201 protein-coding genes, 2 tRNA genes and 15 pseudogenes (1 of these 218 running past the window's edge) are annotated in these 228026 nt (G+C 68.9%); 120 read left to right on the forward strand and 98 right to left on the reverse strand.

Annotation, left to right across the window (positions count from 1 at the left end; all coding sequences use genetic code 11):
- Positions 1–499: 499 nt before the first annotated feature.
- From ACN20J_RS00005 to ACN20J_RS00025, 5 genes are all read right to left on the reverse strand, one after another.
- Positions 500–1348 (reverse strand): AAC(3) family N-acetyltransferase, encoded by an 849-nt coding sequence (locus ACN20J_RS00005; protein WP_419664711.1) that lies wholly within the window; start codon positions 1346–1348, stop codon positions 500–502.
- A gap of 66 nt (positions 1349–1414) precedes the next feature.
- Entirely contained in the window at positions 1415–3727 is a 2313-nt protein-coding gene (locus ACN20J_RS00010) for a tetratricopeptide repeat protein (RefSeq protein ID WP_419664712.1), read from the reverse strand.
- A gap of 644 nt (positions 3728–4371) precedes the next feature.
- Positions 4372–5103 carry a helix-turn-helix domain containing protein gene (locus ACN20J_RS00015; protein ID WP_419664713.1) on the reverse strand — a complete coding sequence of 244 codons (732 nt, stop codon included), beginning with the start codon at positions 5101–5103 and terminating at the stop codon, positions 4372–4374.
- On the reverse strand, positions 5103–7244 hold the full coding sequence (locus ACN20J_RS00020; protein ID WP_419664714.1) for a hypothetical protein: 2142 nt from the start codon (positions 7242–7244) through the stop codon (positions 5103–5105). The genes ACN20J_RS00015 and ACN20J_RS00020 overlap by 1 nt, the downstream gene beginning before the upstream one ends.
- Positions 7245–7269: 25 nt before the next feature.
- On the reverse strand, positions 7270–7866 hold the full coding sequence (locus ACN20J_RS00025) for a helix-turn-helix domain-containing protein (protein WP_419664715.1): 597 nt from the start codon (positions 7864–7866) through the stop codon (positions 7270–7272).
- 228 nt (positions 7867–8094) lie between these two features.
- Here ACN20J_RS00025 and ACN20J_RS00030 point away from each other — a divergent pair, with 228 nt between their 5' ends.
- Positions 8095–8511: a hypothetical protein gene (locus ACN20J_RS00030; protein ID WP_419664716.1), complete on the forward strand. Its 417-nt coding sequence runs from the start codon at positions 8095–8097 to the stop codon at positions 8509–8511.
- A 326-nt stretch (positions 8512–8837) separates the two neighbouring features.
- Positions 8838–9959, forward strand: coding sequence for a three-Cys-motif partner protein TcmP (locus ACN20J_RS00035; protein WP_406485813.1), 1122 nt, complete (start codon positions 8838–8840; stop codon positions 9957–9959).
- Here ACN20J_RS00035 and ACN20J_RS00040 read toward each other — a convergent pair.
- Entirely contained in the window at positions 9931–10686 is a 756-nt protein-coding gene (locus ACN20J_RS00040; RefSeq protein WP_419664717.1) for a DUF5131 family protein, read from the reverse strand. The genes ACN20J_RS00035 and ACN20J_RS00040 overlap by 29 nt on opposite strands.
- Positions 10687–11138: 452 nt before the next feature.
- Positions 11139–11345: a hypothetical protein gene (locus ACN20J_RS00045; protein WP_419664718.1), complete on the reverse strand. Its 207-nt coding sequence runs from the start codon at positions 11343–11345 to the stop codon at positions 11139–11141.
- 567 nt (positions 11346–11912) lie between these two features.
- On the opposite strand from ACN20J_RS00045, the gene ACN20J_RS00050 reads away from it, so the two are divergent.
- On the forward strand, positions 11913–13088 hold the full coding sequence (locus ACN20J_RS00050; protein WP_419664719.1) for a low temperature requirement protein A: 1176 nt from the start codon (positions 11913–11915) through the stop codon (positions 13086–13088).
- A 61-nt stretch (positions 13089–13149) separates the two neighbouring features.
- Here ACN20J_RS00050 and ACN20J_RS00055 read toward each other — a convergent pair whose 3' ends face one another.
- Complete coding sequence (locus ACN20J_RS00055) at positions 13150–14217, reverse strand: ferritin-like domain-containing protein (protein WP_419664720.1); 1068 nt, start codon at positions 14215–14217, stop codon at positions 13150–13152.
- 436 nt (positions 14218–14653) lie between these two features.
- Between ACN20J_RS00055 and ilvC the strand changes: the two genes are divergently transcribed.
- Positions 14654–15652, forward strand: a complete 999-nt coding sequence (ilvC, locus tag ACN20J_RS00060) for a ketol-acid reductoisomerase (RefSeq protein ID WP_419664721.1) — start codon at positions 14654–14656, stop codon at positions 15650–15652.
- A 79-nt stretch (positions 15653–15731) separates the two neighbouring features.
- Here ilvC and ACN20J_RS00065 read toward each other — a convergent pair whose 3' ends face one another.
- From ACN20J_RS00065 to ACN20J_RS00085, 5 genes and pseudogenes are all read right to left on the reverse strand, one after another.
- Positions 15732–17150 carry a sugar porter family MFS transporter gene (locus tag ACN20J_RS00065; RefSeq protein ID WP_406485820.1) on the reverse strand — a complete coding sequence of 473 codons (1419 nt, stop codon included), beginning with the start codon at positions 17148–17150 and terminating at the stop codon, positions 15732–15734.
- Positions 17134–18204 carry a Dyp-type peroxidase gene (locus tag ACN20J_RS00070; protein ID WP_406485822.1) on the reverse strand — a complete coding sequence of 357 codons (1071 nt, stop codon included), beginning with the start codon at positions 18202–18204 and terminating at the stop codon, positions 17134–17136. The genes ACN20J_RS00065 and ACN20J_RS00070 overlap by 17 nt, the downstream gene beginning before the upstream one ends.
- A gap of 56 nt (positions 18205–18260) precedes the next feature.
- A complete protein-coding gene (locus tag ACN20J_RS00075; protein WP_419664722.1) occupies positions 18261–18797 on the reverse strand; it encodes a hypothetical protein in 537 nt (178 codons plus the stop codon).
- 65 nt (positions 18798–18862) lie between these two features.
- Positions 18863–19666 carry an SDR family oxidoreductase gene (locus ACN20J_RS00080; RefSeq protein WP_419664723.1) on the reverse strand — a complete coding sequence of 268 codons (804 nt, stop codon included), beginning with the start codon at positions 19664–19666 and terminating at the stop codon, positions 18863–18865.
- 118 nt (positions 19667–19784) lie between these two features.
- Positions 19785–20998: pseudogene (locus ACN20J_RS00085) on the reverse strand (serine hydrolase domain-containing protein).
- 150 nt (positions 20999–21148) lie between these two features.
- On the opposite strand from ACN20J_RS00085, the gene ACN20J_RS00090 reads away from it, so the two are divergent.
- On the forward strand, positions 21149–21898 hold the full coding sequence (locus ACN20J_RS00090) for a GNAT family N-acetyltransferase (RefSeq protein WP_419664724.1): 750 nt from the start codon (positions 21149–21151) through the stop codon (positions 21896–21898).
- Positions 21899–21925: 27 nt separating this feature from the next.
- Here the strand turns inward: ACN20J_RS00090 and ACN20J_RS00095 are convergent, their stop codons facing one another.
- The 4 genes from ACN20J_RS00095 to ACN20J_RS00110 form a co-directional block, all read right to left on the reverse strand.
- The gene (locus tag ACN20J_RS00095) at positions 21926–22447 is read right to left on the reverse strand and encodes an SDR family NAD(P)-dependent oxidoreductase (RefSeq protein ID WP_419664725.1); all 522 of its coding nucleotides are present in this window, start codon (positions 22445–22447) and stop codon (positions 21926–21928) included.
- A complete protein-coding gene (locus ACN20J_RS00100) occupies positions 22348–22569 on the reverse strand; it encodes an SDR family NAD(P)-dependent oxidoreductase (RefSeq protein WP_419664726.1) in 222 nt (73 codons plus the stop codon). The genes ACN20J_RS00095 and ACN20J_RS00100 overlap by 100 nt, the downstream gene beginning before the upstream one ends.
- Before the next feature lie 234 nt (positions 22570–22803).
- A complete protein-coding gene (locus ACN20J_RS00105; RefSeq protein WP_406485828.1) occupies positions 22804–23523 on the reverse strand; it encodes a sigma factor in 720 nt (239 codons plus the stop codon).
- A 182-nt stretch (positions 23524–23705) separates the two neighbouring features.
- On the reverse strand, positions 23706–26519 hold the full coding sequence (locus ACN20J_RS00110; RefSeq protein ID WP_419664727.1) for a helix-turn-helix transcriptional regulator: 2814 nt from the start codon (positions 26517–26519) through the stop codon (positions 23706–23708).
- Between the two features lie 217 nt (positions 26520–26736).
- Between ACN20J_RS00110 and ACN20J_RS00115 the strand changes: the two genes are divergently transcribed.
- Positions 26737–28437, forward strand: coding sequence for an FAD-binding protein (locus tag ACN20J_RS00115; RefSeq protein ID WP_419664728.1), 1701 nt, complete (start codon positions 26737–26739; stop codon positions 28435–28437).
- A gap of 21 nt (positions 28438–28458) precedes the next feature.
- Here ACN20J_RS00115 and ACN20J_RS00120 read toward each other — a convergent pair whose 3' ends face one another.
- Entirely contained in the window at positions 28459–28860 is a 402-nt protein-coding gene (locus tag ACN20J_RS00120) for a winged helix-turn-helix transcriptional regulator (RefSeq protein WP_419664729.1), read from the reverse strand.
- Between the two features lie 105 nt (positions 28861–28965).
- On the opposite strand from ACN20J_RS00120, the gene ACN20J_RS00125 reads away from it, so the two are divergent.
- The gene (locus tag ACN20J_RS00125) at positions 28966–29574 is read left to right on the forward strand and encodes a malonic semialdehyde reductase (RefSeq protein WP_419664730.1); all 609 of its coding nucleotides are present in this window, start codon (positions 28966–28968) and stop codon (positions 29572–29574) included.
- A gap of 16 nt (positions 29575–29590) precedes the next feature.
- On the opposite strand, the gene ACN20J_RS00130 is transcribed toward ACN20J_RS00125, so the two are convergent.
- The 3 genes from ACN20J_RS00130 to ACN20J_RS00140 all read right to left on the reverse strand — a co-directional run bounded on the left by ACN20J_RS00130 (position 29591) and on the right by ACN20J_RS00140 (position 32385).
- Entirely contained in the window at positions 29591–29944 is a 354-nt protein-coding gene (locus ACN20J_RS00130) for an antibiotic biosynthesis monooxygenase family protein (protein ID WP_419664731.1), read from the reverse strand.
- A 3-nt stretch (positions 29945–29947) separates the two neighbouring features.
- Positions 29948–30808, reverse strand: coding sequence for a helix-turn-helix transcriptional regulator (locus ACN20J_RS00135; protein ID WP_419664732.1), 861 nt, complete (start codon positions 30806–30808; stop codon positions 29948–29950).
- 143 nt (positions 30809–30951) lie between these two features.
- Positions 30952–32385, reverse strand: a complete 1434-nt coding sequence (locus ACN20J_RS00140) for an aldehyde dehydrogenase family protein (RefSeq protein ID WP_419664733.1) — start codon at positions 32383–32385, stop codon at positions 30952–30954.
- A 211-nt stretch (positions 32386–32596) separates the two neighbouring features.
- Between ACN20J_RS00140 and ACN20J_RS00145 the strand changes: the two genes are divergently transcribed.
- Positions 32597–35275, forward strand: a complete 2679-nt coding sequence (locus ACN20J_RS00145; RefSeq protein ID WP_419668805.1) for a LuxR C-terminal-related transcriptional regulator — start codon at positions 32597–32599, stop codon at positions 35273–35275.
- Positions 35276–35412: 137 nt separating this feature from the next.
- Complete coding sequence (locus tag ACN20J_RS00150; protein ID WP_328843198.1) at positions 35413–35838, forward strand: OsmC family protein; 426 nt, start codon at positions 35413–35415, stop codon at positions 35836–35838.
- A gap of 16 nt (positions 35839–35854) precedes the next feature.
- On the opposite strand, the gene ACN20J_RS00155 is transcribed toward ACN20J_RS00150, so the two are convergent.
- The 5 genes from ACN20J_RS00155 to ACN20J_RS00175 form a co-directional block, all read right to left on the reverse strand.
- The gene (locus ACN20J_RS00155) at positions 35855–38626 is read right to left on the reverse strand and encodes a helix-turn-helix transcriptional regulator (RefSeq protein WP_419664734.1); all 2772 of its coding nucleotides are present in this window, start codon (positions 38624–38626) and stop codon (positions 35855–35857) included.
- Between the two features lie 83 nt (positions 38627–38709).
- Positions 38710–39051: a hypothetical protein gene (locus ACN20J_RS00160; protein WP_406485837.1), complete on the reverse strand. Its 342-nt coding sequence runs from the start codon at positions 39049–39051 to the stop codon at positions 38710–38712.
- A gap of 96 nt (positions 39052–39147) precedes the next feature.
- Positions 39148–39867, reverse strand: coding sequence for an alpha/beta fold hydrolase (locus ACN20J_RS00165; RefSeq protein WP_419664735.1), 720 nt, complete (start codon positions 39865–39867; stop codon positions 39148–39150).
- Positions 39868–40015: 148 nt separating this feature from the next.
- Entirely contained in the window at positions 40016–40966 is a 951-nt protein-coding gene (locus tag ACN20J_RS00170) for an alpha/beta hydrolase (RefSeq protein WP_328843202.1), read from the reverse strand.
- A 113-nt stretch (positions 40967–41079) separates the two neighbouring features.
- Entirely contained in the window at positions 41080–41871 is a 792-nt protein-coding gene (locus ACN20J_RS00175; protein ID WP_406485839.1) for a DUF427 domain-containing protein, read from the reverse strand.
- A gap of 197 nt (positions 41872–42068) precedes the next feature.
- Here ACN20J_RS00175 and ACN20J_RS00180 point away from each other — a divergent pair, with 197 nt between their 5' ends.
- From ACN20J_RS00180 to ACN20J_RS00190, 3 genes are all read left to right on the forward strand, one after another.
- Positions 42069–42539: a carboxymuconolactone decarboxylase family protein gene (locus tag ACN20J_RS00180; protein ID WP_033324196.1), complete on the forward strand. Its 471-nt coding sequence runs from the start codon at positions 42069–42071 to the stop codon at positions 42537–42539.
- Between the two features lie 179 nt (positions 42540–42718).
- Positions 42719–44269 (forward strand): MFS transporter, encoded by a 1551-nt coding sequence (locus tag ACN20J_RS00185; RefSeq protein ID WP_419664736.1) that lies wholly within the window; start codon positions 42719–42721, stop codon positions 44267–44269.
- Positions 44270–44361: 92 nt separating this feature from the next.
- Positions 44362–44856, forward strand: a complete 495-nt coding sequence (locus ACN20J_RS00190; RefSeq protein ID WP_406485842.1) for a cupin domain-containing protein — start codon at positions 44362–44364, stop codon at positions 44854–44856.
- Positions 44857–44957: 101 nt separating this feature from the next.
- Here ACN20J_RS00190 and ACN20J_RS00195 read toward each other — a convergent pair whose 3' ends face one another.
- Positions 44958–45425 carry a cupin domain-containing protein gene (locus ACN20J_RS00195; protein WP_406485844.1) on the reverse strand — a complete coding sequence of 156 codons (468 nt, stop codon included), beginning with the start codon at positions 45423–45425 and terminating at the stop codon, positions 44958–44960.
- A gap of 274 nt (positions 45426–45699) precedes the next feature.
- Here ACN20J_RS00195 and ACN20J_RS00200 point away from each other — a divergent pair, with 274 nt between their 5' ends.
- The 3 genes from ACN20J_RS00200 (at position 45700) to ACN20J_RS00210 (ending at position 50498) form a co-directional block, all read left to right on the forward strand.
- Positions 45700–46440, forward strand: coding sequence for an SDR family oxidoreductase (locus ACN20J_RS00200; protein ID WP_419664737.1), 741 nt, complete (start codon positions 45700–45702; stop codon positions 46438–46440).
- Between the two features lie 105 nt (positions 46441–46545).
- A complete protein-coding gene (gene aceE, locus ACN20J_RS00205) occupies positions 46546–49233 on the forward strand; it encodes a pyruvate dehydrogenase (acetyl-transferring), homodimeric type (protein ID WP_406485846.1) in 2688 nt (895 codons plus the stop codon).
- 101 nt (positions 49234–49334) lie between these two features.
- The gene (locus ACN20J_RS00210) at positions 49335–50498 is read left to right on the forward strand and encodes a 2-oxo acid dehydrogenase subunit E2 (protein WP_419664738.1); all 1164 of its coding nucleotides are present in this window, start codon (positions 49335–49337) and stop codon (positions 50496–50498) included.
- A 52-nt stretch (positions 50499–50550) separates the two neighbouring features.
- On the opposite strand, the gene ACN20J_RS00215 is transcribed toward ACN20J_RS00210, so the two are convergent.
- The 4 genes from ACN20J_RS00215 to ACN20J_RS00230 all read right to left on the reverse strand — a co-directional run bounded on the left by ACN20J_RS00215 (position 50551) and on the right by ACN20J_RS00230 (position 55027).
- Complete coding sequence (locus ACN20J_RS00215; protein WP_406485848.1) at positions 50551–51087, reverse strand: GNAT family N-acetyltransferase; 537 nt, start codon at positions 51085–51087, stop codon at positions 50551–50553.
- A 173-nt stretch (positions 51088–51260) separates the two neighbouring features.
- A complete protein-coding gene (locus ACN20J_RS00220) occupies positions 51261–52103 on the reverse strand; it encodes an alpha/beta fold hydrolase (RefSeq protein ID WP_419664739.1) in 843 nt (280 codons plus the stop codon).
- Between the two features lie 159 nt (positions 52104–52262).
- Positions 52263–53882: a cytochrome b gene (locus ACN20J_RS00225; RefSeq protein WP_419664740.1), complete on the reverse strand. Its 1620-nt coding sequence runs from the start codon at positions 53880–53882 to the stop codon at positions 52263–52265.
- Positions 53883–54088: 206 nt separating this feature from the next.
- A complete protein-coding gene (locus tag ACN20J_RS00230; RefSeq protein ID WP_419664741.1) occupies positions 54089–55027 on the reverse strand; it encodes a 2-hydroxyacid dehydrogenase in 939 nt (312 codons plus the stop codon).
- A 241-nt stretch (positions 55028–55268) separates the two neighbouring features.
- On the opposite strand from ACN20J_RS00230, the gene ACN20J_RS00235 reads away from it, so the two are divergent.
- The 4 genes from ACN20J_RS00235 to ACN20J_RS00250 all read left to right on the forward strand — a co-directional run bounded on the left by ACN20J_RS00235 (position 55269) and on the right by ACN20J_RS00250 (position 59926).
- Positions 55269–56033: a class I SAM-dependent methyltransferase gene (locus ACN20J_RS00235; RefSeq protein WP_419664742.1), complete on the forward strand. Its 765-nt coding sequence runs from the start codon at positions 55269–55271 to the stop codon at positions 56031–56033.
- A gap of 124 nt (positions 56034–56157) precedes the next feature.
- Positions 56158–57390: an NAD(P)/FAD-dependent oxidoreductase gene (locus tag ACN20J_RS00240; protein WP_406485852.1), complete on the forward strand. Its 1233-nt coding sequence runs from the start codon at positions 56158–56160 to the stop codon at positions 57388–57390.
- A gap of 50 nt (positions 57391–57440) precedes the next feature.
- A complete protein-coding gene (locus tag ACN20J_RS00245; RefSeq protein ID WP_419664743.1) occupies positions 57441–58541 on the forward strand; it encodes a phenazine antibiotic biosynthesis protein in 1101 nt (366 codons plus the stop codon).
- Positions 58541–59926 (forward strand): aldehyde dehydrogenase family protein, encoded by a 1386-nt coding sequence (locus ACN20J_RS00250; RefSeq protein WP_419664744.1) that lies wholly within the window; start codon positions 58541–58543, stop codon positions 59924–59926. The genes ACN20J_RS00245 and ACN20J_RS00250 overlap by 1 nt, the downstream gene beginning before the upstream one ends.
- A 7-nt stretch (positions 59927–59933) precedes the next feature.
- Here ACN20J_RS00250 and ACN20J_RS00255 read toward each other — a convergent pair whose 3' ends face one another.
- Complete coding sequence (locus ACN20J_RS00255) at positions 59934–60527, reverse strand: DUF5134 domain-containing protein (RefSeq protein ID WP_419664745.1); 594 nt, start codon at positions 60525–60527, stop codon at positions 59934–59936.
- A 227-nt stretch (positions 60528–60754) separates the two neighbouring features.
- On the opposite strand from ACN20J_RS00255, the gene ACN20J_RS00260 reads away from it, so the two are divergent.
- Both ACN20J_RS00260 and ACN20J_RS00265 read left to right on the forward strand, forming a co-directional pair.
- On the forward strand, positions 60755–61651 hold the full coding sequence (locus tag ACN20J_RS00260; protein ID WP_419664746.1) for an RNA polymerase sigma-70 factor: 897 nt from the start codon (positions 60755–60757) through the stop codon (positions 61649–61651).
- Positions 61652–61773: 122 nt separating this feature from the next.
- Entirely contained in the window at positions 61774–62271 is a 498-nt protein-coding gene (locus ACN20J_RS00265; RefSeq protein WP_328843221.1) for an Ohr family peroxiredoxin, read from the forward strand.
- Between the two features lie 82 nt (positions 62272–62353).
- On the opposite strand, the pseudogene fdxA reads toward ACN20J_RS00265, so the two are convergent.
- A pseudogene (gene fdxA, locus ACN20J_RS00270) lies at positions 62354–62662 on the reverse strand (ferredoxin); the annotation flags it as partial.
- Between the two features lie 164 nt (positions 62663–62826).
- Here fdxA and ACN20J_RS00275 point away from each other — a divergent pair.
- Both ACN20J_RS00275 and ACN20J_RS00280 read left to right on the forward strand, forming a co-directional pair.
- Positions 62827–64556, forward strand: a pseudogene (locus ACN20J_RS00275) (FAD-binding protein).
- Between the two features lie 110 nt (positions 64557–64666).
- Positions 64667–65416: an SDR family oxidoreductase gene (locus ACN20J_RS00280; protein WP_328843223.1), complete on the forward strand. Its 750-nt coding sequence runs from the start codon at positions 64667–64669 to the stop codon at positions 65414–65416.
- 148 nt (positions 65417–65564) lie between these two features.
- Here the strand turns inward: ACN20J_RS00280 and ACN20J_RS00285 are convergent, their stop codons facing one another.
- Positions 65565–65837, reverse strand: a complete 273-nt coding sequence (locus tag ACN20J_RS00285) for a WhiB family transcriptional regulator (protein ID WP_406485857.1) — start codon at positions 65835–65837, stop codon at positions 65565–65567.
- Between the two features lie 349 nt (positions 65838–66186).
- On the opposite strand from ACN20J_RS00285, the gene ACN20J_RS00290 reads away from it, so the two are divergent.
- Entirely contained in the window at positions 66187–67113 is a 927-nt protein-coding gene (locus ACN20J_RS00290; protein ID WP_419664747.1) for an RNA polymerase sigma-70 factor, read from the forward strand.
- A gap of 7 nt (positions 67114–67120) precedes the next feature.
- Here ACN20J_RS00290 and ACN20J_RS00295 read toward each other — a convergent pair whose 3' ends face one another.
- A complete protein-coding gene (locus ACN20J_RS00295) occupies positions 67121–67993 on the reverse strand; it encodes an RNA polymerase subunit sigma (protein WP_419664748.1) in 873 nt (290 codons plus the stop codon).
- Between the two features lie 260 nt (positions 67994–68253).
- On the opposite strand from ACN20J_RS00295, the gene ACN20J_RS00300 reads away from it, so the two are divergent.
- From ACN20J_RS00300 to ACN20J_RS00310, 3 genes are all read left to right on the forward strand, one after another.
- Entirely contained in the window at positions 68254–68688 is a 435-nt protein-coding gene (locus tag ACN20J_RS00300; protein ID WP_406485860.1) for a cupin domain-containing protein, read from the forward strand.
- Positions 68689–68892: 204 nt separating this feature from the next.
- On the forward strand, positions 68893–69144 hold the full coding sequence (locus tag ACN20J_RS00305) for a hypothetical protein (protein WP_419664749.1): 252 nt from the start codon (positions 68893–68895) through the stop codon (positions 69142–69144).
- A gap of 213 nt (positions 69145–69357) precedes the next feature.
- Positions 69358–69888, forward strand: coding sequence for a hypothetical protein (locus ACN20J_RS00310; protein WP_406485862.1), 531 nt, complete (start codon positions 69358–69360; stop codon positions 69886–69888).
- On the opposite strand, the gene ACN20J_RS00315 is transcribed toward ACN20J_RS00310, so the two are convergent.
- From ACN20J_RS00315 to ACN20J_RS00325, 3 genes are all read right to left on the reverse strand, one after another.
- Positions 69878–71236, reverse strand: a complete 1359-nt coding sequence (locus ACN20J_RS00315; RefSeq protein ID WP_419664750.1) for an NAD(P)/FAD-dependent oxidoreductase — start codon at positions 71234–71236, stop codon at positions 69878–69880. The genes ACN20J_RS00310 and ACN20J_RS00315 overlap by 11 nt on opposite strands.
- A 119-nt stretch (positions 71237–71355) precedes the next feature.
- On the reverse strand, positions 71356–71748 hold the full coding sequence (locus ACN20J_RS00320) for a hypothetical protein (RefSeq protein ID WP_419664751.1): 393 nt from the start codon (positions 71746–71748) through the stop codon (positions 71356–71358).
- A 375-nt stretch (positions 71749–72123) separates the two neighbouring features.
- The gene (locus tag ACN20J_RS00325) at positions 72124–72858 is read right to left on the reverse strand and encodes an alpha/beta fold hydrolase (protein WP_406485865.1); all 735 of its coding nucleotides are present in this window, start codon (positions 72856–72858) and stop codon (positions 72124–72126) included.
- Between the two features lie 255 nt (positions 72859–73113).
- On the opposite strand from ACN20J_RS00325, the gene ACN20J_RS00330 reads away from it, so the two are divergent.
- Entirely contained in the window at positions 73114–73998 is an 885-nt protein-coding gene (locus ACN20J_RS00330) for an RNA polymerase subunit sigma (RefSeq protein WP_419664752.1), read from the forward strand.
- Between the two features lie 452 nt (positions 73999–74450).
- The gene (locus ACN20J_RS00335) at positions 74451–74783 is read left to right on the forward strand and encodes a hypothetical protein (RefSeq protein WP_419664753.1); all 333 of its coding nucleotides are present in this window, start codon (positions 74451–74453) and stop codon (positions 74781–74783) included.
- A gap of 1003 nt (positions 74784–75786) precedes the next feature.
- Here ACN20J_RS00335 and ACN20J_RS00340 read toward each other — a convergent pair.
- Entirely contained in the window at positions 75787–76137 is a 351-nt protein-coding gene (locus ACN20J_RS00340) for an ArsR/SmtB family transcription factor (RefSeq protein ID WP_406485868.1), read from the reverse strand.
- Positions 76138–76319: 182 nt separating this feature from the next.
- On the opposite strand from ACN20J_RS00340, the pseudogene ACN20J_RS00345 reads away from it, so the two are divergent.
- The 10 genes and pseudogenes from ACN20J_RS00345 (at position 76320) to ACN20J_RS00390 (ending at position 86233) form a co-directional block, all read left to right on the forward strand.
- Positions 76320–76684: pseudogene (locus ACN20J_RS00345) on the forward strand (carboxymuconolactone decarboxylase family protein).
- A 290-nt stretch (positions 76685–76974) separates the two neighbouring features.
- Positions 76975–77739 (forward strand): SDR family NAD(P)-dependent oxidoreductase, encoded by a 765-nt coding sequence (locus ACN20J_RS00350; protein ID WP_419664754.1) that lies wholly within the window; start codon positions 76975–76977, stop codon positions 77737–77739.
- A 67-nt stretch (positions 77740–77806) separates the two neighbouring features.
- Positions 77807–78343 carry a hypothetical protein gene (locus ACN20J_RS00355; RefSeq protein WP_419664755.1) on the forward strand — a complete coding sequence of 179 codons (537 nt, stop codon included), beginning with the start codon at positions 77807–77809 and terminating at the stop codon, positions 78341–78343.
- A gap of 368 nt (positions 78344–78711) precedes the next feature.
- Positions 78712–79650 (forward strand): alpha/beta fold hydrolase, encoded by a 939-nt coding sequence (locus tag ACN20J_RS00360; protein ID WP_419664756.1) that lies wholly within the window; start codon positions 78712–78714, stop codon positions 79648–79650.
- Between the two features lie 22 nt (positions 79651–79672).
- A complete protein-coding gene (locus ACN20J_RS00365) occupies positions 79673–81214 on the forward strand; it encodes an MFS transporter (RefSeq protein ID WP_419664757.1) in 1542 nt (513 codons plus the stop codon).
- The gene (locus ACN20J_RS00370; RefSeq protein ID WP_406485873.1) at positions 81211–81969 is read left to right on the forward strand and encodes a PIG-L deacetylase family protein; all 759 of its coding nucleotides are present in this window, start codon (positions 81211–81213) and stop codon (positions 81967–81969) included. Before ACN20J_RS00365 ends, ACN20J_RS00370 begins: the two co-directional genes overlap by 4 nt.
- Positions 81970–82207: 238 nt before the next feature.
- A complete protein-coding gene (locus ACN20J_RS00375) occupies positions 82208–82954 on the forward strand; it encodes an SDR family oxidoreductase (RefSeq protein ID WP_419664758.1) in 747 nt (248 codons plus the stop codon).
- Positions 82955–83013: 59 nt separating this feature from the next.
- Positions 83014–83193, forward strand: a pseudogene (locus ACN20J_RS00380) (transposase family protein); the annotation flags it as partial.
- A 365-nt stretch (positions 83194–83558) separates the two neighbouring features.
- A pseudogene (locus ACN20J_RS00385) lies at positions 83559–83774 on the forward strand (PadR family transcriptional regulator); the annotation flags it as partial.
- A gap of 53 nt (positions 83775–83827) precedes the next feature.
- Entirely contained in the window at positions 83828–86233 is a 2406-nt protein-coding gene (locus ACN20J_RS00390; RefSeq protein ID WP_419664759.1) for an FtsX-like permease family protein, read from the forward strand.
- A gap of 116 nt (positions 86234–86349) precedes the next feature.
- On the opposite strand, the gene tpg is transcribed toward ACN20J_RS00390, so the two are convergent.
- Positions 86350–86934 (reverse strand): telomere-protecting terminal protein Tpg, encoded by a 585-nt coding sequence (gene tpg, locus ACN20J_RS00395; RefSeq protein ID WP_419664760.1) that lies wholly within the window; start codon positions 86932–86934, stop codon positions 86350–86352.
- A gap of 59 nt (positions 86935–86993) precedes the next feature.
- Here tpg and ACN20J_RS00400 point away from each other — a divergent pair, with 59 nt between their 5' ends.
- The gene (locus ACN20J_RS00400; RefSeq protein ID WP_419664761.1) at positions 86994–88049 is read left to right on the forward strand and encodes a TniQ family protein; all 1056 of its coding nucleotides are present in this window, start codon (positions 86994–86996) and stop codon (positions 88047–88049) included.
- Between the two features lie 48 nt (positions 88050–88097).
- Here ACN20J_RS00400 and tap read toward each other — a convergent pair whose 3' ends face one another.
- Entirely contained in the window at positions 88098–90125 is a 2028-nt protein-coding gene (tap, locus tag ACN20J_RS00405) for a telomere-associated protein Tap (RefSeq protein ID WP_419664762.1), read from the reverse strand.
- 470 nt (positions 90126–90595) lie between these two features.
- Here tap and ACN20J_RS00410 point away from each other — a divergent pair, with 470 nt between their 5' ends.
- The 4 genes from ACN20J_RS00410 (at position 90596) to ACN20J_RS00425 (ending at position 95461) form a co-directional block, all read left to right on the forward strand.
- Positions 90596–91249: a TnsA-like heteromeric transposase endonuclease subunit gene (locus tag ACN20J_RS00410; protein ID WP_406490547.1), complete on the forward strand. Its 654-nt coding sequence runs from the start codon at positions 90596–90598 to the stop codon at positions 91247–91249.
- Positions 91246–93636, forward strand: coding sequence for an integrase (locus ACN20J_RS00415; protein ID WP_419664763.1), 2391 nt, complete (start codon positions 91246–91248; stop codon positions 93634–93636). The genes ACN20J_RS00410 and ACN20J_RS00415 overlap by 4 nt, the downstream gene beginning before the upstream one ends.
- A 1-nt stretch (position 93637) precedes the next feature.
- The gene (locus tag ACN20J_RS00420) at positions 93638–94699 is read left to right on the forward strand and encodes an AAA family ATPase (RefSeq protein ID WP_419664764.1); all 1062 of its coding nucleotides are present in this window, start codon (positions 93638–93640) and stop codon (positions 94697–94699) included.
- An 84-nt stretch (positions 94700–94783) separates the two neighbouring features.
- Positions 94784–95461, forward strand: a complete 678-nt coding sequence (locus tag ACN20J_RS00425) for a hypothetical protein (protein WP_419664765.1) — start codon at positions 94784–94786, stop codon at positions 95459–95461.
- Here ACN20J_RS00425 and ACN20J_RS00430 read toward each other — a convergent pair.
- Both ACN20J_RS00430 and ACN20J_RS00435 read right to left on the reverse strand, forming a co-directional pair.
- On the reverse strand, positions 95433–97796 hold the full coding sequence (locus ACN20J_RS00430; RefSeq protein WP_419664766.1) for an ATP-dependent nuclease: 2364 nt from the start codon (positions 97794–97796) through the stop codon (positions 95433–95435). The genes ACN20J_RS00425 and ACN20J_RS00430 overlap by 29 nt on opposite strands.
- A 145-nt stretch (positions 97797–97941) precedes the next feature.
- Positions 97942–100227 carry a Helicase associated domain protein gene (locus ACN20J_RS00435; RefSeq protein WP_419664767.1) on the reverse strand — a complete coding sequence of 762 codons (2286 nt, stop codon included), beginning with the start codon at positions 100225–100227 and terminating at the stop codon, positions 97942–97944.
- 191 nt (positions 100228–100418) lie between these two features.
- On the opposite strand from ACN20J_RS00435, the gene ACN20J_RS00440 reads away from it, so the two are divergent.
- A complete protein-coding gene (locus tag ACN20J_RS00440; protein ID WP_419664768.1) occupies positions 100419–101477 on the forward strand; it encodes a TniQ family protein in 1059 nt (352 codons plus the stop codon).
- 42 nt (positions 101478–101519) lie between these two features.
- Here ACN20J_RS00440 and ACN20J_RS00445 read toward each other — a convergent pair whose 3' ends face one another.
- The gene (locus tag ACN20J_RS00445) at positions 101520–102263 is read right to left on the reverse strand and encodes a transcriptional regulator (RefSeq protein WP_419664769.1); all 744 of its coding nucleotides are present in this window, start codon (positions 102261–102263) and stop codon (positions 101520–101522) included.
- 576 nt (positions 102264–102839) lie between these two features.
- Here ACN20J_RS00445 and ACN20J_RS00450 point away from each other — a divergent pair.
- From ACN20J_RS00450 to ACN20J_RS00560, 23 genes and pseudogenes are all read left to right on the forward strand, one after another.
- Positions 102840–104471 carry a hypothetical protein gene (locus ACN20J_RS00450; RefSeq protein WP_419664770.1) on the forward strand — a complete coding sequence of 544 codons (1632 nt, stop codon included), beginning with the start codon at positions 102840–102842 and terminating at the stop codon, positions 104469–104471.
- 117 nt (positions 104472–104588) lie between these two features.
- Positions 104589–104729, forward strand: a pseudogene (locus tag ACN20J_RS00455) (SAM-dependent methyltransferase); the annotation flags it as partial.
- A 122-nt stretch (positions 104730–104851) separates the two neighbouring features.
- A complete protein-coding gene (locus ACN20J_RS00460) occupies positions 104852–105784 on the forward strand; it encodes a hypothetical protein (protein WP_419664771.1) in 933 nt (310 codons plus the stop codon).
- Between the two features lie 1627 nt (positions 105785–107411).
- Complete coding sequence (locus ACN20J_RS00465; RefSeq protein ID WP_419664772.1) at positions 107412–108014, forward strand: hypothetical protein; 603 nt, start codon at positions 107412–107414, stop codon at positions 108012–108014.
- A 503-nt stretch (positions 108015–108517) separates the two neighbouring features.
- A complete protein-coding gene (locus ACN20J_RS00470; protein ID WP_419664773.1) occupies positions 108518–109723 on the forward strand; it encodes a DUF932 domain-containing protein in 1206 nt (401 codons plus the stop codon).
- A gap of 246 nt (positions 109724–109969) precedes the next feature.
- On the forward strand, positions 109970–110218 hold the full coding sequence (locus ACN20J_RS00475) for a hypothetical protein (RefSeq protein WP_419664774.1): 249 nt from the start codon (positions 109970–109972) through the stop codon (positions 110216–110218).
- Positions 110219–110280: 62 nt separating this feature from the next.
- The gene (locus ACN20J_RS00480) at positions 110281–110766 is read left to right on the forward strand and encodes a hypothetical protein (protein WP_419664775.1); all 486 of its coding nucleotides are present in this window, start codon (positions 110281–110283) and stop codon (positions 110764–110766) included.
- A 368-nt stretch (positions 110767–111134) separates the two neighbouring features.
- Positions 111135–111965, forward strand: a complete 831-nt coding sequence (locus tag ACN20J_RS00485) for a hypothetical protein (protein ID WP_419664776.1) — start codon at positions 111135–111137, stop codon at positions 111963–111965.
- 268 nt (positions 111966–112233) lie between these two features.
- The gene (locus ACN20J_RS00490) at positions 112234–112356 is read left to right on the forward strand and encodes a hypothetical protein (RefSeq protein WP_419664777.1); all 123 of its coding nucleotides are present in this window, start codon (positions 112234–112236) and stop codon (positions 112354–112356) included.
- Between the two features lie 59 nt (positions 112357–112415).
- Positions 112416–112787, forward strand: coding sequence for a hypothetical protein (locus ACN20J_RS00495; protein WP_419664778.1), 372 nt, complete (start codon positions 112416–112418; stop codon positions 112785–112787).
- A 251-nt stretch (positions 112788–113038) separates the two neighbouring features.
- Positions 113039–113113: transfer RNA gene (locus tag ACN20J_RS00500), tRNA-Ile, on the forward strand.
- Between the two features lie 32 nt (positions 113114–113145).
- Complete coding sequence (locus ACN20J_RS00505) at positions 113146–113577, forward strand: hypothetical protein (protein WP_419664779.1); 432 nt, start codon at positions 113146–113148, stop codon at positions 113575–113577.
- A 35-nt stretch (positions 113578–113612) separates the two neighbouring features.
- Positions 113613–113681: transfer RNA gene (locus ACN20J_RS00510), tRNA-OTHER, on the forward strand.
- A 180-nt stretch (positions 113682–113861) separates the two neighbouring features.
- A complete protein-coding gene (locus tag ACN20J_RS00515) occupies positions 113862–114155 on the forward strand; it encodes a hypothetical protein (RefSeq protein ID WP_419664780.1) in 294 nt (97 codons plus the stop codon).
- Between the two features lie 228 nt (positions 114156–114383).
- On the forward strand, positions 114384–115538 hold the full coding sequence (locus ACN20J_RS00520; RefSeq protein WP_419664781.1) for a hypothetical protein: 1155 nt from the start codon (positions 114384–114386) through the stop codon (positions 115536–115538).
- Between the two features lie 295 nt (positions 115539–115833).
- Positions 115834–117336, forward strand: a complete 1503-nt coding sequence (locus ACN20J_RS00525; RefSeq protein ID WP_419664782.1) for a ParB/RepB/Spo0J family partition protein — start codon at positions 115834–115836, stop codon at positions 117334–117336.
- An 88-nt stretch (positions 117337–117424) separates the two neighbouring features.
- Positions 117425–117814, forward strand: coding sequence for a hypothetical protein (locus ACN20J_RS00530; protein ID WP_419664783.1), 390 nt, complete (start codon positions 117425–117427; stop codon positions 117812–117814).
- Positions 117815–117894: 80 nt separating this feature from the next.
- On the forward strand, positions 117895–118287 hold the full coding sequence (locus ACN20J_RS00535) for a hypothetical protein (RefSeq protein ID WP_419664784.1): 393 nt from the start codon (positions 117895–117897) through the stop codon (positions 118285–118287).
- Position 118288: 1 nt separating this feature from the next.
- A complete protein-coding gene (locus tag ACN20J_RS00540) occupies positions 118289–118729 on the forward strand; it encodes a hypothetical protein (protein WP_419664785.1) in 441 nt (146 codons plus the stop codon).
- A 72-nt stretch (positions 118730–118801) separates the two neighbouring features.
- Positions 118802–119413 carry a cell envelope biogenesis protein OmpA gene (locus tag ACN20J_RS00545; RefSeq protein ID WP_419664786.1) on the forward strand — a complete coding sequence of 204 codons (612 nt, stop codon included), beginning with the start codon at positions 118802–118804 and terminating at the stop codon, positions 119411–119413.
- A gap of 35 nt (positions 119414–119448) precedes the next feature.
- Positions 119449–120261, forward strand: a complete 813-nt coding sequence (locus ACN20J_RS00550) for a hypothetical protein (protein WP_419664787.1) — start codon at positions 119449–119451, stop codon at positions 120259–120261.
- 45 nt (positions 120262–120306) lie between these two features.
- Entirely contained in the window at positions 120307–120831 is a 525-nt protein-coding gene (locus tag ACN20J_RS00555) for a single-stranded DNA-binding protein (protein ID WP_419664788.1), read from the forward strand.
- Positions 120832–120915: 84 nt separating this feature from the next.
- The gene (locus tag ACN20J_RS00560; RefSeq protein ID WP_419664789.1) at positions 120916–121755 is read left to right on the forward strand and encodes a DNA-processing protein DprA; all 840 of its coding nucleotides are present in this window, start codon (positions 120916–120918) and stop codon (positions 121753–121755) included.
- On the opposite strand, the gene ACN20J_RS00565 is transcribed toward ACN20J_RS00560, so the two are convergent.
- The 3 genes from ACN20J_RS00565 to ACN20J_RS00575 are packed head-to-tail and all read right to left on the reverse strand — an operon-like array spanning position 121731 to position 126440.
- Entirely contained in the window at positions 121731–122360 is a 630-nt protein-coding gene (locus ACN20J_RS00565; protein ID WP_419664790.1) for a hypothetical protein, read from the reverse strand. The two genes, ACN20J_RS00560 and ACN20J_RS00565, sit on opposite strands and share 25 nt — an antisense overlap.
- A gap of 4 nt (positions 122361–122364) precedes the next feature.
- Positions 122365–123567: a response regulator gene (locus ACN20J_RS00570; protein ID WP_419664791.1), complete on the reverse strand. Its 1203-nt coding sequence runs from the start codon at positions 123565–123567 to the stop codon at positions 122365–122367.
- A complete protein-coding gene (locus ACN20J_RS00575) occupies positions 123564–126440 on the reverse strand; it encodes an ATP-binding protein (protein ID WP_419664792.1) in 2877 nt (958 codons plus the stop codon). The genes ACN20J_RS00570 and ACN20J_RS00575 overlap by 4 nt, the downstream gene beginning before the upstream one ends.
- Before the next feature lie 582 nt (positions 126441–127022).
- On the opposite strand from ACN20J_RS00575, the gene ACN20J_RS00580 reads away from it, so the two are divergent.
- The 4 genes from ACN20J_RS00580 to ACN20J_RS00595 all read left to right on the forward strand — a co-directional run bounded on the left by ACN20J_RS00580 (position 127023) and on the right by ACN20J_RS00595 (position 130479).
- A complete protein-coding gene (locus tag ACN20J_RS00580; RefSeq protein WP_419664793.1) occupies positions 127023–127367 on the forward strand; it encodes a hypothetical protein in 345 nt (114 codons plus the stop codon).
- Between the two features lie 120 nt (positions 127368–127487).
- Complete coding sequence (locus ACN20J_RS00585; protein WP_419664794.1) at positions 127488–128219, forward strand: hypothetical protein; 732 nt, start codon at positions 127488–127490, stop codon at positions 128217–128219.
- A gap of 302 nt (positions 128220–128521) precedes the next feature.
- The gene (locus ACN20J_RS00590) at positions 128522–129436 is read left to right on the forward strand and encodes a replication-relaxation family protein (protein ID WP_419664795.1); all 915 of its coding nucleotides are present in this window, start codon (positions 128522–128524) and stop codon (positions 129434–129436) included.
- A gap of 137 nt (positions 129437–129573) precedes the next feature.
- Entirely contained in the window at positions 129574–130479 is a 906-nt protein-coding gene (locus ACN20J_RS00595; RefSeq protein ID WP_419664796.1) for a hypothetical protein, read from the forward strand.
- 164 nt (positions 130480–130643) lie between these two features.
- Here ACN20J_RS00595 and ACN20J_RS00600 read toward each other — a convergent pair whose 3' ends face one another.
- Positions 130644–132098: a hypothetical protein gene (locus ACN20J_RS00600; protein ID WP_419664797.1), complete on the reverse strand. Its 1455-nt coding sequence runs from the start codon at positions 132096–132098 to the stop codon at positions 130644–130646.
- Positions 132095–133549 (reverse strand): hypothetical protein, encoded by a 1455-nt coding sequence (locus ACN20J_RS00605; protein ID WP_419664798.1) that lies wholly within the window; start codon positions 133547–133549, stop codon positions 132095–132097. The genes ACN20J_RS00600 and ACN20J_RS00605 overlap by 4 nt, the downstream gene beginning before the upstream one ends.
- 706 nt (positions 133550–134255) lie before the next feature.
- Between ACN20J_RS00605 and ACN20J_RS00610 the strand changes: the two genes are divergently transcribed.
- Genes ACN20J_RS00610 through ACN20J_RS00620 form a run of 3 tightly spaced genes read left to right on the forward strand, consistent with a single transcriptional unit; the run spans position 134256 to position 136083 of the window.
- Positions 134256–135191: a conjugal transfer protein gene (locus tag ACN20J_RS00610; protein ID WP_419664799.1), complete on the forward strand. Its 936-nt coding sequence runs from the start codon at positions 134256–134258 to the stop codon at positions 135189–135191.
- The gene (locus ACN20J_RS00615) at positions 135188–135529 is read left to right on the forward strand and encodes a hypothetical protein (protein WP_419664800.1); all 342 of its coding nucleotides are present in this window, start codon (positions 135188–135190) and stop codon (positions 135527–135529) included. Before ACN20J_RS00610 ends, ACN20J_RS00615 begins: the two co-directional genes overlap by 4 nt.
- Complete coding sequence (locus ACN20J_RS00620; protein WP_419664801.1) at positions 135526–136083, forward strand: hypothetical protein; 558 nt, start codon at positions 135526–135528, stop codon at positions 136081–136083. Before ACN20J_RS00615 ends, ACN20J_RS00620 begins: the two co-directional genes overlap by 4 nt.
- Before the next feature lie 188 nt (positions 136084–136271).
- Here ACN20J_RS00620 and ACN20J_RS00625 read toward each other — a convergent pair whose 3' ends face one another.
- The 5 genes from ACN20J_RS00625 to ACN20J_RS00645 form a co-directional block, all read right to left on the reverse strand.
- Positions 136272–137399: a methyltransferase domain-containing protein gene (locus ACN20J_RS00625; RefSeq protein ID WP_419664802.1), complete on the reverse strand. Its 1128-nt coding sequence runs from the start codon at positions 137397–137399 to the stop codon at positions 136272–136274.
- Positions 137396–138304, reverse strand: a complete 909-nt coding sequence (locus ACN20J_RS00630; protein ID WP_419664803.1) for a radical SAM protein — start codon at positions 138302–138304, stop codon at positions 137396–137398. Before ACN20J_RS00630 ends, ACN20J_RS00625 begins: the two co-directional genes overlap by 4 nt.
- A 157-nt stretch (positions 138305–138461) precedes the next feature.
- Positions 138462–138911, reverse strand: a complete 450-nt coding sequence (locus ACN20J_RS00635) for a hypothetical protein (RefSeq protein ID WP_419664804.1) — start codon at positions 138909–138911, stop codon at positions 138462–138464.
- Between the two features lie 227 nt (positions 138912–139138).
- Positions 139139–139624 (reverse strand): DUF6415 family natural product biosynthesis protein, encoded by a 486-nt coding sequence (locus ACN20J_RS00640; RefSeq protein WP_419664805.1) that lies wholly within the window; start codon positions 139622–139624, stop codon positions 139139–139141.
- Entirely contained in the window at positions 139621–139824 is a 204-nt protein-coding gene (locus tag ACN20J_RS00645) for a hypothetical protein (protein WP_419664806.1), read from the reverse strand. The genes ACN20J_RS00640 and ACN20J_RS00645 overlap by 4 nt, the downstream gene beginning before the upstream one ends.
- A 603-nt stretch (positions 139825–140427) precedes the next feature.
- On the opposite strand from ACN20J_RS00645, the gene ACN20J_RS00650 reads away from it, so the two are divergent.
- The 3 genes from ACN20J_RS00650 (at position 140428) to ACN20J_RS00660 (ending at position 142771) form a co-directional block, all read left to right on the forward strand.
- Positions 140428–141594, forward strand: coding sequence for an XRE family transcriptional regulator (locus tag ACN20J_RS00650; RefSeq protein WP_419664807.1), 1167 nt, complete (start codon positions 140428–140430; stop codon positions 141592–141594).
- Between the two features lie 14 nt (positions 141595–141608).
- Entirely contained in the window at positions 141609–142232 is a 624-nt protein-coding gene (locus ACN20J_RS00655; protein ID WP_419664808.1) for a 2'-5' RNA ligase family protein, read from the forward strand.
- Between the two features lie 77 nt (positions 142233–142309).
- Complete coding sequence (locus tag ACN20J_RS00660) at positions 142310–142771, forward strand: hypothetical protein (RefSeq protein ID WP_419664809.1); 462 nt, start codon at positions 142310–142312, stop codon at positions 142769–142771.
- Here the strand turns inward: ACN20J_RS00660 and ACN20J_RS00665 are convergent.
- Positions 142744–143163 carry a hypothetical protein gene (locus ACN20J_RS00665; RefSeq protein ID WP_419664810.1) on the reverse strand — a complete coding sequence of 140 codons (420 nt, stop codon included), beginning with the start codon at positions 143161–143163 and terminating at the stop codon, positions 142744–142746. The genes ACN20J_RS00660 and ACN20J_RS00665 overlap by 28 nt on opposite strands.
- Before the next feature lie 120 nt (positions 143164–143283).
- On the opposite strand from ACN20J_RS00665, the gene ACN20J_RS00670 reads away from it, so the two are divergent.
- On the forward strand, positions 143284–143478 hold the full coding sequence (locus ACN20J_RS00670; protein WP_419664811.1) for a hypothetical protein: 195 nt from the start codon (positions 143284–143286) through the stop codon (positions 143476–143478).
- Between the two features lie 76 nt (positions 143479–143554).
- On the opposite strand, the pseudogene ACN20J_RS00675 reads toward ACN20J_RS00670, so the two are convergent.
- From ACN20J_RS00675 to ACN20J_RS00690, 4 genes and pseudogenes are all read right to left on the reverse strand, one after another.
- Positions 143555–144652 (reverse strand): annotated as a pseudogene (locus ACN20J_RS00675) (barstar family protein).
- Between the two features lie 46 nt (positions 144653–144698).
- Positions 144699–144956 carry a DUF6221 family protein gene (locus tag ACN20J_RS00680; RefSeq protein WP_419664812.1) on the reverse strand — a complete coding sequence of 86 codons (258 nt, stop codon included), beginning with the start codon at positions 144954–144956 and terminating at the stop codon, positions 144699–144701.
- Between the two features lie 4 nt (positions 144957–144960).
- A protein-coding gene (locus ACN20J_RS00685; protein WP_419664813.1) for an IS5 family transposase occupies positions 144961–145879 on the reverse strand; the annotation gives its coding sequence in 2 pieces (ribosomal slippage) (positions 144961–145539 and positions 145541–145879; 918 coding nt in all).
- Between the two features lie 85 nt (positions 145880–145964).
- The gene (locus ACN20J_RS00690; RefSeq protein WP_419664814.1) at positions 145965–146963 is read right to left on the reverse strand and encodes a helix-turn-helix transcriptional regulator; all 999 of its coding nucleotides are present in this window, start codon (positions 146961–146963) and stop codon (positions 145965–145967) included.
- 177 nt (positions 146964–147140) lie between these two features.
- Here ACN20J_RS00690 and ACN20J_RS00695 point away from each other — a divergent pair, with 177 nt between their 5' ends.
- The 5 genes and pseudogenes from ACN20J_RS00695 to ACN20J_RS00715 all read left to right on the forward strand — a co-directional run bounded on the left by ACN20J_RS00695 (position 147141) and on the right by ACN20J_RS00715 (position 151566).
- Positions 147141–147515, forward strand: coding sequence for a nuclear transport factor 2 family protein (locus ACN20J_RS00695; RefSeq protein ID WP_419664815.1), 375 nt, complete (start codon positions 147141–147143; stop codon positions 147513–147515).
- An 86-nt stretch (positions 147516–147601) separates the two neighbouring features.
- Positions 147602–148366: a DNA/RNA nuclease SfsA gene (locus ACN20J_RS00700; protein ID WP_419664816.1), complete on the forward strand. Its 765-nt coding sequence runs from the start codon at positions 147602–147604 to the stop codon at positions 148364–148366.
- Between the two features lie 76 nt (positions 148367–148442).
- Positions 148443–149393 (forward strand): NAD(P)-dependent alcohol dehydrogenase, encoded by a 951-nt coding sequence (locus ACN20J_RS00705; protein WP_419664817.1) that lies wholly within the window; start codon positions 148443–148445, stop codon positions 149391–149393.
- An 89-nt stretch (positions 149394–149482) separates the two neighbouring features.
- A pseudogene (locus tag ACN20J_RS00710) lies at positions 149483–150466 on the forward strand (IS481 family transposase); the annotation flags it as partial.
- A gap of 209 nt (positions 150467–150675) precedes the next feature.
- Positions 150676–151566, forward strand: coding sequence for a MerR family transcriptional regulator (locus ACN20J_RS00715; RefSeq protein ID WP_419664818.1), 891 nt, complete (start codon positions 150676–150678; stop codon positions 151564–151566).
- Here ACN20J_RS00715 and ACN20J_RS00720 read toward each other — a convergent pair.
- The 6 genes from ACN20J_RS00720 to ACN20J_RS00745 all read right to left on the reverse strand — a co-directional run bounded on the left by ACN20J_RS00720 (position 151473) and on the right by ACN20J_RS00745 (position 153788).
- Positions 151473–152312, reverse strand: a complete 840-nt coding sequence (locus tag ACN20J_RS00720) for a tetratricopeptide repeat protein (protein ID WP_419664819.1) — start codon at positions 152310–152312, stop codon at positions 151473–151475. The genes ACN20J_RS00715 and ACN20J_RS00720 overlap by 94 nt on opposite strands.
- 29 nt (positions 152313–152341) lie before the next feature.
- Positions 152342–152638 carry a DUF4331 family protein gene (locus ACN20J_RS00725; RefSeq protein WP_189845789.1) on the reverse strand — a complete coding sequence of 99 codons (297 nt, stop codon included), beginning with the start codon at positions 152636–152638 and terminating at the stop codon, positions 152342–152344.
- Positions 152639–153124: 486 nt separating this feature from the next.
- A complete protein-coding gene (locus ACN20J_RS00730) occupies positions 153125–153247 on the reverse strand; it encodes a hypothetical protein (RefSeq protein ID WP_419664820.1) in 123 nt (40 codons plus the stop codon).
- A gap of 58 nt (positions 153248–153305) precedes the next feature.
- Positions 153306–153428 (reverse strand): hypothetical protein, encoded by a 123-nt coding sequence (locus ACN20J_RS00735; protein ID WP_419664821.1) that lies wholly within the window; start codon positions 153426–153428, stop codon positions 153306–153308.
- Positions 153429–153483: 55 nt separating this feature from the next.
- Complete coding sequence (locus tag ACN20J_RS00740) at positions 153484–153606, reverse strand: hypothetical protein (protein ID WP_419664822.1); 123 nt, start codon at positions 153604–153606, stop codon at positions 153484–153486.
- Positions 153607–153665: 59 nt separating this feature from the next.
- Positions 153666–153788, reverse strand: coding sequence for a hypothetical protein (locus ACN20J_RS00745; RefSeq protein ID WP_419664823.1), 123 nt, complete (start codon positions 153786–153788; stop codon positions 153666–153668).
- A gap of 279 nt (positions 153789–154067) precedes the next feature.
- Here ACN20J_RS00745 and ACN20J_RS00750 point away from each other — a divergent pair, with 279 nt between their 5' ends.
- From ACN20J_RS00750 to ACN20J_RS00760, 3 genes are all read left to right on the forward strand, one after another.
- Positions 154068–154997: a LysR family transcriptional regulator gene (locus ACN20J_RS00750; RefSeq protein ID WP_419664824.1), complete on the forward strand. Its 930-nt coding sequence runs from the start codon at positions 154068–154070 to the stop codon at positions 154995–154997.
- 334 nt (positions 154998–155331) lie between these two features.
- Entirely contained in the window at positions 155332–157023 is a 1692-nt protein-coding gene (locus ACN20J_RS00755) for a RecQ family ATP-dependent DNA helicase (RefSeq protein WP_419668806.1), read from the forward strand.
- Between the two features lie 238 nt (positions 157024–157261).
- Positions 157262–157723 (forward strand): hypothetical protein, encoded by a 462-nt coding sequence (locus ACN20J_RS00760; protein WP_419664825.1) that lies wholly within the window; start codon positions 157262–157264, stop codon positions 157721–157723.
- A 258-nt stretch (positions 157724–157981) separates the two neighbouring features.
- On the opposite strand, the gene ACN20J_RS00765 is transcribed toward ACN20J_RS00760, so the two are convergent.
- Positions 157982–158179: a hypothetical protein gene (locus tag ACN20J_RS00765; protein WP_189845792.1), complete on the reverse strand. Its 198-nt coding sequence runs from the start codon at positions 158177–158179 to the stop codon at positions 157982–157984.
- A gap of 1345 nt (positions 158180–159524) precedes the next feature.
- Between ACN20J_RS00765 and ACN20J_RS00770 the strand changes: the two genes are divergently transcribed.
- Entirely contained in the window at positions 159525–160193 is a 669-nt protein-coding gene (locus ACN20J_RS00770; protein ID WP_419664826.1) for a Type 1 glutamine amidotransferase-like domain-containing protein, read from the forward strand.
- Between the two features lie 1023 nt (positions 160194–161216).
- On the opposite strand, the gene ACN20J_RS00775 is transcribed toward ACN20J_RS00770, so the two are convergent.
- From ACN20J_RS00775 to ACN20J_RS00785, 3 genes are all read right to left on the reverse strand, one after another.
- Positions 161217–162137: an NADP-dependent oxidoreductase gene (locus tag ACN20J_RS00775; protein ID WP_419664827.1), complete on the reverse strand. Its 921-nt coding sequence runs from the start codon at positions 162135–162137 to the stop codon at positions 161217–161219.
- Between the two features lie 341 nt (positions 162138–162478).
- Entirely contained in the window at positions 162479–162646 is a 168-nt protein-coding gene (locus ACN20J_RS00780; RefSeq protein WP_419664828.1) for a hypothetical protein, read from the reverse strand.
- 409 nt (positions 162647–163055) lie between these two features.
- Positions 163056–163265: a hypothetical protein gene (locus ACN20J_RS00785; protein ID WP_419664829.1), complete on the reverse strand. Its 210-nt coding sequence runs from the start codon at positions 163263–163265 to the stop codon at positions 163056–163058.
- 264 nt (positions 163266–163529) lie between these two features.
- Here ACN20J_RS00785 and ACN20J_RS00790 point away from each other — a divergent pair, with 264 nt between their 5' ends.
- A complete protein-coding gene (locus ACN20J_RS00790) occupies positions 163530–164135 on the forward strand; it encodes a dihydrofolate reductase family protein (RefSeq protein ID WP_419664830.1) in 606 nt (201 codons plus the stop codon).
- A gap of 187 nt (positions 164136–164322) precedes the next feature.
- On the opposite strand, the gene ACN20J_RS00795 is transcribed toward ACN20J_RS00790, so the two are convergent.
- The 6 genes from ACN20J_RS00795 to ACN20J_RS00820 form a co-directional block, all read right to left on the reverse strand.
- Positions 164323–165774: an NtaA/DmoA family FMN-dependent monooxygenase gene (locus ACN20J_RS00795; RefSeq protein ID WP_419664831.1), complete on the reverse strand. Its 1452-nt coding sequence runs from the start codon at positions 165772–165774 to the stop codon at positions 164323–164325.
- A gap of 166 nt (positions 165775–165940) precedes the next feature.
- Entirely contained in the window at positions 165941–166639 is a 699-nt protein-coding gene (locus ACN20J_RS00800; RefSeq protein WP_405541219.1) for a nitroreductase, read from the reverse strand.
- A gap of 270 nt (positions 166640–166909) precedes the next feature.
- Positions 166910–167647: an NADPH-dependent F420 reductase gene (locus ACN20J_RS00805; protein WP_419664833.1), complete on the reverse strand. Its 738-nt coding sequence runs from the start codon at positions 167645–167647 to the stop codon at positions 166910–166912.
- 105 nt (positions 167648–167752) lie between these two features.
- The gene (locus ACN20J_RS00810) at positions 167753–168346 is read right to left on the reverse strand and encodes a TetR/AcrR family transcriptional regulator (RefSeq protein WP_419664834.1); all 594 of its coding nucleotides are present in this window, start codon (positions 168344–168346) and stop codon (positions 167753–167755) included.
- A gap of 247 nt (positions 168347–168593) precedes the next feature.
- A complete protein-coding gene (locus ACN20J_RS00815) occupies positions 168594–169433 on the reverse strand; it encodes a helix-turn-helix transcriptional regulator (protein WP_364197850.1) in 840 nt (279 codons plus the stop codon).
- A gap of 345 nt (positions 169434–169778) precedes the next feature.
- Positions 169779–170528, reverse strand: a complete 750-nt coding sequence (locus ACN20J_RS00820) for an SDR family oxidoreductase (protein ID WP_189845767.1) — start codon at positions 170526–170528, stop codon at positions 169779–169781.
- 670 nt (positions 170529–171198) lie between these two features.
- On the opposite strand from ACN20J_RS00820, the gene ACN20J_RS00825 reads away from it, so the two are divergent.
- The 6 genes from ACN20J_RS00825 (at position 171199) to ACN20J_RS00850 (ending at position 175332) form a co-directional block, all read left to right on the forward strand.
- Entirely contained in the window at positions 171199–171753 is a 555-nt protein-coding gene (locus tag ACN20J_RS00825) for a hypothetical protein (RefSeq protein ID WP_419664835.1), read from the forward strand.
- A 378-nt stretch (positions 171754–172131) separates the two neighbouring features.
- Entirely contained in the window at positions 172132–172956 is an 825-nt protein-coding gene (locus ACN20J_RS00830; RefSeq protein WP_419664836.1) for a hypothetical protein, read from the forward strand.
- 96 nt (positions 172957–173052) lie between these two features.
- Positions 173053–173334, forward strand: coding sequence for a hypothetical protein (locus ACN20J_RS00835; protein WP_419664837.1), 282 nt, complete (start codon positions 173053–173055; stop codon positions 173332–173334).
- Positions 173335–173646: 312 nt separating this feature from the next.
- A complete protein-coding gene (locus ACN20J_RS00840) occupies positions 173647–174330 on the forward strand; it encodes an MOSC domain-containing protein (RefSeq protein WP_189845793.1) in 684 nt (227 codons plus the stop codon).
- Between the two features lie 331 nt (positions 174331–174661).
- On the forward strand, positions 174662–175030 hold the full coding sequence (locus tag ACN20J_RS00845; protein ID WP_419664838.1) for a hypothetical protein: 369 nt from the start codon (positions 174662–174664) through the stop codon (positions 175028–175030).
- Complete coding sequence (locus ACN20J_RS00850) at positions 175027–175332, forward strand: hypothetical protein (protein ID WP_364197840.1); 306 nt, start codon at positions 175027–175029, stop codon at positions 175330–175332. The genes ACN20J_RS00845 and ACN20J_RS00850 overlap by 4 nt, the downstream gene beginning before the upstream one ends.
- Before the next feature lie 300 nt (positions 175333–175632).
- On the opposite strand, the gene ACN20J_RS00855 is transcribed toward ACN20J_RS00850, so the two are convergent.
- Entirely contained in the window at positions 175633–176253 is a 621-nt protein-coding gene (locus ACN20J_RS00855; protein ID WP_419664839.1) for a hypothetical protein, read from the reverse strand.
- Positions 176254–176820: 567 nt separating this feature from the next.
- On the opposite strand from ACN20J_RS00855, the gene ACN20J_RS00860 reads away from it, so the two are divergent.
- Complete coding sequence (locus ACN20J_RS00860) at positions 176821–177972, forward strand: hypothetical protein (RefSeq protein WP_419664840.1); 1152 nt, start codon at positions 176821–176823, stop codon at positions 177970–177972.
- Positions 177973–178170: 198 nt separating this feature from the next.
- Here the strand turns inward: ACN20J_RS00860 and ACN20J_RS00865 are convergent, their stop codons facing one another.
- The gene (locus ACN20J_RS00865; RefSeq protein WP_419664841.1) at positions 178171–178419 is read right to left on the reverse strand and encodes a nuclear transport factor 2 family protein; all 249 of its coding nucleotides are present in this window, start codon (positions 178417–178419) and stop codon (positions 178171–178173) included.
- Positions 178420–178537: 118 nt separating this feature from the next.
- Positions 178538–179218: a TetR/AcrR family transcriptional regulator gene (locus tag ACN20J_RS00870; protein ID WP_055612315.1), complete on the reverse strand. Its 681-nt coding sequence runs from the start codon at positions 179216–179218 to the stop codon at positions 178538–178540.
- A 108-nt stretch (positions 179219–179326) separates the two neighbouring features.
- On the opposite strand from ACN20J_RS00870, the gene ACN20J_RS00875 reads away from it, so the two are divergent.
- The gene (locus ACN20J_RS00875; protein WP_419664842.1) at positions 179327–180292 is read left to right on the forward strand and encodes an NAD(P)-dependent alcohol dehydrogenase; all 966 of its coding nucleotides are present in this window, start codon (positions 179327–179329) and stop codon (positions 180290–180292) included.
- Positions 180293–180313: 21 nt separating this feature from the next.
- Here the strand turns inward: ACN20J_RS00875 and ACN20J_RS00880 are convergent.
- The 5 genes and pseudogenes from ACN20J_RS00880 to ACN20J_RS00900 all read right to left on the reverse strand — a co-directional run bounded on the left by ACN20J_RS00880 (position 180314) and on the right by ACN20J_RS00900 (position 186134).
- Positions 180314–181080 (reverse strand): annotated as a pseudogene (locus ACN20J_RS00880) (IS5 family transposase).
- 241 nt (positions 181081–181321) lie between these two features.
- Entirely contained in the window at positions 181322–182119 is a 798-nt protein-coding gene (locus ACN20J_RS00885) for an alpha/beta hydrolase (RefSeq protein WP_419664843.1), read from the reverse strand.
- Positions 182116–182943, reverse strand: a complete 828-nt coding sequence (locus ACN20J_RS00890; RefSeq protein WP_419664844.1) for an alpha/beta fold hydrolase — start codon at positions 182941–182943, stop codon at positions 182116–182118. The genes ACN20J_RS00885 and ACN20J_RS00890 overlap by 4 nt, the downstream gene beginning before the upstream one ends.
- A complete protein-coding gene (locus ACN20J_RS00895; RefSeq protein WP_419664845.1) occupies positions 182940–183731 on the reverse strand; it encodes an alpha/beta fold hydrolase in 792 nt (263 codons plus the stop codon). Before ACN20J_RS00895 ends, ACN20J_RS00890 begins: the two co-directional genes overlap by 4 nt.
- Before the next feature lie 153 nt (positions 183732–183884).
- Positions 183885–186134 (reverse strand): ATP-binding protein, encoded by a 2250-nt coding sequence (locus tag ACN20J_RS00900; protein ID WP_419664846.1) that lies wholly within the window; start codon positions 186132–186134, stop codon positions 183885–183887.
- Between the two features lie 711 nt (positions 186135–186845).
- On the opposite strand from ACN20J_RS00900, the gene ACN20J_RS00905 reads away from it, so the two are divergent.
- The 3 genes from ACN20J_RS00905 (at position 186846) to ACN20J_RS00915 (ending at position 189955) form a co-directional block, all read left to right on the forward strand.
- Complete coding sequence (locus tag ACN20J_RS00905) at positions 186846–187211, forward strand: beta/gamma crystallin domain-containing protein (RefSeq protein WP_189845469.1); 366 nt, start codon at positions 186846–186848, stop codon at positions 187209–187211.
- A gap of 728 nt (positions 187212–187939) precedes the next feature.
- Entirely contained in the window at positions 187940–189463 is a 1524-nt protein-coding gene (locus ACN20J_RS00910; protein ID WP_419664847.1) for an ISL3 family transposase, read from the forward strand.
- A 54-nt stretch (positions 189464–189517) separates the two neighbouring features.
- Positions 189518–189955: a DUF4259 domain-containing protein gene (locus ACN20J_RS00915; RefSeq protein WP_419664848.1), complete on the forward strand. Its 438-nt coding sequence runs from the start codon at positions 189518–189520 to the stop codon at positions 189953–189955.
- A gap of 285 nt (positions 189956–190240) precedes the next feature.
- On the opposite strand, the gene ACN20J_RS00920 is transcribed toward ACN20J_RS00915, so the two are convergent.
- Positions 190241–190717, reverse strand: a complete 477-nt coding sequence (locus tag ACN20J_RS00920; RefSeq protein WP_189845467.1) for a MarR family winged helix-turn-helix transcriptional regulator — start codon at positions 190715–190717, stop codon at positions 190241–190243.
- An 87-nt stretch (positions 190718–190804) separates the two neighbouring features.
- Between ACN20J_RS00920 and ACN20J_RS00925 the strand changes: the two genes are divergently transcribed.
- The gene (locus ACN20J_RS00925; protein WP_189845466.1) at positions 190805–191695 is read left to right on the forward strand and encodes an alpha/beta fold hydrolase; all 891 of its coding nucleotides are present in this window, start codon (positions 190805–190807) and stop codon (positions 191693–191695) included.
- Positions 191696–192120: 425 nt separating this feature from the next.
- Here ACN20J_RS00925 and ACN20J_RS00930 read toward each other — a convergent pair whose 3' ends face one another.
- Entirely contained in the window at positions 192121–192441 is a 321-nt protein-coding gene (locus ACN20J_RS00930; RefSeq protein WP_419664849.1) for a DUF6355 family natural product biosynthesis protein, read from the reverse strand.
- Positions 192442–193221: 780 nt separating this feature from the next.
- Positions 193222–193374, reverse strand: coding sequence for a hypothetical protein (locus ACN20J_RS00935; protein WP_189845464.1), 153 nt, complete (start codon positions 193372–193374; stop codon positions 193222–193224).
- Between the two features lie 255 nt (positions 193375–193629).
- Between ACN20J_RS00935 and ACN20J_RS00940 the strand changes: the two genes are divergently transcribed.
- On the forward strand, positions 193630–193944 hold the full coding sequence (locus ACN20J_RS00940; protein ID WP_259334195.1) for a hypothetical protein: 315 nt from the start codon (positions 193630–193632) through the stop codon (positions 193942–193944).
- A gap of 51 nt (positions 193945–193995) precedes the next feature.
- Here ACN20J_RS00940 and ACN20J_RS00945 read toward each other — a convergent pair.
- A pseudogene (locus ACN20J_RS00945) lies at positions 193996–194211 on the reverse strand (DUF664 domain-containing protein); the annotation flags it as partial.
- 255 nt (positions 194212–194466) lie between these two features.
- Between ACN20J_RS00945 and ACN20J_RS00950 the strand changes: the two are divergent.
- Positions 194467–194655, forward strand: coding sequence for a hypothetical protein (locus ACN20J_RS00950; RefSeq protein WP_419668807.1), 189 nt, complete (start codon positions 194467–194469; stop codon positions 194653–194655).
- 182 nt (positions 194656–194837) lie between these two features.
- On the opposite strand, the pseudogene ACN20J_RS00955 reads toward ACN20J_RS00950, so the two are convergent.
- The 4 genes and pseudogenes from ACN20J_RS00955 to ACN20J_RS00970 all read right to left on the reverse strand — a co-directional run.
- Positions 194838–195860, reverse strand: a pseudogene (locus ACN20J_RS00955) (ISAs1 family transposase); the annotation flags it as partial.
- Positions 195861–195975: 115 nt separating this feature from the next.
- Positions 195976–196305 carry a transposase gene (locus ACN20J_RS00960; protein WP_419664850.1) on the reverse strand — a complete coding sequence of 110 codons (330 nt, stop codon included), beginning with the start codon at positions 196303–196305 and terminating at the stop codon, positions 195976–195978.
- 430 nt (positions 196306–196735) lie between these two features.
- Positions 196736–197206 carry a hypothetical protein gene (locus ACN20J_RS00965; RefSeq protein ID WP_189845462.1) on the reverse strand — a complete coding sequence of 157 codons (471 nt, stop codon included), beginning with the start codon at positions 197204–197206 and terminating at the stop codon, positions 196736–196738.
- A 61-nt stretch (positions 197207–197267) separates the two neighbouring features.
- Positions 197268–198161 carry a hypothetical protein gene (locus ACN20J_RS00970; protein ID WP_419664851.1) on the reverse strand — a complete coding sequence of 298 codons (894 nt, stop codon included), beginning with the start codon at positions 198159–198161 and terminating at the stop codon, positions 197268–197270.
- Between the two features lie 1259 nt (positions 198162–199420).
- Here ACN20J_RS00970 and ACN20J_RS00975 point away from each other — a divergent pair.
- The gene (locus ACN20J_RS00975; protein WP_419664852.1) at positions 199421–199708 is read left to right on the forward strand and encodes a hypothetical protein; all 288 of its coding nucleotides are present in this window, start codon (positions 199421–199423) and stop codon (positions 199706–199708) included.
- Positions 199709–200576: 868 nt separating this feature from the next.
- On the opposite strand, the gene ACN20J_RS00980 is transcribed toward ACN20J_RS00975, so the two are convergent.
- Together ACN20J_RS00980 and ACN20J_RS00985 are read right to left on the reverse strand one after the other, a co-directional pair.
- Positions 200577–201332, reverse strand: coding sequence for a class I SAM-dependent methyltransferase (locus ACN20J_RS00980; RefSeq protein WP_419668808.1), 756 nt, complete (start codon positions 201330–201332; stop codon positions 200577–200579).
- 447 nt (positions 201333–201779) lie between these two features.
- Positions 201780–201980: pseudogene (locus tag ACN20J_RS00985) on the reverse strand (hypothetical protein); the annotation flags it as partial.
- Between the two features lie 342 nt (positions 201981–202322).
- On the opposite strand from ACN20J_RS00985, the gene ACN20J_RS00990 reads away from it, so the two are divergent.
- From ACN20J_RS00990 to ACN20J_RS01005, 4 genes are all read left to right on the forward strand, one after another.
- Entirely contained in the window at positions 202323–202898 is a 576-nt protein-coding gene (locus ACN20J_RS00990) for an RNA polymerase sigma factor (protein WP_419664853.1), read from the forward strand.
- Complete coding sequence (locus ACN20J_RS00995) at positions 202837–203454, forward strand: hypothetical protein (protein ID WP_419664854.1); 618 nt, start codon at positions 202837–202839, stop codon at positions 203452–203454. The genes ACN20J_RS00990 and ACN20J_RS00995 overlap by 62 nt, the downstream gene beginning before the upstream one ends.
- A 270-nt stretch (positions 203455–203724) precedes the next feature.
- Positions 203725–203964: a hypothetical protein gene (locus ACN20J_RS01000; RefSeq protein WP_419664855.1), complete on the forward strand. Its 240-nt coding sequence runs from the start codon at positions 203725–203727 to the stop codon at positions 203962–203964.
- Complete coding sequence (locus ACN20J_RS01005) at positions 203964–204344, forward strand: toxin Doc (RefSeq protein WP_419664856.1); 381 nt, start codon at positions 203964–203966, stop codon at positions 204342–204344. The genes ACN20J_RS01000 and ACN20J_RS01005 overlap by 1 nt, the downstream gene beginning before the upstream one ends.
- Positions 204345–204821: 477 nt before the next feature.
- On the opposite strand, the gene ACN20J_RS01010 is transcribed toward ACN20J_RS01005, so the two are convergent.
- On the reverse strand, positions 204822–205154 hold the full coding sequence (locus ACN20J_RS01010) for a hypothetical protein (RefSeq protein WP_419664857.1): 333 nt from the start codon (positions 205152–205154) through the stop codon (positions 204822–204824).
- 385 nt (positions 205155–205539) lie between these two features.
- Here ACN20J_RS01010 and ACN20J_RS01015 point away from each other — a divergent pair, with 385 nt between their 5' ends.
- Positions 205540–205743 (forward strand): hypothetical protein, encoded by a 204-nt coding sequence (locus ACN20J_RS01015; protein ID WP_419664858.1) that lies wholly within the window; start codon positions 205540–205542, stop codon positions 205741–205743.
- Positions 205744–205889: 146 nt separating this feature from the next.
- Here the strand turns inward: ACN20J_RS01015 and ACN20J_RS01020 are convergent, their stop codons facing one another.
- Together ACN20J_RS01020 and ACN20J_RS01025 are read right to left on the reverse strand one after the other, a co-directional pair.
- Complete coding sequence (locus tag ACN20J_RS01020; protein WP_419664859.1) at positions 205890–206525, reverse strand: DUF6461 domain-containing protein; 636 nt, start codon at positions 206523–206525, stop codon at positions 205890–205892.
- A 236-nt stretch (positions 206526–206761) separates the two neighbouring features.
- Positions 206762–207262, reverse strand: coding sequence for a NucA/NucB deoxyribonuclease domain-containing protein (locus tag ACN20J_RS01025; RefSeq protein ID WP_419664860.1), 501 nt, complete (start codon positions 207260–207262; stop codon positions 206762–206764).
- Positions 207263–207412: 150 nt separating this feature from the next.
- Here ACN20J_RS01025 and ACN20J_RS01030 point away from each other — a divergent pair, with 150 nt between their 5' ends.
- From ACN20J_RS01030 to ACN20J_RS01045, 4 genes and pseudogenes are all read left to right on the forward strand, one after another.
- Positions 207413–208093, forward strand: a complete 681-nt coding sequence (locus ACN20J_RS01030) for a DUF6338 family protein (protein ID WP_419664861.1) — start codon at positions 207413–207415, stop codon at positions 208091–208093.
- A gap of 272 nt (positions 208094–208365) precedes the next feature.
- Complete coding sequence (locus ACN20J_RS01035) at positions 208366–211527, forward strand: CHAT domain-containing protein (RefSeq protein ID WP_419664862.1); 3162 nt, start codon at positions 208366–208368, stop codon at positions 211525–211527.
- A gap of 319 nt (positions 211528–211846) precedes the next feature.
- Positions 211847–212101 carry a hypothetical protein gene (locus ACN20J_RS01040; protein WP_419664863.1) on the forward strand — a complete coding sequence of 85 codons (255 nt, stop codon included), beginning with the start codon at positions 211847–211849 and terminating at the stop codon, positions 212099–212101.
- Between the two features lie 184 nt (positions 212102–212285).
- Positions 212286–212504, forward strand: a pseudogene (locus tag ACN20J_RS01045) (hypothetical protein); the annotation flags it as partial.
- A gap of 54 nt (positions 212505–212558) precedes the next feature.
- Here ACN20J_RS01045 and ACN20J_RS01050 read toward each other — a convergent pair.
- Positions 212559–214049, reverse strand: coding sequence for an FG-GAP and VCBS repeat-containing protein (locus tag ACN20J_RS01050; protein ID WP_419664864.1), 1491 nt, complete (start codon positions 214047–214049; stop codon positions 212559–212561).
- Between the two features lie 448 nt (positions 214050–214497).
- Complete coding sequence (locus ACN20J_RS01055; RefSeq protein ID WP_419664865.1) at positions 214498–216126, reverse strand: ISAzo13 family transposase; 1629 nt, start codon at positions 216124–216126, stop codon at positions 214498–214500.
- Between ACN20J_RS01055 and ACN20J_RS01060 the strand changes: the two genes are divergently transcribed.
- From ACN20J_RS01060 to ACN20J_RS01090, 7 genes and pseudogenes are all read left to right on the forward strand, one after another.
- Positions 216064–216366 (forward strand): helicase associated domain-containing protein, encoded by a 303-nt coding sequence (locus tag ACN20J_RS01060; protein WP_419664866.1) that lies wholly within the window; start codon positions 216064–216066, stop codon positions 216364–216366. The genes ACN20J_RS01055 and ACN20J_RS01060 overlap by 63 nt on opposite strands.
- 429 nt (positions 216367–216795) lie before the next feature.
- A complete protein-coding gene (locus ACN20J_RS01065) occupies positions 216796–217836 on the forward strand; it encodes an alpha/beta fold hydrolase (RefSeq protein WP_419664867.1) in 1041 nt (346 codons plus the stop codon).
- Complete coding sequence (locus ACN20J_RS01070; RefSeq protein WP_419664868.1) at positions 217833–219749, forward strand: caspase family protein; 1917 nt, start codon at positions 217833–217835, stop codon at positions 219747–219749. Before ACN20J_RS01065 ends, ACN20J_RS01070 begins: the two co-directional genes overlap by 4 nt.
- Positions 219746–220894: an AAA family ATPase gene (locus tag ACN20J_RS01075; RefSeq protein ID WP_419664869.1), complete on the forward strand. Its 1149-nt coding sequence runs from the start codon at positions 219746–219748 to the stop codon at positions 220892–220894. Before ACN20J_RS01070 ends, ACN20J_RS01075 begins: the two co-directional genes overlap by 4 nt.
- Positions 220891–226113 (forward strand): SAV_2336 N-terminal domain-related protein, encoded by a 5223-nt coding sequence (locus ACN20J_RS01080; RefSeq protein WP_419664870.1) that lies wholly within the window; start codon positions 220891–220893, stop codon positions 226111–226113. The genes ACN20J_RS01075 and ACN20J_RS01080 overlap by 4 nt, the downstream gene beginning before the upstream one ends.
- Positions 226114–226174: 61 nt before the next feature.
- Positions 226175–226420 (forward strand): annotated as a pseudogene (locus tag ACN20J_RS01085) (hypothetical protein); the annotation flags it as partial.
- 633 nt (positions 226421–227053) lie between these two features.
- Positions 227054–228026, forward strand: partial view of an NACHT domain-containing protein gene (locus ACN20J_RS01090; protein ID WP_419664871.1) — the beginning only. It continues 1643 nt past the right edge of the window; 973 of the gene's 2616 nt are visible here — the first part of the coding sequence; the start codon lies at positions 227054–227056; its stop codon lies beyond the right edge, outside the window.

Consider the following 228026-nt stretch of genomic DNA (forward strand, 5'->3'; position numbering starts at 1 on the left):
CGGCCTCGGTCTGGAGTGGGCGGCGCAGGAGGGCAGCGCGTGATGTGGGGTGCCGATGATGTGGCCGGGCTGCGGTCCGGCGGCAGGGCGAGGGGCTGAACGTGGCGCAGGTCGCGGAAGCGGAGCGGCGTGAGCGGGAGACCCGCCAGCACTGGACTCTCCCGGTGACCGTGGCCCCGTACGACGGTGACCCGGAGGACCTCGCCGAGCCGTGGGTGGCGCCGCATCACCGCTCTGCCGGACGGCCAGGACTGGCCGGTCTACAGCACGGAGCAGGACGTCCAGGGCAGCACGTGGGCGCGGGAACGCGACGCACAGCGGGAAGGCGCCCTCGCCCGCCGGGCCGCCTGGCAGATGGAGCGGCAGGACGCCCGCGATGAGCTGATGACTCAGGTGTGGCTTCCCGCCGACGCGAGCCGCCGGCTGCACGCGATCGCCGCCCGCACCGGCCTCGCTCCCGAGCAGGTCCTCGCCCAACTCGCCGACCGAGTTGGTTGCGTCATCCCAGCGAAACCGGTCCGACAGGGCCGCCGGCCACCGAGTCCCGGCAGGCGAGGCAATCGGCGTCGGCGCAATGGGTCACGCTCTGATCGGCGGTCATGACGGCGACCGCGGCGGCAAGGGCCTCCTTCGCCGGGTAGACACTCCATCGGGAACCGCCCACCCGGGCAGTGCGTGCCAGCGGCCGCAGCCACGGTTCCAGGCGTGGGAATCCCTCTGAGCACGAGCCTGTCTCCACCATGATCACTCTTCTGTCGGCGGTGCGTGCCCAGCGGATGGGCAGTTGTCGGCCGGATTGCTGTTCGGCCAGGTGGAGCGCAGTCATCCGGTTCAGTTCGACACCCAGTAGTAGTATGGCGCCGTTCCTGTCTGCCAGGGTGCGCACGGGTCCGTACACGTCAGTTGGTGTCTGCGCCACGACGAGTTCGGCGGCTTGTGGCCCGACCGCCGCGAAGGAATTGAGCGGGTGCCGGCCGCGCCTCATCGCGCCTCGGGCAAGCAGTCGGGCCGGAAGGGCGCCCATGCCTGCGTTGATGACACCGCAGTCGACGGTGTAGGAAGCCGCTGTCTCGGGCCGCGCGGCCGTCTTGTCGGGCAGGGTCGCGTAGTCGATGCCATTGCGGGCCGGGCGCATCGTGGTCGGTGGAATGACGCCGAACTGCGGTTCGGTGAACGAGGGGACCAGGACCGTGCAACCGCGGGACAGCAAGGCGTCCAGTATGGCGTCCGCCCCGCCCTCAACGGGCCTGCCGAAAGATCGAAGGGATGCGTGGACCATGACTGGCCGCCGCACCAGCGCCAGTTCGTCGATGATTGCGACGAGCTGTTCGGCGGTGATTTTCACCATGTCGCGTTCCCTTCTGTCCAGTGCGCCGCGTGCTCTGAGTGGTGTGCTGTGGGTTGTGCAGCGTTCTCAGGCGATGTGGCGTGCGTCGCTGACCTGACTGTTTGCGAGCTGCTGCAGTGCAGAGAGGGTCGCCAGCGTGTCGGGATGGTCCTCCCCAAGCGCCTGCCGTCGCGCCCGCAGAACCTTCTCGTACTCGGTCGTCGCCTGGCTCCAACGGCCTTGCAGGGCCAGGACCCAGGCCAGTTCGTGATGGGCGGACAGCGTGTGGTGGTGTTCGTCACCGAGTACCCCCAGGCGGGTCACCAGCAGTCGTCGGTACATCACCTCCGCCTCGGCGGATCGACCGCGCCTGGCCATAATCCACGCCAATTCGTGGAAAGTCGCCAACGTGTGCGGATGCTCCTCACCAAGCACCTGTCGCCGGGTCCGTAGGATGGGCCACAGCTCCGCCTCGGCATCCTCCAGCCGCCCCTGGTTCGCCAACGCCCAGCCATATTCGTGTCTGGTGAACAGAGTGGCGATGTGCTCCTCGCCCAGCGCTCTCCGAAGAGCGGGCAGCACACGCCGGTAGCCGCCCTCCGCCTCTTCCCAGCGTTTCTGGGCGGCGGCGATCCAGGCCAACTCGTGGCGAGTGACCAGCGTGTCGGGATGGTCCTCCCCGAGAAGCCGTCGACGCGCCACGAACACCTGCCGGTACATGACCTCCGCCTGGTCCAGGCGCCCCATGGAGGCCGTCTCCCACGCGAGTTGGTGGCGAAGTTGGAGGACTACAAGGTGATCCGCACCGAGGCCCGATGCGCGATCCAAAGCAGCAAGGCACAGGCTTTCGCCGACATCGACGGCTCCACTCTGGTCGATGGCACAGCTTGTGGTGCAGACGGCTGAGAGCAGCACCGCGAGGGGCTCCCGACCCAGGTGCGGAGCAACAGTGTCGAGCAGGGTGCGCAGATGCGTGCCGAGCAACCGGAAGCGTTGCCAGTCGGTGGGCGCATACGGGTTCAGGCCGGACAGGGCGGAGGTGATGAGGTCGACGGCGACTCGCCGAACGAGATCCGCGTCCGGCGCGCCCGGGCGCGCGACGGCCGACGACAGGTGGATGCGATTGGTGTCGGCCACCACCGGATGGATGACGATCTCGGTTTGTGGACCGGATGTCCGCGCCTCGATCAAGCCCAGCCTGTTGAGGCCGCGCAGCGCCTCCTCCAATTGCTCCGCGCCGTCGCCGTCCCTCTCAACGATGCGGCCGGAGGCGTGTGGCCGGAGCAGGCACTCGATCAAGTCAGCGTCGAGCAGGTCGAGCGGGATCGGGGTTACAGGGGCCCAGCAGGAGAGCAAGCGGAGTAAGGGACGGGCGTGCGGCACGCCGCATCGTGCCAGGTCGTCCAGGGAGATCTCCCACGTCCGCGTTACTACGGCGCGAGTCTCCGCCTGGGGGTCGTCCAGCAGCCGTGATCCCCCACCGCTGTCGAGGACTTGCTGGTAGGCGGCGAAGGTTCGCCACTGCGCAACAGCGGAATCCAGATACGTTCCGGCCAGATACAGCGCCAGCGGCAAACTGCCCAGCCGCTGGGCCAGCAACCGCGCCTCGGCCTCACCTCCCGCCCGGGGAGCCAGATCAAGCAGAACTTGAGCGCCGGCGTCCTCATCCACGGGACCTATCCGACATACCCTGGCATGCCTCCCCCACGTTTGCGGGTCGGAGTTCCGGCTGGTCACCATGGTCAGTCCGCGCGGCGACGGGCGTATCCAGCCGGTTCCGTCACTCACCGCCGATACGGCTCCCGCGACGGAACGCCTCCTTCTAAGCCGTCGCGCTGACGCATCCCCGGCAAGCACCTCCGGGTCGTCAGCGTTGTCGAAGATCAACAGCCATCCGGGCGGCGCCTGCTCAAGCAGCGACCAGAACCGGTCCGGGGCATCCGGCGCCCCCGACGCCATCGCCTGTAGATCGATGGGGGTGGCATCCAGCTGCCGGGCAACCGTGACCAGCCCGGCGGCGAGACTCAACTGATCCTCAGCGGAAATCCACCACACTCGTCTATTTCGACGGCCCGCCCTTCCTCCACGGGCAGCACGCTCGGCCAGCGCCACCGCCACCGTCGACTTGCCGATACCGCCCAGCCCCACCAGCACGATGGTTACCGAAGGGGGCCTGCGCATCCACCTCCCTAGCTGTCGCAGCACCTGGTCGCGACCGCGCATCTCGACCGGCAGCCGCCCGGTGGGCGGCGCCACCGACGCCCCGAACACGGTCGGCGCCCCCGGCACCGGGGCCTGACGATTGTCCACCGTCTGGACTCGTAACTGCAGCCACGCCATGCCCAGCCCGGCGCACGTCCCCAACGTGCCCACCGCACTCCACACCAGGCTCGCGTCCAACAGTTCCCCCCGAAAAGAGTGCACAGGACTCCACCGCACATGCTTCCAGCCGCTTCCTACGCACAAAACGGCGCAACGGCGCAAAGCGGGGAGCACAGAGATACACAGGCCACCTATCTTGCGGCGATCTACGCGAACATGCGCCAAAGAGTGACCGCATGCGAGGGGTACCTCGACGAGGACTGCAGGGCGGCGACGGTGGCGACGCCGCGAACGGCGGCCTGCGGAACCCGGTCCCAGAAGCACCACAGCATGCTGCCCAGCCAGCCCAGTTCACGCCACCTCGCATACCCACTACCGGATGACCAGCGGAAATATTGCTTCCGCCGAACTGCCGACGTGGTACACCCGGCTCCTCGATACGGGTGCCATCCGATTCGCGACCGCGGCACCAAGTCATGAGACGGCGCAGCTGGTCCGCAAGACCCTCCGCCGCCTGCGGCCGCTCGCGGTGGTGCTTGAGCCCACTGCGGGCCGTTGCTCGTTCGGCCAGCTCGATGCCGAGCCAGGAGGATCCGCGCCACAACATAACGGCGCTGCCGTTTGATTCCGAGTCGGTCGCGCCGCGCGATCGTCCAGCGCGGCGCATGATCGGCAACGATTGGGACGGCACGGGCGGTGGGAGTGTCCGGCTTGACGGGACTTCACCGCCCTGCCGCGGGCCGCCACGTTCGGATCTCTAGATGGAGGATGTGTGCGTCAGGTCGGATACGCCCAGTTTCTACCAGCCACTGGTGGACAGCCGCGGTGACGTCCCCGCCTGCGGAGTCCACACGTCGAGCGAAATCGGCGGCATCGTGCCCGCCTGTGTGTGCTGAGCCGTAGGAGCGTTCTTCGGTGTGGTCGGCGCGTTGGATGACGTCGCGGCGGATGCCGGGTGAGTCGGTGCGGCTGCCGGAGGGGTGCAGGTAGCCGGTCTTGGCCAGGCGAACGGTGAAGGCCAGGCGCAGCCCGCGGCGGGCGGCTTCGGCGATCAGAGGGCGCAGGCGGGCGGAGCCGGAAGCGATCGCCTGGGCTGCGACGCGGCCGGTGCCGGTTCCGGTGGGTGTGATCAGGAGGGCTTTGGTGCGGACCCGGGCGCGGGTGCCGGAGGCGGTGGTGCGGCGGGTGATGTGTCGGCTTGCGAAGGCGGTGAGTTCGGGCAGATCGGTGATGCCGCCGGTGCGGACGGCGTCCAGGACCTGCCGCAGGGCGGGGACGAAGGCGGCGCCTTTGTTCTGGGTGTAGAACTGCGAGACGAGCGAGGGGTCGCGGTCGATGATGCGGGCGATGTCGCGTTTGGTGTAGCCGGCCGTCTGGAGTTGGTCGGCCAGGCGGGCGGCCTCGTTCAACTGGCGTTGCGCTACGGGGCGGTTGCGGCGACGGCGGGGTGGCATCAGGCCTCCCCGGTGCTCTGTGCGAGGGCGGCGCGTCCGGCGTCTCGCAGGGTGAGGAGCTCTTCTTCGGTGGTGGGTGCGGATACGGGGCCTGCGAGGTGGCCTTTGAGTAGGTAGTCGCCGGGCTGGTGGTGGTAGGGCCACGCTTCGGGCTGGGTGAGGTAGAGGGCGTCGGTGCGGAAGGCGATCACGCTGCCGGGTGGGGTGTGCAGGGCGCCTGCGTGGGTGTTGTCGTCGCGGTGGCGCTGGGTGAGCAGGGCGGCGCGGGCGCCGGACCAGATCGCGGCGGCCCATTCGGGGTGGGCGTTGGGGTCCCGGCTGAAGCCGGTGGGCTTTTGCCAGGTGATCTGCTCGTCGTCGAAGCCGATGATTTCCGCGTCCGTCGGGACGTCGCGCTCCTGGGTGCGGGGGGTGGTGCCTGTGACCATGCGGGGGCGTTGGGCGAAGGAGCCGATTCCGTAGAGCAGGATGGCGCGTACGGCGCGGGAGGCGAGGTGGGCGGCGCGGGACTGCTGGCTGGCGCCCTGGAAGTGGGCCTGGGCGGTGAGGTTGGTCCAGGTCTCCTTGAGTTTTTTGGCCCAGTCGTCGAGCGGTTTGCCGTCCTCCCACAGGATGCCGTCGAGGATCTCGACCTTCCACGGGGTGATGGGGTTGGACAGGGCGGTGTGGATTTCGGGGCCGCCGGCCCAGGTGGTGAACGTGGTGCCCGGCGTGCTCGGGTAGTGCCAGGCGCGCTCGCCCGGGGCGGGGGCGGGCAGGAGGCCGACATGCTGCCAGGTGTCGGGGACGGTGACGCGCACCTGCCAGTGCCCGCATCCGTACAGGGCGCGCATCTGTTCCTTCTGCGACCAGGCGGCGAAGGTGGCCGCGGTGACGCGGCGGGGGGTGCCGACCGGGGACTTCCAGGTGTGCTTGGCGTAGGCGAAGGTCCGGTCGTACTCGACGAGTTGGGGCAGTTGGTCGGGCACGCCGGGCGGGAGGATGAGTTCGGTGCGGCCCTGGCCGGCGGTGGCGTGGAGCAGGCCGCGCAGTTCCTCGGACAGGACTGCGTAGCCCTCGGCGTACTGGCCGCGTTGGGGGATGGTGCGCGTCCACAGGTCGCGGCCGGTCTGGGACGGGGAGCCCATGACGACAGCGTCGGGCCAGTGGCGGCGCAGGGCCTGCCACAGCAGCACGAACGCGTCCCGGACGGTGGCCGGGTTATCACTGTCGACGTCGAACCACTCCCCCACCGAACGGATTTCGACGTGCTGGTCGCCGTTGTCGCGCTGGTAGCGGCCGACGGGGTGGCGGGCGTGGACGAAGTGTCCGGCCATCCGGTCGCGGCCGCGGCCTGTGTCGGTGCGCCAGCCGGGGGTGGGGGCGTTCAGCCAGGCTGCGACCGCGTCCCTCAGATAGGGATAGCGGGCGGCATCCCGGTGCCAGGGGTCCCCGGCCGTGATGTAGATCCGCTCCACGCCTTCGGGGACCGTGTCGAAGACGGCGGTGAGGATCTCGGCAGCCGTCCCTGCGCCGAGAGACAGTCGGTGGGTCTGGTTGCGGTGCACCAGCACGCCGGTGTCGGTGTCGAGAAAGACGGTGGAGCGGGCCTGCTGCGTGAAGTTCGGGCGCTGCGAGAGGAGGTTCGCCGTGTGCGTGAACCATCCCTGGCCCGCCGCGCCGTCCGGGATCGACGGCAGCGTGCGCGGGGCGCCCTGCTCCGCGGGCGCGTCGGCCGGCGGCTGGGCCGGGGCGTGCCGGGGCCGGGCGTCGGCGGGCGTCGCCTGGGCGGGGGCAGCCTCCTGCACGGGTCCGATCATGGCCGGGGCCACGGCTCCGGGCGCCTGAGCGGCGGGATGGTTCGAGCCGGCCCCGGGCTGGTCGGGGGTGGCCGGAACCTCTTCCACGGCCGGAGCCGTCTCCGGGACGTCTGCGGCGAGGCCGTCGGGGGCCAGGGCGGGCACCAGGGCGACGATCTCGGCCAGGCTCAGTCCGGCTGCCGGGGCGATCCGCTCGGCCTTCGCCCTGTCGTATATGGCCAGGAGCCCGATCTGCTTGTCCCGCTGCGCCTCCAGCCGCGCCAGAGTCGCCCGGGCCTTCTTGATCTCGTCCCGCAGGCCGCGCAGGTCGGCGAGAGCGGCGGTGTAGCTCTGTGCGTCCATCAGGTTCCTTGTCCGGACGGCGGGTTCAGTCGGCGGTGTTCGTGGAGACGTAGGCGATCGCACCGCCCGAGTGTGAGGCAAGTGTGCTGCCCAGCAGTAGATCGGCGAGCATACGGTCCGCCCTGGCACTGGCGGTCACATGCGTGACGGGGGTGGCCAGGTCGGTGACGTACCCGGCCAGCCGGGCATGAGGGAAGGCGTGGCGGCCCTGGGCATTCCTCTCCCAGGTTTCCAGGCCTGTCAGGACGGCCACCACGTAGCCCGACAGGGTCACCGGCAGGACCCCGGCGGCCGCCACGCTCGCCGCGTCGCAACGCCACCAGCCACGCAGCGCCTTCAGGAGGTCGTCGGGGGCGAGGGAGGCTGCGAAGCCGATCCAGCTCCGGTCCGGTTCCTGTACCGGCTTGGCCGCATCGACCCGCAGGACAGCGCACTCCGAAGCGCCCAGCTGGTCCAGCGGGGCGTGACGGCGCCGGCTGAGGGCCTGGACCACGTCAAGCGGGACCATGACGCGCACACCACGTCGGGACAGGCCCGGCAGCAGTCCGGCACGCACCAGGCGGCGGAAGGTAGTGACGGCACAGCCGAGCTCTTCGGCGGCCTGTCCGGTTGTCAGCAGCACCCCACTCCCCCAAATGCAAGATCTGATATCTGATTCGGCATGTACGCTACTGGATCTACTGAGGGTCCGTCAAAGCACCACTTCAGGCTCAAGGGCCGTCTCCGGCCCGCCGCGGTCCGCGCGCGACGGGACGGACGCTGGTCGTCCCATCGCCCAAGACGCTGTCGGCGCTGCGTCACGGTTGAGCCGCGTCGGGCACGCCACGAGAGCACGGGATAGATTGCCGCTGTGTCCGGCTCAGATCCCGATTCCTACGCGGCGTTGTATCGCCTGCGGTACACCCAGCGACTGCCGGGCGAACTGACGGAGCTGACCGGGCCTGTGCACGGCGTCGTCGACCTGCCCCTGCACGTGGTCTGGTCAGGGCTACGCAGCTTCGACCTGGACCGGCCACGCCAGCGCATGAGCCTTTACCGGACAGTGCTGGCCGAAGGCCAGCACGAGGACCTGTGCCGCTATCTCAACCACCGCCTGCTGCTGCAGCTGTGGCCGGTGCTGCGTTCCCTGATCGGGCGCCCCGTACGGGAAGTATGGGAGGAGGCGTTCCCTCCGCTGCGCGCGGCTGCGGACGAAGGCGACAAGCAGTCCGCACTCCTGTCTCCGGAGTCCAGCGCGGCAGAGGATCCGCCTGAGCAGGCCAAATAGCGATCTGCCGGAGGCTACGAGAGTCTGGGCAGGACGTCGCTATCTCGACATGCGCCTGTCCGGACTGACACATAGCGCGTGCCCAGCCGCATTGCCGCACCAGCGCGCTGCACCGCCGGATCTAATCGGCCGGAATGTGCCTGAACTTCGTGGACACCACGCTGCGGCGTAGCGCTGACACCACTTCAGCCGACTGGACGCCCTGCTCTCCCGCGGCTGATACGCGGTCTTTACGCTGAACGTTGTTGCGCTCACCATCTGTTACCAGGGGATGCGGCTGGCACGTGCCAGCCGCCGCCCGTGGCGATCCTGAACAGGGGGCAGGGATGGGCGTCTTATGGAAGCTGGAGCCGGCGACCGCGGCCAAGCACCGGTTGTACCAGCGGTACCTGGACGCCTGGTGGCCAATCCTGCTGCAGACCTCCCAGAGCACCGGCTACTCCCGACCCCGGGTCACACTCCTGGACGCGTTCGCCGGCCCGGGCCGCTACGAGGACGGCGAGCCGGGCTCACCGGTGTTCATTCTGGACCGCCTACTCAGCCATGACGCGGTCGACCGCATGCACCTCAGCCCCCGGCGGGTGCATTTGATATTCATCGAGAAGGACCGCGCGCGCCACGAGCACCTCGTGGCGGAACTTATCTCCCGCTTCGGGCCGCTCAAGGATCTACCGGTACGGGTGGAGGTCCGGCGCGGTGAAGCGGGCCGCGACAGCCTCGCAGTCCTCAATGAGCTCGGAGCCTGGGGCAACCCGATCCTGGGGATCTTCGACAGCTGGGGCAGCGTCAACGTGCCGTTGCAGGTGATGTCCCGCATCGCCCGCAACCGCTCCAGCGAAGTCATCACCACCTTCGGACCCAACTGGTTCAGCCGCCGCGAGGAGCTCAACGCCGACATCCTCGACACGGTCTTCGGCGGCCGCGGCTTCTGGACCGCGGCCGCCGACGAACTGCGCCCCGACGAGAAGTGGCGCGCGTGGCTGCACACCTACCGTGACGCGCTGCGCCGGGCCGGCTTCGGCTACCAGCTGCAGTTCGAACTCGTCCCCCGCACCGGGCAGCCCCTCTACCTCGTCTTCGGCACCGGCAGCGCCGCAGGCCTGAAGGCGATGAAGGACGCCATGTGGAAGGTCGACGACCTCGATGGCGAGAGCTTCCGCGACCCCCGCACCCGAGGCGCCAAGGCAGACGGCCAGCTCGACCTGTTCCAGGCCGCAGGTCTGATCGACGACGAGCTTGCCGAACTGGTCACCCAGCGCCTCAGTACCGGGGCCACCACCGTGGAGGCAATCGGCGAGTGGCTACTGACGGAGACCGCCCGATGGATGCCGAAGCACGCCTTGAAGGCGGCCCGGCAGATGCGGCAGGACGGCCTGATCGCCGTCCAGTCCCCGGGCAAGCTCACGACGAAGAGCCGGATCAGCCTGCAGGCACAGGTTCGGGCATAGGCATCTGGTCCCAGGTCCGTCCCTGAAGATGCCGGCCGGACGCCTTCGGGGTCCGACCGCCCCACTGCTTGAAGAAGAAGGCGACATCGGCCTGCAGGCAGGCGTCCCGGATCCCCGTGACCCACTCCTGCTCCATCGGGCGGAAGCGGGGGCCGGACTCGCCTCCAGCGATCACCCAGTGAATGCCCGTCAGGTCCAGCCCGTCCAAAGACCCCAGCAACGGCTCGCACGACAGGAACCGCACCGCGGCCGGAACCTGCCGCAGGTCGTCGATGCGCGGCAGTTCCTTCGCGCTCTCCACGGACACCCCCATCCACAGGTTGGCCGGCCACTCCAGCCGGTCGGCGACCTGCCGCAGCCGACGCGCCCGCTTCGTGAGCACCTGATAAGTGTGCTGCGGGGTCTGCGCGATGACGTCGAAGACCTGCTCGACGTAGTCCAGCGGGACGCGGGCGTGGAAGAGATCCGACATCGAGTTCACGAACACCGTGCGCGGCGCCTTCCAGCCCAGCGGCACGCGCAGCGCGTCCGGGTGCACGGTCAGGTCGAAGCCGGGACCGGAGGTGCGGGGGTCGCCGTCGTTCTGGTACTTCGCCGACCCCATGGCCTTGAGCCGCTTCGCCAGCGTCAGCGCGTAGCAGTTGTCGCATCCGTCCGAGACCCGGTCGCAGCCGGTCGTGGGATTCCACGTCGCCTCGGTCCACTCGATCGAACTGCGGTCACTCACCCGTCGGCTCTCCATCCCCTGCAGTCGCGGCCGCCCGCAGGCCTGGCCGCACAGCCCGTCGCGTGTCCAACGAGCCATCGGGCCGCCAGACATCGGCATCCAACCACCCGCCACCGCAGACCGTCACAGCTTCCCTTGAATAGAACGCGTGTACCCTTTTTGCGGTAGTGCGCACGATACGAACCAGCCATTCACCTCGGGCACCGCACTTCTTCGACTATGCCCCGGAGAACGACGAGACCGCACCTACGACGCCGTGGCCGTCGAGTCATTGAACGACTCGAAGAGGGACCTCGCGCCGTGCAGGCGGGCAGGCCGCAGCAGCATCCACCCGCCTGCAGGCACGCCGGTTTGCGGTCTTCAGTACCGCCTGTTTCTCGTGCGGCGGCCATCCGGCGCCAGCTCCTGCCGCCGCCTGGCGCGTCCAGCCGGGACAGCGGCTCCAAGGCCTGTCAGCAGCCCAGCCGCCCGGTGTGGTCCAGACCCTTGTCGAGATCAACCTCTTGGCCATCACCGAGCGGGCCGCCGCACGTGGGCGTGGTCCGAACACGTACCGCCGCAGCGAGCCGCCAGGAGAGCAGATCGCTGCGCAACGCTGTCGCCTCGTAGCGGAGTCGAAAGATGTGAGCGTGGCTGTCGTCCATCCAGTACACCGTCATGGCGGACAGCCTGCTCTGCTTCACCCATCTGGTACGGGCGGACGTGCCTGTCCTGATCGATGACCCACGCCTCGACGTGTTTCGGCAGTCCGAACGTCAGCGTGTAGGCATCCGGTTTTGTCGACCCTATCCGCCTGGTGCGGCAGCGGCCCGCTGCACGTCGGCTGGGCTCGATCCCTGCCCATAGCGGTGGGCCGCCCTACACCATCCCTTCGTGCGCGGCGTCGGTGGTCGGCCCCATGGCGGTTACCGCCGAGCCGTCTATCGGCATGCCGGGCACAGGTTGTCGTCGTTGTACTCGTAATCAAAGAACTGACCTCGGCCTCTCCTCTGCTTCGGACACGCCAGGTCCGTGGTGGAGTGTGTCGTCACTGCCATGAGAGGCGGGGTGATGAGCGGTGACGCCTTCGCCCACCGAAGGTCTGTCACAAATTCTCGCCGGGCCCGGTCGTAGACAACGGGCCCCGGCCGACACAACCCCCTTCGGACGGTTCTCGTCGCCAGCGGCCCTCCCGCCCTCCTCGCACGCCGTTCCCGATGCTGTTCCGCCCGAGAGATCAGGACGCCATGAGTCAGTCCACGCACACGTTCACCGCCTGGTACCGGCCGATGCTCGCCCGCCATGCCGGTGAGGAGCATCGTGCCGCCAGCGCGCTGGAGTTGTTCTTCGACCTTTGCTTCGTTGCCGCTGTCGCCCAGGCGTCGTCGGCGTTCGAGCATGAGATGGTCTCGGGCCATTCGGGGCGTGGTCTGCTGGGTTACGCGCTCGTGTTCTTCGCGATCTGGTGGGCCTGGATGAACTTCACCTGGTTCGCGGCGGCTTATGACACGGATGATGTCCCGTACCGTCTTCTGACGCTGATTCAGATCATCGGTGCCCTGATCGTGGCTGCGGGAGCCGCTGAGGCCCTGGAGCACGGGGACTTCACCGTCATCACCTGGGGCTACGTGGTGATGCGGCTGGCCATGGTCAGTCAGTGGCTGCGCGCCGCCTGCACGGACCGGGAACGCCGGCGCACCGCGCTGCGGTACGCCGTGGGCATCCTGGTCCTGCAGGTCGGCTGGCTGGTGCGGCTGGCTCTGCCGGTCGACGGCGGGACAGCCACGTTCGCCGTCCTCGCCGCCTTGGAACTCGCGGTGCCGGTCTGGGCCGAGCGTGCCGAGGGCACCACCTGGCATCCACAGCACATAGCCGAGCGCTACGGTCTGTTCACTTTGATCGTGCTCGGCGAGTCCGTCATGGCCGCCAGCCTCGCCGTCGGTACCGCTCTGGACACCCACAAGAACCTCGGCTCCATCCTGCCCATCGCGCTGGGCGGGCTGCTGACCGTCTTCGCGCTGTGGTGGATGTACTTCGCCCAGGACGCGCCGCGCCGTCTCAGGACACAGAAGACGGCGATGCTGTGGGGCTACGGGCACTACGTCGTTTTCGCCGCCGCGGCTGCTGTCGGCGCGGCGCTCGCGGTCAACGTCGCCCACGTCACCGGCAGCCGTACGCTCACCAGCGTCCAGGCCGCGGCTGTCTACACGGTGCCCGTCGCCCTCTTCGTCACCTGTGTGTGGCTGCTGCACCGACGGGCCGCTCAGTTGTCCACGGCGGCCAACGTTCTTCCGCCTGTCGCGGCTCTGGCCATCCTCTCCTCGACGGTCACACCCTTCCCCGTACTGGGCACCGGCATCATCGCTTCCCTGCTCATCGCGGGCTCGCTCGTCCTCGTGCGGCACGAAGGTTCCGACGCCTGAGGGCGCCCCGCGTCGGTCGGAGCGCCCTCAGTACCCTGCCTCGGAGCGTCAACAGTGCGCGCTAGACCCGGTCTTCGGGGGCGATGTACTCAAAGGTCGGGCCGGCCGCCAGGCCGTCATCGTCCTGCATCGCCATCAGGCTCTGCGCCTGGCCCTTGGCCGCGTACATCGTGCCCACGGACATGCCCAGCATCGCCGGGTTGCCGTTGAAGGCCTGCTCCAGCATCTGCAGCATCTTGCAGTACGTCTGGTTGAACGTCTCCTGTGCGGTGCGGATCGCGCTGCCCTCGGGGTGGTCCGCCAACCGCTGGTTGGGGCGCAGGGGCCGGACTCCGGCCAGGTCCACGGTCACCGGGTCGCCTGTGGGACCGGATTCCGGTGTGTCGCCCGGCTGATAGCGGCGCCCCACCGCGAGCTCCTGGAACCGGTAGTAGTGGGAGACGGCCTTGGTCTCGGGGTGGAACAGGTCCTTGTCCCCGTCCCAGACGTCGGCGCGTGCCGCGCCCTCCCCCTGTTCGACGATCTCCTCCAGCGCCGCGAGTGCGGTGTTCAGGTCGGTGACGGGGGCGAGGTGGCCCGCCGTGTGAGCGAACGGGCCGCCGGAGACCTGCCGGGCGGGGTCGCCGGTGAAGACCCGCTCCTCGCCCAGTTCGGCGCACAGGTCCCGCAGGCCCTTCTCGACCGCGTCGTAGAACTGCCCGATCGTCTCGTAGTTGTCGCCTTCCGCCGGGTCTCCGGGGTGCGCGGGCTGTTCGAGGCGGAGGAACATGCCGAGGGCTTCCTTGCCGAACGGCAGGAGCGACAGCTCGATGGAGGGGTCGGCGTGCGGCATGGTCCGCGGATGCGGCGGCAGCATCTGCGGTGTGTCCAGGCGCGGTTCGCCGCCGACCGCGTTCAGCAGGTTCGCGACCAGGGCGAGATGGATCATCTCCTCGACGAACACGCCGCTGATCAACTGGGCGGCGTCCGCGTTGCGTTCGGGGTCGAGGGAGTAGAGCGCCGTCAGGTACGGCGGCAGTGTGGAGTGCTCGATCTCGATCGCCCACTGCAGGTGCCTGCGTAGGTCTTCCAGGGTCGCGATGCCGGTCGTCGCAGCGGCGGCGAGCGTGGTGGACTGGTCCTGGGGCATGGCGGAAAGCTCATTTCTGCTGGTCGGCGTAAGGGGTGCTCATGCAGCGGCCGCCGGCTGAACGCCGCCGTCCTCACGGAGCGGAGAACGGGCCGGCCGTCCACGGCGGTGCGGGCACACCCTCTGAGGTCAATCCACTGACCGGCGAGTCGGAGCATCTGTGACATGCGCAGGTGCTGGCCTGATGTCACCACCCATGACACTGTCCGCAACATTCCACACTGATTCGATGCACAGCGAACGTGAAATAGTGTCAGTGTTCACGGGTGGCGGGCCTGCGCGCTGTGGCATCCGGGCGCTGGTGGCGGAGGGACAACTTCCCCTCCAGGCCTTCCTCGCCTGTTCCTTTGTGTTCCCGCTCTTCCGGGAGGCCGTGCTCATTCGCAGCTTGGTTTCGGCTGACGTGCCCGAGGAGTCGTCAAGAAAGGTGTGTTCCATGGCTGAGCTGTTTTACGATGCGGACGCCGATCTGTCCCTCATCCAGAACCGCAGAGTCGCGGTCATCGGCTACGGCAGCCAGGGCCACGCCCATGCGCTGTCCCTGCGGGATTCCGGCGCCGACGTGCGCGTCGGCCTGCACGAGGGCTCCGCGTCCAGGGCCGTGGCCGAGGAGCAGGGTCTGCGGGTGGTGACGGTGGCCCAGGCCGCCGCCGAAGCCGACGTCATCATGATCCTCGTACCGGATCCCCTCCAGGGCGAGATCTACGAGGAGCACATCGCCCCGCATCTCAGGGACGGCGACGCGTTGGTCTTCGGCCACGGGTTCAACATCCGGTACGGCTTCGTCAAGCCGCCGGCCGGCGTGGATGTCTGCATGGTCGCTCCCAAGGGCCCGGGCCATCTGGTGCGCCGTCAGTACGAAGAGGGCCGCGGCGTTCCGTGTCTGGTGGCCGTCGAGCAGGATGCGACCGGTCAGGCGCTGGCGCTGGCGCTGTCCTATGCGAAGGGCATCGGCGGCACCCGTGCCGGTGTCATCAGGACGACCTTCACCGAGGAGACCGAGACGGATCTCTTCGGCGAGCAGGCCGTTCTCGCCGGCGGTGTTTCCGCCCTGGTGAAGGCCGGTTTCGAGACGCTGACCGACGCCGGCTACCAGCCGGAGATCGCGTACTTCGAGTGCCTGCACGAGCTGAAGCTCATCGTGGACCTCATGTACGAGGGCGGCCTGGAGAAGATGCGCTGGTCGATCTCGGAGACGGCCGAGTGGGGCGACTACGTCACCGGCCCGCGGATCATCACCGATGCCACCCGGGCCGAGATGAAGAAGGTCCTCGCCGAGATCCAGGACGGCACCTTCGCCCGTGAGTGGATGGCCGAGTACCACGGCGGTCTGAAGAGATACCACGCCTACCGGAAGCAGGACTCCGAACTGCTGCTGGAGACCACCGGCAAGGAACTGCGCAAGCTCATGAGCTGGGTCGACGAGGAGGCGTAGGTCGCGCGCCGCGGACGGGGCCGGGCTGTGCCTCCCCGTCCGCGGCGGCCCGTTCCGGGCCGCGGTACGCAGGTCGGATTCAGCCCATTTCCTCGAGTGCCTTGCCCTTCGTCTCCTTGACGAACTTCAGGACGAAGGGAATGGATAGCGCGGCGAAGAGCGTGTAGATCACGTACGTGCCGGAGAGGTTCCAGTCGGCCAGCGAAGGGAAGCTCGCCGTGATGGCCCAGTTGGCGATCCACTGCGCGGAGGCGGCGACTCCGAGGGCGGCGGCGCGGATCCGGTTGGGGAACATCTCGCCGAGCATGACCCAGACGATGACGCCCCAGGAAAGGGCGAAGAAGAGGACGAAGGCGTGGGCGGCTATCAGGGCGACCCATCCCTGGCCGGCCGGAAGTTCGCCGTCGACCGAGCGGGCGGAGAACGCCCACGCCTCCAGCGCCAGGGCGGCGGCCATGCCGACCGAGCCGACGATGGCCAGCGGCCTGCGCCCGACCCGGTCGACGAAGATCATCGCGATCATCGTGCCGACGATGTTGATGATCGACGTCGTGAACGAGTAGAAGAACGAGTCGGTCGGGTCGACGCCGACGGACTGCCACAGCGTCGAGGAGTAGTAGAACGCGACGTTGATGCCGACGAACTGCTGGAAGATCGACAGTCCGATGCCGACCCAGACGATCGGCTTGAAGAAGAAGCCGCCGGCGCGCAGGTCCGCGAAGGTCGATCTCTCCTCCCCTCGCATGGCCGTCTCAATCTCGGCGACGCGGGCATCGAGGTCGATCCCGTCGCCCTCGACCTCTTCGAGGATGCGGCGCGCCTTCTCGTGATGGCCGATGGAGATCAGGAAGCGAGGGGACTCCGGTATCGCGAAGGACAGCAGTCCGTAGAGCACGGCCGGAACCACCATCACGCCGAGCATGACCTGCCAGGCCTCGATGCCCAGCAGCTTGCCCCGCTGGTCGCCGCCCGCTGCGTTCAGCAGGCCCCAGTTGACCAGTTGGGAGATCGCGATACCGATGACGATGGCGGCCTGCTGGAAGGAGCCGAGCCGGCCGCGGTAGGCGGGCGGGGAGACTTCGGCGATGTAGGCCGGGCCGATCACGGAGGCCATGCCGATGGCGATCCCGCCGATGACCCGCCACATCGCCAGGTCCCACAGGGCGAAGGGCAGGGCGGAGCCGATGGCGCTGACAGTGAAGAGGACCGCGGCGATCTGCATGCAGCGGATCCGGCCGATGCGGTCGGCGATCCGGCCGGCGGTCGCCGCGCCGATCGCACAGCCGATCAGGGCGATGGCGATGACCTGGGCCAGCACCGCCGAACCGACGTCGTACCGGTCCCGGATGGCCTCGACCGCGCCGTTGATGACGGAACTGTCGTAGCCGAAGAGGAAGCCGCCCATCGCGGCCGCGGCCGCGATGGAGACGACGTGGGCGAGAGGGGCGGGGTGAGCCGCCTGGGCTGGCGACGGGGGTGTCTCAGCGGTGCTGGTCACATGAACTCCTTGTGCCACTGGTCTGGGAGCGCGGTGTCTCGTCCTGAAGACCGGTGGGGCCCGGACGGTGTGACACGGTTGCGTCGGCCGATCGGTTCTGGCTGTCCGGGAGTTCGGGCAGGTCCTCCAGGAAGTCCGCGGACGGCGTGAAGAACAGGGCGCCCGTGACTGCGGTGGAGAAGTCCAGGATCCGGTCGTGCGACACCGTTTCCGTGCCCAGGAACATGCGCTCCAGCATCGTCTCGGTGACTTCGGGGCTGCGGGCGTACCCGATGAAGTACGTACCGAACTCCTCGGTGCCCACCGTGCCGAACGGCATGTTGTCGCGGAGGATCTCCCTCTCGGTGCCGTCCGCGTCCGTCACGGTGGTGAGGGCGACGTGGGAGTCCGGCGGTTTGACGTCCTCCGCCAGTTCCACGTCGGAGAGTTTCCGTCGGCCGATCACCCGCTCCTGGGCTTCGACCGGCAGGGCTTCCCAGGCGTCGAGGTCGTGGAGGTACTTCTGCACCACCACGTAACTGCCGCCTGCGAAGCCGGGATCCTCCTCCCCTACGAGCACGGCGGCCTGTGCCTGGGCACCCGTGGGGTTCTCCGTGCCGTCGACGAACCCGAGGAGGTCTCGTTCCTCGAAGTACTGGAAGCCGTGTACTTCGTCCTGCACCGTGACCGCTCCGCGCAGTCGGCTCATGATCTCGGTGGCGAGGGCGAAGCACAGGTCCTGTCGCGCGGCGCGTATGTGGAACAGTAGGTCGCCAGGGGTGGCGACGGCTCGGTGCCGCGAGCCGTGCAGTTCCTTGAAGGAGCGCAGACGGGCCGGGCGTTCTCCGGCGAACAGGCGGTCCCAGGCGTGGGACCCGACGCCGGTCACACAGCTGAGCAGGCCGTCGGGGTGGGCGCGGAACCCCACGGCACGTTCCAGTGAGCCGATGTCCGGGAGGAGTTCGCGAACGGTCCTCTCGCCGCCTTCGTCAATCGTGACGACCAGGAAGATCGCCGCACTGGTCAGTGGAGACAAGATCGTCTGAGGCACGGGTTCCTCGACCCCTCCGGACATGGTCATCACTTTCGGCTGCGGCAGCGGTGGTGGGCGGACTCAGCGCCAGGGGGCGCTCAATGGCTCAGTCGATCGGTTCGGGACAGTTCGCGCGCTTCCTCGCGCGTCAGGGGACGCGGTGTGGCCGCCGCCGCGATGGCTAGCGAGCGCCCCTCATCCAGCACCCCGCGCGCGTGCAACTCCTCCAGAAGTTCCGCCAGCGCCCGGGAGTTCGCCATGACCCTTTCCGCGGTCCGGGCGAGGAACGGCTGGTCGACCAGGTCGGGCACCTCGGCCTCCTGAACCTCCTGGACCTCCTGGACCTCCTGGACCTCCATCCGGTAGATGCAGATCTCGCGGCGGCGGCCCGTCGAGACTTTGCTCCAGCCGTCCAGGACGCGCCATCGCCCCTCGCTCCCGCGAAGGTGCGGTCCCTCGGCCGTGGCGGCCGCCTGGAGTTCGGCCTCCAGCTCCTGGTGCCGCTCGTCCGGCACATGCAGTTCCAGGGCGAATCGGCGCAGGGGCCGTCCGCTGTGAATGGACGTGTCCGAGGGCAGCTGTGCGGCGGCGAGTTCGCGCATCGCACCGAGCAGCTCAATGTCCAGTGTCGTCATCTGTGGCTCTCTTCTGGCGTAGGGGCGGTTCTGTGGTGTCGCAGGCAGGCGGTCGCCGTGCCGGGTCAGGAACTGACCTCGGGCGCGGGGCGGCCGGCGAGCCATTCCCGGTAGCTGGTCTGCGCGACGAAGGCGCCGGCGCCCGGAAGAAGGTCCACGGGGCGCGGACGGGCGCCGAAGAAGGGGCTGCGGGCGTGTGTGCGGACGGGCCGGCAGTCCGCGTCCGTCGCAAGGGCGATACGTATGAACCGGTCCAGCCCGAACTGTTCGGGACCGGCGATCTCACGCACTCCGCCCAGGGGCCGGGACACCGCGATGTGCGCGAGGTACATCGCCACGTCCGTCAAAGACACCGGCTGCACCCTCAGCGCTGGCACCTGGACGACTCCGTCCTCGGTGGCCGTGTCCGCGATTCCCTCGGCGGCCTCGAACAACTGTGTGCTGCGGAGGATGGAGTAGGAGGTGCCGGAGCACTCGATCATGGCTTCCCGCGCCTGCAGCGCCCGGAAGGCGCCTTCACCTTGCACCCGGTCCACGCCGACCGCGGAAAGGCACACATGGTGTCGCACCCCGCCGGCGATCGCGGCACGGAGGAGTCGGCCGGTGGAGCTGAGCCACGAACCGAGGTGAGCCGCCTCGTCCCCGGCCTGACCGTTCCTCGTCGGGAACGTGCCGGTGGCCGGGCACGGTTGATGAGCGAGATCGATCACCACCGCACAGTCGTGCAGGGCGTCGGCGACCTCCTCCGGCGTGAGGGAGTCGAGCCCCATGGGCGCCGAGACCATGCCCACCTCGTGCCCGTGGTCTCTGACCCACAGAGCTGTCTCGACGCCCATGAGTCCGCCGTCGTCGAACACCACGACCTTCATGCCACAACCTCCTCTTGCGACCGGCCTCGCGGGCGGACCGTGCCGGTGCGGGAACGCCCGGGTCGGCTGAGGGGTTTGACCGGGCTGGTGCCCGATGTGTGACACCTGGGGTCGTGGCTCAGGGGCGCGGGACCTGGGGAGCGATGTCCCCGGTGACCGGCTGGCCGGCAGAGCGGGTGGTCTTGCTCTTGGCGACCGGGTCGACGCGGCAGAACGCGGCTTCCAGCGTGCCCCCGAGCACGGTGTTTACGGTGTCGTTGTTGGACGTGTTCGCCATGGACGTCATGCTGCGTCTGCCGTCGTTCGTGGTGAAGGCGTAGGTGTAGTGGCCCTGGACGGTGCCGGTGGGGCCGTAGACCGTCACGCCGCAGGACAGCTTCCTGCCGCGCAGTCCCAGCCCGTAGGACTGGGTGCCGTCCGCGTTCACCGGGACCATGCTCATCATGGCCTGCAGTTGCGGCCTCGGAACCAGCTTGCCGGTCGCCACGGCGCCGAAGAACCGGTTCAGGTCCGCCGCACTCAAGATCACGGCTCCGGCGGACTGGGCCCAGCAGGCGGTCTGCTCGGTGGCGTCCACCAGCGGCAGCGTGGCGTCGTCGTCACGGACGTAGCCCCGCGCCTAGGCGCCGGTGAGGGTCGTTCGCGGATGCACGTACGAGGTGTTCTTCAGGCCGGGCGGCTGGAAGATCCGCTGATCGTAGTGCGTGGCCATCGGCACACCCGTGACGTGCTCGATCAGCTCGCCCAGGACCACGAAGTTGGTGTTGGAGTAGCTGTAGGCGGCCCCCGGCGCGTTGGTGAGCTGGTGTGCGGTCGAGAGGTCAATGAGTTCCTGGTACGTGAACACCTTGTTCCGGACCGTCTCGAAGCCAGGAACAGTGTGATAGAACATGTCATTCGTATCGTCCCACAGGCCGCTGCGGTGGCTCAGCAGATGCCGCACCGTGATCCGGTCGTCCGGCAGCGGCTCGGCGAGGTAGTCGTTCGCGGGCGCGTCGAGGTCGATGCGCCCCTCGGCGACGAGTTACATCAGCACGACGGTGGTAAAGCTCTCGGTGACGCTGCCGACGCGGAACCTGCGGTCGGCGTCCATCGCAGTGCCGGAGGCGGTATCCGCCTTGCCCGGGGAGATCCGGTAGCGGGACGTACCGGAGTCGATACGGGTGAGCGCGCCGGACGCTCCGTCGGCCATCGCCTGCTTCTGGACGGCCAGTACGCCCGCGGCCGACGGGGCGGGAAGGGTGGTTGTGGGGCGGCGCCCGCGGGCGTCACGGCCACGGCGGCCATCACGACGGCGCCTGCGAGCACGGTGCTCGCGTTCCTGATGCGCATCCAGTTCCTTGTGACGTGATCGGGTGGAGACACTCACGGCACGGCACCCAGGCAGAAGCGGTCCTGGCGGTCGATGACAGGCCGGAGAGCGCCGGATGCAACGATAACGGACACAGTGTGGAGAACCGCAAGGTGAGGGAGATGTTGTCAATGGCGCAACCCGCGCTGATGACTTCGGTGTTCGCCAACTTCCGTCAGTACCTGCTGGGTTGGGGTACGGAGAGGTGGCCGGCAGACGGCGTCGACCGGTTTCGCAGCGGACTGGCCGCTCCTCAGTTCAACGGCGTGGTGCGGCTACTGTCGCCGTCAGCGGTCGGGGCGGTTCGCCGGGAGCTGACGGGAGTGCCCTGGTGGTGGTGGGTCGGGCCCGACAGTCCGGAGAACACGGCCGGTCTCCTGCGACGCCACGGCGGACGGCAGGTCGCAAGCCTTCCGGTCATGGTGCGCTCACTCGCGCCGCCGACCGGACCGCAGGAAGCGCACGCGGGGCTGCGGGTGGAACGGGTCCGGGATGCGGAACGGCTGGCTGAACTGGTCGGCACGTACCGGACCTCGATGGGTGTCGGGCCCGAACTGCAGGCCGGGATGGTGCGCATCGAGTCGCGGCGCGAGGACAACGCGGACATCGTCCGCCTGGCCGCGGTGCTGGAGGAAAGGGTGGTCGGGACCACTGTGCTGATCGCCGCCCACGGCGTGGCCGGGATCTTCCTCGTCCATGTGTCCGAGGCGCACCGCCGGCGGGGTGTCGGTGCGGCGTTGACAGCTGCCGCGCTCCAGGTGGGGCGGGAGCGGGGCATGGGCGCGGCAGCACTCGTGGCTAGTCCCGCCGGTGAGGCGCTGTACCGGCGGTTCGGCTTCACGCCGGTGTGGGCGTATCGCCTGTTCGACTTCCCTGCCTGAGGCGCGGTCCCCCGACCGGCGGGAGCGTCAGATGAGTTCCAGTCCGCCGTCGACGGTGATCACCTGGCCGGTCGCGTGCCGTCCCGCGGGGTCGGCCATCCGCAGGACCCAGTGAGCAACCTCGTCGGCGCTCGCGATGTGGTGGGTGGGGATGCGCTCGCGTTCATAGCCGTACATGTCGTCGGCGGCCTCGGGCGTGAGTCCGGCGTGCAGCATGACGTCAGTGCGCGTGGGGCCGGGAGCGACGGCGTTGACACGAACGCCCTCATCCGCCAGCTCCAACGCCCAACTGCGCGTCATCTGTTCGATGGCGGCCTTGCTGGCCGAGTAGTGCGCGCCTCCCGCCATGGGCCGGTGCCCATAGGTGCTGGAGAGGTTGATGATCGTGCCGGAGGTCTCGCGCAGGTGCGGCAGAGCCGCGTGGGCGAGGAGGCTCGGCGCGACGACGTTCAGGCGAGCAGGTTCGTGATCGTCCGCTCGTCGGTGTCGGCCAGTCTCATCACCGCTGTGGCACCTGCATTGTTGATCAGGTGGTCGATGCGTCCCCACCGCTGTATGGCGGTTCTGATCACCTCGGCGGGTGCTCCCTCACCGCAGACGTCGATCGCCAGGATGTCGATGCCGCGGTGCAGCGCGGCGCTCTCCTTCAGCGGTCCCTCACGCCGCCCCACCCCGAGCACCTGCGCGCCGGCCTCGGCGAAGGCGACGGCCGTGGCCTTCGCCGAGGCCGGAACCGGCTCCGGTCACGACGGCCACGTGGCCCGCGAAGGTCTGGTCGGAAGAGGCTGCGGACATCGCACGTTCCTTACTTTCTTCACTACGTTCTTCACTGGTACGCACACACAATATGGTGTGCTATCGCGCGACCGTCAAACATTGAACAGTGTGACATGGTCAACGGCTTGTCACGCGGCGTGCCGGACGGGCCGGGCGGCGGGGCCGGGCGCCGGCGGCATTCGGCGCACCTGGCCTTCGGGGGCGAGCACCTTCACCAGGCCGTCCAGGTCGCCGGTGTGGGCGGCTGTCCGGAACGCGGCGGCGAGGCGACGGTGCGACTCCACGGGGACCGGGCGCTCCCGGCCGGACTCCAGACGGGCCTGCGCCCGGTGGACCACCACGCGTGCGTTCGGGGCGCTGATCCGCAGCAGCCCTGCCAGTTCGGCGTAGGCGTAGCCGAAACCCTTGCGCAGTACGTAGGCGGCCAGCCGGTCCGGCGTCAGCCGCGCCATGAGCAGGGCCAGGGCCCCCTCGACCGCAACGGTCCGCTCGACGCTCAGCACGGGGTCCGGGGCGGCCCGGTCACCGAGGTCGGCCAACTGCGGCTCGACCGGGACCTCGTGGCGATGCCGAGCGGAGCGGACGACGTTGATGGCCAGCCGGGTCGTGGCCGTCACCAGGAACGCGGCCGGATTGTCGATCTCCGCGCGCTGGGTGAGCTGCCAGCGCAGCCACACCTCCTGGACCACGTCCTCGGCTCCGGTGACGTCGCCGAGAATGCGGTAGGCGATACGGAAGAGCCGTGTCCGCTCGGCCAGGAAGGTGTCGAGGGCGGCGTCCATGTCGTCGTCCCGGGCCGGCCGGGCGATCGCGGGTTCGGTCGTCGTCTGCGTGCCGGTCGCGGGCATGGGGAACTCCTCATCGTGGAAGGGCGCCCGTCAGGGCGTGGTTCCACCCTCGCCGCGGGACACCGGCCCCCGCGCCCTTACTTCCCATGGTGGAGTCCGTGGGACCCCGTGGGCCGCGCGTGGAAACCCGTGGGCACCCCGTAAGAACCCGTGGTCGAGTCCGTGGGGCCCCGCGGCCGGCGTCAGGCGCTCCGCATCGTGTCCTCGTCGTGGAGGTCATCGGCCGGGGCGTCCCCCAGGGCACCGGGCAGCGCGCGACGTGAGTTGATGCCGAGCTTCATGTACACCTTGCGCAGGTGCCACTCCACGGTGTGCGGGCTAATGAACAGCTCCGCGCCGATCTTCGCGTTCGTCATGCCGTCGGCGGCGAGCGCGGCGACCTGGGACTCCTGGGGAGTCAGGGCGCTGGTCGGCCTGTCCTCCCGCACGCGGACGTGCTCGCCGGTGGCGAGCAGTTCGCGGCGGGCCCGCTCGGCGAAGGCGTGCGCACGCATGCCGTCGAACATCTCGTGAGCCGTACGCAGTTGTTCCCGGGCCGACGAGCGGCGCTGGCTGCGGCGCAGCCACTCGCCGTATAGCAGGTGGGTGCGCGCCACTTCCACGGCCACACCCCCGCGCTCGAACTCCTCGATCGCGGTCCGGTACAGCCGGTCGGCCGCGTCGCCGTCGGCGAGGAGTGCCTGGCCGCGGGCGGCGGCGCCGCGGGCCCATCCGGAGTCGGCGGACCGGGTGAGCTCGATCAGCCGGGCCAGCGAGGCGCGGGCCTGGTCGAGTTCACCGCACCGGGTAGCGGCCTCGACGTGTTCCACCAGCGACAGACCGGTGAAGTTGAATCCGTCGTGCTCGATGCCCGCACGCGCGGCCTCCAGCGCCTCCTCGTAGCGCCCCAGGCCGTTGAAGAGCACCCCCTGGATGTAGCCCATGGCGCCCAACAGGGAGACCTCGCCGGTCTGTTCGGCCCGCTGTCTGGCTTCGTCGATGATGCCGGTGGCGACCTCCGCCTCGCCGCGCCACGCGGCCAGGACCAGGGTCGCGTACTTGTGCGGGGCGTGGCCCGTCGCAGCGGTGAGCGCGTCGGCCTCGTCGATCATCCGGTCGGCCTCGGGGAAGTCTCCGTAGTGGATGTGCACTCCGCCGGCGTAGATGAGGGCCGGGGGCAGCGCGCCGAGCGCTCCGACGTCGCGGGCCAGGCGAACCGCCCGGCCCGACAGCGCGTCCCATGCGTGCAGGTCCCAGGCGTAGTGAATGAACGCTTCCAGGGCGACCGGGACCAGCAGCAGCCAGCGCATGACCGCTTCCCGGGTCCCGAGTTCCTCGTGCACGAGCAGGTCCAGCGCGCCCTGCAAGGCCGGGACTCCGGTCTCGTACTCGTCCGCGAGAAGCGCGGCGACGCCGTCGAGGAGACGGTCGGCGGCCACCGAACCGGAGGGGGGCGCCCCCGAGTTGCGGGCAGCGATCGCCGCCGCGCGGGCGCCGGTCGGGCCGTGGACGCGGCCGGCGAAGATGGTCGCACTGATCGCTTCCAGGTAGGTCTCGCGCGCCAGCGGCGACCCGGCGGCAGTGAACTGCGCGGCGGCCGCCAGCAGCAGAGGTGCCGCCTCGTCGCTGCGGCTGCGGGCGAAGAGAATCCGGGCCCGCAGCCGCGCCAGCCGGGCACGGTCCAAAGTGCTCAGGGGACACAGTTCGGCCACCGTCGCGAGTTCGGTGGCCCGGTCGGGCGCCGCGGCCGAGAAGTGAGCCTCGGCAGCCGCGAGGGCCCGGCGGCCGCGCGCCCACGCGTCCGGTGTCACCTCGGCCGCGCGCTCCAGCAGCACCGCCTCGGCAGCGATGCCGCCGCGCTGCCGTGCGCGGTCGGCGGCCTGCTCAAGGCCGGCGGCGACGTCCTCGTCCGGCCCGTCGGTGGCCTGGGCGGCATGCCAGGCGCGCCGGTCGGGGTCAAGCACCGGGTCCGTGACATCGGCCAGCGCCCGGTGCACCGCCCGGCGTTCCTCGGGTGTGGCTCCCTGGTAGACGGCGGAACGGACCAGCGGATGCCGGAACCTGACGGACTCCCCGAACTCGATCAGTCCGGCCGCCTTGGCCGGTGCCGCGTAGGGAACGATCTCGAGCCGGGCGGCCGCGCGCACCAGCAGGCGCGCGTCACCGACCGGTTCGGCCGCGGCGATCAGCAGCAGGGTGCGCGTCGCCGCCGGGAGGGAACCGATCCGGCCGGCGAAGTCGCGTTCGACGCGGTTCGCGACCGGCCCGTAGGCGCCCGGCCGGGCCGACGAGTCGAGTCCGTAGGCCAGCTCGGCGGCGCTGCGGCCGCGGGAGAACTCAAGCAGCGCGAGGGGGTTGCCGTCCATCTCCGTCACGAACCGGTCCCGGACCCGCTTCTCCAGCCGGCCGCCGACGACGGATTCCAGGAGCTGTCCGGCCGCGGCGGTGTCCAGACCTTCCAGCCGAAGGGTCGGCAGCCCGTTGAGGGCGGCCCCGCCCTCGGGGTCGCGCACCGAGAACGCAATGGCGACGGCCTCGGCGAGCAGTCGGCGCGCCACGAACTCCAGCGTCTGCAGGGACACTTGGTCCAGCCACTGGGCGTCGTCGACCAGGACGAGTACCGGCCGGGCCTCGGAGGCCCGGGTGAGCAGGGTCAGCACGGCGAGTCCGACGAGAAAACGGTCGGGGGGATCTCCGGCGGCCATGCCGAACGCCACGCGCAGGGCGTCGCGTTGAGGTTCCGGAAGTTCGTCCAGCTCGCCGAGGAACGGTGTGCACACCTGGTGCAGGCTGGCGTAGGGCAGCTCCATGTCCGCCTCGATGCCGTGCGCCCAGGTCACCTTCACCCGCGACGCCTGCGCGGCCGCGTACTCCAGCAGCACCGACTTCCCCGTGCCGGCCTCGCCGCGGACCACCAGGATGCGAGGCCCGCCTTCGCTCAGCCCGGCCAGCAGGTCCTCGAGCGCCGCGCACTCGCGTTGCCGGCCGACCAGGTCGGGAAGCGGGCTGGCGATCATGCGACGCGGCTCCTCGGGACATCTGGGGACGAAAAGATCCCACAACATGGTCGGAACAAGCCTTGTAACGATATCCGGAGCGCCTCACACCCTGTGTGTCCGTTGCCTGTGACAGTCTCCACGTCCGGAAATCCTCGGGAGTTGTCACAAAAGAGCCCGCTGTCCGGTCGACCAGTGCCGATGATCTCGCCCGTCGCCCGCCGCAGGAGGTCCCCCCGTGTCATCGCTCGGACACCAGCTCGCCACATCCGTGCTCGTTGTGGGAGCCGGTGGATCAGGCCTGCGCGCGGCCATCGAGGTCGCGGAGGCCGGTGTCGCGGTCATCGCCGTGGCCAAGCGCACGGCCGAGAGTACGCCCGCGGCCATGGGAACCTCGGGCTCCGCGTGGCCGTCGGCCGGCTCCAGTCCCGACGGCGTGTGTCAGCGGCATGCTGCTGAAACGCTGCGGGAGGGCCGTCTGCTGGCCGATCCCCGCACCGCCCAGGTCGTCGCCCGCTACGCGGAGCAGGGCTTCCAGGACGTGGGACGCTACGGCCCGCGCCGGTCCGGCCACCTGTACGACAGCGCCGCGTTCACGGGCACACATGCCGGGCCGGGGGTGCACCGGGCACTGCAGACCCGCGCGGCGGAGCTCGGCATCCCCGTCCTCACCGGCGTGTACGTCACCCAGCTGCTGGTCGACGACGGAACGGTCTTCGGTGCCTACGGGTTCGACCTCGTCGACGGCTCGCGCTACCTCGTGCACGCAGACTCCGTGGTCCTCGCGGCCGGAGGGCACACCCGCATCTGGCGGCGCACGTCGTCGCGCCGTGGCGAAAGCGGCGGCGACGCCTTCCGCCTCGCCGTCGAGGCGGGCGCCCGGTTGCGCGACCCCGAGCTGGTGCAGTTCCATCCCCTCGGTCTGGTCGGGCCGGAGCACGTGGCCGGCCTGCTCGTCGACGAGGCGGCACGCGGTGAGGGCGGAGTGCTGCTCAACAACCTCGGTGAACGGTTCATGGCGCGCTACGACACCGAGCGCATGGAGCGCTGCAGCCAGGACAGGGTCGCCGCGGCCGCCTACACCGAGATCAAGGAGGGTCGCGGCACCCAGGCCGGCGGGGTGTGGCTCGATCTGTCCCATCTCCCGCGCGAGACCGTCCTGACACGGCTCCCCCAAGTGCACCAGACCTTGCTGGACGTGCAGACACTCGACATCACCCGTGATCCGGTCGAGGTCACGCCGACTGCCCAGTATTCCCTGGGCGGGGTCTGGGTGAGACCCGAGGACCACAGCACCGATGTCAACGGGCTCTACGTGATCGGGGAGGCGGCCGGCGGACTGCACGGCGCGAACCGGCTGGAGGAGAACTCGTTGATCGAACTCCTCGTCTACGGCCGGATCGCGGGCCGGGCCGCGGCGGAGTACTCGGCCCGGCTCACCGTGCAGCAACGCTCCCCCGCGGCGGTGCGCGCCGCGGAGAGTGACGTGTCCCGCCTGCTGGCTGCCAACGGCGACCAGAACATCCGCGCCCTGCTGCGCTCGGTGCGCCACCTGATGACGGAACACGCCGGCGTCGTGCGCGACGAGGCCGGGCTCGGCGCCGGACTCGCCGGGCTCGCCGAGATCGAGGCTCGCACGGCTCACGCCGGGATCCACATCGACATCGGCGGCTTCCAGGACCTCGCGTACGCCTACGACCTCAGGTCCACCCTGCTCGCCGCGCGTGCGACGCTGGAGTGCGCACGGGAGCGCAGGGAGACATGGGGCAGTCACCACCGGTCCGACCACCCTGATGTCGACCCCGACCTGACGGCCACTCTGGTGTGGTCCCCGGCGACCGGGGTACGGCGCGAGCCCGTCCCGCCCACCCCCACCCATATCGCCGAGTTGGTGCGGGACGTCTCGGCCGACGCCGGGTCACCGGAGCGGAGACGGTGACCCCGGGAGAAGGCGTCCGGCTCAGCTCTTGGCGTGCCGCGGGGTGGTCGGCGTCTCCGGCAGGTGACGCGACGCCCACCCGGCCAGTTCGCTGAGGATGGGCATGAGGGCCGTTCCGTCCGGGGTGAGGCGGTACCGGACCATGACCGGCGGTCCGGGCTCCACCTCGCGCACGGTGAGTCCCGCGCCGGACAGTTCGGAGAGGCGCTCCGAGAGGACGGAGTCGCTGATGCCGTCCACCGCACGCCGCAACTCGGCGTAGCCCAGGGGCCCGTGCTGCAAGGTGGCCAGGATGACGCCGTTCCATCGCTTGCCGAGAAAGCCGAAGGCCCGTGTCAGAGCCCCGTCGCACGCCGCCGGATGGTGCTGCCCGGTAGGGGCGTCGCCCGCTCCGGGCGATCGGGGGTCCGCTGCTTCCTTCATGCACACAGGATAGCCAGGGTGCTACTCTCCTCGATGTCACTCTGTTTTCCGAAGTGCCATCGAATGACGAAGTAACTTCATATTTGCGAGCAAGGAGAGTTCGACGTGACCACCTCGGTCCCCCTTTCCCGTGTCAGCGACGAAGCCAAAGCCGCGCTCTTCGCCGACGCGCGCACCACGTACTCCTTCGCCGACACGGCTGTCGCCGACGCGACGCTGACCGACATCTGGGAACTGGCCCGCTGGGCCCCGACCGCCGCGAACCTGCAGCCGCTGCGTGTCCTGTACGTCCGGACGCCTCAGGGCAAAGGACGCCTGCTGCCGCACCTCGACGAGGGGAACCGGCCCAAGTCGGCCTCCGCGCCCGCCGTCGCGATCCTGGCCGTGGACAACCGCTTCCACGAGCACATCCCGCACATCCTGCCGATCCGGCCCCAGATGAAGGAGTACTTCGCCGACGACCCCGCTCAGCGGGACAGCATCACGTCCTTCAACGGCCCTCTCCAGGCGGGCTACTTCATCCTCTCCGTCCGTGCCTGCGGCCTCGCTGCCGGACCGATGGCCGGCTTCGACGCCGCAGGGATCGACAAGGAGTTCTTCCCGGACAGCGACTGGCACTCCGTCCTCGTCGTGAACATCGGCCACCCGGCCGGTCCCCCGGAGTTCGACCGCATGCCGCGCCTCGCGCACGAGGACGCCGTCGCCTGGGCCTGAGACGACGGGCACCGGATCAGGACGGTTCGAACTGGACGACCACGCGGTAGCCGGCGGGTTCCGAGGTGATGTGGAGACCGGGATCGTCGAACATCCGCTGCAGCGAGGAGAGCCACTCGGGATCGGCGGTGGCGCGGTCGAGGGCGAGGCCCGAACTCCAGTCGGCGATGTGGACGAACCGCACCTCGGGCGCGTCGGCGAGCGGCCGGTGCAGACGGGAGCGGAGAAAACCGGGCTGGTGCGCCATGATCCCGGCGTTCTCCTGGTAGACCTCGATGAAACGCTCAGCTTCCTCCACCGGCACGCTGTAGCTCTTGATGACCGTGACCGGGCCGTCGACGCCGGTCTTCGCATCCAAGGACTGACTCATACGCTAACGACCGGGCACCGCCCGGTTCTGTGACAGGTGAGCGGGGAGCAGGGACAGCAGTCGCACATTGGTGTGGCTCTCGGTTCCCGGTGTGGCGGTGTAGACGACGAGCCGCTGGGACTGGTCGGGGTCGACGAGTGTCTGGCAGTGCAGGTCCAGCGTCCCGAGCTGGGGGTGGAGAAAACGCTTGGGAGCGCAGGCGGGCCCCAGTACGGGACGCTTCCGCCAGATGTCGGCGAACTCGGAGCTCTCCTCGATGAGCGCGTCCACGAGTTCGGCGGCCCGCGAGTGCGCGCCGTCGCGGGTGCAGGCACCGTGGAGATCCGCCACCATCAGACGGCTCTGCTCCGCGTGCTCGCCCTCCGGGCGGATCAGGCGGGAGGCGGGGTCGGTGAACCAGCGGTAGTGGGCGCTGCGGGCCAGTCCGGTGTATGCCGTCACGTCGCCCAGCAGTGCCACGGCCGGACGTGTCTGCTTCAGCGTTTCCCCGAGGTGGTTCATCACCAGGGCGGGAGTGTCCTCGAGCCGGTCCAGGATGCGCATCATTCCCGGATCGACGTGATCCTCCCTCCGCACCCGGCGCGGCACGCCATGCCCTCCGAGCCGGAAGAGGTGGTCCCGCTCCTCCAGGGACAGGCGCAGGCCGCGGGCCAGCGCGGCGAGCATCTGCTCGGAGGGGTGGGGGCCTCGTGGCTGCTCGAGGCGGCTGTAGTAGTCCACCGACATGTCGCACAGTGCCGCGACCTCCTCGCGGCGCAGTCCTCCGGTGCGCCTGCGGCGCCCACGGGGAAGGCCGACGTCCTCCGGCTGGAGCGCCTCGCGGCGGGCCCGGAGAAAGGCTGCCAGAGCTGCTCGGTCCGCCATCGCTGTCCTCCCTGCCGGTACGTGCGTCGTCCTCACCTTTCGGCTAGGTGAACGATGCGATCAGGACGATGCATTCCCGTGACACGGTGTGTTCTGCTGCCGCGGGCCGTGCTGTCCGCTCCGTGCGAAGCCGCCGGGCCGTCTCACCGGGTGATCGCCTTGGTCTCCAGGAATTCTTCGAGCCCGGCACGGCCCATCTCCCGGCCGTTGCCGGACTGTTTGTACCCGCCGAAGGGCGCCTGGAAGTTGTGCTGCCCGCCGTTGACGTCGACCTGGCCGACGCGCAGGCGCCGGGCGATCGCCATGGCGTGCTCCTCCTCACCGGACACCGCGCCGTTGAGCCCGTAGATGGTGCCGTTGGCCATCTCGACGGCGTGGTCGTCGTCGGCGTAGGGGATGACCACGAGGACGGGGCCGAAGATCTCCTCCTGGGCGATGACCGACTCCGGGTCGACGTCCGCGAAGATCGTGGGTCTGACGTAGGCACCGCTCTCCAGGCCCTCCGGCCGGCCGGGGCCGCCGACCACGAGCGTGGCGCCGTCGGCGACGCCGCGGCGGATGTAGTCGTCGACGCGGCGGCGCTGGGTCTCCGAGGCGAGCGGGCCGATCCGCGTGCCCTCGTCGGTGGGATCACCGACGACGTACTCCTCGGCCGCCGCCCGCAACTTCTCCACCACCGTCTCCTGGAGCCCCGCGGGCACGAGCATCCGCACGTAGGCGCCGCAGGCCTGGCCGGCGTTGGCCCAGGCGAAGGCCAGGCCGCGGGTGACGGCAGCGTCGAGGTCGGCCTCGGGAAGGATGATGTGGGCGGCTTTGCCGCCCAGTTCGAGGGCGACCCGCTTGATGGTGCCGGAGGCCGCCACGGACACGGCCCGGCCGGCCCGAGTGGATCCGGTGAAGGAGATCATGTCGACCTTCGGGTGCCGTGCGAGTGCCTCGCCGACGACCGGGCCGGTGCCCTGCACCACGTTGAACACACCGTCGGGCAGGCCGGCTTCGGTGGCTATTTCGGCGAACATCCGCGCGCTGAGCGGGGAGAGCTCCGAGGGCTTGAGGACGACGGTGTTGCCCGCGAGCATCGCGGGGACGACCTTGGTCACGAGTTGCTGGAGCGGGAAATTCCACGGAGTGATCGCGCCTACGACACCAATGGGCTCGCGGACCACGAGCGAGTTCTCCACCACCGACGTCCACTCGAACTGCTCGGCCGCCGCGATCGCGGCCAGGATCGAGGCGACCGGGAAACCCACCTGCGCCTGCCGGGAGAAGCTGATCGGCGCGCCCATCTCCTGGGTGATGGTGGCCGCCAGTTCCTCACGGTGCTTCTCCAGGCCCTCGGCCAGGCGCCGCATGACGGCCGCCCGCAGCTCCACGGACGCCGACGCCCACCCGTCAAACGCGGCGAGCGCGGCACCCACCGTCAGGTCTACGTCCTCGGCCGTGCCCTCGTGGAACGTGGCGACGACCGATTCGTCGGCGGGATTCACCACATCGATCAGCGGCCCCGAACCGCGGACGGCACGGCCGTCGATCCAGTGGGACGGAGCAGGGAAAGGAACCGTGTGTTCTTCGTTCATGCCGCCAGGGAACACCGGTCGCCGCACGGCATCCATGCCCTCTCAGACCCATGATCCGCGTCACTCCCCCGTCGCGGCAGCGCCTCACCGCGGCGGCATCGGCCGCCGGAGCTGTTGTTATGCTCCCCCTCGTGCAGAGGTCAGGGTGAGCAGCCGGGACGATCCGAGGCAGCTGCGGGGCCGCCGCCGTGAGCGCGAGGCGCTCGACGCTATGGCCGCTGAGGTGGAAGCAGGACACAGCGCCGTTCTGGTCCTGCGGGGCGATGCCGGAATCGGGAAGTCTGCTCTGCTGAATCATCTGGAATCCCGTGTCACGAGGCACCGCATCGCCCGTGGGGCGGGGGCCGAGTCGGAGATGGAGCTGCCGTTCGCGGGACTGCACCAGCTGTGCGCCCCGTTCCTCGACCGCCTCGACCGCCTTCCGCCTCCGCAACGAGAAGCCCTGGCCACCGCGTTCGGGATGAGTGACGGCCCGCCTCCCGACCGATTCCTCGTCGGCCTCGCCGTACTCGGACTGCTGACCGACGTTGCCGCCGAGCAGCCCCTGTTCTGCCTCGTGGACGACACGCAGTGGCTCGACCGGGTCTCCGCGCAGATCTTGGCATTCGTGGCACGGCGGATGCTCGCCGAACCCCTGGCCCTGGTGTTCGCCTCCCGTGAGCAGCGCAGACGCGACGAGCTGGCGGGTCTTCCCGAGCTGACGGTCGGTGGACTCGACGACACCGACGCCCGCAGCCTGCTGAGTGCCTCGGTCGGCGAACCGATGGACACCCAGATCCGCGACCGCATCCTTGCCGAAGCCCGTGGCAACCCGCTCGCCCTGCTGGAACTGCCGCACGACCGCCCTGACATGGGAACGACGGACGGACTCCACCGCAGCGGTCCTGGTCCCGTGTCGGGCCGCATCGAGCGCAGCTACCTCGGGCGGGTCCACGCGCTGCCGGCCGCGACACAACGCCTGCTCCTCATCGCCGCCGCCGAGCCGATCGGCGACGTGGCGCTGCTCCGGCGTGCCGCCGGGCACCTGGGCATCAGCCCGAGCGCGATCGACCCGGCGGTGGCGGAAGGGCTGCTGGTCGTCGGCGCACTCGTGCGATTTCGGCATCCGCTGCTGCGCTCCGCCATCTATCGCTCGGCCGGCCTCGCGGAACTGCGGGAAACCCACCGGGCGTTGGCGGAGGTGACCGACCCCGCCCTCGATCCCGACCGCCGCGCGTGGCACCTGGCGCGGGCGACGGTGCGGCCGGACGAAGCGATCGCCGGTGAGCTGGAGGCATCGGCCGGGCGGGCGGCGGCGCGCGGCGCCACTGCGGCGGCGGCCGCCTTCCTCGCCCACGCGGCCGTCCTGACGTCCCACCCCCGGCGCAAGGCGACACGTGCACTCGCCGCAGCCCAGGCGAAGATCCGCGCCGGTGCGCCCGCCGCCGCGCGCGAACTCCTGGCACTGGCCCGCAGCGGAGCCCTCGACGAACTCCACCGCGCCCGCGCGGACCTGGTCCAGGCCCAGATCGCCTTTGTCTCAGGACGCATGGATGAAGCGGTCCCCCTGCTTCTCGGCACCGCACGCCGCCTGCTGCCGCTCGACACCGACCTGGCCCATGAGACCTTCCTGGACACTCTGTCAGCCGCCATGCTCGCCGGCCGCCTCGCCTCTGACGCGGACGCGCGCGAGGTGGCAGCGGCCGCGCGACGGACACCGTCGTCCTCCACCGGGCCGACGCGTACCGCGGACGTACTGCTGGACGCCCTGGCCACGCGGTTCACCGACGACTACCGCGCCGCGGTGCCTTCCGCGCACAGCGTGCTGCGCCTGTTCCGCCGGGAGGCCGACCCGGAGCAGATCCTGCGCTGGTCGTGGCTGGTCTCGGCACTTGCGGCCGAGATGTGGGACGACGAGAGCTGGACGGAGCTGGCGGCACGCCACGTACGGACCGCCCGCGCAGTCGGCGCGCTGGCCGAACTGCCGCTCGCCCTTAACTCACGTGTGGTCGTCCACACATGCGCCGGGGAACTGGCCGAGGCGGCCCTCCTCATCGCGGAGATCACCCGTGTCCAGGAAGCGGTCGGCGGCAGCTTCACACCGTTCGGCACGATGTCACTGGTCGCCTGGCAAGGACGGGCGGGCGAGGCCCTACCGCTGATCAAGGCGGGCCTGGAGAGCGCCGTGCAGCGCGGTGAGGGCATCGGCGTGGCCATAGCGCGAAGGGCGGAGGCCGTGCTCCTCAACGGTCTGGGCCGGTTCGAGGAGGCGTTCGAAGCGGCCCGCTCGGCGAGCGCGCATCCGCAGGACCTGGTCGCGGCCAACTGGGGACTGATCGAGCTGGTGGAGGCCGGCGTGCGCAGCGGCCGCCACGACGCCGCCCGCGCCGCCCTGGACCGCCTCGTGCGGGCCACCGAGGCCGCCGGCACGGACTGGGCCCTGGGCGTCCAGGCACGCTCCCGGGCGCTGCTCGGCCAAGGCGCCGCAGCCGAGGAACGGTACCGCGAGGCGATCGAACGCCTCGGGCGTACCAAGGTGGCGATGGAACTGGCCCGGGCACACCTGCTGTACGGGGAGTGGCTGCGGCGGGAGAGCCGCCGCAGCGACGCCCGGGAGCAACTGCATGAGGCACACGCCCTGTTCACGCGGTTCGGAGCGGAAGCATTTGCCGACCGCGCCGTCCGCGAGTTGCGGGCCACCGGTGAGTCGGTGGCCCGGCGTGACAGTCGCGCCACGGCGACCCTCACCGCCCAGGAGGCCCAGATCGCGCAGCTGGCACGGGACGGGCTCACCAACTCCGAGATCGGCGCCCAGTTGTTCCTGAGCCCGCACACCGTGGAATGGCATCTGCGGAAGATGTACGCCAAGCTCGGCATCGCCTCCCGGCGGTCCCTGCACACGGCGCTGTGACCGGCAGCTGCTGAGCAGGGCGGACGGGGCCGTCCGCACCGGCCAGGGGCCGGATGTCACACGTTTGCCGTCGGCACGGTCTGTGTGGCGGGGACACGTTTGGCCACGGTCCCGTATCCCGGCCGAGAGGAAGACCCATGATCACACGCCTCGTCTCCGTCGCCGAAGGCGAACGGCTCACTCGCTCCATCGCGATCGGCACCCACATGCTGACCGCCGACGAACCGGAGCCCGCGGGCGCCGATGCCGGCCCCACTCCGGGAGAGCTGCTGCTGGCCGCGCTCGGGTCGTGCACGTCCATGGCCGTGCGGGCCCTGGCCGAACGGCGCGGCTGGCGACTCGACCGTGTAGACGTGGCCGTGCGGTTCGGCGGGCAGGGGCGCATCGTCAAGAACGTGGGGCTGACCGGTGAGCTGGATCCGGCCCAGCGGGAGCAGTTGCTGGCGGCAGCCGGGCGCTGTCCCGTGCACCGCCTGCTGACGCGCGAGATGACGATCGTCACCGTGCCCGCATTGCTGGCCGAACCCGAGGGCGTCTCCCCCGCCCAACCGCTGTCGCCGTGAGCGGACCGTGGCCCGGTCAGGACTTGGTCGCCAGGGTGTCCAGCTCCACGGAGCCGATCTCCTTGCGGGAGGAGATCCCCAACTTCGCGAACACCTTGCGCAGATGCCATTCGACCGTGTGCGGGCTGAGGAACAGCCGCGCGGCGATCTCCGGATTCGTGAACCCGTCCCGGGCCAGCCGCGCGATCTCGGCCTCCTTCGCGGTGAACGTGACCGACGTCGCCGCGGCCCGTCGGCGCACCTTCACCCCGGCAGCCTGCAGTTCCCGTCGCGCGCGCTCCGCGAACGCCTCGGCCCCCGCTTCGCTGAGCATCTCGTAGGCCTCGCCCAACCGGGATCGCGCGTCCGCCCCTCGCCCTTCTAGGCGCAGCCACTCGCCGTAGCGGAGCCGTGCCCTGGCGCTGTCCATGCGGGTCTGGGCCAGGTCGAGCTGCTCGATCGCCTCCCGGTGCAGGGTTTCGGCGGCCGCTCCCTCTGCCACCAGAGCACGGACGGCGGCCGACGTGCCCAGCGCCCAGGGCGTCCTGCTGACCTGGGCCATCTCCTCGATCGTGCGCACCGATTCGGCCACGCGCGCGGTCCGGCCCAGCCGGACCGCCGCCTCGACGAGTTCCACCCTGGACTGCAGGGACAGGCCGAGTTCCTGAGGGTTCTCGCAGCCACGCTCGGCGGCGGTGTAGGCCTCCTCGTAGCGGCCGAGGCCGTTGCAGAGGACCGCCTCCGCCCACTGGGTGGCGGTGATGACCTTGCCCTCGCTCTGGAGGAGACGGTCGTGCGTGACGGCCGCGATCGCCTGCCGGGTCGAGGCCTCCCTGCCCTTGAAGGGCTCCACGACGAGGGATCCGTAGTGGGCGAAGAAGCTGCTGCCCGTGGCCTCGCCGATCGCGTCGGCTTCCACCGTGAGGGAGTCGGCGGCCCGAAGATCGCCCGCGAACACCCGGTTCGACAGACGCAGCAGGAGAGCGGAGGGCAGCACGGCGAGCGCTCCGTCCTGCCGGGCGAACTCGACCAGACGGGCGGAGAGTTCGGACCAGGCGGCGAAGTCCCACACACTGTGTGCCATGCGGCACACGAGCGGAAGCCAGCCCAGGGCGTCCTGCGGTGTGCGGCGTTCCGTCCGGAAGGCGTTCACGGCGTCGAGGACGAGCGGAGCACCTGCGGAGTACCCCTCGGTGACCATCCGCGAAATGCCGGTCAGCAGGAGATCCTCGCGGTTGGCCGGGCGGTCGCGGCCCGGCACGCTCAGCACGGCCTCGGCGACGTCGCGGACCCCGCCCGTGGCCAGCCGGCCCGCGGTCAGCGCCGCGTAGATGGCGTCCCGGTAGGTCTGGCGGGCCAGTCCGGCGTCGTACGGCTGGAGCTGCCGGGCCGCTTCGAGCAGCAGGGGCAGTCCCGCACTGGCGCTCTGGGCCGCGGACGTGATCTGTCCCCGCAGCAGGTTCGCCCGGCCGGTCCCCACCTCGCCGTGCGGGTTCACGTCCGCCACGCCGACCAGTTCCCGCGCGGTGTCGTAGGCGCCCGCCTGGAACTTGGCCTGCGCGGCGGCCAGGGTCCTGGCTGCGCGCCGTTCGGCATCGGGGGTCAGCTCGCTGGCCCGGTGCAGGAAGGCCGCCGCGGCCGCGAGTCCCCCGCGGCGGCGGGCGCGGCCGGCGGAACCCTCGAGTTCCGCGGCCACCGCCTCGTCGGGCTCCGTGGCCGCGCTCGCCAGGTGCCACACCCGGCGTTCGGGGTCGAGGCTCGCGTCGATCGACTCGGCCAACGCCTGGTGCACGCGGCGCCGTTCCTCGAAGTCGACGGCCCGGTACGCCGCCGAGCGGACCAGGGGGTGACGGAAGCGGACCCAGGTGCCGAGCGTCAGGAGGCCTGATGCCTCGGCATGGGTGACGGCGATGTCCACCGGGATGTCCAGGCGTTCGGCGGCCTGCCGCAGCAAGGAGACGTCGCCGACCGGCTCGAGGGCGGCGATGAGCAGCAAGCGTTGTGCCTCGGCGGGGAGTGCCTGGATACGGCGGAGATAGCCCGCCTCGATCTGGCCGGCCAGGGGCCGGGCCGTGGGGCCGTCGAAGCCTCCTGCCATCTCCATGGCGGTCAGGCCGCGCGGCAGTTCGAGCAGGGCCAGCGGGTTTCCACGCGTCTCGGCGACGATCCGGTCCCGTACCCGTGGGTCGAGCGGTCCGGTGACGACCGAGTCGAGGAGTTGTCGGGAATCCCGTTCGTTCAGCCCGTGGACGAAGAGTTCGGGCAGGTCGGACAGGATCTCGCGGGAGCCGGACTCGCGGACGGCCAGGACCAGCAGCACCGATTCGGCGAGCAGCCGGCGCGCGACGAACTCCAGTGTCTGGGACGACACACGGTCCAGCCACTGTGCGTCGTCGACCAGGCACAGCATGGGCTCGTCGCCGGCGGCCCCAGCCAGCAGGCTCAGCGTGGCCAGCCCGACCAGGAACCGGTCGGGCGCGTCTCCGGCCTGCATCCCGAACGCCGTGCGCAGGGCGGTGCGTTGTGGCCCGGGGAGATCATCGAGATGGGACAGCAGCGGGGCGCAGAGTTGGTGCAGTCCGGCATAGGACAGTTCCATTTCGGACTGCACGCCGGCCGCCCGCACGACACGGAATCCACCGGCCCGGTCGATGAGGTGGTTGAGCAGTTCAGTCTTCCCGATCCCCGCCTCGCCGCGCACCACCACGATGCCGCTGCGACCGTCCCTGGCCTGCGCGAGCAAGTCGTCGAGGACCCGGCACTCGTCTCGTCTCCCGATGAGCCCGGTCCGAGCCCCACCCCTCACCATGGCCGCCTCCTGCGGCCACGATACCCCCGGCGTTCACAGTGCCTGGGGCTGGCTCGAAATCGATGCTCTTCCCGCGGCTCGGGTCAGGGGCGCGAACTCACGAGGAGCACCGTGCCCACGAAGGTCAGCAGGGTCAGGACGGCCACCGCGATCAGCATCCGGCGCATCCACCGCAGGAAACGCCAATGGCGGGCCGAGTCGGCCTCGGCGACGCTGTCGGCGATGTGCTGCGTCACCACCCCGGCGACGTACTTCTGCTCGTCGAGGTACCACTCTTCGATGTCCCTCTTCTGCTGGTGGGTGAGCCCCACCGACTGCGCGATGAAGGCGGCCACGCGCTGACGGGCGGCACTGAGGTGAGCCTCCCAGTACAGGTAGGCCTCTATGTCGGCCAGCCCGCGAGCGGCCTGCTCTTCCGTGCTCATTGATGCGCTCCCGAAGTCGGCGGCCCGGCGCCCGGAGCGAAGCCGGGCCGCGAGGACGGCGCGATGACTCCGACCGCGCCTCGGTATCACGGTGGCTCAACCGGTGGCCTGTACCGCCTCGTCGACCAGGCGGGCGACGTCACCGGGACGGGAGACGGCGACCGCGTGGGAGGCGTCGACGGTCACGACCGTGGCCTTCGCGCGTTCGGCCATGAAGATCTGTACCTGGGCCGGGATGTTGCGGTCCTCGGTCGCCACGAGGACCCAGGACGGAATGTCCCTCCAGGCGGGGGCGGAGGCTCCCTCGGCCAGCGCGGCGTCGGCCACGGGCCGCTGGGTGGCGGCCATGACCGCCGCGGTCTTCTCGGGGACGTCGGCGGCGAACTGCTGGTGGAACTTGCTCTCCTCGATGTAGAGATCCGCCACCCGGCTGCCGTCGGGGAGGGCGATCGGCACGGCGTGGAGCGTCTCCCCGAGGGTGCTGCCCGGGAACTTCCCGGACAGGGCGACCGCGCTCTCCCCTTCGTCCGGCAGAAAGGCCGCGACGAAGACGAGCGCCTTGACCTGGTCGAGTCCGCGTGCGGCGTTGCTGATCACCGAACCGCCGTAGGAGTGCCCGACGAGGACCACGGGGCCCGCTATGGACTCCACGAGCTGTCGGACGTAGTCGCTGTCCTTGCTCAGCCCGCGCAGCGGATTGCTCGCGGATACCACGGAATGGCCGTGGGACTGGAGCCTTTCGACTACGCCGTTCCAACTCGAGGAGTCCGCGAACGCTCCGTGGACGAGGACGACGGTCGGCTTCTGTGCACTCATGAAAGGGGCCTTTCATTCAGCCGGTGGCATGCGGCCTGCGCCCTGCGCGTGCCATCGGATGGAGGGCTGTACTGGTTCGAGGGACGTGCGGTCTTTCGGCGAGCGCGGAAAACAGGGATCGTTTTCCGCGCCGTTGCCGCGCACGGAATCAATTGGTGCCGAGGGCTTCGCGCAGCACGTGGACGGCCTGCTCGATCGCCGCGGTGGAGGCCTGGGTTCCGCGGACCGGGTTCAGCATCATGAAGTCGTGCAGCGAGGCGTTGTAGCGGACGCTCGTGGTCGGCACACCGGCCTGGATCAGCTTGCGCGCGTAGGCCTCGCCCTCGTCGCGCAGCACGTCGTTCTCGTCGACGGCGACGAACGCCGGCGGCAGTCCCCGGAGCTCCTCCAGGGTCGCGCGCAGCGGGGAGGCGGTGACCTGGTCCCGCTCGGTCGGGTCGGTGGTGTAAGCGTTCCAGAACCACTCCATGGCCTTTGCCGTCAGGTGCGGCCCGTGGGCGAAGGTGCGGTAGCTCTCGGTGTCCTGCCCGGCGTCGGTGACCGGGTAGTACAGCGACTGGTGCAGGAACCTCACGTCGCCTCGCTGTTTGGCCAGGTGGGTGAGGGCGGCGCTCATGTTGCCGCCGACGGAGTCCCCGGCGACGACCAGGCGGGAGCCGTCCAGCCCCTCGTCGCCGCCCCGGGCGGTGATCCAGCGGGCTGTGGCGTACGCCTGCTCGATGGCGACCGGGTACTTCGCCTCCGGGGAGCGGTCGTACTCGACGAAGGCCAGGGCGGCCTTCGCGCCCACGGCGAGTTCGCGCACCAGGCGGTCGTGGGTGCCGGAGTTCCCGAGGATCCAGCCCCCGCCGTGGACGTAAAGGATCACGGGCAGGACGCCCGTGCTGCCGACGGGCTTGATGATGCGCACACGCACATCGCCGACCTCCGCGGGGACGGTGATCCACTTCTCGTCCACGTCCGGCTTCTCGACCGGTCCGGACTGGACGTCGTCCAGCAACTTGCGGGCGCCTTCGACGCCGAGTTCGTACAGCAGCGGCGGCTTGGCAGTGGCGTCGGCGAATTCCTGCGCGGCGGGTTCGAGAACGATGTCACTCATGGCACGGTCCTTACGGGCGGTGAGTTCGGGAGGTCTTTCCCTCCCATGAGACCGGGCCGGGAGCCATTGTGTGACGCGCCGGGGAAAGGGATGCGAAATGCACCCCCGGCGGATCACCGGTCGGCTGAAGTCCGGTCCGCATCCGCGGGCTTCGGCAGCAGAAAGCCGTCGATGTACAGGTCGACGTGCTCGTTGTAGAACGCGGTCAGGCCCGCGATGCGGTGGACGTGGGCGGTCGGGAAGTCGTAGGTCCAGGCGATGTCCTCGTGGGAGGCGGCGTCACCGTCGAAGGACCAGTAGCTGCTCGTCGTCCCCTTGTACGGGCAGCGTGTGACCGTGTCCGAGTGGCGCAACCGGGCCCAGTCGATGGTCGCGGGGTCGAGGTAGTAGCGGGTCGGCAGGCCGGTCTCGAAGAGCTTGACGCAGTTGTCGGCCTCCGCGAGCACGACTCCGTCCAGCTCGACCCGGACCCTGCTGTTCGAACGCAGGGCGTCGACACGGGAGTAGGGGCTGCGGGGGTGCACGAAGACCGGCTCGTCCTCTTCGAGCCAGGTGTCCAGTGCTTCCCATTCGAAACGCACGGTGTCACGCAGAGCGCCCGGAGCGCCCTCGCCCCAGACCCACACCGCCCCTTCGCGGACCTCCGGTCCGACCTGAAGAGTGTGACGGTGCGCCGGGCCGGCACCGAGCTGCTCCATGTGTCCGTCGTCGCGGAGCTCCCCGTCGACCAAGTCCTCGACGGGGATGCTGAATTGAGGGTATGCCTGCCATTCCCACACGTACAGGGCACGGCGGGTGTCGAAGACGACCCGGCCGGCGACCATCCCCCGGATGCGGCGCGGGACGGGTTCGACGTGCCCGATCGGGACGATGAGGCTCGGATGCAGAACACTTTCGGTTGCCATGGTGATCACCTTGTATTCGCTGACGGTGTGCCGTGATGCTATCGGGCTGTGTACGGCCGCCCGGACGTGGTGCCTGGTACCAGCATCTTCATACGGTGTCACACCGCTATCCCGGTGAACCGGGACCCGCGGTGTCACAGATCCGGCAGGTTCCCGGTCAGTGGACCGTAATTGTTCCGCACCTGAGGAGATCCCCCGTGGAAGCTCGCATCAACTACTTCGGCAACGCTCTCGCCGGCAAGGTCATGAAGCACCTGAACTCGGCCGGAGCGGCGGTGCACTCGACCCTGCCGGTCGCCACTCAGGAGCTGGTGAAGATCCGTGCCAGTCAGATCAACGGCTGCGGCTTCTGCACCGACATGCACACCAAGGACGCCACCGCCGCCGGCGAGGAGCAGCAGCGGCTGAACCTGGTGGCCGTGTGGCGCGAGGCGTCGGTCTTCACCGAGGCCGAGCGCGCGGCCCTGGAACTGACCGAGCAGGGCACGCGCATCGCGGACGGCTCGGCCGGGGTGTCGGACGATGCCTGGGCGAACGCCGCGAAGCACTACGACGAGGACCAGCTCGCGGCGCTGATCTCGTTGATCGCGGTCATCAATGCCTACAACCGCATCAACGTCATCAACCGGCAGCCGGCCGGCGGCTACAAGCCCGGCATGTTCGGCTGAGCCGACCGCTCCGGCCCGGCCGGACGCGCGGGTCCGTCACCCGGCCACCCCGGCCATCGGCCGGGCGACGGACCCCGGCCCGCCCGGTGTCCGCTCGCCCCACTGCACCGACTGCCGCCGTCGCCCGGGTGATCCCCGCCCCGCCGGCCCGTGGTCACCGGACGACGCCAGGACACGACATGAAGCACTCTCCCGCCACGGACGGCGCCGCCCCTGTTCCCGTTCCCTTGCTCCGGATCGCCAGTGCCCGCGGCCGGTGGACCCTGCTGGCCACGGTGCTGGGATCGAGTGTGGTCCTGCTCGGCTCCACCGTCACCAACGTCGCGCTGCCGCGCATCGGCCGGGACTTCGGCGCCGATCTCGCCGTGCTCCAGTGGACGGTGAACGCTTACATGCTGGCCCTGGCGGGCCTGATCCTGCTGGGCGGTTCCCTGGGCGACCGACTCGGGCGGCGGCGGGTCTTTGTCGTGGGCGTCGTGTGGTTCGCGGTCGCCTCGCTGCTGTGCGCTCTCGCGCCGAACGCCGGCACGTTGATCGCCGCCCGGGCGCTGCAGGGCGTCGGCGGCGCGCTGCTCACCCCCGGCTCGCTCGCGATCATCGAGGCCTCCTTCCACCCGGACGACCGGCCGCGCGCGATCGGCCTGTGGTCCGGTTTCGGCGGGATCGCGGCGGCCCTCGGACCGTTCCTCGGCGGGTGGCTGGTCGACGGCCCCGGCTGGCGGTGGACGTTTGTGCTGAGCATCGTCCCGGCGCTGCTGTGCGTGCCCGTCGCGCTGAACCACGTCCCGGAATCCGTGGGCGGGCTCCGCGAGGACACGGTGGTGGCCACCGGCGCTGCCGGCCGGGGGCGTTGGGCTTTCGACGTACCCGGCGCCGTCCTGGGCGCCCTGGCCCTCGCCCTGACCACCTACGCGCTGACCGCGGCACGCCACGGTGGGCCGGTGGCCGTCGCCGCGGCAGTCGGCGGCGTCGTCGGCGGCGCCGCCTTCCTCCACGTGGAGCGGCGCAGCGCCGACCCCATGATGCCGCCGGCGATCTTCTCCTCCCGGCAGTTCACCGCCATAAACCTGATCACCCTGTGCGTCTACGCGAGCACCGGCGGGTTCTACTTCCTGGCCGCGCTACAGCTGCAGATCGTCGTCGGGTACTCGGCCCTGGCGGCCGGCGCGGCCATGCTGCCCACCACCGTGCTGATGCTGCTGTTCTCCTCCGGCTCGGGGGTGCTCGCCCAGCGGCTGGGGCCCCGGCTCCCGCTCACTCTCGGACCGCTGGTGTGCGGCGCGGGCATGCTGATGATGCTGCGGGTCGGGCCGGGCGCGTCCTACCCGGCCGACGTCCTGCCCGCGCTGGTGGTGATGGGAACCGGCATGGTCGTCCTGGTCGCTCCGCTGACCGTGACTCTGCTGTCCTCGGTGGACGCATCGAACGCCGGGCTGGCCAGCGGCATCAACAACGCCGCGGCGCGGGCGGCCGGGCTGATGGCCGTGGCGGCGCTGCCGCTCCTGGTCGGGATGGGGCCGGACGCCTACCGGTCGGGCGCCGCCTTCGATGCGTCGTTCCGCAGGGCCATGCCGCTGTGTGCGGGGCTGCTGGCCGTCGGCGCGGCGCTGGCCTTCGCCCTGTTGCGGCAGACCACTGCGGCCCCGCACCGGCCGCAACGTTGGGCCCACGGCGGGCTGTTGGAGCCGCCGCTGGTCTCCCGCTTCACTCATCACCGATCCGCCGAATGACCCCCGACCGGGCTTTCGGCCGGCACCGGCGAACCCGCGCCGGTCCTGTCGCAGAGAAGTCCTGTCACAGAGAAAGAGAAGAGGAACCTGTTATGTCGTATCCGTATCCGGAACAGAAGTACTGGGGCGAGGACGGTGAGGTCAGCGCCGTCTTCCGGCCTGCCACCACACCGCCGAACCTCGGCGAGAGCGGTCCGGGCAAGGACGCCACCCACTACCTGGCGACGACCGCCACCACCCGGGGCGAGTTCGGGCTGTACCGGGTGGAGATGCGGCCCCGGGCGGGCGGCCCCAAGACGCACTTCCACAAGCGGATCTCCGAATCGTTCTACATCCTGGACGGCACCGTGCGCGTCTTCGACGGTGTGCAGTGGGTCGACGCCCGCAAGGGGGACTTCCTGCACGTGCCGCAGGGCGGGCTGCACGCCTTCCGGAACGACTCCGACGCCCCGGCCGACATGCTGCTGCTGTTCACGCCGGGCGCTCCGCGCGAGGAGTACTTCGAGCAGGTGTCGCAGCTGGCGCACGCTTCGGAGGAGGAGCGGGCCGTGTTCTTCGACCGGCACGACTCGTACTTCGTGGAGTAGCAGCAAGGACCGGGAAAATGGCCAAGTACAAAAAGCGGGGCCCTGCGTCCGTGACACCGGTACTCGCCAGGGTGTCACGGACGCAGGGCCCCGCGCAGCTGTCAGGCGGTCGGCCGCGGTGCGCGCAGGTGGACGCGCTCCTTCAGTTCCGCCTCGTCGACCAATTCCAGCATGGGCTTGCCGGGCGCGCACATCATCGTGACGACGAACTCGGTCCGCTCGTCGTCCAGAGCGTTGCCGTCCTGGTAATGGATGGCGTCGCCGCCGGGCTCCCAGAAGGTGCCGCCGGCCTCGATGACACGCTCCGGCTCCCCTTCCAGTTCGAAGCGGACGGCACCCTTGATGACGTAGCCGAACGCCGGGCCGGAGTGGCGGTGCGGCGGGGTACCGGGGTCGCCGGGCTCCCACTCGACGTGGATAGTCATGGCCGAGGCGCCCTCGGGAACGGTCACCGGTGAGGCGTCCTGGAGCATCTTCGCCGCCCGGGTCCAGCTGGGGCCGTCCTCGCCGCCCGTGCCGTGCCCGTGTCCGTGGTGGCCGTGCTGGGTGTGCTGTGAGTTCTCCGACACTGGGTCGCACCTTCCGTGGTTGCACCGTGTCCGCGCGACACATCGTCCGCGCCTTCACGTGATCGTCGCGGTCGTGGCGACCGCTCGATTCTCCTGACCGGATCCCCCGGGAATCTGTGACACGTGGAGACGGTCGGCCGCGCCGACACGGTGTCACAAGAACCGGCTCCGACCTGTCTAGGTGTGGTGAGCACGGTGGCACGCGGACGCCCGCCGCCGTCGCCGCCCATCGGACACCCGCCAGGGTCATCGGCCCCCGACGAAAGAGATCCAGATGAGAGTCGCCGTTGTAGGTGCCACCGGTCTGATCGGTTCCCGGACGGTCGCCAGGCTCCGCGACCACGGCGTGGAGGTCGTGCCGGTCTCGCGCGCGGACGGGGTCGACGTGAGCACCGGACAGGGCCTGGAGCGAGCCCTGCGCGGCGCCGAGGTGATCGTGGACGTCACCGACGCCCCCTCACGGGAGCAGACAGTCAGTACGCGGTTCTTCACCGCCTCGACGGGCCATCTCCTCAAGGCCGCTGCCGCGGCGGGCGCGGAGCACTATGTGGCGCTGTCGGTGGTGGGCACCGACCTCGTCGGCTCCGGCTACTTCCGGGCCAAGGCGGCACAGGAGGACCTGGCGCGGCACGCCACCGTGCCCTGCACCCTGGTGCGCGCCACTCCGTTCCACGAGTCCGTCGAGGCGATCGCGACGGACGGCATCCGGCCCGACGGTGTGCACGTGCCGCCTCTGCTGGTGCGCCCGGTCTCGACGGACGACGTCGCCGCGGCGGTCGCCCATGCCGCAGTGGGACTGCCCCGCTTCGGGGTGCTAGAGGTCGCGGGACCGCAGGAGCTCCGGCTCGAGGAGGCCACCGGCGAGCTGCTGGCCGTCCTGGGCCGGACCGGGCCAGTGGTCGCCGACGCGCAGGCGCCCTTCTTCGGCGCGGTGGTCGGGGAGCGGACCCTGCTGCCCGGACCGGACGCCCACCTGGGCCACCACACCTTCACCGAGTGGCTCAAGAGCCGCTGACTCCGGCGGGCGACGCCGCACCGTCGCCCGCGCTTCCCGCCGGCCGCCGACCCCTGTGTCCGCGGCCGGCCCCACCCGTCCCAACGCCGTGCCAGGAAGGCTGCCATGAACGATCCGTCCCGGCCCACTGAAACGCCCGCGATCAGTGAGCTCGACCAGCTACCCGACCGTGACCGGGAGGAGACCGCCGAGTGGCGGGCCTCTCTCGACGCCGTCGTGCGCAACGCCGGGCCGGAACGGGCGGCGTACCTGATGCGGCGCGTGCACGAGTTCGCCGAGGCGTCCGGGACCCGGCTGCCCCCACTGCTGTCCTCGGACTACATCAACACCGTCCCGGCCGCCGCGCAGCCCGAGTTCGGCGGTGACCTGGAGTTGGAGTCCAGGATCACCGCGCTCAACCGGTGGAACGCCGCCGCGATGGTCACCCGGGGTTCACGCCTGGGGCTCGGCGGCCACATCTCCACCTACGCGTCGGCGGCCTGGCTCTACGAGATCGGGTTCAACCACTTCTTCCGGGGCAAGGACGGCGACGGCTCCGGCGACCAGCTCTTCCTGCAGGGGCACGCCTCCCCGGGCATCTACGCAAGAGTGTTCCTCGAAGGGCGCCTGAGCGCCGAGCAGTTGGACGGCTTCCGGCGGGAGGCCAGCGGTCACGGCCTGCCGTCCTACCCGCACCCCCGGCGGCTGCCGTGGCTGTGGGAGTTCCCGACGGTCTCCATGGGCCTCGGCCCGCTCGACGCCGTCTACCAGGCCCGCTTCAACCGCTATCTGCACGCGCGCGGTATCAAGGACACCTCCGCCTCACGGGTGTGGGCGTTCCTGGGCGACGGGGAGACGGACGAGCCGGAGTCGATGGCCGCCCTGACGCTCGCCTCCCGTGAGGGCCTTGACAACCTCACGTTCGTCGTCAACTGCAACCTGCAGCGCCTGGACGGGCCGGTCCGCTCCAACTCGAAGATCGTCCAGGAGCTGGAGGCACGGTTCCGGGGCGCGGGCTGGAACGTGGTCAAGACGTTGTGGGGAGAGGCTTGGGACCCGCTGTTGGGGCAGGACAGCACGGGTGACCTGGTGCGGCGCCTCGGCGAGGTGCCCGACGCGCAGCTGCAGACGCTGGCCGCGCGGGACGCCGCGTACATACGCGAGAACTTCTTCACCGGGACCGCCCTGTCCGCCCTCTCCGCGTCCCTGAGCGACGCGCAGGTGGTGGAACTGTTCGAGAACTCCCGCGGCGGACACGAGCCGTTGAAGGTGTACGCCGCCTACCGGGCCGCGGTGGAGCACCGGGGCACTCCGACGGTGGTTCTCGCCCAGACGGTCAAGGGCCACACGCTGGGCTCGGCGTTCGAGTCGCGCAACGCCAACCACCAGATGAAGAAGCTCACGATGGCGCAGTTCCGTGAGCTGCGCGACGTGCTGGAGCTGCCCATCCCCGACAGCGCGCTCGCCGGGGACCAGGTCCCGTTCTGGCATCCCGGGGCGGACTCGCCCGAGGCGCGGTACCTGCGCGAGCGACGGGCCGGGCTGGACGGCCCCCTCCCGCTGCGCCGGGTGACGGCCGCGCCGCTGCCGGAGCCGCCCGCCAAGCCCTTCGAGGCCCTGGAGAAGGGGTCCGGAAACCAGGAGATCGCCACCACGATGGCGCTGGTCCGGCTGGTCAAGGACCTGATGCGGGACGAGCGGAGCGGCGCGCGCTGGGTGCCGATCGTTCCCGACGAGGCCCGCACCTTCGGCATGGAGTCGATGTTCCCCACGGCCGGCATCTACTCGCCGCAGGGTCAGAACTACGACCCCGTCGACGCGGACCAGCTCCTCCACTACAGGGAGAGCACCACCGGGCAGCTCCTCATCGAGGGCATCACCGAGGCCGGTTCCGTGGCCGAGTTCACCGCCGCGGCGACCTCGTACGCCACCCACGGCGAGCCGATGATCCCGTTCTACATCTTCTACGCGATGTTCGGATTCCAGCGCACCGGCGATCAGTTCTGGGCGCTCGGCGACCAGATGGGCCGTGGCTTCGTGGTCGGTGGCACCGCCGGGCGCACGACCATGACCGGCGAGGGTCTGCAGCACGGTGACGGCCATTCGCATCTGCTGGCCGCCACCAACCCGGCGGCGGTCAGTTACGACCCGGCCTTCGCCTACGAGATCGCGGTGATCGTCCGGGACGGCCTGCGCCGGATGTACGGCGAGCGTCCCGAGAACGTCTTCTACTACCTGACCGTGTACAACGAGCCGAAGCACCAGCCGGCCATGCCGGCGGTGCCGGACATCGAGGAGGGCATCGTCCGGGGCGTCTACCGGTTCCGGCCCGCCGGACCCGGCGCCGCCGGACCGCGGTTGCAGCTGCTGTCCTCCGGTACGGCCGTCCACTGGGCCCTGCGGGCGCAGGAACTCCTCGCCTCCGACTGGGGCGTGCACGCCGACGTGTGGTCGGTGACGTCCTGGACGGAGCTGCGCCGGGACGCGATGCGCGCCGACGACGCCAGGATGCGCGGCGAGGAGCGCACGCCGTTCGTCACCCGGGCGCTCGCGGGCGCGCCCGGTCCTGTACTGGCGGTCAGCGACTGGATGCGGCAGGTACCGGATCAGATCAGCCAGTGGATCGAGCAGGACTACTACTCCCTGGGCACCGACGGCTTCGGTCTGTCCGACACGCGTGAGGACGTCCGCCGGTACTTCCGGGTGGACGCCGAGTCGATCGTCGTGACCGCGCTGGACCGGCTGGCCCGGGCCGGGCAGGTCCCCCCGGCGACCGTCGGACAGGCCCGCGAGCGCTACGGCCTCGACCGCTGAGCGACGCCGGACGCGACCGGCCCCGCACAACACACACCACGAACGACAGATCCGGCGGGCCGGCGCGTCGCGCCCGCCGGTGTTGAGGAGTTGACGACACCATGACGGTTTCCGTGACCCTGCCCGCCCTCGGCGAGTCCGTCACCGAAGGCACCGTGACCCGTTGGCTGAAGCAGGTCGGCGAGCGCGTCGAGGCCGACGAACCCTTGCTGGAGGTCTCCACCGACAAGGTCGACACCGAGATCCCCTCCCCGGCGGGCGGTGTTCTTCTGGAGATCACCGTGGCGGAGGACGAGACCGTCGAGGTCGGCGCCGCCCTCGGCGTCATCGGCACGCCGGTCGAGGCCCCGCCTGACCCGGCCCGCACGCCGGTCGCACCGTCGCCCCCCCGGGCCGAGCCCGCCTCTGCGACCCCGGTTCCGACTCCGGCCCCGACACCGTTGCCGGCTCCGATCCCCTCGCCCGTGCCGGCGGCCGCAGTTCCTGCCGCACCGCCGGTTGTCGCCCCGGCCGCCGGCACCGAAGCCTCCTCACTGCGCGGCCGTACGGTGCCGATGACCCGCATACGCAGAGCCATCGGGAACAACCTGAAGAAGGCGCTGCAGGAGCAGGCGCAGCTAACCACCACGGTGGAGGCCGACGTCACGCGGCTCATGCGGCTGCGCGGCCGGGCGAAGGACGGCTTCCTCGCCCGCGAGGGGCTCAAGCTGTCGCCGCTGCCCTTCTTCATCAAGGCCGCCGCCCAGGCGTTGAGGGCGCACCCGGTCGTCAACGCCAGGATCGACGAGGCCGCGGGGACCATCACCTACTTCGACACCGAGAACATCGGCATCGCGGTCGACACGGAGGACGGCCTGATGACCCCGGTCGTCAAGGCGGCCGGGGACCTGACGGTCGCCGGGCTCGCCCGGGCCGTCCACGACCTGGCCGGCCGGGCCCGCGGCGGGCACCTCACTCCCGACGACGTGACGGGAGCGACGTTCACCATCTCCAACACCGGTTCGCGCGGCGCGCTGTTCGACACCGTCATCGTGCCGCCGAAGGAGGCCGCGATCCTGGGCGTGGGCGCGACGGTCAGGCGGCCAGCGGTCGTCCGCGACGGCGACGACGAGGTCATCGGCATCCGGGACTTGGTGCACCTGTCGTTGTCGTACGACCACCGGCTGGTGGACGGGGCGGACGCGGCCCGCTACCTGACCTCGGTCAAGGCGATCCTGGAGGCCGCGGCGTTCGAGGACGACCTGTACGCCGACACCGTGGCGTAGGAGAAGGAGCGCCGGTGCGGCCCTCCCGCCGCACCGGCGCAGGCATGTGGTGTCATCCGCCTTTGCCGCCCTGCGGACACCGGCCACAAAACCGTGGCCGGCTCGCGCGCTCCGTGCGGAGGACGGCGAGGTCCCGGGCCCGCGCCCAGGCGGTGACGGTGTCGCCTTCCTGCGTGCGGTGCACGGGAACGTCCGCGTGGCGCAGGATGGCATCGATCCGTCCGTCCCCTGCCAGGAAGAGACCGTAGAGGCTCTCCCAGCCGCCGCTGAGCGCGTGCCGCGCCAGACGTCGCAGGAGACGGGTTCCGAGTCCGCGGCCCTGCCAGGAGTCCTCGACCAACAGCGCGGCCTCCACGGCCGAGTGATCCGGCATCAGATGTCCGACGGCGACGAAGCGTCCGGTAACGTCCAGCACGGCCAGGTGGACCGAACCGGGACGGGTCAGCAGAGTGGGCAGGTAGGTGCGGGGGTCAGGCATCGCCCGGTGGTAGCGGCTCCACAGGGTCTGCGGTGAGCAGCGGCGGTGCAGCGCCACGGTTCGGGCGAGGTCGGCGGGGCCTATCGGTGTGATCCGCGGTTCGCGGCGCATGAGCTTGTCCTTGCACATCCGGGGCCGGTGCGGGAGGTGGCCCGCCGCAGCGTCGGCCGGTTGAGCGGGTCGCGGACACCTGACCGGCCGCACCGGCCGGGTGTGACTCGCGACGAGCCGTGCGGACGGGCTCGCGGCAGCGCGCCCGTCCGCACAGGACCCGTCTTGCGGTGTCAGCGCACCGAGTGAGCGGCGTCCTCGATGACCTCGGTGACCTTTCCGGGCTTCGAGACGCTCACCGCGTGGGAGGCCCGTACCTTCGAGGTGTGGGCGTGGGCCCGCTGGGCCATGAACTCCTGGGCTGCGGGCGGGATGTTGAGGTCCTGTGTGGCGACCAGGACCCATGAGGGGATGGTCTTCCAGGCCGGCTCGGCCGCGCCCTCGGCCAGGGCGGCGTCGGTGATCGGCCGCTGCGTGACGGCCATCAGGTCGGTCTTGTCACGAGGCACGTCCGCCGCGAACTGGTGGCGGAACTTGTCGTTGTGGATGTAGAGGTCGTTGACCTGGGAGCCGTCGGCGTTCGTGGTCGGTACCGGCCGCAGCGCGTCGCCGAGCGTGCTGCCGGGGAACTTCCCCGACAGGTCGGCCGCGCTCTCGCCTTTGTCCGGGAGGAAGGCCGCGAGATAGACCAGCGCCTTGACGTTCTCGTTGCCGGTGGCCGCGTTGCTGATCACCGAGCCACCGTAGGAGTGCCCGGCCAGGACGATGGGCCCGTCGATGCCGGCCAGGACATCCTTGAGGTAGGTGGAATCACCGCTCAGGGAGCGCAGCGGATTGGCGACGGCGACCACCGGGTACCGGTCGTGCCGCAGCTTGCGGATGACGTCGTTCCAACTCGTGGAGTCGGCGAACGCGCCGTGGACCAGGACGACGGTGGGCTTGGGTGCCTCGGTGGCGGCGCCCTTGTCGGCGGCGGCCGGGCCGGTCGTGGTGACGAGCAGCCCGGCGAAGATGCTCGCGGTGGCGAGGGCTGTGAGAGCGGTGCGGGCCCGGCTGGTGCGGGAGGTTCGGTCCATGTCGATTGCCTTTCGGACGGGATCGGTGATCGGTGCCCGCGTCTCCCGGACGGGAGGCGGGTGTTGGTGCCGGCGGCCGGTAAGAGCTGAGTGACCGTCTGCCGGGGTGCTGGGGAGGCCGCTTCGGCCGCGAGGACGGCGCTGGTGCCGCCGCGCGGCTCAGGGCCGATGCCGCCCGGTGAGCTCCTTGTGCTCGGTCGGCGAGGGTTTGGGGATCTGGGCGCCCGGGCCGTAGAAGGCACGGCTGAGCGCGACGCGCAGGCGCCGGGTGCGGGCGGGCGCGGAGCCGTCGGGGTCCCGGTCGGGCCCGCCCTCCAGGGGTCGGTACTGCTCGTGGGTGGTGAGGGTGTGCAACCGCGCCTGGTCGAGGGGCTCGTGGACCTCGACGTACTCGCCGTGCGGCAGTCGTTTGATGACGCCGGTCTCGCGTCCGTGCAGCACTTCGTCGCGGTCGCGGCGCTGCAGGGCCAGGGCGAGGCGCTTGGTGATCACGAAGGCCAGGACCGGGACGACGAACAGGCCGACGCGCACGGTCCACGTCACTGAGTTGACGGAGAGGTGCAGCCTGGTGGCTAGCACGTCGTTGGCGGCGCCGATGAGCGCCACCGCGTAGACGCTGAGCCAGGCCACCCCCAGGGCGGTCCGCACGGGGCGGTTGCGGGGGCGGTCCAGCAGATGGTGGTCACGGTCGTCGTCCGTGACCCAGGCTTCCAGGAAGGGGTAGGCGCCCATCGCCAGGAAGAGCAGCATCCCGCCCAGCAGGGGCAGGAGGTTGTCCAGGGCCAGGGTGTGGCCCCACAGGTCGATCTCCCAGCCGGGCATGACGCGCAGCAGGCCGTCCGCGACGCCCATGTACCAGTCCGGCTGGGATCCGGCGGAGACCTGGTCGGGGCGGAAGGGGCCGTATTCCCACACGGGGTTGATCTGGGCCACGGCGGCCATGAAGAAGATCACGCCGGACACGAAGCAGAAGTAGCCGGCGGACTTGACGGCATGAACCTTGAACGGAAGGCCGACGACGTTGTTCTCGGCCCGGCCCGGCCCGGCGTACTGCGTGTGCCGGTGGCGTACGGCAAGAGCCGCATGGCCGACCAGCAGGGCGATCATCAGCGCAGGGATGACCAGCGTGTGCAGGGTGTTGAAGCGGGCGATCAGGTCCTCGCCGGGGAACTCGCCGCCGAAGAGGAAGAACGACAGGTAGGTCCCGACGACCGGGATCGACAGCAGAGTGCCGTTGACCACCTGCAGGCCGGTTCCGGACAGCAGGTCGTCGGGCAGGTCATAGCCGGTCAGGCCCGCGAACATGGCCAGGACGAGCAACAAGAACCCCAGCACCCAGTTCAGCTCACGCGGCTTGCGGAACGCGCCGGTGAAGAAGACCCGCAGCAGGTGCACGAACACCGCGGCGACGAAGACCAGTGCCGCCCAGTGGTGAGCCTGGCGGACGAGCAGACCGCCGCGGACGTCGAAGGAGATGTGCAGGGTCGAGTCGAAGGCCTGGGACACCAACTGCCCCCGCAACGGCGCGTACCGGCCGTCGTAGACCACGAGGTCGGCGGAAGGGTGGAAGTAGAGGCTGAGGTAGACACCCGTGATCAGCAGGATGACGAGGCTGTAGAGCGCGATCTCGCCGAGCAGGAATGACCAGTGGTCCGGGAAGACCAGGCGGCGCGCGGAGCGAGTCAGCCCCCGCAGGCCCGTCCGGCTGTCCACCCACGTGGCGAGTCTCTCTCCGCCGCGCCCCCGCTCCGGCTCGGCCGGCCGGCTGTCGTTGCCCATCTCGTCACCATTCGTTTCTGCGTCGCACTCCGGGGCTCGCCGTCTCTGGTCCCGCATCGGGTCAGCGCACAGCGGGCACGACGGAGCCGATTCGTCCAGAACTGCACTGCCTGCACTGACTGCACTGTTCAGGTGCATTCATGAACTGCTGTCCCAGTCAAGACCGGCGAGACGGCGAAGGTGTGACACCGTCGCGTGGCCCGACGTCAGCGTGTGACGACGTTCTCCAGCTCCTCACCAGCGGCGAACCGGGCCAGCTGCCGTCGGATGAGCGCCTCGAGACGGGGCCACAGGTCGGGGGTGAAGGCGCCGACGTGCGGGGTGATCAGGACGCCGGGCGCTGTCCAGAGCGGATGCCCCGGCGGGAGCGGCTCGGGGTCGATCACGTCGAGGGCGGCCCGCAGCCGACCACCGTGCACCTCCTTCAGCAGAGCGTCGGTGTCGACGACCGCTCCCCGGGACACATTGACGAGCAGGGCGCCGTCCTTCACACGGGCCAGCAGTCCGGCGTCGAAGAGCTGACGGGTCGCCGCGGTCAGCGGAGTGGACAGCACGATCACGTCCGCGTCCGCGACGAGCCCGGGCAGTCGCGAGACGGAGTGCACCGGCCCCTGACGCGCGTCCCTGTCCTGGCGCCCGACGCGGGTGACGACGCAGCCGAAGGGTGTCAGGAGCTCCTCCAGCGCGGAGCCGACGGCGCCGTGGCCGACGATGAGCACGGACCGCTCGTACAGGGACGAGAAGGTCCGCGGGTTCCAGTCCTCCCGGTCCTGGGCGCGGAGCGACTCCGGTATGCCCCGCAGACAGGCGAGGATCAGCGTCAGAGCCAGCTCCGCCGTGCCGGCGGCCGGGACTCCCCGCGCGCTGCACAAGGTCACCTCACGGGGAAGGCGATCGAGTGCCGCCCGCAGTTCGTCGGTACCGGAGCTGAGTGCCTGAACCGCCCGCAGACGTGTCATCCGGGCGAGCGGCCCGGCGATGATGTCGATGTCCTTGGTCAGAGGCGGCACATAGAACTCCACCTCCGCCGGGTCCGTCGGGAAGGCCGAACGGCCGTCCCAGCGGGCGTAGTCGAGCCCCGGGGGCAGATCGGCGAGACGGCCGAACTGTGCGGGCAGCCATACCTGTGGGGAACGCGCGGTCATGACGACGTACTCCGCTCTCACGACGGTTTCGGGGCCGGTGCGCTCGGCCGGTCGGTGTGCCCTGCCATGGGGCCACTGACCTGGGGCGCGGCGGAGTCGCCGGCGGGAAGGGGCACCGGTCCGGTCGCGAAGGTCGGAGACGGGGCCGAAGAATTGACTGCGCACCGTGCGCATCTGTGACACCGGTACACGACTGCCGCCCTCGTGTCACACACTCTGTTCATACGTTGTCATGTCGGGCATGCACACTGTCATAACCAGAACGCCGAACAGCCGACGGGAATTCGACTCCTATGCGGTGACCGCTGAGTTCTACGACATCCTGCAGGCCGACGAGGACGAAGCGCGGGTCCGTCGCCTGTACGGCCGTGAGGTCGCCAAGGCCCGCAGCGGCGTGCTGGACATCGGGGCCGGTACCGGGCGGGTGACGATGCTGGCGCTGGCCGACTCCTGGGCAGACGTGCACGCCGTCGAGCCGGCCCGGGCCATGCGCACGTCCCTGCTGACCCGGCTCGCCTCCCTTCCCGCCGAGCAGCGGGACCGGGTGACCGTGCACCCGCACCCCCTGGACGAGGCGGCGCTGCACGCGGTCGCGGACGTGGCCGTCTGTCACAACATGGTGGGCTGCCTCCCACCTGCTCTACGCGAGAGGTTGTGGTCCGCGATCGGCGGGGCTCTCACCCCTGACGGTTCGCTGTTCCTGCAGCTGCCGCCGGCCCGCCTTCCGGTCCGCACCGTCGTGCGCGTGCTGGCGGACAAGCGAGTCGGCGAGCACATCTACGGCGGGCGGATGACGATGTCGGCCGCCGGCTACCGCATTCGCACCCGCGTCGACTACTGGGTCAGAAATGCCGAGGACGTGCTGCGGGAACACTCCGAGACGTTCTGGATGTGGCCCGCGACGCGCGCTCGGCTCGTCGACGAGCTGGCACAGCACGGATTCGTCCCGCTCCCGGGACACAACGACTCGGAGCTGCTGGCCGTGACTCTTCGGAGCGGTCGGTGAGACGCCGTACGGAGTGTGTCTCCTTCAGGCGGCGCTGTCACAACTGGGCCTGCCGCCCGGTCTTCTGAACGGCCCCACCACACGGCTCGCTGTGCGCGCCACACCATCTGGGACGGGATTCATCATGTCGCGTGTGAAAACTTTCGTGATCGTCGGGGGCGGCCTGGCCGCCGGAAAGGCCGCGGAGGAACTGCGCGCGCACGGTCACGACGGGCCTCTCGTCGTCATCGGCGACGAGCAGGAACGGCCCTACATCCGGCCGCCGCTGTCCAAGGGCTATCTGCTGGGCAAGGAGGATCGCGAGTCGGTCCACGTGCACCCCGAGGACTGGTACCGGGCGAACGACGTCGACCTGCTTCTCGGGCGGAACGTGACGTCCATCGACCGGCGGGGCAGCGCGGTGACGCTGGACGGCGGCAGTCGTGTGCCCTACGACCAGCTGCTCCTGGCGACCGGTTCCGCGCCACGCCGCCTGGCCGTCCCCGGGGCGGACCTGGACAACGTGCTGTACCTGCGGCGTCTGGGCGACAGCGACCGTCTCAGGGCCGCCTTCAGCAAGGGCGCGCGGATCGTGGTGATCGGCGGCGGATGGATCGGCCTGGAGACGGCGGCGGCCGCCCGGATGGCCGGGGCGGACGTGACCGTGCTCGAGCACGGGGAACTGCCTCTGCTGAAGGTCCTGGGACGCGAGGCGGCCGAGGTCTTCGCCGGCCTGCACCGGGAACACGGTGTCGACCTGCGAGCCCGCGCGGAGATCGAGCGCATCACCAAAACCGGCGGACGCGCGGACGGCGTCCTGCTCGCCGACGGCACCCACCTGCCCGCGGACGCCGTGGTGGTCGGTGTGGGCATCACGCCCAATGTCCGTCTGGCCGAGGACGCGGGCCTGGACGTGCGCAACGGCATCGTCACGGACGCGCACCTGAGGACCTCCGCCGAGAACATCCATGCCGCCGGTGACGTCGCCAACGCCTACCACCCGCGGCTCGGCCGCCATCTCCGGGTGGAGCACTGGGCGAACGCACTGCACCAGCCGCGCACGGCCGCGCTGAGCATGCTGGGCAAGGAAGCGGTCTACGACCGGCTGCCGTACTTCTACACCGATCAGTACGACCTCGCAATGGAGTACACCGGATACGCGGAGCCGGACGGCTACGACCGCGTCGTCTTCCGCGGAGCGCGGGACGAACGGCGCTTCATCGCCTTCTGGATGTCCGGCAAGCGCGTCCTGGCCGGCATGAGCGTCAACGTGTGGGACGTCGTCGACTCGATCCGGTCCCTCGTCGAGTCCGGCGTGGAGACCGACGACGCCGTCCTCTCCGATCCCGCAGTCCCCCTGGAAAGCCTGCTTCCGTGAGGCACCGCCGGACCCCGCCATTCCGTTTATCTGCCGAGAGAGGACCAGCCATGTCCCCCGAGCCCCCTGCCATCCTTAACGCCGGGCCGTTCGACGGCGTCGACCCGGACGAGTTCGTACGAGCGGCCATGCGCTGGCACTTCGACCGGGCGACCGGTTCGCGCTACTGGCTGGACCGGGCCGACCGACTCGGATTCGACCCCCGGCACGACGTCAAGGGAGTGGCCGATCTGGCCCTCTTCCCCGATCTGACCGACGAACTGCGGGAGGTCCCGGTGACGGACCTGGTCCCCCGCGGTTACGGGAGCGACGTCCGGCTGGTCAACGTCTTCGACAGCGGCGGGACGACCGGGGCGCCGAAGCGGGTCGTCCAGCTCGACGACTGGGTGTCGCACAGCACGGAGCAGATCGATCGGCGGCTGCGCGCCCACGGTCTGCCCGCCGGTACCCAGTGGTTGACCGTGGCGCCGACCGGCCCGCACCTGGTGGGGGACGTCCTGCAGCGGGCGGCACGGTCCCTGGGTGGTCCGGGGCTGAGCGTCGACATGGACCCGCGGTGGGTGAGGAAACTGGTCGCCGCGGGCCGCAGCGACGAGGTCGAGTCCTACACCGACCACCTCGTCGACCAGTGCCGGCGGATTCTGTCGACCCAGGACATCGGCGTGCTCGCCGCGACCACCCCGCTGTTGGAGCGCTTCGCCCGGGAGGACGACCTTCTGGAGCGGATCAACGGCTCGGTGAGGGCCATCGTCTGGGGCGGCACGCACATGGACCCCGACACCCGCCACCTGCTGGCCACGGACGTCTTCCCCGACACGCCTCTTGTCGGCATGTACGGCAACACCATGATGCTCACCGCGCTCCTCGAGCGAGTCGGTCTCAACGCCGCCCAGCCCTGCGTGTTCGATCCGGTGTCGCCGTACGTGTTCCTGTCGGTCGTGACCCCTGGCACCCGGGAACCGGTCGGGTTCGGTGAACGCGGCCAGGTGATCGTCAGCCACGTCAGCAAGTCCATGCTCATTCCCAACAACGCGGAACGCGACACGGCCCTGCGCGTGCGGCCGGTCGACGGCCAGGCGGGGGACGCCGTGGCCGACGTGGCACCGGTCCCCACAGTCGAGGGCGACCGGGTGATCGAGGGCGTGTACTGATGACGGCCGCCGGAGCTTCCCCGACGGTCCATCTGGACGCGCTGGGCCCCCGCGGTCCCTACCGGACGCGGGTGCCGAGCGCTGTGCAGGACGTGACCGGCGCCGAGGTGGCGCGGCTGAGCCTGGTGCCGCCGGTGTACGTGACCCGGACGCTGTCCGCGCTGCGCAAGGCCGAGCCCGTACCGGCGGCCCGTGTCGACGCACTCCTTGAGGCGGCCGCCGAGGAATTCGCCACCGGCACCGTCGGCGGCCTGGACGTACGCGAGTACGAGCACCTCGTCAGCCGCACCTCCGGAACTCCGCTCCCGGTGGTGCGCGCCGCGACCCGGGGCACGGCGCGCTTCGTCGCGCTGGCGCGCTCGTCCACGGAGCAGGGCAGGCCGCGCGGGACGCTCGCCGGCCGCGAGCGCGCGGGTGCCGGGCACGCCGTATGGGCACGACGGGGTGACGTGTTCGCGGTCAACGCCTCCGGCAACCACCCCGGTGTCCACCGGCTGTGGCTGGAGGCCCTGACCCTGGGCTACCGCGTCGCCGTACGCCCGTCGCGACGCGAGCCGTTCACCCCGCACCGGCTGGTCGCCGCGCTGCACCGCGCGGGTGTCCGACAGGACCAACTGGTGCTGCTTCCTACGGACCATCGAGCCGCCGACACCCTGATCCGCGGCGCCGACCGCGCGGTGGTGTACGGCGGCGACGACGTGGTCGCCCGGTACGCCGGCGACCCCCGCGTGCTGCCCCAGGGGCCCGGCCGGAGCAAGATCCTCGTCACCGCGGACACCGACTGGCGCCGGCACCTCGACACGATCGTCGCGTCGGTCGCCGACGAGGGCGGCACCGCGTGCGTCAACGCCACCGCCGTGCTCGTCGAGGGCGATCCGGCACCGCTCGCCCAGGCCCTCGCGGCCCGCCTGTCCCGGCTGCCCGGTCTGCCGCCCCAGGACGAGCGGGCGGTGCTTCCGGTGTGCGGCCTGGACCGGGCCCGGGCTCTCGACTCCCACCTGCGGTCCGTGGCGGCCGGGACCCGGCCCTGGCTCGGCGGCGACGGCATCGTGGAGGATCTCGGCGACGGAAGTGCCGCGCTGCGCCCCGCGGTCCACCAGGTCGACCGAGCCGACGCCGAGCAACTACGGACCGAACTGCCCTTCCCCTGCTTGTGGGTGGCGCCCTGGAACCGTACGGACGGCATCGCTCCGCTGCGGGACACGCTCGTCCTCTCGGCCTATACCCGCGACCGGGCCCTGCTCGACGCCCTACTGGCGGAACCCACCGTCGCCAATGTGTACGTCGGCGACCACCCGACCTACTGGATGGCTCCCGGCGTGCCCCACGACAGCTATCTGTCGGACTTCCTGATGCGCAGCAAGGCGGTCGTCGGCACGCTGTGACCGGAGCTCAGTGGTGCACGAGCAGCATCAGCGCGGTCCCCAATGCCATGGCCCCATGGCGCGTTTGTCCGTACGGATCCGTCGGTGCGGCGCCGTGCGCGCGGTCGGTGTCGGACCGGAGCGATGGCATGGGGCGAGTCAACAACCAGATGGCGCACGCCAGGAGATACGACGTCAGCACGGCGGTGACCACCGTGGCCGGTCCTACGGTGTTGCCGAGAGATCCGGCCGAGACCTGCTCCCGGCCGTGGGACGGGCGCAGCATCCAGGCCATCGCCGCCATGCCCACGGCAGACGGCAGTTGTGCGGTGATCGCCGCAACGCCGCCCGCCGGGCGACGATCCAAGGCCGTCAGGGGGAACCACACAGCGGCGGCCGTGAAGAGGAGCGTCACTGTCCAACCGGGCAGCGAGCGGCCGAGGCTCCAGGGCATCGCCGCCATGGCCGCGGCCATGGCGGCGTGCAGGAGGTGGTCCACCCTGTCACGGCCTCCGGTGCCCCGGGGCCGCAGGCCCTGCCACAGCGCGTGCACCGCGACAACGGAGAAGAGCACCGTGAGCAAGCCGTGTTCGACGTCGACGGGTGTACGCATGGACGTCATTTCCCACACCGTGTGTGCCTTCCTGGTCCCTTGCCGTACGCAGTCATGACCAGGTGCGCGATCCATCCGTGACACGGAGAGAACTTGACGTGATCAGGGCCCAGGAGAAGGAACGTATACCACGGTGTGACTCAGGAAGCACGTCGGGCGCGAGCATCCGGTCGGCCAGGAAATCGACCGGCAGCACCGCTTGTAACATGGTGCGCACAAGCCAGAAGGGACACTTCATGCACGCTGGCAGCCACCCCGACGCCCTTGATCAAGCGATGGAGGACTTCCTCGCGGTACGCCCCCAGCTCTTCGGCATCGCGTACCGCGTACTGGGCAGCATGGTGGAGGCCGAGGACGTCGTGCAGGACACATGGGTGCGGTGGCAGAACACGGACCGCACGAAGGTGAAGGAACCGGCGGCCTTCCTAACCACGGTCGTCACACGGTTGGCGATCAACTTGGCTCAGTCCGCGCGGGTGCGCCGGGAATCCTATGTCGGGCCGTGGCTTCCCGATCCCGTCGACACCACGGAGGACCCGCAACTGGGTGCGGAGCGTGCCGAGGCTCTGGAGCTGGCGGTTCTGATGCTTCTGGAGAAGCTGAACCCCGTGGAACGCACCGCCTATGTGCTGAGGCAGGCGTTCGACTACCCCTACGGCCGGATCGCCGAGATCCTGGAGACGACCGAGGCCAACGCACGCCAGCTGGTGAGCCGGGGGCGCAAGCACCTGGCCGCCGAGCGCACGGCGCGCGTCACGCGGACCGCCCACCGGCGCCTGCTGGAGGTGTTCCTCTCCGCGGCGCGGACGGGCGAGCTGTCGGTCCTGGAGGACATTCTGACCGCCGATGTCGTCAGCTACTCGGACGGCGGCGGGATCCGCGGCGCATCCAGGATCCCGGTGGTCGGACGGACCCACGTGTCGCGGTACCTCGTGGCCTTCGCCCCGCGCTTCTGGCCGCAGACGGACATCCGGTGGGTCGAGGCGAACGGTCTGCCGGCGGTGCTGATCTCCTCCGGCGGGGAACCCGTCAGTCTGCTGTCCCTCGACATCTCGGAGGAGGGCATCGACCGGGTCATGTGGGTGATGAACCCGGCCAAACTGGCGCCCTACGTGGCCTCCTTGCAGGACTGACCAGCCCTCGGCGTCTCCGTCGCTCACGGCCGGCGTCACAGGAGCGGTCGTTCCTCGGTCATGCAGTAGTCCGGCCCGAACTGCACGACGGACGCCTCACCACGACGACTCGGAGTCATGCCGTGACCGATCCGATCCAGCTGCCCGCCCTGTCCACCGAGAAGGACTTCACCGGGGACGAGTTCTCGCCCATCTACACGACGACGGTGACCGTCGACGGTGGTGCGGCCTCGCACGGGCGGGCCTCCGGCCGGGCACGTTCGTCCGACGGCGCCCTGGACCTGGGTCTGCGGATGCCCGCCGAGCTGGGCGGCAGCGGCCAGGGGACCAACCCCGAGCAGCTGTTCGCGGCCGGCTTCGCGGCCTGCTTCCACGGCGCGCTGAGCCTCCTGGCGCGGCAGGAGGCACTCGACCCCGCGGCCATCTCAGTCCTGGCGACCGTCGCGTTCGGACGTGATCCCGAGGACGGCGGCTATCTGCTCCACGTCGACCTGGTGGTGCGGTGGCCCGGCGTCCCGCGCGAGACGGCCACGAGCCTGATGGAGCGGGCCGACGGGTTGTGTCCGTACGCACGCATGGCCTGGAGGGGCACCCCCACCACCATCACACTCGCTCCCTGACCGGTCAGAGCGGAAACCACGGATCCACGTCGGCGGCTTCCTCCTTGCGGACGGTGAACCCGGAGATCTCCTTCTTGCGCACGTGCTGCGGCGGCAGGGCCGCGACCAGGGGGTGGTCACCGGGCGCCCGACGAGGTCCACGCCGCTGCGGCGAACCGCCGTCGAAGAACTCCTCGTTGACGGACCGGTAGTGCGCCCAGTGCTGCGGCAGGTCGTCCTCCTGGAAGATCGCCTCCACCGGGCACACGGGCTCGCAGGCGTGGCAGTCGACGCACTCGTCGGGGTTGATGTATAGCGTGCGTACGCCCTCGTAGATGCAGTCCACCGGGCATTCGGTCAGGCACGCCCGGTCCTTGATGTCGACACAGGGCTGCGCGATGACATACGTCATCCCCTTGCTCCTCTCCGGGCTTCAGGCTCACCCAGGTGACCGACGACGCCGCAAAGTTGTGACACCTGCACACGCACGGTGCTCACCACATCGGCACCCATGTCACAAACCGTCGCCCGGACTTGTCACTTGTCCGTGACCCACCCAGAGCGACGGGAGTGATCGTGGCCATTACCGAACAACGTCTTGCCACCACGGTGCTGGTGATCGGCACCGGCGGAGCGGCCTGCGGGCGTCGATCGAGCTGGCCGAGGCCGGCGTCGACGTTGTCGCCGTCGGCAAACGTGCCAAGGAGGACACCCACACCTCACTGGCCGCCGGTGGGATCAACGCGGCCCTGGCCACGATGGATCCCGAGGACAGCTGGCAGCAGCATGCCGCCGACACGCTCAAGGAGAGCTACCTGCTCGGTGACCCTCGTACGGCCGAGATCGTCACCCAGGGCGCCGCCCTGGGCATCGACGACCTGGAGCGATACGGCATGGCCTTCGCCCGTGAGGAGGACGGCCGCATCTCACAGCGTTTCTTCGGCGCGCACAAGTTCCGGCGCACCGCCTTCACCGGCGACTACACGGGCCTGGAGATCCAGCGCACGCTCGTTCGGCGGGCGAGCCAGCTGGACATCCCCCTGCTCGACAGCGTCTACATCACCCGCCTCCTGGTGCACGACGGCGCGGTGTTCGGCGCCTATGGCTTCGACCTCAGCAACGGCACCCGCTACCTCATCCACGCGGACGCCGTCATCCTCGCGGCCGGCGGTCACACGCGCATCTGGCGCCGCACGTCCTCGCGGCGCGACGAGAACACCGGCGACTCCTTCCGGCTGGCGGTCGAGGCCGGGGCCAGGCTGCGCGATCCCGAACTGGTGCAGTTCCACCCCTCCGGCATCATCGAGCCGGAGAACGCCGCCGGCACGCTGGTCAGCGAAGCGGCCCGCGGCGAGGGCGGCGTCCTGCGCAACGCCCTGGGCGAGCGGTACATGAGCCGTTACGACCCCGAGCGCATGGAGCTGTCCACGCGCGACCGCGTGGCGCTGGCCTCCTACACCGAGATCAAGGAGGGGCGCGGCACGCCCAACGGCGGCGTCTGGCTCGACGTCTCGCACCTTCCCCGCCAGACGATCATGGCGCGGCTCCCGCGGGTCTATCAGACGCTCCTTGAACTGCAGATGCTCGACATCACGCGTGATCCCATCGAGGTAGCCCCCACGGCCCACTACTCGATGGGCGGTGTCTGGGTCCGCCCCGAGGACCACAGCACCGACGTCCGCGGCCTGTACGCCATCGGCGAGGCCGCCAGCGGACTGCACGGCGCCAACCGCCTGGGCGGCAACAGCCTCATCGAGCTTTTGGTCTACGGCCGCATCACCGGTCAGGCCGCCGCCGCCTACTCGGAATCACTCACCGCACAGCCCCGCAGCGCCTCCGCCGTGGCCGGGGCCCGCGCCGAGGTCGACGAGCTGCTCGCCGCCGACGGACCCGAGAACGTCCGCGCCCTGCAGCGCGCCATCCGCAACACCATGACCGAGCACGCGGGCGTCGTCCGGGACGAGCAAGGTCTGCGCGCCGGTCTGGCGGAGCTGGACCTCATCGAGAAGCGCATGGAGAACGTCGGAGTCCACCCCGACATCGCCGGCTTCCAGGACCTCGCCCACGCCTTCGACCTGAAGTCGGCCGCCCTGGCCGCGCGCGCCACTCTCGAGGCGGCACTGGAGCGCCGGGAGACCCGCGGCTGCCACAACCGCAGCGACTTCCCCGAGACGGACCCCGCGTTCCGCGTCAACCTCGTCTGGTCCCCGAAGACCGGTGTCGCCCACGAGAGCATTCCTCCCGTTCCGGAGGAGATCGCCTCGCTCATGGCGGAGGTCTCCACCGAGGGAAAGCTCGTCGAATAGCCGGAAACCGGCCGGACGTATGGCGACCTTGTCACACAAAACATGTGAACCCGGTCTTTCCTTACAAACCCTGTCCTCGCGACAATCACGCACTCCGAAAGGATTCCCTCATGAAGGTCGTCGTCATCGGCGGTACCGGACTGATCGGCTCGAAGCTGGTCGCCAAGCTCAAGGAGCACGGCCATGAGGCCGTACCGGCCGCTCCCAACACCGGTGTCAACACCCTCACGGGCGAGGGTCTCGCCGAGGTCCTGACGGGCGCCTCGGTCGTGGTCGACGTCTCCAACTCGCCTTCCTTCGCGGACGACGCCGTCATGGAGTTCTTCCGCACTTCGACCACCAACCTCCTCAAGGCGGAGGCGGACGCCGGTGTCACCCACCACGTGGCCCTGTCCGTCGTCGGTACGGAGCGGCTCCAGGAGAGCGGCTACTTCCGTGCCAAGCAGGCGCAGGAGGAGCTGATCAAGGACTCGGGCATCCCGTACTCCATCGTGCACGCCACGCAGTTCTTCGAGTTCATGAAGGGCATCGCCGAATCCGCGACCGACGGTGACACCGTCCGTCTGGCCCCGGTCAAGATCCGGCCCGTCTACTCCGACGACGTGGCCGCGACCGTGGGCCGCACCGCCGTCGGCACCCCCGTCAACGGGGTGGTGGAGGTCGCCGGTCCCGACGTGTTCCAGCTGGACGAGCTGATCGGCAAGGGCCTGGCCGCCAAGAACGACCCTCGCAAGGTCGTGTCCGACGTGCACGCGCCGTACTTCGGTGCGGAACTGCAGGAGACCACGCTGCTCCCCCGCCCGGACGCGCACATCGCGGAGACCCGTTTCGCCGACTGGCTCGCGCAGCAGCAGGGCTGAGTCGTCACCGGGCAGCCAGCACTGGGGAGCCTGCTGCCCCGGGCCGGGGCCTGCCGTGCGCACCGCGTCACGGCGGGTCCCTTCCCTTCACCACAGACTTCAGGGTGGTCCCGTTCCCGGGACCACCCTGACATCGTTCGCGCCGCGCTCACGCAGCCGCTTCCGTCACCGTCGCCGTAGGCCGACGCATCGTCCGCAGTCGCATGGCGCGGCGCTCTCCTTCCGTCGTACCGCCCCAGATGCCCTCGACCGGGCCCACGTCGACGGCCCACGACAAGCACTGCTCCGCCACCGGGCACCGGCGGCACACCGCCTTCGCCTCGTCGATCTGAAGGGCTGTCTGGCCACTCCTGATGTTGCCTATCGGGAAGAAGAGATCCGGGTCTTCTCGTAGGCACAGGCTCCCGTCGCGCCAATCCATGGAACACCTCCTGAGTGTGGAACGAACACTGTTCGGGGGGTGGCTCGTCACGTGGGGCCAGGCGTGGGCAAAGCGGCCGGCAGCGCGCCGCCACCTCACACGCAGGCGGCAGAGCACCACCCTTCACTGGGAAGACCGATGGATCGGTCCATGTGTGACATCGGCGCCGGGCCGGCGGCGGGTCGTGAAGTTCCGGCACAAAGTGCGTCGCGCACCTGTAACGAAGCGTCCGCCTGCTCGGTCTCTAGGAGCGGAGGCGCCCCGAGTGAACGCGCACCGGCGCCCGGGTGGTCCCGGCGTCCTCACCGCCTCCGTCAAGAACGGGCAACAGGAACGGAGACCGAAGGACATGCATCCAGAGGCGATCCCCGTAGAAGGCGACCTGCATGAGGCCGTGTCCGTCTTCGTGAAGCTCCGACCGCGTCTCTTCGGCATCGCCTATCGCGTGCTGGGCAGTGCTGTGGAGGCTGAGGACGTCGTCCAGGAGGTGTGGCTGCGGTGGCAGCACACCGACAGGGCCGTGGTGATCAGCCCCGTGGCCTTCCTGTCGAGCGCCACCACACGACTGGCCATCAACGTGGCCCAATCGGCCCGGGTCCGCCGTGAGACCTACATCGGCCCGTGGCTACCCGAACCCATCGACACCAGCAACGACCCGCAGGCCGGTGCCGAACGAGCGGAAGCGCTGGAACTCGCCCTGCTCCTGGTGCTGGAGAAGCTCCCCCCGACCGAGCGTGCCGCCTACGTCCTGCGGCAGGCCTTCGACTACCCCTACCCCGAGATCGCACAGATTCTGGGACTCAGCCCCGTCAACGTACGCAAGATCGTGAGCCGGGCCCGCAAGCACCTCACCGAGGACCAGCGGGACAGCGTCGACGCCACCGAGCACCGAAGACTGCTCGATGCGTTCGTCACCGCAGCCCGCCACGGGGATGTCGCCTCGTTGGAAGCGCTGCTCACCTCGGACGCGGTCAGCCTGTCCGACGGGAACGGCATGCGCGGGGCGGCCCGCGTCCCGGTCCTCGGCCGAGCCCGCGTGGCGAACCTGTCGACCGCCTCTTCGCGGTTCTGGCCGACAGTCGAGGTCGAGACGGTCGAGGCCAACGGTCGCGGCGGAGTCGTCCTGTACCGCGACGGCCGGGCCTCCACCTTCATGACCGTCGCGGCCACGCACCGGGGCATCCATCAAGTGATGTGGGTCTTCAACCCGAGCAAGATCGCCGCTCTCCTCCGCTCCTGCCCGGGCTCGCGCGAGGTGGCCTACAGCCGTGTCTGACGGCAAGTCAAATGCTGTCAGGTGCAGGGCTGTTCCAGGAGCGCAGCTTGTCGGGGTTGAGGACCGCCCAGACCTGGGCGACACGGGAGTGGACCAGGTCGAAGGTGATCACGGCGGCGACCCGCTCGTCGCAGCGGGCGACCAGTCCGGTGCGTCCGTTGACCGGCCAGGTGTCCACGGTGGTCCGCGGCCGGGCGGAGAGCAGGGTGAGCAGGCTCCGGGCGACGCGTTCGTCGCCGGTGACGGGCCTGGTCAACGCGCGGACCTTGCCGCCGCCGTCGAAGTACGCGGTGACGTCGTCGGTCAGCAACGCTCTGAGCCCGTCGTGGTTCCCGTCGGCGCACGCCTGCCGTACGGCCCGCGCGATCTCCTCCTGGCGACGCGGCGATGCCGGTCGGCCGCTTCGGGCGCGCAGACCCTGCCGGGCCGTGACCGCCGGGTCGGCGCGGACCGGCACCGATCGCACCGCGCCGCCCGGTGCCGTGGACGCCGACGCTCCGAAGACACCGTCGAGCACGAACGCGGCTCTCTGCGCCGGTGACAACGTGTCCACCGCCCGCAGCAGCACCTCGCTGACCTCGCCCTCCAGCCCGTCCCCACACGGTCCCCGGCGGTGCGCGGAACCACGCGCGTCACCGTCCGGACCGAGCGGGGCCAGCCGTGCCAGCGAGAGGCCGCCCACGACGTGGGTCAGCCAGGTCCGCGGCGTCCGTATGCGCGACCGCTCGCCGTCGGAGAGCCCGTACCACTGCCGGTACGCCTCGTCGGTGACGCACTCGGCCGTGACCCGGCTGCCCAGCATCCAGTGCGCGACCTCCACCAGGTGCCGCCGCTCGTCGAGCAGTTCCGCGAGCGGTATGGCGTCACCGGTGTGCTCCATACCGCTCCCCCTTCCACACGACCCTGCCGCCGCCGCGGCGCACGGAACGCTACCCAACGAGTCCCGCTCCCCGGTCGGTGAACCCGCCGAACCGAGAAGTGGGAGCAATACTGACATCTCTGCAACAAAACACACTGTCACGCCGGCCTGCGACCTTCTGTCTCACTCAGTGGCAATACAGTGTGTCGTATGTACCGGCTGCCCACGAAGTCTCCTTACCCCGGGCTGCTCCTCACACTCACCTTCCGAAGGGAATCATCATGCGCACTTCAGCACGTGCCGCTGTCGTCGGAGCCTCCCTCATAGGGCTCTCGCTCGTTCCGGGGGCCGCCCAGGCCACCCCCGGCGGCCCCGGCGTCAGCGGCAGGATCCTGGCCCAGCGGACCGTCGGCGACACGGACTACATCCTCCGCGAGATCACCATTCCTCCCGGCCAGGCGACCGGGTGGCACTACCACGACGGCACCCTGTACGCCCACGTCAAGCACGGCACACTGAGTCACTTCGACGCCTCCTGCACGTCCGACGGCGTGTACAAGAAGGGCAGTTTCCTCAAGGAGCCGTCGGGCGCGGATCACGTGCACATCGGTGAGAACCGGGGGGCGACGGACGTCGTCCTGGAGGTTCTCTACGTCCTGCCGCACGGCGCCCCTTTCTCCCAGGACGCTCCGTCCCCCGGCTGCGAACTGCCGTAACGCGGCAGCTGTACGACGGCTGTCACAGCTCCCGTCACTACCCGGTCAATGCGGTATCGACGGCTCGCGGCGGTCTCTGCCCCGGGCCCCGCGGCGACGAAGGAGGAGCATGGCAGGGACATACATCAGCCGCGTCCGAGCGACCGCTGGTCCCGAGAAGCCCGTCCACCGGACTTCCGACACAGGTCGAGGAGGGACGCGCGGATGACTCGAAGCGCTGAGCGCCGGACCGATCCCGCCGCCGTCACCGTCTCGCTGGCCGCGGAGGCCGCCGTCCTCGAGGGACGGCTGGGTGTGCTCCGGGAGGCCATCGACGAGGTGGACGCCCAGATCCACGCGGTGTCCGAGGAGATCAGACGGCTGGCGCGGTCCGTGGCCGGATCCGGCGACACCGAGGCGCCGGCGGACGAAGGGAGCGACACGGGGCTCGCCCCCGCCCGCACGGGCCGTCCCTGACGGCCCGTGCGGGCGGATCGCGCCGATCAGCCGGGCCGGCACCCCGCCTCCGCGAGAAACAGTGTGTTCTCCGTGGGCCTGCCCACTCTGTTCTCGTACCGGCGGGGCCGCTGCATATGATGTTCGGCAGCATCCCCCCGGTGCCGCGCCGGGTGGCGGGCCAGGACATCGAGCGGTCCCGCCAGGACAAAGGGTTGAGGACGAGAGGAACCCATGGTCTCCGTGACCCCGACGGCGCACAACATCGAGAGCACTGCCGAGAGTCTCCAGGAGGACCTGGCCCGGCTGGAGGTCCAGAAGCAGGCGCTGGAGCGGGAACTGGCCGCGGTCACCGCCCACCTCGGTTCCGTGCAGCGGGCACTCGACGCCCTTCAGGCCCTCATGCCCAGCGCCGGCCCGGCCGCCACGCCCTCCGGTCCCGTGGACGCGCCGTCTCCGGCGAAGCCGAAGCCCGCGCGAGCCACGGCATCTGCCGCTCCGGCCGACGAGCCCCCGGCCAAGGCCGGCCGGAGCGACGACGGCGACGACGCCGGTAAGACGTACGGCAAGCTCACGGAACAGATCCTGGCCTACTTCGCGGAGGCCGGAGACGCCGAAATCCGCGCCCGCGACGTCGCGTCCGCTCTGGGACGCGACACCGACAGCGGCAGCATCAACGCCGTCCGCAGCACACTCGACCGTCTGGTCGGCGCCTCGCGCGTCCAGCGGGTCGGCCGCGGGCTCTACCGCGCCGTCAAGCGCTGATCCGGCCTCCGGGCTCCGCGGGCTCCTCACTCCGGCGCGGTTCGCCGTGGGAGACGAAGGCCTCCCTCGGGTGCTGCACCGAGACGAGCGAGACGATGTCGCGGCCGTAGAGAACAGCAGTGGCCCACACGGCGAACACACGAGCCTTGCGTTCCCAGCTCGGTATGGCCAGGACGTGATACCCACGGTGCATCAGCCACGCTGGGAACCCCTTGATGACCAGGCCCCGGTACTGGAAGATGCCACGGCCGAGCCCGAGCGTGGCCACCACGCCCAGACTGCGGTGCACATAGTCCTTGGCCGGTCGGTCGCGCAGGGACGCCAGGACGTTCTTGGCCAGACGCTTGCCCTGCCGGACGGCGTGCTGGGCGTTGGGCACGGTGCGGGCGCCCGGTCGGCCGGCTGCGAGATCAGGCACCGAGGCATCGTCACCTGCCGCCCAGACGTCGGGCACCACCTCGGTGTCCGTGGTGACCCGCAGATCCGCCCGTACGGTGAGCAGTCCGCGCTCGTCGACGGGAAGGTCAGTGTGGTTGTGCACGATCGGGTTGGCGGCGTTGCCGGCCGTCCACACCAGCAGACCCGAGTCGTACTCGGTGCCGTCCGACAGCCGCACGCGTCCGTCCTCGGCCGAGACGAGCTGGGTGTTCAGGTGCACCCGCGCCCCCCGCTTCTCCAGTGAACGCACCACCCAGGCACCCGGCTGGTCGGTGACCTCAGGCAGGATGCGGTCCCGCGCCTCGACCAGGTGGAAGGCCGGTTCGTCCGCGTCGATCTCCGGATACTGCTTGAGCAACGCGGTCGCCAGTGCCAGCAGTTCACCGAACCCCTCCACTCCGGAGAATCCGCCACCGACGACGGTGACGGTGAGCAGCTTGCTGCGTTCGGGCCCGCGCGGCAGGCCGGCCGCGCGGTCGAACGAGGTGAGGAGGCGGTCGCGGATCGCGACCGCCTCCTCGACATGCTTCAGTCCGTACGCCTGATCGCTCAGCCCCGGGATCGGGAAGGTCCGTGTGACCGCCCCCGCCGTCACCACCAGCACGTCGTAGTGCAGGTCGAAGGGCAGCGCGGATTCCGGGCGGACCGTGACCGTGCGCGCGCCGTGGCGGATCTCCGTCACCGAGCCCGCGATCAGACGCGTCCGGTGCAGGTGCCGTCGGAGCGAGACCGCGGCGTGCCGCGCCTCCACCGAGCCGGCCACGACTTCGGGCAGGAACGGCTGGTACGTCATGTACGGACGGGGGTCGACGACGGTGACGCGCGCCTCACCCCGCCGCAGCTTCTTCTCCAGGCCCCAAGCGGTGTAGAAACCCGCGTAGCCGCCGCCCACGATCAAGATCTCACGCACGGTGTCCTCTGTTCCTCTCGGTCTTCACCTTGTAGACCGATCGTCGGCACTCGGTGTGACATGGTGGCCGGATCGCAGCCGACTACCGTTCGTGGCTTGGCTCGCGCGGGCTCCAGGTGTCAACGCGCCGTGTGCGGGCGCTTCTTCACCCTCATGTCCACTTCGTAGACCAGGGACGTGCGGTGGCCGTACTGGATGGTGTACATCCTCTTGCCACCGAAGGCGACCTTGGTGGCGGACGCCGGGAAGTGGTCGGTGGTCAGCCGGGGAGGCGCCGTCGTGACGTAGGCCTGGCCCGTCGGCACGGTGTACATGCTCAGGGGCGCCTGGGTCGACGGCGACAGTCCCGCCGGGTTCTCGGCGGGATCCGGGTAGCTGGTGCCGTAGACATCCACCGGTTCGATGCCCGCGGAGCCGACGACGGTCGCGTCGGACGCCGGAACGGTGTCCCTGCCGTGCGGGTTGTGGAACCAGACCTGGCGAGAAGGATGAATACGCGATTTGTCTGTCATGTCAAATCCCGCCGTTGAACGAGCCGAACGATGTCTTCGTCACGAGGCGCGGCTTCGTCCCGCCGGGGGCGGTTCCCGCCAGGGGCGGGCGGTGATCGGCCATGAGGGGCCTGTGCCAGGGGGAGTTGCGGTCTCCGGGGTAAGAAAGCCCCGGCATTCACACTGTCTCATGTTGAACGAATCAGACGGGCGCAGTCGACACAGTGGCATTTGGGCCAGGCTCCGATCAACGAAATCGGAACTCCTGGCGCCGTCGCCGCGTGCGGCGGCCGATGGGCACGACGAGGACGGGGATCAGACGGAACGCCAATCCCCGCCGCAAACCGCGAGCCACCAGCCACCAGCCACAGGGAGGTGTGATCGCCTCAGCGGTCGTCAGGCGCCGGCGTGCGCGCTCCAGTGACCTTCCAGGATCTCGGCGACCTCTGCGGGTCGCTGGAGCGGCGGCCAGTGGTTGCAGTCCATCTCGACCACCTCGGAGGCGTGCAGGGAGGCGCCGAGCTTGCGCCCGAACTCGATCTGGCACGCGGGGTCGAGTGCTCCCCAGAAGACCAGACAGGGCGCCGATACGGCAGACAGTCCCGGTTCCCACTCCGCTCCCATGGTGACCGCGGAGCGGTACAGCTTGAGGATGGAGTCCTTCATCGGCTCGTCCACGCGGCTCGCCATGTCCTTGGCCGGCCCGATGGGTACGTCGAAGCCGGCCGCCAGGTCCTCGGCGAACGGCTCCGCACGCAGTTCGCGCATGAAGCGGTTGCCCTCGACCTGGTCCTGCCAGATCTTGGCCAACGGGTGCCACACGTAGCCGGAGTTGACCGGCCCGTTGCCTCCGGCCCAGGTGCGGACCAGATCGGGGCGCAGATAGGCGACGCGGAGGGTGAGAATGCAGCCCCAGTCGTGACCGACCAGGTCCACCGGCTCACCGACCCGTTCCAGTCGTCGGATCAGCCAGTCGACGTACTCCTCCTTGGAGGAGCCGAAACCGTTCGGGCGCGCGGCGCCGAACCCGGGCAGGTCCCAGGCTTCCACGTCGGTCCTGGTCAGGTGCTGTCGCACACCGTCCCATACGTGATGGGTGTCAGGCACGCCGTGGATCAGGATGGCAGGCATGAGTGATTCCTTCTTCAAGAGACGGACTGCGCCTCCCGGGTGGAAGAGGTTTCACATCTTGTCACACCGTGTTTTTGCGGTGCCGCCCTCCAGCGGTCCGCAGGACCGCACATCGATTGCTGAAGTACGGGCGGGGCTCTCCCCGTAGGCCCAGGCCGATGTCACATGATCCCCGTCTGGCCGGTCTGCTCTGCAAAGAACGCTACGGCCACGCGGTGGTGGGGCGTGGCAGGGTGCAGGAGGAAAGGACGCCTCATGGGGCACACCGGTGACACAGTGCCGATCGCTGATCTGCTCGACGAACGGCGGCACCTGCTGGACGTCGCCTCCTGGATGCTGGGCACCGGTCCCGAGGCCGAGGACGCCGTCACCCATGCCTACCAGCGGTGGTACGGCCTGACCGACGCCCAGCGGACGAACATCGCCGAACCGCGCACCTGGCTGACCAGAACCACGGGCACCATCTGCCTGGCCCGACTGCCCCTGCAGAGAGGCTCGTCCGCGGTCGCGGGTGAAGCCGCCACCGAGATCGACCGGGCGCTGACGGAAGAGATCAGCGACGTCCTGCTCGACGCGCTGAACACGCTGTCGCCGGCCGAACGGGCCGTGTTCGTCCTCGACGACGTCTTCGCCGTGCCGCCGCAAACGGTCACGATCGTGGGACAGCCGGCCGACGCAAGCGCCGAACTCGCCGATTACGCCCGCCACAGCCTGCGCGGGCCCCGGGTACGTGCCACGACGCCCCCACAGCACGACCGGATCGTCCATGCCGTCCGGGGGGCCTGCGCCACTCTCGACGCCGCGCGTCTGGACTCCCTGCTCGCCCCCGACGTCAGCGCGTTCTTCGACGGTGGCGGCAAGGTCCGCGCCCTCCCCCGACCAGTGCACGGCAGCCGGCACGTGGGCCGCGCCCTGCTGACCCTCCTCGCCCCGCGCCCTCACATCACCCTGCACCTGCGTCCGGCCAACGGCCGCACCGCGATCGTCGTGCGCCACCGCGACCAGGTCGCCGCCGTCATCAGCTTCGGCATCGCCCGGCATCTGGTCACCCACGTGTGGGCCGTTCTCAACCCGGACAAGCTGCGTTCCTGGAACCGCGGCCCCGCTGCGGCCGTCGAACGCGGCGCACAAGACGGTTGATCCGCCGATGACGCACGCGCCCGTTGCGCTTTGCCATGACAGTGGCAACAATCGGTGTACAAGTTCTTCACCATCCATTACTGCATCTTCATCACAGCGCCGGCCGAGATCCGAACGCATCGTTCCGGCGCATCGCAGCTGGACGGGGGCGCGGCACGTGAGTCGAGGGTGAGAGGGAAAAATGGTTTCGGCATCGCGCACGGCACGCACCATCGAGAGCACCGCTGAAAGCCTCCAAGGGGATCTTGACCGCCTGGAGTTGCAGAAACGGTCGCTGGAGAGAGAACTTGCCGCCGTCGCCGACCATCTCGAAACCGTGCGCCGAGCCGTGCACGCCCTGGAAAGCGTGATGACAGGCCCGGCGGACACGGCGCCCGCAGCGGAAACCGTCGACCCGAACCGGCGCTCTGCGCCGCCGTCGACACGGACAAAGGCGGGCTCGGGCACGGGCCGTGCAGCTCCTGTCGGTTCCTCTGCCGACGCCCGGGCGGCCTCGCGGCCGCCCGGGCGCGACGAAAGCCGGGAAGCGGGCTTCTCGTTCGAAGGACACCTCCCGCTCGAAGAACGACGCGGATCGCACGTACGGCAAGCTGACCGAACAGACCCTCGACTACCTTTCACAGGTCGGTGACGCTGATGTGCGCGCCCGCGACGTGGCAACAGCGCTGGGCCGCGCCACCGACAGCGGGAGCATCAACGCCATCCGCAGCACGCTCGACCGTCTCGTCGGCACGTCCCGGGTCCAGCGCACCGGCCGGGGCCTCTACCGTGCCCAGCAGCCCTGAGCGACAGAGCGAAAGGCCAGGCCATAGCCCCGGACGCCGTTTCGCGGGGGATCGAAGGCGTCCGGGCCACGGCACCCGCCCGGTTCTGTGCAGCGGGTGCGACAGCGTTCCCAACGTCTTCGTGGAGTGTGCCTCGACGTCTGAAACACTGTATTCACCCTACCGCACTTTGACACGCTCAATGACACTGTTGGTTCCGGGAAGTGATGCGATCCATAACAGTGTCATCAACAGTGACAAATTCTCTTGGAGCCCAGCCACCGCGCACGGATCATCGGACGACGTGAAGCACTCGTATCAGTCCTCGCCGCTTTCCCCCGGCACTCATGCGCTCACCGTCCCCCACGGTCTCGCCCACATCGAACAGCGCTACCACGTCGCCGGTTCGGGCCCCGTGTGCATCGCTCACTCAGGCGGGCCGGGCATCGGCTGGGAGTACCTCCGGATACCCGAGCTGGAAGAGCCTCGCCTGCTCGAACGCCCCGGACCCCTGGCAGGGTTTCGCCGACTACGTCCAGTGCGTCTACGCCCGGCGTCGTCGAGGTGTCATGGCAGCCAGGGTTCGTTCGTGGAGCGCTCGACGTGCTGGGCAGCAAGGCCGGGCACTGCGTGTACGTCTCGTCCGGCAGCACGGACAGTGTGCGCCTGGTGTCGATCCCGGTGACGGTCGCCACAACACGGCGTACGTCGATCGGACCGAGGACAGTCTCAGGGCACTCGCAACTCCGCCGGTGCGTCCGCGTACAAACGCGGGCGAATCACGAGGTCGTCGCCGCTGACCAGCATCACCCGCACCTCGCCACCGGTGCTCCCGGCCACATGCGCGGCTCTCACCGCCCCCGCCGCGCTCCACACGCCGGCGAACCTTCGCCGATGATCACGGTGTCCTTCATCAACGTCTCCTGTTCGGAGCCGACACTGAAGTGGCGGCGCATCCCCCGTCCTCGGGACGGAGGTTTCGGCGTCCGGAACCCCTCCGCTCGCTACGGGGTGTGCGATCTGGTCACTCCTTCTCATTACCTTCGGTCACGTGTTCGCCGACATGGTCGGAGACGGCCGCGGACAGCAGAGCCGGCAGCAGCCCGGGGAACCGGGCGTCGAGGCTCCCGCGGCGCAGTGTCACGAAGCACCGGGTGCCCTCCTGCCGGGTCTGCGTGACGCCCGCCTCACGCAGCACCTTGAGGTGATGGCTGAGGGTGGACTTGGCGATGGGGGCGCGCAGTTCGCCCCATCCGCGTTCGTTGCCGTCGGACAGCACTCGGACGATACCAAGCCGCGTCGGGTCACTGAGCGCTCCCAGTACGCGCGGCAAGGTGATCTCACTGTGGGTGGATGATGACGAGTGGTCCGGCATGGCGGCCAGGTTACCGCTTGTTCGATACCGGGCGAACGCATCAGTCTCGGAACCCAACGGTCGGTAACCGCGCCGTGGGACCCTGTCCGGCGCAGGCCCACGCCCCTCCTTGTGTCACATTCCCCCTGGCTACGTTGCCAGTGGTGCGTATCCGCAACTCGGCTATCGGTTAGGAGAAGGCCATGGATCCGCGTCTCAACTTCTTCGGCGATCCCCTCGCGAGCAAGGTCCTGAAGCACATCAATTCGGCGGGCAAGGTCGTTTCGGACTCAGGCCTGCCGGCCGCGACGCAGGAGCTGGTAAGAGCCGCGCCAGCCAGATCAACGGCTGCGGCTTCTGCACCGACATGCACATCAAGGACGCCACCGCCGCCGGTGAGATCCCGCTGCGGCTCAACCTGGTCGCCGCCTGGCGCGAGGCCACGGTCTTCACCGACGTCGAGCGGGCCGCCCTGGTGTCCCTGATCGCCATCATCAACACCTACAACCGCATCAACGTGATCACCCAGCAGCCCGTCGGCGGCTACCAGCCCGGCCAGTTCGGCTGACGAGAGGCACCTGCCTCGGCCAGATACGTACGGTCCGTCTCCGCGCCCCACCCCGACCTCCGACAGGCAGCGGACTCCGGCGCCGATCGGCCCCTTCAGTATCCATGACACCCGGCGTTCGCGACGCATCCGAAAACCACTGTGTCACACGCGGCCGTTCGCGGCTCGTCCCCCTGCCCAGCAACGCTTCGATCGACCAACGGTGTGTTGCTCCATTGATATGGCACCATGCAACGTCTGCTAGATTGTTCGATGTCCAACGAACATCGAACAACAAATCGAGGAAGCCAATGCCCAGCTCAGCAACCCTGCACTTCTCGGACCGTGTCGCTATCGTCACGGGAGCGGGATCAGGCATCGGTCATGCCACAACGGTCGCCCTGGCCGAGGCGGGGGCACGTGTCCTCGGCGTGGGGCGCCGAAAGGAGGCTCTGGAGCAGACGGCTCGCGCGCACTCCAACATCGAGATCCTGCCGCTCGACATCTGCGCGGAGGGCGCCGCGGCAACGGTCGTCACCGCGGCCGTGGAGCGGTGGGGCCGACTCGACCTGCTGGTGAACAACGCCGGCGTCACCGCCGTGATGCCCCTGGCGGAGACAGACCGCTCAGTGATCACCAACCTGTTCGAGCTCAATGTGACGGCGCCGAGTCTGCTGGCCCATGCGGCCCTGCCCCACCTACGGAAGTCCTCGGGGTCCATCGTCAACGTGTCGAGCACGTACGGCCACCGGCCGATGCCCGGCGGAGCGCACTATGCGGCCACCAAGAGCGCTATGGAGCAGCTCACCCGGAGCTGGGCACTCGAACTGGCGCCGGAGGGGATCCGGGTGAACGCCGTCGCCCCCGGCCCCACCAAGACGGACGTCCTGGCCGCGGCGGGCCTTCCCGATCACACCGTCGACGAGATGTACACCTTCGAGCGCGAGCGTATTCCCACGGGCCGCCTCGGCGATCCCCGCGAGGTCGCGGACTGGATCCTGCGTATCGCCGATCCGCGGGGGACGCACGTCACCGGTCAGGTGCTCACGGTCGACGGAGGACTCGAACTCATCTGACTGCGCCGGATGTTCGGCCGCCGCGAGCGGGCGGTCCCAGGCGGCAGGCCATCGGGGGCCTCCTGGGGTGCGAGGCGGTGCCGCTCGGCACACCAGGGGTGCCCCCTCCTTGCAAACAGTCGCGCATGTCGGCGTCATCGGCCAGAGTGCAGCTGCCGAGCACAACTGGAAGGTCTACCTCGCCGCCGTAGCCAGTATCTGGCGCGACGGCTGCATCATCCGCGCCACCTTCCTCCCTCGACCGCATCCGCGCCACCCACTCGGCCGACCCGGATATGACCAGCCTGTTCGCCGAGAAGGACTTCGCCGAGGAAATCGCCCACGTCCAGGTTTGCCCCGGCGGGAAACCATCACCTTCACGGCGCGTCGAGTTATCCCCGTCCCGGCCTTCGCCGCAGCGCCGGCCTCATACAACACCTTGCGTGCCGAGCGCCTGCGACCTGCACTCATTCAGGGACAGCGCGACTACTTCGGCGCCCACACCTACCAGCGCACCGACCGCCTCGGCGTTCCCCACCCGCTGGGCGCAGACCGACCGGGTCGAGACCCAGGGACAGCCACCGGCCGTCACCGTAAGGCGTCGTCAGGTACGCCACGTACGTGACGACGTCTTGCGTGCTCGGGCGTCGACGCCCCGCCCAGCCGACCTGAATGCCCATCAGATGAGCACGGCCTCACTGTCACATCAAGGGCTGCTCCTCGGTCTTGCCTACCACACACTGTTTCAGTCACTCGCCAGCACCGTCAGCACCTGCTGGCACCATGACCCGGTCGGCCTGGGCCAGGGCACTCCAACCGACCGGCCCAACCGCGCAAAGCTCCGAGGACAGGCCTCGTTGCCACTTGCGCCACCGTGTGCAGAACGCCTGTTGCCCACTGCTACCCGCTATCGGGCCGGTTTCCCGCACACCGTTGCCGACCCGCAGCCACCCGTATACGCACCGGATCTCAGAGGAACTCATGATGGAACGGATGGAACGCCGCGCGCTCTCTCCCCTGCAGCATGTCCGAGCCGATGTCCTGGACGTCGCCTACTACGAAACAGGGCCACGGAACGGCGACACCGTGTTGCTCCTGCACGGGTTTCCCTACGACATCCACAGTTACGTGGAAGTGGCTCCGCTGCTGGCCGAAGTAGGCTTCCGGGTCATCGTTCCCTGTCTCCGGGGGCACGGTCCCACGACGTTCCTCTCCGAGGCGACTCCCCGCGCAGGTCAACAGGCCGCCCTAGGTGCCGATGTCATCGCCCTCATGGACGCTCTGGGCATCGAGAATGCCTATGTGGCCGGATACGACTGGGGAGGCCGGGCCGCCTGCATCGCCGCAGCCGTATGGCCCGAGCGCTGTCTCGGCCTGGTCTCGGTCAACAGCTACCTCATCCAGGACATCACTGCGGCGATGAACCCCATCGCTCCTGAACTGGAGGCCGGGTTCTGGTACTTCTACTACTTCCTCACCGAGCGCGGGCGGGCCGGGCTTGCCGCCAACGCCAAGGCCGTCGCCCGCGTCATCTGGACACGGAACTCCCCCAAGTGGCATTTCGGTGACGAGGTCCTGGACCGAGCCGCCGAGTCCTTCCAGAACCCCGACTACGTCGACCTCGTCATCCACTCCTACCGCCACCGGCTCGGTTTCGCCCCCGGTTTCAGCGAGTACGAGAAAATCGAATCCATCCTCGCCCAGCAGCCCGAGATCACCGTGCCTGCCGTCACCCTCGACGGTCTGGCCGACGGGAACTTCCCGGCGACGGACGGTACGTCCTCGGCACACCATTTCACCGGCCCCCGGTTGCACCGCCAGGTGAAGGATGCCGGTCACAACCTGCCGCAGGAACACCCCGAAGCCTTCGCAGCCGCGGTCCGTGACGTCAGGCTCCTGCGCCAGGAGCAGGCCGCCCGCAACTGGGTCTGACTGGTGATGTCGAGGATTCAACATGGATATCTCTTCTGCCTCTTCCAACGGACAGCCCACTGCACGCATCGCGAGCGCCCGCGGCAAGTGGATCCTGATGACCACAGTCCTCGGGTCGAGCATGGTGCTCCTGGGTTCGACGGTCACCAACGTCGCGCTCCCCCACATAGGTGAGGACTTCTCCGCTGACCTGGCAGTCCTTCAGTGGACCGTGAACGCCTACATGCTGACCCTGGCAGGCCTGATCCTGCTGGGAGGAGCCCTGGGTGACCGGTTCGGACGGCGCCGGATCTTCGTCCTGGGAGTCGTGTGGTTCGCCGTAGCTTCGATCCTTTGTGGTCTGGCTCCCAACACCGGCACGTTGATCGCCTCGCGCGCCCTGCAGGGCGTCGGCGGGGCCCTTCTCACGCCGGGCTCGCTGGCGCTCATCGAGGCGTCGTTCCATCCGGACGACCGGCCCCGCGCGGTCGGCCTGTGGTCAGGCTTCGGCGGCATCGGCGCCGCACTCGGCCCCTTCCTGGGAGGCTGGCTCGTGGACGGCCCTGGCTGGCGCTGGACCTTCCTGCTGAACGTTCCGCTGGCTTTGGCCTGCATCCCCATCGCATTGCGCCACGTACCGGAATCTGTCGGCGCTGCCCGTCAGAGCACCGCGGCGGGGGGCACCGCACGCCGACGGCACGGCTTCGACGTCCCCGGGGCTGTCCTCGGGGCTCTCACGCTCGCTCTGGCGACGTACGCGCTGACCGAGGCCCGGAACGGAAGCCTCATGGTCGTCGTCACGGCGGTCGGCAGCATGACGGCGGGCGTCGCGTTCGTTCTCGTCGAACGGTGTCGCCCCGATCCGATGATGCCGTTGTCCATTTTCGCCTCCCGCCAGTTCACTTCGGTCAACCTCATCACTCTCTGCGTCTATGCGGGTCTGGGTGGATTCTTCTTCCTGACCGCTCTACAGCTGCAGATAGTCGTCGGGTATTCGGCGCTCGAAGCCGGCGCCGCCATGCTGCCGAATACCGTGCTCATGCTCATCTTTTCGTCCCACTCGGGCGAGCTCGCCCGACGCCTCGGTCCACGTCTTCCTCTCACCGTGGGCCCGCTCATGTCTGGGGTGGGAATGCTGATGATGCTTCGCGTCAATAGCGGTACATCGTATCTTGTGGACATTTTCCCTGCCCTGCTTGTCATAGGGGCCGGAATGGTCGTCATGGTCGCTCCGCTGACCGTGACGCTCCTGTCGTCCGTGGACAGCGAGAACGCCGGGCTCGCGAGCGGCATCAACAACGCGGCGGCCCGTGCCTCCGGGCTGGTCGCCGTGGCGGCGCTGCCGCTGCTCGTCGGCATGGGACCGGACGCATATCGCTCGGGCGCGGCCTTCGACGCGTCATTCAGCCGGGCGATGCCGCTGTGCGCAGCGATTTTGGGGATCGGGTCCGTATTGGCCTTCACGACATTGCGAGAAACCACAGAGGTCTCTCACCGACCGCATTGGCAAGCCCATGGATGGCTGATGGAGCCGCCCCTCGCACCGCGGTTTTCTCATCCACACCATCACGGGAACAATTCATGAAAGCAGGTACTGTGACCGACTCCCGTCTCACACCACTGCAGCCGATGCCGGACGACTGGCAGCGTGCCCTTGCCGTGGTGGCCCATCCTGACGATCTTGAGTACGGATGCTCGGCTGCTGTCGCGTCCTGGGTCCGGGACGGCCGCGAGATCGCCTATGTCCTCGCGACTCGCGGCGAGGCCGGCATCGACAACCTGGCACCGGCCGAAGCCGGACCACTGCGGGAGGAGGAGCAGCGGGCCAGCGCCGCGGCCGTCGGTGTCTCCGAGGTGGAGTTCCTCGGCCACCGGGACGGCGTGATCGAGTACGGCATCTCCCTGCGTCGCGATATCGCCGCCGCCATCCGCCGTCACCGGCCCGAGTTGGTGATCACCCTCAACCACCACACGACCTGGGGTCGGGGTGCCTGGAACACCCCTGATCACGCAGCCGTGGGGCGCGCCGTCCTCGACGCAGCCGCGGATGCCGGCAACCGCTGGATCTTCCCGGAACTGGCGGCGCAGGGGCTGCGGCCCTGGAACGGCGTCCGCTGGGTGGCCGTCGCCAATACGCCGGATCCCACCCACGCCGTGCGGGCGGACCGGGGCCTTCAGCAGGCGGTGCAGTCGCTGCTGCGGCATCGCACGTACATCGCGGCATTGACCGACGAGGATCCCGAGACGTACGTACGTCGATTCCTGACCGACAGCACCAGTGCGCACAGTGCGCGGTTCGACGGTCACCCGGCCGTCGTCTTCGAACTGTTCAGCCGATGACCGCCGCCTGCGCGGACTCAAACGCCCGAGCACCCTCTACGAACGAGACCAAACTAGACGTTAAGGATCAAGCTCAGTGCCCCCGGACGGGATTTCCCTCTGATGGAAGAGGCTTCGGCCGAAGGGGAACTCGCCGAATAGGCAGATTCCGCGAACCAGGTGTCACAAGGAGGGCCACTGGCCGGTCTCTTCTCGTACAGACCGAAGTTTCCGAGGAAATCCCCGAGAGGAATCCGTTATGAAGGTCGTAGTGATCGGCGGCACCGGGCTCATCGGTTCGAAGCTGGTCAGCAAGCTGGGCGAGCACGGGCACGAGGCGGTCGCGGCCGCGCCCAATACCGGGGTCAACACGCTGACGGGCGAGGGACTGGCCGATGTTCTGGAGGACGCATCGGTCGTGGTCGACGTGTCGAACTCCCCCTCGTTCGAGGACGAGGCCGTCATGGAGTTCTTCCGCACCTCCACGACCAACCTCCTCAAGGCGGAGGCCGAGGCTGGCGTCAAGCACCATGTGGCGCTGTCCGTGGTCGGCACCGAGCGCCTCCAGGGGAGCGGGTACTTCCGCGCCAAGCAGGCACAGGAAGAACTGATCAAGGCGTCCGGGATCCCGTACTCCATCGTCCACGCCACCCAGTTCTTCGAGTTCGCGAAGGGGCTCGCCGACGGGGTCACCGACGGCGACACCGTGCGTCTGCCCGCCGGGAAGATCCAGCCCATCGTCTCCGACGACGTGGCCGCGGCCGTCGGTCGCACCGCGGTCGGTTCCCCGGTCAACGGTGTGGTGGAGGTCGCGGGCCCTGAGGCCTTCGAGCTCGAGGATTTCATCCGAGTGGGACTCGCCACCAAGAACGACCCCCGCAAGGTCGTCACTGACCCGAAGGCCACGTACTGGGGTGCCGAGCTGCAGGAGACCACGCTCCTGCCAGGTCCGGACGCGCACATCGCCGAGACCAAGTTCGCAGACTGGCTCGCGCAGCAGAAGTAATTCTGCCGCGGGTGGCCCCACCTGCCTCCTCAGACAGGGGCCACCCACTGCTCTTCGTCCTCGTGGAACTCACCCTCACCGAGAAGACCGTCAACCGGGCCCTGGCCGCGGCACGGGCACCGGTTGAGGGCGCCATCGCGCGCCTCAAGTCCTGGCGGATCTTCCGCAGATCCCGATGCAGCCCGAACGGCATGACGTCAATCGCCAAGGCCATCGTCACCCTGGAGCGGCAACGCTGAAGAAGCTCACTGTGGGGGCCACATCACGTCTCTGTGCTCACTCCACGCAGGAGGCGGCAGGCGGCGAGTTAACACGTTGTCGAGCGGCGAGAGGGAAGCGGAGGGCGCCGTAGGCAGTGGATCAGGAAATTTCATATTGTTATGGCACCTGCCTCCTCAGCTCTTGCACACGAGTAGCCAGGATCTGCCCTATGGCGTGACAACATCCGGGGCGAGCACACTTACCACCACCATCAGACACTGAAGAATTGCACGCGCTTGTCGTAAATGTCCCTGTCGTAACACTCGGCGTGGGGCCCGTTCTGACACATGCCAACACCACATCTATACACAACATGTATACATCGCGTGTATAGTCCCAAGGCATGTCACTCAGCAAAGCCCTTCTCGGGCTGCTGGAGCCCTGCCACTGCCACAGTCTCCAGCGCGCCTTCGACGAGAAGCTCGGCCACGACAGGCCCGTCGCCCACGGTCAGGTCTACTCGACGATGTCACACCTTGTGAAGAACCGACTTGGCGAGGCCGACGGCTTGGAGTCCGGCGCCAGGCCCGAGTACGAGCGGTCCGCCCTCACCGAGTCGGACCGTGAGATCGTCGTACGCAACGGACGGCCCCAGAACGGGGAGCGCGTCGCATGACCCTCGACGCCCGAGCACACAGCACCGGTGCTCCCTCCCGCACACCGAGCCGCTCCACGGACAGTTCCGGCGGAGCAAGGGCGTGGATCCGTGAACTCGGCATGGGCATACGCTTCGCCACGGCCGGGGGCCGCGAGGGCTGGGCAAGGACCGCACTCACCGCCGCCGGGGTGGCGCTCGGCGTGGCGTTGCTGCTGCTCGCCGCGTCCGCACCCAACGTCCTGTCCGTCCGCACCGAGCGCGGCAACGCCCGCCAGCCCTCGAACGTCATGTCGTCGTCCTCGGTACCTCGGTCGGATTCCTCCTTCCTCTGGCTCTCGGGCGACACCGGCTTCCGGTCCGACCGCGTGGGCGGGCTGCTGTTGCGCGCCGACGGCCCGCGTGCGCCTGCCCCGCCCGGCGTCGCGAAGACCCCCGCTCCCGGTGAGATGGTCGTCTCGCCGGCACTGAGGAGGCTGCTGGACACACCGGAGGGCGCCTTGCTGAGAGAGCGTCTGGACTACCGGATCGTGGGCACCATCGCGCCTTCGGGTCTGATCGAGCCGAGCGAGCTGCACTACTACGCGGGCAGCGACCGCATCAGCCTCGACGGCGAGGCCGTACGCGCCGCGCACTTCGGGTACGTTCCCCGCCACGCCCCCCTCAATGCGTTTCTGTACGTGCTGATGGTGATGATCTGCGTCGTGCTCCTGGTACCGGTCGGCATCTTCATCGCCACCGCGGTGCGCTTCGGCGGCGACCGCAGGGACCGCAGGCTGGCGGCGCTGAGGCTCATCGGCGCGGATCGACGCATGGTGGCCCGGATCGCCGCGGGCGAGGCCTTCTTCGGCTCGGTCGTCGGGGTCGTTCTCGGCGCGGCGCTCTTCCTGGTGGCGCGTCAGGCAGCGGGTTACCTCACGCTGTGGGGCGTCAGCGCCCACCCGAGCGACATCGTCCCGAGCCTGGGGCTGGCCGTACTCGTCGCTGTCGCGGTGCCGCTCGCCTCGGTCGTGGTGACACTCTCCGCAATGCGCTCGGTATCCGTCGAGCCGCTCGGCGTCGTCCGAAACGCCAGCCTGCGGCGAAGGCGACTGTGGTGGCGACTGGTTCTGCCGGCCGGTGGCCTGGCGATCCTCCTGCTCTCCGACCAGGTCACCTCCAAGTCCCAGGGAGTCAGCCCGGTCCCTGTCGCCACCGGGGCGGGGCTGGTGCTGGTCGGCCTGGCCGGACTGCTGCCCTGGCTGGTCGAGGGGGCGGTGGCCCGGCTGCGGGGCGGCCCCGTGCCGTGGCAGCTCGCGATTCGCCGTCTCCAGCTGTCCAGCGGGTCCGCGGCACGCGCCGTCAGCGGCATCATGGTGGCCGCGGCGGGAGCGATGGTCCTCCAGCTGATGTTCGGCGCGATGCAACGGGACTTCATGACCCCCTCCAGCAGCGGTGGCGGCGCTCGGACGCCAGACCTCACCCTCGTGTCGCCGAACGGGAACCCTGCCCTCACCGCGCGGCTGGAGGAGGACTTGCGCCGCACGCCGGGCGTGACGGCGGCGTTCGCCATCACCGAGACGTACGTGTCCGGTCCCGAGCCGTCGGTGACGTCCCTGACCGTCGGCGACTGCGCCCAGCTGCGGAAAGTGGCACGCCTGCCCTCGTGTCGCGACGGCGACACATTCGTCGCGCACAACCCTGGTGATGCCGCGGGCAGTCGGTACGTGGACGAGACGGCCAGGCCCGGCAAGGCCCTCACCCTCAACGACTACGGCTCCGACAGCACAGCTCGCGGTGAGACGCGGTGGACGCTGCCGGCAGACAGTCCACTGGTCCTGACCGTGCCCGACCCGATGGGTGAGAGACACGACGGGATCCTGGCCACCCCAGGTGCACTCCCGGCCGGTCCTCTGCCAGGAGGCCACACGTGGGCGGGAATTCACACGAATCCCCGCGTGGCCGACATGCCGGATGAGGTCCGCAACACGGCTGCCAGGCTGGATCCGGCCATCGAAGTGCGGGAACGACAGAACCGGCAGCGCGACAAGGACTACGAGACGGTCCAGACAGGCCTGCTGGTCGGCGGCACACTGATGATGGTCCTGATCGCCGCGAGCATGCTGGTGTCCCAGATCGAGCAACTGCGGGAGCGCAGGCGTTTGCTGTCGGTCCTCGTGGCGTTCGGTACCCGACGCTCCACGCTGGCCTGGTCGGTGCTGTGGCAGACGGCCGTCCCGGTCGTCGTCGGCACTCTGCTCGCATCAGCCGGCGGCCTGGCCCTGGGCCGTGTGATGCTCGACATGGTGCAAAAACCGGCCAGGGACTGGTGGGTCTTCCTGCCCTACGCGGGACTGGCCGGAGGACTGATCCTGCTCGTCACCCTGATGAGCCTGCCACCACTGTGGAGGATGATGCGGCCGGAGGGCCTGCATACGGAGTGACGATGCCGTGCCCCGCCGGTTCCGCACGGGGGAACGGCGGGGCGTGTCGATCAGTCAGTCGTGGGAGTGTAAATCTAACGTCTTACAGTCCCCCCGGGGCGGGCGCCCCTGTGCGATCAGTAGTAAAACTCGAGGTAGTCGATGCGGTCGAGGGTGACGGTTTCTGCAGTGTCGGCGGGCCTGGTGCGGTGGAAGTAGCAGGCGCCCAGGGCGTCGCTGAGGATGCGGCGCAGCTCGTCCTCGGCGGCGTTGCGGTGTCGTGCGGCAAAGAGCCGTTCAATGTAGGGGGCCTGCAGGCTGAGGGTGAGGAAGCGCAGGCGGGGGTCGTCGCTGGATCCGGCTGCCGCGGTGAAGCCGAGCCAGGCTCTGAAACTGACCATCATCTGGCCGTTGTTGTGCAGGATGGCGGTGTGGGCACGTCGGCGGATGCGGGGCTGCCACAGGCGGATGATGTCCCGTTCCACGGCTTGCTGCACGGGGTCGCTCTCGGACGGCCGGCGCACCGTGCGAAGGGTGTCGAGTTCGTGGGCCGGCACGGCCAGGCGTGTGGCGAGTGCGGTCTGGTCGCCGCCCGCTTGCCGCAGCAGAAAGGCCAGGCGGGCGCGGGGCGAACGGGGCGGGTTGCGGGTCCAGTGGCGTGCGTCGGCACGGTCGAGGGCCTCTTGGACGGTGGCCGCGCTCAGACGCAAGGGCGGCGGCATGGGCGTGCTTCCTTTCGGGCGGGTGTGGTCTGCGGTGGAGGGGCTGGAAAGATCGGCGGATGCTGATAAGTGAGCCCACGGCCGCGCTGCCGCGGCGGGTGGTGCCGATTCACGGCGAGACGCTCGCCTCGTATCTGTCGCGGCTGGCGGAGCGCAACGGGATGGCTTTCGAGGAGTTGGCCCAGCACATCGGCGCACCCCGCACGATCGGGCGGGCGGACCCCGAGACCGAGGAGGTGCGGCTGGGCCCGGTGGCGCAGCAGTGTCTTGCGCAGGTCAGCGGGCGCTCGGTGGGGCAGTTGGAGCGGGCGTTGCCGTCGTGGGCGGGCGGCCGTATCAGTGCGCGGGCGCGTCGTCAGGTGCAGATCGAGGCGTGGCCGCTCGATCAGGCGCCGGTGCAGGCCTGCGCGTTGTGTGTGGCGGGGCACAGTGAGCGGCCGGTGTGGCGCGTCAGCGGTGAGCGGTGGGCGGTCTGCACGCGGCATGGCCGGTGGACGGGAACGGCCGAGGGCCGTTTCCAGGTGGGGCTGTCCCAGTTGCCGGATGTGGTGGACGCGCATGTGCGCAGGGTGCGGCTTCAGCGCAGGACGGGCTTGTATGCGCGGGCGTTGATGGCGGATGCGCAGCAGGTGGCCGTCTACTGGTGGCAGTGTCGGCAGATGGGTGCGCGCGGGGTGTGGCGCGGGCGGCAGGACGTGTTGGGGGTGGACCGGTCGGCGTTGTGGGCGGTGCCGCTGGTGGTGTATCCGGAGGCGGTGATCGTGGCGGAGGCGATGGCGGTGCGGGAGCGGCAGCGGGCGGTGGGGCGCAGCTTTGCCGGGGGCCCGGCCGGGTGGACGACGGGGCGGTGGGTGGCGTGGGTCGGTGAACGCCTGGGCATGGCCGGGGAGATGGCCGAGGGCGGTCATCGGGCGTTGGAGGCGTGGCTGATGGCGCACCGCAACACGGTGCCGGTGGCCGAGCGGCTGGCGCGGCAGGAGGGGCGGGCGGCGGCGCGCAGTGTGCCGCTTGCGTTGATGGAGCCGCATCGGGTGGTTCCCTCGGGCGGGCCGTTGGAGCAGGCGTCGTGTCTTCCGTGGCGGCTGGGGTCACCGATGACGAGCGTGCCGCTGTGACGCTGAAATTGCACGTGTGTCCCGTCCGGTGACAGGGGTGGCCGCCGCTCAGACGGGTTCTTTGACGTAGCGGGCCGGGTTGATGCCCTGGTCGTACTGCTGCTGGTACCAGCTCATGGACTGGGTTCCTTCTTCCTTGGCGTAGCCGGGGTTGACGCCCAGGCGCAGGAGTCCGGGCACGCCTTGCTGCTCGGGTCCTGGGGGGACGACGTCGAGGGCGGTGGGCGCATGGGCCGGGTAGAGCGCGCAGTCGGAAAGAACTGCGAGCGGGTAGCGGCCCGTCCCCTCGGCCATTTTGCGCATTTTGCGGTGCAGGGTGACGCGGGCGCGGGAGACGACGGCGGCGCGGATGTCGGGGCGCCAGGTGGGTTTGTCCAGGGCGGGCCAGCGTGTGTAGGGGGCGGTGATGTCACGTGGCCCTTCACGGAGTTTGCCGAGGCCGCCTTTGGCGGTGGCTTTGATGGCCGCGAGCAGTCCGAGCAGGGCGGCGTCGGCCGTGGCGAGTGTCTTCATGGCGGCGAGGTAGTCGGCCTGGGGGATTTTCACGTGCACGCCGAGGTCGGCCATGGTGGCGAGGTAGGCGTCACGGATCCGTTCGTACCAGGAGGTGAGGTAGGGGCCGGTGTCGTCGCGCAGATAGGCCTCGATCGGCTGGACGTCCACGCCGAGTTCTTGGGCGTAGGCCAGGGTGGGCGTGGTGTACCAGGCGGGTCCGGTCGGGGCTTGGCCGGTGGCGGTGAAGGGTGAGGGCAGGCGCGGGTCCAGTACGGCGTGGGTGAGGTCGCAGTACCAGGCACCGGGAATCTTGTCGTCGAAGGCGGGCGCGAGGGCGTGGCGGGGCGGGGAGTTGAGGCCGACGGGCAGGCCGGAGGAGGCGGCTGCGAAGGCGAGGTTGGTATCGAGTCCGACGACGTGCGGGAATTCGGCTGTCTCCTGCTGGCTGGGTGGGCGGCTCCAGTCCCAGGCTTCCTCCTCCATGGCCTGCTCGGGCAGGCGGCCCCGGGCGAGCGGATGGGCATCGGGGGCTTCTGGCGGTGCGGGTTCCAGGACTGTGTGCAGGCCACGGGGGTTGGGCTCGCCCCCGCCGCCCGGAGCGCGGCGTGGTCTGGTCGGCGGCCGCAGGGCGGTCATGAGTTCCACGCCGCACACGGCGGTGGAGCCGCGGGGGGTCAGCAGCCGGTCGGTGTAGGCACCCAGCACGCGGGCCAAATCGGCGGGCGGCAGCGGCGGAAGGTTCCAGCCGTCCTGGGACAGCGCTCCCCAGGCGGTGACGGCCAGTTGCACGGAGGCGCGCTTATTGTTCCTGACGGGCCGAAAGACGCTGGGCCAGGGGCCGAACCCGCGTCGGGTGAGGCTGAAGCCTGCCTGCCGGAGCTGGGCGATGACCGGGTGGGAGTCGGCAAGACGCAGGCGCGCGCGGTCGTCCAGGGCGACGGGCAGGTGCAGGGCTGCGCTGGCCGCTGGTGTCAACACGATGAGTGGGTCGCAGTCCCTGTCGAGGCCTTGCTTGGTCACCTTGTCCCCGCTCAGGCCGCTACGCAGCGTCCACTGCAGAAGGGAGACAAGGTCGTCGGCCTCAAGCCGCAGTTGGGAGCCGTTGGTGAAGTGGGCGACCAGGGTGTCGGTGTGGTCGATGACGGCCAGGGGACCTGTGGGGATAACCGGCTGCGCAGATGCGGTCTTGCTGCGTGGTGAGGACGGCATGTGGTCGGTGGCGGGAAACAGCGTCGGCTGTTCAGGCTGGTCGGCTGCCGTCGCAGGCGGTGCGGCAGGCGTGGGCCGAGCGGGCGGCTGGTTGGGCTCGGGCCTCTCCAGGGCCTTGAGGCCCTCAAGGAGGCGCGCGTAGGCCGCACGATGTATGCCGATGGGCTCACGGGTGCGGGCTTCCCAGGCCGTGATGTCCTCGGCCGGGCAGCCGAGGACATCGGCTGTCTGCGCTGCGGACAGGCCGGCGGCCTTGCGCAGCCGTGTCCGTTCGCTGGGCGGGGGCAGGGGTATGCGCTGGGCCGAGAGGTCAGCGAGGAGCCCATCCACCCGCGCCAGGAGTTCGGCTTCGTCACCGTGGTCTTCTCGCACACGCCGAATCTGCCAGGCTCGTCTGCCGCGCCATCGGATTCTCGCCATCACCGGAATCTGCTCTGCCGGGAGCGGTTCGGTCCTCGCGGCACGCCGGACGACCGGCATCCATCCAGGACAAAGACGCCGCCAGCGGAGCGCATCCTCACGGAAAAACACCCTGCCTGCTGCGGATTGTCACGTGCGTTGAGGTTGAACAGCCGCGTCCGTCGCTGGCGGGCCGGGGCCTGGATGGCGGATTACGGATCATGTGACGCCCGCTCTCCATTAGAGTCAACTCCCTTACTAGCAGGGGCCATTGGCCTATTCGCTGGCGGCGGTCTGCGGACGGTGCGCGGGGCTCGGGATAAGAGAGCGGGGACACGGTGGCTGTCACATTGGAGGTCGTCCACCGGATCGAGGACGGCAGCAGGAGCATCACGGTCCCTGCCGCCCGGGCGGGTTCTGTTCCCCTGAGCGGCCGGGGGGAGGTGTGGAGGCCTGCCCGGCATCCTTCACAGCGGAGTATCGCTACCTGGTGGTGGGCGGCGACGACCGGCAGACACGTGGGCTGCCGGTCGATGAACGTGCTGGCGATGGCCATGCTGCTGGATTTCAACCCGTCAGTAACGGAGTTCGCCGCCTGGCCGGCGAAGATCAAGTGGCGTGCGCGGGGCCGGGAACGCAGTGTCGTGCCGGACTTCTTCGTGCGCACGGACCAGGGAGCGACTGTGGTCGTGGCCTGTCCTCCGGCGAGCGGGCCAAGCCCGCGGTGGCAGCGCCAGCAGCAGATACTGCGCCAGGCCTGTGAGGAAGCGGGCTGGGAGCTGGGCATGCCGCGGATTCCGGAACCGATGGCGTTGGCGAATCTGCGATGGGTCTCGCGTTGCCGGCATCCCCGGTACGGCGACCGGGAGGTCGAGCAGGCGTTGAAGGCCGCGTTCCGCACGCCGCGCGCGCTGGAGGAGGGCGTGCGGGCCACCGGGCTTCCGCGGCTGTCGACGCTGCCGCGCCTGTATCACCTGCTGTGGCGGCAGGAGCTGAGCATGGAGTGGAACCGGGCGATGGGGCCGGACAGCGTGATCAGGGCGTCGGGCCGGATGCCGTCGGCGATGCGCCGCCCCCTGGAGAGGGACGCGGCATGAGCGAGGTGTTGCGGGCGCGGCCGCAGGTGACGGGGCTGGCCCCGCGCGGCATTCTGGCCCCCGGTGACCGGGTGCGGTGGATGGGCAACCACTACACCGTGTCGGCGCTGGTGGGCACGACGGTGCATCTGGCGCCCGCTCACGGCAGCGCCGCGCCCCCGATCACCGTAGTGATTCAGTTCCTGGCCGCCGCCGCAGACTTCGCTGTGCTGGACGAGGCGGGCCTGCCTGTGTCGGCCGACCCGTTGCCGAACTGGTCCATGCTGGAGGGCGTCAGTTCCGACTGCGCCCGGGAGGCGCGGATCTGGCGGCGGCACGTCATCGAGGTCGACACCGGCCTGCTGCCCGATGTCCCCGACGGCAGCAGGCCGCGCGAGGGCTACGACCCCGACCGGTTCACCCTGGTCGAGCGCTACCAGCGCAAGGCCGCCGAACTGAGTGCCGTGCTGGGCTGGAAGGTGTCGTGGAAAACGGTCCAGCGCAAACGGCTGGCCTTCAAGGAAGACGACATCTGGGGGCTGGTCGACAAGCGGCGCACCCGCCCAGCCACGATGCACGGGCGCACCGATACGCGGGTGGTGGACCTGCTGCTGGCTTTGCATGAGCGCCAGGCAAGGGAGAAGGCTGCCACCGACGCGCGCACCCTGTTCAAGGATCTGCGGCGCGCAGCCGGGGCTGTTAAGGGGCCTGCGGTGAAGGTGCCGGCCGACCCTACCTTGTATGTGCTGCTGAAACGGCTGGGCATCGACGCGATGCAGTTGCGGGATCCCACCCGGCGCCGCCAGGACCGCCTCAACCGTCCCGCGCCGCCGTTCGGGGTGACCACCGCCACCGCACCGGGCGAACTGGTCCAGATCGACTCCACGGCACTGGATGTCAAAATGCTGGGCGACGACGGGCAGCCCACACACGTGGAGCTGACGGCGGCCATCGATGTCCACACGCGCAGCGTCATCGCCGCCGTCCTGCGGCCCAAGACTTCAAGCCGGCGCAGGACCCGGCAGCAGACGCGGGCCCTGCTCAGCACCGGCACCAGCGTGGGCCGGGCCACCAAGGCCGTGGACGCGTCCCTGCTGCTGGCCCTGTGCATGACGCCGTCCCCGATGCGGCCCGGCTTCGACCCGGCGGCCTCCGCAGCCCGCTCGGACCTGCCGTACGAAGAGTTGCTGGAAGTCGACGCGCGGATGGAACACGCCGCCGCCCGGCCCGTGATCATGCCGGAGACGATCGTCATCGACCACGGCACCGTCTTCGCCGGACAGACCTTCTTCGACGCCTGCTCCTACCTCGGCATCTCCGTTCGTCCGGCCCGCAAGCGGACCCCGACCGACAAGGCGATCGTCGAGCGGACCTTCGCATCGATCAAGTCGCTGTTCAGCCAGCACGTCAACTCCTACACCGGGCGGGACATCAGCCGCCGCGGCAAGGAGGTTGATCCCGACCGGCTGTGGACGCTGCAGGAGCTGGACGATCTGCTGCAGGAGTGGATCGCGGTCGGCTGGCAGACGCGGCCGCACGAGGAACTGCGCAGCCCCTACGAGCCGAACCTGCCGCCGCTGACACCGAACCAGATGTATGCGGCCAGCGTGCAGGCGGCCGGCTACCTGCCGATCCCGCTGGGCTTCGCGGACTATCTGCAGTTGCTGCCCACCGCCTGGGTCGGCGTGGGCGATGAGGGCATCCGGTTCAAGAACCGCACCTACGACAACTACAAGGGAGAACTCGGGGAGGTCCGCAACACCCCGTCCGGTCTGAAAGGCAAGAAGAAGAACGGGTGGGAGCTGCGCTACAACCCCTACACGCCGGAGCAGGTGTGGCTGCGTGACCACCGCAGCGGTGAGTGGATCACCGCCGTGTTCAAGCACCAGCATGTGATCGGTGCTCCCTGGACGCAGTATCTGTGGGAGACGGCCACGGCCGAGCACGTGGCGCGCGGCGGCCGGCACGGCGACGACGATGCCATCGCCGAGGTGCTGGCCGATCTGCTGGAGCGGGCCGGACGCGGCCCGGACGAGCCCGGCGTGGTGCATGTGCCCGACGGGTACGGGCCCGTGCCGGTGGACGGATCAGGGCTGGGGAGCACACCCTACGGATTCACTCCGGTGCAGGCGGGCGAGGGCGCCTTCGATCCCTTCGCCGACGCGCTCGCGCTGGACCTGGATGCGCTGGGACCACTGACGATGCTGGAGCTCGACGAGCCGAGCCTGTACGCCTCCCCCACTCCTGCTGCCGAGATGTCCGGCCCCGCGCCCGGCGATGACAGCCATGACGGCGCAGGCAGCACTCTTGCGCTTGCGGAGCTCGGGGATCTGGACGACGGCCTTGATGCCGCCGCGCGTTCCCTGCTGGACCTGCCCGCCGAAACCGACCCTTCGCAGGAGCCCTGACATGATGCAGCCGCCGGACATCCAGGACGACGACATCCGTCTGCTGGTCGACTCACCCTCCCCCTCTGCCACGCCGGTGTTTGCCACGCCCCGGCCTGTGTGGCTCAACACGCTGACCAACTGGCGCACGTTCGCCGCGCTGGAGCGCACCCCGCCGGACCTGGCCGACAGCCCTCCGCCCGGCGCCAAGGCGGCCGACAATGACCTGCGGTTGCGGTATCACGCACTGATGCCGACCGTCCGCACCCCGGCCATCAGCCGCGCCCTGGTCGTCGTCCACGAACACCTGCTGTCCAACCGGGAACGCACCCACGGCAAGACCGGCGTAATCATCGATGGCCCCCGGGGCACCGGCAAGACCGAGATCCTGCAGTACATCGGCCGCTACTACGAGAACAAGATCGCCCGCCTGTACGAGCCGGACGAGAACCGCATTCCGGTGATCGCGCTGCGGGTGCCTCCCCAGGCCCGCGGCGGACGCAGGAACTGGCCGGCCGCCTTCGCCGCCTTCCTCGGACTCAAGCACGACGGCGGCACCGATCCCACCCGCTCCATCTGCCATGTGATGCGCGCCAGTTCCACCCTGCTGGTCCTCGTCGACGGCATCGAGCAACTGCGGGCTGGCGCCGACGCAGAGGAGACCTTCACCTATCTGGAGGAGATCAGCGAAAGCACCGGCGTCACCTTCGTCTTCGCCGGGCGGGCAGCCCGTTCCATCGTCGATCCGCTGACCCGCGACCGCGAAACCGCGCTGGAGGACAGCGAGCAGATCTGGGGCGACTATGCCGGGCTGCGCACCAGCCGGATCGGCTACGACACGGAGGGCCACACACTGTTCACGAAGATAGTGCGCGAGTTCGACAAGAACCTGCGCCTGCACCACCACCAGTCCGACGACCTGACCAACCTGCACGAATACCTGCACCGCCGTACCAAGGGGTATCTGCGGGCCCTGTCCCAGCTCGTCACCCAGGGCGCCCAGAAAGCGATCTGGACCAGCCAGGAGCGCCTCACCGAAGAGTTGCTGGAATCCCTGGCCATCGGGCGCAGCCGCACCATCTGACAGCACTCACGCAGCCCCGGGCGGGGCCGTCTGCCGCGGCGTGCCCTTCAGGGGCACGTACACGCAGGGAAGGGGAAAGCAGCCGTGACGGAGGACAGCGTCGAGGACGGCGAAGACACCGGTGAGACGAAGGTGACCGTCCGGGTGCCGCTGGGCACCCGTCTTGCCCTGACGAGCGTCCTGGAGCGGCACCAGGCGTTCACGCACAAACTGCGGTCAGAGCACAAGGCGCGCCTGAAGCACCTCACGCCCGAGCAACGGGACATCCTGCGGGCCGAACAGCGCCAAGAGCTGCACGCCCTGCGCAGCCACGGTGAACTCCTGGACAAAAAGGATGTGCTCGTCGCGTTCGGGCTGCGCCGGGAAGTACAGGCCCGGGGCTGGAACCACCCCTGGCAGGACATGGACTGGAACGAGATACCCATGGGCCTCTTCCCTGGCAGCACCAGGAACAGGAGCTATCCCGAAACCCTCTCCCTGCGCCTGCCGGCCACTCTCGTGGAACAGGTGCGTGCCGGATGCTGGACCGCCTCCAAGGAGACCATTCGCCAGCTCCAGCAATGGCGCCCTGATCACCCAGCACTCGTCCTCGATCCGCGGGCCGCCGCGCACGAGGAGCAGGCCGCAGCGCAGTACCAGCAGCTGGCCGCCGGCGTCACCACTACGGGAGAGGTCTACCGGGCAGGCATCCGGCAGGGACTGCATGCGGCAATGCATGCGGCACCGCCACTGATCACGACTCTTGATCCTGCGCCGCGTTGACGGGCCGGTACGCCAGCGACTGCAGGGCCTCCTGGAAGGCCTCGTAGTCGTCGATCAGGTCGAGTGGCTCCTCGTCGAGAGAGAAGTCGCGACGCACTGCTCGGGTCTGGCTCCTGAGGTCCTCGGCGTCCACGGAGTTGTCGAGCATGGCGTCGATGTCCTCGAGCAGCAGGGTGGCTTGCTCACGCGTCGCGCCAGAAGGGTGGTCCAGGAGGAAGGACTTCCTGAGACGTTTGATCTTGGATGTGGTGCGCTCGGTCGCGATCTCGCGCAGGGCCTTGCGCTGTCGGCTGCCCAACTGATGGAACAGAACACGGAAGTTGCTGTCCATGGCTGCTACGGCGTCGGTATGAGGCTCGGCGTCGTGGGCGAGCACTTCAAGAATGTGTCGTGCCAGACCAACCTTGTCCAGGTGAAAGCCGTCCAGCTTGCGTGCGGCAGCCTTTTCCAGCGCCTCATGCGTTCCTTCATCACCGTCGAATTTCACGTCGTCGGCGTGCAGGTCTTCCAGTTGCTTGGCCTCGGCGGAGGTGAGGAAGGCTGCGGCGTAGCGCTTGACGGCGGCGACGCCGACCTTCAACGGGATAAGGTCTTCAATGGCCAGAACGCCTTGCGGGCGAGGGCTCGTGACGCGTGCGGCAGGCAGTTCGTTCAGCTGCAGCACGACATCGTCGTCGATTAGGGGCTTCCCGTGAGGGCCGCGGCGCAGCTTCTTGCGCGCGTCGTCACCAGAGCGATCACCGTCGAGCAGGACAATGACGGCCGGCCGGTCGACGTCGCGGCCGCGCGCGAGATACACCAGGTAGGGGACGTGGGTCGCGGAGCCCGCCGGTACGAGGGTGAGTGTGTTGAGGTCGAGGTTGTCCAGCGCGGGAGTCTTGTGACGGCGAAGGCGTGCGGACATGCCGGCGAGGAGGATCTGGTCGGACGTTCCTTCGAGCATGAGGTTGCAGTTGCTGATGAAGGTCGTCTCGCCGACGAAGCTACCGAAGGCTGATCTCAGCGGTTCGTAGTGGTTGCGGGCAGCGTTGCGTACAACGCGGGTGCCCTCGTCGCCTTCCCCTTTTTCGAGGACGCGGATGCGCTCACCGTGGTTCTTGTCGATCAGGAAGGGCGAGTGCGTCACATACACAACCTGGCAGGCCGTGCGGTCGGGGTCGGACGGGTAGGCGAGATCTTCAAAGACGCGCAGCAGGTCCTGCTGGCCGTTGCCGGAGAGGTAGGCGTCGGGTTCGTCCATCAGCAGCACTTCGCGCTGTCCGGACGCGGGAGGTTCGTGGGCCAGGTACTGGATGAAGTAGCTGAGGAAGTACTTCAGTCCGCTGCTGCGTTCGTTGGCCGAGTACTCGGTGCCGGTCCGGTCTTTGATGGTGAAGACGAGGTCCTGGTCGCGCAGGGTCATCTGCAGCTGGAATTGGTTGTCCTGGGTCCACCATCTGGGGAAGTTCAGAGACCGGGCCAGCTGTTGGTTCATCTGCTCCACGATGCCGTTGGCGAAGCCTTCCTTGCCTTCCTCGACCGCCGTGAGGAGTTCCTGGAACGCTGTTCTGTCGATCTTTGCGACCTTCAGCAGGAGCTGGTCGGCCAGGGCGAGTTGCTTGTCGTGCCCTTCGTCGGGTTGGTTCGCGGTGGAGTACGCCGACGTCAGGTTCTCCCCGGCTGTGGCGAGATGTTCGGCGGACTTGAAGGAGTCGGCGTGGTCCAGGATCATCTTGAAGAAGGACTGGCGGGCGTTGCGGGACCTGGCGCGCAGCGTGCTGTGCCGACCGGCCAGGTACTCGACCGGCACGCTCTGCGGCAGCGCGGTGTGTGCATCGATCTCGAACCAGCTGGGCAGAACACTCTCCAACAGGCCGGTGTCCTCGACGGAGTATTCGGTCCAGCCGTCATCATCGGGAACGAAAACAATGGGTTTCTGGGCGCCCATGCGGAACATCACGAAGGTGTCGAAGTCGTCGCCGGTCTCCCTTCCGCACGCCTGCCGGACCGCGTCGCAGTCGCTTGGCTGCAGGTTGCCGAATCGAAGGCCGAAGTCGGGGAAGGCCATGGCCTTGTTCACAGCGAAGAACTGCGAGTAGCGGCAGAAGTCGCCTCGTTCGATGTTCTGTCCGGTCAGGGCACGCTGGATGGCCGCCAGGAGCTGGCTCTTGCCAGATTCGTTGGCACCGACGACGGTGGTGACGCTTTCCTCAAGAAGTACTTTGACGAACGGGTATTTGCGATCGTCGCCGTCCAGGACGTCCCAGGGGGCCGCGACGAAGTTTTCGCTGGCCTTGCGGAGGTAGTCGAAGTTGAACGAGCGGAAGAAGCGGATGTAGACGGCGGAAATGAACATGCAGGCCCCGCTTTGGCTCATAGTGCTCGGCAAGGCAGTCAGGCTACTCCCGGGCACCGACAACGGCCGCGGAACGCGTTTGGGGCGGCAGACAGGACCAGATTCGGCCTTTCCGGACGTGTGCCGCCCTCCTACACGGCGCGGTCTACTGGTCGTAGGCGGGCTCTGCCGTGTCCCAGGCCATGCACAGGATGTCGAGTGCGGCGCGTTCTTCGTGGGTGAGTTCGTTGGGGGTGCGGCGGATGTGGTCGATCCAGGAGCCGAGCCGGAAGGGGCCGATCCAGTCGGTTTCGGTGTGCTGGCGGGGGACGTCGAGGTGGCCTTCTCGGGCGAGGTAGTGGGAGGCGGCGACCAGGCCGCGGCGGAAGTCCCGGCCTCGTTCGGTGCGGAAGGCTTCGGGGTGAAGGCTGTCGACGTGCGGGGTGATGCCGATGCCGATCAGGAGCTTGGCCTGTTCGACGCAGAGCGTGTCGAAGTTGTTGCGCTGGCGGCTGAGCCATTGCCCCAGCTTGAATCCGTCCGGGGTGGTGAAGGAGCCGGGGATGTCGGCGCTGCCGCCCGCGTCGATGTGCGCTTTGGCGTGAGCGTAGGCGCGCCGCCAGGTCAGTGGCCAGCCTTGGGGGTTCCACCAGGGGTCGAGGTCGGTGAGCTGTGCGGCGTGGTCCTTGGGGAGTATTTGGTCGTTGTCCTTCTTGCGGCACTCGGCAAGCCAGGCGCCGACGGGGTGGCCGCCCAGTTCGGCATCGGTGGGTGCGGCCAGGTGCCCGTGGGCGGCGGCGTAGGCGCGGGCTTGGTCGAGGATGCGGGTGAAGGTGTGTGCGGGGGTGCTCCACAGCATGCCGAGGGCATCGAGGGCGTTGGCGTGTTCGCTGGGCAGGCGGTCGGCCAGGTGCCGCAGGCGCTGGTTGCTGATCCACTCCCCCAGGGCGAAGCCGGTGCTGTCGTGGAAGGCGTGGGGGACATCGAGGTGATGGTGGTCGTGGTGGTAGCGGGTGGCTGAGGCCAGACCGTCGGGCCAGGAGCCGGTGGCGGGCAGTGTGATCTCAAGGCCGAGGGCGAGGGCGACCTGCAGGGCGCGTTCGGGGCGGTTGTAATGGACGGTTCGGCGCGGACCGGCGTCGCTCAGGCGGTGGCTGCGGCGGGGCACGGCGATGTGGTCGAGGAAGCTGTCGTCGTGGGCTCTCAGGGCCTGGAGGATGGTGTAGATGCCTTCGAACTGTGAATCCTGCAGGGCCTGTTCGGTGGCCCGGCCGTCGGGCAGGTAGACGGGCAGTACGAGGGTGGCCTTCTTGCCGCGGCCGGGTACCAGGCGCAGGGCGCGGCCGATGGCCTGGATGGCGTCGACGATGCTGTTGCGGGGCGCGGCGAAGACCACGGAGTCGATGGCGGGGATGTCGATGCCCTCGGCCAGGACACGGACGTTGCTGAGGACCGCGCACCCGTCGGCGTTCTGGAAGTCGGACAGCCGACTGTGGCGCTCGTCGATGCGCTGCGTCCCATCGACCCACAAGGCCTTCAGGTCCGGCCGCTTCAGCTGGACGGCGGTGTCGGGCAGGTCCTGGGAGAACGCTTCGGCTGCCGCGATGCGGTTGTGGAAGACCAGCACGCGCCGCAGGTCGTGGTCGGTGATGGCGCGCAGGACGGCCACCTGCAGGGCGGCCGCCCGCAGGCCGCCGTGCTGCGGATCGAGGTGGGACTTGCGGGTGAGGATGGCGTGCAGCTGGCTGTCGCCGACCACGGGCATCACGACCTGGTAGTCGGCGAGGAGTCCGCGTTCGATCGCCTCGGCCATGCCGAGGTGGTAGACGACGGGGCCGAAGATGTCGCGGCGGTCCATGGTGGCGGTGGGAGCGCCGTCCCACAGTCCAGTGGTGAAGACACGGGGCGTGGCGGTCATGTAGAGACGCAGCCGGGCGGGGATGGCATGGTCGTCGTGGATGGCTCCCCAGCCGTCTTGGGTGCTCATGCACGTACGGTGGGCCTCGTCCACGACGATGAGGTCCCAGGCTGGCAACTGACGGTGCCTGTGGGCTTGTTGTAGTCCCGGCAGGGACGCGTAGGTCACGAAGACTGTCGTGGGCAGGCCGTCCTGCTCGGCGACGATGCCGGCCAGGTCTGCCGGCCGTTTGACCATGCGGGCCGTGCCTCGGGGCAGGCCGCTGCGGGTCTGGCCCATCGAGGAGAGGCCCACCATGAGGCCGGCGCGTCCGCCTTCGCGCCAGCGCTGGATGGTCTGGGTCAGCAGTTCCAGGGTGGGCACGGCCACCAGGACCCTGCCGTTCTGGGCGATATGGCGGGCGGTCGCCACGGCGGTGAGTGTCTTGCCGGTGCCGCATGCGGAGACGGCGGTCACCCGGCGTTCCCCCCTCGCGAAGGCGCCGGTGATGGCCGCGAGGGCTTCTTGCTGATGCGGGCGCAGCGGCAGGGACATGGCCGGTGCTTCTCCTTGCGGGGGCGATTCCGGAACACGGGAACCGTAGTGGATCACCGTGCGGTGCTCGCCAATTCCAGCCAGAATGGAGGGAGTTGGCCGGCCTCCCGCTGGGGATGGAGTCGGATTGGGAAGAGAGGGACAACACGTTGACTGCGCGTTCGTTGGAGTCTTTACGGGACGGGGACGGCGTGAGCGGGGTGCAGCCGCTGCCGCGGCGGCTGCGGTTCATCGCCGAGGAGTCCACGAACTCGTTCGTGCACCGGCTGGCAGAGACCAACGGCCTCGATCCCCGAGAGCTGCTGTCGATGCTCGGTGCCGGTGATTCACCCCTTCCCGAGCCGGAGTTCAGCGAAGTGCATCTGAACTCGGCCGCGCACAACAGGCTGGCCGCCCTTGCGGGATGCCGCACCGACGTCCTGGAATACGTGCTGCCCACGCTGCGCATGCATCCGCTGCCCGATCCGGCCGGTGCGCCGCCCCGCTGGGGCGTCCCCAACCCGTGGGAACCCGCCGATGACTGCCTGGTGCGCGTGTGTGATCTGTGCGCACTGGCCAAGCGGGCACGCCGGGATGCGTACGCGGTGTCGGCAGCCAACTGGAGGGTGTGCGGCCGGCACCGGCGCTGGACGGACAACCTGCGGGAGGACGGGGTGACCTGCATCCCGCTCGCTCCCGTCCCGGAAGTCCTCGAAGCTCACCAGGAGCGTGAGCGGCTCGAGCGGCGACTGGGGGCCGGCGGCCGCATCGCGTTCGCGGATGCGTTCCACATCGCTGTCTTCTGGTGGAACCAGGACGCCCAGGTTCCACGCGCGTGGGCGGTGCGCCACCAGCAGCTCGGCCTCAAGAAGGGCAGCGACCGGCGGGTGGCGGCTTTGGTGGCCTACCCGGAGGTCGTCCAGCTGGCCGGTGCTCTGGCGGCCCGGGAGCGCCGACGGCTGCGGGGCAGCTGGTCCCGCGCCCAGGACACCGACTGGCTGCGGGACGTGCAGAGCCTGTTCTCCTCCTGGGAGCTGCGGGGCAGTTTCCCGATGGAGCCGGTGCTGCAGTGGGCGGCGCAGCATTCCGGGCAGGCGGGCCGGTCCGGGCCGGGGCCGGCCCGGGGCCGATATCGTCGTCTGGGCGCGTCGGGTCCCCACCCGCAGGTGCTTCCCGCGGCCGCGCTTGAGGCCCTCACCTGCCTGCCCTGGCGGTTGGGCGAGATGGAGGAGGAGCCGGCGCATCTGTGGAGCGTGAGCAGCCGCGTGTGAGGAGGGCACGGCCGCGTGCAGCGGGTCCGGGCTGCGGCACGCTCAGATGCCGAAGCCGATGTGGGAGACGTGTCGGTAGGCGCCGTGGTCGGAGCCGAGGCTGTCCGCGATGGAGTTCCAGGCGTCGTCCAGGGCTTGCTGGTCACCCGAGTTCCAGGCGTCCACGACCCGTCGCCAGTCGGTGCGGACATTGATCGTGCGAATGTTCAGCTCGCGGCGCCGGTTGGGGGCGACATGCTGCTGGTCGACCGGATGGATCTCGATCCGGGTGCCGCGGCCGTCGTCCCAGAGGCGCTGCTTGTAGTAGCCGACGAGATTGTGGCGGCGGCAGGCCCAGAACGCCTGGTCGATCTTTTTCAGATTGGCCGGCAGGGGGCGTTGCCGTGCCGTCCTCCACCGGGCGATGGTCCGCTCGGTCACGGTGACCTGGGCCAACCGCAACCAGGCAAGTCCCTGCTCGTCCCGGGCCAGATAACGCAGACGGATGGCCAGACCCTGCGGATCGCTGACCGGGGGCAGGCCCCTGTTGGCCGCCCGCTCATCGAGCCGGCGCGCCAGCGCGGCCCCGCCGGATATGCCGGCGGCGCCGTAGCGCCCGAACCCCTCCCCCGGCTGCGCGGGAGGCGGGGGGAGGGTCCCGCCGGTCGGGAGCTTCACCGGTGTCATGGTCGGTTCTTTTGCCTTTCTGTCGTTGTCTTCGTGACAAATAAAGAGCATGTCGCGGCTGCTTTTTGGATCACCGTAGAAGACGGCGGACAGTGCGCGCTGCGGGATCCTGACGGTCAACTCCCCTTCCTGCGGCGCGAGATGAAGTATCCGACGAGTGGCTTTGGAGGCTGAAAGCGGGTTCGCCCCTGGGATCGCTGCTCCGGAGCGCGAACGAACCTGGGAGCAGGGCGGCCCAGGATGTCCGGCAGCGGCGGGTGATGGACAAGTCGTAGCGGCCGGTTCTGCGGGACAGCTCCAGCAGGCGCATGGCCTCCGGGAAGGCGCGGCGTTTCAAGGTCCTCAGGGCGGCGGCCCGGTCGTCGGAGTGGGGTGCTCGCCCCCCGTCGACGGCCGCAGTGATGAGTTCGTGCGGGTCGAGGTGCCGGGGCGCGGAGGCATGTGGTGCCGGTTGCCGACGGATCGGCGCCGTTTGCGCAGCGCCTTGGGCACCGGCGTCCGACGCTGCCCCGGGGCGGGACGTATCGCGGCACTGTCAGTGGGCGACGAAAGAATGAGGGCGACGCAGCAGTCCTGGGAGGACGCACCATCGCAGGGACGCTGTTGCGTACCACAATCGCAGGCCACCGGTGCCCTCACCGACGCGCTGGTGGTGCCTCGCTGTGTCTGCCAGGTCCGTGCTGGAGGTTCGCCATCATGGCAAGCGCGCTTGTCGCCCAGTTTCGTTCCCGTCGCGCACCCGCCCCGCCCGGCGGCGACGGTAACAGTCCCGGCGAAGTGCCACCACAGGCCGGGGACTTCACTCATCGTGCGGCGGTGCTGGTCCATGTCCCCGCCGGCATGGAGGAGGGCACCGCCCGTGAGCAGTGGGAGCGGTGCGGGCTGCTGTTCTCCCGTGTGGACGATGCCCATCAGAGTGACGCGACGGTGCTGTACCGGGTGGAGGTGCGCCTGCAAGGAAGCCGCTGGGGTGCCTTGAGCGAGGCTGAGCGCCGCGTCACAGCGGCGCTGGCCAGCCGGGTGACGGCGCAGATCGGTGACTCCACGTTGCTGGAACCCGAGGACTCACCAACGGCTGTGAGTACCTGGTACGTGCATCGGAAGGTCGACTGGGGGTCCGGCTGGTGGCGGAGCCGGGCCGCGCGGCTGTGGGTGCAGGTGGGGGCAGCGGATGTGCACCGCCGGGTGCGCCTGGATGGTCCGGGCACCTACGAGGAGGCTGTGGCGGCTCATCGCCGTAGGCCGGATCTGGGAGGTGTGATTTTCGACGACGAGCTTCATGACGTGCGGCCCGAAATCGCGTCTGCCCATGCCTTGCGCCCGCAGGATCCTGCCCCCTGGCACACCCGGGCCTTGGGACTTCCGGGCATGGCTGTGGGTGCCGCCGCGATGCTCTTCGGTTGGGTGCTGGCAGGGCTGGGACTGAGGTGGCAGGTCGCGCTGGCGCCGCTGCTGCTGGTGGCGGCGTGGTGGGTGGGCTTGTGGTTCACGGACCGGGAACGGCACTCCCGGATGATCACCTGGCTGTGCGGGCTGGCCATGGTCGGCAGTGCGGGGTTCAGCGGCTTCTTGATCCGGGTGATCTCGACGACGCTGGGAGACGTGGGCGGCTGGTGGCCGGCGGGCATCGTCCTGTGCGGGCTGCCGGTGCTGCGCGGCTGCATGTACGCACTGCGCCAGAGCTGGTTCTCCCGCAATGCCGCTGCCGTGTTACCGATCGCCGTTCTCCCCCTGGCATGGGTGCTGCCCTGGATGGGACGGCTGGCCCAGGGCGTCTACCTGACCGGGTGCCTCGGCATTCCTCTCTCGGCCGCCAACGTCGATCCCCTGTGGATGTATCTCGCCGGCGTGAAACCGGCCGCCCTGTGCATCGCCGCCGCGTCGTGCGGGCTGGCCATGCTCGGCTGGGCCCGGCACTTCTACTGGATCACCGGCTCGCGGGCGTACTGCCTCGCCATTTCAGGCACACTCACTGCACTGATGATGGCGACAGCCGTGCTACTGGGCCTGACCTCCGCCACCGAGGCAGCCCATCGCACCGCCGCACGCGCCGCGGCCGGGCACGATCCTTCGTCCTTCTTCGGCATCAGCGCCCGGCTGGTCTGCGTAAGCCCGCTCGATGCGGCGAACACCGCGGTGCAGCCGGGACCGTTGCCCACCGGCCACCCGGTCGTCGCGTTCGACGTCACCGGCGACGAGACCTGGCTGTGGGACCCTCAGCGGGCCAAAGGCTCGGCCGACCTCACAGAGAGGGCGCTGCGTGTGCGCACCGATCAGATCGTGACCCGGCCCGCAGGCCATGGAGCCCGTGCCTGTCCCCTGCCGTGACCGCAAACGATCACCGGCATGGAGTGACGGCTGGGTGTCGGCAGCGGTGGATGTCGTGCAGGCCAGCTGAAGGTCGTGCCATGGTCTGTGTCAGTTGCCTGGTCTAGGGTCGCCCGCATGGCTGCGCCCTCCTTTCTGACCGCTGTCCGCGAGTCGTACGACATGGCCGCCGCCGATTACGTCGAACGCGTCCCGCCTCCAGCCGAAATGGACCCGCTCTCACGCGCGATGCTGGCGGGGTTTGCCGAACTGGGGCGGGCGCTGCGCGATAGCAGCCGCTCGCCGTTTCATCCACGCGTCGCCGGTGGTCTACCGATCGTGAGTGGGAGGCTGCTGCCATGCCTATGCAGCCGTTCGCTTTCGACTGGGATCGCAGGTCCATGCAGCAGGCCGAGCAGTGGAACTGGCTTGGCGTGGAGATAGCCGAGATCCGCCGATGTGCGGAGGCGGGCGATCAGGCGCACGACCGCCTTGCTCTCATCCTCCTGGACCACTTGGTGGAGGTGGTCATCGGCCGCGAGGTCAACGCCCGGTTGGCCCTCCAGGTCGCTGACAGTGTCGTGGAAGAGATGCGCGAGTTCCGGGACAACGGCGGACAGCTCCCCGGGGAGTTGAACCGGCTGGTCGACGAGCATGTGGGACCAGATCGCCGCAAGGCTATGGACGACCACCTGCACGAAAAAACCAAGTTCCTGAAGCAGAAGGGCGTGCTCACAGCCCCAGAGCGCGAAGTGCTCGACCGGCTGCACCAGTACCGCAATGCGGCATACCACCGGGATACGCTGGAGCCGGACCTGATCTCGGATCTCGTACTGGCCTACAGGGTTCTGGCCGATGAACTGGTCGGTCGGCACCGGCCGGTCGCGTGGACGCTGGCATCATCGTCCCCCGCTCCCGTCGTGGCGCCGCAGCAGCTGCGGGGCCAGCTCGTCGAAGGCATCGATGTCGATGTCAAAGCAATGGCCCGCCGCTTCCACAGTCACGCGGTGAAGCGGGTGCAGGCCGTCGTCGCGGCCGTGGCCACCGCGCAGCAACTGCTGGGCGTCGACAGCTCCGGGGAACCGGATCCCTTCCTTCCAGATGACGACATGGCCCGCATGCTGACTGGCCTCAGCGACGTGTCCAAGCACCTGCCGTCCTGGGCGAAACAGGCGCAGGGATTGAAGTCCAAGACGTCGTCACTCACCGCTTTGATGATTCCATTCATCAACCTGGACCGAGCCCTGAACCGCATCGAACCGTCCGTGAGGCGCCTCGAAATGATCCTGGACTACTGGGAGCAGCAGCAGATCGACGAACTCCGCGGCAAGTAGCAGTGCCCCGATCAAACTCGCGTGCAGGACCGTCATCTCGGTGCGAACAATCCGACTGGCACCTCCGGACACGGCTGCGAACGCAGCCGCAGCGCCACCTCGGCCAGCACGGCGGACGCGGCTGCGGCCTGGGGCGCCAGACCAGGACACACGATGATCAAGATGACGATGACCGTGACCGCATGCCACCAGGGCCACGACGGCACGAGTAACAGCAGGGCGGCACTGAGTCGACGCACAGGCATGAGCGCTCCCTTCGGAACATCCAACGGGCTCTGCACCCATAGCCGTTGGCTACCGGTGGGTGCATACACGTGATGCTGTCAGCCGCGTTCCTCCGCGCCAACCAGCGAACTCCCCCATGTCTCACGGCCGTCCCACCGATCTGAAGTTGCCCATGCAACCCCGGATGCGCATCTGATCCTGCCCACTGCCTGGTGACCAACCAGCCAGGAAAGGGGTAGTTGCGCACACGTCCCGATGCACCGAACCGGGCGCCGTTGCAAGGGCCTTGAAGCGACCAACTGCCGGCCCTCGACGGAGTGCCGTCGGCAAGCTCGCATCTGGAGCGGCTGACGCGTCTGGCCAGGGCCGTTCGGAGACGAACCGCCTGCGTCGGATGCCACACACGTGCAGTCGGTCACAACTGCCGCAGCCACCCTCAAACTGACAGCGCCAGCAGGATGGTCCTGCATGGCCAGCCACCACCACTTCTGGGACCCTCGCCAGCTACGGAGCCACAGCACTTCCGCTGCCGGTGCACTTTGACGAACGCTGGCTTGCTCCTCACCACCGCCCCCTCTTGGAGCGGCTCCCCCACCCTCCCAAATCAAGATCAATTTCTCGGCGCCCAGAGGACCCTACTCCCAAGAAATTATCCGTGAAGTTGAGACATTCTCGATAGAGATGCGGCATCCCAGGTCACAAGCTTGCCATCGAGAGCCTCCGGAGCCTCTGCATCTCATTAGAGCAGGTCAGCCGCTCAGACAGCCCAACCTCAGCTTCTATGGATGCAGTTGAGATTTTGCAGGTCATAGCGATGGACGTGTCTCAACTGTACGAATAATCGACAAAGGTCGATGACTATCTGTTGGCCGGACTGTTCGCGCTCGTGCCTCTCGCGTTCTTCGAGCACTACCACTGGTCGGAATACATCGTGTCCGTTCTGGGCCACTAGGAGAAATGGTCAGAGGCGGCAGAGCGAATCGGCCGCTCCCGATCAGGGTGGGGCCCGGGGCGGTATCAGCCCCCCGGGCCCTCGGCTGGAGGATCTTGGAAGAGGCGCAGCCTTGGGCCGGGAACTGCGAGCCAGCCTGTGGCGCGCGCACAAGCCGAGCAGGCCGGGACGTGCTGCGGAGTTGACGCGCAGTGAGAGGGGCCTGGGACGGCGTTGAGCGTGCCGCGTGAACAGCTGGACGCGGCTCACCCGTTGTCCGAGTTGGGTTGAGCGTGGGGGTTTCCGGGACTCACCGCCCCTGGTGCCGGAGCTTGAGTGTCACCGGTCGGTCTAAGTGTGCTGGTCAGGTGGGGGGTTCACCTCTACGCAAAATACACTAATATTGAAGTTGTTCGGGAGTGGTGGCCCCGCCCCCGACCCCGCAGAAACCAACGTCGAAGGGGAAGCGGCATGGCAGAGCAGGGAGCCCGGCAGATGTTGCCGGAGGTACAGAGGTACGTCGAGAGCGTCGAAACGGCCAACGCGGCTCAGAGTGCGGCCGTGGCTGCGGCAGACACGAAGTACCCCGAGCGGTACGGCTACGGCGAGGAGGGGCGGCGTCAGGCCAACTCCTACAGCGAGGAGGTCAACAAGGCGTACACGACGCGCGCAGACGTCCAGGAGGCGGCCTGGAGCTCCCTCAAGACGTCCAGCGATCCGCTGGTGAAGTGGATCGCCGAGAACTGCGCGGACTACCGCCAAGAGGCACAGTGTGTCCTGGTCGCCCTTCCCGCCACGGTCGGTGAACTTGATGATCTGGCGGACAAGAACGACTGGTGTGGTGTCTGGGGCAAGTTCAGGCAGTCGGCTATTGATGCCGGAGTCGTGCCCGCCATCGTTCCCCCGAGTCCGGCCAGGAAGGCGGTGTTCGAGCGGATCGACGAGGAAGGTTGCTGCCGTATGGGGACGGAGGCCAGGCGACGTATCGGCAAAGCCCTGGATGTCCTGATCCAGGAAGCCTTGTCGGCTGCACCGAGCGCCACGGACGCGGAATCCGTGGACGTCTCGGCATGACCGAGACGGGCCACGAGCCACCGATGCCCGAGTAACGGCACCGTCGAGCCGCCGCGCCCTGCCTCTTCTCCTCGGCTGGGCGCGGCACCGGGCCAGGCTCATTGGCTGATGGTTCGTCGTCCCGGCATCCGTGCCCCCGTCGGCGGGTGCCGGTGGGCGAGACGCATGTCAAGCGGCTGAGCCGCGGGCCGCAGTGACTCCGTCGAGAGTGCAGCGGCAGAAGCGCCCGGACGTCCAGAAGGGCCGATGCTCACCGCCCCTGCCCAGCATGCGCCGGCGGTCACGAGTCCACCGCCCCGGAGGGCGGCGATGCCGGCGTACGGGTGCACCGAGCCACCCGCAAGCACGGGTACGCCTGCCCTGCTCCGGTCAGTGCTCGCTGAGACCCAAATCCGTTGATTCAGGGGTGGGTTCACACACCCCTGAAACACACTAATATTAAAATTGTTCGGGGGTGGTGGCCCCGCCCCCGAGCCCGCAGAAGCCAACGTCGAAGGGGAATCGTGACTATCACCGACGTGAACACCGCGTTCGCTGCAGAGAAGACCGCACAGGTCGAAGCCGTCCGCGAACGTGACCGCGCCTTCCAGGCCCGGGTGGACCGGGGCGAAATCCGCATGATCGGCGCCAACCGGTATGAGGTTCTCACCGGCTGGGACCGGGGCGAGACGTTCACCGTCTCCCGCAACACCGAGGGGCAGATCGAGCAGATCATCGCCAACCACGGTCTCGACGAGCGGACGGACGGCTCCATCGCCCTGTACGCGTCCTCCCCCGCCTGGCACGGCCTCGGCCAGATCATCCCCGGCGGCACCACGGACATTGACGAGGTACTCCGTCTGTCCGGGCTCGACTTCGAGGTCACCACGGTGCCCGCCCTGTACGAGTGGCAGGGTGAGTCGCGCGAGCACGCCGACCAACAGCACACCGTCCGCTCCGACACCGGCGCCGCGCTCGGTGCAGTCGGCTCCCGGTACACGCCGATTCAGAACCGGGCGGGGTTCGTGTTCCTTCAGGAACTGGTGAGCCGCTATGACGTGGTGTGGGAGTCCGCCGGACTCCTGCGCGGCGGGAAGCGGGTGTTCATCTCCATCCGCCTCCCGGAAGCGGTCACCGTGGACGCCGACGGCATCAACGACATCGTGGTCCCGTACATCGCCGTCATGAACGACCACAGCGGGCGGGGCCAGTTTCAGTGCGTCGTCACCCCGTGGCGCCCTGTCTGCGCCAACACCGAGCGGTTCGCCGTCCGTGATGCCGTCACCCGCTGGGCCGTCCGGCACACCGCAGGAGCCACCAGCCAGATCAAGGAAGCGCGCCGCACCCTGGGGCTCTCCTCCCAGTACTTCGAGCGGTTCGCCGACGAGGAGACCGCGCTCGCCCGCACAGACATCGCCATTGCCGACTTCCACCAGGCGATTGCTGATCTGTGGCCGCTCGGCGAGGACGCGTCCAGCCGGAAGCGGACCAACCACGCCACCCGGTTGGACGCCCTCGACGACGTGTTCCGCACCGAGAGTGAACGCGTCGGACGGACCGCCTACGCGGCCGAGCGCGCTATCACCGGCTACCTCGACCACGTCACGCCCCGGCGCCTCCCGCAGTCCATGACCGAGGAAATCGCGCGCGCCACGGCCGTACTCGAAGGCGCCGACGACGAGATCAAGAACAGGGCGCACCGGCGCCTGCTCCAGCTCCGCACCCGCTGAGCCCCGAAACCGGCAGCCTCGGCTGACAGACCCCCGTGCGGGCCGGGAACTTCCCCGAGTCCGGCCCGCACGGGCCAGCCTCCCCCCAGAGCGCGGAGCGCTCCCGCCCCGCCCCGCTCCTGCCGCGTAGCGGCAGCACGTCGTGTCTGCGGAGCAGAGCGCGCGCCCAGGAAGACCCCTGACACACCACAGGACGCGCACGCGTCCTGTGGTGCTCGCCGTCCCGTCACGCACGGAGGAAAGCCCATGCCCCAGTTTGAGGAAGGCCAGTACGTCTCCTGGGACCACCATCGGGACGGTGCGACAACCGTGCAGATCACGGTCGTTGACCGGTTCCACATCACCTATCGGAGTGCGGACGACCACCGGGAAATCGTCGACGCAACCGTGTTCCGCTCTCTCGCGGAGCAGACGGCCGACTGGCGCCCCGCCACCGAGGCCGAGGCCGCAGCCTTCAAGGCGCGGTTCCGCCCCGCCCCCGAGAACTGGAACTGACCATCAGGGCTGCGCCCCGGTCGGGGCGCAGCCCCACGCCACGCCAGCCGCAGGGAGCCCGCATGCCCGCACGCCCGGAGCTGATCCGTCCCGATGACGCCGCCACGGCGGCCGCCATGGGCCGCGCCATGAACGCGCTCACCGCTCTACTCGTCGCACTCGGCGAGGGCCGCCACCAGTTCAGCATCGTGGCTGAGCGCACCAACGACACGATCGTCACCGCCGACCTGACTCTGTCCGTCGGAGCGTCGCCGCTGCGGGTGAACCACACCGAGGAGGGCTACCTACGGTTCTTCGCGCTGCTGACGTTCGCCCTGGAGTACAGCACCATCCGGCGCGCCGTCCTGGTGGCCACGACCGCCGACGAGCCGTTCCCGCGCGCCTGCGGCTGGACCGTACGGGATGGATGGCTGCACCCCATGGACCGCCGCGAACTCCAGGAGGCGGTCATTCCCTGCCCCGACGTCGCCGGGCCGCTGCGTCTGGTTCATGACGCCCCAACACTGCCCCAGATCCCCGACACCGACGAGGAGAGTCACCGTGGCTGACACGCCCACCGTCACCGCGAACGGCTACTGCACCAACACCACCCCGGGTCCCCGGCACCCTCCGGACGGTCAACGCCAAGAACACCGGGCCGAAGTTCTTCCACCTGCACGGCCGCCGCTACGCCGACTGCCCGTGTGGCAGGGAGGTTTCCCTGACCGAGCGGGACAACCTCCGCCGCCACAAGCCGCCGCAGGAGTAGCCCGCAGACGCCGTTCCCGCCTCCCCGCCCGGGGGCGGACGGCCGCCCCCGGCCAGAGAGCGGCACTGGCCGAAGACCTGCCGCCCCGACGCCCGCGCCCTCCCCTTCGACGGGCGCGGGGCGGCAGGCCCCCAGCCCACCCAGCCGACGCCCGAGGAGTCACAGCCCATGACCAGCCCGAGCCTGACCATCGAGACGCCCGCCGGCACCGTTCGCGCCACGGCCGGCCACCGCCAGGACGACGCCGTCGTGTTCGAGCTGGGCGGGGCGATGCGCGGCCGCGTGCACGTCACCGGAACCCACCACCCCCACTACTGGGACCAGTTCACCGCCGTACGCGCATGCCTCGGCCCCGTGAGCGCCTTCCAGACCACCGCCCCCGCCGACAACCTGCCGCGGCTCTCCCGCAGCCGCACCGGCTACCGAGGCAGCCTGACCCTCTACCGCGACGACTACACCGACCGCCCCCAGGTGACGGTGTACCCGATGGAGTCCGCCGCCGGACACGACCCGTCGCAGAAGACGGCAGAGACGCTCACCGGCGTCATGCGAGCCTGCGCCGCCCATGTCGCGCAGCGCGCCGACCTGCCCGAGATCCTCAACGCCTCCAGGCAGCGCGACACCCCCGCCCTGCTGCGTTTCCTCACCTGGTCAACCACGCACGCCCAAGCCGACGCCGCCCGCTACGAGCGGGAAGCCCGCGCCGCCAACCCCGCGCGGCGTGCCGCCGTGGCCGCCTGGTGGACCGTCGCACGGTGGTTCCTCGCTTCCCCGCACCCGGTCCTGCTGCTGATGCTGGCCGACCTCCCGTACTCGCAGTTCCCCAACTCGCTGGCCCGCACCGCCGACGTCAAGCAGTGGTGGGGCCCCTACTGCCTCACCGAGGCCGCCCGTGAACACGAGCACGCCCGCCGCGCCCAGGACGAGGCCGCCTCTCTGCGCGCCCAGCAGCGCGCCCGCCCACGCGAGCGCCGCCGGGCCGTGGTCAGCGCCACCTGACACCGAGCCGTCGTAGCCAAGGCAAGGAAGCCGCAGGTCAGGGGTAGGTTCACATCCACCCAAAAGATACTAATATTTGTAGTGCGAGAGGGGGCATCCCTCCCCCCACCCGCCCTCTCTCGCACCCGGGGCGAACGAAGGAGCCGCCACGCCGGAGCAGTTCACGTTCACCCGCAACACCGGATCGATCGGCTACCGCGTCCTGGACAGCCAGGACCGGAGCACCAGCTACGGCGTCGCCTGGTACCACGCGGAGTGCTGCACGTGGGTGGCCGAGTACCCCGGCAACCACCCGGGCAGCGGCTGCGGCATCTCCGGATTCACCAGCCGCGAGCGGGCCGCGCGCTTCCTGTACCGCTACCACAAGCCCCAGCCGTCCGGGCGCACCTGACGCACCGCCGCCTTCCCCGGACACCCACCGCCCCGCCCGACGATGGAGAGGATCTGATCATGCGTTGGCTGATGAGCCTCGGTGAGCGCACCCGCCCCGACGAGCCCCGCTTTGCCGAATGCCCGGCCCCCGACAAGGCGCGTGCGCTGGCCCTGGTCGACGACTTCGGCCACCTTTTCACCGTTCTGAATGAGTGGCGGCAGGTGTACGGCGAGGAGCTGACCGCCTGGGCGATGCAGGTGGAGGCCGACGACGTCGGGAACCTCCCCGCCGAACTGATCAACGGGTGGGAGTGGGAGGGCGACCCCGTCCGGATCGACACCGAGCGCGGTGGTTATGTGCGGGTGTCCGACTACCGCGACGTTCCGGTACGCGCGGGCATCAGCACCCGCACCACCACCGGGCTCCCGCTGTGGACCACCACGCCCTGACCCCTCCGGCATGCCGTCCGCACTGCCCGCAACGGCACCGGAACCGGCCGCAGCGATCACCATACAGGCGGCGCTTACCCAAACGTCGCGGGAGCGATAACCACAGGTCAGGGGTGGGTTTCCACTCCCCTAAAAGACACTAATATTAGTGATGTAGACCGGCGGTCGGGCCAACGTCTGGGGCCAGGCCGCCCATCAGGGCCGCGCCCCGCTCGGGCCGACGGGGCGCGGCCCGCACAACCGAACACCGAGGTGCTGTAGCTCAGCTGGCAGAGCGCCGGTCTTATAAGCCGTCGAGGTCGTGGGTTCAAGTCCCACCAGCACTACTCCGCCGCTGTTGGACACGATTGGAGTTGTGATGACCGACACCGAGGTCACCCCGCGCCCCGAGACACCCGCCGAGGTGGCGTCCGCCGTCCTGGACGCGATCGAGACCCAGCCCGACATCTTCAACATGGACCACTGGGCATGGCTGAACGGCACGGTCAGCCTGGCTCCTGAGAAAGCTCCGGCGTGCGGCTCACGGCTGTGCGCAGCCGGATGGACGGCGCACCTCACTGGCTGGACGCTCGTGTCCCTGACCGAAGACGAACAGGCAGAGGTCACCGGCGTCTACGACAACGGCGACGAGTACGACACGCTCGCCGACGTCTACGCGGAGCGGGACGGCGAGCGGCGTCTGATCGGTGACGTTGCCGCAAAGGCCCTCGGCCTGAAGCCCAACGAGACGTTCTGGTACGTCGACGCGCCCACCGCCTTGAAGCGGCTTCGGGCGATCGCCGGACGCTGACCCACCATCACCCGGCCGCCGCACCGCGGCCCCAAGCCTGCGTAGCTCAGCGGTAGAGCGGCCCCACTTGCGGGTGGTCAGGGGTTCAAATCCCCTCGCGGGCACGCACCTACATGACCGCCCGGCGGCCGGACACGCGACCCGCGCCAGTGCGCACCGACTCGCTCCCCGCCGCCGGTCCCGATGTGCCCATGGGCCGCGCGCTTCCGGTACCGCTCCCGCAAGCCCAGCCGCCCGGGCACCCCTGACCGACTCCCAACCCGCCTCATCACAAGGAGCGCACCGTGGCAACCTTCGCTCACATCACCTGCGAGCGCTGCGACCAGTTGGACCGCGCCCTCACGGCTGCCGACCTTTCCTGGAAAGACAACGGCCGTCAGGACAGGCCCGATTTCTTGACCTACACCGCCACCGACGCGCACGGCCGTGAGTGGAGCATCAGCCCGGCCACCAGCAACCAGATCACCCCGTCCCGCCCCGCAAGTATCTGGCAGGCCCAGTGCACCGAGCCGATGCACCGGACTCCGGTCCTGTCCGCTCGCGCGGTCGTGGCCCGCATCCGGGATCTCCCCGCATGACCGGCCCGCTGCGGCCGTGGCGCCCCGAGGACTTCGACGACCAGGGCAAGACGTGCGACGCGGCTCCAGGCCAAACGCGAGAGCCATGGTGCGGCACCGGTTTCACCGCCGGGGACGCCTGCGCCGGCACCGAGCCCCACGACACCCCGCCGCGGCACCAAGCCCACCGCGCCATAGGGGCACACAACCACGAGCCGCCCACCTTCCCTCTTGAAGGAGAGATCTCCCATGGAACTGTCCGCTCCTGCCGGTCTTGAGTCCCTCGCACGCGCGGTTGCCAAGCAGCTCGGCGCCGACAACGCCGAGAAGGACGGCGACTTGGGCCGGGTGCGGATCGTCTACGCCGACGGCCGCACTCTGGAGCTTGTCCCCAACCGCCCCCGGACCCGGATCACCGTCACCGCGGTTCTGCCCGAGCAGGCCGCCGCGCACGGCATCGAGGTCAAGCCGATCACGGTCACGGCCCAGCCCCGCCCGCATCCCAGCGAGACCCAGGCCAGGGCCGCCGCCCGGCATACGGCCGACCACATCCGGCGGCGGCTGCTGCCCGCACACACCGACGCGCTGGCCCAGCTGCGCGAGCACACCGCCCCACAGTTGGCCACGCTCCAGCGCGCCGACGCCGCCCTGGCCGGATTCCTCGACCACCCCCAGGGCGGGGTGGCGATAGCCGATCAGACAATGCGCCGCCCGCTGGGACTGACCGCCCGGTGCGCCGTCGCCTGGTGGCACACGCTCGACGGCCCCTCCCGCGCCGTGGCACCGTTCCTGGCCGACGCCCTGCGCCGGGCCCAACTGGCGACGACGGAGCCGCACGGCAGCGGCTACGTGTTCTTCGCCGAGCCCCCGGCCGAGCAGAGCGGCACGCGGTTTCGGATCGCCCCCGCCGCCGGGGGCGAAGGGTGGGACCTGGTCGACGAGTTCACCGGCGCCTGCGTGCGCACGTACGACGACCAGGAATGGGCCCAGCAGATCGCCGACAGCGCGAACGGCGAGGAGGACACCGCCCGGAGCGTCGCAGTCGCGTCCATGGACCTGGCTGGAATGTCGGCAGACCTGATCGAGGACGAGCGATTCCGGGCTCTGGCCGTCGAGTTGGCCACCGCCGGACACATGCCCTACGGCCTGGACGACGTCGACTACGCGCAGACGGCGGGATTCCACATCTACCCGTACCCGGCGCCGGGTACGGCCAAGGTGGCTCGGCTGCTGGAGCCCTGGGGAGCGATCCGGACCGGAGCCCGCTTCGAGGCGCCCGAGCGCGAAGTCGAGCGCTACGACGCGGACTTGGAGGCCTACGCACAACTCCTGAACCGCCCGAACCGGAGAGTGACCGTCACGGGGGACGGAGTCCACGTTCAGCTCGACGACGACCAACCGTGAACCCGCAGTTCAGGGGCGGGTTCACCTCACTCAGCGGGACAGCGCCTTGCGTGAACACGTGAGGAACCCGGGAGCCACGACCTTGTCCGGCCCGCGTTGACTCTTCGTGCACGACCTGAGCTGAGGCCGGGCTCGCCGCCCGGAACGCCGCAGGTCCCTCACCAAGTCCACGTTTCCGCAGGTCAGATGAAATCTACCCCTCCACCCAAAAGACACTAATATTAGATTCATGGTAAGAGGGCAACAACCTCAGCCGCCCCAACTCGCCGATGAGGCAAGGAGTAAGGAGAGCCCCATGGCCACCGCTGTCTCGGCCCCGACCGACAACCCCGACGCGCACGAGGAGGACGTAGCGCCGTTCATCTACCTCGACCCGGCGAAGGTGGTGCGCGACGAGCAGAACGCCCGCGAGCACGACACCGAGCCAGACGGGGAACTGATCGCCTCCGTCAAAGAGATCGGCGTCGAGGACCCCATCAGCGTCCGGCCCCGACCCGACGGCACCTTTGGCTCTTTCAAGGGTTGGCGGCGCACGCAGGCAGCGCAGATCGCCAACGCCACCGCCGAGGAGGACGGACGCCCGGTACGCAGGGTCAAGGCGTACGTGCGGGAAGACCTGGTCGGCCGCGACGGCTGGACACGGTTCCTGTCCCTCGTCGAGAACAGCCACCGCGAGGGAATGAGCGAGCGCGACACCCTGCGGTCACAGGAACTCGCCCTGATCGACATGAGCGACGTCGAACGGCGTAAGGCCACCAGGGCCCTCGGTGTCGGCCGCAACGCCGCCAAGCAGGCCAAGGCGGCGCAGAGACTCAACGACGCCACCCTGCGCCGGGCGTCGGCAGGAGGCATGGACCTGGAGCAGACCGCCCAGCTCGCCGAGGTCGAGAATGTACGCGGCGCGGAGAACCGGCTCATGCGGGCGCTCCAGCGCGACCAGGACGAGGGCAACGGCGGGCGCGGCCACTGGGACCAGGAAATGGCCCTGCTGCGCTCCGAGCAGGCCGACGCCGACGTCCGCGCCAAGGCCGAGGCGGAGTTGGAGGAGGCGAGCATCCCGCTGCTGGAACGGGTGCCGTCCTACGAGAAGGACCCGTCCCGTCCCCTGACGGAGCTGACCTCAGGCCTGGGCAACCCGCTCGCCGAGGCCAACCACAAGAACTGCCCCGGCCACAGCGCCCGGCTCGACGAGGAGCACCAGCCGGTGTGGCACTGCGCCGACCCGGCGGTGTACGGCCACAAGGTCCGTCCGAAGCCGAAGCAGCCGAAGACGGCAGAGGACGAGCAGAAGGCCGAGGAGCGCGCGCGGACCGTGGCGTGCAACCGGGCCTGGAAGGCGGCTGCCGGGCCGAGGCAGGAGTTCGTCAGGCGGCTGGTGCGCGGCAAGACTCTGCCCGACGAGGCGCGGCAGTTCGCCCAGCGGATCATGCTGGAACTGCCCCGCTTCTACGGCAAGTGGGCCGACAAGCAGCGCACGCAGACCATGGCGCTGCTGCTCGGTGCCAAGGACCCCGAGAAGGACCCGGCCTCCGAGACCGCCGCCGGCTTCCCCAAGAACCGCCTGGCCAACGTGGTGTTCGCCCAGGTCGCCGCCGCCTTCGAGGACGACCTCCGCGAGCCAAAGAAGTTCGACACGGCCCGGATGGACCACGTCTACCTGTGGCAGACCCCGGACCGGCTCCAGGCCGCCTACCTGCTGCTTGTGGAATCACTCGGCAGGGCCGACGACGGCAGCTACCAGCTTTCCGAGGTCGAGCAGCAGGCCGTCGCCAGCCACCGGCCCGACGCCCAGGCCTGACCGCCGCTCCCCACCTCGCCGCCAAGCTCCGGCCGGGCACATCCGGTGCCCGGCCGGTTTCCCCCTCTACGCAGAGAGGGGAACCAGCATGTCCATCACCATCGACGAAGTCCGGGGCTTCATCCGGCAGTTGCCCGACGCGGCAGCCGTCGCTCAGGTCCAGGAGGCCGCCGCGAAGCGGCTCGGCGCGCTCGACAAGGCCGCGTATGCGGGCATCCTGCCCGGTCGCCGGGCCCGCCTCAACGACTCGCTGCGTCCGGCGCTGCTGCGCGGTCTGACCGGCACGGTCCAGGAGCGCAACCGCACCGGCAGCCGCGCGGGATTCATCCTCGACGAGGAGTCCACCCGGCGGCTGCGCACCGACCCGCGCAACGGCGAGCCGGGCAGGCCCAGGTACCGCATCCCCGAGGACACCCAGCGCTTCCGGCTGCCCGGCAGCGGTATCCCGGTCTCCTGCCTGGACCTGGTCAAGGACTGACCCCCGAGCCTGCGTCGCGCTGCCCGGCGCGACGCAGGCCGGGCCTCCTCCCGTCTCCATCCCGCACCTGAAAGGCCGTCATGACCGACCATCAGCAGGCGACATCGTCCGACCCGGACGCCGACGCCCTCGACCGCCCCCTGACGCTGGCCGTGCTGCGCCAGCTGGTTCGAAGCGACTGGCGCGGTCTCCCAGACGCGACGCTGGTCGTACTCCCCCGCGACGTCGAGGGCAACGCCTACTCGCCGTTCGCCACCTACAGCCGCTCCTGCTACGCGCCGACCTACGACCTTGTCGGCGAGGTCTACCCGCTGCCGGAGGAACTGGAGCAGGACGAGAAGCTGCGCGAGCTGTTCGCCGACGGTATCCCCGACAGCGCCGTCCCCGCCTGGTGCTCTACCCGCTCGGCTGACCCGATCCACACGGGGCGGGACGGCCTCGCGCGGCTGTCCCGTCCCGTCTCACGAAAGTGACGTGTCACCCACCATGTCCGCCTCCGTACAGGCCCCCGAGGAGAGGGCGCGCCAGCAGGTGCTGGTCATCAGCGACAGTCTCGACGCCGACCCGATCGGCCTGCTGCCCTGCCCGGTCCCCCTCCGGCACCTGCCGTCACCCCTGTTCAGCGCCGAGGAGTACCTCGCTGCTCCGCTCGTGCTCCTGGACGACCGCAGCTACACCGACTTCACGCTCCGCCACATGCCCCGCCGCCCGGGCCTGATCGTCGCGGTCGTCGATCCCGACGACGGCACGGCGTACCCCCGGGCCGCGGCCATCGGCGCCGAGGCCCTCATCCGGGCCGGACACGGCCGGAGCTGGCTACACCTGCGGCTGCATGCCGCAACCGACTGCCGGTACGCCCCCTGGGAACCGCTGCTGACCGGCCCTGCCGACCCTCCCCCAGCGGCCAGCAGCTGATACCCGGCAGCAGCACCAGCTGTCAGCGCGCCCAGCCGCCAGTCCAATCCCGCGATCCGAAGGAAGCGACAGATGCACTCGATACCCCAACGCTGTGCGCGCCAGCCGCTGTCCGGCGGACTCGTGGTGCCGTGGGTGTCCCTGATCCACGGCGGCCACGCAGCCTTCGGCAGCCTCGACCCGAGACGGGCCCGGATCGCCTTCCTGCGGTGCCTGTGCCAGATCTGCGGGGAGCGGCTGGACGAGCGGTGCTTCCTGATCGTCCGCCCGGCCGACGTCATCAAGGGCTGTTCCCCGGAACCGGCACTGCACCCCGAGTGCCTGCCGTACACCGCCGCGCACTGCCCCATGCTCAACGGCACCGCCACGCACTACCGCCGCAGCCCCGTCCTGGCCAAGCATCCCGCCGGGCGGCCCTGCACCGATCCGTCCTGCCCCTGCCCGTCCCGCTCCCCCGGCGAAGGGCACGCCGCCCGCAGCGGGCGGCCCGCCGACCGGTACGAGGCCTGGATGATCCACACCCGGAACTACTGCCTCGTGTTCCCGCCCGACCGACCCGAGTTGCCCTCCGGCATCAGCCTCGACGTGCCCGTCCTGCGTGAACGCGTCCTGCGCACCGCGACCCTCACCCCCGAGCAGCAGCACCTGATGGACCTGTGGCACGCCCTCATGAACGGGTCCTGACCTTCCGCCCCCTTAACCGCAGTAAGGAGACTGCCATGCTGATCAAACCGGACCCGACCACGCCCGAAGGCGAGGCCGTCCTCGACCTAGCCGACCTGATGGACGGCCTCCAGGCAGACACCGGCGAATGGCCCGGCGCGGACACCGTCGACATCCTCGAAGGGTGGCTGAGCCGCTTCACCTTCGCCGTCTCCCAGACCCTCACCTCCCAGGTGACAGGCAGGGCATGGGTCCTGGATCAGTGGGACCGGCACAGCGATGAGGTGACACTCTGGTCCGACGAAGCCTCCGCCCTGGCCTCGCTGGCACGGGAAGTACGCAGTTCGTGGGACGACGTAGCAGGCACCGACGGTGTTCCGTACCGGCCTCCCGCCGACGACCGGACGGCCGTGGACCTCTACTACGGGGCGCAGGAGGACCCAGAGGGCTACTCGCTGTACCCCGCCAGCATCTCCCGCTGCGTGCCGCCCCGCAGCCTCAGCCTCTCGGACGACGAGGCCTGCGCGGAGGCGAACAGCGCGGCGGTCTTCCACCCGATGGAGGATCCCGACGACGAGGGCCTGCCCTGCATCGAGATCGCCGGAATCCTCGTGTTCGCTTACCTCGACTCCGACAAGGAGGCCGTACGGGTCTCCGTCCATCTCGACACCACCGACAAGCAGTTGGTCCGGGCCGACAGCACGGTCCCGATACAGGTGGAGGTCGAGGACACCACGGTGTTCACCAGTCTCACATCGCCGCCGGCACCGGCGCCGAGGACCGGGACGACCGGGTGGAAGCCCCGCCTCAAGCGGCTCGCCCGCCGCACCGCACACCACCACAACAGGAAGCGCCGACAGGAGGGTTGACCCACAACCCAACTAACACTAATATTTTAGATAAGAGGTGTTCGCATGGCCCCGTCCGTCGCGCACGTGTCCGGCACCGTCACCGGTGACGTCGAATGCCGCTTCACCGAATCCGGCCTCGCCGTCTGCCGGTTCCGCCTCACCGAGACCCCCACCCAGTGGGACGCCGCCGCACGGAAGTGGCGTGACGGGACCTCGATCCGCTACGTCTGCACCGCGTGGCGGGAGTTGGCCCGCCACGCCACCGAATCCCTCGTCAACGGGGTCAACGTCCTGGTCAAGGGACGTATCACCGAGATCAAGGACGACTCCATCTACCTGAGCGCCGACGACATCGGCATCAGCCTGCGCAGGCGCATCGCCTACACGGAGACCAGCCTGCCCAGTCCGGCCGCCGCCGCTCCCATCACCCCGCCCCCGACGCCCCAGCCCCCAACGGCGTCCAGTGCGGCCACCAGGCGACCGGGCAACCCGCCCGCCTGGTGGGAGGAGGAGAGGACCTCCGGCTGGTCCTCGTCCAGTGCCTCTCCCGCAGCCGCCGACGGCGCTCCCCTTCACGTCGGCCGCTGACCGCCTCTCCCTTCCCCCCCTCGCCCACCCCGCGGCACCGGTTCGCCTGCCGGTGCCGCGCCTTGCCCGAAAGGCGGTGCCGCCATGCCCGCACATGCCCTGCCCGAACGAGCCGCACGCGCTGCGCTCGCCGCCCACTTCACTCCCGGCCAACTCGCCGACGATCTCGACCGGTCCACGCCGGCCGAGGTGTGGGAGCGACGCGTCCGCCTCGACGGCAGCAGGCACCTGGCGCAGTACCGACCGCAGGAGGAACTCGCCCAGGCTCAGCTGTCCTGCCACTTCATCATCCCCTCGGACGCGGTGTGGCCCACCGCCCTGACCGACCTGGGTTCCTCCTGCCCGCTGGGCCTGTGGGCCCGTGGCCACGACCGGCTGCCTCAACTGACCGACAGCGCCGTTGCCGTGACCGGAAACCGGTCCGCCACCGAGCAGGCCGTCACCCGCGCGGATGCCTTCGCCACCGCTGTCGCCGAGGCCGGGCACACCGTCACCGCGACACTCGCGTACGGCGTCGACTCGGCCGCCCACCGGGCCGCCGCCCTGGCCGGACGGGCGACGCTCGCCGTCCTGCCGCGCGGCCTGGACCGCGCCCACCCGCACGACCACGCCCAGCTGCTGAGCTCCATCCCCGCGACCGGCGGCGCGGTGGTCAGCCTCTACCGGCCCGGCACCGAAACCAGCGGCGCAACGCTCAAGGCCAGTGCCGTCCTGATGGCCGCGCTCGCCCGTGCGGTGATCGTCATCGAGGCCCTGGACCACGCCGAGGCGATGCACACCGCCGGGGCGGCCTTCGCTCTCCGCAGGCTCCTGCTCGCCCCGCCCCCCACCGACGACGTCCGCGCCAGCGGCAGCGCCCGGCTGCTCGCCGAGCAGCACGCCGTCCTGGCCCCGGACCCTCAGCGAGCGCTCGCCCTGCTCTGAAACCCCCAACCACCCTCCGGTGCCCGGCCGTTCACGGCCAGACACGGGCCCCCGGGAAAGGACCGCCCGTGCCCGAGCACGTCGACTTCTTCGAGGCGATAGTCACCGCCTACCCCGACGACGCCGACCACGCCCCGCTGCTCCAGGACCCCGTCCACGCCCGCGTGGCCCGGGCCGGCGACGTCGCCGACGGCGACGGCGACGGCGACCTGATCCTGGCCGCCGTCTCCCTGCACGGCACCGACTACTTCAACGACCAGTACACCGCCCACCCCGAGCCCTACAACCCGGCCTGCGGATGCGGCGTGTGCTGCCACCTCACCCACGAGCCCGGCCCGGTGGTCGTGCTCTCCAACGGTCACCCCCTGGGAGACCTGCGACCCGTGGCTCGCCGACGCCCTGGTCCTCATCGTCCCCGTCCACCCCCTGCGCGACCAGACCGCGAAGGAGTGACGGGACGCCATGCCCTGCACCGTGTACACACCTTCGCTGCCCGGCCTCACCGCCGACGACGACCTAGACACCATCATCAACTGGGACTTGGGCGTCGACTCCATCACATACCTCGCCGAGATGCTCACCTGCCCGGCAGTGATCGCTGCCACCCACTCAGGAAGATGTTGTCCACTGATAGGCGGCAGGCCAAGTCGGGACGGGAAGATTTCGAAGCTCGCCATCTCCTCCGTCGCCAGAGGCGTACTTGACGATGGGATCTCCGTTTGAATCGGTGCTGTCGAGAACGCCGTCGAACTGCACACAGCGCACTTCCCCCGTGGGCGTAACCATCGATGCCAACAAAGGGGTCAGATCTGTGGGGGCGCTGGCTCCATCCAGAAGCAAAATAGTGCCGTCGACGACGGGGCGGTCGGCGTGATGGGTGGCAGGTTGCGGGGTGGCTGTGCCACGCAGAAGCAGCGCATCGAGTGTGTAGGCATTGCCGTCGAAGCGCATGCTCGTCGCCACTGCGAGACCCAATTGGAGGTTGGTAGTGGTGCGGTGAGCGAAGCGGCGTAGCAGACAGTCGATGGTGTCGCGGTCTGTGTTCTTGGGTGCTGTGCGGCCGTGGAAGATGTCGTTGCGGAGCTTCACCAAAGCGTCCACGGCGTTGCGAGTGGGGGTGTCGGGTGCGAGGGCCTGGATGATCCGCTTGGCTGTAGCGTTGGTTTCGGTCTGTCGGCCCAGGGCGAAGGCGAGATCGCGCCATGTCCCCATGCTGGGCCTGCGTAGCTTGCTCATGGAAAGGCCCGGGATTGGGCGGGGCTGGGAAGCGGCCATGCCGATGCAGGAGGCAAATCGCAAGATCGCCTCGATAGTGTGGAGACCTTCGCTGACCTGAGTGTCAGTCGTCGTGGCCCGCAGGTAGCGCGCAAAGCGGTACGCAAGGAGGGTCGGGAGTTGTTCCGCCGCGTTCTGGAGGGCTGCCTCGTTGACCTCAGTGAGAAGGTTGACGCATGCGGGATGAAGTTGTTCGGCGGCACTGTCCTTGTCAACCCAGTCAGCGGCACCGAGGCGCATGGCTTTGATGACCTGCGCTTTACCGCCTTCTCCTGAAAGGACGAGCGCCGGAATGCGGGCTCTGGCGTTGGCGAGTTGTTCGAGGAGCCACAGGCCGCCCCACTCTTGTGGGGGCATTTTCATATCGATGAGGAGAAGGTCGAACGGCTGGGATCCTATTGCGTCCCAGGCTGCTTGGCCGTCGGCGACGTGCTGGATCTTGGCTCCCGCGTCCCTGAGGGTTCTGCAGAAGGTACGCGCGGCGTCGGGCTGATCGTCAGCAACGAGAATCCGGGCGCCGGACAGCAAGGCGGTCACGAAGCCTCCGTTGGATCGGGCGTGGTCAGGGGCAGCCTGATGGTCCAGGTTGTGCCGAAATTGGCTGGCGTGGGGATCAGTTGGCCGCCGCGGCGGTGCAGGAGGGTCTGGGCACCGAGGAGGCCTATGCCGTTACCGCTGGGTTTGGTGCTGTGAATGCGCGAACCACTGACGAGGGCCGTGGCGACGCTTGAGGACAGTCCCGGTCCATCGTCGGAGACCAAGATGTCGGCCTCGTCGGTGGTGGCAGACCAAGAGATCGTGAGAGTGCCGACGTTGTTCATGGCCTCGAGTGCGTTCTTGATGAGATTGTTGAGTACAGAGCGTAGGGCGGCTTCGCTGATGTCGACGTGTGCTTCTCTCGCGGCCTGCGGACTGTTGATCGACACCGTCTTCGGAGCGTCGGCAAGGACGGCGCCAGTGAACGCATGCAGGAAAGATCCCAGTTCTAGAGCGTGGGAAGTTTGATCGTCCCATAGAGCGGCGGCTACCCGCAGTTGCTTAGCTGCCGCCTGGGCTTGGTCAAGGTGTTCGCTTGCCGTCACCTGGTTGCGCAACCTGCCGGTACGCGTCGTGGCCAGCATGGCTTCGGCGAACCGCGCTGCGCTCACTTGATTCTTGATGTCATGGAGCAGATCGGCGATGGACTGGGCCAGAGGTTCGGCGGGCGGACGCAGCAAGGCCAGCGCTGAGGTGGCAAGCGGCCCGGGATCGGCCGACAGGTCGGGATAGCTGATGGTGACCTGCAGCCCTCTCGTGGTGGTTGCTAGACGGGTGGTGGGGGTGACCTGTGACCAGAGGGTGCAGAAACGGTCCAACGCCGAGGACCGGCTGTGAGTGTGTTCAATACCGCCGTTGATCTCCACCGTGAACGGGTGAGTGTCCAGCGGGATGACGGTGACCTGGGTTTTGCCGCGAAGGACCGCCTCGATTGCGGCATCCAGGATCGCCCGTTCGCGGCTAGCGATGATGGCATCGCCGTGGAGACGCGTGTCACCAACTGTGATTTGGCTACGGTGGAGGAGCTGCCAGTCAGCAGCAAGCTGAGACCAGGGCACCGGCTCTTGGTCGCTTCCATGGACTCGATAGAGGGCGCAGAGAAGAGTGAGGCGCTCTTGAAGCACGGAGTCGATCGCTGCGGGTTCTTCGGCGTGGTCGATGAGATCCAGGACATCAGCGAGCTCCTCGTCGGGGGTGCGTGCAGCTGGAGCGTCCGAAGCCTCGTAAGCCCGGCGGAATGTCTTGGCGAGTTCGCTGGAGTCGAAGCCGTTGCTGTTACCGCCCAAGATCTCGTCGGCCTCAACTGCCCACTCCACCAGCACCTCGGGGGTGCCGGCCAAGTGCAGGCCGAAGAGTCGATGGGCACGCCACTGCACAGGGAGGCTGTCGCCGGACTGGGCAAGATGAGTCAAGTGCTGAAGTAGGTACCTGGCCAGTTCTATATCCCGTTGAGAGGACTCGGACAGCGCCTGGGTTGGGTTGCGCTGCGCCAGTGCGTCGCAGACGCGCAGAACGCGGGCAGCAGCTTCATGCCGCCCTTTCGTCCTTGACGTGCCCGGGTGATCTGCCTGTAGGCGCAATGTGGCGTCCAACGCTGCACTTGTGATGATCACGGTTGACCAGAAGCGTCGGTCATGGTCAGGACCGATCACCACATCGTCAAAGCTCAACGAGAGGGAGGCTGCAGAGCACCAGCGCTCGAGCGCCGAGGTGGGATCCAAAGCGGAGGTATCGGCCATCAAAATGCGCCAGGCCTGTTCCCACTCGTCAGGCCAAATAAGTTCCAATGCGTCGGGGAAGTTTCGTGCGGCGTACACCGCACCGATGACGGCTTGGAAGGCGGTGGCGGCAATGTCCGTGCTTGCACCGAGTTGCGATTGGCCTGCGCCTTGTAGCAAGCCAGAGCTAATCTCGGCCTGTTCGAACGCCTCAGCCGCCCAGGCGTTGGGCAGCGTCTTGACGGCCAGATCACTCGGAGGAATGACGAGCGCGCGGAGGGCTTGTGTACGTGCGCTTTCGAAATTCAGCACCTGGGAGCCCAAGAAGGCCAGGGTCGTGTTGTCCCGCTGTCTCGTACGAGCTACCCAACGCCTGTTTTCGTAGCACCAGGAGGAGTGCAACAACGCCTGGCACAGGAGTGGGCGAGCCGGTCCTGGAAGTCCGAACAGCATCTGCAGGCGCGCCACCGCTTGCCGGTGTGCACTGTTGTCGGGCAGGTCCGCGGTGGGCTTGGCGGTGGTGACAGGGGTGGCGGTGTACGCGCGCTCGACGGCTGCTGGATAGTGCTGGAGAAGGAAGTTGTGTGCAGCGACGATGGACGCGGCCCGCTTGCTCCTCCCGTGGCCCTCCGCGCGGCGCCCTGCAGAATCCTCGAGGAACACATTGTGCGTCAGTGCGTGAATGGGGCCTGTGGCCGTCTCCCTGCGGCTGAGCACAAATCCTTGCAACTCCTTGTTGAGGATCGACTTCCAATCGGACTCAGCCTGGGCGGCGGTAAGGACGCCACGCGTAAATCCGTTCAGCAATGATCGGGCAGCATCAGACTGGCCTGCCAAGTGCAGCACACCAACCGTCTGGGCAAGAAGGGCCGTGGACACCTTCGGAGGCAGAATCGGGTCATCCGCCAGCCCCGCGCTGACCAAGCATGATTGTCTCAGCCATGCCTGCTTACCGGCCCAGTCAGCCAGCCCCGCACGCGTTTTCATTACGCGATAGCTAAGTTTTCCCGCCAAATCTGAAGCAAAGGACGGGTAGGCGATTGAGGCCATCTCACGCAACACGAAGGTAGTGCCCACGACTTCAAGCGCGCTCAGGACCCCGCCCGTTACGCCCGCGTATTCTGTGCGGTGTTCGTAGAGGTAGGAGCGGTGCATCAGCCCAACCGCTAGGGCACGCCGTAGGTCAATGCACGGACTGTGCAGGCCAGCCTCCGCCAGGGCCAAGCTGGTCGGCGACCGCTCGGAAAGCGGCTCAACCCCACAGCGCGTCAGTACCCCCAGCGACTCACAATCGCTGCTCCCCGGCAAGCCGGACATGTGCCTCCTCCCCCGGGTGCTGCACAGCGTCGGGCTGCACGCCCACACCACCCGCATGGACTCTATCCGCTCGACGAATACTGCTGCCTGCTGCGACGATTCGGTCGCAGGCCACCCACCAGCGCTCCCGGACCCCCGCCGTACTCGGCGAGGATCCGGCCGAAGTTGTCGTCCGCTTGGACACCCCCTGCTTGCCGTGTGGATCGCGGCCGCGCGAGGCGTCGCCGACCTCCTCATCCAAGAGCTGGTAGTCCCGCTCGGGAGTGGCCTGAGTGTTGTTGCGCGCCCGGCCGTGGTGTGCCTGGGCGCTATGCCGCAGCGCCTGGGCTCGAACCGGCACGGCCGAGATCCTGCACAGCGCTGCCGGGTGTGACGGCTGTCTCTGACCAACACACCGCCCCCTCCGGAGGGATACTTCTCATGATGACGACGACCACCCAACGCCTCCTCGACCTCGCTACGGCGGCACCGGCCAGCCACGGCGAGGACCTGGTGCTGCTCCTGGGCGAGGCGAACGAGCTCTACCAGCAGGGGCTGCAGGATCTGCACCGGAATGTGGCGGCGCGCCTTGACGGGCTGGCCACCGCAGAGCTGATGTTCGCCGCGGACACCGCTGGCATGCCCTGTGATGCATCGCAGGACCGCAACGAGGTGATCCTGCTGCTGGCCCTGGCCGAGTGGGAGATGACGCCGGCCGCCATGGCGTACGCGGAGATGGCGGAGGACGCCGCGCGCCGCGGCGTCTGCCTCATTCCTGAGGAGTGAGCCGCGGCCGTCCGGGAATACCTGGAGCCGCGGGCTGGACGCCCAACCGAAACTTCTGCCAATATTTGTGTTGTGAGCCGGGCAGGCCGGCGCACTTTTGACAGGACGGACGGTTCTGCCATGACCTCGCGCCGTGAGCCTCGCCTGGCCGACGCTGCCGAGATCGCGGCCGAACAGGGCCTGACACCCGCGCGGATCTCCGGCCTCTACACCGAGCGCGCGAAAAACGCGGCCGGCGTGCCGTTCCCCGAGATCGCGGACATGCGCGGCCGCGCCCGCCTGTGGGACCACGCAAAGGTCACGGAGTGGTTCGCCCACCGCACGCAGCCAAGGCTCCAGGGACACGCGCCGCCCTCCCGCGACCCGGAGGAGTTGCTGAACGCGGCGGACGCCTCGAGGTTTCTGGGGTACAAGAACCTCAACCAGGTCACCACCTACATGCGCGACCACCCCGGCTACTTTCCCGACCCGGACGTCGTCGAAGAGATGGGCACCGACGAGAACCCCTACCGTCGGCAGAAGTGGCGCGTGCAGACCCTGCTGGACTGGATGGCCACGCGGCCCGGGCGCGGCAGGCGTGCCAGCGTCGACCGCGGATCCTCACTGCCCGACGTCCCCGTCGACGGCGACCCCGACGAACTCCTGGGGGCGATGCAGGCGGCCGCCCTTCTGGGGTACAAGACCGTCGGCTCCTTCTCCACCAGTCTGTCCCAGGGAAAGCTTCCGCTGCTGGAAACCCCCGACGGGATCGCCGAGAATGCCGGGCGCCAGAACGGGCGCCGACGGTGGACGCGCCGGCGCATCCTCGAACAAGCCGCGCAGCAGAAACCTCCTGGCAGACCCCGACGGTGAGTGCCCTTTCGCCCACCGCCACATGAACGCGACAGCCGGCTTGGGGAGTTGGTCCCTTGCGGGCCGGATGTCGCACGATGGCCGGCATGGCGTGGCTCGCCACCACGCCCCGCAGCAGCAGATGCTGGTGCGGACCGGCCATCGCCAATCTTCCAGTAGCGATGCCGGCCGTCGCGCAGTCTCGTGGTCGGGGCCGTGGACGCCGGCCGTGGCCCCGACCACCAAAGCGTTCTTGGGTCGTGACCTTGGTCGGGGCCTCGTGGTCGGGGGCTGGGTCGGGGGCTGAGGGTTGCCTGGTCTGCATGACCACTTCCCCATCAGGTGTTCCGGCCGCCGAGTTGGCTCCCAGCCCCGCTGAGCCGCTGCGCTTGCAGGTCCTGACCGCGCTCGCCCTGCACCGCATGGCCACGACGGACCAGTTACGCCAGATGCTGCGGCCGGACGGCTCCCGCCAACTACTCTCCCGTGTACTGAACAAGCTGCGCACCACGGGCTTCGTCGACCTCACTCCGCTCCCCGACTGGCACCGCTCGCGCACCCACGCCTGGTACCTCACACCAGACGGTGCGCGTCTGACCCGCGATCTCCCTGTCCTTCGGGGGCGACCGCCGTACCCCATCACCTCAAGGACCGCAGCGTCGCTGAAGACACCGCACACGCTCACCGTCGTACGCGCCCACCTGCCCTTCGCAGCAGACGCCCGCCGTCTCGGGCACGAGCACGGCCCGTGGGACTGGGCCCCTGAGGTATCCCACTCCATCGGTGAGGGAGAACGACTCGTCGCCGACGCCGTCATGCACTACACCGTCGTCGACGGCGAGCACCGGCGGAAGCTGCGCGCGTTCGTCGAGGTCGACCGCACCACCATGAGCAGCGAGCGTCTGGCCGTGAAGTTGATCGAGTACGCCAGGTTGCATGAGTACGAAGTCCAGCCCGTCGGCCGCCGCAGGCCAGCCTCCACCGGCCCGGCCTGGCTCAAGTGGTATCCGGTCTTTCCCCGCCTCCTTTTCGTGCTCACCGGCGCCTCCCGGTCCAGGCTGGGAGACAGGATCGGTGATCTGCAGGCGATGGTCGCCCAGCACCCGCTCGTCGCGGCCCTCGCCCGCGAGGTTCAGCTGGGAGCCGCGGTCCTGGAAGACATCGAGCAGCACGGTCCCAGCGGGTCGGTGTGGGTGCCGCTGGTTGGCGGCGAGCCTCGCCCGTGGACGGCCTTGTGATGCCCGGGCCCGCACCTTGGTCATCAGCCGCCTGAACTGCGGGCTGGACTCCGTGCGCCCCCATTTGGCATTATCGAACCTGTCGCGCTCGGTCCGGGTGTCGGCATCGCCTTGCCGATCCGTCTCAGGGGGTTGTGATGTCGCAGGCCGCCCGGCTCGTGGACACCGCGCAGATCGTGGCGGAGTTCGGCACGAGCAAGTCCCGGGTCAGCGAGTTGAGCAACGACCCGACCAGCGGGTTCCCTCGGGTGGTCCCCACCGAGGGCCGCAAGCGGTTCTGGCGGTATGACCAGGTTGCCGCGTTCTTCGCCAAGCGCGCCCCGAAGCAGCGCACTCTGCCGGCTGCGGTGTTGGAGGCTGACCAGGGCGAGCTGCTGAGCAAGCGGGAGGTGACCAAGCTGCTCGGGTACGCCAGCACGGCCACCATCGACGCCTACTTCCGGGACCGGCCCGACTACTTCCCATTGCCGGACCACGACGGCGTGGACGGCCCGCACTGGCGGCGCGGCACGATCGTCGCCTGGGCTACCAGCCGACCAGGCAAGGGCCGGCGCCGATCAGCTACGTCATCCCCGCTGCCCGAGGTGTCGGCGGACGGGGACCCCGACGAGCTGCTCGGTACGGCCGAGGTCGCTGCCCTGCTCGGCTACGGCAGCGCGGCCTCCTTCTCCAGCGCCCTCTCCCAGGGCCGCGTCCCGGAGTTGCCCGAGCCCGACTCCCTGGAGAAGAAGGAGGGTGCCCGGGGACGGCCCAGCAGGAAGTGGCGCCGCGCCACCATCGTCGCCGTCGCCCGCCGCCGCGGCGTCCTGGCAGCCGCCGACGAGGAACACGAGGACCTGGTCGGAGCAGCGGACGCGGCCCGGATCCTCGGCTACAAGGACACGGACAGTTTCCTCAGCGCGCTGGGGCACGGCTATCTCCCCGGCCTCAAGGAGCCGGACGGGGTCGAGCACCGCCGCGGCAGTGCCGGGCGCCCGCGACAGCAGCGTTGGAGACGCTCCCGCATCGAGGAGTTGGCCGCTCACCGTTCCTCGGCACCCTGACCGCACTGCGAGGACAGGAATGAGGCGCCCCGGACGGTGGTCTGGGGCGCCGTGCTGTGGGCCGATCCGCTATGCCTTGAGCGGCGGTCCGCTGAACGGTCCGGCCGACTCGTCGACTTGGTCCACGCGATGACGGCCGTTGCCGCACCATGGAATCGGTGGTTTTACGCCTGCTGGAAGAGTGGGGGCACCAGGCCGTCGCCCGGCCAGAGATGCTGCTCGGCTACGAGGCCGGTGAGGAACATGTCGACCTCGGCCAGGACGGCGGCGCGTTCCTCGGGTCCGTAGGTGATGAACTGGTTGGCCGCGGCGTCGAAGGCACGCACGTGGTTGTGCGGGCCGCTGATGATGAGGGCGCGCGCGATCTCGGGGAGGCCGAGGCTGAGGGCGTCGCACTCCCCTGCGCGGACGAGTTGCACGAGGTCGGTGGTGACGGTCTCCCAGTCGCCGACCGTCGGCCAGTCGGCGCCGTCGCCCAGTTCGTGGGTGAGAGTGGCCAGCGGGATGATCTCGCCCGGCTTGCGTCCCTGGGTGAGGCGGTTGTGGATCTGAGCCCCGTCGGGCTGCCGCACCTGGGGGTGGAGCAGGGACGCGGCGGTTACCACGACGGTGTTGATCTCTTGGGAGCCGTCACCGAGGTAGTACGGCTCGTGTGCGAAGAGCAGATAGACGTCCGTGGTGTGGACGTCGTCGTCGGGCTGGTCGTGGGTCATGGGGCGGTATCCCTTCAGCGGTGAAGTGCCGGGCTCGCGTCGGCGTGCTGGCCGTGCCGCCGGTTCGAAGCCGGGCGGGTACGGGCCCAACGGGCCCTCGTGGCCGCGGGGCTGGTTCTCCGTGCCGGAGCGGGCTTCGGTATGGGTGCGCTCCAGGGTCTGGGCGACTTGGTCGGCGAGTTGGACCATCAGCCGCTCACGGTCGATCAGTTGAGCCGAGGCCGAGCGGGTGTCCTGGCTCTGGAGGAGGCCGGCCACGTCCCACAGCAGGTTCTGGCCGACCTCGGCGGAGCGGCGCAGTTCGTAGCGGTCGCTGTCGGCGGCTGCCTGGACCAGGTAGGTGTGCAGGGAGGCGAGGCGTTGCAGGTATCGGCAGGCAGCGTCTCCTTCGATGCTGCGGACGTGTTCGCTGGCCCGGGCGTCCAGGAGGACGGGCAGGTGCTCGGCGAGCAGCGGGGCAAGCAGTATCGCCGGCAGCGCGACGCCGACAGGGACGCCGTGGCCCATGGCGAACAGTCCGGCGAGCAAGCTGACGAACGCGACGGCCGCGGCGGAGAACCGCAAGCACACGGGGACGGTCTCCAGGGCGACGTACTGGGCGGGGCGCCTGGTCAGCCACCGCAGCGCCAGGCGCTGGGCGCGGGTCGCGGCCGGGGTCAGCACCCCGACTTGGTGGGGAACCTCGGGCAGCATGCCGTCACCGGGCACGGTCCAGGCCAGCCAGCCCCACGGGGTGCGTTCGTGCACGAGCACGGGCTCGCACACGAGCGAGCATCGGTGGTCGCGGACGTGACCGGTGCGCAGGGCACGGGCTCGTTCCTTCTCCCACCGGCCCGCATCGCGGGTGAAGGGGCGTTGGTGGTGCACGGCCGTGGTCGGCGGTGGGGTGCGGCGTGTGTCGGTCACGGGCTGCTTCCTTCCGGTTGGTCGACGAAGGCGGAGGCGCACGTCGTGCAGCGGCCGTCGCCGTCGGGGCGGGCGCGCCGGGGGGTGGGGCCTGGGCAGGTGCGGCACAGCGGCCAGCCCAGGCAGGCCGGGCACAGGTCCTCGCCGGGGGCGGTGCCGGGCACGCCGCAGCCGGCGCATTCGACGAGGGCGCGGTAGGTCAGGGCCTCGCGCACCGTGCGGGCGGCGGACGTCGTCGATGACCGCTCGATGGGCACGAGCGCGAGCGGCTGGTCCCACGGGGGCGCATCGTGGTGGTCCACTGCGGTGGCGGGGGGCGGGTAGGCCTGGGCGGCGCGGAGCCGGGCGGCGATGATCGCTCCGACCGAGGTACGTACCGGGGTCGGCAGGGGGCGGTCGGTGATGACGTGGCGCAGCTGCGCAGCACTCCAGCCGGCGTCCATCATCACGGTCGCCACGCGCCCCTGATCGGTCAGCGGCTTCCCGGTCAGCAGCAGTTCAGGCCGGCTTGCTCCGATCTCGAGCAGCAGCCGGATCCCCGGATGCATCTCGTCTGCCGGGGGTGGAGGCGTCGAGGACGCTGCCGCGTCCGGGGGGTCTGTCTTTCCGTTCGTGGGCGCGGCTTCGGCGCGGTCGCACGGACGGAGGGATCTGGTGTGCTGCTTGTTGGTCTTCTTACTGATGGTGTTCTTAGTGGACCGATCAGCCGACGTAGGGTCATCCACTGGTGGAAAACCCGACTCTGGCCCGGACCTGGTGTTTTGCAGGGCGGGCAGATCGGTGATGAGGTAGGCGGCCGCGCCGAGGGTGCCGTCTGGGTCTCGCTCGCGTTCGCGGACCAGGAAGCCGTGTTTCTCCAGTTCCTTCAGCCCGCTCTTGACGGCTGACTCGCCGTCGCGGCCGCGGCGGGCGATGTCGGTGACGGTCATCCGCCAGCCCTCCCGGTGTGTGGAGAGCAGTCCGAACAGTCCCTTCGCCTTGAACGACAGCTGGGCGTCGCGGAACAACGCATTGGCGATCTGGGTGAATGAGTCGCCGGCCATCACGCCCCGGCGGATCCCCGCACCAAACCCGTCGGCCGAGTCGGTCTCGGGGGCCGTGACCACCACGTCGGCTTCGATCAGCGCGAGGTCCAGGGTGGCCGGGCGGTCGGTGATGCAGTAGACGATCTCGCCGAGGGTGCCGTCCGGGCGGCGCAGGCGTTCACGGATCAGGTAGCCGTGCGCCTCCAGCTCCTTCAGGGCGGTACGGACCGCTTCCCGTCCGCCCGGTCCCAGGCGGACGAGGTCGGCGATCGTCACCTGCCAGCCGTTTCTGTGCGTACTGACGTACCCGAAGAGTCCCTTCGCTTTGAAGGACAGCTGGGCGTCGCGGAACAGCGCGTTGGCGATCTGGGTGAACGAGTCGCCGGCCATCACGCCCCGGCGGATCCCTGCACCGAAACGGCTCACCGCCGTGCCCCCGACACCAGACACACGCGCTGGCCACGGCGGCACACCGGACTCGCCGAAGTGGGGCGGCCGGTGGTCCTGGGCGTGAAGGCGTGCGTGTGTTCCATGCCGTCAGCTCACTCGCCGACCCCGACCAAGCTGACGGCCACCAGCCCCGACCATCGGTCACGATCCGGCAACATGCCCGTCGAGCTGCCGTGGTCGGGCTCATGGTCGGGCCGACCACGCGGCGTTAGCCCGGCGGGCACGCCGTACACAGCCCCGATTGCGCAGCCCCGGGCGGGCGGTGCGCAACCGGGGCTGCGCAACCAGTCGAGGATCGTGCGCAGTCGGGTGGTGTGGAACGGCTGCGCAGTCCGCCCGGGAGTTCCTGATGTTCGTGTGCGCAGGTTCGGGTGGCGCACTGCGCAGGCTCCGCCGCCGTCCCGGGCGGACGCCGTCTGCGCATCGGTGTACGGGTCCGATGGCCGCGCGGCATGAAGGCCTCACAGCGGTCGCCGGCAGTACGGCTTGCGCCAAAGCAGGGTGACCGGTCGCCATCGCGCGCAGAATCGTGGTCGGGGTCGTGGTCGGGCCGACCATGACCCCGACCATGGACTTCGTGTCCCCATCGTGACCGTGGTCGGGGTCTCGTGGTCGGTGGTCGGGTCGGGGGCGACGGGTTTTCTCAAGGTCAGAAAATCCTTTCTGACCTGGGAGTTTGACCATGTCTCCTGGCAAGCAGGCTTCGACGAGCGAGGCCGCTGCTCCGATGGCGGCAGGCGCCCGGCTGGAGGCGATGCGGCGCCGCGTCCGTCTTTCACGTCTGGCCGTCTGGACCGTCATCGCGGCAGGCCCGATTGCCCTGGGCGTCGCCATCACCTCCACCTCGACCACGGTCGAGGCGGCCACCGAGGCCAAGCCCACCGCCGTGCGCACCACTGCGGTGGCCGCCGACCCGTCCGGCTATGCGCAGTTGTTCGTCAGCACGTGGTTGCGCAGCAGCGCGGATGACGCGACGAGTGCGCAGGCGCGGCTTGCGCAGTCGATGGCGCCAGGCGTCGAACTGCCCGACCCGGCCGCGGATGCGCAGTCCAAGCCTCGGTTGGTGACGGCGGTGCGCAGTGCGCAGCGCTCCGACGGTGCGTGGTCGGTCACGGTGGCTGCGCAGTACGCCGACGGATCGGTGCGCTACTACGCCGTGCCGGTGGCCGCCGATCGCGCAGGCGCCTCGTTCGCCGTGACCGGTGCACCGGGCGTGGTGGCCGGCCCGGCCCGGGCCGAGGTGCCGACGTCGCCGTACGGCGTGAGTGTCCCGGAGGGCGATCTGTCGTCCGCGCTCGGGGAGTTCCTCGCCGCCTACCTGGCCGGCGCCGGAGAGGTGGACCGCTACCTCGCCCCCGGCGTGCACCTCACCGCCGTCTCCCCCGCCCCGTACACGGCGGTCACCGTCCAGCAGGTGTCCGCCGTCGAGGAGGCCGCGGCCGCCGAGCAGGTGCCGGCCGACGGCACGAAGGTCCGCGTCCTCGCACACGTGGAGGCCCGGGACTCCGACGGGCGGTGGCCGCTGGCGTACGAGCTCGCCCTGACGACCCGCTCGGGCCGCTGGGAAGTCTCCGCGCTTCAGTCCGGCACCACCGCCCAGGCGGGAGGCGCCCGGTGAACACCGTCAACAGCTGGATGCTCGCCGGGCAGCTGGACGACCTCGGCGACAGCTGGATCGACATGTTCATGGGCTGGGCGACCAAGGGCCTGCAGACCGGGCTGCTCGTCCTCGTCGTCGCGATCATGATCCAAAAGTTCTCACTCAAAGCCGGAATCGGCGCACTGATCCTGATGGTGATCGCACTCGGCCTCTACAACTCCCGCAACCAACTGGCCAACATGTTCGAAGACGAAGTCAACAACCCCTCCAAGAGCGCACCCGCCGTCCCCGGCATCATGCGCCATGTTGATCCGGTTATGCGGGAGCACTCCGCGGGTGCGGAGGGCTGGCTGTGAACGCCGCCGCCGGGCGGGTGGGACGGTTCTACACCTCCGCCCGCCGCCACCCTTGGGTACTGGGCAAAGTCGCCGACTGGAAGATCCCCCTCGGCCCGTACACGCCCGCACAGATCACGGTCGCCGTAGGCGGCGGCTTCCTGCTCGTCAAGACCATCAGCTGGTGGTCATGGATGGGCCCGGTGCCGATCGCGGCCTGGCTGCTGGCCATCTGGGCGGTCCGCCGTCCGAAGATCCGGGGCCGCGCCCCGATGCAGGCCGCTTTGGGCCTGGTGCTGTTGGGATGGCAGCCCCAGGGCGGGCGGATCGGCGGGCGGGCCGCCCGCGACCGTGCACCCCACCCGCTGCTCGGCAGCTTCACCATCGAGAACCCCACCCCAACCACGCCCACCGCTCCGGCCGCCCGGGCGAAGGCGCCCGCCACGCGGCCGCACCGGGAACCAGCACAGTCACAGTCGGGCCCCCGCCCGACTGCACACAGGCCGGAGCCAGCACGACCGGTATCGGGCGTACAGCAACTCCTCGCACTCACCCAACGGGGGGGTGTCCAGTGAGAGTGCCGATAGTGGGCAGCTCAGAGGCGGTACGGAAACCCGATGTCAGACCCTTCGCGAGACGGCAGTCGCTCTCCGGCTCTCCCCGCGGGCACAACAAGGGCCTCACCACACAGGCAACCTTCTGAACCTCCAAGCGCCAGGGCCTGTAGCGCGGCTGCGCTGGACCCACGCAGTGTGTGACGTGCCTATAGCTCTGCCCTCCACGCACCGCGAGCGAGTCTCGTTCTGCCGTCCGGCGTGATCAGGACGTGAGCTCCGCGCACAGGCAGCTCGCCGTGCTGGAGCCAGTAGGCGCGGATCTCGTCGAAGGTGTCCCACAGTCGGCGGCTTCCCGACTGGTGAACCGTAGGCGGGTTGGTGCCCACGGCGGTGGCGCGGGCCCATGATCCGTCCGGGTGCGCGAGCCACGCCGTGCGCAGCCCGTCATCCTCTGCATAGCCGTACAGAACCCCGGGCACTGTGATGTCGAGCATCGAGGCCAGGTCCCACGCCTGCTCGACGTCGACGACCGGATACGGGCCGGTGGAGACGTCCTCGCCGTCCTGCTCGTGCGCCGCGGCAAGGATCTCCCGCGGACCCGACGGATAGTCGGCGCCGTGCCGGGTGCGCATGAATCCAGCGCGGTCCCACTCGACGCGGCCGACGGCACTGCCGTCCTCCTGCTTCTCGGCAGTAACGATGAGCGACGTGCCGCCGATCGTCGTCACCAGTCGGCCGCCGGGCCGGAGCGCGGCGAGCCAGCCGACGGGCACCGGCCGGACCCCGACGGTGGCCACGATGCGGTCGTAGGCACCGGGCAGTTCGCCGGTGGCGTCCCGCGTGACGAGGTTGGGGCGCAGTTTGATGTACTCCAAGCGCTCGCGGGCGACGTCGACGAGGTACGGGTCGACATCAATGCTGGTGACCTGGCGGTCGCCGAGGCGGCGGCAGACGAGGGCTGTCCCGTAGCCGGAGCCGGTACCGACGTCGAGCAGCTCGTCGAGGGCACCGAGGCGAGCGTGCTGGAACATGCGCACGAGCAGACTCGGCAGCGTGCTCGACGATGTCGGCAGGCCGACGGGATGGTCATTCTGCGCGGCGTGGTCGGCGTGAAGAGGGCCAACACTGGTGATGAGTGAGCGGTCGCTGTACGCGGTGTCGAGCCATCGGTGATGGTCGTCCTCTCCCGCGTTGATGCTCCAGCCCGCAGTGCCGCGGTGCCACCACCGCGGCACGAACTCGTGCCGCGGGATGCTGGCCACCGGGCCGGCCCATGATGAGCCCGAGTGCGTGACCGTGTCGGCGAGGTGTGCGGCGTGGGCGGTCCAGTTCACTCGGAGACTCCCAGGGCGGGCGGCGGAGCGAGGTGGTATGCAGGGTCGCATGCCGGGGTCTTGGAGGGGTCACAGTCGGAGGAGTCGTCCGGCGCGCAGCCCTGCCCGACCCGTACCGGGACGGCGGTACGTGCTTCCCTCCAGCGGCGCCCGGCCAGGATTGCATCCAAGGGCTCGGACTTGACGTTTCCGGTCGGCAGGAAGCGGGACAGGATGCAGCCGTACACCTCGCCGTCCGGCGAGATGGCCACGCGCTGGTGGAAGCAGTGCCCGCACAGCTCACTGACGCTCGGGATACTCACCGCCTGGTCCGCGGCGCGTCCCACCTTGCGCGCGCGGTCGACCTGGATCTGCTGAACGCCCAACTGCCGCAGCTCGGCCTCGGCCTCCTCGGCCCGCTGCCCTTCGAGGACGCGCACGATCCCGGCACGCAGCGGGATACCCCTGCGCACGGCTTCAACGATGTTGGCGCGGGTGCGGCCGTGGCTGCCGGATACGCCGGTGATCTCATCGTGCTGCGCGGGATCGTCGCTGTAGTAGCTGGTGGCCAGGCGTACGCCATCCTGCTCCAAGGTCTCCCACAACGCGCCCCGGATGTGCGCGAGGTTCGAGTACACCTCAACGGCCAGGCTGTGCCGGCGGGAGTACTCGATCAACTCGATGAGCCTCGGGTACAGCGTGGGCTCACCGCCGATGAACTGGATGGCCGGAATCCCAAGGCCGGCGATGGAGCGGGTGGCCTTCAGCCAGTCGTCGTGCGTCATGGTGCCGGTGTTGGCCTTCGGACCGGAGAGCGTGCAGCAGTGCGAGCACTGGAGCTGGCAGCGGGCGGTGAGCTCGCATTCGACGGAGAGGATGCCAGCTGCGGGCGACGGGCGCGTTTCGGCAAGAGTGGGAATGCTCATAGCTGTCCCTTCGATGGGTGGTGATCGTTGTGCCGCCCGAGAGTTCGGCCTGCTTGGGGCGGGTCCGGCGCGGCGGGTTTACAGACCCGCCCCGCTGGAGTCCTTCCGGGACCACCAGCGGGGCAGGCGTTGAGAGGGGGCGTACGCCCTAGTGCCGCTATTTGTCCTTCGGGAAGGGGCAGTAGTCGCAGCACTCGGCAGCTCCCGAGGGCTGGAGCCACAGCGTGCGGTCCGGCTCGTACCCGGCGGTGGTCATCACCTCGGGTGCCCGCTCCAGTGCCTCCGCTGGCGCCGCCGCGTGGGCGGGCGGGTCCGGCATGTGGTGCACGAACCGGCCGAGGCGGGAACACAGGCGCTCGTACGTGTGCGTGTGCAGGATGAGGGCGTGCCACCCCTTGTCGACAGCGCGGGACGGCCGCAAGCGCTCGCCTGGGAACGCGGCGCAGGCGGCCACGAACTTCAGCGCCTCCTCGACGATGCGCTCGGCGGTGCTCCGTTCCAGGTCGTCGTGATCGCGGAGCACAGTGGCGACAACGGCCGCGAGCTCCTCCTCGCTGATGAGGGAAAGCGCCGGCACCGCTTCGGTCCGTAACGTGCTGGTCTTCACGGATCCTCCGATCGTTTGGCTGAGATCCTCGGCCGACTGCACTGGACGTCCACCGAGGGTTGAGCAAGCCCGACCCGTCGCTGGAGTCCCTCCGGGACCACCGACGGGTCGGGCGTTTCCGCCTCGCTTCAGTCCTTCCGGAACCTGCGGTGAGGCGGCGGCTGTGTGCGGCCCTGACCCAGATGCGCCGCCATGGGGCCCCTCAAACCGGGGCACAGTGCCGTGCGTCAGTCCGGGAGCGGGGGCATACAGCGTGCGTGCGCGTCGCTCGTCGGGCCGCCGCTGGACGTGCGGAACATGTCGTACGGCGCCGACTCCTGATCGGCCGTGATGGGCTTGTCGCATACAGCGCACATCCGCAGGCCAGTGAGGGTGCCGTGGTGGTCGCACAGGGAGAGGACCGAGCGGGCCAGACGCCGGACGCGCCGTACCTCTCCGGCGAGGCCGACCGCCTCGATCTCCTCCAGGCGCCGCAGGGCCTCGCTCATACCGGCCAGCGCGACCTTCGCCTGGACGTCGTCCTCAGACCGCCCGGCGATCGCCGCGTCGACTTCCCGCAGGAGCCACGTCAGGTTGTCGCGGTACCGGTGCTCGGACACCTTCAGGTCCTCGTACCGGATCAGCGGAGCGCCCTCGTCGAGCAGCACGGCGGCGTCCTGCCGCATCGCCGCGACATCGAGCTGGGCGTCCACTTCGCGCTGTGTCGCGCTCACAACGAGAGCCTCTGTCCCCGGTGGCGCGGGCAGTCGCACGGCGGGAAGACGCCCATCGTCGGCAGCGGCTCCTGGCCGGGCATGACGCTGAGCGTGCCGCGATCCTCGGTGATCTGGCCCGCGCGGCTCACGGCGTAGACCCTGATCGTCATCTTGGCCCCGGGGTTACGTTCCCCACTCGGGACTGTAGCTTTCGCCATGTCGGCGCTCCTACTCAGCGTTGGCCACTCCCGAGGCCGTGTCAGGCGGTCGCCGGGTTCGCCAGGACCGTTGCCCGGTGTGGCCGTTGTTCGTGCCCCTACGCTTCCAAGAACGGCACGTTGCGTCACGGGCAGCGGTGACCAACTTTTCTGGACGGCTTGCACGGCGTTCACCATGAGAAGCGCCCGTTCTTGGGCAGCGCGTTGGACCCCCGGCTGTGCGAATTCTTGGCAGCCGCAATCCTCTTGGGCGAGAGCGCGGCTACGGTGAGTCGACATCACCGTGCAGGGAGCCCTCCCATGACCCCTCGTCCCAAACCCGGTTCCAAGGCTGACCGGGACGCCCTCCGCTACGACATGACTGCCGTCGGATGCACGATCACGGACATCGCTCTCGAGATGCGCACCCGCTACGGGATACGCCCCCGGGAGGCATGGCGCCACGCCCGCGGGTGGACGCTTCAAGAAGCGGCGGACCGCATAACTCAGGTCAGCAGCCAGCACCGCGGTGAAGCCGTGGCCGCTGATGCTTCCCTCCTCGCCAAGTGGGAGAAGTGGCCCGGTCCTTCCGCGCGTCGGCCTACGCCCTCCGTCCTCCTCGCCATGGCGGACGCCTTCACATGCCGTGTGGAAGACCTGCTCGACCTGGACGATCGGCGGGCCCTGCCGGATGCGGACCTGCGTCTGCTGAGCGGCGCTGCGTCATCCCCCGAGCCGCCACCTGACACGCGGACCGCCGCCGCGGCGGTACCGGAGCCGAGCGGCAGCGAACTGGTCCGCCTCGCCGCAGACGAATCCGCAACCTGGGCGCAATGGGCTGAAGCATCCAACGTCGGTGACATCGCGCTGGACCAGCTCATGGCCGACACCCGCGCGCTGGCCTCCGATTTCCTCACCGCCGACCCGCTGCCTCTCTTCGTCCGCACTCGCCAACTGCGCGACCGTGTTTTCAGTCTCCTCGAAGGGCACCAACATCCCCGACAAGCTGCCGACCTGTACGTCGTGGCCGGCTACTTGTGCGGGCTGCTCACGTGGATGTCCTCCGACCTCGGCCAACTGCGGGACGCGGACACACAAGGCCGCACGGCATGGCTGTGCGCCGAACTCGCGGGACACAACGACCTGCGTGCCTGGGTGCTGTCCACCCGCTCCAAGGTCGCGTTCTGGGACGGGCGTCTGCGGGACGCCGTCAACTACGCCCGGCGCGGCGCCGCGTACCGCCCGACCGGAACTGTCGGGGTACTGCTGGCCTGCCAGGAGGCTGATGCCTGGTCCCAGCTTGGCGCCGAGACTGAAGCGTTGGGAGCCCTCGTTCGCGCCGAGGATGCCCGCGACACCATGAGCGGCGAGGACGATGTTGGCGGCATCTTTGCCTGCCAGCCCGCGCGCCAGGAGAACTACGTCGCGGCCGTCCAGTTGAGGATCGGCCGCCCGGCCGACGCCTTGCGTGCGGCGGACAACGCCCTCACCCTGCTCAAAACTCAGCCCGTACGGGCGTATGGCACCGAGGCGCAGATCCACATCAGCAAGGCAGCGGCGCACCTCGCCACCGGCGAGGCCGAGGGCGCATTCGAAGCACTCGCGCCGGTGCTCGCACTCCCACCAGATCACCGCATGGAACCAGTGACCCGGCGCCTGGGCGAACTTCCCGTCGACGTCAACCGTGCACCTGCGGCAGGTCAAGTCGGGCTGCGCGCAGCCATCGAAGAGTTTCGACTCCACTCCGCACCACGACACCTTGCACTCTCGCCAGGAGAAGGCCCCGCCTGATTTGATCTCGGGCTATGACCTCTCAACCCGACACCATGCGCAACCACTGGTGGTGGCGGCCCGGTTGGAGCGTGGGCCGCCGCTTCTACACCTGGCATCTGACCTTCGAGGGCCAGGACGACGTGCACCGCCTCGCCGCCGAGTACCGGTCCGCGCTGGCGCCTCTTGGAGACGCCCTGACCCCGATCCCCGATCAGTGGCTGCACCTGACCATGCAAGGCATCGGCTTCGTCGGGGAGGCCAAGGAAACAGACGTGCACGCGATCACCGACGCAGCCCGCGCACGCCTCGCCGCCATCCCAGCCTTCGACCTCCAGCTCGGGCCAGGGGTCCTCGACCCCGAAGCCGTGCTGCTGCACGTCGAACCGGACGGGCCCGTCCGCGCCGTCCGGGGTGCGATCAGGGAAGCAATCGCCGACGTCCTCGGCGAGACCCCGGAGAAAGCCGAAGGCTTCACCCCGCACGTCTCTGTCGCCTACAGCGCCGGGGACGGGCCAGCCGAGCCAATCGCCCACGTCCTCGCCGGCCTCCACGTGCCCCCCGCCGCGGCTCGCATCTCTACGGCGGAACTCATCGTGATCCACCGCGACCACCAGATGTACGAGTGGGAGACCTTCGCCAAGATCCCGCTCGGCTAGGACCTGTCCTGGCGATCATCCGGTAGGGCGCCTCGGTGATATTTTGACCGCAATCGTGGGAAGGGGCGGGCGAATCCGTGGTCAGTGACCTGCGGCGTGCGGTGGTCGTGACGCTCGGCGCACTCGGGCGACGCGATGACTGGCGTGACCGGGCGGATGCCGGTCACAGCCTGGCAGAGTTCGCCGAGATGCCGGAGGCCGTGGAGCCACTGCTGGGCCTTGTGCTTGACCGTGGTGACACCTTCGTCGCCCGGCGGACCGCGGAGGGCTTGCTTCGGCGAAAGGACAGGGTCGGACTGACGATAGTCGCGTCCGCACTGGCAGTCGCCAACGACAACCACGCCGATTACATCCACGTCGCGATCGTCGATGTCTCAGCATCTTCTCAGACGATCTGGACGAAGCGCTGCGGCTCTGCGAGGAGATGTCGGGCGACACCGACGATCGTGTTGCCCGGGGGGCCCGTCGGCTGCACGAAAGCCTGGCAAAGATCGATCCCGTTCTCCGCCCCTCATAGCCGGGGGCGATCGATGTCGTGAATGACCTCCAGGATTCGAACGAGCAGGTCGTTACTGGCCGTCGACTCCTCCGACGTGGGGACCGGAGCGGGAAAGTCCACGGCATACACCTGGCCCTTCCGTGACGCCTGCTGAAGCGGAACCATATGAGGGCGGCTCACACGCTTGTGCGAGATCAGGGCATTGAACAGTGCGCGCCGGGCATAGCCGCTCGCCATCATCGGGTCGCTATCGTCCCAGCCGATTTTCATCCTGGCGAGGATCACGTTCATCTCATTCTCCCCGTCGAATCCACCGCTGCCGTACGACAGATGGTGTGCGTATCCGTATAGCGACTCGGCGTATGCGGTGAAGAAGTCGTCCCAGGTCTTAAATCGTTTACCTCGCGCTCTCTTACGGGGAACTGGAGTCATGGGCGCGCTGCTCCTTGCTTGACAGTGACCCGACCAACTCCACCCATGACGCGCGCGTGCCGGAAAGCGTTACCGGCTTGCTCTGCCACCGCGCGTTCGCTCGCCCACACGCTGGGCGGAGTGTTCGAAGACGAACGGCTCAACGCCTTGCTGCGTGTCCTGGTCGGTCACAGCCAACGGGCACTGCGGTACGGCGACGGCGGTGCGCGACCGGTGGAGAGCGGAGCGGGGTGCCTAGAAGGCATGGCCCTTTCTGGTCGTCATGAGGTGATCCTGGTCGACAACCGACCTTGGGACAAGCCATTTCAGGTGTAGCGGAGCGCTCCAGTTGCCACGGTTCACCAACTGGAGCGCTTGCGCAGAAAGAGCGTCAGAGGGATCGGACAGCGGATCATGCCAAGGAGACGTCCATGCCGCCCTCGGCCAGGGTTTCAAGGACTGTGGTGAACAAGTTGTAGGGCCGGCCGTCCGGTGTCAGGGCGCAGGACAGGTGCTCGCGCGCGGTCGCGGCGTCTCGCCAGAGCAAGGTGGCGGGGGCGGTGTAGCCGAAGGTGCCGCGCAGGCAGTCGTCGAGGGCGGTGAGGCAGCCGCCGAAGTAGCCGCCGGGGCCGTTGACCACCTCGCCGAGCGCCAGGTAGAGGGCTGGTTCGTCGGTGACGTACCGGCCGTCGAGTTCGTAGGCGTGACCGGCCGGCCGGTCACGGTGGGATCGTCGGCAGCCCCGCTCGCATACAAGGTCATGCCAGGCCCCGCGGCGGCGGGTGTCGAGGCCGGCCCAGGTGTTCACGGCGGCCGGTGGTCAGGCGAGCCATCGCTCCCAGATCGACCGGGCGTATTCGGGGACCGGTGTGAAGCAGCCTCCGTCGAGCTCAAGGTCGATCAGGTCCACCCCGCAAGAGGATGGGCGCCAAGCGCTGACCGTGGTCCACAGCAGCCGATCGGTGAGCATCTCTCCTTGGCCGTCCCGTATCTCCAGCGCGGCATCCTCCAGGTCCAGGGCCCGTCGGATGCCCTTCGCCAGTGCGGCCCTGAGCCGATCACTCGGCGCGAGTCCTCGCAGGACCATTGGTGCGGGTACCTGCTCGGGCGACATGATGCGGGTGAAATCCCGGCAGGAGCCCAGCCAGCGATGCCCGTCGTGCACGGGGACGCGCCCCCTGTACCCCTCGGGCGGGCCTTCGTAGTCGTCCAGGCCGGTGAGCACCGGACTGTCCGTCCCGACGGGCTGCCCCGAACTCTCCGCGTCCTCCAGCAGCCAGGCATCGCATGCCTCATCCTCCGGCACCAGCCACACTCTGCTGCCGACCCAGCCGGACACGCCGGATCCCTCCGGAACCCAGCCGAACAACTCGTACGTCCCGCGCCGGCATTCTCCGAACAGCCCCTCCACCTCGGCACAGACGCCCCAGACATGGCCGTGCTCCGTCTCGGTCAGCGCGTACGACGCGCTCCCGCGCGCCTTCTCGTCCTCATGCACAGCGGAGATCATGCCCCGACCACGTTCGGACGCCTAGGGCCTGTCTCTTTGGAGACTTCTAGGAGTGCCATTCCTGCTGGTAGGCGGGGTGCTCGGCGTACGACTGGGCAAGGACACGAATCGCATAGGTGAGGCCCGCGTGACGCGCATCTGTGGGGTCCATGGCGTTGTAGTCCCGTGCCAGCATGTCGATCAGATCGAGCATGGGCAGGTGGCTGTCGAGCAGGGCTTCGCCGCCGAGCGTCTGGGCAACGTAGGCGTAGGCGTGGTTGTCCTCCTCGATGCGAGCTCGGAGGAACTTCAGGAGGTCGTCCATGCGCTCATCTTCGCGCGCCGCCCTTCGCCTCGGGGCGGCGTGCCCGTAATCGTCTCTGTGGCCAGCTCCTGGTCCAAATGAGGATGGAGGCGAGGTGGAGTGCGGCCTGGTAGGCAAGGGCGAGTTTGTCAGTCCGCATGGCCAGGTCCCGCCACTGTTTGAGACGGGCGATGCAACGTTCCACGGTCTTGCGCTCCTTGTATGCCTCGGCGTCGAAGCCCGGCGGGCGGTCTCCATGGCGGCCTCGCCGGAGGCGGTGACCGATCTGGTCGGCGGGCTGCGGGATGACGGCTCGGATGCCGCGGCGGCGGAGATGCGCGCGGATCGCGCGGGAGGAGTACGCCCGATCGGCGAGGACGAGTGCCGGTCGAGTCCTTGGTCTCCCAAGTCCCTTTCGTGGAACCCGGATTCTGGCCATGACCGCTCCGAAGGCCGGGGCGTCACCGGCCTGGCCGGCGGTGACAAGCAGAGCTAATGGTCGCGCCCGACTGCCACTGGCCAGGTGGACCTTCGTGCTCAGACCACCGCGGGAGCGTCCGAGTGCGCGATCGTGAGGTTCCGAACCTTCGGGAGCCCCCTTTTTTCCTGGCTCCAGCAGCATGCTGGTGAGCCCGGCAGACGGTTGAGTACACCGACACCGTCCAGCCCACGTCGTCACCGGCGTCCGCTGCGGCGAGAATCGCCGAGAGAATCCGTTCCCAGGTGCCATCAACGGCCCATCTGAGCAGGCGTTTATGCGCGGTCTGGAACGCCCCGAGCTCACAGGGAAGGTCCCGCCACGGGGAGCAGGTGCGGTACTTCCACGCGATGGCCTCAAGGGTTCGACGGTGGTCGGCCCACCGTCGACCGCGGACCGGATCGGCCAGCATGAACGGCTCGATCCGGTCCCACATCGCATCAGTGATCACTAACCGGACAGACACATCCGATCAACTGACCAACCCATCAAAGAGACACGCTCTAGATGTGCCATCTCATGAGGTTGGTGCCGCCGCCAGGTCTGCTTCGTCAGACGTCCTCGGAGCTGGCGTAGAGGGCGGCGGAGACGGCGGCCCTGCGGCCGAGGGATTGGCGGAGGTCTGCGGGGACGAGGACTTCGACGTCGGGACCGAACGCGAGCAGTGCTTCGGCGGCGACGAGGGCGCGGAATCGTAGGTGGACGACCGCCCAGCCCGGTTCATCGTCGCTCGTGAGTGAAGGGCCGCCCACGGGAGGAGGGGCGAGGTCGGCCTCGTGGATGCGGAGGAACTTGGCGAGGACCTCCTCGCGGACGCGGGCGGTGACGGCGTACGGGGCAGGGATGTCGTCGATGCGGCGGCGCAGCTCGTCCCACACTCCTGCCAGCTCTACTCCGTCGCGGCGCTGGACTGCCTCGTCGAGGACGGTGGCGGACAGCGCGCGGTCGGCGCGGTAGAGGCGGGGTTCGCCCTCGTGGTCGGCGACGAGATACCAGACGCCGGCTTTGCTGACGAGTCCGTAGGGATCGAGCGTGTAGGTGCGTATCCGCTGGTCGCGGCCGTGCCGGTAGCGCAGGCGCAGGCGCCGGTCGGTGAACACGGCCTGCTGGAAGGCGCCGAGGTCAGGCGCGGGCTGTTCGGGACCGGGGGTGGCGCGCCAGCGGACGGGGTCGATGAGGATGCGGCGGCTGACCAGGTCGGCGTCGGGGCGGTGCGGGGCGGGCAGGGCGGCCATGACCTTGCGCAGGGCAGAGCCGAAGGCCGGGCCCAGGCCGAGGTCGGCGTGGGCGGTGCCGGAGAGCAGCACGAACAGGGCGCGGGATTCGTCCGTGGTCAAGCCGGTGACGTCGGTGCGGTAGCCGGGCAGCAGGGCGATGCCGCCCTGGGGGCCGCGGACGGTGTAGACGGGGACACCGGCCGCGGACAGGGCCTCCACGTCCCGCATGACCGTGCGCACCGAGACCTCCAGGCGGTCCGCGAGGTCGGCGGCGGGCAGCTGTCCGTGGGTCTGCAGCAACAGCATGATCGAGAGCAGGCGGTCAGATCTCATGGTTCCAAAAGTCCCTCATGTATAAGACACAAGGTGTCATATACGGCGGGGAGGATGCAGACATCGGGACGCCGAACGAGGCGGCCCGAGGCTCCCGACAGGTGGCTTTCCGGCGCACACGGTGGACTGGAATCCGCAGGTCACAAGGGGGTCACGCACAGTGAAAGGAACATCGTGATGACTGCCACCACCGGCTCCGCCGTACAGATCGCCCGCGCGTACACCGAGGCGTGGATGAAGGCCGACATCGACACCGCCCTCGGCTACGTCGCCGAGACCGCTGTCTGCAAGGCCCCCAACGGTGTCTTCGAGGGCAAGGAAGGCTTCCAGACCTTCATCGGCCCGTTCGCCGGCTCGCTGACCGGCGCCACCCTCATCGACGTCCTCGGCGACGACACCCACGCCGCCGCCGTCTACACCCTGGCCGCGCCGTTCGCTTCCGACTTCCCCGGCATGGACTACATCACGGTCGAGAACGGCCTGATCACCGAGGTTCGCAGCCACTTCGACCTCTCCCCGCTCATCCAGGCCGGCGGCAACCCCCAGCACTGACGAGCCCACCCTTTCGCCACCCGCAGGCGGCCCGCGGTCCCCGGCCCGGGCCGCTGCCCTTCACCGCACGCAGAGACGGAACAGCAATGCCCCTGCTCGTCCAGGACGGGAAGATCCTTTTCCCCGCGCCGCTGGTCGAGGCGACCGTGGTGCGGCGCCCCAACCGGTTCATCGTCGAGGTCGAGGTGGCCGGCGACGTGGTGGCCTGCCACTGCCCGACCACCGGCCGGATCGGCAACCTGGTCCTGGACGGCCTGCCCTGTCTGCTCTCCCGCGCGGACAATCCCGCGCGCAAGACCCCCTACACCGTGGAGGCCGTCTCGGTTACCGTCCCCGGTGCCGGGGAGATGGCGTGGATCGGTATCAATCAGAACGCCGTCAACCGCTACGTCGAGCAGGCCCTGGCCCATCATCTCCTGCCCGACATCGCCACCCCGGCCGAGGTGAGCCGTGAGCAGACCCTGGGCGCCTCCCGTCTGGACTTCCTCCTCGACGACGCCACTTACGTCGAGGTCAAGACCCCGCTGGAGAACCTCCAGGTCCCCCTCGGTGACCACGTGAAGACCCGGCCGGTCAAGCCAATGGCCTCCACCGACCGCTTCGTCAAGCACATCGGCGAACTCGGCGCCAGCCTCGCCGCTCACCAGCGGGCCGTCCTGCTGGTCTGCTTTCAGTACGACAACCCCGGCTTCGAGGTCCTCAAGAGCACCCGTCACGAGACGGTCAAAGCCGAGGTGGCCAAGGCCGTCGAGTCTGGCGTGGAGATCTGGCAGATCAACTTCCACCTCGATCAGACCGGCGTCCGCGTCCAGCGCCACTTCGAACTCACTGACCGGTTCCTCGGCTGCTGAGGCACCGCCCAGCCCCGCCCCACACCCGCCCGTCCCACCCCTCCGGGCGGACCGTCCCCTCAAGGAAACACCTCTCATGCGCAGAATTCAGTACCCCCAATACGGCGGCCCGGACACCATGCGGCTGGAGGACTTCACCCTGCTCGCGCCGAAGGAGGACGAGGTCGCCGTCGAGGTCACTGCGACCGCGATCAACCCGATCGACTGGAAGATCCGCCGGGGCGAGCTGAAGATGATGACCGGCCGGACCTTCCCCCGCGCGATGGGCTCGGACTTCTCCGGCACTGTCACCGCGACCGGCCCCGGCGGCACCGCCTTCAAGCCCGGCGACCACGTCTTCGGGATCGCCCCGCTCAAGTCCAGCGGTGCCTTCGCCGAGGCCGTCGTCGTCCCTGCCGCCAACCTCGCCGCCAAACCGGACGGCCTGTCCTTCGAGCAGGCGGCCGCTTTCGCCACCCCCGGTTTCATGGCCTGGGCCGGACTCGTCGACCGCGCCCACCTGACGGCCGGGCAGCGCGTCTTCGTCAACGGAGCCACCGGTGGCGTCGGAGAAGCCGTCGTCCAGCTCGCCCGCTCCCTCGGCGCCACGGTCACCGGCACCACCGGGGTCGACGCCCTGGACCGCGCCCGCGCCCTGGGCATCGACCCGGCCTACGACTACCGCACCACCGACCTCGCTGACACCGCCGACCTCCACGGCACCGTCGATGTCCTCTTCGACACCAACGGCTCCCTCCCCGTCCGCACCGCGATGCGGCTGCTCAAGAAGACCGGCGTCTTCCTCGACATCAACGCCACCCCCGCCAAGTTCGCCCACTCCGCGATCAACCGCCGCCACAAGATCTTCTTCTGCAAGCCCGACGAGAAGACCCTCACCCAAACCGCCGCACTCGCCGCCGCCGGAAAGATCGTCATGCCCATCGGTGAAACCGTCCCCCTGGACGGCGCCATCACCCTGATCACCGAGCTGGAGAAGGGACGGAAGATCAACGGCAAGGGCCTGATCCTCACCACACCGCACCACTGACCCGCCACCGCACCGGGGGTCCGACCCGACCTCAGCCCCCGGTGCCCGGCCCCACCCGCACCGCCGTCTACAACCACCCAGGGGGGACCATGGCCGGGCACAGCAACGCCCCGCTGACCCCCGAAGGCCGACTCCGGCTGTGCCTGCGCATCGACGCCGGCAGGCCGATCGCCCACGTCGCCGCCGAAGCCAGCATCTCCCGCCGCTGCCTCGCCAAGTGGTACGCCCGCTGGCAAGCCCACGGCGAGAACGGCCTGCTCGACCATTCCTCCCGCCCCGCGGCCAGCCCGAGCCGTACACCCGACGACATGGCCGACCTGGTCGAGGCTCTACGCCGCCAGACCAAGTACGGACCCGCTCGTCTGGCCGCCGATCTGGCACACCTACACGGCATCTCCATCGCCCCGGCCACGGTCCACCGAATCCTGACCCGCCGCGGACTCAACCGTCTGCGCGACCTGGACCCGCCGACCGGTGAGAACCTTCGCCAGGTCATCCGCTACGAACACGACAAGCCCGGCGACCTGATCCACGTGGACATCAAGAAGCTCGGCCGCATCCCGGACGGCGGAGGGTGGCGGATGCACGGCCTCGGCACCGATGCGGCCCGCGCCTCCAAGCGCGCTGGCCCCGGCACCGGGAAGGTCGGCTACACCTACCTGCACTCCGCGCTCGACGACCATTCCCGCCTTGCCTACACCGAGGCTCTTGAGGACGAACGCGCCGTCACAGCAGCCGACTTCTGGCACCGGGCGGTGGCGTTCTTCGCCGAGCACGGCATCACCCCGATCCACCGAGCACTCACCGACAACGGTGCCTGCTACCGCTCACAGCTCTCGGCCGACGCGCTCAAAATCACCAGCACCCGCCACAAGCGGACCCGGCCCTACACCCCAAAGACGAACGGGAAGGTCGAGCGATACAACGGCACCCTCGTCCGCGAGTGGGCGAACATCCGCAACTACAGCTCCGAACAGGAGCGCCGAGCGGCGCTCGCCGACTTCCTCAACTACTACAACCACGAGCGACCGCACTCAGCCCTCGGCAGCCGACCACCGGTCAGTCGCACCCCCGGCAGCGACTACCGCGTCGTCGCCGGCCAACCCCCCGCACCCCTGCCAGCCCTCCCGCAGCAGCTCATACTCGAGGACACCATGGAACCAACGTCTTGAGACATCACATCTAGGGCCTGGTTCCGGTGGCACCTGGATGGGGTTGTTGCACATGCCGTAGCGGCATGTGGTGGGGTCGGGGCACCACAGCACGAAAGGCTCTGTCTGCGATGTACCCCTCCCTCACGCCTCCCCGGCAGGTCAAGATCGGTGATGCCGCTGCGTTCGCCGGGATCACCCCACGCGCCATCCGCCACTACCACGAGATCGGTCTGCTGCCGGAGCCCGAGCGCGGCGGGGACGGCCGCCGCCGCTACGGCTATGACGACATGACCCGCCTGCTGTGGATCCGCAAGATGGCTGATGCCGGTATCAGCCTGGACGACATGCGGGCCGCCTTCGGCGAAGCCCGGGACGAAGCTGGAGACGAAGCCCTGGACCAAGCCCCGGATATCGAGTCGGTCCTGAGCAGGCTGGAGGAAACCTTGGCGGCGCAGGAGGCCGCCATCAAACGTCGGCGCGCGGCTGTCCAGCGCCTGCAGGCGGTGGGCAGCCCGCTGGGGCTGCTCTCCGAACTGGTCACGGACCGGCTCAGCCACCTGCCCCCGGGCGCGTTGCGCCCCTCCGATCTGGACGCCCTGCTAGTCACAGAACGGATCTTCGGGCCGCTGGGCGCCGCCATCCAGGCCAGCACGTTCATCGTGCTGGCCACCCACCCCGACCTGCGGGCCGAGGAGGACCGTCTTGAGGCGGCCGAGGCCGCCCTCGACGACGGCGTCGAACCCGACGACCCACGCGTCGAAGAGCTCGCCGTACAGCGATGCGCTCACCAAATGGCCCTGAATCAGGCCACCGAGGCAACTGGTCTCGACGCGGCCGAGGAGAAGATCTTCGAGATCTACGACGCCGACCTGAAAGGGGAGGAGAGCACAGAGATGAGTGCCGCCGCAGCGATCACCAAGATGCCCTACGACTTCTCTCCCGCCCGGATGCGCTGCGTGGAACTCGCCGGACGGCTCTTCGGCGAGGCCCTTGCCGACGCCCACCCCGCGGACAGCTGATCGCCTGTGCCTGGCACTGACGTGGCCCGACAACCGGTCGCGTTCATCCGCAGGTGACCGATCGGGTCAGACGTCGAGCCCGGGCCGCAACCAAGAGTGACATCACAACTGGCCGTACGTGGGGATCCCGAACGGGTGTAGCTCTTCTGCAGGGACGGGCTGTTCGCGGTCTCCAGCCCGCGCCGCAGCGCGATCGCGGCCTCCGCCGACCGCCCGTGGGTCTCCAGGTCGTACGCGGCCCGGGTGTAGGCAGGCACGGTGGGCGCGAGGTCGAGCAGCCGCTGGGCGGCAGCTGTGGCGGCCGGGTACTCGCCGAGCTGGATGTGGGCGTCGGCGAGCACCGCGTACCCCGCCGGACGGCCGGGGGCCATCTCGGTGGCGCGGCGGCCGAACTGCCGGGCCGCGGTGAACTCATGGTGGGCGTTGGCGAGTGTGCCCGAGCCCGCCACCGCGTCGTAGTTGTCCTTCGGGCGCAGTGCCAGGGAGCGGCCGAACGCCTTCTCGGCCCGGTCCAGTTGTGCGGCATCCAGCGTGGTGCGGGCCTGTTCCGTTTCGGCCTGCCCCAGCTGCGACCAGGCGAGCGCGTCCCGAGGCCGGTCCCGGACGGCTGCCCTGGCCGCCTCGACCTGGTCGACCGAGCGCGGCGGTGGCAGGGCGTCGGGCCGGTCCGCGGGAGAGCCGGGTGCCAGGGAGAGCAGTCCCACGACGCACGCCAGCACGACGGCCGCACTTCCGACCGCGGCCAACGTACGGTTCCGCACCGGGATGCGCCGGATCACAGTGCGGCGTGCGGGAGGTTGACGCAGGGGAACACATCGGTGGCCGGCTTGGGCTGGGGGCTGAGGGCGGGCGTCTGCACCAGGTGGGCGGCGGAGGGGCCGGAGGGCTCGCCTTCCAGCATGCGCAGCAGCGGAGGATCGATGTCGTCGTTGATCCGGCGGCCGTTCGGATAGCCCTGCAGGTCTCCGTCCAGCACACCGAACGGGTTGGGCTTCCCGGTGAGCGGTGTGGTCAGGTTCAGGCGCAGCTCGTCGGCCCACTTCATCGCCTCCGGGTCCGCGTCCTTGTTCATGGCCTGGGGGAGCAAGTCCTCGCCGCCGCAATGAACTGGGCACTCATCACCATGATGACGCGTCGCCTGACCCGCAAAAGCCCCCGAACGAGTCAGTGGACACTCAAGACGCCAGCCGCCGGCTGACAGCCCGGCCCGGGCCCACGCTGATGGTTTCGGGGCACTTCGCGGAAGGCGCGCGGTGCCCCGCACCCTACGGTCAGGTGCGGTCGGCTTCGGACTGGTCCACGCTGAACGAGGGCAAGGAGCCCGCCAGCAAGCTGACGGACCCTCACACACAGTCGAGCTACTGGCGATGGCCTCATTTACGGGGGGATGGGTGTGCCGCCACAGCAGGCGACGGTCTGGGTCTGGTCGGCGCTGGCGAGAGGTGCCACCGCGAGCACCGCCGCCAGCGCAACGAACAATCCGAGTACGGCTTTACGCATCACATCTCCTGGTAGAGAGGGGAAACCTGATCCATCCCGTCCGCCGGCAATAGCCCCCTTACGGGAAGCCCGGCGTGCCGCCGCAGCAGGCGACGGTCTGGGTCTGGCCGGCACCGGCAAGCGGTGCCACCGCGAGCACCGCGGCCAGTGCCACGAAGAGGCCAAGTACGGCTTTGCGCATGTGCTTCTCCTTGTCGAGAGGGAAACTTGATCCAGCACTTCCGCTGGCAAGGGCCCCTTTACGGCATGCCGGGCCCGCCGCCGCAGCAGGCGACGGTCTCGCTCTGATCGGCACCGGCAAACGGTGCCACCGCGAGCACCGCCGCCAGCGCAACGAACAATCCGAGTACGGCTTTACGCATTACTTCTCCTCGTTGAGGGGGAATGTTGTCCAGCGCTTCAGTTGGCGAGGGCCCTTTACGGCTGGCCCGGCGTGCCGCCGCAGCAGGCGACGGTCTCGCTCTGATCGGCACTGGTGAGCGGTGCCACCGCGAGCACCGCGGCCACTGCCACCAACAAACCAAGTACGGCTTTACGCATTTACTGCTCCTCGTGGAGAGGGGAAACCTGATCCATCCCGTCCTCTGGCGATGGCCCCGTTACCCGTGGCCGGGCATGCCTCCGCAGCAGGCGACGGTCTGGGTCTGGTCGGCACCGGCGAAGGGTGCCACCGCGAGCACCGCGGCCACTGCCACGAAGAGGCCGAGTACGGCTTTACGCATTTACTGCTCCTCGTTGAGGGGGAATGTTGTCCAGCGCTTCGGCTGGCGAGGGCCCTTTGTTAGAAGCGCCCGTGTCACCAGCAGGCGACACCGGGGGTTGCCGGAGGAACCGGTCGCCGGCCCTGCTCCGAGCTGGTGGTCCGTCAGGTTGATCAGTGATGCCGTTGACTATCACATGGTCAGCACAGGGGTGTCATCGGACCAGGGGTACAGGATGCCTGGTGATCGATAACATGCTCCTTATCGCAGCAGGTTGAACAGTGAGAAGGAGGCTTCTCCGTGGGGGCGTCCGCTTCGAAGGAACCGAGCATTCATCAGCTTCGGCTCTTTCTCACGCTGAGCGAGGAACTCCATTTCGGGCGTGCTGCCGCGCGCTTGTTCATCACGCAGCCGGCGCTGAGTCAGCAGATCAGGGAGCTGGAGAAACGCCTGGGGGTACGTGTGGTGGAGCGCACGAGCCGCACGCTCACACTCACCGAGACAGGGCAGGCCCTGCTCCCCGAAGCCCGCGCGGCGGTCACGGCGGTCGACCGGCTGCGGCGCGTAGCCGACGCACAGCTGCGACAGACCACCGGACGACTCGTCGTGGGAACCATGGGAGCCGAGGCATCCATGGCGCACACCCGTGCCGTACTCAGCCTCCTGCAAGACCGCCACCCCGAAACGACCGTGCAGCTGGTCAACCTCGCGTTCGGCGACCACCTCGCCGCGCTGGCACAGCAGGAGGCCGACGTGGTTTTCGTCCGTCCTCCGGTGACGGACGACATCGAACTGCACCACCTGGCCACCGAGCCACGCGTGGCCTGCCTCTCCGCCGGGCATCCCCTGGCAAGCCTGCCCCGGCTCACCCTGGCGCAGCTCTCCGGCGTTCCGGTGGTCGACATGCCCGAGCAGGTTCCGCGGCTGTGGTGGGACTTCTGGGCCGTCGATCCCCGCCCCGATGGCAGCCGCGTCCACTACGGCCCGGTAGTCACCGACATGGAATCGCTGCTGCACACGGTGGCCACCGGAGAAGCAATGTGCTTCCTGCCGAAGGCCGCCCGTGAGTACTTTCCACGCGCGGGCATCAGATACATCGACGTGGTCGATCTCACCCCCTCCACATCCGCCCTCGCCTGGCTGCGGCGAAGACGTTCCGAATCCACCATCAGAGCCATCCGGCACGCTGCCCACCAAGCCACAAACCAGGGTTACAGCGAAGCCATCTGACGCTTCTGCCGCGGTGACGGAACCGGCACGGACCCAACCTCACGCTCTCACAGCCTCGGCTGGCCTCCCCCGACCAGCCGAGGCCGCGCTTCTGTCCGTGCCGGGCGGTGGCTATCCGGCCGGCTCGTACGTCGCGGACTCGAGCGGACAGCCCAGCGCGATGTCCCGCAGGGCGGCCAGTTCGGTCGTGACGCTCGCGGGCCTGCCGCGACCGTGCCGTCGCAGTCCGCGCCTGGCGATCGGACTGCTTCGGGCCGGGGCGGGCACTAGAGCCACCACCGCCCGTCGGGTTCCGCCCCGGTCGCGCGCAACCGCTTCGGGAGTCCCTTTGCCGATCAGCCTGTTCGTCGCCCGCCGTCTCCGCAGAGCCGCGCGGGTGGCCTTCGGATGGGACGAGTTGCGTCCCGGCCAGCTCACCGCGATGAAAGCGGTCATGCGCCGCAGGGACGCCATGGTGGTGATGCCGACCGGCTCGGGCAAGTCGGCGGTGTACCAGGTGCCGGGCATGCTGCTCCCCGGTCCGACGCTCGTCGTGTCACCGTTGATCGCTCTCCAGCGGGACCAGATCGCCGGACTGCTGCGGAACAGCGACCAGACCGCCGTCGCCGTCAACTCGTCGATGTCCAGGGCCCAGAACGAGCAGGCATGGGAGAGCGCGAGCGACGGAACGGCCCGGTTTCTCTTCCTCGCCCCGGAACAGCTCGCCAAGCAGGACGTGCTGGAGCGGCTGGCCGCGCTGAGACCGTCCCTCTTCGTCGTGGACGAGGCGCAGTGCGTGTCCTCCTGGGGCCACGACTTCCGGCCGGACTACCTCAGGCTCCGGCAGGCCGCCGAGAGCATCGGGCGCCCTCCCATCCTCGCCCTCACCGCCAGCGCCGCCGCACCGGTGCGCGCCGACATCGTCGAGCAGCTCGGCATGCGCAGGGCCCACGAGGTGGTGGCCGGGTTCGACCGGCCCAACATCCGCCTGGAGGTCACCCACTTCCTGGACAACGCGGCCAAGCGGCGCGCCGTGGTGGAACGGGCTGCGGCCGAGCCCAAGCCGGGCATCGTCTACGTCTCCACCCGCAAGGACGCCGAGGCGTACGCTGCCGAGCTGGGCGAACTCGGCCTGAGCGCCGCCGCTTACCACGCGGGCAGCCGGTCGGCCGACCGCAGCGCGGTCCACGACCGCTTTCTCGGCGGCGAGTTGGACGTGGTGGTGGCCACCTCGGCATTCGGCATGGGCATCGACAAGCCCGACGTACGGTTCGTACTGCACGCCTCGGTGCCCGGGTCCCTCGACGCCTACTACCAGGAGATAGGCCGGGCAGGCCGGGACGGCGAGCCGTCCCGGGCCATCCTGCACTACCGCGTCGAGGACCTGGGCCTGCAGAAGTTCTTCTCCACCGGCCGCCCAGACGCGGACACCATCGCCGACGTCTCCCGCCTCGTACGGGACCGTGCGACCCCCGTGACACCGACGGAACTCCAGGAAGAGACCGGCCTGTCCGCCAGCCGGCTGACCGCCGTCCTCAATCTCTTGGAGAGTGCCGGAGCCCTCACCACAGAACGCGGAAAGGTGGCCCCGCTCCCCGGGGCCGATGCGGAGGAAACCGCCACGCGGGCCGTGGAGTTGAGCACCGCGCACGAGAGCATGGCACGCTCCCGGGTCGACATGATGCGCGGCCTGGCCGAGACCACCGGCTGCCGACGGCGTTTCCTGCTCGGCTACTTCGGCGAGCGTCTCAGCTCCCCCTGCGGCAACTGCGACCGATGCGAACAGCGGCCCACCGGCGCCGCAGCCGGCGCCGTCCCCGGCCCGTCCCGCCCCCGGACCGCCTCACCCACGCGCCACGACCACCCGTTTCCGCCCGGCACCGCGGTCCACCACCCGCAGTGGGGTGACGGCGAGGTCCTCACCGAGGAGGAGAACCGGATCACCGTCCTGTTCGCCTCAGTCGGCTACCGAACCCTGTCACTGCCGGTGATCCTGGAGAAGAACCTGCTCACAGCCGCTTCCGGGCAGTCTCCCACCCGGCACTGACAGCCGGGAGTGACATCAAGGAGTCACTGTCATTGATCTTGCCCGCAGGTGCGAAACGACTCCCCAAGTCACCTCGAAATGACTCCCGTTGAAAGTGACGCAGCCACAGTCGTCCTCTCGGAGCGATTCGATCACATCATATGATCACCCCGAGGGGGACCGTGAGACGCGCATGTCGACGCCCCTCAGTCGTCGCGTCCTTGACCAGGGCGCTCGTCATTACGGGAGAGCATTTACAGTGCGTACCTTCAAGCGGCTCCTGGGTGCTTCAGTGGCCGTCCTGAGCCTGACCGGTGCTGCCACAATCACGGGTGCGGGAAGCGCTGCTGCAGCCGACCCCAACTTCACGTTCGATGTCGACAGGAACGGCAAGACCTTCAGCGTAGGGGTCTACAACAACCACACACGTGCGGGTTTCGCAGACTGGAACGCCGACCCCGACAACACTGTCAGCCCGGCCATTCCAGGAGATGCCCTGCAGGTCCGGGACATTCTCGGCGACGGCTGGGGAATCGAGGCAGAAGCAATGGCACAGAGCGGCGGAGCCGGTTACCGCATGGCCACGTCACGAGGGCACTCGGCGTACTACGCCTCAGGTTGGAAGACTGGAAACATCGCGGAAGGAACCCCGATAGTCGTCCAGGTCTGCGCGGTGAAGGGCGACAAGTCGCACTGCGGCACCGTGTACGGCACAGCCTGAGACACGGGCCCGGCAGGTACGACATGTAGGTTTTTCTCTGCTTTCGGCCTGTCTACCCGCCGACACCAGCCGCCGGCTGCGCGCGATTGCCGCCCGCACCGGCCTTGAGCCGGAGCAGATCCTCACCCAACGCGCCGACCCGGTCCGCGTGAACGACAACGGCACCCTGACCGTCGACACCTTCACCCCACACTGCCCGGGTTGCCCCGCACGCGCGAGCTGGCGCGTGCGGGGCAACCCGGTCAGCGCTGCTCAGGTCTACGGCCTATGGGGGCAGCCGCCGCTGCAGAGGGTGGTGAACTCTCCGGCTGCGGTGGGGAGCTGGGAGGCTTCCCAGGGCAGCGGCTTGGTGGGGGCGGTGCGGCCGGGCTCGGCTGCGGCAGCGCCGGATACGAAGCCCATAGTGAGTGCCACGACGGCCAGCAGGCCGGCGGACAGGCGAGCAACAGTGCGCATGAGTGTTTCCCCTGGCTTGACGCCCGGCGGCCTGGTCAGGCCGCCGTCGAGCCATCCTCGCTGTCCTGCCGGACTCATCACCATCACCTCGGCTGTGGTCGAAAGAAGCAGCCGGCGCCTTCACCCCGCGCGCAGCGGGCACCGTTGAGCCGGACAACCTCCTCAGCACAGGCCCGCGCCCACCCGTCCCTCTCCATCCCATCAGGCGTTCAACAAGTCCGCGGCCGCGCGCCGGCGGCCCCGATCAGCAGTCCTGGACCCGACCGTCCAGGGTTCTGTGCAGCAGGCCCGTTGCTGGCCGCCTGTCTCACCGTTGAGCCAGCGTGACTACCAACCCCCGAGCGAGTTCGCGATGTACGAGACTGCCCTGCTCCAGCGACAGATGAACGATTCTGAGTGGCAGGAGCTGCTGTTGAATCGGCCGAACCTCGCGGAAGCCCTCCCAGCCCGCACTCGTTCCCTTCGCGCCATCGGCCACAGTGACCGATGCGCGAACGGAGACGCACCCACCGACTGCCATCCGCGTGGCGCCGGTCAGCACCACTAGAGACAGGTGCCAGTAGTGCATGGCCCCGGCGATGGAGCGGTGAGGCCCGGCATGCGCTTCATCAGCAAGAACTGACAACGCTGAGCGGCAGGACCGCTTGCGCATCGATAGGCATGCTTTTCGGGCGGCTGGGTGGATGGCCGTGGCATCTGGGTGACTGCCAGGTGTGATCTGAGCACGCGCACCGGACCGGCACTGGATGTTTGGCGGGAGACATTCCGTCGTTGGTGTTGGGATGCCTCCTGTCCGGCGGAGCGGCGGCTGTGGGGCTCGGGGGCGTAGAGGAGATGTCGCCTCCCGACCACGGCCTGGCGGGCAAAGCCGACCGGCCAATTTGCCGCGGCCGAGCTCACACGCCTGAGCTCACACGACATCAGGTTTTCGAGTGACCAACGAAACGTTGATCACAACGCCACACTCCCCGTCGGGCATGTAGGACCTCATCCCGCACACCGCCGCGGCATCCGGGCTGGGCTGGGCTGGGCTGGGCTGCAGCTCGATGCCCAGGTAGTCCGCCCACGCTCCGAGGCGATCTGCTCGATCGTCGTACGACAGTTCCTCACTGGTCAGTTCACCGCGTGCGGGAGGACCAGGACAAGGCGCGAAGGGTCACCGTTGCAGCCAACCCGATGAAGCACACAGTCGGCGGCCAGGGCAGTACGTAGGTGCGGGAACGTAATGGACAGCGGGAGAACGGCCTGGTGCAGGAACTCTTGCCCCGTTCAGCAGCGATGAGTCCCGCGGTGGTCCCAGGTCTACACGTCAGACCGCTCCATCGCACTCGAACCAGGAGACATCTTGAAGCTGCTTCTCACGTCCGCGGGCATCAAGAACCCGAGCATCCACGACGCGCTGGTCGACCTGCTGGGCAAACCGATCGCCGACTCCAACGCCCTGTGCATCCCTACCGCCGCATACGGACACCCCCAGGTCACTCCTGCCGGGGCATGGCGTTTCATCAGCGGACAGTCCCCCTCCATATCCATGTGTGAGCTGGAGTGGAAGTCCCTGGGAGTACTGGAGCTCACCGCGCTGCCCAGCATCGACGAAGAACGCTGGATCCCCTGGGTCCGCGAGGCGGACGTCCTGCTGGTGAATGGCGGCGACGCCCTGTACCTGTGCCACTGGATGCGGCAGTCCGGGCTGGCGGATCTCCTGCCGTCGCTGCGCGAGACGGTCTGGGTAGGGCTGAGCGCCGGGAGCATGGTGATGACCCCCCGTATCGGGGAGGACTTCGTCGAGTGGAAACCGCCCACCGGTGGCGACAGCACGCTGGGCATCGTCGACTTCTCGATCTTCCCGCACCTGGACCACGAGCTGCTGCCGGAGAACAGCATGGCCGACGCGGAAAGATGGGCGGCCAGCATCCCGGGTCCGGCGTACGCGATCGACGATGACACCGCCATCAAGGTGATCGACGGCACCGTCGAGATCGTCTCCGAGGGGATGTGGAGGCACTTCCCCTAGTGGGGGTTAAGGCGCAGAGGGTACCCGGACGGCCAGCAGACGGCTCGCGTGAAGCAGGCCTGACTGGCAGACGATCGGCCGGACCCGCCTCAACACCCCGCACGTCCCGGCCCGGGCTCTGGAGGCCACCAGAGCCCGGGCTCCGTGAGAACCCGAATCGTGGCCCTGTCCTGGACTTCATAACGACCAAGACAAGGCTCACTCAGCGGTTGCAGGCAGCCCGACGAGCACGGGATTCGGCTTGTACCTCGGAGGTGACCCGTACCCGTGCCACGTTGACGAGTCGGCACCGGCCCGATTTCGCTGCTTGAGCACCCGGGCAGCTTGCTGGGCCCGGGCGTCGCGCGCGGCCCCGCCGTCGCGCGCTAGCAACACCTGCGGCGCCCGATCCCCTCGCCCGCCGCCCGTGGCCTGTCCCACCCACCCACTTCTCATCTTCTTCCTGCTTTGGGGCGTGGCTCGGGGGCGTAGAGGGGATGTCGGCCTCCCGACCACGGCCTGGCAGGCGTGGTGATCTGCTTGACCGAGACGCCGAACGGCACCCATCTGCGGTTCAGCGCGATCCACTGACCGGCTCCGCGTCTGCAGCGCGAGGTCCTCAACTACCCTGCCGAGGCCACCGAGTCGGTCCCAGCCGGTGCGGCGTCCAGTTGCCCGGAATGCAGGACGGCCGATGCGTCGGGCGCGGGCCCGGACAAAGGCCGTGAAAGCTCTCGGCACGGCATGACACTCACAGCGGTGTCCCCGGGCAACTCCACCCAGCGCCCCCGGGACGCCGCTCGTCTACCCCGGTTCGCGTACGGCCCAATAGACCATGACGACGACGCGCCTCCCGGCGTCGGGGTGAATCCCAGCAGCCGTTGCCGGCCCGACGTCCAGCTGCACATCCTGGACCGAGCCACCCGGCGGGACACCGGCCGCACTCAGCTCGCCGACGGGATACGGGCAGCGATCTCCCCCGCCCACCGGTCCGCGCCCGGCGAGAACTGCCCGACTTCCCCGGCGGTCCGGGGGCCTCCCCGATCAGTCTTCGATGACGCGGATGATGGTCTTGCCGGGAGTGCGCTTGTCCGGCGTGAACGCGGAGGCTGCACCGGACAGCGGCCGGACGGCGCCGACGATCGGCTTGAGGCGGCCGTGCCGCAGCCGCTGGGCAAGGTCGGCCAGGCGGGCCCGGTCGGGTTCGACGACGAAGAAGACGGCTCGCCCGTCGCGGGGGTGGACGGCGACCGGCTCGGCGATGGTGACCAGGGTGCCGCCGGGGCGAACCAGCGCGGTGGAGCGTTCGAGGATCTCGCCGCCGATCACGTCGAACACCACGTCAACCTCGCCGATGTCCTCCAGTTTCTGAGCCTGGAGGTCGACGAAGGCGTCCGCGCCGAGACCGATGGCGGTGTCGCGGTCGCCAGCCCGGCCAGTGCCAATCACCCAGGCGCCGGCCTCGCGGGCCAGCCGCACGGCGATGGAGCCCACGCCGCCCGCGGCGCCGTGGATGAGCACACTCTGGCCGGTGACCAAGTGGGCGTGGTCGAACAGAGCCTGCCAAGCGGTAAGCCCGGAGATCGGCAGCGCGGCGGCCGTGACGTGGTCGATATCGGCCGGGAGCGGGGCAAGGTTGCGAGCCTCGACCGCCGTGTACTGGGCCAGCGAGCCATTGCGGCTCCAATCGGTCAGACCGAACACGCGCTGCCCGACCGTCAGGCCAGTGGTGCCGTAGCCGAGCTCGCTGGCCACGCCCGACAGCTCGTGGCCGGGCACGCTCGGGGTCCGGTCACGACCGGCCCGGTCTGTCCAGGTGCCGGGCCAGTCCAGCTCACCCGGGGTGAACCCGGCAGCATGGACCTCCACAATCACGTCGTTCTCAGCGGCGCGCGGGTGGGGCACCTCGGACAGGACCAGACCGCCGGCACCGGCGTCACGGTCCTGGACAGTGATGGCTTGCATGTGGGATTCCTCCGAGCAGAGGGCCGTTTGAGGAGCAGGCATCGGCCCCGCAGGCCGACCACCCGCCATGACCAGTCGAGCGCCGTACGCCCCTGTCCGCCACCGCAGACAGCAGCAGAAGAGAGGGCGGATCACAGGCGCCCTTGTGATCACGCTTCCGACCCTAGACGGGAAGCAGCCCACATACCCGGGCCACTTGCACCCACTTACAGTGGGCCAATTACACAGCCCAGGTCGCCATCGCCAAGTACGCATGGAGCGGCCGCGAGCGTCTGGGGCTGCTCCGCGTCCGCGACGACTCAATCGTCCTGCACGCGATGCGCTGGCCCGACTAAATCAGCTCACCCCAGGAACTCGCCCCCGGCGCGGTGGAGGTGTCGGAAGGCGAGATCGAGGGCGCGCAGGCCCTCATCGACCACATGACCCGCGACAGCCTGGAAGGCAGCGAGTTCGTGGACCACTACACGGACGCCCTCGCGGAAGTCATCAAAGCGAAACGGAAAGAGCACGCACTTCCCCCGGCCCCCGAAGCGGCAGCGCCGGCCAGGCAGGTCGTCGACCAGATGTCCGCCCTGAAGGCGTCCGTACAGAAGGCGCGGGCACCCCGCGGCGAGGACGGCGACGCCCGACGCGCACGAGCTGCCCGCGAAAGAAGACCACGGCCAAGAAGACGGCAGCGAAGCCGAAACGCAGCGCGTGATCCGCCGTGGGGAGGGCGCGTGATGGCGCTATTTGAAATTGAAATTGGCTACCCTCTGCGCAGGTTTCCCCACACCTCCTCGCGATTCCCCAGCCGTGGAATGACCTCCTGGGGCAGAGGCCTGTTTGCCCTCGGCCGACGACTGGATCCGGTTCGCGATCCGGCGGCCGAGCTGTCCGAGGAACTCCTGCAAGCTGGACGCGGTGACCTCGGAGTCGTCAAATCAGGAGGCCGTCGGTGGACTTCCAGACTTGTCCGCTGGCTCCGATCGTGAACAGATGGCCCCCGCCGTCGCTGGCGAAGACCGGCGCGATCGGTTCGCCGGCGATCGGTGCGGAGCCGTACTCACGGAAGTGCTCCGCCGCCGTCGCAGGCGAGTGGATGAAGCACCCACTGTCGACGCCCGGCAGCGAGGCCTTGCCGATCACCCAATAGAGCGGGGCGGACCGTTCGTGGGTGGGCTGAGCTGGGTCTTTGACAGAACTCAACCGCCGTTCCCCATCGCATGGAGATCACTACCCGACTGCGTGCATAGCACAACCATGCAGGCCTCCGGCCCTTCGAAGCATGACTGCTCCGCCGACCTGATCGGCAGCAGCGTCATGGGCTTTCTCGTTGCTCCGCAGCGTGGCCGATGAGTTTGTGGCTCCTGGCCGGTCCAAGCTCGTAACACCCTAGGAAAGGACACCGTCATGTCGGAGCTTCTCGTCGACTTCATCACTTCCCTCGACGGCTACGCATCGGGAGAGGGATGGCCCGGGTTCTGGGGCCTCGAGGGCCCGGAGTACCTCGCATGGCTCGGTGAGCAGCCCGAGGTCACCTATCTGATGGGAGCGAACACCTACCGCCTGATGTCGGGCTTCGCCGCAGGCGAGGTCCCCAGTGGCCAGGACGAGTTCAGGCCCGAGGAAGAGGCGTCCGTCGACGAGCTGACGCAGGCGTCCAAGGTGGTGTTCTCCTCCTCACTCGAGGAGCCACTGACGTGGGCCAACTCCACACTTGTCCGCGACGACGCCGTCGAGGCTGTCCGCGTCATGAAGTCGAGTGGCTCGGGGCTTCTGAGCACGATCGGCAGCCTCAGCCTGTGCCGGTCCCTGCTGCGAGCCGGACTCGTCGACCGCTTCCGGGTCGTGATGTTCCCGGTGATCACCGGGGCCACGGGCGCAGAACGCATCTACGACGGCTATCCGGACGTTGCCCTCGAGATGATCGAGCACCGCACCTTCGACGGCCGCATCCAGCTGGTCGAGTACAAGCCCCGCGTGCTCGAGCACCCGCCACTCGGCGTCCCTGCGTGACGTCGCACCGTCGTCAGCCGGCCTGGACGGCCGCCAGGCCGGCGCCGACGGCTTCGGGCGCTGGACCCTCACACGCGCTCTTCACTCCCCACATTCTCCACATGTTTTAAGACGCAACGAAGTGGAGGGAAGGGCATCGTGGCCGATTTCAGGGGCTCTGTCCGCAGTTCCGTGATCCCGTTGATCGTCAACGTTTGGGCGGCGGCACGGGCCAGGGGTGTCCGTCTGGTGAACTGTTTGCTGGCCGTCCGGCCACCACGTAGTCGAAATACTCGTCCTGAACCATGCCAGCGTTGACCCACCTTCCGCGTTCCGCTCCGGTGGCGTCTTCGGCGGCTGCGAGGGCGATGAGCGGGTCGTCGCGACTCGCGACAAGGCGGCCGAACTCCCCTTCCTCATCGTCGGTGTAAAGAGGAGGGAACTCGACCACGTCGACGAAGGAGTCGAAGCCGTCGTGGTCGCTGTCGATGGCGATCGAGAAGCCGTCGCAGGCCCCTGCCTCGAACCACTGCTGCATGTGGTCGGCCACGTCGGCGGGAGTGCCGGCGACCACCGGGTGGTAGTCGATGACGCCGTGGGCGAGCACGTCGCGCAGGGTCCAGCCGTCCCGGGCCACTTCGAGGGCGCGGGCGGAGCGTGGGTCGTGTGGGCTGGGTATGGCGTCGGGGAGCTGGTCCGCGGTCAGCTGTTCGTCGAGTTGGCCGGGGCCGAGCGGGAGGCCGATCATGGCGCCGAGGTAGCGGACGCGTTGGTTCAGGTCGACGACCTCGTCCAGGAAGCGGCGCCGTTCCAGGGCGGCCTGGCGGGAGGGGGCGATGGTCGGCATGAAGCCGGCGAGCAACTTCACCTCGTCCGGATCGCGTCCGACGCGCTTGGCGGCGTCCCGCAGGGCCTGGCGCTGGGCCCGGGCGTCCGCGATGGTGTACGGGTTGGCGTAGATGCCGCTGGCGTAACGGCCCGCGATTCCAGGCCGTAACTGCCCCCACCTGCCTGGAAGATGACCGGCTGGCCCTGCTCGGACGGAGGGATGGGCAGCGGGCCGCGGGAGGCTGTGTGCTTGCCCTGCAGGTTGACTGGCTGGATCTTGTCCATGTCGGCGAACCGCTTGCCGTCGACGTCGAGAAGCCAGGGCGTCCTTCTCCCAGCTGCCCCACAGCCCCTGCACGATCTGGATGACCTCGTGGGCACGCTCGTACTTCTCGGCGCGCGGCGGGATCGTCGCGCCGAAGTTCGCCGCGGCGGCGGGGGCGGGGGTGGTCACCGCGTTCCAGCCGGCCCGGCCGTGGCTGATCACGTCCAGGGCCTTGAACTGGCGGGCGAGGTTGTAGGGCTCAGTGAACGTGGTGGAGGCGGTGGTGACCAGGCCGATCCGCTCGGTCTCACGCGCGAGGACGGTCAGAATCAGCAGCGGGTCGATCATGTGGTGCGGGGCATGGCGGTCGAGGTCGACGTCCAGGACCGGGGTGTCGGCGATGAACAGCAGCTGGATCTTGCCGCGCTCGGCGGACTGCGCGTACCGCACGAACTGGTCCATGTCCGTGTAGCTGTTCAGGTTCGCACCCGGCAGCCGCCGGGCCCCGGGTGCGGCCCCGTATCCGCCGCTGAACTGCATGCCCAGGACCAACTGTCGGCTTGTCACAGTTACCTCTCCAGATCAGGCAATGAGAAACGGAGATTGCCTCCGATTACTTCATCGACAATACGGAGGCATCCTCCGTATTGCCAAAGGCCGTGCGGCGCCGGGCGCGGGCCGACCCAGTGGCGGCCCGGGCCCAGGCGCCGGTTGATTCCTGCGGGCGGAGGAACTACGGCCTGTCTAGGACTCCTGAGGTGTCATGCAGGACCACGCTCCGCTGCAGCGGAACCCGCTCCGTGCGGAGCGTGTTCACCGGTGCCGCCGGGTCAGCCATACCGAAGGAGATGCCGAAGAGCAGCTTGAGTTCCGCGGGGACACCCAGGAACTCGCGGACGGTGTCGGCGTAGACGCCGAGTACGGTCTGCGGGATGCCGGCCAGCCCCCGGGCCGCCAGCGAGAGCAGGAAGTTCTGCGCGTACATGCCGATGTCCCCGGCCGTCCGTACCCCGTCTCCGAGTGCCGGCATGAACAGGAACGCGGCATGGGGAGCGCCGTAGAACTCCAGGTTCTCGCGGACCGCCGCCCTCCTGCCGTCCCGGTCCGAGCGCTCGACACCCCGGGCCCGGTAGACACTCGCGCCCAGGGCCTGCGACCGCTGGAGGTAGAGGCCCTCGCCGTAGCCATCGGTGAAATCCGGGGAGGTCCGCCCCTCCTCCTCGGCCCGGAGCAGCTCTTTGGCCAGGGCATCCCGTGCCGCACCCGAGACGACGTGCACCGTCCACGGCTGGGTGTTGCTGTTCGAGGGGGCCGTCTGTGCGTCTTCCAGTACGCCGCGGATGTCCGAAGGGGACAGGGCGGTGGGCAGGAACTGCCGGGGAGAGCGTCGGGAGTGCGCGATGTCGGTGAAGGCTGATGTGGTGCCGGGCAAGGCGGTTCCTCTCCATGGCGCTCAGTCGCCGCCACGGCGGCCGCGGCACAGCGCAGTACGGCAGGCCATGCGAGGCGGCAGCCGAAGTAAGGGCCGGACGCAAGATGCGCTCTTGCGGGTATCTGCAGGCTTGCGGAGGTTCGCAGGCAGCGGGGTGCCGAGGCTGCAGCGTGGGGGGACTGCGCGCTCTTCGTGTTCGTCGTGTGTGTTCGTGGCGCCCAGTGCTGCCGCTCTCATGCCGTTGGGTGCACGAGTGCCGCGTCGGGTGTCTCAGCGGTGGGCGGCGCGGTTCATCTCGACGACGTCGTCGACGGTGGGGTTGGCCGGGAGTGCGGCGAAGCGTTCCGGGAGGCTGTCGCGGATGGCCGCGTCCTTGACGCGGTCGGCCGCGGCCAGGGCCGCCGGCAGCTCGTCGAGGGTCAGCTCGGTGCAGTAGGCGGGGCTGTTGGGCTGCTGGCGCCAGGAGTCGGCCAGTGTGCCGGTGTCGTAGGGGTCGAAGCCGGTGTCGTCCACCAGGCTCATGGCCACCTTCCGCGCCTCCTCGGAGTCGCCGGCGACGGGGATGGCGAGGCGGCCGGGTGTTCCGGCCGGGACGCCCTTGGTCCGCTGGGTTTCGGCCAGCGCGGCGTTCCACGCCTTGACCACGGGGCGGCCGAGCAGCTCGGCGGTGTACACGCTCTCCACCTGGCCGTTGTCCACCGCCTCGATCGGCTCGCTGAGCATTCCGGGGTAGTAGTTCGCGGTGTCGATGACCACCGTCTCGTCGGGCACCGACGCGAACAGGTCCGCCAGCTGGCCCGCCACCCCGAACGGGATCGACAGGACGATGACGTCCCGGCCCTGGACGGCGTCGGCGAGGTCCGCCGTGCGGGCCCCGGACTCCAGCACCTCCGCCCGGACGGCCTCGGGGCCGCGGGCGTCGGCCACCTGGACGTCGTGACCGGCCGTGCTGAGCTTGGCAGCGAGGTTCCCGCCGATGGCGCCAGCGCCTATGACAGTAATTTTCATGATTTGTTCCTCAGAAGGTTATGCCGCCCCTGGGGGCAGCACGATGTGATGGATGGGTGGTAGTGCCGCCTGGCTTTGCGGGGGCGGAGCGGGGTGCCTGGCGATTTACGCCTGGGTGTCCTGCTGGCGGTAGCCGCTCGCGATGAGCGTGCGGAGCCGGTCGAGCGACTCTTCCTCGGTACCGGTGCCCTTGATCCAGGCAACGGAACAGGCCGCGAGGAACAGGTCGTTCCCCCGCACCGACGCGCGCACGCGCCCCGCGAGCTGCGCGGCTCGCACGTATCGATCGGTGGCGGAGATGAGGATGTCGCAGGGAATCGTGAGCGGGTTGGCCGGCTCCTGCGCCCGGGCTGCGGCCATGAGCGGGTCCGGCAGCCCGTTGAAGGCGCTGAAGTACTCCTCCATCGCCCGCAGCCACTGCTCCAGCGCCTCGGCCGGGTCACCGAGTTGCTCGATGTCCGCCTGGCGGGCCACGAGTTCCTCGGAGCGCGTCTGCAGCACAGCGGCCAGCAGTGCCTCCCGGGTGGGGAAGTGCCGGTACAGGGTGCCGGGCCCGACGCCCGCCTCCTTTGCCACCGCCTCAAGGGAGGTGCCGACCCCGTGCTGCAGGAAGTGACGCTGCGCGGTCTCCAGAAGGGCTGCGCGGTTGCGCTGAACGTCCGCACGGGGCTTGCGTCCCCGCTGTTCGCTGGCGCTCATGCGCCCTCCTGCCTTCCGTGATCCTGCGGCCACATCAAAACGGATGCCGCCTCCGCATGTAGTCGAGAGTAAAACGGAGGCAGCGTCCGGTCAAATGGGCGGCCTGAGCGCGGAGCCCGGACATCGCACGGGCCCGACATATTCGGCCGTAGAGCGCGGGGCGAATACCGTGCGGGCTGCACCATTCCAGGGTGCCCATGTCCGGCCCCTCCAGCGCCGAGCCCGGCCCGGTACCCGGTCCAGGACGTCAGGGGGTCAGCTGTTGGTGTCCGATGACGGAGAGCAGTTCGAGTTTGCTGTGGCTCTCCGTGCCGGGGCGAGTGGTCAGCACCACCAGGGTCTGGGCGCGGTTCTCGGTGAACAGGACCTGGGCGTCGACCTCAATGCGGCCGAGTTCGGGATGGAGGATCGTCTTGCAGTCGTCGTAGCGTTGGGCGACCTCCTGAAGTTCCCACATGCGAACGAACTCGGGGCTGTGTTCCTGGAGTTCGGCGAGGATCCGGGCGGCCCTGGGGGTGTCGCTCCCCGCTGTCAGCGCGACCCGCAGGCGTGCCGCCTGGGCGCGGCCGTGGCGTTCGTGGTTCTCCTCGGGAACCATCAGACGCTCGGCCGGGTCCATGAACCAGCGGTAGTAGCCGCTACTGGCCAGACCGGTGTGGCGGGTCTGGTCGCCGAGCAGCGCGACGGCCACGGGGTTCATGGCGAGGGTGTCGAACAGATCGGTCTGCACCATGGCCGGGGAGTCGTCCAGGCGGTCCAGGACCCGCATCAGCGGCGGGCTGACATGTTCGGAGCGGTGGAAGCGGGCCGGTGCGTTGTGGCCGATGAGGACGAAGAGGTGGTCGCGTTCGTCCAGGGTCAGCCGCAGCGCCCGGGCGAGGGCGGTGGTGATCTGGACTGAGGGCTGCGGAGCACGCTGCTGTTCCAGCCGGGCGTAGTAGTCGGTGGACATCCCAGCGAGCTGCGCGACCTCCTCGCGGCGCAGCCCCCTGGTACGTCTGCGCGCTCCCTCGACCAGCCCGGCGTCGCGGGGGCGCAACATCTCACGCCGGTGACGCAGGAAATCCGCCAGTTCCTTCTTGTCCATGCCCTCCATCCTCGCCGCATCCCGCCCGGCTATCCAGAGACCGCCGATCCATGGCTGAGCTCTCCCCTCTCGCCTCTGCGAAGCCGCGCACACGGCCGACGCCGGGGGCGCGCGGCGAGACGACCCGACGATCACCTGCCCCTGCATGACCCCGCTGGGAAATTCACCGACTGTCTGCGATACGCCGCATTCCGTCGGCACGGAAGGCGGCCTGCGGCACCGGTCGAGAATGCCTGACGCTTTGGACGGGCACCGGGCCTCGTCGCCCGGCCTGGCCGATACGACGAGGTTCGTCGTGTGACAGCGCTCGCGTGTTGTTGTTTCCCGTCGGAAACAACAGGTCGGTCAGCTGCCGGCGATCATGGCGAGGACGTCGTCGTAGGTGCCGGTGGCCACCGCGTCGCGGATGAACCTGGCGCGCTCGACGACGATCTCCTTCGCGTCGGGCTTCTCGCGCAGCAGGTCGAGGGCCTCGGTGAGGAAGTCGTCCAGCGGCATGGAGTGTTCGTTGTCCTCCTGGCCCAGCAGGGCCGTGCGCACACCCGGCGGGGCCACCTCGATCACCTGGACGCCGGCGTCGGCACCGGCGAGCTGGATGCGCAGGCTCTCGGAGAAGGAGTGCAGCGCGGCCTTGGTCGCGCTGTAGGTCGGGGTGCTCTGATAGGGGACGAACGCCAGCGCGGAGGTGACGTTCATGACGACCGCGTCGTCCTTGCCCACGAGCAGCGGCAGGAAGGCGTACGTCATCCGGATCGTGCCGAGCAGATTGGTCGCGACGTGATCCTCGGCGACCGGGAGTTCGGCCGGGTCGAGGAGGTTCTCCCGCAGCATGATGCCGGCGTTGTTGACCAGGACGTTCAGCTCGGGGTGGCTCGCCGCCACGGTCTCACGGGCCCGGGCGATCGAGTCGGGGTCCGCGACGTCGAGGACGAGCCCGTCGATGCCCGGGTGCTCGGCCGTGATCTCGTCGAGGAGTTCCTTGCGCCGGCCGGCGACGACCACCTCGTTGCCGGCCTCGTGCAGACGCACAGCCAGGCCAAGGCCGATGCCCGAGGTTCCGCCGGTGATCAGGATCGTGTTGCCGGTCATCTTCATGAGGGTCTTGCTCCTTCGGTACGGCGGGCCGGTGAGCGCCCGCAGCCTCGACCGTAGGAGCGCCCGCGCAGGGGCGGGAGGGGAAGGTTTATCCATGGACCGGCGGTCCATGGCTGACCCGTAGAAGACGCCACAGCCGGTCAGCGCCTCCAGACCGGGGGCAGCGAGCCGCCGGTAGGAGACCTTGGTAGCCAGGATCACGGTCTGGGCGGTAACGGCGGATCCGTGTTGGACCGCAGCACCCGCGCGGAAGAGAAACCGAGGGAGTTCTCAATACAACTGCGGCCGCGCCCAGGCCCGCCGACCACCAAACGAGGTCGTAGAGCTCGGCGGCGGGCGCGGGGCTCAGCCCGCCATGGGCGGCGAGCTTCGCCTCTGTCGGCCGGACCAAGGTCGTCCCGTCGGCGGTGACCACCAGCGGCACCTGGGTGGTGGTGAGTAGCGCACTCGAAGGGCATGGCTACTTCTCGGCGCCGACCTTGGTGGTGTCCGGCTCGGTCTGCGGCGGCGTGGTGGTTGGGGAGTGCAGGACCTTGCGGGCCTGTTCGGTGTCGAAGTCGTTCTCCCACTTGCTGATCACGATGGTGGCGACGGCGTTGCCGAGGACGTTGATGAAGAGTTGGCCGTCGGTACGACCGGACGGGGCCGGACCGGAGGCTGTTGGGGAAAGATGGCGAGCAGCGATCTCGAAGGGGGCGGCGTGCGGCTGACGATCGACACCGGGACGGACACCTACGAGCAGGCGATCGCCGCCGTCCAGGCCGCCTACGGACTGCGACCCGTCGTTCCCGTCGGCTGGCCGGAAGCCGCGGCAGTGGACCCCCGTCCCGACCCGCAGGATCTGAGCGGCTATGACATCGGGGACGGCTGGACGGACCAGGCGCTGTTCCGCATGATCGCATCACTGATGCCCGGGGCCCGGGCGGTGCTGCGCCGGATCGTCGACCTTGGCGGTACGGCCTCGTACGACGATGTCCAGCAGTACTTCGACGGCCATCCGACGCACCCGATCCCGCCGTCGAAGATCGGCGGGACTCTGACCAGCTTCAAGGCGGTGCAGCGGCGCGTCGGCCCGGCCGGAACGGACCCGTTGCTTCAGCGCGACGAGCGAGCACGGTTCTACCGCATCGACCACGGAATCGCCGAGGGTCTCAAGCGGGCGTTCGCCCTCGCCGATGCCCGCCCCGACCTGTTGCGCGGAGAACCTGCCGGACCGATCACCTGACCCGGGCCCGGCCGTGCCGTGGTTGGGCTCCCTGCCGCCCCCGAGACGGCAGGGAGCCGGCTCGGATCGCTATACGCGGCGGTGTCCAGGGGCGGGTCTCGTGCCGTCGAGGCGTCGTCGGCCGGGAGAGGGGGCAGTGATTGCGCGAACCATCTTCACTGGCCGGCCGCGGCCAACGCCGCACCCGAGTCGCAGTCGCGTGCTTCCAGTTCCTCGCGGAGCCGAGCGAGCGCCCGGTGTCGCGTGCTCTTGCCCTCCTGGGCACCGGCGCCCGATCTACCCCTGACCTGCGCCGTACGAAGCGTCCAAGATCTATTGCCGGTCCGGCCTCCTCCTGGAACCGAGAAGAGAAGCACTCGATCGAGCAAGGAGTAATCCATGGTGTGGTACATGGACATACCGGAGTGGAGCGCCCCCGCCACCGGCCCCTGCAAGCCAGACCGCGACGACATGACCGTTCGGCTCTGGGCCACCCACGACGGCTTCACCCGGAACTCCGTGGAAGCAATGGTCTGCGCTGATGTAACGCGTATCCAGGGAGAGGAGATCCTCTCGTCGCTGGACGCCCGCGCAGCGGTCTGTGGTGTGTACCCCGAGAGCCTGGCGAACGCTTGGCTCGACTCTGCCGCGCTGGAGGGGCGCCCATCACGCCTCGGCCGACCGGCTACCAAGATCGTTGATGATCTTGCTGCCAGGGTCCTAGCGATCCCGCGCAGCGAGCGGTGGCAGACGGCCGTTTCCACCGCGCTGCTGGGCGCTTGGAGCGATGAGCTGTGGCAGAACGGACGCCTGTCCCACGCCACGCTCGGGACGCTGAAGGCAGAAGCCCGAACCGTGCACCGGGAGTTGGTCCCACTGTGGCGGCGGCGGACCAGGCACAGGCGGGTGCTGTCCTTGGACGCGGCGCTCGGCGACGGGCTGTCGCTGTACGACCTGCTCGTGTCGGAGGTCGACTACCTGGCGCACACGGCGGGCGGGGTGTTCGAGGACGACCGCCTCAACCGCGTGCTGCGTGCCCTGAACCCGGTCGAGCGCGCGGTCGTGTTCGCGTACGCCGAGGGCGAGGGCACCACCTGGTCCGAGGCCGCCGCACACGCCGGCGCCACCGACCCGGGCGCCTTCGGCCAACGGGTCCGGCGCAAGACCCGACGGCTTGCCGCCGAACAGCACCGCCGCGCCGAGCTCGCCCGCACCGCACCGTGACTCGGATCACACCGGCGCGCGCAAGATTCGTTGCCGGTGACCCCGCTCCCCGGGACCGAGAGGGGAAAGCACCAACACCCGAAGGAGCGCACCGGCATGACGAAGCACTATCTCTACGAGCCCTACCAGCCCATGAACAAAGCCGTCTGGGGCCCTGGTAACTACTACGCCCCGCGCCCCCCGGTGGTGACCTCCGCAAGTGGCAGCGTGACGATCCTCTGCGTGGACGGGGGAGCCCGCCTCTTCGACGACTCGGGGCACACCGCCGAGTGTTCGCCCGGATCGCTGCCCGCCTCTCAGGAACTGGTGGGCCTGCTGTCGAGCAGCCAGCAGGCCATAGACGGATTTATCTTTCCGGATGACCTGGACTGGCCCTGACGTTGTTCAGCGGCCCCACCATGTTGGCTTCAGTCGGCCCCGATTCGTGAAGATCGGCCCCGCCGCGGACGGCTTGACTTGGCCCCACCTATCCGCGACGCGTTGCTCGGCGGCGGGGTCAACTGGAAGCGTCCGTACCGCTGCCTTCACAGGTGGTGCCGCCGCAAGCCGCCACGATCGGGCCGCTGGTAGACGTCACAGCTAGGCGGCGGTGGAACGACGGCATGACCCCCAGTACGGTGATCGTCGCTGTGCTTGCCTGGGCAGCCGTCGACTGCGGTCGCCGGACCGCTGGGATGAAGGGGGCGATGGATGCGGGTCGACCAACTGTGGCGGTATCCGGTGAAGTCGGTGGGTGGTGAGCGACTGACCGCGGCCACGGTCAGAGTGCTCGGAATCGAGGGTGACCGGGGCATCGCCATCCACGACGAGCGGGAAGAGGTCACCTGGGCCGGTGCTGTTCCGGCGCTCATGCGATTGCGGGCGGTCGCCCTCGGGCCGGGCGTGGCCGAGCTGGTCCTGCCGGACGGTCGGCGGTTCCGCTCCGATGCGCCTGACGCCGCCAGCCGGCTCAGTGCGGCTGTAGAGGCCAAGGTCACGCTGGCCGAGCACGAGCCGCACCGGCCTGACGCCGCGCTCCATGTATTGACAACGACGGCGCTGTGCAGCCTCGGCTCGACACTGCCGGACAGCGCGATAGACGCCAGCCGGTTCCGGCCCAACCTGGTGCTCGACGACGTGCCCGGCGACCACGCGACCGGGTACCCCGAGCACGATTGGATCGGCCGCCGGATGGCCATCGGCACGCTGCGGTTGCGCTTCACCGAGGCGTGCGACCGCTGCGTGATGATCACCAAGGAGACTCCTACTGTCCCGCATGACCGCGCCGTGCTGCGCTGGGTCGCCCGCGAGCTCGGCAACGCCCTCGGCGTGTACGCGGCGGTCGAGAAACCCGGCCATGTCCGTATCGGGGACAAGGCCCGCTGGCTCGACTGAATGCCATCAACTGTGACTGAGCACTCCAGTGCCGTCTGGCAACTGGAGTGCTCAGTAGGCAGATGGCTGGCTGTGACGTCTACGGGCCTCGATCTTCACGAATCGGGGCCGACTGAAGCCAACATGGTGGGGCCGCTGAGCAACGTCAGGGCCAGACCTGGACGGCATTGCCAAGGATGCCCTCGTACTGCCACGCGGTGCGCAATGGCGGGATGCACTGAGGACCGCGCTGGTCGGGAGCTGGAGCGATGCCCTGTATGACACCGGGTACCTGCCGGCGACCGCGCTCGGCGCGCTCAAGGCGCACGCCCGTAGGGAGCACCGACAACAGGTGCCGCTCTGGCGGCGCCGCACCCGGCACGGGCGGGTGCTGTCGCTGGATGCGGAGCTCGGCGACGGGCTGTCCCTGTACGACCTGGTAGTCGTCGACGTAGACCTGCTGAGCCGGGTGGCTGGCGGGGTGTTCGAGGACGAGCGCCTCAACGCTGTACTGCGAGGCCTCGATCCGGCCGAACAGCTGGTCGTGTTCGCGTACGCGGAAGGCGAGGGCACCACCTGGGCCGAGGCCGCCACGCACGTTGGCGCCACCGACCCGAAGGCCTTCGGTGAGCGAGTCCGGCGCAGGGCCAAACGACTCGCCGGCGAACAGCACCGCCGTGCCGCACTGCGCTCCGGGAACCACGGAGAGGCATCGCTGTGAGCCTCCTTCAGGAATCTCTGCCAGAGATCGTTGGCGGCCTCTTCGTCACCGGCCTGGCCGTCGCCGGAGGCTGGCTGGCCAGGCTCAGGGCCGCTCGAAGGCAACCCAACCCAGAGGTCCGCCGGTACACCGTGCTCAACCTGGTCGCCCCAAGCGGGAACCCGATCGTGCACAGCACGACGTATCCCGCAGGCACCATCATCACGCTGGAACTGGGCTCCGGCCAGGCGGAACGGATCAGGCTGACCGCTGCAAAGCTACCTGACGACACGTACGCGGCTGAGCCCGTCGACCGCTACTAGAGTCCGCGGCAATCCCACCAAGGGGCCCCTTCTGAATGGTCATCACTGAACGAGGGGACGCTGAGCAGACCCGCCCCGATAGGAGACGCCATGCCCCCCAGCAACCTGCCTGCCTGCCATCCGCTTCACCTGCATCACCGACCCGACCCGGCAGCACGCGTTCTTCTACGCGACCGCTACCGAGGCATTCGCCCGCATGCTCGCCGCCTACGCCCGTGACGACGCGCTCAGTCTCCAGATCTATGTCCGTCAGCGGGTGCAGAGTGTTCAGGAGACGGCGTAGCCCGGGTTCATCGAGGTCTAACTGGCGACCTCGACTTCCACGTTACGGTGACGGCGGATGAGAGTGACGGCGCGCCCGCCACCGGGCAATTCGCGGACCATGCGCATCTCGCCATGCACGTCCAGCGTGCAGGTCACGCCCTTCCCCTGGATTTTGGGGCATCGAGGTGTCGGCGTGAGCGGCACGCGCACCACGAGGCCCACGTACGCGAACCCGTCCTCCCGGACACCGCGGTAGTCGACGCTGAAGGAAGCAGGGTCTACCCAGGCATGAGACACCCGCATGCCGGGCGGCGCAGCACCCAGGTACAGCAGCTCCGGATGCTCCCGATACCGCGCCACCTCTGCCTCGTGTAGGCGCTGCCGCGACTGTGCCGGGCCGACAAAACCCCCATAGGCCGCCCCGGCCACCAGCGCGGCCACTGCTCCCAGCCGCACCCACCGGCTCGGTACACAGAACGCCGCGGCCACGGCGTACGGCACCCCCGCCAGCGCAATCCGGGTACTGGCGCTCCCCAGATCGACGTCCCAACCATAGGCGGCCAGACCTGCCAAGACGCCGAACGTGCCGAGAACGAAGACCAGTACCGCCCAGCCGAGCCGCTGCTGCACGGAGCCGCACAGGGGCACCACGGTCAAGCGCCGGGACGCCCGCCACGGCCAGCAGACCCACCGTCAGCGGCACACCCAACGCGAAGAGCGCCACAGCCGCACCGGCCCCACCACCCCAGCCCGCTACCAGCAACCCGAAGCCAAGCACCGGCACCGCCTCGCAGACCAGGAGGAGATGCAGGGCCGTCAGCACCCGTCTGCCACTCGTCATACAGCGGATCCTGTCAGCCAACGCCCCGGCGCACATGAGCTCTCGTACTCAACACAAAACCCCGCCGCCATGGACCGCTCACCCTGTTACAGCGCGAAGGGTGCCCGGGGCGCCCGGGCACCCTTCGCCTCATGAGGTGGAGCAGTCGGTCAGGTTCCCTGTCTTGAGAACCCGGACGTCACCCGAGTCCCGGCGCGGCCACGCGGCCGGTGACCGGGACGACCTGCGGCGGCTCCGCCTCCTGGCGGTCCTCCTGGGGGACGTCTGCGAGACGCTGGCGGGCAGCGGTGCACGAGATACCTGCTCGCGCCGGGAGCACAGTGCGACATGTGCAGCAGCAACGCCCATACTGGTCTGGCCTTGATCTCCCACAGAACGGTTCCATGACCAAGAACAGCAGCTCTTCGACAACCGTCCCCAACACCGTGTGGCTGGCACGCGGGTGCCATCCCGGGCCCGAACCCGAGCAGGACGTCCGGCGCAACTTGATCGCCCTCAAGGCAGCCGGAGTCCTCGACGACTTCCTGGACCTCGACCCCGTAGAGGCAGCCCGCTCCACCGTCCTGCACCCGCGGGAGGAGTCCGCCGGCCCCGGCCCGTCCGCCCGTCGACTCTTCGAGGCCCGCTGGCGCGTGGCCGACAGCACCATGGTGCGTGCACAGTTGACCACGTACGAGCATGAGACCCGTCGTGCGGACAACGAAGGAATCACCTGGGTCCTGGCCGCCGAGGCGGAGCTGGCGTGGAACCCCCGATGGCCCTCGCCCGCCACCATGTTCTGGCCCGACAGCGACCGAATTGCCTGGGACCACGACCTGCTACCCGGAGTGCGGCTGCGGGCGGCGAACTACCTGCCGAAGGACCAGAACGAGATGCGCCGCCGCCTGCGGGATCACTCCCGCAACACGTGGTACATCCATGTCGTGGTGCATGAGGCCATGACGCCGGACGCGAAGGGGAAGCAGCCGGTCTCCGCGTTCCTGCCGCCAAGCCTGCGGCACCAGGTGGTCGAGCACCGGGCCACACCGGCGCAGGCGCAGGTTGCCGACTTCGCGATGAAACGGGAGCTGAATGTGCGGATGCCACGCGGCGGCGCCGTCGTCCTGCCCACGCAGCCGCAGAGCCCGCACTACGACGCGGAGCACTTCACCGTGCACAGTGTGTTCCTGGACGGCTCCGAGCCAACAGAACTTTCCGACCTCATCGAAGAGTTCGCCAAGCTGCCGCGGCCACTACCCGAAGGCGCTGAGCAGGCCCTGACACAGCTGCGCCAGGGCTGGCACCTGCTGACCCTCGACGAGGAACTGGCCCACGCCCAGGGCCTGGTCATCAAATACGCCCAAGCACTCGATGCCATGACAAAGACCTGTGATCTCTACCAGGAGGCGGCCGAAGCAGCCCACGCCGCACTGGCCGAGTTCACAGGCGGTGACGGTTCGCCCCGGCCGCCCGTGCCAGGGACGGCCAAGACGGGCAGCTCACCGCTAAACGCCATCAGGAAGGGACTAGGCCGCTTCCGAGACCCAAACAAATAGAACACACGATGGCCATTGCGTGTGCCCGTCGAAGCCGAAGCCGTGAGTCCCGGCAACCTGGCTCATCTTCACAGAGCCCGATTCGGGTTCGTCGCTCACGGGTCCCGCAGAACTCGTTGCCCCTGTTGCTGACGATCCGGCAGGCTATCGCCACTCCTGGCGGCATCAACGCTCCTCCGGACCGTCCTTGCCAGGACCTCAGGAAACATCCTTCCGTAACGGCGCAATGAGGCGGTCGAGGTCCCCGCGTGCCGTGTACGTACGGATCGGGTCGATGTAGTCGCGTGACTCGATGATCTGACCGTCCCTGACGCGCAGGACAAAGACGCAGGGCACCTTGGGCATGGAGCCGTCCGGCAACGTGAACTCATAGGCGAACTCAGCGACGACCACTTCAGGTTCGGCGGTCTCATGAACGACAACATCGACGACCTGCCTCTTCGGCAAGGACTCCCGAACTTCCGGCGGCACCGTGAGGTGCTCCTGGAGTGCACGCCGACTAGGGCCTGTTGTGAAAGTGGCGCGGTCGCCCGAAGGGCGGCCACGCGGCAGGCGCCGCTTCGTATCAGGCTCCGGAGGACCGCTGTCTCTGGGAGTCGTGGGCCGCGAGCGGAAGACTGCGCAGCGACAGTGCGCTCGGCGCTGGCAGCGCTCCGTGGGCCGCCTCGGCGCGGAACGACTGGAGCAAGTACGCCACCAGACGCCGGGACGCCGCACGGTCATCCGGCAATGCGGTGACGAGACCGCAGTGGGACAACAGGGCCACGGCAAGGTCGGAGGGGTGGAAGTCGGCCCGCAGCACGCCCGCCGCCTGAGCCCTGCGGACCAGGGTCATGAAGTCCTGCTCGGCCTGTTCCCGTGCCCGCGCGTGTTCTCGCGTGCTGTCCGGAAAGGCCGCGACGAACGCGGCTGGGAAGCCCCGTTCCTCCCGTTGTAGTTCGCAGACCGTCTCGACCAGTCGCTGGAAGCCCTGCCACGGATCGGGGTCGGCCAGCGCCTCGGTGAGCGCCCGAGCACAGGTGTCCATCTGGTGCGCGAACGCGGCCCGCACCAGGGCGTCCCGCGTCGGGAAACGCCGGTACAGCGTCGCCACGCCGACCCCCGCCCGCCGGGCCACGGTCGCCATGGGCGCGTTGATGCCGTGCTCGGCGAAGACCACGCGGGCAGCCGAAAGGATGCGCCGCCGGTTGCGCCGGGCGTCCGCCCGCAGACTGTCCTGCCCCGCGATCCGAGAGGATTCCCCCACCGCTGTCTCTCACCTCCGGTCAAATGGACGATGTCGTCCGCTTGCCAGCCTACGCTCGGCGCCACGATCCCCCGCACGGCCACTGGTGGCGAAGGTGAGAACGCAACGATGGACGACCGCACGATGAAAGCCGTACTGTTCGACCGCTTCGGCGGCCCCGAGGTGCTGTATGTGGGCCGGGTGCCACGTCCCGGACCGGCACCCGGCGAGGTCCTCGTGCGCGTGCGCGCGTTCAGCGTGAACGGCGGCGAACTGGCGGCCCGTTCCGGTCGGGCTCGCCTCATCACCGGCCGGAAGTTCCCGCAGCGCATCGGGCTCGACTTCACTGGCGAGATCACCGCACTCGGCACCGGCGCGACCGGCGTAGCGGTCGGCGACCAGGTGTGGGGCGTCCTGGGTCGCAGCTCCGGATTCGGCAGCGCCGCCGAGTACGTGACGGTACGGCCCGAGCGTCTCGGCCGGGTCCCGGACGGACTGGACCTCGTGGCCGCTGCCGCGCTGCCGGTGGCCACCACGGCCGTCACGGCCCTCCGCGACAAGGCCGCACTGCGCCCCGGCGAACGGCTGCTTGTACGGGGCGCGGCGGGCGGCGTCGGCAATGCCGCCGTCCAGCTGGGACAGGCGTACGGTGCCGAGGTCACGGCCCTGGCCCGCGCTGCCAACCTCGACTTCGTCCGTACGCTCGGTGCTCACCACGCCGTCGACCACCGGACCGTGTCCCCTGCGGAACTGGGACTGTTCGACGTGGTCCTCGACACGGCGGGCACCGACCTGCGTACCGTACGGCGGATGCTGAAGCCGGGCGGACGCATGGTCACCATCGCCTTCGACCTGACGCGGCCCGCCGCCTCGCTGGGCTACATCGCGGCCAGCGCCGTCCACGGACGCGGCCGGGTGCGCTTCTTCAGCGGCAACCCCGAACGTGCGCTCTTCGACGACCTCGCCCGCCAGGTGACAGAGGGGAAGCTGCGGCCGGCGGTGGACACGGTCTTCCCGCTGGAAGAGACAGCGGCCGCACACCGGGCGCTGGAGGCGGGCGGGGTGCGGGGCAAGTACGTGGTCAGGGTCGCCTAGGGTTTGTTGGGAAAGTGCTGGTCACAGCCACTCGTTGAGGACTGCGACCAACACGGTCGCCTCGTAGCGGACGGCGAGCTTGTCGTATCTCGTGGCCACGGCCCGGTGGCGCTTGAGGCGGTTGATCCCGCACTCGACGGCATGCCGCTCGCGGTAGTCGGTTTTGTCGAACTTCGGCGGCCAACCGCCTCGGGCACCAAGCTTCTGGCGGTTGCGGACGCGGTCGGCGGGGACCGGGATGGTCGCCTTGATCCCGCGTCTGCGCAGGCAGGCCCGGTTGCGGCGGGAGTCGTACGCTTTATCGGCCCGCACCCGGTCCGGCCGCCTGCGGGACCTGCCCGGACCAAGGCGAGGTACCCGGATGGCCGCCAGGACCGGCTCGAATTGCGGCGAGTCACCCCGCCGGCCGGCCGTGATCACGACGCTCAGCGGCTTCTGCCCCTGCTCGACGGCAAGGTGGATCTTGGTGGTCGGGCCGCCTCGGGAACGTCCGAGACCATGGTCGGCCGACTCAGCGGCAATGCCGCCGGGCGGTTCCTTTTACAGATCCCCTTTTCCGAGGCCCCGGCGGCGTGCTGGTGGGCCCGGCAGACGGTGGAGTCGATATTCACGTCCCAGGTGATCAGGCCCTTCGCGTCCGCCTGAGCTTGGAACTGAGTGACGAACCACCGAATGCCGTCTATCCGCTGCCGTCGCGTCCACACCGGCGGACGGCCCAGCTTGATGCCCTGCGGCAACAACGGCTCATGCCGGGCCCACTGTCCATTCGTCAGATCACCACGCCCCACGGGGCGTGATCATCCACGACCAAGATCCACTTTCGTAACAGACCCTAGACCGACGGTGGAGTCCTGAGCAGATCTGATAGGCCCTGCGCGCCCAGTTTCCCGACCGGCCGGAGATGCACGTGGTCCACGAGACCGTCTACCAGACATTCCCACTGGGCTCCGTGGGCCGTCGCTGACGCGTCCAACCTCCCACCGCCACACGGTTCCGGTCAGGAACCGTGTGACACGGTGCGCAGCGCTTTCAGGAGGGCGCGTGACGCAAGGCCCAGTCCAGCGCGTAGTCGGCGACCTCCTCCCAGCCCGGTTCCGCGCACGTCCAGTGCGACCGCTCAGGAAACTCGTGGTAGTCGGTGATGGTCCCCGGCCCCTTGTAGTGGCGGAAGTTGGACTTGTTCACCGCGGGCGGCATGATGTGGTCCCGCCCGCCGGCGAGGAACAGCAGCGGGGCCCGCTCGGGGTTGTGGAAGTCGACCCAGGTCTCCCGTTTGCCGGGTGTGAGGTTGGCGATCAGCCCGTATGTCCACACCCAGCTGCCCGGTGCCGCGATCGCGTACCGGTCGTAGACCGCCTGCGCGTCGTCCTGCGGCAGGGTGTTGGTGAAGGCGTAGTGGAACTGCTCAGGGGTAAAGCCCGCCGCCTGGTGCCTCTTGGCTGGATTGTTGAAGATCGGGAAGAGGGACCGTAGCTGTGAGGGCGGGTTGACCCGGATGCCCTGTGGCGGCGCCGAGTCGATGACTACTCCGGCCACGCCGTGGCCCCGGTCGAGGAGGAGTTGGGTGAGCAGCCCGCCGAAGGAGTGGCCGATGAGGACCGGCTTCTCCGGCAGCCCGGTGATCACCTTCTCCAGGTGGGCGACGGTCTCGGGTACGGTCAGCGACGCGATGGGAGAGGGATCGGCCCGCAGTGCCTCCACCTCGGCCTTGAATCCGGGGTACGCCGGTGCGATCACCTTGTGCCCCTTCGCTTCGTAGTGCGGGATCCACTGCTCCCAGCTGCGCGGGGTCACCCACAGCCCGTGGATCAGCACGATCGTGCTCATTTGCCGTGCCTTTCCAGGAAGGCGAGCAGGTCTTCGGCGAGCGTCTGCTTATGGGTGTCGGTCAGGCCGTGGGGGGCTCCTGGGTAGACGAGCAGTTCGGCGTCCTTGACCAGTGCCGCCGACGCCTTGCCGCCGACCTCGAACGGTACGACCTGGTCGGCGTCTCCGTGGATCACCAGGGTGGGCACGTCGAAGCGGGCCAGGTCGGCGCGGAAGTCGGTGGCGGAGAAGGCGGCGATCGACTCGTACGCGTTGCGGTGTCCGGCGGCCATCGACTGCAGCCAGAAGGCGTCGCGGACGCCCTGGGAGACGGGCGTGGTGGGGTGGTTGAAGAACGGGCCGTCGGCGAGGTCCTGGTAGAGCTGGGAGCGGTCGGCGAGCGAGCCGGCGCGCAGGCCGTCGAAGACCTCGGCCGGGACACCGTCCGGGTTGTCGTCCCGGCGGACCATCAGCGGCGGCACCGCGGCCACCAGCACCGCCTGGGCGACGCGGGCGGTGCCGTGCCGGCCGATGTAGCGGGTGATCTCTCCGCCGCCGGTGGAGAAGCCGACCAGGGTCACCTCCTGGAGGTCCAGGTGGTCCAGGAGGGCGGCGAGGTCGTCGGCGTAGGTGTCCATCTCGTTGCCGTGCCAGGTCTGCGTGGACCGGCCGTGGCCGCGGCGGTCGTGGGCGATGGCGCGGTAGCCGTGGCCGGCGAGGAAGAGCTGCTGCGCCTCCCAGCTGTCGGAGTTCAGCGGCCAGCCGTGGCTGAGCACGACGGGGCGGCCGGTCCCCCAGTCCTTGTAGAAGATGCGGGTGCCGTCGGAGGTGGTGACGTGGGTCATCGTGCTGCCTTTCCGATGAGGGTGGCGGTGATCCGCGGTTCGGAGATCATCGCGACGTGCGAAGCCCTGACCTCGACGGTGTGCGCGCCGGCCCGTTCGGCCATGAAGCGCTGTGCGGCGGCCGGGATGAGGTTGTCCTCGCGGGCGACCAGGTAGTACGAGGGCACCGTCTTCCAGGCCGGCGTGCCGGACGTCTCGGAGAGGGTCGCGGTGTCGCCGGGCCGCTGCGTCGCCCACAGCAGGTCGGCCTCCGGCCGGGACAGGTCGCCGGCGAACACCTCGCGGAAGGCGGTCCGCTTCACGTATCCCTCGACGCCCTGCGGGTGGTGGCGGAGGTCCAGCTCGGCCTGGGTGAGCCGGGTGCCGGGGAACATCGTCTGCAGGTCGGACACGGTGTCGCCGGCGTCGGGTGCGAAGGCGGCCACGTAGACCAGTGCCCGTACCCGCTCGTTGCCGTACGCGGCGTTGGTGATCAGCATGCCGCCGTAGGAGTGCCCGACGAGGACGAGGGGGCCGGGCAGGCTGTCGAGGAAGGCGGCGAGGTAGGCGGAGTCGGCGTGCACACCGCGCAGCGGGTTGGGCGGGGCGATGACGGAGTGGCCGTCGCGGGTCAGGTGCGCGATCACCTGGGACCAGCCGGCGGCGTCGGCGAAGGCGCCGTGCACCAGCACGATCGTGGGCTTCGGCCGCGGGACGTGCCCGGTCGCCGCGGCCGGGCCGCCGACGCCGACGGTCGCGGCGACGGCGGCCCCGGCCAGGAAAGTTCTACGGGGAACGGGAGGAGGCATAAGGAGACGTGCCCCTTTCTCTGGGTCTCGGGCTCTCTCGGAAGCAGGCCTGCGCGGCCGTACGACGAGGAAAGCAGCGCCCGTTCGGCCGGACCATGCAGAACGGCACGCAGAACTACCGCGCGGACGCCCCCGGAAATCGCCCGGTGTGCCTCAGTCGGTCGACGCCGCGAGCGCCGACAGTGCCTCCCGCACCTCGGCGGCCACCGGATGCAGCGGTTGGTCGTCGATCACCTCCAGCGCCCGGAGCAACTCGGCGCGAGCGCGCGTGCGTTCGCCCAGCCCGGCCAGGGCGAGCCCCCTGGCGAGGTGGAGGCGGCAGGTCAGCGCGGGGACGCCGTACGCGGTCGCCAGCGGTTCAGCTCGCCCGGCCTCGTCGAGCGACTCCGTCCACCGGCCGAGAAGGGCCAGCACATGCGCGGTGTCCACCACGGCCCCGGCCCGCACACTGAGCCCCGGGCGTGCCGCCACCGGACGTGCCGCCACCTCGCGCAGCCCTTCCCGGTACGTGGTGAGGGCCTCCTCGTAGCGGCGGAGTCCGATCTGCATACCCCCCATGCGGGTGAACAACTGGACGTACCCGTCGTGGTCGCCGGCGAGGTCGGCCGGGCGCAGAGCCGCACGGATCATCTCCAGCGCCTCGGCGTGCCGCCCGGCGCTTTTCAGGGCGTCCGCCGCGTACTGCAACGCCCACGCCTCCTCCTTGAGGTCCCCCTCCGCCGCCGCGATGTCCCGCGCGGCCAGGGCCGTCCGCAGACCCTCCTCCCAACGCCGGGCGCAGTTCGAGGCGGCCCACGAAAGGTAGTTGAGGTGCACGGTCTCCAGACGGCGGTCGCCCAGCTCCACGGCGGCCGCCCGGGAGAGTCCGTACACCTCGTACCAGCCGCGCCAGGCCATGGTGGTGTCGGAGTACCAGTGCAGCGCCTCGGCGGTCTCCACCACCCGCCGGTGCTCCCCGGCCCGGGCGGCGATCCGCAGGGCGCCCAGCCAGTTCTCCGCCTCGGCCCGCAGCCAGTAGGCCGCCTCGTCCGCCGTACCGAGGGGGACCGGCCCGCTCCAGTTGCCGGGCGGGGCACCGTGCCCGGGTTCGAACCAGCGGCCCGCGGTGACCGTGATCTCCAGCAGCCGCCGCGCCATACCGAGCCGGACGGTCGTCCGCTCACCCTCCGGCTCCTCGCCCCGCAGTCGCTCACCGGCGAAGAGCCGTAGCAGGTCGTGGAGTTGGTACCGGTCGGTGCCCTGTGGCTGGAGCAGTCCGAGCTCCACCAGCTCGTCGAGCACGTCCACGGTGTCCGCCAGGGTGTCGTCGGTCACCAGGACGACCAGCGGGGCCGATAAGTCGGTGCCCGGCAGGTGCGCCAGCCGTCGGAACACCCGCCGCGCCTCGGGGGAGAGTTGGGCGTGGGAGAGCGTGAAGGCGGCCACCACGCTGACGTCGCCGCTGCGCAGCGAGGCCAGTCGCCGGTCCTCCCCCGTGAGCCGGTCGACCAGGTGGCGCACCGACCAGCCGGACCTGGTGGACAGGCGGGTGCCGGCGATCCGCAGCGCCAGCGGCAGGTGCCCGCACAGCCGGGACACCTCGGCGACGTCGGCGGCGGCCGAGGGTAGAGCCGCCTGATCGGCGACCGTCCGCAGCAGCGCTGCCGACTCCTCCGGTGTGAAGGGGGACAGGGCCAGCCGCCGGACGCCCTCCAGGCCGCTGAGCACACGCCGGCAGGTCACCAGCACCAGCCCGGCCCCCTCACCCGGGAGCAGTGGCCGCACCTGCGCTTCGTCGGCGGCGTTGTCCAGTACGAGCAGGCAGCGCCGCTCACGCAGCACCGCCCGTAACTGGGCACACCGCTCCTCGTCCGAGGCGGCGATGGCACGGACCGGGATCTCCAGCGCCCGCAGCAGCCGCACCGCGACGTCGCCCGCGGAGGGCGGGGCGGCATCGACACCGCGCAGATCGACGTAGAGGCAGCCACCGGGGTAGTCGCCGCGGAGCGCTTCGGCCGCCCGCAGCACGACGGTGGTCTTGCCGACCCCAGCCTGCCCGTGTACCAGGACGACCGGTGCGGGGCCGCCACGGGCACCATCGGCCGCGGTACGGCGGACCGCCTCCAGTTCGTTCACCCGGCCCGTGAAGTCGGGAACCGCGCGCCGAGGTTCGCACGGACCGGGCCGCGCGGCGGCGGTGTTCCGGCGCAGTGCGCGCGCGTCCTCCTCCAGGCGCCGGCGCTCCTCGTTGCCTACCCTCAGCGCAACGGCGAGCGCGGCGAGCGTCCGGGGCTGCGGCGCCCGGCTGTGCCCCCGCTCCATGTCGCTGATGGCCCGGGCGCTGACCCCCGACGCCTCGGCCAACTCCTCCAGCGTCATACCGGCAGTCCGCCGCAGCTCCCGGAGCCGCTTCCCCATCGTCATGAGCCCCCCAGCCATGTGATCAAGCCGATGCTATGAGGGATGCCGCGGTAGCGGCAGTCTGCATTGCCGAAGCACATCCCCAATGCCTCGCCGGCGTGGAAGCTCGCGTGGCCTTCACCGGGCACGGGTAGGCCACCCACTTCAGAAGCGGTGTCTGAGCTTGACTCTGTCGGGGATCTTGGCGTTTCGCGGTGCGGCAGCATGGTCAACGGGCATGCTCGGGTAGTTCCGATGACCGATGTAGTTGTCGAGGTGCCCACTGTCCCTGCGTCCACGTTCCGGTGAGCAGGTCTCGTCTCTGACTGCGCCGGTCGCGCAGGCGAGCAACCCGGGCAAGTGGAGTGAACAGTCAACGAGTTCGCCCACTGATATGGCATGCGCCCCTGCCGCTACCGAGGACAGGGAAAGGCCCACATCCAGCAGGACACTTCACCGACGAATGCGCGACACCTCAGCATGCGAGCCCCCAGTCCCGGGGCCGTACTCGGCCGCTATCCCTTCCCAGTGGCAGCCGATGGACCGTCAGGCAATCCCCACGTACCTTCGGGCAGTTCTGCCTTCTGGGCTGGTCAGCGACCTCGCTGACGAAAGAGGATCATCCACGAACTCCGCGCGGTGGCTTCACTCACCGACTCTCAACGGAACGGCACGCGAGGCGATTTCGTCCTGGCTGGTCGCTCCTGCTCCTGCTCTAGAAGGTGGACATTCCCCATGAAGCAAATCGCCAGACGGGCGGCCCTGGCCGCGTTTACGTCCGTCGCGGTAACGGCCTCACTCACCGTCGGCGCGACGAACGCATTCGCGATCAACGAAGGCACGTGCAGCCGGAGCGACTTCCTGCAGGTCACCATCCACCGGCCCGGCGAGAACTCACAGATGCGGTGTTACGCCAATGCCGGAGAGGCCGACCTGCTCTCCACGAACTGGTGGGTCACCCGGATCTCGACCGGCAACAACCGTGTCCAGTGGTACGGCGACGGCAGGTGGCAGCCCGCTGCGGCGATCGACAAGTGGACCGTCTACACCTGGCCGAACCATCCCGGTGGCGTCCGCATAAACAAGGTCAGGATCCTCTGAAGCACCGGCCGTGCGGGACGGCGATCCTGCCGATCGCCGTCCCCAGTCGGCACGGCCACTTGCCGTAGCCCTTCCACTGATCGCGAGAACGACGGAGCCGGCTCTCCCTGGGTGGCCGGGCGGCGTCGAACAGGTGGGTGCCTGCGGCCGGCGCCGAGGCGGCCCAAACGGCTGGGAGGGCGTGACGTACCGGACCCTTGCCCGGGATGACGCCTTCTGCGGCGGTACCTTCCGCGTGTGACGTCAGCCAACTGAGCAGTTCGCACCGCTAGTTGAGAGAAGCCTGCATCCGCTGCACGATGCTCCACGTCAACACCAAGATGCCGCCCCGCCTCGAAACCGGAGGCCGACCTCCTGGACCGTCGAGCACGTGCCGAAGCCGAGGGCTGGGTCGGCGAGACCAAAGGCATCGACCTCACCCTCCCCTTCCTCCGCGCCAAGCGCAACGAAGCACAACGCCGAACCCAGCGACCGCCGGTTGACCTTGGCGTCCCGACTCCACGCCGACACAAAAGGTGACGCCGAAAGTCAGACTCTGGTCCACTTGGTGTGGTCGCGTACGCAGCGTGACTGTCGATCTTCTCGTGTGGTTGGCTGAGATAGCCCGAAAATCGCCGGGCCGGTGTGCAGCGTGGCTGACAGTGCTGCGCCGTGAACGAAGTACGGCCGCAACTCGAAGAGTTGCTGTTCTCCTCGCTGGAGAACGTGCTGGTGGAGAGTCGGTCGAGGTGACCGACACGGCTGTCCGGATCGAGGCCCTGAGCACTGCTCGGCAGGCGACTTGCCCGGGCTGCGGATGCCCGTCGAGACGAATACACGGCTCCTATCTGCGGTTTCCCCATGACCTGCCGACGGCGGGCAAGTCCGCCGTAGTGGCGTTGAGGGTGCGCCGGTTTGTCTGCGCGGAGGGCACCTGCCCGCGCAAGACCTTCGCGGAACAGGTGCCAGGGCTCACTCGCCGGTTCGGACGGCGGACGGAACGGCTGCGATCGACACTCATCTCGGTCGGCCTCGCGCTCGCGGGCCGGGCCGGGGCTCGCATGACCGGCGCGTTCGGGACCCCGGTCAGCCGGAACACCTTGCTCAGGCTGATCGCCTCGCTCCCGGATCCGCCCACTGTCACGCCCCGCGTGGTCGGCGTGGACGAATACGCCCAGCGCAAGGGACGGATCTACGGAACTGTGCTCGTTGACGTTGAATCACGTCGTCCGATCGACCTCCTGCCCGATCGGGAGGCCGACACGCTCGCGGCTTGGCTCGCCGAGCGGCCCGGCATCGAGATCGTCTGCCGTGACCGTGCACCATTCTTCGCAGATGGAGCCACCCGCGGTGCCCCGCAGGCCATCCCAGTCGCTGACCGGTGGCACCTTTGGCACAACCTGGGCGAAGCCGCAGAGAAATGCGTCTACCGGCACCGCGGCTGCTTGCGTCCCCCGCCGGAACAGCCGGAGGAACCCCAGGAGGAGCCGGGGTCAGCCGCGTCATCGCCCTGGCCGACAGGGCACCGGTTCGCCGAACGCACCCGCGCCAAGCACGCCACCATCCACGCGCTCCTCGCCGCCGGTCACAGCAAGCGGTCCGTCTCCCGACAGCTCGGCATGACCCTCAACACGATCTTGCGCTTCTCCCGCGCCACAACCCCGGAGGAGATGTTCACCGGTCAGTGGCAAAACCGTGCGACCAGGCTCGACGCCTACAAGCCCTACCTCGATCAGCGCTGGCAGGAAGGCTGCACCAACGCCTGGAAACTATGGGAGGAGATCAAGGAACAGGGCTATCCCCGCGGATACGCCAGCGTCCGCGACTACGTCAGCAGGACCCTTCGCGGCAAACCCCAACCGATCGGCCCTCGCCCGCCCTCGGCCCGCGCCGTCACGCGCTGGATCCTCACCCACCCCGACGCCCTGCCCGAAGGCGACCGGATCCGGCTCAAGGCCGTCCTAGCCAACTGCCCCGAACTGACCGCTCTTGTCGAGTACGTGCGCTCTTTCGCCCACATGGTTACCCAGCTGCAAGGCGACCAACTGCCGGAGTGGATTGCATCCGCCCGAACAACCACCGAACTGCCAAGCCTCAGCCGATTCACCCAACACCTCGAACGCGACCTCAACGCGGTCATCGCCGGCCTGACCCTGCCATGGAGCTCAGGCGTCGTTGAAGGACACATCAACAGGATCAAGATGCTCAAGCGGCAAATGTACGGTCGCGCTGGCTTCAAGCTCCTGCGCAAGCGGGTACTGCTTGCCTCCTGACCTCACTGTCAGTGGCCAATGCGACGATCCCCAGACGGCCAAACGAGGAGAGAAATGGGCACCTGGGACATCGGCCCCTTCGATAACGACACCGCCGCCGACTTCGGAGGTGACCTGGACGAGGCAGCACTGGAAGAACGCGAAGCCATGATCCGCAGCGCGCTCAAACGCGCCGCTGCCTCGGCGGACTTCCTGGGTACCTCCGACGGTGAGCGAGCAGTGGCCGCGGCCGCCCTGGTCGTTGCTCAGCACCCTGACGGCGAACGGGCATGCTCGAACTACGGTCCGTCAGAACCGCTGCCAGAGTTGCCCGCAGACCTTCGAACGCTCGCCGTCGACGCTCTGGACCAAGTGGTCTCCGAGCGGTCTGAACTCGCCGAACTTTGGGACGACGCTGCGGACGGCTCGAAGTGGCGTCACGACATCACCCGCCTTCGCGACGTCCTTGACCCTCCGGTCCCTCCGCAAAAGGACGCCCTCTTCGACATCTAAGGGATCACCCACAGTCACGGGTCACAGGAATTGGACCAGAGCCCGCTCCCACGTACAAAACCACAGGAGGGGAGCGCGTGATGTGGAGTGCTGACGATGTGGCCCGGGTTGCGGTCCGGCGGCAGGGCGAGGGCCTGAGCGTGGCGCAGGTCGCGGACAAGGTCGCGGAAGCGCAGCGGCGTGAGCGGGAGACCCGGCAGCAGCTGCACTCTCCTCGGCCCCGCCGATGTCTCCGGCGGCCCCGAAAGCGGCGCCGACCCGCCGACCATGACCCTCGGCTGACCGCTAGCGCAGTTCCTGTCCCGCCGCCCAGCCCGGAGCGTCGAGGTTGATGGGCGAGTCGCCGACGAATTGGGCGAGCTGCGTTTCCAGCTCGGCGAGTTCGGCGGCGCCCAGACGCACTTCCCAGCGGGCCCGCACCTCGTCGAAGATCGCCGTGCCCTCGGTGATCAGCCCGATCCCGTGATCGGTGATCCGGATGTTCTTGCGGCGACTGTCGGCGGGGTCGGTCTCGGTGGTGACGTACCCGCGTTCGACGAGCGCGGCGATCGTCTTCGCCGCGGCCTGCTTGGTGATGGCGAGTCTGCGGGCCAAGTCCGAGGCGCTGTCGGCGCCGGCTCGGATGGCCCGGATCGCGTACTCGTGCGACGGCCGGGCGTCGGGGTATCCCCGGGTCGCCAGCTCCCGGACCACTTCGTCCACCAGATTGCGATAGCTGCCCAGGAGCAGCAGGGCGAGATCGGCGCCGGATCGTGAGGACATGACCACAGTCTAGATCCTCCCTTGACTTGGACAACCAGGTTGACCAATACTAGAGTCAACCTGGTTGTCTATCTTGGGAGTCATCGCATGACCAGCTCTTTCGTGACCGCCTCGCCCGCCGTGGCGGGCGTCACGCACCACACCGCCGAGGTCAACGGCACCACGTTGCACTACGTCTCGGCGGGCGACACAGGCTCCCCGATCCTGCTGGTGCACGGGTGGCCGGAGTCCTGGTGGGCCTTCCGCGACGTCATCCCGCTGCTCGCCGCCACCCACCGGGTGTTCGCCGTCGACCTGCGCGGCTTCGGCGACTCCGGCATCCCCGACGGCGACCACGACTTGGACACCATGGCGGAGGACCTGCACCGGCTGGTCGCCCACCTCGGCGTCGGGCCCGTGCACGTGACCTGCCAGGACATCAGCGGCGGGCCGGTCTTCGCGTTCGCGGCCACGCACCCCGGCGACGTCCTCAGCCTCACCGGCGTCGAGACCACCCTTCCGGGGTACGGCTGGGAGATGCTGGCCGACGTGAAGAACGGCGGCTCCTGGCACGTGGGATTCCTGGCCGCCCCGGGAATTCCGGGGCTGTTCCTGGCCGGCCGCGAGCGAGTGATGCTCGACTGGGCCGTCTCGGTGATGACGATGGTGCCGGGCGGGGTCACCGAGGCCGACCTCGACGAGTTCGCCCGCACCTACGCGCGGCCGGGCGGCTGGCGCGGCACCGAGGGGCTCTACCGTTCCTCCCTGACCGGCGGCGACCGGATGCGGGCACTGGCCGAGTCGCGGCCGCTGACCGTTCCCGTGCTCGCCGTCGACGGCATCAACGCCCCCTTCACCGAGCGGACGATGCGCCAGGTAGCCGGCGACGTCACCGCGGTCACGATCCCGGACGTCGGGCATTTCGTCGCGCAGGAGGCGCCCGCCGCCTTCGCCACCGCGGTCGGCGACTTCGTCGACCGCGTCGACCGGAGCCGCTGAACGGCCGAGTCCCTGCACCGCCACACCCTCCGTGCCCTCTCCGGCCTGCCGCTGACGCGGCCTCGAGCCGGGGCAGCGCCGTTGCCTCCCGGATTCGTGCTGCCGAGGTGGGCAACTCCCGGGGGACGACGAGCCCTCCGACAAGTAGCAAGACAGAAGGCCCCGCTCCTCGGCTACCGAAGGGCGGGGCCTTCTCCGTACCCAGGCGGCCCACGCCGTCTAGATCAACTGCCTAGCGTTGATTTTTCGCTGAAAGCTACGGACGGTCCGACGGCCAGGTGGGGCCAAAAGCACCTGGAACAACCGTCCCCGACCCACCCCGCCCTGGGCCAAATCACGTTGCCCGAGTGGGGCCAGAACTACCTGCTCAAAACACCCGGTCGCGCGGCTTCCCGGCACAGGTGACGAGACGGGACCCGGCGGGGCTAGCCGCAGGTGCCCGCGATGGCCCATGCGTTGTCGATCTCGTCGGTCGTGCCGAGATGGGTCTCGCCCGGCGGGACGCACCTCTTGATGTCGGTCGGCCACCAGTCGATGTCGACCTGGATCTTGACCCAGGTGCTGCCGCAGTGTCCGTAGTACGAGTCTGTCTGCGTCTCGTAGTAGCCGCAGGCCTTGACCCCCATCTCTGCGGCGGCTCTCCCCTCGGGCGCGGCGTGGGCACTTCCGGAGAGCGCCGTGCCCGCGAGGAGTACAGCGCTGAACGCGGCCACGGCGAGGCGGAGCTTGCTTGCGGATTTCTGCATGGAAGGGTTCCTCACTTGTGCGAGTCGACGGAAGGAGGCGACTTCGGCTGGTGGAAAGGTGCCTGCCTGCGGGCGGCTGTCGGCACGCGAGGTGCAAGGCGGCACTCGCGCCGCCCGGCTCACGTCTGGCCGGGCGGCCTGCCGCAGCAGGCGACGGTCTGGGTCTGGTCGGCGCTGGTGAGCGGTGCTACTGCGAGCCCAGCCACCATGCTGTGAACAGGCCGAACGTTGCTTTGATCACTGTCTCCTCCTGTGTTTGCCGGGATCCGGTGCCGCTTGGAGCGGTCACATGCCGGCCCCTTTGCGGGGCGCAGGGCATGAGCTTCCACGGTCGATCGATCGATTGCCTGACAGGTCTCTTTCACTACTTCAGACAATGTTTCGGGTTCCGGTACTGACGAATTGTTGTGCCGTGGCTGCAAGCGGGCGAAGGCTAGCGCCCGTGCTGTTACCCGACCGGAGCGTTCACGTTGCTCCTGCTCCAGCCGCCGTAGCGGCCAAGAGGTCTCCCGAGCCAGCGCCTCGAACCGTAGCCCGCGCCAAGGACGTCGCGTCCCTGACAGATGTCAGGGTGTGGCATTCGCCCCTCATCTCATCGACGACGCATCGAGAACCTACGAGAGTCGCGAGGGCGCCATGGGCAAGGCGCGATTGAGAGGAGTTGCCACCAGCGGCCGCCCGTCAGCCTGGAGCGGGGGCCGACCTCCGGCGCCTCGACGGCCTCTGAAATCAGCACCTCCGCACGGGTGCTCAGCCGTCGGTGGGGTTGGGGCCGGCGTTTCAGTGCTTGAAGGAGGTGCGCTGGTAGCCCTTCCGCGATTCGGTGCCCGGGGTCAGGCGGTCGACGGCGATGGCGATGGCGAGCGGCACGGTCTCCGCGGCGTGGGCCGGCGGGGCGGCGGCGAGCGGCAGGACGACCTGGGCGGCGGCCACAAGGCCCCGTAGAGCAGACTTGATTGTCTGCTGTTGATGGCGGCCGTCGGCCGTGCCATGGGGCGCCGCCCGGCAGGTCACCCGTGTGAGTGGATCAGTCGTACCGGAGAAACGAACCTGCACGGAGTCGGCACGGGCCCGATTTCGCTGCTTGGGCACACGGGGGTTTGTCCGCCCGGCGTCGGGAACGGCGAGGCCGTCATATCCGACGCGCTCCTGTACTACCGCCGCGGCCCGGAGGGAGGTGAGGGTTCGATGCTGCGGGCGTTCGTAGAGGTCGACCGGGCCATCATGGGTCCCGAGCGCCTGGCCGCCAAGGTCACCGCCTACGCGCGCCTGCACGCCTACGTACTCACGGTCCCGGGGCGCCGTCGACCGGCCTTCAACCAGGAGCCAGCGCTGGAGGACCGGCGAAAGCGCTACCCGCTGTTCCCGCGGCTCCTGTTCGTCCTGGACGGCACAGGCCCGGCCGGCATCGAAATCCGCATCACCGCTCTGCGGGCAGCCGCCACGGACCTCGCCCTGACCGTCGACACCTTCGCCCCAGCCGAGCAGACTGCAGCCGGATGAACGGCACCGCATGGCCGGCCCCGGAGCCAACAGGTAGGCAGCATGGCGAGATCAGCCGTCGACTTCCCGCGCCACGCGCTCCAGCCGGCTCCGGTAGTCCTCCCACCACGCCTGATCCCCTGGCGGCAAGTTGTCCTTGCCTTGCAGATATCCGACGGATCCGCCGATGAGCTCTCGCACGATGTCGGCGTGACCAGCATGCCGCTGAGTATCGGAGATCACGCGCACCACGATGTGGTTCAGCGTCCAGGGCTTCGGCGAAGTCGCGTGATGCCCAGTTTGAGTTCGTGAAGTTCCAGGGCGTGTGGGGCGCCGAACGTCGCAGGCCCCACGAACTCGCGTGCTGATAGCTTCGCGTCCGTGATCGTGTATCCCCTGTGGCATGTCGGCCACCAGAACGAAGCCGACGACGACGGCTCGACGGTGCACGTCGATGAGAGCGGCGTGTTCTGCGACGAGGCGGACGGCGACGACGTAAAGCTGCTCGGTATCTACTCAACGCTCGAACGGGTTGAAGAGCGTGTGCGTCAGGCTCGACTGCTACCAGGCTTCCGTGATGAACCGGAGTGCTTCCACTTCGACGCCTACGAGCTCGATGAGGACCATTGGGCCGAGGGCTTCGTTCGAGTTCCGCCGGGCGAGCAGGCCGATGGGCAGAGTCCCGGTGGGATGCCGTTCCGTGGCCACGCAAGCCCCAGGGCTTCGGCGTAGTTGCATGACGTTCGGTTCGTGATCATCCAAGGCCGAGGAGTGCGAGGGGGCGGCGAGGGTCGCGGGCGTTGCGGCGGAGGCCGGCTGCGATGTTCTTCACTCCGGCTGTGCGGAAGGGCTCCGATGGCGAGGTTGCGCCAGGTGGCCATGGCACGAGGTGCGTTGCCGGTCCGCAGTTGGGAGGCGTCCTCGGCGAAGGTGGTGTCGCGGACGTGGTGCAGGGCCTCGATCTTCCAGTGGTCGCGCACCAGTTGGGCGAGTTGGGTCGCGGTGGCCTGCTCGGCGGTCAGGCTGGTGACGGCGTAGACCGTCTTGACGGTGGTCTTGCCGGTCTTGCGGTCGGTGCGCCAGCGCCTGATCTGGACGGCCTGGCGGGCTCCGGGTAAGAGGAGGCTGTTGACAGTGGCGGCCTTGATCCGGCGGATCTCCGAGCGGCCGTGGCCAGTGCCCCGGGTGCGTCCCTGAAGCGGGATGTCTTTCCAGGGAAGGGACTTGAGCTGTCGGCGCAGCTTCTTCTGCTTGCCCTTGACGATCACGATGTAGTGGGCGTCCCGGCCGAGGAGGTAGTCGGCGTGCTCGCGCTGGGTGTGCATGGCGTCGCTGGTGACGACGGTTCCTGCCAGGCCGGCGACGGTGTCCAGCAGCGGCTTGAAGCAGGTGATCTCGTTCGTCTTCCCGCCGACGTCCAGCTGGGCCAGGACCAGGCCGGTGGTGTGGTCGCGTGCGGCGAGCAGGTGGATCTTGCGGCCGTTCGCTTTTGCCGCGCCGCGCAGGCTTTTGCCGTCCACCGCGAGGCCGCGCAGCCCGGTCACCTTCGGGCGGCGGTCGGCAAGCCAGCATCCAACCGTCCGGTCCCGCGCGTCGCCGTCGATGCGGGCCAGTAGCCGCCGAACCGTCGTTTCCGCAGGCAGGAACCGCTTCGGGAACAGTGGATCGAGGCGTATGCCGAGGCGTTGAAGGATGTGCGGCGGGGCATCGGCGATCCACTCGCTGACTGCCAGCACAGAGGTCGCCCCCGCCAGAACCGCACACGCGGTCATCGCGAGCACGGCAACCAGAGCGTGCCGTACGCCGCGTGGGTCTCGTGGGTCGGGCACCTCGGCCAGCCGTTCCAGCAGGCGCGGGACCTCGGCGAATACGACCTCGGGATGCTCGCGGAGCTGGTCAAGGGCAGGCGCGATCAGCGATGATGCGTCGGCAGGCACGGTCTTCCACTCGGATCACGGGGCGTAGAGAACTCCATGATCTTGGAAGCCGTGCCTGTCACGTTCCGGGGGCACCGTCGAGCTGACAGATCGTCACGATCCAGGCGTCACGCGACTACGCCGAAGCCTTGACCGACTGTGAGTCGATGATTCCCGCACTCGGCTCACGGTCGCGGCCCTGCGCGGTGCGAACTCTCCCGCGAAGCCGGTCGTGCAGTTCCCCGACCAGGCCCTGCTTCCGCCACCTGCGGAAGAAGGCGTAGACACGGTCCCATGCCGGAAAATCGGCGGGCATCGCACGCCACTTGATGCCGTTGTCGGTGACGTAGAAGACCGCATCGAGCACCTGCCGATGGCAGAAGCCCTCCGGCTGCCTACCCCTCCTCTCCATCCAGGCTGGCACCGGCAGCGCGTCCCGCACCACCGCCCACTGCGCGTCGGTCATGTCCGAGCCGTAGGCCGGGACCCGGTCCGGCCGGTCGGCTGCGTTCCCGAACCGGTTAGCGAGGCAATCGCAGGAAGAACGCACCGAGTTGAAGACAACCGGCGACACGGCGTAGAACTGCGACAACAGGACCTCCGGGGCAGACGAGTTGGCTTCGCAACCCTCGTACTGCACCGGAGGCCCTGGCTTCATGCGCCCACCCGGCCGAAATCACCTGACCAGGCAACCTGTTCGACCAGAACCGCCCTCACGATTGATAGGACTACGGCTTCTAACCACCAAGCTTAGGACGTCAGGCGGGCGCGGCCCTCCTGATCTTGCGAGTGAAAATACACGATCACGATGTGCCGCGCCCGTCCGTGTTCACCCGGCCCGCCCGCCAACTGACCAGGCAGCACGACTGTGCCGACAGGTGTGGTGGTGGGGAGGGTCACACTGCGTAGAACGAGCATGAGGTCCTGTCGACCCACCGGTGCGAACCTATGGTGTTGTTGACGGAGCCGAAGGTTCTGTCTTCAAGCCAGTAGTCGTCAGTGAGATCCCGGACGAACCCCTCGGCACGGGTGAGGCAGATGTGGAAAGTGCTGTTGCCTCCCGTCCCCAGGTAGAACTTCACCTCCGAGTAGTTCCCCTTGTTGACGACGGAGCTGGCCTTGGTGGCGTCGCCGCCCCGGAAAGAGCCGGAGCTGTCGGCCCAGTTCAGGTCGTTGCCCTTGGCCATGCCGATAAAGCCGTCACAGTTGAGCTGCGCGTAGGCGGACATGTAACCGCTAACGGCGTTCTCGTAGTTGTCCCAGCAGGTCCCGGGGGTTTCGGCTGAAGCGCTGGGGCCGAAGCCGAGGACCGCGACCCCGGTCAGGGCCGCCACGGCGGCAGCCGAACCGAACTTACGCTTGCGCATGACAATCTCCTCTGTAGTAGGTGCGTGCTGTCCGGCAGTCGGATGTCTGCCGGAGTCATGGTCAGGACGGGGCGTCCTGGGCCTGCCGCAGGGCGTGCAGGCGCATCTTCCGGTAGGTGTCCCACTGTTCGCTGTACGGCTTCAGAGTCCTGGCCCGGTACTCGTTCTCCAGGTCGCGGATCACCTTGCCCACGGAGGACTCCACGGCGCAGGTCGCCTCGGTGACGGCGAGTTTCCTGTCGAAGGCGTCGGCTTCGGCATCCGCCATCATCTCGACGGCTGCCGCCCTCTTCTGCCGGAGATCATCGGGGCTGTCGAAGGGCCGTCCGGCTCTCGTCATGCAGTCGGCCCACTGACGGAGCGCTTTCGTGAAGCGTTCGTCCTGCTTGAGGGCCTGGGCGTAGAGGGGGAGGGCGCTCTCCACGGTCCGGCGTGTGGTGTACCAGATCTCGGCGTCGCCGTAGAGCCTGGCCCGTGCTTCGTTGGTGCACCCCCCGCGTGGGGTTTCCACCGTGCCGAGTTTTCCGGGGAGTTTGGCTGTCATCCTGTCCCTGTAGTCGCCGTCGAGAGCCCGGGTGTAACTGACACGCCCTTCCTTGGGCAGTTTGTTCTGGTAAATAATGGTCCGGTGGGAGGTTCGTATCTTTTCGCCAAGTTTTTCGAATTCTCGACCGTATCCATACGCTTCGGCCCACCGCACGGACTCGATGACGTAATTGCCCGACTTTCGCTCGTCGATGCTGGGCACCGGGAATTCCCAGTAGGGGAACCCCTCATTCGTCATGCACGCCTTGATGAGTTTCTGCTCGGCCTGCTCGATCTCGACGACTTCCTCATTGGTCAGATCCCGCACCCTGGAGCCGGAGACGTCCTCCCACGGTCGCGGTTCATCAGCGCAACCTGCGAGCAAGCAGACCACCGTCACTGCGAGCGTGGCCGAATACTTCCACCTCACCAATGTGCACCTTTCCGTGTTCCGGGCAGGGCAAGGTCCACCTCTCCCGTGAGCTGTCCAGAACGGCATAACTAACAGGCGGCCACGGCAGACTGAAAATGTCGGAGGTAATGCTTGGATTCCGTGACCCTTCCCGTGAAATGCGGCCCGCGCGACCGCCACCATCCGGGCCGGAGCCTTGGGCAGCTCTTTTGCTGTACTTCGCTGTACTGCAACGGCTCTGCCGGCTCCGTACGACGGGCACATTAGCCCGGCCCGGTCGCTGAGTGTGTCGGTCGTTTGACCCACAAGGGAGCCGTACTCCCATCAACCAGCCTGGGGCGAAGCAGTAGATCCACTGACAGTTCTGGGCGTCCCGCCCCGCCTGTGATCCGCAGACGCGAAAACGGCGACCACGCGACACTTCGACAACAGGGCCTCTTGCTTCTCGCTGGACTCGACAACCGCGAGCTACCAAGAGGCCCTCTCGTCATGCCTCCGCACCGGCCAACTCACCCAACCAAGCGCCCTGTTCGAGACGGACCGACTACGTGCACGGATAGAGAACGACCTCTGAGTGTTTCCCCTGGCTTGACGCCCGGCGGCCTGGTCAGGCCGCCGTCGAGCCATCCTCGCTGTCCTGCCTGACTCATCACCATCACCTCGGCTGTGGTCGAAAGAAGCAGCCGGCGCCTTCACCCCGCGCGCAGCGGGCACCGTTGAGCCGGACAACCTCCTCAGCACAGGCCCGCGCCCACCCGTCCCTCTCCATCCCATCAGGCGTTCAACAAGTCCGCGGCCGCGCGCCGGCGGCCCCGATCAGCAGTCCTGGACCCGACCGTCCAGGGTTCTGTGCAGCAGGCCCGTTGCTGGCCGCCTGTCTCACCGTTGAGCCAGCGTGACTACCAACCCCCGAGCGAGTTCGCGATGTACGAGGCTGCCCTGCTCCAGCGACAGATGAACGATTCTGAGTGGCAGGAGCTGCTGTTGAATCGGCCGAACCTCGCAGAAGCCCTCACAGCCCGCACCCGTTCCGTTCGCGCATCGGCCACAGCGACCGATGCGCGAACGGAGACGCACCCACCGACTGCCGTCCGTATGGCGCCGGTCAGCACCACTCGAGACAGGTGCCAGTAGTGCATGGCCCCGGCGATGGAGCGGTGAGGCCCGGCATGCGCTTCATCAGCAAGAACTGACAACGCTGAGCGGCAGGACCGCCCGAGATGAGCTGAAGTTGAAATCAGTGAAGTCGTTGGATGATTGGGCGGTAGCGTGTTTCTGTGATCGACTTGCAGGTTCGGGACGAGGCCGGGACCATCCTGGCGCATTCCGCCGGTGTGTCGTGGGACGAGGCGCTTGTGGACATCGACCGAGCGCACTTCCCCATGCTCGCCGGGCTGTGTCCGTACGCGGACACCGTCTTCAACAGCTGGCAGAGACCCATGCTGCTGGAGGAGTTGGATCGACTGCCCGCGGAGCGCAGCGGGCCCTGGGTCGATCGAGTGCGCGCCATGTGCTGGACAGCGGAGGAAGGGTCCCATCGGTACGTATGGTTCGTCGGCGACTGATCGGCAGTCTCTGCCGTGGCCCTCACTGGCCGGGGCAGTCATCGCGACTGTTGGACCATCAGTGTTTGAGGAAGATTCTAGTGCGGAGGAGATCGAGCTTTGCGTGGCCGTACCCGGCGCGCTCGATGTGCTTGGCTCGTGTGACTTGGCCCTCGACCTGGCCGGAACTCCAGTGAGACCGTTTCATCTTGAACTCGCAGGTCGGGACTCTGACGTGGGTGGAGATTGACTCGCTCGTGCTGGTCTAGGACGTGATCATTAGCAGGTGATCGTCTGTCACGGACCGGTTCGCGGGTTCTGGGGTGGTCCGCTTGAGGCGTCTCGTAGGTTCCGCAACGGGAGGGAGGCGCATGGTGGACGTGCTGACGTGGACGATCGAACGGCGGATGTGACTGACTGAGCGGGCCGAACTGCTGCGCAAGGAGCTGGCGGAGGTTGACGCCGAGCTGGGCCGACTGGAGGCGGCCGAGGTGGTGTTCGGGCAGTGGGCCGAGGCGACGGACAGGGGACGGCGGCCTTCAGGCATCGTGGAGCCGGAGCGCGTCGCGGCTGGGCCATCACGGACTCACACCAGTACCACGACCTGCGAGGTCACGATGAAACGATCTCATTGGCGAACTCGTCCTCGAATGCCCTCCGTCGCTGGTTGCCGATGCCCTCGGGTACAGCCACCAAGTCACGTTCCTGTATGCCGAGAAGGCTGCAGATCCCTGGGCGCGCTACGCGGGCCGCCGTGTCCGCTCGCCGTGATGCACAGCATGACTCCTCGTCCGAGGCGTAGCGTTGACCGCCTGAACCCGGACCGATTTGAGGCGCAAGCGTCCTGCAGGCAACCGCGCGGTCCTGCCAGGGGCTGAGAGCCCGGTGTCTATACCTTGCTCGCGACCACCATGTAGTTCTCGGCCTCAAGATCGAACGTGCTCAGTTCCGTCCGGAGTCCGACCCGGTGCAGCTCGACTTCGAGTTCCTCGTACCGGTAGGGCCAGCAGGACAGCAGTTCCGAGCGGACACGAACCAACCCGGTCGCATCCACTTGGGCGATCGCAATCTCGATGTGGTGCTCATCCTCCCAATGCGGCGCAATCTCCCAGCGGTAGACCACGACGGCATCGCGACCGTTCCGGCGGACGAGTCGGTCCCTGATGTCCAGCCGGGAACCTCTGGCCCTCACGAGTTCCCAAGTGCGGGATGTGAGCACCAGGCGCCCGCCGGGGCGCAGAAGTCGTGACATCGACTCCAGAGCAGCACCCCTGCCTGTCGCGCCCGCGGCATGGTGAAGCGAGTTGCCCACGCAGAACACCATGTCGAACGTGTCGTCCTCGAAATGATCGGGCAACTCTTCCCAGTTCGCCCGCGCGGCCCGGACGGAGGCCCCGAACTCCTCAGACAGCTCTGCAGTCCGGCGAACCATCGCCTCGCTGGCGTCAGTTGCGACAACATGCATGCCACGACCGGCGAGGCCAACCGCCAACTGTCCGGTTCCGCACGAACAGTCGAGGACGTGAGCGTTCGACGGCAGGAGACTGAGGACGTCATCGAACGACGCAGCGAACTCGGCGGGAGGCAACTTTGCATCCGAGATGAGCCATTCGTACACCTCGGCAAGCACGTCATATTCCGTCACAACCACTGCCTCCGTCACACAGCAGACTCACGGCGGGACGTCAGCCCATCAGCGGAGCAAGCCGGGCACCAACGGTTTTCGCAAGGACAACCCGTCCGCCCATGCCGGCGATAGCGCGAGCTGATCCGCTCGGTCATTCGCCGTGGACTCCGGCCAAGCGCTCCCGGACCTCGGCGACACCAGCCGCGCCCACCAGCTCATCACCGACGGCGAACGCCTCCTGTCGCCCGCCCGGAACAAGACGAAAGGTGTCTTCCTCGCCTACCGGGCCGCCAGCTATCTCGACTTGAAGGAACCCGAGCCCGCCGCGGCCGCCGCCACCCAGTCCCTTCTTCTGGCCCGTCACATCGGCGCGCCGCGCTGCGTCAGCCTCGTAGAGGACCTGCTCCCCCGCCCGCTTCCAGCCCTACCGGCATACTCAAGGCGTTCCAGAGCTCCTCCCACTCGCCGTCGCCTGACGCGCTGCACACCGTCGTCCAGCGCATCCCATGGCACGCCGCCCAGCGCCAGCACGGCACGTACGCGCCTGACCTCGGCCGGATCCACCGTCCCGTATGACAACAACAGGATCGGCGAAGGCGAGTTGGAGGGCCGGGAACGTACCGCAGAACAGGCACCCCAGGTCCTGGACGAAGGCGGCCCCAGCATCGGCCTGAAGGATGAGATGGCAGCCAAGGACACGACACATCTCGCCTCAGCGCTCATGGCCGCCGAACCGGACGAGTCCAGGCAGTTCGCACAGGAGCCGGCCCCAGACACCTGCACCTGACCCGACCGCACAGCAGAACGGGACCGTCGGCTGCCAGCCACACGCCTTCCGTCGGATGGGCACGGACCGCCACCGGGAACCGGGTAGCACTCGCACGGACTGTGCCTCAGACCGGCCGTCGCTGCAGCGGCGGCTGAACACTCGCCGCGGACGATTCCCGGCTCGGACGAACGTTTCGCATCGCTGCCCCGTCATTAGGGAAACGAGGAAGGACCTGTTACATGGCCAGAGGGCGTGGCGCACGACGGCCCGGTGAGGACGATCAGCCGTCCTTGGCTGATCCGGCCGAGGTCAGGCGCGTACGTGCCGTGCTGGCGCTGGACGACGGTGTGCAGCGCGTCAGGCTCAAGCTGCTGGAGGAGCGGGCCGACCCGACGCGACCGAAGGTGCGTGATCCCCTGGCCTGGCTCACCGTTGTCGCCTCCCGTGTGGCCAGTGACTGGCATCGCTCACAGAGCAGAGACGCCGGACTGCGTCGGCGCCTGGCCGAGCACTGGTCTCGGCCACCCGTGGAACATCCCGAGGAGCAGCGCCTGCTCGCCCTGGCGGTGGCGGACGAACTGGAATCGATGCTCCCGGCCCACCGGCAGGTCCTGGTGCTGCGCTACTACGCGGATCTGCCCATCCGTGAGATCGCGCAGCTCCTGAACGTCCCTGAAGGAACCGTCAAGAGCCGCTTGCACGCGGCTCAGGCCGCAATGCGGGCGCGGCTGCGCCAGGTGGAGGCGATCTGGCATGACCCCGTTGACCGGCCCGGAGGAGGACCAGTTGCGGCTGGCCCTCGGCATGATCGGTGAAGCGGCCGAAGAGGGCGGGAGCGACTCTGCTCAGGGTCCGCGCCGCGTCTGGATGAAGCGTCCCGGCACGATTGCCGGTGCGCTGGTCGCTGCTGCGGCCGTCGGCCTGGTTCTCCTGGCGTACGGGCTTGCTGATGATGGTTCTGCCGGTTCCCGGCAGGATCAGGGACAGGCACTGACCGAGGTGGAACGGATTGCCTGCTCGCCGAAGATCGTCGAAGGCGACATCGCGGCGATCCACGAGCACCCCGAACAGGCCGACGCCGTGAAAGTCACGCTCACCGTCACGGACTGGATCAAGCCGAAGCAGGGTTCTCAGCGACAGATCCAGTTCACCACCATGAGCGGCAAGTGGAAGGGCGAGCCTGCTTACTCGACGGGGGAACACCTGCTGGTGGTTGTCATGGACCGTCCCGACGTGCCGGCCGAGACCTTCCGGGTCGACGGAGCCGGGACATCACGGACCCTGGCGGCCGCCCGCAGCCGGATCGACAAGGATCTACCCGCGGCAGCAAAGACGGAGTGCCCTGCCTTCTGGCGCAATCGAGGCCAGTAGAGCACGGGACGCAACGTGTCGTGGGCGTGCGCGCGGCAGAAGAGGTCCAGCTCAATGGCCTCGGTCGGCAGGATGACGGGCACGTCCGAATGCTCGTCTCCGATCACTGCCGTCTGCACCAGCCGAGTGTCCCGCACTCCGACGGCCCCCAATCGTCCACGGTCAACGATGGATCTGCGAGCAGTGGGATCGACAGGTGCTAGTCAAGCCTCAGAGCGCTGGGCACCGAACCCCTCGCACGGCAGGCACCTACTAGGTACCATCGGGCGTATGCCATCCCTGAATGTGTCGTTCACCGACGAGGAGCTCGAAGGCGTGCGCGCCGCCGCGGCCGCCGAAGGCAAGAGCCTCAAGCAGTATCTGCACGATCTCGGTGTCCGTGAGATGCAGCGCAGCCAGTTCGTCGCGGGTGCGAGGCACTGGGCCGACCGGCTGCGCGGGGAGTTCGACGATGCCTTCCCCGACGACGTGCCCTCCACCGAGCGCCCGGGCGGAGCCGCAGCCGCCTGATGCACCTGCACATCGACGTCTCCTGGCTTCTCGACGTCCAGGAGGCCGCCCTCGGCGACGGCGAGGACATGTCCGTCGCGGACTACTCTGCACTGGTCGCCGCGGTCGCCCGGCACAAGACCAAGCTGCCCACCCTTGAGGCCGCCGACCCGGACGCCGCATGGCGCGCCGCGGCGCTCATGCACACCATGGTCCGACTTGAGCCGCTCCCGTACCGCAACGGCCTGTATGCCGCGTTTGTCACTGCCCAGTACATGAGCCAGTCCGGCGAGGGCATCGACCCGCCGTACGGCACCCTGTCCGATCTCGTTCGGAAGATCCGCGACACCCGCCTGCGGGTCCCCGAAGTCGCTGACCAACTGCGCTCCTGGAAGATCTGACCGGGGCACCTGGACCTGCAGGGGGTGGCTGACGTGGGATCGCGCACGGCAGTCACGTGATCGAGGGGATACAGATCGCGGGCTCCTGTGAAGGATCAAGGGGAGCCCGCGATGGATGCCTCACTACTGCCTCGGGACTCCCTGCCCACCGCAGTATTCGGGTGTCCGGGACTGTGAACGGCAATCCCGGACAGCCTCTGCTTGAACTGGCCCGCGGTCGCTGCGTCGCCGTTGCGGAGCTCGCGCACCACCCACCTGGTCACCCTGGCACGGGTGGCGATCTCGCTCACGCCTGTACCCCTAGATGATGATCATGCCCCACCGATGGTCCCCCGCTCCCTCGTCAGCAAAGGCGCCGGCACCGCGCTCGGCCTAGCCACCGGCCTGGCCCGTGACCCGAATGACAGTCCCGGCCCGATCCGCCTTCCTCCAGCTCGTCCTCCCGGGCGCCGCCCCTCGTCCGGAGCCAGCCGGAGATCACAGTGCTTCCCTGGTCACGGGGTGTTGCTCGATGCGGGCGGCGACGTCTGGCGGGACGGACCGGTCGAAGGTGGTCTCGACGGCACCGATCAGCGCATCGGCCGTAGCCTCGTCCGGGATGCCTTCGTGTTCGGCACACCACTCGGTCAGGGCCTGGGTCTGGCCAGCCCACAGCAGCAGCGCCCAGGCGAGCTCGGCCGGACTGTGAGCGGCCATGTGCGCGACGGCCTCGGCATCGGTGGCGGTCACGTGCTGGTCGGAACAGACCAGGCAGCCCCGGCCTACGCCCGCGTAGTCGACGAGCTGGGCCAGGGGTTCAGTCGTTGCCATGTCCGGCAAGCTACGCCACCCGGCTGCCCGCGTAGCGAAGTTCACCGGCACTTCGCTCGACAGGCTGAACCGCGGCAGCCTCGTCGGCTGTTGTCGGGCGCGAGCAGGCTGATGACCTCAGCGGTGGCCCCCGCCGCCGGCAGCTCCACCAGGCCGGCGCGAAGGAGCTGACTGCACGCGTCAACGAGCTTCACGCAGCCAGCAAGGATGCTCCCGAGGCCTGCTCAATCCGGATAGTCAGTCCCGTCCGACACGATGCCGCCATGGCGACCCTTGATGACCTTCTCCCCCGTGCCGCCGGGCGAAGTTGCTGTGGGCGTACGCCCACCGAGGCGAGTTCCAAATCGACCAGTTGGTTCGGGACCGGGCCGGGAAGTCCTGCCGCATGGCAGGCGGGCAAAACCCTTCCTCGCCGCGTGTGGCGGTGCTCGGCGGAGACGACCGCTACAACCTGATGAGCGGTGGCCGGATACTCTGCGCCGACGGCCAGGCCGAGCCGTGCTGGCAGCACCGGCAGGTCTGCGCATGGACGCAGACGCCCGGAGGGCTGGGCGAGGGCTTCCGCGTCGGCGGCGTGGCGAGAAGCTGATCCAAGCACGCCTCGCGCGCCCAAGTCCTTGAGCTGAACAGCCTGAACGCCTCAGGACGCGGCAGCCCACGGCACGACGAACTGCAGAGCGCGTCGCCGGGCTCGAGCCCGGCGACGCGCTCTGCGCGGATAGCGGGATCCCGTCGTCAATACCCTCCAGTGATACGGACGGCAAGCAGGCGCGGGGCGTCTGCCTCTTGGGGCACGGCGCACCGTAGTTCCTTTTGAATCTTCCTAATTGCGTTTCCGTAAGCTTCTGAGCGGTCCCCGCTGTTGATAGCCTCCCGGAATCCGGTGAGTTCCTCAAGAGTTGCGGGGTGCTTTCCGTAGTCATGCTGAGGGAAGAGCGGATCGAAGGAGGAGAGGATCTCGCTGTTTTCCGCGTACGAGATCCACGTGGATCCTGCCTCGCTCAGTCTTACAGACAGGGCGACCGCGCCGCGGGAAACGAAGGCGAGGATTTCGTCACTCGCAAGGTACGGTCCTTCCGACTCGACGACGAAGGACCAGTCGCCGTGGATCCCAGAACGCAGCAGCGGACCGCTGCTGTCGAGCATGCCGCTGCTGTGCAACTCATCCACGTTCAGGTCGGGAACGTCTTCCTCGTCAATGTCTTCCCCGAGCGCTTTGATGGCATCTGCTTCGAGGCGGGTCAAGAGGACCGGCCGAATCTCTCTTCCTGACACCCTGGTCAGAAGCTCGGTGGGGGAAATCCCTCTCGCGAAGAGGGCGCAGTACCCGGTTCCGTAGAGTTGCAAGTTCGGGAAGATGCTGGTGCTCACGGTGCTACCTCGTTTTGTTAACCAACCACCACTGCGCCGTCCGGACCGCGAATTCCGCGCGGGTATTAGGTTACCGGCTGGCCGGCGTCCACCCAGTAGGCATCGCCCTCAAGGAGACGCCACTCCACTGTCCTCCTTCCGAGGTCGCCGCCCACGCCCTCATTCTGGTTCTTCGGCATACTGGCGCGGGCGCAGTTGGCGTTGGCGGCAGGCATCTGGCCCCGGTTGAGCCCGGTTCAGGTGAGAGACAGGTACTGTTTGCCCTCGATGGTCTGGGAGGTGACCATGTACTGCTGGCAGGACGCTCCAGAGGTGACCCCCAGCTGTCTGCCGCTCTCCTTCGTCCTGGCGAACGGGAACTCGTCGCACTGAACTGGCGGCGGGGTGCTCTCGTGGGGCTTGAACGTGCTGTCGCAGACGACGGCGCGGTTCTTGCTCACGACGCTCTCGTCCGACTCGCGGTGCAGAGGTTGTCCGCGGCCCTCCCAGCCCGGGTGAGTGGCCATGCTTGCCTGGACCGTGCCGATGAACTGACGGGCCTGGCTGTACTTCTGGTCCACCACGAAGGTGGGGGTGAACGCCGGCACGACGCAGCCCTTGGTGGAACCGTTGATCTCCTCCTTGTCGCAGCGCACCGTGTACTGGCCGACGCTCGGCTCCCCGGCGTCTCCCCACCTGGCCGTACCGTAAGGCAAGGCGAGGCCCTCGTCGCCATCATCAACGAGCAGGGGGGTCACGGAGCCAGCGTTTGACTCGTGGGCACTGTCACTCCCCCAACGACACCGGCCCACCGCACGCTGCTTCACACCAAGCCGCTCTGCCCGTCCTCGGCTGATGTCGACCGACCCTATGATGTCCGCCAGATGGGTCGCACGGGGAGGTGACGGATGGGGCAGGCCCCCTCGACGGTGGTCCAACTGGCGTTGCTCGTATTGGTCGTTCTGCCCGGGGTCATCTACCAGTTCCTGCGGGAACGCTTCCGCGGCCCGGTACCGAGTGAGCGCGATCTGGGCGAGCGGGTGCTACGCGCGCTGGCGGCGTCCGTCGTACTGGACTCCCTGTACTTGCTGTTGGCCGGGCCGCATTTAGTTGCTCTCTTCCGTGGCTCAGGGTGGGGGTGGGAGGGCCTGACCGAGCGGCCGCGCCTGACCGCGCTCCTGGCGCTGGCGTTGTTCGTCGCCGTTCCGGCCGTGGCGGCAGGCTGCGTCTCGGAGTGGCAGCGCCGTCGACTGCGGGCGAAGTACCAGAGCACGCCCACCGCCTGGGATCACGCGTTCCGCTCCCGCGGCTCCTGTTTCGTGCGGATGCGGCTGAAGGACGGGACGTGGGTCGGAGGGTGGTACGGAAGTGACTCCTACGCGACGTCCTATCCGCAGCCCGCCGAGATCTTCCTCGAATCCGCCTGGCGGATGAACCCTGATGGTAGCTTCGGCCACCGCATCGGCCCGAGCGCCGGCCTGTACATCCGGGCGGGCGATACCGACGTACTGGAACTCCTCCACCCACCCCGACAGGAAGCGACACCGGACACAGCATGCCCGACACCCCACCGCAGCGTCCTGCACTGACCCCGCTGGAGCTGGCGCTGCTCGCGGATCCGGACGGCGTCAGGGGCTACGCTCCGCGCGACCGGGTGGCCGAGCCGCAGCAGGCGCCAACGGAACCGGCTGGTGTTTCGGAACGGCCCGCCGCCTCCGACCTACCGGACGGGACGCTTCCGGAGACCTCGGCTGACGCATGAGCAGGACGCGCCCGTGTCCTCCCGGCGAGCGGCCGACCGGATCAGGCGCCTTCCCCTCCCCGCACCTTTCGACGCGCTACTCACAGGCACTGGGACCCCATGGATCGCAACCAGCTCGTCGCCGACCTGACGAGCAGACTGAAACGGCTGGAAAGAGACGGAGACCTCGACGCGGTCCTCGGCGACGACGCGCTGATGGCCGTATACCGGTTGCTGCCACTGGCCACGCGGCCTGCGGCGAACGGTGCTCTGCGGGTCTCCGACCCCGGAGCCGTCATCGAGATTGGCTTCCTCCACTGGTACCGCTATCTCGTGTCGCCCGAGCCGGACGGCGTCGCGGACTTCCAAAACGCGGTGGAGCTCTTCTCGTCCTTCTACCTGGTCACCCCCGACGTCCTGCCAAGGCCGCTGCGTGCCTACCTTGACGCTGTCGGCGGACTGAACGGGGTACGCGCGAAGGGCCCTGACTGGCCGGGCCCCGCGTCGGCGCTGGTGCAGTGGCTCACCCTTGAGAACGATCCGGCGTCGTACAGGGGCGCGTTCGAGGCGGCGGAGCTTCTCCAGTGTCGCCTGGTACCCGGTGTCGAGCGCCTTCCCGACTACCCGTTGCGGCTGGCCCAGATGGGAAAGGCCTATATGACGGCCTTCGCGCGGGGCAATCCCCAGTGCCTGGAGGCTGCGACCCGTCATCTGCGGCAGGCGGCCGAACGGATGGACGCCAGCCAGCCTGGGTGGGCGACGGCCCACGGTGACGCGGGGACCGCGTTACTCGCCCATTATGACCGGACCCGGGACCGTGCCGACCTGGAAGCCGCCATCGCCCATCTCACCGAAGCGGTCGAAGGGGCGTCCCGGGACCCGGCGGCATCGCTGACCAGCTGGCTGACCAACCTCGGTCTGGCCGAACGAAAACTGTACGAACTGTCGGAGGACCGCGCTCTGCTGGACAGGGCGATCGACCACCTGACGCGATCGGTCGACCGTCTGAGCAAGGAAGCACAGGCAAACCCTTCCCATCAGGAGCAGTTGTTCTCGGCACGCCTCAACCTCGGGGGTGTATTGGTCCGTCGCTGCCAACAACTGGGTGACGCCGAGGCCCTCGACTCGGCGATCGGACACCTCCGGCTCGTCGTGGAACAGACCCCCCGGGAACACCCGCAGTTCTCAACGGCTCTCGCCGGCCTCGCAGATGCCCTTCAGACACGGTTCCAGCGGAAACGGAACCGTGCCGACGTGGACGAGGTGATCGGCAGGCTCCGGGACATGGACTTCGAGAAGCCCTCCTCCTTCAGCATGCTCAGCTTCACCTTCCTGGCTAGGTACCAGGAGTTCGGCCAGAAAGCCGACCTGGAGATGAGCATCGCCCACGGCAAGGCAGCCCTCCATCTGAGTAACGTCGACGACCCCGGTCACCTCGGCTACAGCATCAATCTAGCCAAGGCCCTCCAAGCCCGTCACCAGCTGGGGAAAGAGATCGACGATCTAGACCTGGCCATCTCGCGGTTGAGAGGAGCGCTGTCGCAGGCTCGGCCGAACGATCCGGACGTGGGTCTGGCGCAGCTCAATCTCGGCCACCTCCTCAACGAGCGGGCCGGGCTTCCCGCGGGTGAGTCCCATCGATCCGCCGCGCAGGAAGCCTTCACCAAGGCGGCTGCCACGCCGGGCCTCGGGACGGCGTTTCGACTCAATGCCCAGTTCAGCCTGGCCAGATCTCTGGACGGCCAGGGCCGCCACCGGGAAGCCTGTGACGCCTACGAAGCGGCGATCGACGAGGTCCCCCACCTGTTGCCACGGGACCTCGACAGAGTCGATGCCGAACAGCAGCTGGAGCACTTGCAGTTCCTTTCCGTGGACGCGGCCGCCTGCGCGCTGAAGACCGAGGACCCGGTTCGGGCCCTGCGCTTCCTTGAACAGGGCCGCAGCATCTTCTTGTCACAGCTTCTGGAACTGCGTCCCGATCTCCAAGAGTTGCGACTACGCGCCCCTGAGCTCGCCGACCGCTTCGACGCGGCACGCCAACGCCTCGGCACGGCACGGCCGACCGCCGAGGGACCGCAAAACTGGGAGCACCGGCGCGCGGCGGCCCGGGACTTGGACGTGCTGCTCATGCAGATCCGCGCGCTGCCGGGATTCACGGACTTCCTGGCAGCCCCCACGCTTCCCGACCTGCTACGGGCTGCCGCCGACGGACCGGTCGTCGTCGTCAACGTGGGCGAGCACCGAGCGGACGCCCTCCTCATACGCACGGACGGGATCCACTGCGTTCCCCTGCCTGGTCTCAGCCGCGAAACCCTGCACCCGTTGGCCATCGAGTTCCTGCGTGCCCTGATGAACGTGGCGAATCCCTCGCTGTCCAGTGATCAGCGGCTCGCACTGCAGGACAACCTGACCGACGTACTCGAATGGCTGTGGGACGTCGTCTGCCACCCGGTCCTCACCGCCCTCGGTATCACCGGTCGCCCCGCCCCGGGGATGCCACCACCACGCGTCTGGTGGGTGCCGACTGGGTTGTTGACCCTGCTCCCCCTGCACGCCGCCGGACATCACCACACGAGGACGACCGACACCCCCGACACCGTGCTGGACCGGGTGACCTCCTCGTACGCGACGACCGTACGCGCACTGGTCCATGCCCGCAGCAGGCCGGACACCCCGGCGTCCGGCGCCGCCTCCGACACGACGCTCGCGGTCGCCATGACCGACACGCCGGGGCTGTCTCCTCTACCCGGTGCGGACGCGGAGGTCGAGTCCATCCGGCGTCTGCTGCCCGGGACCCGGATCCTCGCCGACAGCCGCGTCACACGCGACAGCGTGCTCTCCGCACTGGCACTGCACCGCCGGGTGCACTTCGCCTGCCATGCCGGCGGAGATCTGTCCGCCCCGTCGGACGCCCACCTCCGTTTGTACGACGGGCCGCTGTCGGTCGGTGACCTACTGGGCGTGGACACCCGCGGTGGCGAGCTCGCGTTCCTGTCAGGCTGTGAAACCGCACGCGGTGGTGCCCGACTGGCTGATGAGGTCATCCATATCGGCTCTGCCTTCCAGCTCGCCGGTTTCCGTCATGTGGTGGCCACGCTCTGGCCCTCCCACGACCGAATCGGACCGGAGCTGGTCGAGGCCTTCTACGGTGCGCTCGCGACCGCCGAGAAGTTGACCGGCCCGACAGTATCGATGGCGCTCCACCGCGCCACGGTCCAGCTCCGCGACCAGCTCCCCAACCTCCCCTCCCTATGGGCCCCGTTCATCCATCTCGGCCCCTAACTGATCATTTCAGAATGAAGTGCGTTGTGGGTCTCGGTGGTTACCGATGTCTCATGGAGTGCCTGCTGGCCGGTCGGGGAAGGAAGTACCAGCAGTGTCCCCACCGGTACGCGGCGGACGCCTTGGGACTCCGTTATTGGCCGTCGCGGCTTCAGGAAGCAGTTCAGGCCCAAGGTCCCCCGGGGCCACTACTCGCTCCTGAAGTCACCGTCGGTGTCAAAGGCCGGTAACCGACTGCACGGTGGCGCGTTGCCCAGGCGGGGGCAGTGCGCCAACGGCGCGACGGTCCGGTGGATTCTCGCACGCGGCGCGTGCGCGCGTGCCGGGCCACTCCCCCTTACGCGACCTGCTCAACGCCGGGGTCGCCCGCCGAACCACCTCGCCCGCGGCACGGCCGATGGCGCCACTGGTGGCCCTCGTGCTCGATCATCTCGGCATCACCCTGGACGACACCGCTGTTGCCGGCTCCTGGCCCAGCCTGACCTTCTCCGAAGACGACGCACCGTCCACCCCGCGCGGCAAAACCTACGCGGGTGAGGGCCCCGTCCTACCTCAGTCACCGACGGGAAACTGAGCACGGTTCAGGGCTGTGAGTGGGCGTCCTGGTAGCAGCAGGTGAGTGTCGGCAGCGTGGAGCGCCGACTGCTTGATGGTAGGGCGTGTATGAGGAGCAGTCTGCTGTCGTGAAGTGACCAGGTGGCTGCTGTCGTCCGGTCATCATCAGGTTGGGTGGCTGTCATGGAGGCGGCTGCTCACCCCCGGACTTCGTGGCGCTCGCGGAGTCCTTCGGCGTCCCCGGCGTACGCACCGCCCCGGACCCCCTGGCCGACGACCTCGCCAAGTCCCTCGCCACGCCCGGCCCTTCGGTGGTCGTGCTGCCTACGGTGGTGCGGATGTTCGCGCCGACGCACCTGGACCGAGGCGGTGAGGCGGTCCGCGCACCTCGGCCGAAGCCGGCTCGCCCCGGCCGGACATGACGGTGGGGCGGCACCAGGCCGCCCCACCGAACCCCCGTTGCCCGATCGACTCGCTCAGCGCAGGAGCGCGCCGAAGCGGGCGCCCGTGGCGGGCGCCGAGAGGTCGCCGGCGCCGAACGCGAGGGACGACGTGGCCGTGACACCGGTCGCCGTGCCGCGCAGCACCCAGACCGCGCCGTTCCAGCTGTTCTCGGCCAGGGAACCGGCCGCGAGGTCGGCGTGGCCGTCACCGTCGAGGTCCAGCAGCGCGCTGCTCGCGCCGAACTGGTCGTCGTTCTCGGCGACTCCGGGTACCCCGGCGGTGTCCTGGTGGAAGGTCTGCGTGCCGGCGCCCGTGACGCCGGAGGCGCTGCCGGGGACTAGGGCGACGGACCCGGCGTCGGTGATGTCGCCGATGTCCTCGCCCGGGATGCCGAGCGCGATGTCGCCGAAGCCGTCACCGTTGACGTCCGCCACCGAGACCGTGGAACCGATCCCGTCGCCCTCCTCCTCCACGCCGGGGAAGCCGGGCAGGTCCTGGTCGAAGACCTGTACGCGCTCCTCGGACAGGCCGGAGGCCGCCCCGAACGCGATCTGGACCTTGCCGCCGTTCCAGTAGTTGCCCACCACGACGTCGTCGAACCCGTCGTCGTTCACGTCCCCGATGCCGGTGCCCGTGCCGGTCGCCGTGCCGTCCGAGGGGGTCCAGCCGCTGGTGAAGCCCGTGCTGCCGCCGCCGAGGAACAGACGGTTGCCCCACTGGCCGTCGCCCGCGTACTTCCAGGCGACGATGTCGTCCTTGCCGTCGCCGTTGACGTCGCCGGTCCGGGTGGAGCGGATGGGACCGGTGATCGAGTCGCCGTCCTCCTGGCAGCCGATGCCGTTGGTGGCGCAGGACGCGTCGGGGGTGTCGTAGCCCCACCAGTCGGCCTTGTCCAGCAGGGGCAGGGTGGCGGTGGGCTGTCCGGCACGGGTGACCGGGCCCTTCCACACGGTGGCGTCGCCGCTCGACGGGTCGTCGCCCGCGCCGGACAGGTAGGAGAACAGGGCGAGGTCCGTCTTGCCGTCGCCGTCGAAGTCGCCGGTCGTGGGGGACTGCCCGTACCCGGGTATGGCCGTGCCGCCGGTGAGTCCGGAGGCGGAGCCCCAGAGGATGACGGAGCCGGGACTGCCACCCGAGATCACCAGGTCGCTGAAGCCGTCACCGTCCAGGTCGCCCTTGGTGAAGTTGGTCCCGAAGCGCTGGTTCGCGGTGGCGGAGCCGGGAACGCCGCTGGTGGAGCGGCTGATGAGCTTCTTGTTGCTGGCGGAGACCCCACTGGCGGAGCCGTACGTGACGGCCACGTAGCCCGCCTTGGCCTGGCTGGAGATCGTGGCGTCCGGGGCCGACACGACCAGGTCGGCGTATCCGTCGCCGTTGAAGTCGTCCTGCGCGTCCGCGGACCCGGTGGCCGCCTGCGCCGGGCCCCCGGTGAGGGCCATGGCGCCGAATCCTCCGGCGAGCAGCACCGCGGCTGCCAGGGGTGCGGTGAGCGCGGTACGGGTTCGGCGGTGTGCTCGGGACATACGTAAGCCTTTCGAGTCGGTCGGTTCTATGCGCGGAAGGCCGCGTTCAGTGGGTACGACTCGAGCCGGGCGATCCCAGTTGTACGTCCCAATGTCATGGATTCGTAACCGAGGAGACAGGTGTGGCGCTGAACTCCCTTGTTGTCACAGGGAGTTCAGCGCGTGTTGTGAGTAGGCGTGCTGACAGCAGCAGGTGCGTGTCGGCAGCATGGAGCGCTGGCTGCCCGATGACAGGGCGTGAGGCGTTTCCACCCTGACGGGTGATTGGACGGGCGACCCCGGCGGTGGGGCCACGGCGGAAGCAACGGCTCGAGAAGCTCCCACAACTGATCAGTTGGCAGAGCGCGTGAGCAGCTCTTTAACGTTCGCCTCAGGTTCGCTCGGTAGGAAGTAGGCATGCGGAAAAGCGATGCAACCCGTATGTAGAAGGCTAAGGGCTTGCAGATCATTAACACGTCGTCTTGATCTTGTTGTGGGGCTCGCCGGTTTGGGTGAGGACCCGAGCGTGGAGGGCTGCAAGGGCGACGGGTGGCGTGGTCGCGGGCGGGATGACGATGCCGTGTGCCTTGAGGAGTCTTCTGTTTTTCAGAAGGGTGCGGTGCATCGCGGTCCGGCTGCTGCCGAACAGTACGGCGAGAGGTTCAGCGGCCAGGGCGACCCGTAGATGGAGCACGGTGGCCAGGATCTGTTCGGGGAAGGCGAGCCGGGGCGGACGGCCGCGTCGGGCATCGCCGTCGGGGATCAAAGTCCTTGTGAAGTCGGCCAGTTGCTGCCGGGACATGCCGGTCAGGGCGGGATCGGACAGCAGGGCCTGGTCCCACCGCGGGGCCGGCTCCTGTGGAGCCCGGGCCATCGGAACGGCAGGGCGGGGCTGCGGGTGCAGGGCGTAGTTCCACTCGCCGTGGAATGCGTGCCGGGTCAGCGGCAGTGCGGCCATCTCCGCATCCCCGATACGGACTCCGGTGGGATAGATGTTGGTGTCGAGTGCGGCACTCACGCGCAGTCCGGTGCGGGTGGTGGTTGCCGCGATGGTCTGCAGGATGACTTCGTGGCTGGTCAACGGGCGGCCCCGCCAGTTCATGGTGATGTGGGAGAAGAGCCGGTGCTCGATCTTGTTCCACTTCGATGTGCCGGGCGGCAGGTGACACACGGTGATCGTCAGCCCGGTTTCGGCGGCGAGCCGGGCGAGTTCGAGTTTCCAGGCCCGTGTGCGGTAGCCGTTGGAGCCACCCGCGTCGGCGGTGATCAGGAGCCGTGCCGCCTGCGGGTAGGCAGTCTGGCCCCGGCTGTGCCACCAGCGGCGGATCGACTCGACCGCGAACGCGGCAGTGTCGTGATCGGTGCCGACGTTGACCCAGCCGGTGTTCGACGTGACGTCGTAGATCCCGTAGGGGACGGCCTTGCCCAGTTGCGGGTCGGCGAAGTCATGCACGTTCACCGGCACCGGCTCACCCGTCGGCCGCCACTGGCAGCCGTTGTTCCTGAACTCCCCGACGAGTTCCTTCTTCTTGGTGTCCACGCTGATCACCGGCTGGCCGGCGTCCCGATGCTCGCGGGCCTGCTCGTTGAGGTAGCGGAACTGGGCATCCCGGTCCGGGTGCTGACTGCCCTCGATCGTCTTGGCGTTGGCCTGCAGACTGAACCCTTCCTCCCGCAGCAGGCCGGCGACGGTGTCGGCACTGACGCGGTGCCCGGCCCGGGTCAGCTCGTGCGCCAGTGTGCGGGTGGACTTCACCGTCCACCGCAACGGCGACATCGGGTCACCCCGCACATCCGGCTCAACCAGCGCCAACAGTGCCGACCGCAGGCCCGGATTCAGATCCACGACTCGTTTGCGGCCCCCGCCCGGACGCCGCACCCGCCCCAACGGCTCCTCACCGGCCTCGAGTTCGAACACGCCCTTGCGGACCGTCGTCTCGCTGACCGCAGCGGCCTGTGCCACGGCCCGGACACCGCCGTGACCCAGCTCCCGGGCCTCCGCAGCCATCAACAGCCGTCGCTGCCGCTCGTCCAGATGTGGGAGCAACACCGCGAACTTCACGGCGAGTTGGTCACGAGTCTCATCCGGGATGCGCATACCACACCAACGAGCTTCAGGACGGGAAGCAACACCTTGATTCCCTGCAAGCCCTTAGCTCAGTACAAGGCGCATACGGGCTCTGTGACGGTCCCACGGGGGCACGTAGAACGACTGGACGACGGGACCGAGGTCAAACTCGGAGTGTGGATCATGAACCAGAAGGGCCGCCGCGGGAAGCTCACAGCCAACCAGCTCCAGGCGCTTGCCGACCTCGGGCTGGAGTGGGCGGCGGCGTAGACGGCGCGGGTGACGGTCACGGTCGTGGGCGGGCCACCCGTCGCGGGCGCTGCTGATGTGGCCTAGCTGCCGAAGACCGTGTTCAGGGCCTGTTGGCCGTGCTGGATCGTGAGGTCCAAGCCACAGCAACAGAGGGGAAGTCACACCCCCCACCAACCCACACAGAAAGTAAGGAACTTGGCACTCTGCGAACAGGTCTCTTTGCGTCGCCAAGCGCTCTATCCTCCCTACAGCACGTGACAAACTGGGGGCTGCATGCGCTTCATCTTCGTCCACGGGACCGGCGTACGCCGAGAGCGTTTCGATGACCTGTTCCGGTGGGTTCGCGGAGGCCTGCTACATCGTTTCGATGACGCGGACGTGGTGCCGTACTACTGGGGTGAAACCTTTGGCTCAGCTCTCAGTGCAGGCGGTGCTTCCGTCCCTGGGATGGCGACCACCCGTGGCACTGGAGATCCTGAAGAGGCGGAGGCTGCCGAGTGGTTGCTGCTTCTCACCGACCCGTTCTGCGAACTGAGGGTCCTCGCCTCGTTGGGCACCACGGATGACGGACTCGGGATGCCGGGCGTGCAATCCGCCGGCGAGCGGGTCGCCGACAGTGTCCGAAAGCTGCCCAGAGACCTCTCGTCCGGTTCCAGTGATGCGGACGAACTGGCTCACCTGCTTAGAGATACCGGCCTCATCGATGGCTATGCCAAGGCACTGGATGCGCTCAGGGACTCTGACGAGTTCCGTGACGCGTGTGCGGTCGTCCAAGACGACGTGTCAGCGGCAGACCTCACCACTTCCACGAGCCGTGCCATCGTCGCTCTCCTGCTCTCCGATGTCGGAGAGTCAGTGGTGTGTACGGGCGACGAACGTGACCGGATAGTCGATCTCCTCAGCAGCCGAATCGGCGGCACGGCGCGAGGCTCTGTGCTCCGGGCTTCCGGCGTGCTTCTCAAGCTGGGGCTGCGCTGGACTCCCCAGTCCGTCCTGGATCGCAAGCGCGGTGAGGCCACCTCGGCCGGGGCCTCCGCGGTCGGTGACATCCTTCGGTACCAGGCACGCGGCGGCCCGCTCCGCGACGCCCTGGTTCAGTTCATTGCTCAGTGCCCGGAGCCGCCGGTCGTGATCGGTCACAGCCTGGGCGGCATCGCCCTCGTGGACGCCCTCGCCCTGGCCGCCATTCGCCAACAGCCCTTGCCCGTAAGGCTGCTGGTCACGGTCGGTTCCCAGGCCCCTTTTCTCCACGAGCTCGGTGCCCTCGCCGGCCTCCCGCCTGGCGCTACCCTGCCACCTGATTTCCCGCGCTGGCTGAACATCTACGACCGTAGGGATCTGCTCTCCTATCTGGCCGCGCCGGTCTTCCCCGACGATCCCCGGGTGACGGACCACGAGGTATTCAGCCGCCAGCCCTTCCCCGTCTCGCACAGCGCGTACTGGAAACTCGGCGCCGTCTACGACCGGATCGGTGAGGCTCTGCGGTGATCCCCGCTCTCGATCCCGCGAGGGTCTTTGCACTGGTTGTCGGCATCGAGTCCTACCAGATACCCGGCTGGTCGCTTCCTGGCCCAGCACGGGATGCCGTCCGCTTCGCCGACTGGCTCACCGGCACAGCCGACGTGCCACCGACGCACGTTCACCTGCTGCTGTCGCCCCTCCAAAATGAGCCCCCTCAGGCAATTCCTTCGGCCACTCTGGAGAATGTCCACCGGGTACTCTTCGAAGAACTCCCCCAATCCGACGGGGATCTCTTGTGGATCTACTGGGCAGGACACGGATTCCTCGATTCCCGGCGTCAACTGCTCCTCCCGTGCGCGGATGCCACGATCCCCTTCACCCGCCACCTCAACCTCACGGCTGCCCTGCGCTGGTGGCAATCGACGAACGTCCCCGGAGGGCGTTTCCACCGCGTTGTCGCTGTGGGAGACACCTGCCGCATCGAGACCCAAAAGGCGCGGGTTCTGAAATTCGGCTCCAACGAGCCTGAAGCCGGCGAACTGACGCCCGAGCGACGCCAGTTCGTTCTCTACGCAGCACGCCCCGGTCAAGCGGCCAAGAACCAGGCAGATAAAGGGGCTGGCCAGTTCACGGACACGCTCCTGAAACGCCTGGCCGACCAGCCCGTCGACAAGACCGTGGAGGATCTGGTCGGCATCGCCCACGCCGTCCAAACGGACTTCCGCATCATGCGTGCGAACGGCGAGGCGTGGCAGGAGCCACAGTTCGTCATCAGCGAAGACTGGAACGGATCGACCCTCTTCGGCAACCAGTGGGCAGACGCCACGACCGGCACCGTCTGCGAACCATCCGGGCCTCCGGTGCTCGACCAGGAGGCGTTGACCGAACTCGGCCCCCTCCTCCAAGGACTTCGGCGGCTGCCCGCCTACTCCTATGACGCCTACAGGTGGGCTTTCGAGGTCACCGGCTGCGCCGTTCCGCCCGGTGACGAGCTTCCCGGCTCCCACCTTCTGGATATCGCCTGGGATCTCAACAGCCGGCAAGGCAGACGCCTCGACCTCCCCCTCGTCCTGCCCTTCGTTCGCTTTCTGACCGCCCGGGCCAGAAAGCACCATGCCCAGTGGGCTGACGAAGCCGATGCCTGGACGAATCGAACCCGCGCACGACTTCGTACAGCGCCTGTCCCTACGCCGCCGGAGCCCGCGGCCGAGAGTCCCGCCCTCCACATCCGGCTCACGCCCGATGACAACCACCGGTACTGGACCCGAATGTGGATCTACCAGAACGAGTTCGAAAGCGTATGGGAGTCCGATCAGCCACTGGAACTCGAAGCTGTCCGAGGCGTGCTCGGCCAGCAGCTGGCCGTCCGCCGCTCACACGCCCCCACACGCATCGAGTTCCACCTCCCGTATGCGCTCCTCGATGAGCCCTTCGAATCCTGGAAGATCCCCTGGCGCGGCAGCAGGATGAAAGAGGTCGGCTGCTACTACGACGTCGTGCTGCGCTGCCCCGACGAACGCCAGGGGCCCGCCGAGGCCCCCTGGAATCGCAAGTGGGAGTGGCTCAAGGCACAGGGCGGACGGCACTCGCAGGCCGTACGCGAGGTCTGCGACAGTGACGTGTCCGAGTATCTCGGCCCCTCGCTCCAGGAGACCGACCCGCCCGTCGTCGTCTTCGCCGAGGTCACCGAGCCCATGGTCATGGACACGCTGGACGCCGTACTCGATGGCGGAGTGCCAATTGCCATCTGGCGGCGGCCGGACAGCATCCAGGAAGGAACGGCTGAGCCGATCCGCACCGCGCTGGCAGTCGACCCTGGCCCGTTCGAGGTTCACACGCTGCCCGCCCGGCTCCGGAACGCGCGGATCAGGCGTCATCCTCTCGCCCTGATGTGGGACGATCCCGGGCGCATTCCCGAAAGGCAGACGCTCACTTCATGAATGAGGACACCGTGGTGACAGCTGAGGTTGTCAAGGACTGGTGGATCTACCGAGGCGCGGGGACAGCTGCTGAGAAGCAGGCACTCCTGGCCGAACACCGCCCGCCGTGGCGGTCCTTCAAGGGGGAGCCCGACCCCGGGTACGCCCCGCCCGGAACCTCCGGGGCTTCCTGGGACGAAACCCACCGCCGCGGTGCCGGCTACGTGCCCGACGAGGACGAGAAGGACTCCGTCAACACGGCGCTGTATCTGCGCCGACCGCTGCTCGTCACCGGCAAACCCGGCGTCGGCAAGTCAACACTCGCCCACAGCATCGCCACCGATCTGGAACTCGGCCCGGTACTGCACTGGCCGATCACCAGCCGCAGCTCGCTGCGCGACGGCCTCTACCAGTACGACGCCATCGGGCGGTTGCACGACGCCAACCTCCGCCACCTCGACGCGGCCGCCAAACGCACCACAGGCCAGCCAGCCCTCCGCCACCGGCGCGGCACCCCGGCCGGACGCGTCCTGCGCCCCACCGCTCCCGCATCCGCCGACCAGCCGCCCGGCGGCCCCATCGCGCCCTATCTGCGCCTGGGCCCCCTGGGCACCGCCCTGGTGGCCCAGGAACGACCCCGCGTGCTGCTCGTCGACGAGATCGACAAGAGTGACATCGACCTTCCCGGCGACCTGCTCACCGTCTTCGAAGAGGGCGCCTTCGAGATCCCCGAGCTCGCCCGGATCGCCGCCCACCACCCCACGGTGAAGATCGGCACGCAGGACGATCCGGAACCTCAGGTCAAGATCGAACGCGGCCTCATCCAGTGCCTCGCCTTCCCAATCGTCGTCCTGACCAGCAACGGCGAACGCGACTTCCCGCCGCCGTTCCTGCGACGCTGCATCCGGCTGGACCTGAAGCCGCCGAGCGAGCCGAAACTCACACAGATCGTCCGCCAGCGACTCGCCCTGGACGAAGGAACGGACGATGCTCCCTACCGCGATCTCATCGAGGCCTACCTCGAGCGGCGCGTGGAAGGCGACCTCGCGACCGACCAGCTCCTCAACGCCGTACAGCTCAGACTCAGCGGAGCCTGGTCCGATGACAGCGACCGCACCAAGTTCCTCAACACCGTTCTGCAGCGGTTGACCGGGCCGCCAGCGTGATCGAGGAACTGTTCGCGGCCTTCGAGGACTCCGGCGCCAACGCCGGGCCCGAGGAACTGGCGGAGATCCTGTGGCTCGCCGCCCGCATCGACGGTACCGGCATCCGCAGGCCTGGCCACCCGAGTCCCGCACCCCATGACGAGAGGGGACAGCAGTCACGGGCGCTGGAGCCTTCCTCGACACGTGCCCGCGATTCGTCTCCTGCCGAACAGTTCTACAGCGCCGCCGATATGGCCGACACTCCCGGCTCTGCCGTGCGACGTGTCGACTCCGTCCGCATCCGTCGTGCCGCGTCACTGCACGACTCCCTGGCCGTGATGCGGGCCCTGCGGCCTCTGGGACGGCATGCCGGCCTGCCCGGCGACGTCGCACGGGGCGAACTCGACGAGGAACTCACCGTCCGCAGCACCATCGAACAGTGCCTCCCAGTCCCGGTCTTCCGCCCCCGCCGCGGCCGCTGGCTGGACCTCGCCCTCGTCGTGGACGCCCACCACTCGATGCTGCTCTGGCACGACCTGGTGACCGAACTCCGCCGCGTCTTCGTCCAGACCGGCATCTTCCGCGACGTGCGGACCTGGTATCTACACGGTACGGGTCGGGACGAGGCCCCGACCGTCGCACGTGAGGGCGGCGAGCCGCGCAGCGTCCAGGAAGTCGCCGACCCGTCCGGCCACCGGATGGTCCTGGTCATCACGGATACCGTGGCGGGCGGCTGGAGCGCTTCCGGTGTCCAGGACGTGCTGCGGCAGTGGGCATCGCACGGCCCCGTCGCCCTGCTCAACGTGCTACCCCGCAGGCTGTGGGACCGCGGCGCCATCCGGCCCCAGCCCCATATGATCAGGGCGCCCAGGCCTGCCGCGCCCAACGCATCCTGGCGGCTGGGACAGGCCGCAGGCAGCCGACGTAAACGCCGTAGCAATGCTCTCGCCGAGGGCATCGCGGTCCCGGTCGTGGAGGCGAGTGCGGGCTCGATCTCTGCGCTGGCGGAGCTGGTGGCAGGCGGCGGCCGCTGGAGCCGCCTGCCCTGCCTGACCATTGCGCAAAGGCCGGGAGGCCCGACAGAGCCCCAGTCTCAGTCCGGGCCGCCGCTTGAGCCTCCGGTCACTGTCGACGAGATCCTTCGCCGCTTCCGGGCCGGCGCGTCTCCGGTCGCCCAGACGCTGGCCGGCTACCTGTCCGCCGTGCCGCTGACCCTGCCGGTGATGAACCTCGTACGCCAGATCATGCTCCCGGAATCAGATCCTGGGCATCTGGCGGAGGTCGCGCTCGGCGGGCTCTTCGAATCGTGGGAGCGTGACGTACGCAAAGGGCCCACCGACATGGCGCGGATGCCGTTCCACATCCGCGCGGGCGTACAAGAGGCGCTGCTCGGTTCCCAGCGACGGGACGAGATCACGACGGTACAAGAACTCGTGCGCCGCGAGATGGGGGCTGCCGTCGTCCCAGAACGGGGCTCAGGTCCAGCCGGAGACTTCCTCGCCGCGCGCGGCACACCGGGCGGAGACGGTGGTCAGGCCCTGAGCCTCGATGCCCTGCCCTTCGCCGACCGGGCGAGCACGCCGAGCCCGGTGGGGCTCCCCGTCCGGGAGGCCCAGGACCCGAATACGGAGCATCTGCCGGGCTATATCGAGCGTGACGTGGACGCTCAGCTGGGGAACGCCATAGCCCAGGCAATCAACGGTCGCAGCTCCCTCGTACTGGTGGTCGGGGAGCCTGGTTCAGGCAAGACTCACGCCACTGCGCGCGCCATCCAGGAGATGCCGGACGACTGGAGGTTGTGGTCGCCCGATGACGTCTCCCTCACGCTGGCGCGCGGCGCACCCCAGGTCGGGCCCCGAACGATCGTCCTGCTCGATGATCTCCAGAGGTACACAACAATTTCCGGTTCCTTCATCGAATCCATGGCACACACCGTGCTCGGCATGATCGAGGACAGCGAGCGCGCGCCTATCCTCATCATCGGAACCCTGACCCCCTCAGCCTGGGACAACCTCATGGCTCCGGCCCAAGGAGGCCCAGCCGACGACTACGCGAGCCTCCGCCACCTCATCTCTCGTGCCGAGGTCATCCGGGTCTCCCCCGTCGCCGCCGCGCCCCAACGATGGCCAGGTGAACCGTCACACACGCGGCTCGTCATGATCGCCGGCACCGGGGATCCACCGCGCCCCAAAAGCAGCTTCCAGCAGGTGGGAACCGGCTTCCTGCTCGGTCCACGCCTGGTCCTCACCGATGCGGATGCCGTGAGCCGGCACAGCCGATCATGGACCGTCAGAGTCCGTAACAGGCTCGGAACCGTCACTTCGGACGGCTGGGTCGACTGCCGCGTGCTGTGGATCGACAACACCTACGGCGCAGCCCTGCTCCTCGCCGAGGACGACCTCGCCGAGCCCTCCACCGACAGCCACTTCTCCGCCCCCCGCTGGGCACGGCTGACCGGCGACGAACCACTCAGTCCCTGCCACGCCACCGGTGTCATCGTTACGAACGAGACCTCCCCGCAGACAAGCGGCTATCTGACCGGCATCCTGCATCCCACCTCGTCCTTCCCCGGTGCCGCGTACGACTTCGAGCCCGCCGTCCCCCTCTCACAGTCCCGCAACCAGAAATCGCTCGCGAGAGGCCTGTCCGGAGCACCCGTCTTCTTCGGAGAGCTCCTCCTGGGCTTCGTCAGCACGATGCGACACGACCGCTCCGGTCACCTCCGCCTCGCTGTCACCGCCATCAGCGCTCTAGCCAACAGTCCCGACTTCACCGATATCTGCAGCCAGTACATGCGGCGCATCCCCCGCGTGGACCTCCTGCCCGCCAGGCCTCCTGTGCAAGACGGGGACCGTACAAGCGACGCGTCGGCCGGGCGCCGTAGACAACGGGTTTTCATCTCCTACGCCCACGAGAACGACGACGGCGCCCACGCCGAGCAGGTCCGTAACCTGGTCGAGGTGCTGCGGGCTGCAAACATCGATGTCCGTGTCGACCCGGGCGAGTTGAAGGGACACCTGGACTGGGCAGCCGGGGTACGGCACGAAATGGAGGCGGCCGATGTCATCCTGGTGATCGCCTCACCTGCGTACAAGCGCCACGCCGACGACCCTCGATCTGACTCCGACCGTCGGGTCGATGTGGCGTCCGAAGCCCGCCTGCTCCGCGACGAGGTCGCCCACGGCCCGACCAGGCTGAGCCAACGGATCCTGCCCGTGATCCTGCCCGGCAGCACCAGCGAGGATCTACCGGTCCTCCTCAGGCCACTGCGCCCACTCGCCGTCGACGCCATCACCGGCGCCGGCGTCGACCAGCTCCTGTACAGGCTTGCCCAATACTCCCCCGCCACAGACCTGGTCCCCTGGCAGCCCGACACCATCGCCCACAGCCTCATCACCCAGTCCGACCAGCTGGCCGACACCGGCTCCACCGGTGAGGCCCTCGCCGCCGCCCGTGAGGCCGTCAGCGTCGCAGAGCGCCCAGCCCAGGCAGATCCCGACTCCATGCGTCCCGTTCTCGCCATGGCCCTGTCCACCCTCAGCAACCGCCTGGCCGAAAACGGTGAGCGGGAGGAAGCCCTGGCAACAGCCGAACAGGCGGTGATGATCCGGCAACAACTGGCGGATACGGACCCCACGCGCAGCTACGACCTCGCGCGGTCACTGTCCAACCTCAGCAACCGACTAGCCGACCTCGGGCGGCATCAAGAGGCACTCAGCACGATCAACGACGCGATTGGTCTGTGCCGACAGCTCGCCGACACCGACCCGGGCACCTTCCTTCCCGATCTGGCCACCATGCTCAACAACCAGGGTGCCGCGCTCGCGGAAACAGGCCAGACGACTGAGGCACTAAACGCCATCAGCGAAGCTGTCGGGATCTGGCGACAACTCGCCGAGGCCGACCCCGACGCTGCTGCTCCCGGCCTGGCCAGCGCTCTGCTCAACCTCGGCTCGGCACTGTCGGAAACAGAACGATATGCAGAAGCTCTGAGCACTGCCGAGGAGGCGGTCTTCCTCTACCGGACACTGGCCGAGAACAGTCCCGGCACGCCCAGCCCCCGGCTCGCTACTGCGCTGCACCATCTCAGCCTGCGCCTAACAGATATCCACCGGTGGGACGAAGCACTCACGAAGGTCGAAGAAGCCATCGCCGTGCGACGGCGCCTCTCGGCAACCAACCCGGAGGCCTTCCTCCCCGACCTCGCACAATCGCTCAGCGCGGCAGCATGGCTGCGGACCAGCCAGCGTCAGGAACTGGACAGAGCCCTGGACCAGGCGAAAGAAGCGGTAGAGATCCTCAGCCGGTTCGTCGCTCAACAGCCCACCAGGTTCACCGACGACCTGCGCCAGGCCCTGTCCGTACAAGCAGAAACCCTCAACGCGCTCGGACGCTCCGCCGAAGCCACCCGGATCCGCTCCCACGCACCATCATCGGCCACTGCAGGGGAGCCTGCGCACGAGACGCGGGACCCCACACTCACGAATCTGGCACCGCCATCCCTTGACGGTTCCTCCAGACCGGGCACGCCGGACGAGTTGCGGGCCCTAGTAACCGGGGCCCGGGCAGTCCTCTTCGACTTCGACGGACCGATCTGCAGGCTCTTCGCCGGCTATCAGGCGGAGAGAGTCGCGAATGCCTTGGTCGAGTGGCTCGAAGAACAGGGCTTGCGCGGGCTCTTGACGGAGGTGGACCGTGCACATCCCGACCCTCAGATGGTGCTACGGGCAGTAAACCGACGTCACCCGCACAGCGACTTGATGGTGGAATTGGAGGAACGCCTCACGCAAGAAGAGCTACGAGCCTCCGCCACTGCTATGCCAACCGCGCACGCGGAGCCAGTGATTCGCACCTGGGCGGCTGTGGGAGCCAGGCTGGCCGTCGTGACCAACAACTCACCGCGGGTCGTCAAAACCTACTTGGCTGACCGTCACCTCACCGACTGCTTCGCGCCGTACATCTTTGGACGAACATTCGATCTATCGCAGCTCAAGCCGGCGCCAGGGCTTGTGACCAGAGCCCTAACCGCCATGGACACCCCTCCGAGCAAGGCCCTGATGATCGGAGACTCCCCGTCAGACTTCATTGCCAGCCAGGAAGCAGACGTTGCCTTCCTCGGATATGCCCGCAACGAGTTCAGGGAGAGGCATCTCCGTGAGATTGGAGTCCAAGTGATCGTGCCATCACTGGAGCCTGTTCTCGCAATTCTCCGAGACGGCATCACCCCAGGATCTCTCTGACAGCGCGGGTGAACCGCTCCATCAGACCTGGAGCGGTTCCACTGCGACAGGACAGCGGTGACCGTACGCGCGCTTGCTGCTGATCCTGGACTGCGCGGATGAACCGGACCAGATCTGGGACCTGCTCCCCACAGGTCTGGGCCGTGTCCTCATCACCTCCCGGAACCCGGAGTGGACTGAGCACAACAGCAAACTGTTGGAAGTGCTCGTCTACGAACGGTACGAATCGGTGGCGTTTATCCGGCGCCGCGCGCCCCGCCTGACCGAGCCTGACGCCGACCTGTTGGCCGACGCACTCGAAAACCTGCGGCCGGGCGCGGAGCGGGCGGCACGGTACGCGTCTCAGGAGCGGGTGGCAGGGCGTCGCGGATCTGCTGCAGGCCTTCAGGCTGCTGGGGGGGCGTCTCGCTGCGCCGTACGGGGCGCTTGCACGGATATGAGGTCATGATGATGTGCTTTCCGGCCGGTCCCCGCCGTCCGGCGCTCCTCGGGTGGCGTGGCCACACGCTGGGCGCTGTGAACGACGCAGTGCGTCTAGGGCTTACCTGTCCGCATCAGTCGGGGGCTGAGTAGGTGTTTTTCATCCTGGTGCTATCGACGGCGGGCGGCGCTGGGGCAGCGCCAGCCTCGTCGAGCTGATGCTCGTCGTGCTAGGCGGAGCACCTGCCCACCACAGATCGGCAGCGCGTCGGCCGACCACATCAAGGCCCGCGATCCCCTACTGCCGGGCCACCGAACAGCTCACCCACCGGGAGCGGCATTCATCACTGGCCTCTCGCATGGCTCCACGGCTACGGGGTCGCTCGTGCCCCGGACATTGCTGCGACGGGCTGCATCCGAAATCGCCGATCTGGTGGTTCGGCGGGCAGCTACTGAGAACAATGCCGTCATGGGGCGCACAAGGTCGCGTATACGGCAAATCTGGTTGGTGCACCTCGGAGTGTCCGTCGGCACGGCGGCGGCCTCCCTGTGGATCTCCTACAGCTTCGCGCTCGGGGTGCCCGGGACGCTGCTGATGCTTCTCCCGACACTGCCCCCGGCGTATCTCACTTGGCAGGACTTCCGCTTCTCCCGTATGGAGGCGGACCAGACCACGCTCAACGCGCTGCTCGACTCGCTCGCCGACGAAGTGCGCATACGTTGGGAGGCCGAGGCCACGCTGCGGCGTCTCAACGACCCGCAGCCGCTGCCCGTCTCGTGGGAGTCAGCGCCCACGGACCTGACTGAGAGCTGGGACTACCTGCGGGACACGGCCATGGCGTACCCCGGCGGCCCGCCGTCGGACCCCGCCGCTTGGGCAGCCGGGCCGAACGACCTCGCGGGCTCGGACAATGAGATCGCTGCGGTCCTCGCCAAGGTCCCCACAGGGCGCCTGATCGTCGTCGGTGAACCGGGGGCCGGAAAGACCATGCTGCTGCTCCGCCTCACCCTCGACCTGCTGCACCGACGTCTGCCGGGCGAGCCCGTACCGGTCCTGTTACCGCTGGCCACCTGGAACCCGGATGGGCTGGCCCTCCACGACTGGCTGACCACCCAACTTGTTCTCCAGCACCCCATGCTGGGGAAACCCGCACCAAGCCCCCTGAGAGATCTCGACTGTGCCGAGGCCCTTGTGAGCCGTCGGCACCTGCTCCTCATCTTGGACGGTCTGGACGAACTGCCATCAGACCACCGGGCGCTGGCTGTTAGAACCATCAACGAGGCTCTACGACCCGGGGAGCGCGTCGTGGTGTCCAGTCGTACAGCCGAATTCCGGCGCATCGCAGGCGACGGCCAGGAATGCCTGGGCATCGGAACAGAGCCTCCGGTGAAACTCCGCAACGCCGCGGCCGTCGTGCTGCGCCCACTGGATCAGACCGCCGTCGCCCGGTACCTGAGGCGGGATGCCGCGAGCCCCGCCCGCGCCGACCGTT

The organism is Streptomyces sp. 2-1, from assembly GCF_048564895.1.
Taxonomy (GTDB): Bacteria; Actinomycetota; Actinomycetes; order Streptomycetales; family Streptomycetaceae; genus Streptomyces; species Streptomyces phaeochromogenes.

Coding starts and splice junctions, on each gene's coding strand:
- ACN20J_RS00360 (WP_419664756.1), top strand. CDS start 78,712: ATGGAACGCCGCGCGCTCTCTCCCCTGCAGCATGTCCGAGCCGATGTC.
- ACN20J_RS00830 (WP_419664836.1), top strand. CDS start 172,132: ATGGTGTGGTACATGGACATACCGGAGTGGAGCGCCCCCGCCACCGGC.
- ACN20J_RS00230 (WP_419664741.1), bottom strand. CDS start 55,027: ATGACCGCGCGTTCCCCACAGGTATGGCTGCCCGCACAGTTCGGCCGT.
- ACN20J_RS00630 (WP_419664803.1), bottom strand. CDS start 138,304: ATGAGCATTCCCACTCTTGCCGAAACGCGCCCGTCGCCCGCAGCTGGC.
- ACN20J_RS00135 (WP_419664732.1), bottom strand. CDS start 30,808: ATGGCGGACCGAGCAGCTCTGGCAGCCTTTCTCCGGGCCCGCCGCGAG.
- ACN20J_RS00185 (WP_419664736.1), top strand. CDS start 42,719: ATGAAGCACTCTCCCGCCACGGACGGCGCCGCCCCTGTTCCCGTTCCC.
- ACN20J_RS01050 (WP_419664864.1), bottom strand. CDS start 214,049: ATGTCCCGAGCACACCGCCGAACCCGTACCGCGCTCACCGCACCCCTG.
- ACN20J_RS00505 (WP_419664779.1), top strand. CDS start 113,146: ATGACCGACACCGAGGTCACCCCGCGCCCCGAGACACCCGCCGAGGTG.
- ACN20J_RS01005 (WP_419664856.1), top strand. CDS start 203,964: ATGCACCTGCACATCGACGTCTCCTGGCTTCTCGACGTCCAGGAGGCC.
- ACN20J_RS00390 (WP_419664759.1), top strand. CDS start 83,828: ATGACCCTCGACGCCCGAGCACACAGCACCGGTGCTCCCTCCCGCACA.
- ACN20J_RS00520 (WP_419664781.1), top strand. CDS start 114,384: ATGGAACTGTCCGCTCCTGCCGGTCTTGAGTCCCTCGCACGCGCGGTT.
- ACN20J_RS00365 (WP_419664757.1), top strand. CDS start 79,673: ATGGATATCTCTTCTGCCTCTTCCAACGGACAGCCCACTGCACGCATC.
- ACN20J_RS00145 (WP_419668805.1), top strand. CDS start 32,597: ATGGCCGCTGAGGTGGAAGCAGGACACAGCGCCGTTCTGGTCCTGCGG.
- ACN20J_RS00840 (WP_189845793.1), top strand. CDS start 173,647: ATGCGGGTCGACCAACTGTGGCGGTATCCGGTGAAGTCGGTGGGTGGT.
- ACN20J_RS00890 (WP_419664844.1), bottom strand. CDS start 182,943: ATGACCCACGTCACCACCTCCGACGGCACCCGCATCTTCTACAAGGAC.
- ACN20J_RS00525 (WP_419664782.1), top strand. CDS start 115,834: ATGGCCACCGCTGTCTCGGCCCCGACCGACAACCCCGACGCGCACGAG.
- ACN20J_RS00220 (WP_419664739.1), bottom strand. CDS start 52,103: ATGGACCGAACCTCCCGCACCAGCCGGGCCCGCACCGCTCTCACAGCC.
- ACN20J_RS00550 (WP_419664787.1), top strand. CDS start 119,449: ATGCTGATCAAACCGGACCCGACCACGCCCGAAGGCGAGGCCGTCCTC.
- ACN20J_RS00215 (WP_406485848.1), bottom strand. CDS start 51,087: ATGCGCCGCGAACCGCGGATCACACCGATAGGCCCCGCCGACCTCGCC.
- ACN20J_RS00940 (WP_259334195.1), top strand. CDS start 193,630: ATGCTGCGGGCGTTCGTAGAGGTCGACCGGGCCATCATGGGTCCCGAG.
- ACN20J_RS00900 (WP_419664846.1), bottom strand. CDS start 186,134: ATGACGATGGGGAAGCGGCTCCGGGAGCTGCGGCGGACTGCCGGTATG.
- ACN20J_RS00190 (WP_406485842.1), top strand. CDS start 44,362: ATGTCGTATCCGTATCCGGAACAGAAGTACTGGGGCGAGGACGGTGAG.
- aceE (WP_406485846.1), top strand. CDS start 46,546: ATGAACGATCCGTCCCGGCCCACTGAAACGCCCGCGATCAGTGAGCTC.
- ACN20J_RS00920 (WP_189845467.1), bottom strand. CDS start 190,717: ATGTCCTCACGATCCGGCGCCGATCTCGCCCTGCTGCTCCTGGGCAGC.
- ACN20J_RS00645 (WP_419664806.1), bottom strand. CDS start 139,824: ATGGCGAAAGCTACAGTCCCGAGTGGGGAACGTAACCCCGGGGCCAAG.
- ACN20J_RS00915 (WP_419664848.1), top strand. CDS start 189,518: ATGGGCACCTGGGACATCGGCCCCTTCGATAACGACACCGCCGCCGAC.
- ACN20J_RS00530 (WP_419664783.1), top strand. CDS start 117,425: ATGTCCATCACCATCGACGAAGTCCGGGGCTTCATCCGGCAGTTGCCC.
- ACN20J_RS00535 (WP_419664784.1), top strand. CDS start 117,895: ATGACCGACCATCAGCAGGCGACATCGTCCGACCCGGACGCCGACGCC.
- ACN20J_RS00465 (WP_419664772.1), top strand. CDS start 107,412: ATGGCAGAGCAGGGAGCCCGGCAGATGTTGCCGGAGGTACAGAGGTAC.
- ACN20J_RS00045 (WP_419664718.1), bottom strand. CDS start 11,345: ATGACGGTGTACTGGATGGACGACAGCCACGCTCACATCTTTCGACTC.
- ACN20J_RS00260 (WP_419664746.1), top strand. CDS start 60,755: ATGCACGCTGGCAGCCACCCCGACGCCCTTGATCAAGCGATGGAGGAC.
- ACN20J_RS00170 (WP_328843202.1), bottom strand. CDS start 40,966: ATGAGTGACATCGTTCTCGAACCCGCCGCGCAGGAATTCGCCGACGCC.
- ACN20J_RS00320 (WP_419664751.1), bottom strand. CDS start 71,748: ATGACAGACAAATCGCGTATTCATCCTTCTCGCCAGGTCTGGTTCCAC.
- ACN20J_RS00450 (WP_419664770.1), top strand. CDS start 102,840: ATGGCAAGCGCGCTTGTCGCCCAGTTTCGTTCCCGTCGCGCACCCGCC.
- ACN20J_RS00090 (WP_419664724.1), top strand. CDS start 21,149: ATGGCGCAACCCGCGCTGATGACTTCGGTGTTCGCCAACTTCCGTCAG.
- ACN20J_RS00925 (WP_189845466.1), top strand. CDS start 190,805: ATGACCAGCTCTTTCGTGACCGCCTCGCCCGCCGTGGCGGGCGTCACG.
- ACN20J_RS00480 (WP_419664775.1), top strand. CDS start 110,281: ATGCCCGCACGCCCGGAGCTGATCCGTCCCGATGACGCCGCCACGGCG.
- ACN20J_RS00745 (WP_419664823.1), bottom strand. CDS start 153,788: ATGCGTAAAGCCGTACTCGGCCTCTTCGTGGCAGTGGCCGCGGTGCTC.
- ACN20J_RS00375 (WP_419664758.1), top strand. CDS start 82,208: ATGAAGGTCGTAGTGATCGGCGGCACCGGGCTCATCGGTTCGAAGCTG.
- ACN20J_RS00165 (WP_419664735.1), bottom strand. CDS start 39,867: ATGAGTGCACAGAAGCCGACCGTCGTCCTCGTCCACGGAGCGTTCGCG.
- ACN20J_RS00155 (WP_419664734.1), bottom strand. CDS start 38,626: ATGGTGAGGGGTGGGGCTCGGACCGGGCTCATCGGGAGACGAGACGAG.
- ACN20J_RS00730 (WP_419664820.1), bottom strand. CDS start 153,247: ATGCGCAAAGCCGTACTTGGCCTCTTCGTGGCACTGGCCGCGGTGCTC.
- ACN20J_RS00930 (WP_419664849.1), bottom strand. CDS start 192,441: ATGCAGAAATCCGCAAGCAAGCTCCGCCTCGCCGTGGCCGCGTTCAGC.
- ACN20J_RS01055 (WP_419664865.1), bottom strand. CDS start 216,126: ATGCGCATCCCGGATGAGACTCGTGACCAACTCGCCGTGAAGTTCGCG.
- ACN20J_RS00330 (WP_419664752.1), top strand. CDS start 73,114: ATGGGGCACACCGGTGACACAGTGCCGATCGCTGATCTGCTCGACGAA.
- ACN20J_RS00590 (WP_419664795.1), top strand. CDS start 128,522: ATGACCACTTCCCCATCAGGTGTTCCGGCCGCCGAGTTGGCTCCCAGC.
- ACN20J_RS00665 (WP_419664810.1), bottom strand. CDS start 143,163: ATGACTCCAGTTCCCCGTAAGAGAGCGCGAGGTAAACGATTTAAGACC.
- ACN20J_RS00995 (WP_419664854.1), top strand. CDS start 202,837: ATGACCCCGTTGACCGGCCCGGAGGAGGACCAGTTGCGGCTGGCCCTC.
- ACN20J_RS00595 (WP_419664796.1), top strand. CDS start 129,574: ATGTCGCAGGCCGCCCGGCTCGTGGACACCGCGCAGATCGTGGCGGAG.
- ACN20J_RS00210 (WP_419664738.1), top strand. CDS start 49,335: ATGACGGTTTCCGTGACCCTGCCCGCCCTCGGCGAGTCCGTCACCGAA.
- ACN20J_RS01030 (WP_419664861.1), top strand. CDS start 207,413: ATGGGGCAGGCCCCCTCGACGGTGGTCCAACTGGCGTTGCTCGTATTG.
- ACN20J_RS00020 (WP_419664714.1), bottom strand. CDS start 7,244: ATGGACGCACAGAGCTACACCGCCGCTCTCGCCGACCTGCGCGGCCTG.
- ACN20J_RS00765 (WP_189845792.1), bottom strand. CDS start 158,179: ATGCGCACTGTTGCTCGCCTGTCCGCCGGCCTGCTGGCCGTCGTGGCA.
- ACN20J_RS00140 (WP_419664733.1), bottom strand. CDS start 32,385: ATGAACGAAGAACACACGGTTCCTTTCCCTGCTCCGTCCCACTGGATC.
- ACN20J_RS00015 (WP_419664713.1), bottom strand. CDS start 5,103: ATGCCACCCCGCCGTCGCCGCAACCGCCCCGTAGCGCAACGCCAGTTG.
- ACN20J_RS00990 (WP_419664853.1), top strand. CDS start 202,323: ATGGCCAGAGGGCGTGGCGCACGACGGCCCGGTGAGGACGATCAGCCG.
- ACN20J_RS00825 (WP_419664835.1), top strand. CDS start 171,199: ATGGCGAGCAGCGATCTCGAAGGGGGCGGCGTGCGGCTGACGATCGAC.
- ACN20J_RS00290 (WP_419664747.1), top strand. CDS start 66,187: ATGCATCCAGAGGCGATCCCCGTAGAAGGCGACCTGCATGAGGCCGTG.
- ACN20J_RS00740 (WP_419664822.1), bottom strand. CDS start 153,606: ATGCGTAAAGCCGTACTTGGTTTGTTGGTGGCAGTGGCCGCGGTGCTC.
- ACN20J_RS00495 (WP_419664778.1), top strand. CDS start 112,416: ATGCGTTGGCTGATGAGCCTCGGTGAGCGCACCCGCCCCGACGAGCCC.
- ACN20J_RS00555 (WP_419664788.1), top strand. CDS start 120,307: ATGGCCCCGTCCGTCGCGCACGTGTCCGGCACCGTCACCGGTGACGTC.
- ACN20J_RS00700 (WP_419664816.1), top strand. CDS start 147,602: ATGCCCCTGCTCGTCCAGGACGGGAAGATCCTTTTCCCCGCGCCGCTG.
- ACN20J_RS00655 (WP_419664808.1), top strand. CDS start 141,609: ATGACCTCTCAACCCGACACCATGCGCAACCACTGGTGGTGGCGGCCC.
- ACN20J_RS00585 (WP_419664794.1), top strand. CDS start 127,488: ATGACCTCGCGCCGTGAGCCTCGCCTGGCCGACGCTGCCGAGATCGCG.
- ACN20J_RS00160 (WP_406485837.1), bottom strand. CDS start 39,051: ATGAGCACGGAAGAGCAGGCCGCTCGCGGGCTGGCCGACATAGAGGCC.
- ACN20J_RS00050 (WP_419664719.1), top strand. CDS start 11,913: ATGAGTCAGTCCACGCACACGTTCACCGCCTGGTACCGGCCGATGCTC.
- ACN20J_RS00650 (WP_419664807.1), top strand. CDS start 140,428: ATGGCGGACGCCTTCACATGCCGTGTGGAAGACCTGCTCGACCTGGAC.
- ACN20J_RS00810 (WP_419664834.1), bottom strand. CDS start 168,346: ATGAGCGCCAGCGAACAGCGGGGACGCAAGCCCCGTGCGGACGTTCAG.
- ACN20J_RS00300 (WP_406485860.1), top strand. CDS start 68,254: ATGCGCACTTCAGCACGTGCCGCTGTCGTCGGAGCCTCCCTCATAGGG.
- ACN20J_RS00150 (WP_328843198.1), top strand. CDS start 35,413: ATGATCACACGCCTCGTCTCCGTCGCCGAAGGCGAACGGCTCACTCGC.
- ACN20J_RS00575 (WP_419664792.1), bottom strand. CDS start 126,440: ATGCACCGCTCCTACCTCTACGAACACCGCACAGAATACGCGGGCGTA.
- ACN20J_RS00005 (WP_419664711.1), bottom strand. CDS start 1,348: ATGGTGAAAATCACCGCCGAACAGCTCGTCGCAATCATCGACGAACTG.
- ACN20J_RS00400 (WP_419664761.1), top strand. CDS start 86,994: ATGCTGATAAGTGAGCCCACGGCCGCGCTGCCGCGGCGGGTGGTGCCG.
- ACN20J_RS01035 (WP_419664862.1), top strand. CDS start 208,366: ATGGATCGCAACCAGCTCGTCGCCGACCTGACGAGCAGACTGAAACGG.
- ACN20J_RS00875 (WP_419664842.1), top strand. CDS start 179,327: ATGGACGACCGCACGATGAAAGCCGTACTGTTCGACCGCTTCGGCGGC.
- ACN20J_RS00475 (WP_419664774.1), top strand. CDS start 109,970: ATGCCCCAGTTTGAGGAAGGCCAGTACGTCTCCTGGGACCACCATCGG.
- ACN20J_RS00350 (WP_419664754.1), top strand. CDS start 76,975: ATGCCCAGCTCAGCAACCCTGCACTTCTCGGACCGTGTCGCTATCGTC.
- ACN20J_RS00815 (WP_364197850.1), bottom strand. CDS start 169,433: ATGGACAAGAAGGAACTGGCGGATTTCCTGCGTCACCGGCGTGAGATG.
- ACN20J_RS00245 (WP_419664743.1), top strand. CDS start 57,441: ATGTCCCCCGAGCCCCCTGCCATCCTTAACGCCGGGCCGTTCGACGGC.
- ACN20J_RS00715 (WP_419664818.1), top strand. CDS start 150,676: ATGTACCCCTCCCTCACGCCTCCCCGGCAGGTCAAGATCGGTGATGCC.
- ACN20J_RS01000 (WP_419664855.1), top strand. CDS start 203,725: ATGCCATCCCTGAATGTGTCGTTCACCGACGAGGAGCTCGAAGGCGTG.
- ACN20J_RS00255 (WP_419664745.1), bottom strand. CDS start 60,527: ATGACGTCCATGCGTACACCCGTCGACGTCGAACACGGCTTGCTCACG.
- ACN20J_RS00035 (WP_406485813.1), top strand. CDS start 8,838: ATGGGCGTCTTATGGAAGCTGGAGCCGGCGACCGCGGCCAAGCACCGG.
- ACN20J_RS00860 (WP_419664840.1), top strand. CDS start 176,821: ATGACCAAGAACAGCAGCTCTTCGACAACCGTCCCCAACACCGTGTGG.
- ACN20J_RS00080 (WP_419664723.1), bottom strand. CDS start 19,666: ATGAAGGTCGTGGTGTTCGACGACGGCGGACTCATGGGCGTCGAGACA.
- ACN20J_RS01015 (WP_419664858.1), top strand. CDS start 205,540: ATGGCAGGCGGGCAAAACCCTTCCTCGCCGCGTGTGGCGGTGCTCGGC.
- ACN20J_RS00560 (WP_419664789.1), top strand. CDS start 120,916: ATGCCCGCACATGCCCTGCCCGAACGAGCCGCACGCGCTGCGCTCGCC.
- ACN20J_RS00965 (WP_189845462.1), bottom strand. CDS start 197,206: ATGCGCAAGCGTAAGTTCGGTTCGGCTGCCGCCGTGGCGGCCCTGACC.
- ACN20J_RS01010 (WP_419664857.1), bottom strand. CDS start 205,154: ATGGCAACGACTGAACCCCTGGCCCAGCTCGTCGACTACGCGGGCGTA.
- ACN20J_RS00775 (WP_419664827.1), bottom strand. CDS start 162,137: ATGCAAGCCATCACTGTCCAGGACCGTGACGCCGGTGCCGGCGGTCTG.
- ilvC (WP_419664721.1), top strand. CDS start 14,654: ATGGCTGAGCTGTTTTACGATGCGGACGCCGATCTGTCCCTCATCCAG.
- ACN20J_RS00295 (WP_419664748.1), bottom strand. CDS start 67,993: ATGGAGCACACCGGTGACGCCATACCGCTCGCGGAACTGCTCGACGAG.
- ACN20J_RS00225 (WP_419664740.1), bottom strand. CDS start 53,882: ATGGGCAACGACAGCCGGCCGGCCGAGCCGGAGCGGGGGCGCGGCGGA.
- ACN20J_RS00310 (WP_406485862.1), top strand. CDS start 69,358: ATGGTCTCCGTGACCCCGACGGCGCACAACATCGAGAGCACTGCCGAG.
- ACN20J_RS00240 (WP_406485852.1), top strand. CDS start 56,158: ATGTCGCGTGTGAAAACTTTCGTGATCGTCGGGGGCGGCCTGGCCGCC.
- ACN20J_RS00340 (WP_406485868.1), bottom strand. CDS start 76,137: ATGCCGGACCACTCGTCATCATCCACCCACAGTGAGATCACCTTGCCG.
- ACN20J_RS00110 (WP_419664727.1), bottom strand. CDS start 26,519: ATGATCGCCAGCCCGCTTCCCGACCTGGTCGGCCGGCAACGCGAGTGC.
- ACN20J_RS00325 (WP_406485865.1), bottom strand. CDS start 72,858: ATGCCTGCCATCCTGATCCACGGCGTGCCTGACACCCATCACGTATGG.
- ACN20J_RS00075 (WP_419664722.1), bottom strand. CDS start 18,797: ATGACGACACTGGACATTGAGCTGCTCGGTGCGATGCGCGAACTCGCC.
- ACN20J_RS00735 (WP_419664821.1), bottom strand. CDS start 153,428: ATGCGTAAAGCCGTACTCGGATTGTTCGTTGCGCTGGCGGCGGTGCTC.
- ACN20J_RS00415 (WP_419664763.1), top strand. CDS start 91,246: ATGAGCGAGGTGTTGCGGGCGCGGCCGCAGGTGACGGGGCTGGCCCCG.
- ACN20J_RS00200 (WP_419664737.1), top strand. CDS start 45,700: ATGAGAGTCGCCGTTGTAGGTGCCACCGGTCTGATCGGTTCCCGGACG.
- ACN20J_RS00805 (WP_419664833.1), bottom strand. CDS start 167,647: ATGAAAATTACTGTCATAGGCGCTGGCGCCATCGGCGGGAACCTCGCT.
- ACN20J_RS00705 (WP_419664817.1), top strand. CDS start 148,443: ATGCGCAGAATTCAGTACCCCCAATACGGCGGCCCGGACACCATGCGG.
- ACN20J_RS00120 (WP_419664729.1), bottom strand. CDS start 28,860: ATGAAGGAAGCAGCGGACCCCCGATCGCCCGGAGCGGGCGACGCCCCT.
- ACN20J_RS00790 (WP_419664830.1), top strand. CDS start 163,530: ATGTCGGAGCTTCTCGTCGACTTCATCACTTCCCTCGACGGCTACGCA.
- ACN20J_RS00305 (WP_419664749.1), top strand. CDS start 68,893: ATGACTCGAAGCGCTGAGCGCCGGACCGATCCCGCCGCCGTCACCGTC.
- ACN20J_RS00055 (WP_419664720.1), bottom strand. CDS start 14,217: ATGCCCCAGGACCAGTCCACCACGCTCGCCGCCGCTGCGACGACCGGC.
- ACN20J_RS00895 (WP_419664845.1), bottom strand. CDS start 183,731: ATGCCTCCTCCCGTTCCCCGTAGAACTTTCCTGGCCGGGGCCGCCGTC.
- ACN20J_RS00460 (WP_419664771.1), top strand. CDS start 104,852: ATGCAGCAGGCCGAGCAGTGGAACTGGCTTGGCGTGGAGATAGCCGAG.
- ACN20J_RS00835 (WP_419664837.1), top strand. CDS start 173,053: ATGACGAAGCACTATCTCTACGAGCCCTACCAGCCCATGAACAAAGCC.
- ACN20J_RS00420 (WP_419664764.1), top strand. CDS start 93,638: ATGATGCAGCCGCCGGACATCCAGGACGACGACATCCGTCTGCTGGTC.
- ACN20J_RS00430 (WP_419664766.1), bottom strand. CDS start 97,796: ATGTTCATTTCCGCCGTCTACATCCGCTTCTTCCGCTCGTTCAACTTC.
- ACN20J_RS00960 (WP_419664850.1), bottom strand. CDS start 196,305: ATGACCGACGCGCAGTGGGCGGTGGTGCGGGACGCGCTGCCGGTGCCA.
- ACN20J_RS00885 (WP_419664843.1), bottom strand. CDS start 182,119: ATGAGCACGATCGTGCTGATCCACGGGCTGTGGGTGACCCCGCGCAGC.
- ACN20J_RS00725 (WP_189845789.1), bottom strand. CDS start 152,638: ATGAACAAGGACGCGGACCCGGAGGCGATGAAGTGGGCCGACGAGCTG.
- ACN20J_RS01065 (WP_419664867.1), top strand. CDS start 216,796: ATGGCGACCACCCGTGGCACTGGAGATCCTGAAGAGGCGGAGGCTGCC.
- ACN20J_RS00545 (WP_419664786.1), top strand. CDS start 118,802: ATGCACTCGATACCCCAACGCTGTGCGCGCCAGCCGCTGTCCGGCGGA.
- ACN20J_RS00070 (WP_406485822.1), bottom strand. CDS start 18,204: ATGTCCGGAGGGGTCGAGGAACCCGTGCCTCAGACGATCTTGTCTCCA.
- ACN20J_RS00250 (WP_419664744.1), top strand. CDS start 58,541: ATGACGGCCGCCGGAGCTTCCCCGACGGTCCATCTGGACGCGCTGGGC.
- ACN20J_RS00905 (WP_189845469.1), top strand. CDS start 186,846: ATGAAGCAAATCGCCAGACGGGCGGCCCTGGCCGCGTTTACGTCCGTC.
- ACN20J_RS00485 (WP_419664776.1), top strand. CDS start 111,135: ATGACCAGCCCGAGCCTGACCATCGAGACGCCCGCCGGCACCGTTCGC.
- ACN20J_RS00105 (WP_406485828.1), bottom strand. CDS start 23,523: ATGCCCGCGACCGGCACGCAGACGACGACCGAACCCGCGATCGCCCGG.
- ACN20J_RS00435 (WP_419664767.1), bottom strand. CDS start 100,227: ATGTCCCTGCCGCTGCGCCCGCATCAGCAAGAAGCCCTCGCGGCCATC.
- tpg (WP_419664760.1), bottom strand. CDS start 86,934: ATGCCGCCGCCCTTGCGTCTGAGCGCGGCCACCGTCCAAGAGGCCCTC.
- ACN20J_RS01075 (WP_419664869.1), top strand. CDS start 219,746: ATGAATGAGGACACCGTGGTGACAGCTGAGGTTGTCAAGGACTGGTGG.
- ACN20J_RS00175 (WP_406485839.1), bottom strand. CDS start 41,871: ATGGCAACCGAAAGTGTTCTGCATCCGAGCCTCATCGTCCCGATCGGG.
- ACN20J_RS00820 (WP_189845767.1), bottom strand. CDS start 170,528: ATGAAGATGACCGGCAACACGATCCTGATCACCGGCGGAACCTCGGGC.
- ACN20J_RS00690 (WP_419664814.1), bottom strand. CDS start 146,963: ATGAGATCTGACCGCCTGCTCTCGATCATGCTGTTGCTGCAGACCCAC.
- ACN20J_RS00580 (WP_419664793.1), top strand. CDS start 127,023: ATGATGACGACGACCACCCAACGCCTCCTCGACCTCGCTACGGCGGCA.
- ACN20J_RS00695 (WP_419664815.1), top strand. CDS start 147,141: ATGACTGCCACCACCGGCTCCGCCGTACAGATCGCCCGCGCGTACACC.
- ACN20J_RS00130 (WP_419664731.1), bottom strand. CDS start 29,944: ATGAGTCAGTCCTTGGATGCGAAGACCGGCGTCGACGGCCCGGTCACG.
- ACN20J_RS00235 (WP_419664742.1), top strand. CDS start 55,269: ATGCACACTGTCATAACCAGAACGCCGAACAGCCGACGGGAATTCGAC.
- ACN20J_RS00280 (WP_328843223.1), top strand. CDS start 64,667: ATGAAGGTCGTCGTCATCGGCGGTACCGGACTGATCGGCTCGAAGCTG.
- ACN20J_RS00285 (WP_406485857.1), bottom strand. CDS start 65,837: ATGGATTGGCGCGACGGGAGCCTGTGCCTACGAGAAGACCCGGATCTC.
- ACN20J_RS00680 (WP_419664812.1), bottom strand. CDS start 144,956: ATGGACGACCTCCTGAAGTTCCTCCGAGCTCGCATCGAGGAGGACAAC.
- ACN20J_RS00370 (WP_406485873.1), top strand. CDS start 81,211: ATGAAAGCAGGTACTGTGACCGACTCCCGTCTCACACCACTGCAGCCG.
- ACN20J_RS01060 (WP_419664866.1), top strand. CDS start 216,064: ATGTGGGAGCAACACCGCGAACTTCACGGCGAGTTGGTCACGAGTCTC.
- ACN20J_RS00610 (WP_419664799.1), top strand. CDS start 134,256: ATGTCTCCTGGCAAGCAGGCTTCGACGAGCGAGGCCGCTGCTCCGATG.